A 230686-nucleotide genomic window follows, 5' to 3' on the forward strand; every position below is an offset into this window, starting at 1 on the left:
TCTTGTGACACGTCCGCAACTTCCCACAAGCCGTTTTTTTCGAAAGTGTGGTTTACAACCTCACCGGATCCACCGCCGGAAATTGCTATATATAGCGCTTTGTCGTAGGTTTTAAGCTCTTTCGCAATCGACTGGATTGCCTTATAGCTTAGAGCATTAACTCGGTCGTTTCCGTACCCTGCATAAACGTGCGCATTAGCCCCCGGCCCCTCGGCGTACAACGTGCCCGCACTACCTTTAACGATCTCGTTTTCCCGAATGAAATTATCCCCTCTTGATCGAACGCCCTTAAACGTAATAGCCAGCTTCAAGCCCCGATCATCGCAAAACTTAATAACCTTTTGCAATCCGTCAGTTCTATACTGCCCAGGTGTGGGCTCGTAGTGCGTCCATTCTACCCAAAGAGAAATACCAGTAATCCCGTAACCCCAGCTGTATTTAAACGCTTCAATGCGCTCTACCCAGTCGCGATCAATACCGGTCGGCTCGTCGGGCCGGAACCCTCCGCCGGTCGTGCCCAGGATGAGCTCGAACTTTGCTCCTTTATCGCTCGGAGGGCCGTTAGGCTGTCCAGGATTTCCGCCATTATCACTCGTCGGCTTTGGTACAGTGAATTTGATGCTCTTCGCCTCGCTTTTACAGGTATTTGCCTGCATAGTGAAGGTGTATTCGCCAGGAGAAAGACCTGCATAGGTTATTGGCTCCCGGTTGCTAACCGGCTTGACGGAATTGAATGCGACGCGGTCGGTGCCTTTGTAAATCGAATAATCCCAACCAAAAACATTTTCACCGTCCCATACCACAACTCCGCTAGTAGTCGTAACGTCGATAATACTGCTGGGCACGGGCCCGCGATCGCACGGTTTTAAGTCATTAGGCGGGTTCTGTGTACCGCCACCATCGGCTTTTGCTTTAAACAGGCTGTCAGAATAGGCTTTCTGCCGAGTCTCTGACGCCTTGATCTTGCCGTCGATGATCTGATCGATCGACTGCGCGGAGACCGCCTGGCAAAATGCCAAAAGCGCCGCAATGAGCAGGTTTTTCATGAATTGATTTTTAGTTGTTGATGAAGTGGTAATACGCTTTATGCAATCTTGATAAGCCCTGCCTTTATCAGGTTATGGAATGCGCTATACGGATTGATCGTATACTGCCTTTCCAGTACGCCAACCGTCACAGCATCACGCTTGAATTTCTCGGAGATAGCTTCCTCCACCTTGACCACCACTGGCTCGATATAAATTTCCTCGATCGGCTCGGACAATGCGCGGGCTTCGGCGCTGCGAAGCACGCCCAACTGCGCGGTAAGCTGCTGTTTGCTCTCATCGCCCTCATATATCAACCGAAATGACAATTCCTTTGCCTCGGCAGTGATCTCCCGAAGCTTCTTATTGCTTTTGATCGTCCCTTCAAAAAAGGATGACAGCTCTGACATTTTGCGATCGGCCGCCCAGCCCAAAGCATTTTCAGAGATGACAGCCTCAAATTGGGCCGCCCATAGAATCAGGTTGTTTAAGGTTATTTCCATATTTATTGTTTGTTGATTTTTGAATTACGCATCTGCTAAACTCCATGGAATATGTACCCAGGATCCTACCAGTCTGAGTTTTAAACCCCCGATAGACGCCCCAACGCCATTCGATTGAACGATTAACAGTCCATCCTTTGGGCTAACAATAGCATCCCTTTGCGCCTTAGTCATGTATGGCAACCCAAGGCCCCTTGTCGTGCTTTGAATATCTATTGCACAAGAAGGATCGGCAGTAGCAGAAGGGGCGCTATGCACAACGATAGCTCCGTGTTGTCCGGACTTGCCAACTGCGAGGTAATCGTGAACGTGCAGGTAGCTACGCATTGCCGCGCCGCCTTCTACCCCAAAAGCGCGGGAACTGGCAACATTGATTTCCGATCCTGAATCAAAGATCACGCTGTTTCCAATCGTGTCGCTATCGGTAAATTTGGCGATGTACCCAGCCGTCCCGCCACCGTCGATATACCCCGCCGAAGCGATCAAATTGTTCACCTCAATTTTCGTGTAAACAGTTGTGTTGAGACCATAGCCCGCCAAGGTGTTGGGATTCGACCCAGAGATTACCCGGCCATAAATATCTACGTCTACCTGCCTGTAACCTCCTGCACCCACTCCCGAAGCTGCTAGGGCAAAAGTGATATCATTGGCTCCGATCAGCTTGTTCAGCAGAGAACCGCCAGTAATGGACATTCCAGCACCCTGGACGATATCGCTTTTAGAAAATGTGTTCTCCTTGCCGTCGAGCAGGTCGTTAACCTCCGTTTCCGAATAAACCCCGGTCAGAGCATGCGTATGCGAGTCCGCTGATACCGAGTTTATACTCGAAGGGCCAATACTGCTCGGCACGCCCATATTTATGGTACGGTTCTGATCGAGCAAACCACCATCGATTAACCCGCCACCGGCGATAATGGACTTGTAGTTTGTGAAGTTATTCCAGTCCAGATAATAAGGCCCTTCGTGACTATCCAGATACTGCACGTTTAGGTTGGCCACCATCGTCGTGCTGGCTACTACCAACGGAGCGGTACCAGTGGCGATCGAGGATTTCACCTGGCCAGTGGCCAGAATGTTTCCAGCAACGTGCAGCGCCTCAGTCGGATTGACACCAATGCCGATTTTGCCGGTCACCTCACGGATAATACTATCGACAATACCCTCACCTCCGAATTTTGGAATGTATCCAGCTGTCCCGTCGATCGCATCAGCGAGGATCTGCTGGATCAGCGAATAAAGCACCAGGTCGCCCGGATCCGCTGTATCCGGATCGCCAGAAACAGGGAGTGCCTGGGGCACCGCACTACCACCACTCAGGTTCCCGAGTACCGTCCTGTTTGGTATCTCCTGAATGTGGCCCAACGTCACGCCTTTAAGCTTTATCCGCGCATGGTTCGACGCTGGATTGCTCTGATCGTCGGGGGATTCCGGCTCGAATGTTTCAAGCGTTGCTCCGTCCGGCCGCCAGTTCAATATAGTTACGTTATTTTCCGTAATGGCGAACATGGCATAACCTGGCAAAATAGTTTGCGCACCAGGCTCCTCAATCGGAAGATCGTCCAGGTCCTCCAATGTTCCAAAGGAAAAATCAGCCTGGAATATTTGGGACACCACACCGGCAACCTCATCAGTAACAATCACCCGGAACGAAGTATTGTCCCCGTGTATCTTGTCAATGTTTATACTGCTGAAATCGTCGAATATCAGATATTTAGGAGCACTTTCGGCCTCAGCGTAATCACGGTACTGAGGCCTGCCGGCATAAAGCGACGTGTCTACATTAACCAGCCCTGCCGCCCTTTTCTGGAAAATCCGGTGAGAACGGCGCGTACCTTCTACCACCGGCGCATCGGCAAGCACATTCCAACCCGAAGCCGGAAGCGCAAACAAACCACCAGCCAGCGACAGCGTGCCCATTTCGTTGTAATTGGTCGTGCCGGGCACCATGGACACCAGCACCAGGCTGCCGCCCTGAGGTTGCTTAGTCTTCTCGTTTACCTTATACGCGATAAGCCGCTGGTAAACCAGGTCACCATCGAGTTCAAGCTCGACCATCAGCTCATAGTATCCCGGCTGCTGGTCCGGTTCGGGAGCGTTGTAAACGAAATATTCAGCATCAGTCACTGCCGGGTCCGGCTCTACCACCCTGCGCTTTACTTCCGTCCCGTCCAGGGACAGTGCCATGGTGATCTTATCGTGCTCTGTATCGACAATCTTAACCTTATTGTCAAAGCTATCGACCATCTTGAACTCGGAGGATCCATCCGGATTGATCGCGCCGACTAATGTGTTTGCCGCCGAATCCCAAAATTCAAACGTGGCCTTACCGAGGTACTCCTCATCATAAAGCGTGAACTTGATAATATTTCGCTTGATCTCAACCAGGTTATCAGGATCGCCATCGTTTCGGAAAAATGCGACTTCCAACGTGTACAAGCCGGCAGGATAATCAACCCCTCCGATCACATCGAAGACATTGTAGTACTGCAATTCATTCTCCTCGACCAACACATACAGCCCTACCGTATTCTGATAATTTACCGCATCGCCAGTGTCGCCGCCTCCGGTGATCTTGATGAATATACCGCTATGCAGCCCTTTTGCCCCTATCTGCACATTCCAATGATCGGGGAGTTCATAACCACCGGGCAACGATCCCAAATTGGCGAAGCTGGTCCCGTCCCGCAGGGTGTATGCCGACTTGAAAGCAGGCATTGCCCGAAGCGGTACAATCAAGATGTGCTTCTCTCCCTGGTTGCCGACAAACTCCACGAGTACCCTGTCCGTGCCCGGCGCTTTGGGCAAAGCAGTGATTTGCAGATCAAGCGCAGTGCCGTCATCGCCCCGATCTATCGTAACATACGACACCCAGTCGGTGTAGTGCAGCTCGCGATCGGTCAGCGAATACGCCGCATGCGAGGACATCAGGTATTGCGCAAGATCAACTACTTTGATTTCCTGCATGCCCACCGTGAAATATACCGGCGGGATATCGTCGAAAACAATGTCCTCGGCGTTTGATTGGCCGGGGCCTGATCCGCTGCCGGATCCAGTAGAATTACCGCGGTACATGCGGCCACCTTCATCGTCAGCAAGGAAAATATCCTCATTGGGAAGCGCTGCAAAATTCAGCTCACTTAGCTTCAATGAGTACTCCATTGAAACCGGGCTCCATTTCCATTGCGTAATGGTAAAAAACTTGGTCGGAGTGTCCGGCTCATCGTACCCACTATACATGCAATGTATCGGGAGCAAACTATGCCCCATGAATACGCCCTGATAAATTTGCCTGCGGCCACACAATAGCCGGACAGTCTCGCGCAGCGCCTTCTTTTGGATTGGCTCAACGATCGTATCCGTTGGATCAACATTGCCATTTAATATCCCGCGCCAGGCTTGCGTAAGCGCACCGCCAGGCAAGGTCATGTAGCCAGTCATTACCCGATTGGTTTCCCTGCTCTGCTCCGGCGTAACGATATCAATCTTATCAGCGATGATCATCGAGAAGTCCGCAGGGTTCGGGTTACGTATCTTCGATTTGGTATCAATGCGGTATTTGTGCTCGCCTTCATAAACCGAATCCTCAACCACATAGAGCATCAGGTCTTCAAGAGAAAGAAAGGAATGGCTGTTGTAGCCCGGCCCCTGAATACCCGGGAAAATGCGTAGACGAAGGACAGCTACCGCACCTTCCGGACGATTAAGAAGGTTCGTGATCTTCTTGCTCTCAATCTGGAATTCTTGCAGATCCTTGATATCGTGATAGGTCTTTACAGTAGGCTCGTAGACCGACTGTGCAGCACGGACATTATACGTCCGGTCCTCTTTTTTGGAGTAAAACCAGTCACCATTATCATCCAGGTAATCATTGAATTCCCGTTCCGTCTCGTTGATCGAGAGCATGAACGTGCAGGAAAGCGCGTTGTTCGATTTAAACGCGCCACGCAGCACTATCTTGGTTTCCTTTCGCCTGTCTGAGGGAATGTTGAAATCACCCAGGTTCAGCGTGATCGGCCCTGAATCGAGATAAGCGAATGGGTTAAATGCCCGTTTCTTCTTTTTGGGGTCAAACTCGATGTGCTCCAAAAATTCTATACGGTACGGATCGTCGGGCATGCCAACCCCGCCACGCTGCCAATCAATCGAGCCTATATGATTGTTCCAGCCAGACACCGTTCCGAGCACAGGGCCCGAAAAAGTGCCGTTTGCCAGCCTGTTCACCGGAATTCCCGGGCTAATGCTTGCCGTCACCACGCTATTGCGCATCGCAAGGCTCTGCTTTACCGTCTTCCGGATTGGCTTCACCCTGGGAACATTAGGCTCGTATTCCATGCGTCCGAAGGCCGCAGCTTGTGGCCGAAGCTCGGCACCGATCGGATCACCATCGGAAGTGAATTTCCAAACCATGGCCGAGTATGCTGCCTGCTCTTTAACACGGATGATATGCCACGCTCCCTTGCTCTGTACAATAAAGGCACGCAAGCTGCTCAAAATATCAAACAGCACATTGTATGCCTTTTTGCTCCGCAACCCGTCCGCATCGATAATTGCCTGGCCAAGCGGACTTGTAGCCAATGACATGCTTTGCTCGTACAGGTTGATTGTCGTATGGATCGGCAACTCATGCTCCGTTGCGGACAGGCAGTTGGCAATGATCTTTATCAGGGAATGTTTACCCTCAACAAATGCCCCAACAGAATCCAGGTAGTAGACATCTTTCAGCAGCGGCAAGCCACAGGATCCCGTAAAGGAAACGACGTAGCTTTTTGGCAAAAACGGCTGCTCTGCATTAATCGGAACAACAAAGCCATGAAATAAGACCTCGGCAACATTCGAAGCATTCAATTTCGATAGCCTGATCTTATATTTAAGGTCATCAGTGATATACAGGTCCTCGATATCGAACGGCGAATCCTCCCGCGATATCCAGTTGAATGAGAACTTGATCGAACGTATAGGGTAGAACGGATCAGAAATATCCTCAATCTCAACCGTACATGCATCGTCAGCCGATTTCACGCGCAGAGAAGCGCCCGGATAATCCCTTTCAAGAACCTCAACCAAATAGTTCCCCTCGCCCGCGTCACGCAGGTCAGAAAAGTAAGAATACCACTTTACGCCGTATGCCATTAGAAATAATAATTCGCCTCCATTGCTGCCCGTTTATTGGACAGGTGAATAGTTGATCCTAATAATTCCCCTTTAAAGGAGACTTCCATCTTTGATGAATTGTAAGCACCAACGCCCACAGCTGGTGAGTTTATTGAACCAGTATTTGTCTGCTTGATAAGGCCGTATAGCTGCGCCTGCTCTCGCTGTGGTAGGACAATTTCAGTCGGCGAAAGCAGGGTAGGAATGCGGTCAGTTCCTACCGAATCAGGAATACCTCCATCCCACATCCGGTTCATCGCCTGGTTCTGGCTTTTTGTAGCAGCAGCTTTAAGGGCGGCCCCAGCGGCGATCGCAGCAGCGCCAATTAAAATAGCGGCCACCCCGGCACCTGGTGTTCCGAAACTTGCAGCTAGCGCCTTTTCGAGGCCAGATTTGGTTACGCCATACGCAATCGTAGCCTCGCCTATCTGCTGAATCATTGTACCCATAGCACTAGCCACCTTTGCGCCCACCTCCTCGATGCTACCTGTGCCTGCCGCAATATCCCCAAGGCCCTCAGCGAGCGCGGCAAATGCATTTACCGTGCCTCCCTCTGAAATAGTTGAAATAGCCCCGCGATATTGATCATCCATTTTTTGCGTTGCAATGGCAAGATCATTTATCGCCTTGGTCGCATTATTGACCATTACAAAATTTCGACCCCATGCATCATTTATCAGATTGATGCTCGCGATGATGTGATCGAAATTTGGCGCTTTCCCCATCGATACGGGATTGCTAAACTCAGAATGTGACTTAGTTAAGCCACTATCGTTGAATTTCCGATCGTATCCGGTATTGGTCTTAAATTGACCGGAAATATTTGAGCTCGGGCGGTCAGCATAATGCTTTCGAACCCCTTCCTCCGCCGCACGCAACCCCTCCCGGATCCGATCATTCGAATCCTGGATTTCTTGCCGCGTAATTGCATCCAATTCACGCTTGCGCTCGGCGGCTGCCTTTTTTGCGGCATCAATAATTTTTTTATTGGCCTTTTCCTCTGCCTTAACCCGGTTTTCCGCAAGTCCAGCAGCGATATTAAATTCTTTTTGCGCAAACTGAGATGGCATTAGGCCATTTGGGTTGCCAGACTGAGACCAGCCAATTGGCATTCCGTTGCCATAGGACTTTGATTTCCCCAGCGCCTCTCGCTGCGCCCTTGTCGTTTGCTCTGCGCCATATCCGAACGGATCCAATTCCAACGGAAGTCCAGTTACCGCCCCTGCCAACCCCACGACACCCTTCGAAATCATAGCACCGCCTGCCGCCGCAACACCATGCTCCCGAACAATTTTATTCAAAACATCGAGGTACCCGCCAGCGTCCTCCGCAGCCTGGGCAATGGCACTTTTACCACCAGAAGTCTGAAATAGTCCGTCGAGCAAAAGGGTGAGCTTGCTTCTTGCGTATTCAAAAGAACCGCCTAAATCTTTGGCGTCCTGCTGCGGGATATCGCCCAACGCATTTTTCAGCTCCGCCGTAAGCTGCGGCAGCACAGTAGCAACAGCCTCGTCACTTTCTTTTAACAACTCATTGAGCTCGCCAGTTGTCGCGCCCATACCTTCCGCCACTTTCACAAATGCCTCGTAAAGGCGCTTGTCGAGCTCGTCGGCGAGGTTTGTCGAATCGACATTACCCTCCTTCATCTTGTCGATGAAGCCGCCGAACTTATCTGTGGTATCGTTGACCGTATAACCGATTTTGCCGGAAACAACGGTTAGATCATCGAACATCTGCTTTGTCCGCAAACCTTCATTGATCGTATCCCGGGTTTCGCGGGTCAACATGTTGAAACCCTCGGCTACCGTGAAAATGCTCTTATGATACTTGTCCGCAACCTCTTGCAAGGCGCGCTGATTCCGCTCGTAATTCTGCATCGAACCACTGGAAACCCGCAGGCTCTTGTCTAAGGCAACAACCTGCTCATTGGCGGCATACACAGCCGTACCCGCCGCGAGCGCAGCAGTAACGAAGGCGCCGCCGGCGAATGCAGAAACCTTGCCGAGAATGTCGCGGTACTTTTCAAAGGAGGATCCAGATTGCTTTACCTGGGCATCGACTCTCTTGGTACTGTCAATTACTTCGGCATTGGCCTTTTTAACATTCTCCTCGCCGGTAACACTATACTTAACCTGTAACTCTGGTCCGTTACTCGAATCCATAGGATTTAATTGTTCTTTCGGCCATCAGGCCTTGAAAAAATTCATCGAGTGCAATGCGGTCAGCATCTTCGGACAGTGGCATAAACTGGTAAACCTGTACCCTGTCCTCTTCTGCGACCGTCGGATTGTAAAGAAGGGTACCCAGAAGCCGGGTATGTCTCCATGTTTCTTCCCATCTTCCATTGTACCCTTCCAGCTCCATCGATAGCTCAAAAAGAGTCCTGTCGGCAAGCTCCATGTAGGAAATGTTCAGGTCACGGATCGCAATCCGGCCCAACTCATCCATGCTTAGCGGCTTCCTTGGCGGCTGTTCTTTTTTTTTGCCTGTTGCATTTCAACGGGCAGGGTAGATTCCTTTGGAGGTGATCCGCCATTCGAAATGGCCTTAAAGAATGCTGCGTAAACGGCTGGTAGCTGATCCGACGCAGGCCCCCCAATCTCATCGATCCAGTTGGTGGCATCGATGATCCTGTAACCATCGCCGCCTTCAAACCGGCTCACGTAATCAGCGCCACACCAGAGCACAGCAGGAAGAAACCTTTGGACATCATTGCAAACAGGGAACCGGTCTTTGATGATCTTCTTTCCGTCGGCGTCACTAACTTCGATATCGCGCTCGGCATACTCGAAAAAGGTGGTGTATATCTCCGAGGGTTTAATGCCGAAGTGCTTGCAAAACTCAGTCGTAGCGTCAAACCCGAATTTCATCGGGATCACCTGCCCATCATCGAGTTTAAGCTCACAGTAACCGACTAACTTATTGATTTGCTGTTTCATGGTTACGCGACTACTGCTTTGGTGATAGGTCCGTTTCCTTTCAGGTCAAGCGAATACGTCACCTCGCCTTCGTGAGCAGCAGAAAATGGCGTAAACTGCGTGAGCATAAATTGCGCCTCAAAACTGATATCACCCGTGAGAGCGGTCGTAAAGACTATCGTCAGAAAAGTGCGGTTCAGATAAGCGTCCGCCAGCTCCGTGATCCCGGTTTTGCCGGCAGCCGTGGCGTAGTTTGTCCGACCCGTCGCTTTGGCCGTGTAGGACCGCAAACCATGAATAATCTCTTCATAGCCGCCAGAGTCGCGGTCAGTCGCAGGAATATCGGCAGCATTGAAGGCCAACGAAATATCCATCGTGTGCTGAATCTCCTTGTTAGGAGTACCCTTCACGAATATTTTCTGAACGGTACCATTGAATTTACCTGCCATTTTAGCTTGTTGTTGAAGTGTTAAAGTTGTTCCGTCAAATGCTCTATGACGAGCACCTTCTCGTATATGCGCCTGTCTGGCAATTCACTTTTGTAATCCCTGTTGTCGTTGAGCTTTGCGCCCATGATATTGAAGCCCTCCGCCTGAATATTCGTTGTGCCAGGTGCTGGGATAACCCGTTGAAGGATTTCATTGCCTATCGCATCCGCGAGGTCTGCGCCGCCAAAATCGCCATCAAATGCCGTGAATACCGTCAAGTGAACTACCGCTGTTCCATCGAATGAATCCCGGGTATTCGTATTGTTGGTACCGATCGAGTTTAGCAGTATATAAGGCTCTAAACTGTCGTAGTCAGCAGACATATCATAGAAAGTAATCCGTTTGCCATCGACAACCATTCCGTCAAGCAAACTGCAATAACCCACCGTAAGCGGCTTGATAATGTCTTTCATTGCATTCTAGGGCGTAACTTCTTCATGTTCTCCACAAACCGGTTCCCCTCCTGGATGTAAGCGTCTGCCAAATACGGATGCGCCGGCATTGTACCCTTACCGTTCACGTAGAACTGAGAGGCGACCATTTCCCATTCGAAGGGCAATTCCTTCACTCGCTTTGCAGCATAGGGGCCGGTACCAAATTCAAGATAAGCGGCAAAGTGGTCTTTCTGCGTGTTGCCAGCAAAAACAACCGAGGAAATGCTATTGCGGTCATGCACATAGTTGATACTTGACCGGACCGCTGCAATATCTGCCGCTGTCTCCGCATCGTCGCTGGCCAGTGGTTGAAGCCGGACTTTCGCCAGGGCGACGGTGCGCATTGCGGCCTGCAAAACCTCCTGATTGGCTTTAAGGATCAAATCCTTTTCCCAATTTTTGATTTTGGCGACGAACGTTTCCAAACCTCCTACCTCGATTTTCATCCCTGCTTTACTTTGGTCATCATAAAAAGAACCACCCTATTCCGAGTATCCACCTGCTTGATGTTCTTGATCAGGTATTTCTCCCCTTCAAAAACCACCTGCATATCGGCCGCAGGCACCATTCCCTCTTCGTAGCGGATCTTCACATCATACAACTGAACAACTGTCAGCTTCTCATTCTCCACGCTGGTAATTGTCTTGCCTGGAACTACGCTGGCCATCAGCTCGAAAGCAAATTCGTAATTTCCATTACTGGATCCACGTCCGGTCCTGGTCCTGGTTAAGCCATAAAAAACAAGCAGATCGCGCAACTTTCCCGGATTCATGATGCCCAAGTGATTCGTCTGTAAGTCGCGCAGGTCTTCATCCAGTTGTTTGGCAAAAGCTGATAACCCGCAGCTCCCGAAACATCGACACCTGTACGCTGCTCGAAATTGTCCGTGGCCAGCTTGATAATCGCCAACTGGATATCCTCCGGCACCTGTTCGTAGCCAGCCTCGTAGACGATAACAGTCGGCGCGCTACGGTCGGCTTTGATATCGGGGAATCCAGGCACCAGCCCTTCGATCGTGTGCGAAGCATCTCCACCGTCTTTATCCTGGACACTGGTAACCGTTTTCACAGGACCATATGGAATTTCCACCGTTGTCAGCTCTTCCCAGCGCGCAGTAATGGTAGATGCCACCAGCGTAACGCTAAGGAACTTCTCGACCTGCTTACGGGCTGCGATTATCAGCGTCTGCAATAGGACATCATGACTGCCGGAACGGATCTCCAAGTGAGCCTTACACAAGTCAAGTGAAACCGGTTCATCGCCGGTCTCTACCCTGTTGTATGCGAAACCTCGTGTTACCATTGCAGATTAGGCGCTCTTTTCCTCTTTGGTGACAGTTGCGGCAGGCTTAGCCGCTTTGGCAGGCTTGTCATCGGTGGTTGCCGGAGCAACTGGCTCGGTGGATTCCTCAATGAGCTCAACAAACCCGCCTTCGGTCAACTCCTCACCACGAGCATTAGCCAATTTAAGCTCTTCGCCCACCTCACGGATCGTGAAGTTGTCCAAACGATCACTGAACCTATTGATTACCTTGTAAGTTTTCATTGTCAGTCTTATTGATGAAGTATAATATTTCCATTCAGAAGGGTTAAAAGGACGCCTCCCATGTGAAGGCATCCTTTCGGTTCAAAACTATTATTACGCTGCGGGAGCGACCTGAGTGAAGTCGATCTTACGGAACGCATTCGCCCGTTTCAACTGCAATGCCTCGCGAGCCTCCAAACGAATTGTCACAAGGTTTTCAGTGAAGTTGTCGGCATCCTCGTAAGCAAAAGCAATAGAAAGCGCTTCACGTACGCGGATTTGGATATTATTTGCCGACCAGTCGCCCACGAAACCTTCATTGATGCGCACCGCAGTGCTCATATTGATAGGCACACCAGCGATAGAAAGAGGCTGCTGCTGATCCGGGACAAACAACATCGGGAAGTTATACTCGCCCGTAGTTGTCTTGTATTTCAACAGCTGGCAATACGTCGAAGGGCGGATCAGAACCGAGTTCGGATCTTCATCCTGATCCAGAAGCTCAAAGATTGGATTCAGAATCGCCTCGTAGTAATTAGGCATATCGCCGGCAAATACCGCAGCGTACTCATTGATCCCTTTGATGTCATTGGATCCACCCACACCGTACAGGAATTTAGCATCCTCAACTTTTAAGAAACGCTCTGTTCCCTCAGAAAGGAGTGACTGCGTAAGGAAAGTAACATCGGCAATCTCCTGCTTTGACACGCGGTAGAAACCGGCAATGGTGCGAGGGATCAAGTCAACCATTTCGTAGTTTTCTTCGATCTGCTGCTTTTTGTCACCGTGGTTCACCTGAATGCCGATCTCACCCTCTCCGTGATCCTTGTGCTGTTGATAACGGATTGCATCGCCAGACATCGGCAGGATAGGAACAACCGAACGCATGTGCACCTTGCGGCGAGGGCTGGTTACCAATTGCTGATCGAAATCAGGGTTAAACGGAACGGCAAGCCCTGAAACAGAGTCAGTAAAATTAGCGTTGGTGATAGTGCCAACAGCTTTAATCAAACCGCGCTGCCCCATATCCCAAACAATCTTTTTGCTAGCATTGCGGTCATCGAAATCGACACCTTCCAAGCCCTTTTTAAGGGTTTTCTCCAAACCTCCCGCATAGCTTTCGGAAACCTCTTTGCCGAAATCAGGACGGTTCAGTTTTATGATTACCTCCTCGACCTTTTGGCCGAGCTCCTTGATCTTGTCCGGGTTGTCCTTAACCTGGTTCCAAAGGGTGTCAAGCTCTTTCACTTTTTCCAGAGCGGAAGCATTGGACGTGTGCTTGTCTTCCAAGGCTTTCATGCGAAGATTAATCGCATCACCGATCTCCTGGATCTTTTTTAATTCTTCGTTATCAGACATTGTGATGAAGTGATTTTTGGAAAATTTCAGAATAACTCAATTTCGGCTTATCCTCCACCACCGGCTTCTGAGTGGTACCAGCCGGCTCAGAAGTGGACTTGAAAAACTCACCAAGTTCTTTGTATAGCGGCTCTAACTCCATGAATTTCTCATCGGAGTACTTGCCGGTTTTAAATGCTTTCACAAGGATTTCAAAGGTTTCTTGCAGGTCAGACAGTGACTTTACACTTACCAATGGCGTCCATTGATTTGCGCCCCAGGCCTGCATGGAAGAGCCCTCCCACATGAACACCTCAGTAATGATATTGGAGTTGTCAGCCTTCGAAAATGACTGCTTCACCGCCTTTCCACGGAAGGAGTGCTCTTTGATTAGCTTATCCTCGCACATATAGAGGAAATCACGGCCATTGGTGTGGCGACCAGCCTTAGAGACATACCTCAACCCAAAATGGTCTTCTTCCAGGGATTGCGGCTCTGCCACCGATTTGGTTTTATCATGGTCCATCAAATGGCGGATGCGCTGCGTACCGGATGGGCCATTCTCGGCAATGGTTTTTTGCCACGCTCCTTTGCGGATGATATCACCGTCCGTATCCTTGAAATCAAAGGACGAAAAATAGCCGGTAACGATGCCTTTCGAAACATCGATATCAGTGATAGACTGGTCTATACTCTTAATCAAGTCCATTAAAAACAGTTGGATTTTCTTGCTGATCGCAAAGATTAGCAACCAAACATGTCAAACTTTAACCGCTTATCTATATACGTATTAAAAAATTGGTTCTTTTGGGAAAATATCTTCGTGATCATCAGCAGGTAGGTAGGCAACGCAGCACCGGCAGTTGCAGCACTCCTTTGCGCCGCCGGCCGGATCACCCGGGTGATCCATCAAAGCATCACCTACCTTGAATTTATCACTGAACCCGATCGGGTCGGGATTCTTCCAGTGGGTATCGCGAACGCGCGAATCCCTGGTATCGATCCATACCTTTACGAGTTTGAGACCAGTTTCGATAGCCTGCTGTTTGGCGGCCACATTGGCCACGTAGGTGGATTCAGTTCGGGCAATCAATCGAGCCCTGGCCTCGCTGAACTTGCCGCCCATTTCATTTTGGATCCTTCGGGCCATAGCGCTCGGCCTGACCTCTTCCTTTACTGCACGACCGAGGACAGCGCGGAGTTTCTTTTTAAGCGTATTGGCAATGCTGGTTACACGGCTTGCTACGTCCAATCCATACACCAGGTTCTTTAATCGTTGCAGCCAAGCCGGATTGAAGAAACCAGCACCAAAGCCAGCATCGGCAGAGGCCGCGGCGACTGGCTTCAAATCTATCGGAGGCAATCCCCGGTCTTTTTTCTTACGCTTATTGAATTGAGCCTGGCACCACGCCTTGTGCGCGGTACCGACATAATAGTAAAACTCGATAAAGGCCTGCTCAATAAACGGGCGACTAATCAGCACATCCACCGAGGCCAGAGCAGCCGCAGCGCCTTGCTGGGAAGCCAATTCGATAACCGGCTTTAACGTCTCAGCGATCGCACGACGAAAATGCACGACGCCATTGCGCTCGTACTTCGCATTCTCCCGGGCATACCTACGCCAATAATCCCTACGTTCGTCGTTTGTCATTACAACCACACTTGAAGCATTGAGGTAATCCTCAGCTCTTTATATTCTTCTCGCCATTCGCCCACAGTCCAGCGGTTATTGATCACGCCATTATGATAAATCCACACAAACCACATGTTCTTTTGATCGCTCGTAGTTCGTAAAAGGCACGGCTTATCTGTTTGGGAATCAAATTTTACCCAACCCTCGGAAGTGTTGAAACCCAGCTTTTTAAACGCCTGCACAAATTCAGGCCCTCGCCATAAATCCTTTTTGGGACAAGCAGCCAATAGTTCACTTGCAGGAAGCCCAGTCAGTACACCGATGTAATATCGGTTATCTCGCTCCGGACGATTCCAGTCGAGCTCATAAGTCCCCGATGAGAATTGATTATTATTCATCGCCCTGATCCAGGTTATCGTAATTATTGCCCGGATTACCATGGAAGCTTTCCAGACCCAGGTCATCCAATACCTTCTTACCGCTATTGACCAGTATCTTGTTATTATTCTCACCCTCCTGAGCACCCCAGCCCATCGCCTCACGGTTTTCATTTGCCGTAAGCGGAACAAGATCAAGCCATTTCGCCTTCTTCTCGCTGTCCTCCTGCAATTCTGCAAAATGGTCGTAGTTCACACCAATTACCAAACCACCAGTATCATCATGTGAGGGCAGGTACCAGGTATTCAATGAATCGCACATTCCTTCAAGCTCCGGCACTACCGCATCTGTAAAACTGGATTTCCTTGCCTCAGCGACGTTATTAAAAGTAGACTGCTCCGACCATCCGAATATTTCCGGCTTTACGTGCCAAGCTGCACAAAAATCTATTTTGGTCACACTTTGAGATTGAAGCAACCCCAGATCCTGAGGAGAAAAACCAAGGCGAAGAGAACCAAGTGGCACGTCATTGATCATGATACTACCCTGCTTCGACTCATTGATCTTTCTGTTCCATGCGTCGCGCGTCTTTTGGAACATCTCGTAATTGACAGCTGCATACTCAGGAAGCGCAGCAGGAAAAACAATATCTCGGATACCCTTTTGCGCATAAATCTCCGCCTCTGTCAATGTACCCTCGTTGTGCTTTTTAAGAATCGCGCGCAATGCATGCAAGCGGGACAATCCGTAAAGGAACTGCGTTTCGGTCGTGTAGATCGGTGAGAAATTGCGGAGACTGCACACGTTCGCCGCATCAATCTCTACTTCGGGATTTGTCCGGAGAAACCACTTACTGACAGGATTTGTCACACCGCCCGATTTAGCTACCATGTGATGCGCCGGCGGTAGATATATCTCGCGAATCTTTCCTGTCGTCGGGTCATCAACACTGCCAGCACGCACGCCCATCCAGTGGCCCGCACCAATAATATCCTTGTACATAATCGTACCGTAGGCGAATTCAGCCCAGGACATTATAGGATTTGGCCGATCAAATATTTTAGTGATCTCTGGCCGGTCTACCTCAACCATTGCCGACTTTTGAAGGATCCTTACAGCTGACATACTCTCAGGCGTAGCACCTTTCAAAAGGTTGCGCATTTGCTTGTACATCTTCTTATCGCGCACCTGGTACAAAACAAATGGGGCCATTGCGATCTTCTGGCACTTCCAGTCCTGTATCGTAAAAACGGCATGGTTCCCGAGGAATCCTTTGTTAAGAAACTCCTCGCCCTCTGCATTGTACATGACCACCTGCCCATTCGGCTGCCACTTTAATAGCATTTCCATTGGCCGGCTTGCCAACGGCGAAGCATTGACACGGATCGTGTCCTGCTTCGCCTTCCAAATATCGAATACTCCCATTTTGTTGATGATTTTAGTCTCCTCGACCACCGACTACTTTTATACTTAATGTGCTGAAAACCACGTAGCGGATCGCATCTATAAGGTGGTTCCACGCGTCAACCGGTGTTTTTGACTTCTTATCGTGCCACACATAATTGTTCAATTCCTTGATCAGGTTGAGGCTGGACGGATCAATCACAAGCTCATAATCCAACATCATTGCAATACCTGCCGTCAAGCTACCAGGCGGTTTCAATGCCTCCCGGATATTTACCCCGCCTTCCCTGACCTCGACGATCAACCGCGGTTCCGCGCTATCTGCATAGATCAGGCTACCATTGGTGAGCTGCTTATTCTTGTTGATGATCTGGCTGGTCCGCAGTCCAGGCTCATACAACAGCTCCTTGCAAAATATCTTCTTCCTTCCCCTGTCAATGCTTACCCTTACCAGTGTGGTAGGATCGGAGCTGAACCCGTAATCCTGACCAAAAATCGATGGCGCAATCTCCTGGAATGCTCCGATAGACCAGTTCTCAAAGACAACACCTTCCGCTTTCGCCAGCCAACCACCAAGGATCGTATACTTGAAGTAATTGGCCTTCTTCCTTATCAGAGGATCACAATCGATCTGCTCCCTTGGCGTCAGGCGGCTGTAATATTCATACGCCTTCCGCTTGTCTTCAAAGTCGATCCAGTTGGCGTCATCGATGTACTCCCGCTCGATATCCAGGTATGTCGAATGGATGTAGAGTACCTCGTCCTTGATTCCATTGAAGCCTTCCGGAACACCTCTACTTTCAAAGAACTCTTCGTAAATCCAGTGCTCCTTAGTAGTCGGGTTCAGGATCAGGATATTCAGGTTCCGGACATCCTTTGCCCTGATCGACTTTGTAATCTTGTCCCAACTCTTAAAATCCGGCATCTCCTCTGCCTCTTCCAGGATAAAAACCGAGAAGTTTTTCAAGGATTTCAGGTTCGCCGTCTGGTTCCCCGAGCTGGTTTTAATCCCCTTGAAAACGATCTTACTCTCATTTGAGGCGCCAGATATCCGGTCTTTCCTGACCACAAATGCCTGAGGGCAATTCAGTATCCCGATTTTCTCTTCGAATTCAGGAATGATAGAATCCTCAGCTGAGGAAAGCGTGTACCGTGTGTATAGTATCCTGTGGTTGTAATCCTTTGCCGCAACACATGACCACGTACCAACAGCAAAAGACTTTTGCGAGTAGCGCCCACCGGTAATAATAACCTTGTTTACCCGGGAAAGCGCGCTACCAGGCTTAGCGTCTAACCATCGAAAAAGTGGATCATACTTTTCACTCAGTACTACTTGCTTCGCCATGTGAACCCTTTCCGAAAACGATCTCGGTTTTCTCTATCGGCAGGCCGTTAGAAGTGTGATCGATCGTTTTCTTATCGATCAGCTTACCATGCATTTGAAGCAGCGTCTTGACCGCGTCCTTGGCGTCGTGGATTTCTATCTCGGTATGAACCTCCGTTATAGGCACATCCTCGCCATAGGTCTTTTTAGTCTGCTTCATTTTCTTAATCAGGTGCATGCTCCGCTGCGCCGGAAGGCTGGACAAATCGAGCGAGACATTTCCGAAATCATCCAATACCAAAAAAGGGGTGAAATTACCCCTAGCAAAGTCCGACATGCGGATTAGCGCCTCATTGGCAGACATTGAGAATTCCTTTACCCGGTCATCAATGGCCTTTTTTATATTAGGTTTTCTAATGTTCTCACTACCAATGACCGCCGCAGTTCGTTCTGAGTAACCAGCACGGATACACGCAGCTGTTGCATTGAAATCTATGGTGTACTCCTCGACAAAGCGCTGCTGCTTCAATGTCAGCTTTGTTCCTTCGGTCGCGGTTTTGCGCTCACGCTTTGCCTTTGTCCGGTTCTTCTTTTTTAGGGCCATCAGCAATCAACTTATAACACATAACCACTGCGAAAAACGCGGCAACCACGCAATTCACCACCGGAACAAACATCGTATACGTCAAAATCCTGACGAAAACATCTTTCATGTCTTCACTCAGGATCATCAAAAGGAGAGCTATAAAACCTGCTGATATCGTGTAGCAGATCGAAAAGGCAATAATCGTCGAGGCTTCCATTAGGCTATCTTGGTCATTTTGCGGACTGCGAAAAATTTATCGACCAGGATCACGCTGCCATCTTGCTTTGTGATAAACATTGTGGACTCACCCTCGGTCGTCTTTTCCTCAGCCACGCAGCGCACCTCAACCATAAAACGGTCACCATCGCAGGCCTCGTTTAAAATATCAATCTGGTCTTTCGTCATGTTGAAGAAGGAGGTAAAGCAATAAAGAGCGGATACAATCCGCCCCTATTGTCACAAAACCAAACACAAAAAAGAAAGCTTATCGGGCATTCACCGCCACCGAACTGAACTTCGTGGAAGCAGTTCCGGATCCCGTAATGCCTACCCTGTAATACAGGTAGCGCCCCGGCTTTTCGGTGAAAATTATTGTCTGCGGAGTAGATGCGTTCGCCAGGTTCAGCGAATCGACAGCAGCCAGTGCAGCACCCTCCTTTACACGTACCCATGCAACCTTGTCATTCGACCCAAATAACCGGACGACACCAGCAGTCGTCCCGGAAATTTTCGTAGCCGTCACTTGGACCGTTAGGATGTTCCCAGCATTGGCGCTTTGGAAGAGCTGATACTTGGTTGTCGCATTAACGACCGTATCAATCGTAGTAGAGTTCACCTCTGACTTGAACTTGGAGACTCCCTTCTGCTGGGCAAACGAAGACAGCGCAAGGAGCACCATGCACAGCGAGAGAAAAATGGACTTTTTCATCTGGTCGAAAATTTTTTAGCTTTGTTGATATTCGTGAAGTGAACACGAAGTACCCCAAGTCAAAAAAACTTTCAAATTTTTTGACAACAATTATTTACAATTTCCCCTCAGCAACCAAAAAGGCCCCGATACTGTCCACCGGATTTTTGACATGTTTCCTGACAGCTATAAATCAGCGTATTAGGGATATTTATTTGTTAAGTGTAGTTAAGAACAAAAAGCCGTCAGACAAGATCCGACGGCTTTTGTAATTTATAAGCACCCATTAATATTCTCTGTCGATATTCACTGTCAGGTAATGCGGCAAAGTTTTCATCACCACATTCAACGACACATTATTCCTGCCCTGCGCTGCTTTGTCGGACAGGTAATAGTTGTAGTTTTTGAAAAGATAATATGCGATGGCGCGGTTGAAGTCGTCCTATCTACAGCTTGGAGAGGTATACCTTAGGTCTCAGAGATTGAATTTCAGGTTCAGCGAATCCACACTGTCTTCTAGCCCGCCTACTGTGGTATGGAGTAGATAAGGTCACTGTCCAGAGCAATTTCAGATTCCGCATCATTTCCGTTACCGGCACATCGCCGGCCTCCGCCTCGATGAGGTCATGTATAACGATCACTTTCAACAATTTAGCCATATCCGTGGACTGTTCCAGATGAGGCAATACCGCTATGAGCGACATACGCCAGGTATGCTCGGCCTACTTCTCAAACGTCAGTGTACCACCATCCACCCCCATGATAACGCGCGTAGCAATATTGATAAATAACCCATGCTCTACGACGCCCACCACCCGGATCAGTTCGTCTGCCAACAAAACCGGATCCTGAATAAGCCCAAAATCACCGTCAATCAGCAAGTTTCCCTGTTCCGTAATCAATGGCTTGCCGTCTACCAGCCTGATTTTACCTGTGCCATTCAGCTTTTCCAGTTGTGCCAAAACATAGTTTTGCGCATAGGGAATCACTTCGATTGGCACCGTGAACTTTCCGAGAAACTCAACCTTTTTGGTAGAATCCGTAATGATAATCTCAGCTTTAGACAGCGAGGCCACTACTTTCTCTTTCAACAAAAAGCTCCCGCCACCCTTAATCAGCTGCAAATCTTCCGTAAACTCATCGGCTCCATCGATCGTCATGTCAATCGAATCGACTTCTTCAATTTTCAGCAAAGGGATGTTCAGGGACTCCGCCAGCTCCCGGGTTTTTTCAGAAGTCGGCACGCCTTTGATATCCAGGCCCTGCTTCACCAACTCTCCAATTTCCGCAATCGCGATATAAGCCGAGCTGCCAGAGCCGAGGCCGATGATCTGGCCGTTGGAAAGATATTTGACCGCTTCTTTCGCAGCTAGTGTTTTTTCGTTTTTCAGGTCTTTCATGCAATGCAAATTCTGATGTGTCTTTTTGCTCCGTCTCAATCCTTCATCTTACTTATATTATGAATCAAATAAAAGCAATTTTGCTAAAACAACGTTGCTAAACAGCAATCCGGCAAAATCGCCCGTATCCAGGTGTGGTAAGGAAGCTACTTTCAGGTCACAGGTTATCGATAAAGCAATAAAGCGACCATTCCTATCCGGAACGGCCGCCTCGAAGTTCATAACAGTTAAATTTTACAACTTAACAATCTTCCTGACTTTTCTTTGCGACGGTGTGCTTAAAACACAACTGTATGTTCCTGAGGTCAGGTGCTGTCCTTCCAGACTGACCTTATGAAGTCCTCGGGCCTGATAGCTATCTTGAAAAACCCTGGATATCAGAATACCACTGTCATCGTACACCAACAGGCTGACCTTGGAATCCTCTGGCAGCCAGTATTGAACCTCTGTGCTTTTGATAAACGGGTTGGGATAATTATTGATCGATAACTTGTTCTGATCAAACTCGACTTCCATTTTCACCGGGCCGGCTTCTTCGAGCACAATGTCCCGCTGGTCCGAATTTACTTCTTCGATCTTGCCATGAAACTGCGCACCGTTGGTAACGGAAAAACCCGGTTCCAGAATAATGGCCTGTCCAGCCACAGCGACCAGACTTCCCGATTGCATTTGTACGTTCACATTCATGATCTTGCGGGCCTTTACCAGCTGTGAACGGGACGACAATTTCGTGAGTACTACCTTGTCCGGTATATATTCAAATTCCGTAAGCTTACCCTGAGCATGGCACAAACAGCCTGCCAACAAAAAAAGTGATAAGAACGTCAGAGACTTTTTCATAGTGATGGTCATGTGGTCATTTACCTGAATTCTCCTGGCAACTAATTACTACGTCTCTTTAATTCTTCCATACGCACAGATATCTGGTCGATTTTCTTGTCCAGCTCCGTCAACAGGTCTTCGTTACTTTCAAGCTTTTTGTTTTGTTCAATCATGTAGAGTGTAAGTTCCTCTATTTTCTCCTGCTGTAAGCGGCTCATTTCGCCCACATTGATACCCCATTTTTCAACTTCTTTTGCCGCCGGGATGTTGGGTAAATGGCCATTGGTTTTGATAAATGCTTCTACTTCGTTGAGGCTTTTTAATTTGTAATCATTTGCGAAGACATAATCGGCCCAGGCACCGGCACCTGTAATGACCAGCTCTCTTGTTACCAAACCACCATCGACAAACATCTTATAAGCACTCACATCTGTGGACGTGGTACCAACCATCACGGAATTGGGTAAAGCCATTATTCCTACACCCACCCGGGTGTTGAACACCAGCTTGCCAACATAGCTTGGACTTGCAGTAGGGAATTCACCGTAGATCAACGGTGTGGCCGTGTTGCTGTTGGCAATATAGAGTTTGTTGCTTCCCGTTTCATTGTACCCCGCCTGATTTCCGAGAAACACGTTGTAGGAGCCGCTCGTTGTTGCTGGGCCAGGTCCTGAACCGGCGCCAAAGCCAATTGCCACGTTATAAGAGCCGCCTGCATTGTAATAACCGGCCGCGCGCCCCACGTAGGTATTGCCGTTCGCGTTAGTCAAAGCACCCGCCGAAATGCCGACGAAAACGTTGGACTGCCCCGTTACATTTCCCGCTCCCGCAGAGTTCCCTACAAACGTATTGAATTGCCCGGTGGTAGTCGCAGCTCCAGCGCTCTGGCCTAGCATGGTGTTTCCATAACCTGACGTATTCGCTGCCCCGGCAGAGCTTCCTGCGAAAAGATTGCTGTAACCGGACGTGTTAGCTTTACCGGAATTCTGACCAAAGAAAGTGTTCCACTTACCCGTCATTGTTACGTTGCCGGCATTAGGCCCTACAAAAGTATTCAAATCTCCGGCTGCGGTTTTTCTAATGCCCAGAAACTTGTAATTGGCGATAGACACATATCCGGAATCGCTCTCGATAGAAATTTTCTGCTTTACGATTACATTGTCTGAAGTAAGTTTCAGAGCCAGCCCCGTCGGGGTCGTTACCTCGTTTTGTGCATAAAGCTGTGACGAAAGCGCCACGAGAGAAAATATAGCCGAGAGTCTCAAGTCTTGTAAATTAATGTTTTTCATGCTAATCAGTATTTTTAAAACCGGTCCATTTCTTTCAATAGCTTTATTACCTGCGCTTTTTTGGCTTCTATTCTGCCTTTCTGCCCATCCATCCTCTTGTTCTGAGCAATGACGTAAAGCGTCAATTCTTCGATCTTCTCTTGTTGCAGACGCGTCATCTTACCAACATCGATCCCCCATGCATCCACTTGCCCTGCCGATGGCACCTTGGGCAGGTGCCCGTTTACTCTGATAAAAGCTTCGACCTCATTCAGGCTTTTCAGCGGGTATCCTTCCTCAAAAACATAATCCGCCCAAGCCCCGGCACCCGTCAGTATATGATTCCGTGCAACCATCCCACCGTTTACAAACATTTTAAAAGCCGAGACATTCGTGGATACAGTCCCGACCATTACCGTAGTTGGGAAAGTAGTAACCCCTACCCCGGCGCGTGTATTGAAAATCAGCTTACCGACATAGCTCGGCGATGCGGTGGGAAACTCGCCATAAATGATCGGTGTCGTCGTATTACTGTTGGCGATGTAAAGTTTGTTATCGCCGGTCTCGTAATAGCCCGCCCTGTTACCGATCAGGATATTGCCTGCGCCGTTGGTATTCGTTGCTCCTGTTCCCGATCCAGCACCAAAGCCGATCGATACGTTTTTGGAACCGCCTGCCGTGAAGTAATTGGCGGCCCGGCCTATGAATACATTCGCTGATGAGTTGTTTTCGTAACCGGTGCTCAGACCGAGAAAGACATTGGATTGGCCGCTGATCGTCGAATGGCCCGCACCCGACCCGACCACCGTGTTGAAGTATCCACCTGCAAGAAGTGCTCCCGCGTCCTCGCCCGCCAGCACATTTTGATATCCCGTAGTAATTAAGGCGCCTGCATTTCTTCCCATAGCCAGGTTTCCATAGCCGGAAGTAACCACCGCTCCGGAATTCTCTCCCATGAAAGCATTAGAGCGGCCCGTCATCGTGAAATTACCGCTTTTAGGCCCTGCAAATGTACTCAGCTCGCCCGTAGCTGCCTTTTTGATCCCTATCAAACGATACCCACCAATCGAGACGTAACCCGAATCGCTGTTAAGTGTGACCTTTTGCTTGATGCTCACATTGTCCGCGTCGAGGCGGAGCGCCTGGCCTGCTGGGGTAATCAGCTCGTTTTGGGCTTGGGCGGCTATTGCACAAACTGTAAAAAACACAAGAAAAGCCTGTCTCATTATTGTCATAAATTGCTCATGTCTATTTTGCAATACATTTTTACTAAGGGTTGAGAAAATACACAACCGCTTTACAAAGTTGCTTCTAGTTGGGGCATACCGCGGTCAGGTCCATGGTAATATTAAAATTATTAGTGTTTATAATCCCCCCTGTGAACCGGATATTCGAAACTGTTGTGTTCACATCCAGCGTCGGATACGGCTTTCCGGTTACTGTTGGTATCTGCACAGTGTGAGAGGGAAGGGGCACGACACCAAGCGACCAGTTGCCCGCGTTGTTCCAGCTCGCGCTCACATTGCCAGTCCAGATATTTAGGCAAGCCGAGCTAATTCCGCCAACTCTCTTGATCCGGTTCCCCGCACCATCATAAGTATACGTCACAGCGGAATCATTCACCTGGGCGGTTCTTGCTTTTGTATCTGTGCTTTGGTCGGCCTTTTCCTGCGCATGTAAATTTTGAGCTACAAAAAGCAGTATGAAGAATAAGAATTTTCTCATTGTAATGGTTACGAAATAAATTTCAAATTATCTTTCTAAGCGGCCTGCACTGGATAGTTTCCCTTCGATTTGCTTCAATTTCTCCTCCTGTAACCTGATCAGCTCTTCATTCTTGCGGATCAGTTTGTCATGTTGAATCGTATACAACGTGAGCTCTTCGATTTTCTCCTGTTGCCTGCGGGCCATGTCACCGAGGTCGAGGCCTTTGGTTTCCACTTCCCTGGCAGAGGGGATATTCGGCAAATGGCCGTTCGTTTTAATAAAATCTTCTACTTCTTCGAGGGGTTTCAGTTGATACGACTTCTCAAAAACATAGTCGGCCCAGGAGTTGCTCACGACAACCTGCTTCGCCAGCGCACCGCCATTCACAAACAATTGGTAACCCGAAACATTTATCGAACCCGCAGTGGTAGGGAATGTCGTAACACCTATTCCCACCTGGCCGTTGATAACTAATTTACCACCTGTCGTTGTAGACAATGGGAATTCCCCAGTCACAAGTGGCAAGTTCACATTGGAGTTGGCAATAATCAGCTTATCGTTCGCCGTGGTTTCATTCTGTCCCGCTCGGCTGCCAATAAATACGTTTCCGGATCCGGAGTTAGCATTTCCGGCAGACGTCCCTACCATTGTGTTATTACTGCCAGTTGAACTGGTATATCCCGCTCCACGACCAATATAGACATTGGAGCCTCCTGTGGTGTTGCTGTAACCTCCATCCAGGCCCACAATAACATTAGATGTTCCGCTCGTATTGCTCAGGCCCGCTGTGTTCCCGATCAGCACATTGTAGTTCCCACCCACATTGTTGAACCCACTTTTATAGCCAATGAACGTATTGGCTATCCCTGTTGTAGTAGCACTACCGCTGTATGTTCCAAGGAATGTATTGTTAGCACCCGTTGTAAGGGCGAGCCCGGCATTTTCCCCCAGAAGCGTGTTCCACCTTCCTGTCATGGTTAAATTACCTGCATTGGGCCCCACAACGGTATTCAAATCACCCGCAGCCGTCTTTTTTACATTAAGTAATCGATAGTTGGAAAAGAATACCTGATTACTGACCTTAAGATTCCCGCTTACGACCGTCGAATCGGCAACGACTTTCAGGCTCTGCCCTACCGGTGCCGATATCTGGTTCTGAGCTATTGCACCATGTACACATAACATCAGTGCCGCTGCACAATACGTTTTCATTTTTCCAATGGTAATTGGAAGAGTATCATTTTTTTTCATTGATCGAAGCGTTTTATTTTTCGTCCAGGACTGCATTTACCTTTTCGATTTGAGCCATTTGTTTCATTATCATTTCGTGTTGCGCCTGTATCTGCTTTTTCTGATTAATCAGATACAATGTCAACTCTTCAATTTTTTCCTGCTGGACTTTGGACAGTTCGCCCAGGTCAAGCCCTTTCGTTGCAATTTCTTTTGCGGAAGGGACGCCAGACAAATGGCCGTTCTTCTCGATAAAAGCTTCTACTTCGAGTAACGACTTTAAGCGGTAATTCTCTTCAAAAACAAAATCAGCCCACGTAGCATTGACCGTCAATGCTTTTGAAAGCATTCCCCCATTTACAAACAGTTGAAAAGATGATGTAGGGACCGAGGTGTTTGTACTGTCTATTGCCGATGTTGGAAATGTATTTACACTCATCCCAACTTTTCCATTAATGATAAACTTGCCTCCGGTTGTAGGAGAGGTTGGAAAATCACCTTGAACCAAGGGTAAGTTACTGCTATGGTTACCTATATAAAATTTGTTGCTGCCAGTTTCGTTAAACCCGGAAGATCTTCCAATAAAGACATTTCCCGACCCCAGGCTATTAAAGCCGGCGCCTGAGCCGATGAATGTATTGTTGCTTCCCGCAACATTGTAAGTGCCGGCCGCCCGGCCAATTGCCACATTAGAACCACCGGTTTGATTAGACCAGCCTGCATCCAGCCCCAAAAACACGTTCGATTCACCGCTTGTATTAAGAGCGCCGGCCGTATTGCCGACAATGACATTGTAGTTTCCGGTAGTAGATGCATTACCGCTTTTATACCCAACGAACGTGCCGCCCGTTGCAGTGCTATTCACACCCCCGCTGAACGTTCCTATGAAAGCATTATTCCTCCCAGTCGTATTGGCCAACCCGGAATTTTCACCCATAAATGTATTCCACCGTCCCGTTGTCGTCAAATTCCCACTATTGGGGCCAACAAATGTATTCAATTCACCGGCGGTGGTTTTTTGAATACCTATGAAGCGGTAAGTACCCAACGTTAGTGTTTTTGCTATTTTCAAAGGAGCCGTAATCACCATTGTATCTGTCGCAATCCTAATGGACTGTCCAGCGGGTGCAATTATCTGATTTTGCCCCCACGCGACGCCGGATATTCCGAAAAAAAGCATTAAGGGAAGGAAACTTTTCATCTGAAGGTATTTGATTTAACTTGTCAATCCGGCTATTTGGACATTACTATTAAGATTAGGGCACAAATCTCTCCGCGCATTCGGGCAATGGGGTCAATCAAGAAACTCACCATTAAGTATGCGTAATGAGGTCTCAAACGGACTCCCAATCATTGCTTAATTACTTTATGTGTCTTTTTTTCTGTTGAAGTGTTTACCGTACACAAGTATGTTCCGGATGGCAATCTACCCGATGCAAACGTCACTTTGTGCCCGCCTTTTGATTGCGATTCATTATCCAGAATTCTGGCAACCTCTACGCCTTTCTCATTGAAAACCGAAACACTCACGGCAGTCGCTTTGGGTAGCCAGTATTCGATTTGTGTATCTTCTGAATAAGGGTTCGGGTAAGCGCTCAAAAAAAGCTTTGTGTGATCGTGACCGCCATCTGTGCTAAGTGTTATATCAGAATTTACCGATGCGACATCGACCTGTTGTATTACGGAATCTATTCGAGCTACAAAAATTGCCCCTTCTGCCACGTGAAACCCTGACTCCAAGATGACACTTTTCCCTGCGATATACTCAACCGATCCGGAACGTATATTATTATACGCAGTTATTGATTGAACAGCTTTTTCAGTAATACGGGCGCCCGCCAGAGGTGTAGTTAATACAGATTTATCAGGAATTGATTGTTGCCCATAACCCAAATGGCAATAAAGTACCATACAGGCACCTGTCATGATGTGCTTGATGAAGCCGAAAGACATATAGTGAAAGTAAAAGATTTACAGATTGTTCACTGATTAGGTTGATAGTAACTTTTTGTAAACATATAACAGCAACGCCACACTAACAAGTTTTTTTCATATAAAAGTATTTTTAATTATATGTAGAAATACGTCACATGTAAATTAAAAAGGAATTTGATTTAGTTTTATTGTGTTTCACGCATTGGAGGGTGGTTTGCTTGTCAAAATTCCTGTTTCCTACTCCAAACTCAAACAATAAAATAGCCATTTGGTTAAAATACCTTTTTCAACCAAATGGCTATTTTATTTCGAAAACTGTCGGACAATTGTTTAACGAACTAATTCATTTCACCACTTCGCCCGCTCGTACTGCACCGGCCACGCAACCCCATCTTTCAAATCCCGCGCAGCTTCCAATGGAAAGTAGGGATTCCGCAAAATCTCCCGTGCCATGATGACCATATCCGCATCGCCGTTCACCAGAATGGTCTCAGCCTGGGTGGCGTTGGTGATCAAGCCGACGGTACCGGTCAGAATGCCGGTTTCGCGCTTGATGCGGGAGGCGAATGGCAGCTGATAAGCCGGGCCGACGGGAATCTGCTGGTTAATGGCGAGACCGCCCGACGATACGTCGATCAGGTCAACCCCTTTCTCTTTAAGAATATGCACGAGCTGAACGGACTCTTCGGGGTTCCAGCCACCTTCCACCCAGTCGGTAGCGGAGATGCGGGTAAAAACCGGGAGGTCTGCTGGCCAAACCGTGTGAATACCTTCGATAATGCGAAGTAATAAGCGGATGCGGTTTTCAAAACTGCCGCCATATTCATCGTTACGGTGGTTGCTCAGCGGCGAGAGGAACTGGTGCACCAGATAACCGTGCGCGGCGTGGATTTCGATCACTTTGAAGCCCGCTTGCAATGCGCGCTTTGCGGCGGCTGTAAAGTCGAAGATTATTTTTTCGATACCCGCTTCATCCAATGCTTCCGGCTTAGGATAAGTGTCTGAAAACGGGATCGCGGAGGGTGCAACGGTTTGCCAGCCGCCTTCGCTGGGAGGCACTTCGGCACGGCCTTTCCAGGGCACGGCGGTACTTGCTTTCCGTCCCGCGTGAGCGAGCTGCACACCTGGTACAGAGCCTTGCTCACTGATAAATGTCGTGATTTGCAAAAGTTTTTCGAGATGCTCGTCCTGCCATATTCCGAGGTCTTCGGGCGAAATACGGGCTTCGGGCGACACGGCGGTGGCTTCGGTGATGATCAGTCCCGCACCGCCAACAGCCCGGCTGCCGAGGTGGACCAGGTGCCAGTCGGTGGCAAAGCCATCGATGGATGAATACTGGCACATGGGAGAAACAACGATCCGATTTTTAAACTGGATGCTTTTTATAGTAACTGGCGAAAATAGCTTTGACATATCAATGGGGTTAGATTTGGCTAATATAGAAACTAATCAAAGCGCCTGTCCGTTCCGCAAAACATTACCTGCTAAAAAAAGAGGGGCTTCCTTTCGAAAGCCCCGTTATTGACATTAATAACCCGGATTCTGCCGCATATTGATGTTAGAAGTCATCTCGTTCACCGGTATCGGCTGTGCATAGTCAGTAGCGCTCCACTGGATCGGCCCACCACGTATTTTTTGGTAATAGGCTGCCTCTTTATCGCCAATTTTCCAGCGGCACACGTCGAACCACCAGTTAAACTCGCCGAAAAACTCGGCCCAGCGTTCATACTTCAACGGGTCGTTTTTCAGAACATCGTCGGAGGCCTTGGTTGCGCCGGTCAGGCTTTTATAGTCCACGGCCGAAGGTTTGTCGACCGGCAGGCTGTAAGCACGGCGCTTTACTTTATTAATGTATTCCAACGCACTTACATTGTCGCCTGTTCGGCTGAGCGTTTCGGCGTATAGGAGATAAATATCAGCCAGCCTCAGCCACAGGATATTGCTGCCATTCGCGCGGTTGATTTCCAGCTCTGTTCCATTCAGGTTGATGTATTTCCTGAAACTCCACGCTTCCATATCCAATTCATTAATATCCAGAAAATGCGAAATTGGCCTTTTCGCGCCACTCACGACCATGGAATCGACATAAGGTTGCAGGCATGCTACCCACAGCCGTGGATCGACCGTTTTGTTGGTGCGCGCGGTGATGGATTTGGTGATGTAGGCTTGATCGACATTCGAGCTATTGGGCGACGTCGTGCCGGGCTTGAAGTAATGTCCTTCGTTAAAACCAAAACGAGCAATATTTTTGGCATGCGGAAATACATTCGACCAGGCGGAAGCAATGGGCGTTCCATTCGCACCTACATAGGAAGGCGAGATCAGCGTGCCCATCATCGACCCCATCGACAGGTCGTTAGCACCCGCAAAGCTCATGTCCACATTCAAATTCAGCTCAAAAAGCGATTCGGAGTTGAACTCGTTTTGCCCGTTGAACATCGTCTTGTAGACATCGAACGACACCAGTGACTTGCCGCTTTCGCCGATCACCTTTCCCAGAATGGTTTTTGCATTCGCCCAATCCTGCGTAAACACATAAGCCTTACCCAAAAAACCCTTCACGCCCCATTCGTCAACCTTGTGCCGGTCAGTAGCAGCCGTCCATTTTTTCCCGGCAAGCAAGGTCTCCGCTTGTTTCAAATCGTTAACAATGAAATCCCAGCATTGCCGCACCGTCGACCGCGACACCTGTGTTTTGGACAGATCATCCGCTACCGTTTCCTGGATCGGCACACCCATTTTGTCGCCGCCCTGGCCGTCCACGATAAAGCTTTCTCCCCAGAAAGTGGTGAGGTAAAAGTAGTACCAGGCCCGCAGGAACAATGCCTGGCCTTTAATAAGACTAATGGCGGCTTTGTCGGCTTCATTTGCATTCTGGCCCACTTTCTCGATACCAGCCAGCAGCGTATTGCAGCGTTGAACGCCTCGCCAAAGGTCCGGCCAGATTTGGAGCAGGAAGTTGTCGCTGGGCAACGCATTGTTCTGCCCCATCTGTATCCAGTTGGGCGAGCCTTGCCAGCTCAGGTCGCAAGTGTGGTCCCACAAATGCGTGCTGTACGGCCCCATCGCACGACCGAAGGTGCCCGCCGCGTGCTGCGTAGCGTATGCGCCAGCGAGCAGCTGTTCGAGATCCGAAACCTTTTCGGGATAGGCCGATGTAGCAATCGCCGTGGGGTTTTCTACGTCTACAAAACTTTGTTTACATGCCGTCACTATCGCCAGAAAGGCCAAAAATGACAGCTTTATATAAATTTTCATCATCCTTCTGATTGAAAGTTAGAAACTGAGATTAAGGCCGAACGAAAGCAACATGGACCGCGGATAAGAGAAAATCGTGTCGATCCCGCGCGCGGTGGTGCCATTCCGCCCAAGCACTTCGGGATCGAGCCCAGAGTATTTCGTGATCGTGAACAGGTTCTGTCCCTGTGCATACACCCGTAGCCCCTGCATATGCAGTGCTGTCAGCAAATGGTTCGGAAATGTGTACCCAATTTGCAGGTTACGCAGTTTCAGGAATGAACCATCTTCCACAAAGTAGCTCGAAATTCGCCCGTAATTCGAATTCGGATCCCGGGCGAATGTGCCCGAAGCATTGGTAACGCCGATCCGCGGCTGGTCTGTCAGGCCGTTTCCGTCAAAAAATGACGAGTTGAAAATGTCGCGGGTCGAGGTATAATCGCCATAGAAATATTCGGTGTAATACTTGTTCCCATTGTAGACGTCCACGCCCTGAATGCCTTGTAGCAAGGCAGTCAGTTCAATGCCTTTCCAACCCAGGTTTAATGTCAGGCCATAGGTAAGTTTCGGCCAGGGGTTACCGATGAACGTCTTGTCGAGCGTGGTAATCCGGCCATCGCCATTGATGTCCCTGAACCGCAGGTCCCCTGCGGCGGTGCCCGCATTCTGGTAATAGATGGTGGTGGAACCGGCCGTCTGCTGCGCCGTTTCGTTCAGCGATTGCACTTCGGCATCGCTCTCGAAAATCCCGTCAACCTGATAACCGTAAAACTGGCTCATCGGATTGCCAACCTGCGTGCGTCCCGCATTCCCGTCGAGGTCGTTGCCGGCCGCGCCATCGCTGATAGGATTGTTATTGTTGCCATCGAGCTGTTTGACGAGGTTTTTATTGTAGGCAGCATTAATGGCCAGCGAATAGGTAAAGTCGCCTTTCTGGCCCCGGTAATCGGCAGCCAGCTCAATGCCCTTATTACTCATCTGGCCGATATTGGTGTAAACCGAAGTGTTGCCAAAACCCGCCGTCGGTGCCACCGGCACCTGGTAAATCATGCCTTGCGTCTGGCGGCTGTACCAGTCGAGGGTAATGTTCAATGCATTCCTGAAAAGTCCTACATCCATACCGACGTCGGTTTGCAAAACGGATTCCCATTTGATGTTCTCGTTCACCAGCTGGGCAGTCAAGGCATAACCCTTCGAACGGGAGCCGTCGAAAAGCCCCATTGCATTGGTACCGCCGTTGCCGCCGTACGACGATTGGTAGGTATACTGCGGAATGTTGCTCGTGCTGCCGAGCTTACCATAACTCGCCCGCAATTTCAGATTGGAAACCGCATGCAGGTTATCCTGCAAAAATGCTTCTTCACTCAATTTCCAGCCCACAGACGCCGAGGGAAACACACCCCATTTGTTAGCAGGCCCAAAGCGGTCGGAGCCGTCCCGGCGAACAGTGGCAGTCAGTAAATATTTGCCCGAATAAGTGTAATTCACCCGCCCAAATTGCGACAATAACCGCGTTTGCGGCAACTCCGCGCCATTGGTCACATAGCTGCCAGGGTTTGTAGTAAGCCCCAGGTTATAAGTCACATAAGGAAATCCCTGCGCTTCACCGTGCAATGTGCTCAGGTCGGATTTGTATGCTTCATAACCGGCCAGCGCTTTCAACTCATGTTTTCCGAATATTTTGTGGTAGGTCAAAACAAAGTTCGCGGTAAGGTTCCGCTGGTTGTTGATATCCCGGCCCAGAAAGGCTATGCGGTTGGCCACGATGCCATAGTCGAATGCTTCGGTGAATTTCAAATTCTTGGCATTATAAACCGAGGCCCCGAAAGTGGCACGAAAGCTGAGCGCGGGAATGATCTGCCAGTCGGCGTACACGTTGCCTTCCACGGCGTAGGTCTGGTTCGACATGTGGTTCTGGTACTCCTGCCCCAACAGGTTCGGCCCGCCAAAAAAGCTGCCCGTTTTAGCCCAGCCGCCATAGGTGTTGGTTGGGTCATAGATACCGACCACAGGTGCAGACCGAAAAGGAAATGTAGTGCTCACTGTCGGGTTCATCTCCGTCATCCAGGCGTACATCGTCTCTCCGACTTTCAGTTTCGAATTAAGTTTGTAATCCGAATTCGTCCGTAAACCATATCTTTTGAACCAGTTATCGATAATGGTGCCACCCTCTTTCTGGTAATTGGCCGAAATGTAGTAGTTGCTTTTGGCCGACGCTCCCGACAAATCCAGCGAGTAGCTTTGTTCCACACCGTTGGTAAAGATCGCGTCCGTCCAGTCGGTGTTGGGCAATGCCGCCGGATCGCCCCAACCACCCGTAGCCACGCCGAATGCAGTTTTGGCAGTATAGTAGTCGTTGGTATTCAACAATTTATACATATTCACCGGTTTACGAACGCCGTAATAGGCATTGAGGTTGATGCTCATCTTGTCCATGGAAGTACCGCGCTTGGTCGTTACCAGCACCACGCCGCCGGCAGCCTGGGCTCCGTAGATGGCCGCCGCGCTGGCGTCTTTCAAGATTTCGATGGATTCCACATCCTGCAAATTGAAGTTGTTCCCCGCCGACATCCGGATGCCGTCCACAATGTACAACGGTGCCATGCCGCCGATGGACCCCGCCCCACGGATGATAATGTCCGAACTAGCACCCGGCGACCCATCGTTACGCGTAACCTGCACGCCCGCGGCACGTCCCTGCAATGCTTCGTTCACGCTGCGCACGGGGAGGTTTTTAATGTCATTCGCTTTCACGGTCGACACGGAGCCGGTCAGATCGGAGCGCTTTTGGGTGCCATAACCTACCACTACCACTTCTTCCAATGCTTTGGTATCCACTTTCAAAGCCACATCGATCACCGTCCGGCCGCCGACCTCGATTTCCTGCGGGACGTAACCCACAAATGAAAAGATCAGGGATGCAGGACCTTCGCCGATATCGATTTTGAAAGTACCGTCGGCCTGGGTTGTGGTGCCTGTTTGCGTGCCTTTCACCAGGACGCTCACACCCGGCAATGCCGCGCCCGCCTCATCACCCACTTTTCCGGTCACCCACTTTTCGAATGCTTCTGCTTCCTCCATCCCCCCGGGCTTTCGCAGGCCCTGGCCGGTTTCTCGGGTGAGGATAATGTATCGTCCCGAAGAATTATAACTGATCCCAAGCGGTTTCAACAGCTTGTCCAGCACATTGGCCAGCGGCTCATGGTTCACCGTGAGGCTGACATTCCCGCTTTTTTGTATTAATGCAGGTTCATAGCTAAACTTTACTTTGGCCGATTTCTCGATCCTCGTCAGCGCCGTCCTTACGTCCTGGTTCACGAGCGTCACCGTCACCGGGCGCGTCAGCATTTCCTGCGCAAAACTATCCCCGGCCACGCTGACACCGAACGTCAGCATGACTAGAAAAAGATGAAAACAGGAGAATTTAACCATAGCAATTAGGATCTCGACAGGCAGTCGATGTTTTTTCATACCTTTGATCGTTTTGTGATTTTCCCGAAAAGATTTTTGCAAAACCGGTTCCCTTATCTTGCCACAGATGTCCGGGGAGCCAGTACCAGGCCGACAATGTTTCCGCATTGCCGGCTTTTTTTGTAGAGTTTCCTATGTCATATCGGTCAGGGGTTTAGGGTGATAAACTTTTGGGGCCATCCTGTTTCCCAATGAGAATACGCGCATCCACAATCTGATACGACATTCCCATGGTTTTACAGATCACGTCGAGCTTTTCATACAAGGATTCATCTTCCAGGCTCACTTGCAGCGAACGCCCATTTACCAGCTCCGGATCAAAGATAATCTCCACGCCGTAAGCGTCTTGCAGTATTTTAAAAACATCCTGCAAAGGCGTATTGTCGAAGTCAAACGAAGTCCGCGGTGCCGATTCGACGATCAGGGGCTTTTCCACCAAAGTCTTATTGAAATGCAGCTCCTGTCGCGAAAATTCCGCCTGTTGGTTAGCCGTTAGTATCAGGCCGGTAAGCCGCGCATTGTTTTGGTTCTCTTCATAATCCTGCTTCCCAAAAACCGAAACTTTGCCCGTCACCACCGAAACGATCACCTGCGGAGCACTAACGTATGCCTTTATACGAAAACTCGTGCCGAGCACTTTTGTGACGGTTTCGTTGGCGTAAATAAGGAACGGCCGCTCGGTGTCCCGCTTCACTTCGAAGAATGCCTCGCCGCTTAGTTGAACCACCCTTTCACGGCCTTCGAACCGGGCCGGGTACACCAGCTTACTGTCCGGGTCCAGGCTCACCACACTCCCGTCGGGCAACGTAATTTGCCTGACGCTCCCAGTCGCGTTCAATTCTTCGCGCATCCTACCTACCAGCGGAACACCCATTGGCACCGCAGCCACTTCCCGCGCCTTTTCCGATTTCCAAAGCCATACCCCTAGCCCTACCGCCAGCATCAGAAACGACGCGGCCACATGCCAGGCCTTCATGCGCCGCCATATCACAAAGCCCGTCGGACGCGTCCGATGGTCAACCTGTTCCCAGATCTCCTGCGCAAGCAGGTCGTCCTGTGTATTGCGGTCGTCGGTATGCAAATCCAGCACGAGTACCCTGGCTGCCAGGATTTTGTCAGTCTGTTCCGGATGTTCCGCCAGATATTGGCCCCAGAATTCCTCGTGCTCCGGGTTGGTTTTCAAAACCCAGTGCTGGAAGCTTTCTTCGAATGCAAAATCTTCAATATCAAAGTCGGCAAAATCTCCTGCCATGGCATATCGGTTTCGGTTGATATACCCTAGTGTCAAACGCGGTGCGTTTTAATCCATTTTTTTGGAAAAAATTTCAGGATTTTAGGAAAAAAGAAAACAAAACCGGGATTACAGACGACAATTGCATGATTTCCCGCAGGGTTTTCAGACCTGTATAGATGAACTTACAAGCCGACTGATAGTTGACCCCCATAATGCGCGCCACCTCCTCGTTGGTCAACTCGTGAAAAAACCGCAGGTGAATGGCTTCCTGCTGCCGCTTGGGCAACTGCGCCATGGCGGTTTCAAGCTGACGCGATTGCCGGGTCAATGTCTCCTGCCGCACGGTCTGGCTTTCGAAATGGTCGTCGTGCGTCTCCATGCGCTCTTCGTCGAGGTTGTCCGGTTGTTCGAACCGCAAGTGCCGTACGAGCTTATAGCGAAGCGATTTGAGCAGGTAGTACCGGAGAGAGCGGATATCGGTCAGGTTCTCGCGGTTTTCCCAAAGTTCTACAAAAAGGTCCTGTGTACAATCCTGGATCAGGCTGCGGTTGCTTGTCACTTTGTAGCCGTAACGGATCAGATGGTGCACATGCAACTGGTACAGGCGCGCGAATGCCAGCCGGTCGCCCTTTTTGAAAGCGTCCCAGAGCGAAGCGTCGTCAGCTCCGGCGAACCCGTCGGCGGATGTGCCCGGCATGGATGTGCCCGGCATGGATATACCCGGCATGGATATGCGCCCCATTTGGAAGTGTTATTGAAATGTGAACCGGGCAAAAGTACGACTATTTGAATATTATAACGAAATTTTATCAACTAAATAAGACCTACAATTCCTGTAAGCGCCGGATATTCCTGAAAAGGATTGCCCTGTCCGCTTGCGAATGTGCAAGCTGGATCGCGCTTTCGTAATTCAAAATGGCCTGCGCCCGGTCTACGCCCGTGTAAAGGTTACCCAGCAGTGAATAATAAAAATGGTTGTTTGTAAGGTTTAAATGCAGTGCCTGCTGAATAGCAGCTTCCTTGCCGTTCACTTTCGCCAGCGCATAAACGCGGTTCAAAGCCGCGATCGGGGAATATTCGATCGCCAGCAAATGATCGTAAAGGTCCAGGATATGCAACCATTTTTCAGGCGAATCTTCCTTATGCGTATGCCAGTAAGCGATGGCCGCTTCGAGGTGATAACGGCTGAGTTTTTCACCCGCGGATGCCCGGCCGAGGTAATAAGCGCCCCGGTCTATCAGCTCCTGGTTCCAGAGCGATTCGTCCTGGTCTTCATACAACACTATTTCACCATTCGCATTGGTACGCGCCTCGAAGCGTGACGAATGGAAGCACATCAGCGCAAGCAATGCGCTCGCTTCGGGCCGGTCGGTCAGCTCGTTTTCAACTAACAAAAAGTTGAGCCGCATGGCCTCTGCGCAGAGCTCCTTGCGTAAGATGGTATTTTGCGAAATAGAATAATAACCTTCCGAAAAAAGCAGGTACAATGTGGTGAGAACAGTTTCCAACCGCCCGCTGATCTCGGTCACCGATGGCTGCTCAATCCTGATGTTGCCCTCTTTCAGCTTTTCCTTCGCGCGCTGGATGCGCTTGTACACGACCTCCTTATGGACCAGAAATGCATCGGCAATTTCCTGCACGCCAAAACCGCACAGCAGGTTCAGCGCCAATGCCACCTGGGAATCAGCGGGGATCAGTGGGTCGCACACAGCGAATATCATCGCCAATTGGCTGTCCGTAATGTTTCTGGCCGACATGTCGATATCGATTTCCTCTTCCATGTCCGACGAATAGCGGATTTCCGAAGCGACCTTCTGCTCGAAAATTGAATTTCGTTTCAAATGGTTCTTCGTACGGTTCTTGGCAACGGTGTACAGCCAGGCTACCGGGTTTTCGGGCACGCCCTTGATGGCCCAGGTTTCGGCCGCGGCCAGGAATGTGTCGCTGGCAATGTCTTCGGCGATTTCTACGTGTTCGATCCCGAAAAGGTAGCAGAGCACCGCCACGAGCTTGCGGTATTCGGTCCTGAAAAGATGGGGCAACAGTTCTTTTTCCTCCATGATAACACGTGCCCGAGCGTCGGGGCCCGGCTGATGTAGCCGGACCCCGACGCTCGGACACGTAAAATTATCAAAAAAGCATCAGCAAACTGCAATCAGAGTGCTTTCCGGATTTCCACAGTTCCGCCGAATTCCAGTATAGGAACCTCCTTGGCAATTTCGGCAGCTTCGAGGTAATCGGCCGCCTTAATGATCACCATTCCGCCGATCGACTCTTTTATTTCGGCATAAGGGCCATTGAGGACGGTTTTCTGCCGGTCGACCACGAGGCCTTCACCGTCCCATTTTCTGCGGAGCACAATCCGGTCTTCGCCGGCCATCTTTTCGTACCAGGCATACCATTTCTGAAAATGCTCCTGCAACTGCTCGGGCGAAGGCTGATTTTCCCTGCTCTGGAAATCTCGCCGGAATACCAATAAGAATTCGTCCATATCGTGGCTATCGTTTAAAATAATGTGCTTTTCTGTTAAAATACGAAAGCTAGTCAGAAATCCTCAATCCGCGGCTCAACCGAACTGGCCTACCTGATAAGTACCGATCCCGCCCGGGAATGCGATATTGATGCGGTTCCAGGTATTGATCGCCGTTACGACCATGGTCAGGTCGACCAATTCTTCATTGGAGAACTGAGCTGCTACCTCCCGGTACACCTCGTCGGTAATGTGCGTGGCGGTCACCGCTTCGGCCCATGCAAATGCGGCGCGTTCCCGGTCGGTATAATAAGGAGCTTCACGCCATGCGCTCACACCGTACAAACGTTGCTCGGTTTCGCCCATCGCACGCAGCTCTTTCGAATGCATATCAAGGCAGTAAGCGCATTGGTTGATCTGCGACACACGGAAGTCCACCAGTTCTACCAGTTGACGGTCGATAGTCGATTTCTTAATGTAGCCTGCCATATTGAAAAGCGGCTTTAATGCATTTTGTCCTTTTTCAAAGAAATTAAGTCTGGTTTCCATTTTTAAGCAATTTTGAATTTAAAAACCTAATGACAATCAGGTTTTCGGATCTGGACAGAAGTTGGAAAAAATTTCTAAAGTTTTTTTCATCGGCATTCTAAGAAGACTGGTCTTAGAAATCTCCCCAGACTGCCGGTATCCATTTTCCAACTCTTTATCGACTCAAATTAATAAAAGATAAAAAACTCTTTTATTTTAAAATTGCCTCCTATCTTTGCATTCAGGTAAGCGGTCGTGGGCCGGACAGACAAATGGGAATATTTTCAAAAACATGTGAATATGCGATGCGGGCGGTGTTTTACATCGCGCAACGCTCGGAAGAAGGCGAAAAGGCCGGCATCCGGGAAATTGCGGAGCATATCAATTCCCCGGAGCCGTTCCTGGCCAAGATCCTTCAAAAGCTGAGCAAGGAAGGGCTCATCCTCTCTTCCAAAGGCCCGAATGGAGGTTTTTACCTCGATTCCGGCGGGTTGAAACGCCCACTGGCCGACATTGTACAGGCCATCGAAGGCGACAGCATTTTCATCGGTTGCGGAATGGGACTGAGCTATTGTTCCGAAACCAATCCGTGTCCGTTGCACGACGATTTCAAGAAGATCCGGACACAGATCGTCATCATGTTGCGTGGTACTTCCATTGGCCAGTTTAATGAAGAGCTCATTCAAGGACAGCTTACCCTGAATAAATAATATTTTTTTACCCAAATAAAGGATAAAAATGTCTTTTATTTTAATTTTTCAACATCATGTCCCCACAACAAAAAGACCTCGTAAAGGCCACTGTACCAGTACTGAAAGAACACGGTGTGCTGCTGACAACCCACTTTTACAACCGGATGTTCACGCATAACCCCGAATTGAAACACCTTTTCAATATGGGTAACCAACAAAACAAACGCCAGCAAACCGCCCTCGCAATGGCCGTGCTCGCTTATGCGGAAAATATTGAAGACCCCTCAGTGTTGTTTCCGGTAGTGGATACCATTGGCCACAAGCACGCAAGCTTACACATTCGTCCGGAGCATTACGCGATCGTGGGCAGGCACCTCATCGCCTCCATTGCCGAAGTGCTCGGCGAAGCGGCCACGCCCGAACTTCTCGAAGCATGGACGATCGCTTATACCCAGCTCGCGGGATTGATGAGCGGTCACGAGCAAAAGATTTATGACGAAAAAGTAAGCCTTCCGGGCGGCTGGTCGGGCTGGCGGCCATTCGTGGTGCGTAAAAAGGTGAGGGAATCCGAAGAGATCACTTCCTTCTACCTCTACCCTGTCGACGGCGGCGCTGTGGCCGATTTCAAACCGGGTCAATACATCAGCATCCGTCTCTTTTTGCCCGAATATAACCTCCAACAGCCGCGGCAATACAGCCTGTCGAGCGCGCCGAACGGTGAATACTACCGCATTTCGGTGAAGCGGGAGGCAGGCAGCCAGCACCCCGACGGGATGATCAGTAACCGCCTCCACGACTTCGTCGAGCCCGGCGAAATTGTGGACCTTTCGGCCCCATCCGGAAATTTCACCTTGAAAGCCGACGACGGTAAACCACAGGTATTCATCAGCGGAGGCGTCGGACAAACGCCATTGATCGCCATGCTCGAAAGCCTTGTACGCGCGGAAGCCAATGCGCCCATTACCTGGGTACACGGTTGCAAAAACGAGCAGGTGCACGCATTCAAAGCCGATTTGCATGCCATCGCCGAGCAGGTAGCGCATGTGGAGAAGCACTTTTTTTACGACTCGGCCGAAAGCCTTTCCGCCAATGAATACCTCGGTTGGGTGTCTCTCGACCAGCTTCCGACCGAAGCATTGCACCCCGAAGCGGTGTATTACATCTGCGGACCGGGGCCGTTTATCCGTCAGCATTACCGCTACCTGGTCGATCGTGGTATTGAGAAGTCGAACATACACTTTGAAGAGTTCGGGCCGCTGTCGTTGTCGGTCAACTAGGCTTAGCAGGGGGAGGCAGCACGCTCCTGCCTCCCCCACGCGACGAATGCCGCCAGGAGACCAAAAAACAGATTGAACACAGGCGATTCACCCCTTGAAAGGTGAAAAAGCATTGCGCAGAGCATGAGCAGCACCACACACGCCGCCGTTACGAACGTCAAAGCCGGACGGATACGCAACCATGCAGGCAATATCAATCCAATACCCGCCAGCAAATCGATTATTCCCGTCAGCTTGACAAACATCGGTGATACCTGGCCGGTCCATTGCCACATGGCCGCCAGCGCCTCCGGCGATTCGAACAGTTTCATATAAGCTGCCCAGACGAGCGTTACCGACAGCAGCGATTGCACGATCCATAGCGTGATGTGCATTGTTTTGGAGTTTTTTTTGATTGCCATAATCCGTTGTTTTGTGATAGGGCAAAAGTATCTACCTTCGCTTTCCGTTCGATAGTACTTTCCGCGTTGGATAGTACTATCCAATCGGGTAGTAATGGAGATTTAGAATTAGCCCAAAACAACATGCTCACAGGAAACGGCTGCCCCAAAACCGCATTATCCATTCGTGACGCGCTCGAAGCACTCGAAGGACGGTGGAAACTGCTCATACTTTTTGCCCTTTCGTCCGGACCGAAACGTTTCAAGCAACTTTCGACGGAGGTTACGGGCATTACCGACAAAACGTTATCCAAGGAATTAAAAACCCTCGAAATGAACCAGCTGATCAACCGAAAGGTGTTCGACACATTCCCACCGACAGTCGAATATTCGATCACCGAACACGGGGCATCGCTCGAAAAAGTACTCGAAGAACTGCATTACTGGGGCCTGGCGCACCGGGCGAAGATTATCGGTTAGCAATCCATTTCTCTACCATTTTTCCTCATCGATTTCCTTCGCCAGCCTGTCTCTGATGTCGACGCGGGCATCCCGAAAAACAAATACCGTCGTCCCCCATTCCCTGGCATAATGGTTCGTTACCGAATCTGCGGCGTAACCGGTTGCGAAAAGCGGACCGGTTTCTTTCATTTCGTCCCCTTCATCTCCCCAGGTTTTGACCCGAATGAGGTGTTTGTATTTCCTGGTGAGGTCGAACCAATTGATATAATCCGCATTGAATGTGACTGCGCGAACGCCCGTTTTGGTATAATAATTAATGGCCCCGGCCTGTCCATAGTTGTCGCAAAGGACCAAGGTCGCTTCGCGGTCGGGTGTGGAGGTGTAGGCGGCATCGACTTTGGCCGCCAGTTCGCGCCAGCCAAGCATATCGGCAAAATCCTGTGGCAACTGGTGGTCCTTACCGTCTTCCCACCGCAGCAGTCCGAATTTCCGATATGGCTCCGGGTTGGCAGTGATCTGTTCGGGTGTTTTGTTTGGAAAAGCTACGTTGAACAGGGGAACAAAAAGTATCACCGGAATGGCCGCAAACAATGCCCTAAACCACGCAGCTTTCACTTTTTCGCCAATATACAAGGCCCCGAACGCAATGTAAATCGGATAGATACCGATCGCATAGTAGCCCTTCGCACGCAGGTAAACAAAGACAGCCAGCGTAATGATGATCGAGAAAAAGAAGAGCCGGTATTCCGAAAGCGGTTTATAAGTCAACAAGGCATATAGCCCTGCGACGATCACAAACAGTGCGCCTACAAAATATAGTAACTGTTCTTTCAAAAAATCAGCCCGGTTTACATTCACCAGCTGCGTTTTGGCCAGCTCATTCATATGGTGGATCACCGGAAAACCATGCTGATATTGCCAGATCAGATTAGGCGAAATCAGGGCGAACGCCAGCAGCAATGCCAGATATACATGCCGGGTCAGCAACAGCGTGCGCTGGTTTGTCAGTAGAATGGCCGGCAGCAGGCCGACAACGGCAAATGCGATGTTGTATTTATTCAAAAATCCGATCGCGAAAACCGCTGCGAAGCCGTAAAGCCATTTTGGGTTTCGCGATTGGATGAAACTGATCAGAAAAAAATAGAGTGTGGTCCAGCAAAGAACATCCAGCGAGTTGGGCTGGAAAAGTTGGTTTAACCTTAATAACACTGAAAAAACAGTACACAAAGCTGCCAGCACGCAAGCATATAAATTGCCGCCGAGCCTATCCACAGTTTTCCAGACAACCAGGACCGTCAACGTCCCGAACAGCGCCGGGAAAAACCGCACTACCCCTTCACCATTACCCAACGCCTTGATGATCCAGGCGATCCATGACGTAACTGGCGGTACCGACAAAAAACCCCAGGCGAGGTGGTTGGCCTGGTCGAGATGCAGGTACTCATCGCGGTGCAAGTCATATTCAGGGATAATCAGAAAGTAATGTAAAATGAATTTCAGGGCGATGAACGCGAGCAGCAGGACGGTTTTCTGGTTCATTTCAGTGCTATTTTAAAGCAATTAAAGCGCTGGCAGACAAAAAGCATACTGTTGACATAAAAAAACATCCCTCTGAAGCCAAAGGGATGCTTTAAAATTTGCGTAGGCCAAATTATTGCGCCGCTGACGCCATTATTGCCTGCGCACTCATGACGACCATCAGACTGCCGGATGATTTGGAAGGGTTTACAAAAATCATATACACATCGTGCGGTTTGCCATCTGTTGCGGGCAACTTCACCGGAATATCCAGGCTAGACGGTTTGAAATCCATCTTATCGGTCGGTTCCAGGAAAGCCGACTCACCGATCAGCTTGCCGGTCGGGCTATCGAGCCGCAGCTCAATTTTACCTCCGGTGGCGTTCAGTTGCGGCTTCGGGGCCGTCGCCATCAGCCGGAATGCCGATACGCCGTTGAGGTCTACCTGCTTCAAGCCCATAAAAGCACCTGATTTCGCCGGAATAGCCAGGTTATTCCCGCCATAGGACATTTTATTTACATTATCATACACATCAAAACCATGCACGTCCAGGATGGCATTTCGCAAGACGAACGTCTGCTCGGAGCGCAACGCGGGCAGGCCTTTGGCACCTTTGTCCTCGTACGCTGCACGGACCACGAACACTCCTTTCCCTTTGTCGCCATTCGGAAGCGCGGCCGTGTAGTTTCCTTTTGTAGGGAGCGATGCCTGGGCAGTTCCCGACGACAAACTCAGAATGTATTTAACCATTTCGGAGGCATCGCCTGCCGAAAGCTGCGGGTGCGCGGCCATTGGCGTTTCGCCCCATACACCGCTTCCGCCGTTGATCACCTTTTTCGTCAGCGTCTCCACCGCTGTGCCATTGCCTTTGTATTTGCGCGCCACATCCGCATAAGCCGGACCGATCGATTTCTTGTTCACGCTATGGCAGGCCTTGCAATCACTCGCTTCGATCAGCTTTTTGCCGGCGGCGGATGCCCCGGTTGCAGACTGCGCCGCCGCATCCGCCGAGCGGTGACCCTGCGCTATGGCGACTTTATCAAAGCCTTCGGGCAAGTAATCGATATTAACTGCCACACGGTCTTCGTCGATGCCGTTTCCGAGCGCACCATCCTCTTTGTCCTTCACTTTCACATCATAAGGGAATGGTTTCCCAGGCACAAAAAACGACTTGTTGGCTCCCGGCATTTCCAGGCTGAGCACAGGCGCCTCATTGCCGACGGTAACGTCCAGCGACTGGGTCGAAATGCCTCCTTTACCATCACTTACTGTTAATACCGCTTTGTAGACGCCTGTTTTGGCGAGTGTTAATGCCGCATCCTGTGTATTAACTGTTTTGGTAAAACCATTTTTAGAAGTGATTTTCCAGGAATAGCTCAATGCATCGCCATCCGCGTCGTCGGTCCCTGCTGCAGTGAGCTTCAGGGCCAGCGGTGCGGAACCGCCTTGCTTATTGGCGACCATCTCGATCTTCGGTTTGCGGTTTCCGCCATTGTATTCGATGCGGATCAGGCGGGCATCGTCGTTGGCGCTAAACCAGCCGGAGCCGTATTCGAGCATATAGAGGTCGCCATTTTGCGCAAATTCCATATCCATCGGGTTCGAGAATTTGTAACTCGGCATAAAGCGCTCCATGGATGCATAATTGCCATCCTTATCCATCGTCACAGCCATGATCCAGCCGCGCATCCATTCGTAGGCGAGCAGTTTGCCATTATAATAAGCGGGAAATGCATTGGGTACGCCTTTGAAATCGTCCGAATAAAATACGGGTCCGGCCATGGCGTTACGGCCTCCGGCACCAACGAGCGGGAACTCAGGCGAGGCGTCGTAGGGATACCAAATGAATGCTTTCTGCGCTGCTGGCAGCACTTTAAGGCCTGTATTGCTGGGCGAATTGTTCGTCGGCGCAGCCACGTCCCATTTCTCTCCCGACTGGCTGGCTGTGAAATCATATTTGTTGTAGGCCTTGTTGTCGCCTACGAAATGCGGCCAGCCGAAATTCCCTGCTTTGCGCGCCTGCCCTACCTCGTCGTGACCAGCCGGGCCACGGTTCACATCCGGCTTGGCGGCATCAGGCCCCACCTCGCCCCAATACACGTAACCCGTGTGCTGATCGACCGAAATACGGAATGGGTTCCGATGGCCCATCGTGTAAATCTCAGGGCGTGTTTGCGGTGTGCCTTTCGGGAAAAGGTTGCCTTCCGGAATCGTAAACGAGCCGTCGGCCTGCGGTTTGATGCGGATGATCTTACCACGCAAATCATTGGTGTTCGCCGATGATTTCTGGGCGTCCCATGCCTCGCGTCCGGCGCGCTCATCGCTTGGGCTGTATCCGTTGGAACCGTGCGGATTGGTGTTATCACCAGTCGAAAGATAAAGATTGCCCGCCTTGTCCCACGCAATGGAGCCCGCGGTATGGCAGCATTCCTCCCGTTGCGTCGGTACATCGAGCAGGACTTTGCGGGATGCTAGGTCGAGCTCGTCACCTTTCAATTCAAACCTCGCCAATACATTTTTCGATTCTTTCGGATCCGAATAGTAGAGGTATATCCAGTGGTTTTGTGCAAAGTTGGGATCTTTATTAAGCCCCAGCAGGCCGTCTTCCCCCATCGATTCCTTGCCTTCCTTGCTGACATATTTTGTGCTGACAGGTAGTTTGGCGATCGTTTTCAGTTCCTTAGTTTTGAGATTATAGAGACGCACTTCCCCTTTCCGCTGTATAAACAAAATGCGCCCGTCGCCCAGCACGCTCAGTTCCATAGGCTCGTCGAGCTTTTCGGCCAGCACTGCTTTTGAAAAGCGGTTCTCTTCCGGACGCGCTTTGGCAAAATCCACGGGTTTCGGCGCGTCACCACCGGCAGCATAGCGAATGCCCGCCCAGAGGTGGTTCAGGAAGAGCGGCTCTTCGAATGTCTCGTCGGTATGCCCCATGGCCGTGTAAAACGACCGCCCGCCGTCGAATTCCTGGTACCAGCTCATCGGGTGGAAATCGGGATTCTTGCCGCCTTTGTAGCTGGTTTCGTCGATTTTCAGAACTACGTTGATTTTCGGGGAAATGTTTTTAAAACTGTAAAATTCATCGCTCCGCTCAAATTCGTCGGGCATACCCTGGGTAGCCCAATGGTTTTTCTGCGTGACAATAAATTTACCTTTCTGCACATTGTCCGGCATGGGGTGGTCGAGGAACCAGGCACCGGCGAGGGCACCGTACCATGGCCATTCATATTCGGTATCGCTGGCCGCGTGGATACCCACATAGCCGCCGCCTGCCTGAATGTAACGTTCAAATGCACTTTGTTGCTCCGCATTGAGGATATCGCCGGTGGTGTTCAGGAATATCACCGTACTGTATTTTTTCAGATTGCTTTCCTTAAACTGGTTGGCATCTTCGGTAAAACTGACGCTGAAACCTTTCTCCGCACCCATCTTGCCCAACGCCTTTTTCCCGGCCTCGATAGACTGGTGCCGAAACGCGGCCGTTTTGCTGAATACCAGCACCTGCATTTTGGCCGTCTGTGCCCATGCGTCGCCCAGCAAGAGCCATACACAGCAAATCATCAGACCGGCACGCTGTAAATTCTTCTTCATCTGGTCAGGTTGTTTGAATTAGTGACCAGCAAATGTAAATGAAAAAGTTTTATTGTCTACATTTGAGACAATAAAATATGTACTACTTTATATTCCACCAATACCATAATTCGGCAACATCTTCAATCCTGGCTTTAAAACCACCGCTATAAAAGCGATATTGCCGATTATACCACCTGCAACCCTACGACAGACATGCATTCACCGAGTGAACAGGACTATATTGAGCAACTTTCCATCGACTGCGTCATCTTTGGATACCAGGATAGCCAGCTCAATGTTTTGGTCCCGAAGCTCAATTTTAAGGGAGATTTCTGTGCGTTGCCAAGCGGGTTTATTTACCAGAGTGAGGGGATAGACCAGGCTGCCCGTCGCATTCTGGAAGAGCGTACGGGAATTAAGGACATTTACCTGGAGCAATTCAGGGTGTTTGGCGATTCACCACGTACCAATAAAAGTTTCCTCGAACGCCTGATCCAGTTGAATGAAGACGAACTGGGCGACCAGCATTTCAACAGGAAGGAGTTCGATTGGATTACGCGCCGCTTTGTTTCAATCGGGTATTATGCATTGGTGGATGTCAATAAAGTAGTGCCAAAAAAAACGGGCATCGACGAATCCATCAACTGGTACCCGGTGCGGGCGTTGCCGGAGATGATCATGGACCATGCTGAAATGGTACAAAGCGCATTGCACACCTTGCAGCTTAACCTGGACGAGAAGCTGATCGCATTCAACCTATTGCCCGAAACCTTCACGATGCGCGACCTGCAAGAGCTCTACGAATCGATCTTCGACCGCGCATTTCCCCGCAACAATTTCCAGAAAAAGATCCTCGACCTGGATGTGCTCGAACGGCTGGAGAAGAAGTTTACCGGCGCGGCCAACAAGGCACCATTTCTTTATCGTTTCCGGAAAGAAAACGCTTGAACTGCCTATTTGACGATCAGGAGGATAGCGCATAAGCCAGCCAGCTACTGCGATCAAACACTTTTTCCCGGCGTGGTGTCGATTCCAAATTAATTTGATGGATGATCCGCAAAAATAGGTGTGTGGCTCCAAAGCCACAACCGGTTAATACGAGAGCTACTTCTGATTTGGTTCGCAAGAGGAATCTTTGCACCGTATTAAATATTGTACGTCATAATGAATCTTGAAGATACCCTCAAAATACTGGTTTTCGATATGCACCCCATTACGCGCAAGGGGATCCGGATGATGCTCAACAATATTACAATGGGCGAAAATGTCACGGAAGCAATCAGCCTGAATCAATTCTACAAGCATTTATCCGATTCAGAGTTCGACCTCATCGTTGTGAGCGTAAATGAGCCCGACAGCTTCGATAGCCGCAAACTTTCAGGCAAACTCCCCAGAACTGCGCTGCTTTATACCGAAGAAGGTGCGGAAGAGGCCATCGACATTATGGCCATGGGCGCGGGGGCATGTATGTCCAAAAAATGCGTCGACATCGAACTCAGGGAAGGTATTTCAGCAGTGCTCACCAGGCGCCGCCATGCCTGTGCCTACACCCGGGCACTCGCCGATACGATGGTACCGCAGGGAATGCATTTTTGATTTCATTTCGGAATGCATTAATTTCAGTTATCACGACCAATTCGTGATGGAAATGCCCTTGCTAGCTTATGCCGCTCTCCATACTTATCGCCGACGATCACCAATTGGTTCGAAAGGGGCTTCAGATGGTCGTGAAGGACGTTCTCGGATACAATGTCGGTGTCGAATTCGCAGAAAACGGGCGGCAGGTCATCGAGAAGGTCACCGAAAAGGATTTCGATTTGCTGATCACCGACCTCAATATGCCGGAAACGAACGATCTGGCGCTCATTCCCGACATTTTAAGCATTCGCCCCAAACTCAGGATACTCGTCGTGACGATGAAGCCCGACAAGGTCTTTGCAACCCGTTTCTTCCAGGCCGGCGCACTCGGTTATGTCAACAAAAATGAACCGGATGCCGTGTTAGCGGAGGCGATCCAGGTCGTAAGTCAGGGCCGCCGATATATCTCGCGCTCACAAGGCGATATTTTTTCCAATGCATTGATGGGCAATGTGGCCAACACGCCTTTCGACAAACTTTCGAAACGGGAGTTCGAGGTGACATTGCTGCTGCTCAAAGGCTATGGCGCACTGGAAGTCTCTAATGCATTGTCTATAAGCGCCTCAACCGCAAGCAGTTATCGTTGTCGCGTTTTCGACAAGCTTGAAATCAAGAACCTGCTGGAACTGAACCATCTTGCCCAGGTATATCAGATCGATCCGGATTTGGAAGAGTAATGGTGAATGTACTCCCCCGCCCCGGCTCGGTGGTGACTGAAATCGCCCCTCCTATGTAGTCGAGCATCGCATGGATCAGCAAGCTGCCCGTACCGCGGTTTCCGGCCTGTCTGTCGCGGCTCATGAACAGCCCGATCTGCTCGTCGGTCAGGCCCTGACCAGTGTCTGAGATCGAAATCCGCAAGCGGCTTCCATCTTCCCTGCAAGACAAGCTAATATCCCCCTCGTACGTGTTTTTATTAGCATTGTCGATCAGGTTCCGAATCACCACGGAAAGTATCCGGTAATCCGAAAAGCATTGCTGGTCGGCACAAATAATGCTGAGTGTATTCCTGTTCACTTTGAAAAGCTCCTGGTACAATGAAGCGATCTCTTCAAACAGCTCTTTCATTGAAAACACGGTTTTACTCACTCTGAACCCCTCTCGCTGCGCGCTGATCCACATGAAGAACTGTTCCGTAAAGCCCAGCAGGTTTTGTGTCCCCAAGTGAAGATCGGAAAGGTAGGTATCGAGGTCGGCGGGTGGCAAGTGGGTGTGATTTTTCAAAAGTTTGCCGCTGATGAGGGAAATAAACCGGAGCGGCGAACGCATATCGTGCAGCACCATTGTGATAACGTGATCCTTGAACCGGTTACTTTCCAGCAGCGCCATTTCCGACTTCGCCAGGTCATCGACCGCGTTTTTCAGTTCGAAGGTTCGGTTAGAAATGGTGTTTTCCAATGCCAATGCTTCCCGTTCCAGCTTCGTAAGTCTCCTTTGGAATAGCAAATACCCGATCAACATCGAACAGCAAATGCAAAACAGGTAAAACCACCAGGTATTATAAAACCAGGGGGTCACCAGGATGGGTAATACCAGCTTGTTCGGACTTTTTGGACCCGCTTCGCCGCTCCGGCGGACGATCAGCTTGTAATCCCCGGCGGGAAGGCTGTTAATGGCCAGTTGACCCGTTTTATCGACGGCATGCCAGTACGGATCCAGGCCGGATACCTGGTATTCCAGGCCCAGATTTTCAGAATTTCCGAAATAAGGAGATGTTAATTGCACGGAAAGCCGCTTGAAATCGGGCGGCAGGCTGATCAACGTGTGATTGAACGCCACGAGCTGGTTATTGATCGTCAGGCTGTCGGTAAAAATGCTTTTTTCAGGCAGGTAAGGTTTGAGCCGGTTGGGATAAAACCATACCAGCCCTTTCATGGACGGAAGCGACAACAGGCTGTCTTTCAACCATAGATACGAAGGATCACATCCACCATTGAACTCATTCGTGGGAAGACCGTCGGACCGGTCGAAGCGAAAAAAGTAAGGTTCTTCCAACTGTCCTTCGGCATAAGCCATTAAATCTGCTTTCCGTACTTTGAACAGGCCATTGTTACTGGGCAGCCAAAAAAAGCCTTGGCCGTCTTCGATAAAGGAATGCACCGTTTTCAAAGCCTGTCGCATTCCCAGGGGCATCCGGTAAAGCTTGTTGTTTTGAAACAGGTAAAATCCTTTTCCATAAGTAGCTATCCACAATTTGCCGTCATCCTCTGCATAAACCGTGCGTATCAGCATCGAATCCAACACCGATTTGTCAATGCGGTTGCGCTCATAATCGTACCATTTCAAGCCGTTTTCAGTACAAACCAGGAAATAGGAAGGTCTTATTTGCCTGGCGAACAGTATCCTTGTTTTCTGTGGAAACTGCTTAAAATCCAAAACCTTGTCGTTTACAAGCCTGGCGAACCCGCTGCTCTGCGCAAACAGATAACTTCCTTTACCAGCCGGGCTCATATGCACGAACCCGTATTCCAGCTGCGCCACATCCAGCACATTTCCGCTACGGATATCAAGCTTCCGGAGCATGTAATCCTGCGCAAAGTAGAGTTGGCGATCGGCAGTAGTAAAAAGCAGCGCGGAAATGTCGTTTTTAATGGGCAACTGACGCGGCGGTGCATCCCGTGAAAACAGAAAATTCTTTACTACGAATCTCCCTTCACCAACATCGGCCTGCGCGTAGGTACTCTGGCCCAGAATCGGAGACGAAAACGGCGGCGACACAAATGGCGACCGTCGTACTTTGAACAGCCCGTCTGTTGACGAACCGAGATAGTAGACGCCCTGCGCAGGCACAAAACGAATGCTGCGCAGTCCGGGTATACGGATATGATGCAACTCAATAGCCGACTGAAAGCGGCCGTTGTGAAGCGACACCTTGTGCAGGTTCTCTCCTACATATACGTAAAAGCCATCGGGTGCAGGGAAACTCAGAAAATCCCCCGCCAGAAACCGTGCGTCGGACGCCAGCGTGCCACCGATCGATCCATACGCCGACAAATGACGACCGTTTTTCCAGACCTCGATATGGTTACCAGGCAAAATGCAAACGAGCAATTGGCCGGCTAAAATCGTATACCGGGGATTCCGGCCCGTATAAGTCCTGATTTTTAACGGCTTCGCACGCCTGGGCGACACGTAAAGCAGGCTATCCTGGTTCCGAAGGTAAACCTCTTTATCTGAAATACTGGATGAATATAGGAATGGGCTCGCTCCCAGGCGATTGTAAAAAAAGATAAGCTTTTTCAGCATCTCCTTTTCCCCAACTACCACACCATGCTGCCCCACGTGGGCCGACCATTTGGGCATCAGCACCGGCCGTGGTGCGACATGTTTTCCGGTAGCGGCTATCCTCAGTATCTGCCCTCCGTAAGCCTTGGCGTAAAGCGTGCCGCGAGCATCAGCCGTAAGCCCTTCCATCCGCTCCGATATCAGTCCTTTGATCTCGGAAGTTCCATAAATATCAAAACGCTGACCATCGTAACGTACCAGCCCCATTTCAGTGGCCATCCAGCAGAAGCCCCATTCGTCGAATGCGATGTCCTTTACGCTGTTTTGCGGCAAGCCGTTATCGGTATTGTATTGCGCAATGATGAGGTGCTGCGCGACAGCCGGATAGCCGCACAGGGCGAGCACTAGCAACAGGGGCAGCAGGATTCTCATGCTCGGGATGTATGGTAGATCAGGCGCATTCTCTAAATGAAGTTAATAAAAGATGGTATTTAAACGAAATACCTATCCGGCGCATATTAGTACTACGAGCGTCCTCAAATGATCCCCGGTCATGCCGTTAAAGTACTGCTTGACAAGCGGACTCACCGGGGATAATTTATAAAAAAATTTCTACAAATACCTCCCTTCCGAAATAGAACGCAAATACCTGGTGGGCTAAAAAGAAAAAGGTCTGCAAACTGTTTTACAGACCTTTTTAACTACCCATTGAACCGATTTCAGTTTTTATTAAATCGCGTGTTCTGCACCACGCCATCCGCCGATTCCACTTCGACAATGTAATTTCCAGCCCTCAACGGCCGGATACCCGGTACTGAAATAACTTCCGAGGGATTGGTATAACTTCTCGAAAGCATGCATTTACCACTCATGTCCACCAGCCGCACCAGCACCTTGCCTTCCAGCGACTGACTGAGCCGGATGTTCAGTTCGTCCGCGCCGGGATTGGGGTAAATATTGATCCGGGATTTCGAATCGTCGGCGTCGCGGTAGTTCACCGCCCTGATCACCGAATTTTCCGAATGGCCATCCAGATCCACCTGCTTCAAGCGGTAATAATTAATCGATCCGGTAACCGGCGCGAGGTCATGATAGCTATACGCTTTTTCCCTGGATGAATCACCGGCACCAGCCACTTTGCCAATTGCTTTGAAAGTCTTCCCGTCGGTGCTGCGCTCGATGACGAATTCCTTGTTGTTGGTTTCATCGGCTGTTTTCCATTGCAACAACGTGCCCGTGTTCGATTTTTCAGCCGTAAAACTGATGAGTGTCACCGGCAAGGTGGTGTCGTTGAGCTCCACGATGATCGCGTCGGCAGCAGGGATGGTCACCGTAAGTGTACCCTGCGCATTGGTCACCGCCTGACGGAGGTTTTGGGCCCCGCTGAACAATTCGCGGGTGGTGTAATTGGTGCTACCGCTCAGGCCGGCTCGCTGTAAATTGACATTGAAGGTTTTAGCTGTTCCGCCGTAGTTGAAAATAGCGAGGTACGATTTGTTGCCAATGGTTTTAACAAATACTTCATTGGCCTGATTGCCGGTATTGCCTTCCACCGGCGTGAAAACGGTACCGCTATGTGCCAGGTTCAGCAGATCGTCATTTTGCAGGAGCGTCTGCGCTTTGGTGGTCCAGGTACCGGTGGTCGAAAAATCGTCGCCGGTCACAAGCGTACCCGTTACGATACCGGATGCAAGCCGGGCGCGGTTTTCACCATCGCTTTGGGTGCCGAATACGAGGTGGTCTGCATCGAGGTAATTATAAATGTGCTTCTGCCACCAGCCGTAGCTTGTGCTGTTGAGCGTGTAATCGGTTTCGTTGATATCCTTGTACGCATCGCACGCGATCCGGCGCATATGTGCGTAGCGACCAGTGGCGAGGCTGGGCGAAATGGCGGCGTACACAAGCATCTTACCGTCGAGCTGGTCGGTCAGGTATTCCATTCCCTTTCGGTAGGCTTCCATTCCGGTGTGGATGGTGTTGTCGTAATAGCTGTCGGCTTCCAGCGCGGCGTGGCCGAGAAAATCGATTTTAATCATTTCAAAACCGCAGGCAATAAACTTGCCGATCACCATTTGCAGCCTTGCTTTGGTGCCTGGGTGTGTCGGGTCCAGGGCATAAGCGCCATCGAGCTCCACAGGATTGCCATTGGCTTTCGTCCAGGCGTCCTGGTAATTGTAGGAGCTCCCTTCCATTTGTCTTGAGAATTTACCCCAATCGACAAACGGTGCCCAGTAAATACCCGGCTTGAAGCCTTTGCTTTTGCAGTAATTGGCGAATTCAGTGAGTTCGCTAAAATTCCCATTCAGCCCGCCGCCCGACATATTGTCCCAATACGAATCAAGGTCAATGTAAAGCGTGTTGTCGCTGTTCCGGAAATCAGGCACACCGGTAGCGAAGAAATCCACCACCGATTTGGCCTTTGGCAGGTCAATCGACGACTGGACCGCCCCCCAGCTGTTCCATCCGAAAGGCGTACCGGCCGTCCAGTTGAAAATGTAGCGGGGCTCGGCCAGCGCATTCGCCTGTCCGAATACTTCGAAACCATTCCGCCAATCGGCCCCGTAGCTTACCAGGATCCGCGGCGAACGGCAGGCGGTTTGCCCTACCGACACCCAGCCATGGCCGCGTTTGTCGCGGGTAATGCTCTCCTGCGTCCACCCAGCCACCACCGCCACGTAGTTGGTAGCCCCTCTGCCCTCGCCTACCAGGTTCACGCCCGTTTTCCATACCGAATGTTCCACCGAACCGATCACCAGGCCTGTGCGGCTGGCATTGTCGTAAATCGCACCAGCTTCGGAACTAAAAAAATTGGCATACCGCACTTCCTTCGCGTCGTAGCGCACCCAGGCATCATTGTCGAATGGCACAAACAAGGCCCGACGGTCGGTATTGGAATGAATATCGACATAATTAGAAACCAGCGGGACCATTTTGTAGGAATTGGAGCCGTTGCCGGTAAGTATCAGTTCGGTAAAGAAATGCTCCTTGCCCGGATAGGTGTAAAACACCTGCTGCATGCCTATTGCCCCGCTTTTGGTCATCGTGATCACGTGCTTCGTCCCGCTGCCAAACGCATCGGTCACCGGCGACGAGGAATAAGTGCGATTGGTAAAACCGGCGCTGCTGTGCACCTGGTCGGAATGGGCTGTTGCCGTAGCCTCGCCAATCACTTTATTGTTATTGAAATACACCGTGTAATGGCCATTCGCCAGATCATAATCGACCCGGTTATTAGTTCCAAATGCAATGCTTTGGATATTGGGTGTATTAATCGGGGCAAAAGCGATCTTATCGATATTCGGGCCGTAGCTATTGGGATTATCGAGGCGGATGCTGTTGCTGCCCGCATTCAAAACAATGCTCACGGTAATCGCCGCCGGGGCCGACCAGCCGCCGGATGCCGGGCAAGAAATGGCAATAGGCATGCCGCCGTTGGGCGTCGCGTTGATCGTCCGCGGGTCGCCGGTGCTGTAAGTCAGGGTCAGGTGATAGGTCCCGGCCGTGGCCACATTCACGGGGATCACCACGGCCCCATTGCCCAGGTTACCCACCTGGCTGCCGCCGGAACAGCTTCCACAGCTCTGAATGTCGGCCCCATTGGAAATGACACCACTCTCAGCTTCAAAGCTTTGCGCCAGCGCATTCGCGCCGACGAGCGTCAGCATTCCCAAGCAAAGCGTTGCGCGGCAAATCGTTGCGCGGCAAATCGTTGCCCGGCAAATCGTTGCCCGGCAAAGCGTTGCCCATCCGCGGCACATGGCGCGCCGCCTTTTTGATAATTTTTCCATACCTAATTGAATTTCAGGTTAATGTTTTTAAAAAATGGAGATCAGTAGCCCTTGTTCTGCTGCAACGCCCCACCCGATGCCTGGATTTCGCTCTGCGGGATCGGCTGCCAGTAGTTTTTCTCCTGGAATTTGCGTCCTTCCAATACGATAATCTTCACGTATTCGATGGAACCGTCCGTCTTCTTTTCCGGCCTTACGCCGTAAGCAGGCACATTTTCGGTGGCATTGGCGATTTTCCAGCGGCGCACATCAAAAAACCGGTGCTCCTCGAATGCGAGCTCCACGCGCCGCTCGTTGCGGATGCGCTCGCGCATGGCTGCCTGTGTGAGGCCTGCCGGGAGGTCGGGCATTCCGGCACGTTTGCGGATTTGGTTGATCGCGCTATAAACTGTGGCATCCGGGCCGGTCGATTCATTGCGCGCTTCGGCATAGTTCAGCAGGATTTCACCGTAACGGATGTATTTCCAGGGTTGTGTGGCCGTCTGGTTCGCGTTACGGATCGGGTTTTGGTCGTTGATGAATTTGTAAACATAATAACCTGTCTTGGTCGTATTCCAGTTTTCATTACCATCCTTGCTATCCTGGCCGCCCGGCACGAATGTCTCCACTTTACGCTCGCGGTAAGGCGCGCCGTTGTACAAAACGCTCATCGTGAGGCGCGGGTCTCGGTTTTTGTAAGGATCTTTCGGATTGTAGCCCGATTTCGGATCGGTGATTTTGGTGCCGTCCATCATCTCATAATCGTCCACCAGGTTTTGCAGCGGCGTGTTGCCAGCCCAGCCGCCATAGCCATTCGGGCCATTTACGAGTTCGAGGTTGGTGTGCTCGTTGGTGGGTGAATAAAGGCGGATGAAAATGTCTTCGGAAGTATTATTGGTGAGAAAAAGCTTGCGGTAATCATTGTACAGTGAAAACGCATTCTTGTCCATGACCGCTTTGGCCGCTTCGGCAGCCTTCTGCCATTTGGCCACGTCATGCTGATCATTATTATACAAAGGACTGGCGGCATAAAGCAGCAATCTTGCCTTCAACGCCAATGCAGCATACTCGGAGCCACGGCCCGGCACAACATTCGACCCAGCCAGGCCGGCAGCGGCGGCATCGAGCTCGGTAATGGCGTAGGTAAGGCTTTCCTCAATGCTTTTCCGCTGGTAGAGTTCGGTATAATCGCGGTCTTCCAACGTATAAACCTTGTCGCCGATCACGGGAATGCCTCCAAAGTTACGGATCAGGTCATGGTAACGGTAAGCACGGATGAAGCGCAATTCCGCTTTCAAACGCTTTTTCCCCGATTCGCTCATCGGAACCTTATCGAGATTCGCCAGGCCATAGTTGCATTCCCGGATGCTGCGGTAACTGCGGGTCCAGGTGTTGGAAATCCAGCCGGTACGGTCCGGCGCGGCATTACCTTGTTGCACGAAATAGGTATCGTTGTCAAAGTTACAGATCGACTCGTCGGTCACCGAGCTCATCCAGGCATCCTCAAATCCACGACCAAAGCCCGGCTTGTCGCTCTCGGTAGACAGCTGCACGCCCACGTAACGGCCTACTACATACGCATCAGCAAGCGCAGAATCAGCCCAAATGGCCTGGTCGGAAATGATGTCGGTTGGTTTGGTATCCAGGAACGCGTCATCGCAGGCGGTAAACAGCCCTGTCAGCGCTACACCGGTCAACAGGTTTGATATCAGTTTATTCAATCTCATGTCTTTTCAGTTTTAAAATGTCACGTTCACACCCACGTTGTAAATCTTCTGCTGCGGATAGAAGAATGCATTCCCATTATCCCCCTCCGGATCGAAATCCTTCACTTTGGTGAATGTGAGCAGGTTAAACCCATTGGTATAAATCCGCAAGCCGCCCAGGCCAATTCTCGAAATGATTTTCGCAGGCACATTGTAAGCCAGCTCCACATTTTTCAGGCGCAGGAACGCCGTGTTCTGGAACCAGAACGTGTTTTTATAACTCCCATTCACACCCGTCCCCGTGCGCGAATCGATGCGTGGTGAATTCCCGTTCTGATTGGTAGGGCTCCAAGCGTCCTCGGCCCTCGACTGCATCACACTGCTGAATTCCCCCGCTTCCACCACCACATATTGCGCCACGCGTGCCTGGCCTTGCAGGAGGATATTCAGACTGAGATTTTTCCAACCGCCACCCAAATTCACGCCATAAGTGATCTGAGGTACATTGCTGAACTCCGAGCGGATGCGGTCGGCGGCGTCGATCTTGCCATCGCCATTGTAATCCTCGTACTTAAGGTCGCCCATTTGCGCACCCGACACGTGCGGGTAGGCATCGAGCTCCTGCTGGGTTTTGAAAACACCGTTCGCACGGTACATGAGGTCGGCATTCGGGTTACCAAGGTCGGAACCGAGCGGCATGCCGGTAGCCCGCTGGTAATCGAGGGTGTTGGGCGCTTCGTCGATGAATATCACTTCGCTTTTGGCCAACGCAAAGTTGCCGCCGAGGGTGTAGCTGAAATTGTTGTGACTGCCAGCATACTGGATCTGCGTTTCCAAACCGCGGTTATGTACTTCTGCGATGTTTTCTTTCGGGATCTGTGAGCTACTGATACCTGTCAATGCAGGAATACTTACATTCCGGCTGGCAAGGATATTGGTGCGGTTCTCGAAAAACAAATCGAGGTCAAAGGTGAGTTTTTTAAAGAAAGTAGAGTTGATGCCGACATTGTATTTCTTGGCCACTTCCCAGGTAATGTTCGGGTTGGCGAGCAATGAATACTGGATGAGTGGCACGTTGGTTGCATTGTTGCCCGTCGAAAAGGCGCCGTTACGCACCTGGAAATTGTCGCGGAACTGGTTGGCATTCACACGGTCGTTCCCAAGTTCACCATAGGAAGCCCTTATTTTCAGGTCATTAATGGCATTGCCGGTCTGGAACCAGGGCTCCTGCGACACCCGCCAGCCCAGGGAAATACCGGGAAAGAAACCGTAACGCTTGCCCGGAGGGAACACCGACGAACCGTCGTAACGCAACTGGATTTCAGCCAGATACCTGCCCAGATAATTGTAGTTCAACCGTCCGAACACATTACGCCGCGAAGTCCGGTAACTGCTGCCGCTGTTACCATAATCCACCGGTTGCGCACCCCCCTGGCTCAGGTCGGGTAATTGGGTGGTGATAAAATTGTTTCTTGAAGCGCTGAAAAACTCCTGCGTCTCCCGACTCTGCTCATAGGCGATGAACGATGACAATGCGTGATCGCCGAAGTTTTTGACATAATTCAGCTTGATATTGCCCGTCAGCAAAGCACGGTTGGTCTGGCTCTCGTACATCTGCGCCTGGGCAGGCCCGCCGAGCACGGTGCTGTATTGCTGGGTGGTTTTATTGTATTGATAAACGATCCAGTTGGTCTTCATCTCCTTCGTGAATGCAAAGCTTTGATCGGCTGAGAAGAAGCCATCCACCGACAACCCGTTGACCGGCAACTGGTAACTGGCCCGCAAAATGCCATTGGAAACCGTGGTAGGGCTGTTGTTGGTACCGGCCAGCGTTGCCATCGCAATGGGGTTTTTGCCTTGCTCTACACCCGCGGCCAGTTTTCCCTCCGGATAATAGGCAGGCAGTGTGGGATAAGTTCTGTACAAAAATTCAAACACATTGCTAGCCCCGAAACCGGCAATGTAGCTGCGGTTTTCGCGGCGCGTTGCCAGTTGTATGCCAAAGCTGAATTTGTCGTTGACATTCACATTAATGTTCGAACGGACGCTGTACTGGCGGTATTTGTTCACGCCGTTGCGATACAAACCATCCTGATACAAAGTCCCAGCCGACACGAAGTAGTTGATCTTCTCTGTGCCGCCCGAAACCGACAGGTTATGCTGGTTTTGCAATGCGACAGGCTTCATCAACTCCTTAACCCAATTGGTATTGGGATAATTGATGGGGTCGGAACCATTGCGGAATTTCTCGATTTCCTCATCGCTGTACCGCTGGTTCATGCCGCCCGACGGGTTACGGTAATAATCGATGGTGTTGAGAATGCCCGCGTAAGTAGGTGCGTCGACGAACTTGGGCAGGCGTGTCGGCTGCACGAATCCCTGGTTAAAGGAATAGTCAAAGCGCGGCTTACCGGCAAGACCTTTTTTAGTAGTAATCAAAATAACCCCATTCGCCGCCTGCGCGCCGTAAATGGCCGCCGAAGCATCTTTCAGCACCGAAATGCTTTCAATATCATTGGGATTGAGCCGGTCGAGCCCTCCTATTGCATTGGCAATGCCATCTATCACAATGAGCGGGTTACTGTTGCCCGTTGTTGCACGGCCACGGATCAATATGCTCGACCCATCGGAACCCGGCTCGCCCGAACGGTTATTGGCGATCAGGCCTGGCAAACGGCCGGCAAACGAGTTCGAAACGTTCGCCTGCGGACTGCGGGTGATCTCCGAACCCTGCACGGTCGCCACCGAACCGGTAATATTCTTTTTTGATTGCGTACCATAACCTACCACCACCACCTCTTCCAGCGATTTCGAATCCACTTTCAAAGTCACATCCACGTTCGTCTGGCTGCCCACAGCCACTTCCTGCGACAAATAGCCTACGAAAGAGAATATCAGCACAGGCGCGCCGCCCGCTGCGTTTTCATTAGGAATATCGAGCGCATAAGCGCCTTCTTCGTCGGTAACAGTACCCCGCTGGGTTCCTTTCAAAACCACACTTACCCCCGGAAGCTTGTCGCCCTTGTCGTCTATGACAGTGCCGGTGAGCCGGCTGTCGGCCACTTCGGCATTGCCTATGGTTGTAGCGGCACCGGGCGTGAGGGGGTCTTCCGAAAATGACACTTTGCGGGTGCGTTTGAGGATGATCTGGCCGTCGCCTGGCTGGTATTCGATCTGCAAGGGTACAAGAAGCCGGTCGAGCACGGTCGAGAGCTTCTCGTTGCTCGCATTGAGGCTCACTTTGGCATGCACCGGAATGATGCTGCGGCTGTACGCAAAACGCACGCCGGCCAGGTTTTCCAACCGGTCGAGCGCACGCCCCAGCGAAATATTTTCGATCTGGATGCTCACGTTTTTGGCCAGCAGGTCCTGCGCGCTGATGTCCCGCGCATACCCGCCCGCCGCGATCATCCCGATCAGGAAAAGCTGTAAAATCGATAACCGCATAATAAGGTATGCCGTCTTGCTTTTTAGAAAAAAGTACATAAGTTTGAATTGGTTAATATGAACACTAGGAAGCCTTGCATCACCTGCCAGTGATGTTCCATCAAGGTCTTCGTTCAGGATCAGGGGTGCTTCCATCACTCCTGATTTTTTTTGAAGCGGGTATTATTTAAGCTGTCCGGATTTTTTCATAAAGGCGTAGATTGGTGTTAGGTATGGTTGGGTCCTGAATACTATTTTCTATTCCGAAGCGGCACATCCTTCGCCTCGGATCACGATCTCATCATTTTGCATCTGGTAGTTCGCCTCCACGATCTGCATTGTCATTTCGAGTATTTCGGATAGCCGGTTCTGGTCGAAAGTCGCTTTCACACGGCAGTTTTCGAGGTTAGGGTTTTCCAAACGGATCTTCACGTCGAACTTTTCTTCCAGCCGCTTCACCACCTCGCCCAGTTTCGCATCGCGGAATGCGAGCGACACGGGTTGCCACACCGGTGCCTTTTCGGCCGCAACGGGCACTTCTTCGCTGGTGAGCTCACCCGAGGCTACTTTGAAAACGGCCTGCTGATGCGGGAGCAGCATTACTTCCCTCCCTTTGTCGGCCGTGACCGATACTTTCCCGGTGACCACAGAAACCTCATATTCTGCCTCGCCTTTGTTGGCCCGCACATTGAAGCTCGTGCCCAAAACCTTCACCTGCACCGACTCGCCGTGCACGAAGAATGGCCTCGTCGCATCGTGGGTGACTTCAAAAAATGCCTCGCCTTCGAGGGAAACTTCGCGGGAATCGGCCTTGAAATCAGCTTTGGCATAAGTAATGCGGGTGCCGGGGTTCAGCCACGCCTCGGAGCCGTCGGGGAAAACGTGCTTGCGGACCTGCCGCGTTTTGTTCACGATCGCGATCGTGTCGGAACCGGGCTTGAAAATGGATTTGTTTTGGGATAACAAATACCAGGTGGCCATACACCCAAGCAACAACACGACCGCCGCCGCATAACGGATGAACGTGCTGAGCCGCAACGGCCGCACTGGCGCGTCACCTGACGACTGCCTCTTTATTTCCTCCTGCACCTTGCCCAGATGCCGCGGCTGATCGAACGCTGCTTCGCTACCGGCTTCCTCCGATAACGACGCATACCATTCGTCGACCTGAAACGCTTCCTCCGGCGTGCATTGCCCCTCGACATAGCGCTTCAAGAGCTCGGGCGAAACATCGCGCTGCGAGATATTCTTTTTCTTCATGGAATATTTGTAATAACCTTTTCTTTCAGTTCCCTATAGACAGGACGCATGGCAAGTGCACATCCCTAGTGACTTTTGAAGATATTTTATAACAAATACTATTTGAATCCTTATTACTTTTGAACGAAGTAGATGAATGCACCGAAATGAGTAAGGTTTATCGGGATAGGGACGACCTGGAATTATGGCAGCTCACAAAGGCTTCGGACGATTCGCTGGCGTTCGCGGAACTTCACCGGAGGTATTCGGCCCGGCTTTATGCGCTTGCATTTCGAAAAACCGGGGATAGCGAAGTTTCCGAAGACCTTGTGCAGGATTTGTTCGTGCATTTATGGCTGCAAAAGGCAGGTATTACCATTGAAAAGGCACTCAACCTCTACCTCTTCTCCGCCCTCAAAAACCGCATCATCTCTCATTTGCGCAAACAGATCGTGCAGCACACCGTTTCGCTGAACGACATCGATCTTGAAACGCTTTCTTCCCAATCCGCGAACCTGGTGCAGGAATGGCTTTCACTGAAAGAAGTGCAGGAAATTTACTCCCGAGAGCTTGCCAACCTACCCGAAAAAAGCAAACACGTATTCGAACTGAGCCGCAGCGGCGTCCCAAACCGCGAAATCGCTCAAATGCTCGAACTCTCCGAAAAGACCGTCGAATTCCACATCAGCAAATGCCTCCGGATCCTGCGGACTAAGTTTGGATATGTGGTGAATGTGCTGGTGTGGGTGCTAATGTCAGCCTGATAATTCGGCAGGCGAAAGCAATCCGTACTGTGACATCCCGCATGCCCTTCGACTCCGCTCAGGGTGACAGTACCGTGATGTCAGCCAGCAAGTCCAAGGGCAGCAATTCAATCGGTACGTTAAAAGGCGCAATACTGGGATGTCAGCCTGATAATTCGGCAGGCGAAAGCAATCCGTACTGTGACATCCCGCATGCCCTTCGACTCCGCTCAGGGTGACAGTACCGTGATGTCAGCCAGCAGGTCCAAGGTCAGCAATTCAATCGGTACGCTAAAGGTGCAATACCGTAATGTCAGCCTGAGCGCAGTCGAAGGGCAGCAATTCAATCGGTACGTTAAAAGGCGCAATACCGTGATGTCAGCCTGAGCGCAGTCGAAGGGCAGCAATTCAATCGGTACGTTAAAAGGTGCAATACCGTGATGTCAGCCTGAGCGCAGTCCAAGGCAGTCATACGGCAAGATTCCGCATAGCCCGGCACGCATTTTGTACGTATATTGGTAAAATATCACCACCCTATGCCTGAATTCGCAGATTGGAGAAAAATCCTCATGCACGACCACCCCTTCACTTTCCTGTTGGAGGTGGTGATCCGTACGGTTATTATGTTTATGATCATTCTCATTGCCCTGAGGGCGTCGGGGAAACGAGGGATCAAGCAATTATCCGTTTTTGAATTGGTACTAATCATCGGGTTAGGTTCCGCGGCGGGCGATCCGATGTTTTATGAAGACGTAGGTATTCTGCCGGCATTCGTGGTTTTCCTGGTGGTGATTTCGCTTTATATAACGGTTACACGGCTATCCGACCGTTTTGTAAAACTTGAAAAACTGCTGGAAGGCGAATCGTTGTGTGTGATCCGCGATGGAAAACTGCTGCAAGATGCCTTCAAAGATTCGGGACTTTCGCAGGATGAGTTTTTTGCAGCGCTACGGATGCGCAATGTCGAACATCTGGGCCAGGTGCGAACGGTGCTCATAGAAACCTCGGGCGAGTTCAGTGTTTTGTATTATCCCGACGAGGAGGTGCGGTATGGGCTGCCCATTTTCCCCGACAAACTGAAAAACAAGCTCCATAGTCATGCTTCTTTCGAGCATATCGCCTGCGCGAAATGCGGGAACACAAAATATGGAGCGAATTCCACTACACTTCCCGAATGTCCCGAATGTGAGGTGTCCGAATGGGTGGAAGCAATAAATACAAAGCGGATCGCGTGAAACCGCACACTCTTAACATGACCTTAAATACTTGATAACATTTTTTTAACATTGAGACCCTAATTTTGCATTCCTTCCAAAGTCATACCTCCATCTAGTTCATGAACCGCTCCCAGGAAAGTGATGTAGCACTCGTAACCGCCATTGGCAAAGGCGACAGGCTGGCATTCAGGGTGCTTTATGAGCGTTATCAGGAAGAAATGTACCGGCTGGCACTTCGAAAGACTTACGAGAAGGAAGTAGCTGAAGAGATTGTACAGGACATTTTTGTGGATTTGTGGGAAAACAGGGAGCGTATGGCGATCGGTCAGGTACGCCACTATCTGCTGCGCTCGATCCGCAACCGGGTGCTCGACTACATCAGGGCTCAGATTGTCCGCCAGAATTATGCCAAACAATACGCCACGAATGGCGAAGAAGCTGCCCATCTCACCGATGACTGGATGGCGCTCTGCGACCTCAACGACGCAATTCAGACAGGCATTGCCGAAATGCCAGATAAAACGCGTGAGATCTTCAAACTCAACCGCCTCGATCAGCTTTCCGCGGACGAAATCGCAGGTACCTTGCGAATACCCAAACGCACGGTCGAGTACCACATCACCGTTGCGCTGCGGATTATGCGGAAATGCCTCAAAGATTTTCTTCCACTCTGGCTGGTCGCTTACTTTTTGTGAAAATTTTTAAAATCCTTTTGCGGTGATCCCGCGCTGAAACGTCCTGTCATTAAACGGCCCTATCAATATGGCACTCAACGCTACCGATGGTTTCCTGAAAATGCTGTCCCGCTTCCGGAAAGGACAGTCCGACGCCGCCGAACGGGAGGCTATGGAGGCCTGGTACGACGCTCTCGACAATCCAGACGTGGACTTTGCCCGGGAATCAGATGCCAGCAACAAGGTTTGGGCCCGAATCCATGAACGTACCGGTGGCAATCCCCTGCCCAAAGCCGGTAACAATTTTCGCTCTTTTTACCGCATTGCAGCAGCCATTTTACTCGTGTGCGGACTCGCCGGTTTCTATTTTATGATTTACAAAAAACCAGCGGAAACAGCAGCGGTGTCCGGGCAGGTCATGCATGAAAACAATACCGCTGCGGCCAGGGAAGTTCGGCTGCCCGACAGCAGCAGCGTCGTGCTCCAACCCGGTGCGAGACTTTCCTACGATGCCGGTTTCAACCGGGTAACCCGCACGGTTAATCTCAAAGGCAATGCATTTTTTGCGGTTACCAGAAACGAGGTCATCCCATTCATCGTCAATGCCAGCGGCATCCGCACCCGTGTTCTCGGCACCGAGTTCACGATCAGCGAACGGAACGGCTCCGCGCAGGTGGAAGTACTGTCGGGGAAAGTCCAGGTGCAGGTACTCGACCAAAATGGCAAGCCGAAAGCATCCGCGGAAAAAGTAGTGCTGACGGCCAATCTGAAAGCGACCTATCGGCCTGGTCGTGACGCGCTGGTGGTGGGGCTTGTCGACGAGCCTCAAAAAACAGCCCCGGAAAGCAAGTCGTTGCTGATATTCAACGACAAGCCACTGAAAGAGGTGGTTGCGCTGCTCGAACATGCATATGGCGTGGAAATCCGCACCGAAAATGCTGACATCATGGGCTGCCCCGTTACGGCCGACCTATCCGGCGAACCGTTGGCCAGTCAATTGGAGATCGTTACAAGTGCCTTAAATGCGCAATTTACAGTAGATCAACAGGGCGTGCTGATCCGTGGCGGGGGCTGCGGACCGTTGCCGGGTACGCCCCATCCCTGATTTCCGGAAACGTCCGGAATTTGACCCATTAACCTCAAACCTCTGAAGTGTATGAAAACAAAAAGACAGCTCTTGTCTTTCGGAAAGCTATTGCCCATTCTGATGCTTCTCCCGTTCCTTACCGGGGCTTCGCCACGGGATTCGGGCCAATCGCAGGATATGCTATATGCCAAAGTCAATATGCAAATGCGGCAGGCGCGTATCAAGGCTATTCTCGACCGGCTTGAAACGGAAGCAAAAGTAAGCTTCGTATATAGTTCCCGGTCAATTCCCGTTCATCGCAAAGCGTCGATCAATGCCGGCGAAAAGACGATTTCGCAGGTGCTGGATGAAGTTTTCTTTCCTGATCGCGTGAGCTATAAAAGTGTTGGCCGTCGCATTATCCTCAGCTTACCGGTGCAGGTAGATAGCGCACAGTCGTCGGTCCCGCCGGTAGATGTCGACCGGCGTTTGTCGGGAACCGTCACCGATGAAGCGAGGCAACCGCTTCCGGGCGTCAGCATTCTGATCAAAGGCCAGCAACGCGGCACAACCACCGACGAAAATGGAAAATTCAGTCTGGAAATCCCGGACGGCGGCTCCACATTGGTGTTCTCCTTTGTGGGCTATCTGTCGAAAGAGATGCCGGTAGCTAATCAAAGTGAACTGAATATCAGCCTGGCGCAGGATAACAAATCGCTGGACGAGGTGGTTGTGACCGCATTGGGTTTGCAAAGGAGCAAAAAGGCATTGGGTTATGCAGTAGGCGAGGTCAAAAGCGAAGAACTCACACGGGTGCCGCAAGACAATGTCGTGAATGGCCTTACCGGCAAGGTTTCCGGTGTGCGGGTCATCAACACCACGCCCGATCTCAACAGCGATCCGATTATCCTCATCCGCGGGTTTACATCGCTTTCGGGCAACAATTCCCCGCTGATCGTCGTAGACGGACTCCCTACCGGTACGGACGTGAGCGTACTTTCCGACCTCAGTGCCGACAATATCGAAAGTGTCAACATCCTGAAAGGCCCCAGCGCAGCGGCGCTTTATGGTTCACGGGCAGGTAGCGGCGTGTTGCTCATCACCACGAAAAGTGGCAATAAGGGTAAGAAAGGCCTGGGCGTGAGCGTCAACACGGCTTACACAGCGAGCATTCCTTACCAATACGTACCCATTCAGCAGCGCTTCGTAACGGGCTCCAATGGGGCGTTCAATCAGGCGAGCAACCTCTGGTGGGGGCCCGAAATGGGCACGTCGGTAGCGCGGTTTGGGACCAATGGCGTGGCCACGCCCCTTACCGCGCACCCCGATAATGTCAAAAATTTCGTCACGGTGGGCAACAGTTTCATCAATGACATTACCGTTTCCAATACCAATGAAAAACTGAGCTTTTCACTGTCGCTTTCGGACACCCGTGTAAAAGGCATTTATCCCGAAAGCAATCTGCGCAAGGATGCGATCGCACTTTCGGCCTCCTATAATTTCACCAACCGACTGAGCATCAGCGCCAGTTTCAATTACCTGAATTCAGGTTCGGATAATTTCCGCGGGCTTTCGTATGACAATTATCCTTACGAAGACCTCTATTTCACCCCCAACTGGCTCGATATCAGTGACCTGAAAGATTATTGGAAAGAAAAAGACGTGCAGCAGAATGTATGGGCCAACGGTTTCAACAATCCCTGGTTTACGGTCAATGAAAATGTCAATACGTTTCGGAAAGTAAGGCCTTATGGCAACGTCCGCCTGAACTACAACATCACCGACGAACTGAGCCTGATGGGCCGCATTGGTGGTTTCAACGAGTCGTACGTTACCGACAACCGCACCGCATTGTCAGAAAAAGCACTCCCCAAAGGCGGTTATTCCTACATTTCAAGGAATTTTCAAGAGATCAACACCGACTTTTTGTTGAATTACAAGAAAAGCATTCAGGCATTCTCTTTCGATGCTTCCGCAGGTGGTAACCTGTTTTTCCAGAACAATTCCTTTTCCACCATTACCGGACAAGCTTACGTGCTACCGGGGCTTTACACGGCCAGTAACATCGACCGAGCCTCCGTCAATTACACGGCTACACGGCTCAACAAGCGCATCAACAGCCTGTATGCCACGGCGTCGATCGGTTTCCGGGATGCGATTTTTCTGGAATTGACCGGCCGTAACGACTGGTCAAGCACGCTGCCCGTCAATAACCGCTCGTACTTCTACCCTTCGGCTTCGCTGAGTGTAATTATTTCGGATCTGGTCAAAATGCCGGAAGCTGTGTCGCTGGTGAAAGTGCGCGGCGGCTGGGCGAAAGTCGGCAAGGACACCGATCCTTACAAACTGTCGATGACATTAAACCGCTCGACCTGGGGCGATAATACGACGTATTCGCTCCCAGGCACCACGCCTACCAGCAACCTGTTGCCGCAAAGCATTATTTCCAGCGAAGTTGGGCTTGATGTGGCTTTTTTTAAGAAGCGCCTGGCACTCAATGCGACCTATTACAATGTCAGCAATGAAAAACAGATCACGGGAATTTCGGTTTCCGGTTCCACGGGTTTCACCGCGGCCAATGTCAATGCAGGCGTCGTGCGCAATCGCGGTATAGAACTTTCGCTGCAACTCACGCCCATTCACCAGAAAGACCTGGAATGGAATATGGGTTTCAATTTCAGCAAGGAACACAGCAAACTCATGGCGCTGCCCGAGGGGGTGAGCAATTTTCAGTTCTGGTCGCGTAACAACATTTACAGCCAGACCGCCCTCGGCGGTACCGTGGGCGACCTCTGGGGCCCCGACGTGGTGCGCGTGACCGAAGGCGCATATGCCGGCTGGCCATTGCTGAACAACAATGGTTACGTACAGCAAAGCCCGACCAACATCAAGCTGGGCAATGTCATGCCGGATTTCACCCTCGGCTTCCAAAGCACAGTTACCTACAAACGCTTCACCCTCTCGACGAGCATCGACTGGCGGCAGGGCGGCGAGTATTATTCCGAAAGTATGAAACGCCTCACCCGCGATGGCCGTACGGATAGCTGGTACAAAGGCGACGGTTCCAGCACCTTTACAGGCATTCTCAGCAACAATTCGTTTCATGGGGACAACCAGGCGCTGGCAGCCGAAATCAAATCTAACCCACAGAAATACAATGCAATGGACGGCATTACCTACGTGGGCGGACGCACGGCCGAGCTGGGCGGGTTCGACTACGGGGGTGCAGCGCAGAACGGCGCGTTCTTCCCGGGTGTAATTGCCGGTGCCAATGGGGAGTATACCGAAAACTTCGGAGCGCCGGGCACGAAATATTTTCGCAGCGACCTTATCGCCGATCCGGGATCGGGTTACTGGAGCAGGGGTGTGCAGAGCTGGATCTATGATGCGTCGTTCGTGAAACTGCGGGAGCTGGCGCTCGCTTACAAGCTTCCTGATGCCGTGGCCCGGCCACTTGCTTCCGGCGGCATTACCCTCTCGGTGTTTGCGAGGAATATCATGCTTTGGACCAAAGCAAAAAACCACCTCGATCCTGAATCGACGATGATGAACACCAACGACCAGTTCGCTACGACGTCCAATTACCTCCTTGGTTTCGACCGCGCATCGTTCTACCCGACGACCATGTCGATCGGTGCCAAATTAAATATTCAATTCTAATGCAGAAGACCATGACCCATCTATATCGACTTTCTGCTTCCGCCCTGGCCGGCCTGCTGCTGCTCGCCGGATGTCAGGACCTCACCGAAATTAACCAGAACCCCAACGAGCTGACGGACAATAAGGTCAACCCCGCCTATGTGCTCACCTCGGTACTCTCTGGCTCTGCGTCCGAACTGAGCGATGTCGCTTTTGCCGGCAATGTAACTCAGCGCGTGGTGCCCGAAGCGATGCAGTACACGCAACGCGACTTTCTGGAATATTCCATTACCAACCAGTTTGCCTGGACCCCGTTAACGTTTGACTACCGCAATCTTTACCAGCCGCTGGCCAACGCGAGCTACCTCGAAACCCGGGCCGCGGGCAATGTAGATTCCCTGTTTATCAAAGGCACGGCTAAGGTGATGCAGGCTTATTGGTTTGGTTTGCAAACATCCATGTGGGGCGATATCCCGTATAGTGAGGCATTTCAGGGCACCGCTAATCTTCAACCTGCATTCGACGAGCAAAAAAACATTTTCGCAGGCCTCCTGAAAGACCTCGACGAAGCGAATACAACCCTTGAACAAGCGAGAAGCGTGCAGTCGTCCGTCATGAAAAAAGCCGATATCCTCTACGCCGGCGACCTATTGAAATGGCGCAAATTTGCCAACTCCCTGCGCTTACGTTACCTGATGCGCGTTTCAGAAAAAGCGGCCGATATGAATGCACTGGGTGTCAATGTAGCCGCTGAATTTGCCAAAATCGTAGCCGACCCTGCCAAATACCCCATCATTACCGAAACCGCCGACAATGCCGCTGTGGGTTTCCCCGGTACCAACACGATCGACTCATGGACGCAAGGCCCGCTGGTCACCACCACCGAATCGGAGTTTTATCGTGTGAAAGCCGCTTCTACCATTGTGGAACACCTCAAAAGCAACCTCGATCCGCGGCTCACCGTCTGGTTCAGGCCAGTGGAAGTGCAAACCCTCGTACGCGACAAAGGTGCCGACGTGGTATTCGAAAAAGATGCTTCGGGCGCGGTGAAACGTTATGTAAAATCCTACCAGGCGGGCCTCGACACGTCGCTTTATGTAGGGTTAAAAATCGCACTGACCGACCCGGATAGCTATAATAACAATGCCGCAGCACACCGTACGCAAGCCATTGCATTGAATAGCGGCATTTACAACAGCGGTGCGGCCAACCCGTTCGTCTCCTACCTCGGCACAATGTACCGCACCAACACGCATCCGCTCGTGAAGGCCGTATTCATTCCGGCAGCCGAAGTGCATTTCCTGCTCGCGGAAGCGGTATTGAAAGGCTGGATCGCCGGCGACACCTGGGCGCACGCCTCCGCGGGGATCGCTGCATCGCTCTCCCAATATGGCATTACCAACGGCGATACGAAGGTGTATAACCCTGTAAGCCACACTGCTCAGGCATTCGATCAGACTGCGTTTCTGCAACGTTCGCAAACTGCCTACAAAGCTGCTGCCAACCCGCTCGAATGGCTCATGCAGCAAAAATGGCTATCGGCCTTCTCCACCATGGAAGGCTGGTTCGATTGGCGCCGCACCGGCTTTCCGGATCTTGGCAAAAACGTAACCAACGGCGCCCAGGGCAGCAAAATCCCCGTCCGCTACATTTACGGCGAAAGCGAGATCAACTACAATCCAGCCAATACCAACCAGGCGATTTCAAGGCTCAGCCCTGCTACCAACAACCAATGGTCAAAAATGTGGCTGATAGAGGGAACTTCGAAGCCATGGTGAGACAGGAGGGCTGACCGCCGATGGCGGTATGGTGACGGCGGATGTTGACGATAGACGATCGACCATGGACCGCAGACCATGGACCATAACCAGCCCTAGTTTACGCAATTCCAAAACCATGGTCCATCGTCCATCGTCTATCGTCTATGGTCCATCGTCAACTCCGTCGGCGGTCAGTGGTCGGCCGTCGGCGGTCAGTGGTCGGCCGTCGGCGGTCATTACTGCCGGTACCTCTTCAGCACCACCTCATTCAACTGATGTCCCAACCCCGGCGCATCCGACACGTGGATAAAACCATTCTCGAAACGCTCGATCGGCGACAGCAACTCGGCGCGCCAGGGGACTTCGCCGTAGGCATATTCGAGAATGGAAAAGTTGGGAATGGATGCGCATACCTGCACGCTGGCTGCCGTGGAGACGGGACCGCTCGGGTTATGGGGCGCAATGGCGATGTTGCCTGCGGTCTCTGCGAGTGCGGCAATGAAGCGCAGCTCCTGAATACCGCCACAATGCTTCACGTCGGGCATGATCACGTCGAGCGCGCGGGTGGCAATGAGTTCGGCGAAGCCTTGCCTGCCGAAAATCGATTCTCCTCCCGCAGAAGGCTGCCTGGTGGCATCGGTAATGGCGAGGGTTTCTGCGGGAAATTTTTGGGGATCGACGGGTTCTTCAAACCAATATAAGTTGGATTTTTCCAAACGTTTGGCCGTGGAGATGGCCAGTTCCTGGTTCAAATGGCTGTGCACGTCGATCAGCAGATCGGTGTCCGGTCCGATGGTCCGCCTGACAGCCTCGATGCAGGTTATGGCGTAGTCAATATCCGAAGCGACCTGCTTTTCGTCCGACGATTTCAAAGGTTTCATATCATCAAATGGCGCGAGCTTCACGGCTTTGAAGCCACTTTTCAATGCACTTTCCGCATTGGCCTGAAATGCGCTGATGAGCCGGCGGCCATTGGCGTCGCGTTCGTTGGTCGCGCGGTTGATATTGGCATACACCTTCAATTCATTGCGCAGCTTGCCGCCCAGCAGATCATACACCGGCACACCCAAAGCCTTTCCTTTCAAATCCCAAAGCGCATGTTCGATGGCGCTGAACGCCGTAATGGCGATCTTGCCCCTTTCAAAAGCCTTCTGAAAACTACGCTGCCGGTACTGTTCCACCGCAAAGGGCGACTCACCCTTCACGAACCGGAACAAACTGTTCAATTCGGTCCGCAGCTGGCTTCCACCATCCTTCACCGCCGCCGAAAACCCGTGCGATGCCTCCCCGAATCCTGTAAGTCCCTTATTGGTAACAAGTTCAACAAAGTGCCAGTTACCGCGCTGGTTAACCTTGACTTCATGAATACGGATGTCGGTAATGAGCAACTTGGTGTCGGCTTGCGGAATGTCGAGCGACAGCGCAGGAAGTAGGGCAGCGTTTTTTAGAAAGTGGCGACGGAACATGGGTGGCGTTGGGGCTTATGGTGGATGGTTGGAAGATTTTGACCATAGACGATAGACCATGGACCATGTTTCTATGCTTAGGACTCCGGTTTTCATCGCTCTAAGGCACTACGAACCCATGGTCCGTGGTAAACGGTCGGCACGCGCTCAGGGAATCACCTCCTTCACCGGCCGCTTATACTGCCCCTTCTCATCCACTGGCCTCGCGTCAGCGTAGTCGGGGTTTATGTAGCCGGTTGCTTTTTCCTGCTTGCTCAGTTCCCCGAGTAGTTGCTTTTTTAGCTTTTCACCGTTGGGTGACTGGTACAAGTTGGTCGTTTCGGCAGGATCTTTGGAAAGATCGTACAGTTCCGACCAGCCTTCCTCGCCGGGATACTGAATCAGCTTCCCGGTTTCGGTGCGGACTGCCTTGATCGTCGGGGTATTGTATGGCGTTTCATAGAAATACTCGTACAGGAAAGACGTCCGCCACCCTTTGGCTTTGTCTTCGATCAGCGGCACCCAGCTTTTGCCCTGGAACGAAGCGGGTGCGGGAACGCCTGCCAGGTCGAGCAACGTCGGTGCATTGTCCAGGTTCAGCACCATTTGGTCGATCTTTTTGCCTTTGGGAAAACGGGCGGGATAGCGCACCAGCAGCGGAATACGGATGGACTCCTCATAGGCTGCCCGCTTGTCACCCAAGCCGTGCTCGCCGAAGAAAAAGCCGTTGTCACTGGAAAAAATGACGACCGTATTCTGATCCAGTTTCAACGAATCGAGCACGCTCAAAATGCGGCCAACATTCTCATCGACGCCTTTAAGCGCACCGAAATAGTTACGGATTTTCTGATCATTGTTTTCCGTCCAGGAAGCGCTGGTGCTGCCATTCGGAGCTGCATTCGCATTCTGGGCGCCATTCGCATTCCCGGATGCGCCGCCATTCTGCCTGCGAGGGGTTTCGATCTGGTTTTTGTACGGCGAAGTGAGGCTTTCGGTTACTGGTTTAGTCAACTTCACTTGTGCAAATGTATCCTTATGCCGCACCGGTGGCTGGAACGGGCCATGTCCCGATTTAAATGCCAGCGTAACCAGCAATGTCTCGTTCTTGTGCTGCTTGATGTACTCGATCGCATTGGTCGTCGAAACGTCATCTACCCATCCATGGCTAGGCTCCGTTTTTCCATTCACCTCGATTGGGCAATCGAAATACTGGCCCTGGCCGACAAAACTGGCCGAATAATCGAAGCCGGGCCGCTTGCCGGTTTCCTTCCCCATATGCCATTTACCGAAGAATGCCGTGGTGTAGCCAGCCTTACGTAGCTCCGTGGCGTAGGTGACGGTGGTATCCGACAGCCCGGTATGGTTATTAGCAATGCCATTCAAATGATTGTAACGCCCATTCAGCATTGTCGACCGGCTGGGCGAGCATAGTGAATTGATCACAAACGCATTCCGGAAACGAACGCCCTCGTTGGCGAGGCGGTCGAGATTTGGTGTGGTGAACCACGGGAACCGCGCTTTGTCGCCCTGCTCCTGCTGCACAACACTCAAAGCATCGAAGCGCTGGTCGTCGGTATAAATGAGAATAATGTTTGGTCGGGCCGCGGTCGGTCGGGCCGCGATCGGTCGGGCCGCGATCGGTCGGGCCGCGGTCTGTTGGGTCGTCGGTTGGGGCTGCTGTGCAAACGCCGTGGCGGCGGTGAGAAGCAGCAGGTTTATTAGTAGGGATTTCATGGGGCGTTGGGTTGATTTTGGTGACGTTGGTGTGACCATGGACGATAGACCATGGACCATGTTGTGTCGGCTGACCATGGTCGGCGGTCTATCGTCCATGGTCAGCGGCCGCAGGCCGCTATTCCGGCGCTATCGGTAATGGCAAATAGTCACGGTTCAAAATCATCCATTCCTGCAAACGGGTTTTTAAATCGTGCTCAATGGTGGCGACTTCGGCTTTGCCGGATAGGTTGTTGGTTTCATCGGGGTCGGCTTCGAGGTCGTAGATTTCGAACATTTTGCGGCGATCGGCGAAGAGGAGTTTGTCGTACTTTTCTTCGAGTTTGCCTTCGGCGTGCTGCTGTTTCAATTCGAGCCAGAAGGGTTGACCGGCGAAGTCTACCGGGTGGTAGGGAATCTGCCAGATCGCATTGTAGATCAGCTTATATTTTTTATTAAAAATCGTCCTGCCAAGGTCAAAATTGGAAGAGTTCGTAGGTAACCCTTGCCCGTGCGCACCGCGGACAGCAAAAATGTAATCATGACCTCCCTGCTGCGGATCGGCGAATGCGGGCGTGAGGCTTTTGCCGGTAATATCCTTGGGAACCGGCAGCCCTGCCACAGTAAGGAACGTCGGAGCAATGTCGATACCGGACACGAGGGCATTACTGACCGCCCCGCCCTTGATCAAACCGGGATGACGGATAATGAGCGGCACGTGAATGCCCAGGTCGTACAATGTACCCTTGCCGCGCAGCAATGCACCTCCATTATCGCCAATGAACACGATGAGCGTGTTTTCTTCCAAGCCGCGCTTTTTCAAATCTTCCAAAACGCGGCCCACATCGCTGTCGAGCCGCTGGATTTCACCGAGATAGGCAGCAAAATCGGCGCGTACGCCCTTGGTGTCGGGCCAATGTGCCGGCAATGTGAGCGTTTGCGGGTCGGGTTCGAAGTTTTTGGCATTAAAAATCCTGTGCGGGTCGCTGTAACCGACCTGCACGAAGAATGGCTTGTTTTTGGGCGCTTTGTCGAGGAATTCGGCGTATTGCTGGAAAATACTATCGCGGTTACCGGTCGCATTCAGGTAATCGACGCGGTTTTTGAATGTTTCCAGACCATATTTTTCCAAAACGGTCACCGTTTCGGGCACCCGTCGGTTGCCGTCGAGGTGAAAATTGCGCCCGAGAATGCCGGTATAATAACCGCCTTTGCGCAAAAGTTCGGGATAGGAAGTTACCGAGGCATCGAGCGGGGCCGAGAACCGGGTCATCTGGATATCCAGCGTATTGCGCCCGGTCATAATGGCCGCGCGCGAGAGCACGCATTGCGGCGCGGTAGTGTACGCCCGCGTGAAGCGGATGCCCTCCTGCGCGAGCCGGTCTATATTCGGCGTTTTAATCTGCGGATAACCACAACTGCTCAAAAACGGGGCGCTATGATCGTCGGATACAATGAGGACAATGTTGGGTGGTTGGGGGGCTTTCTTCTTTTGAGCGTGGGCAGGCCACGTTGCGGCTTGCAAGAGCGCGGTGGCAAATAGAAGTTGTTTTAGCATGAAGTTGTTGGTTTGTTTTTTTGATCACCGACCGCTGACGACCGACCGCCGATCTCATGTTTGCGATCCATGTTTGCGATCTTTATTACTTAATTATTCTTTGTTTTTATTCTGACTTAAACCCCAAAACCGCAAGTCGGCGGTCAGCGGTCGGCCGTCGGCGGTCATCTTGCAATTTCCACATAAAACGGCCCCGTCACCCCTCCCTGCCCTTCAAACCACGATTCCACGAGGTAATCCCCTTTTTTTAGCCACACCTTATCGATCGGTACCGCATTGCTATCTCCCTTCGCCACCGCACTCCTTTGCACGTGGCCTACGCGCACGAGGCTTCTTGTGCCTTTGGCGATCGGGGACGTGTGGATGGAGCGGAGGTTGTAATAACCGTCCCGGGCGATGGTGATGTTCCAATAGCCGGTTGCTTTGTCGGAAAGCCACGCACCCATGCTCGTACCGTTTAGGTCCTGTCGGGTGAGGATGGACACCGGTTCATGTACCGAACCGACGATAATGCGCCTGGGCGTCAGGTTCGGGCTGTTTGAAATGTCGGTAAAGATGCTATCCAGCTCTTTTTTCAACTGCCTGGCCAAAGCGGGTTGCGATTGCACGAGGTTGTTTTGTTCAAAAGGATCTTTGTCCATATCGAACAACCCGAATGTATGCAGGTCATCTCCGTCGGCATTGAATGCTACCAGTTTGAAATTATTCCGGTAAAAGGCCGCATTGCGGTAAGGCTCGGGCCAGCCGCGGTTCCATGCGTTGTAAAAGGTGCGCGGGGAAGGTGCCAGCTTGCCCTGAATGGTCTTCAATACGGAACGTCCATCCGTTTTCAGATTAGCGGGCAAAGGGACCTTCACCGCTTCCAGTACAGTTGGAAGCACGTCGATATGCGCTGTCAATGCATTCACTTCCTTATCGGCTTCAAAAAGCCCCGCGCCGGAAATCAGGAACGGCACCCGCGTACCGCCCTCCCAGGCACTTCCTTTCAGTCCCCGGAAACCTGCATTGAAGCGCAATTGCTGATTACCATTATCGGTAACAAATATTACAATGGTGTTTTCTTCCAATCCCTGCTTTTTGAGCTCTGCGAGAATGCGGCCGACGTTGTCATCGATATTGGTCGCCATGCCGTACACTTTGCGAGCGTCGGCTTTGTCCTTGTCAGTCATTTTTGCCCAGGCTTTGTCTTGCTGCCGGTCGGTTTCGGTGTCAAATGCGAGGTCTTTGTACATATCCTCGTACTTTTTGGGCAGCTGCAACGGGGTGTGCGGCGCATTGTAGGATACATACAAAAAGAAGGGCGCAGAACGCTTTTCGCGCAGGAATTCGAGGGCCTGATCGGTGAAAATATCCGAGCAGTAGCCCTGTCGCTTTACTTTCCGGTCGTTTTCGGCCAGGGTCGTATTAAAATAGCTGCTGTCGGTGCGGACGAAATTTTCGTAAAAGTCCCCCGGCTGCCCTACCCCGCCACCGCCGTGGATCAGGCTGTACTGGAAACCCTGGTCAGAGGGCCTGAACGGATAGTTATCACCTAAATGCCATTTACCTACAATACCTGTCTTATAGCCATTTTTGGAAAGGATTTCGGCCAATGTTGTTTCCTCTGCGGCCATGATCGCGCCGCCGTTGTAAGTGTCGTGTACGCCCGTACGCTGGTGGTACCGGCCCGTGAGCAGACTGGCACGCGTGGGGGCACATACGGGAGAGTTATGGAAGTTGGTCAACCGCGTGGAGCGTGCCGCGAGCTGGTCGATATTCGGCGTTTTCACGTGCGGATTACCTGTAAAACCAAAATCACCATAACCCTGGTCGTCAGTCATGATGAGGAGGATGTTGGGGGGATGACCGCCGACGGCCGACCGCTGACGGCCGATGGTCTGTTGACTGTTGGCGCCTGGGCGTTGACCATGGACCATAGACGATGGGCCACAGATGGTTATCAGGGACAGGGCAAGGATTGTGATGAGCTGTTTGTTCATTTTGCTTCCTGTTTCCCGGGATACACCTTATCGATGGAAGCGCCTTCGTCGCCTTGCTGTTTCATCCAGGCTTCGAGTTCGGTTTTCAGGCCTGCAATGCGCTGGGCGTACTGCGGGTCTTTGGCGAGGTTTTTCAGCTCGAACGGATCTTTTTCTGTGTCATAAAATTCCACGGCTGGCCGGTTTTCGAAACGGTCGGTAATCTTTTTCGCCTTCGGATCTTTGGTGTCATCCACCCACGAGAACCACACCGCATTACGGCTCGTCGATTCGCGGTTCATCATGAAGCGGTTGTAATATTGTTTGTCGGGCGTGAGGTTCAGGATCAGCTTGTAACGATGGTCGCGGATACTGCGGATCGGGTAGGGATCGCCTTCGGGAATGTTGTTATGAATGCCGTAAGCGTAGTTGCGCGCCTCTTTGTTTTTACCCGCAATGACCGGCAAAAAGCTGCGCCCGTCGAGCCCGGTAACCGGTTTCCCGCCCGCAATGTCGATCAGCGTCGGGGTAATGTCTTCGTATTGTACTAATGCATTAGTTTCGGTGGACGGTTTCACTTTCCCCGGCCATTTAACGAGCATCGAGCTGCGCTGACCAGTATCGTACAGATTCCATTTAGCACCGGGAAATTGCGCGCCCTGCTCACCGAGGAAGATCAGGATCGTATTCTTGTCCTGACCGGTCTCTTTCAGCAACTTTTGAATATCACCCACCTGATTATCCAGTCGCCGTACTTCCGCCAGGTATTTTACAAACTGCCTGCGGGTTATCGGCGTGTCCACCCAGTTGGCCGGCAATTTCAGTTTCGCCGCGTCGAATTCAGTGGTGTCCCCTACCGTCCAGGGTGCGTGCGGGTTAATACTCATGACAAAAAGGCAATATGGCTTGTCGCTCGCCGTCATGTACTTTTTCACATCGTCCAGCCTGTAATCGTCCGTCGGTGCTACGCAGTTGGGTTCGAAACCATCGACAATGTCAAATGGAAAAACGCTTTTCGGCTTTGTCACATGGTCTTTGCCGGTTAGGCCCACGCGGTATCCGAGGTCGGCCAGGTAATGCCCTACGCTTTTCAGGTTATCGTAAACCGGCTTGTGGTTCTGAAACGAACCGTGGCGCACCGGGTACAAACCGGTAAAAAGCGACGCGCGTGTAGGCACGCACATCGCCTCCGAAGTAAAAAGGTTATGGAATTTCAACCCATCCTTCGCCAATGCATCGATATGCGTCGTTTTCAAGTTCTGGCCGCCATAGCAGCTCAGTTGCCGGCTGTCGAGGTCGTCGGCCATGATGATCACAATGTTCGGTTTGGCAGCCGTCGGCTTTTCACCGCCGACTGCCGACCGCTGACCGCCGATGGATGGTTGTCGGCCATGGACCGTGGACGATGTACCGCCGATCGCGTACAGCGGAATGCCGCTTAGCGACAGGATTACGTTGAGAATAATGCCAATTTTGATTGTTTTAAGCATATTTTGGTGGTTGTCGTTGTTACTATTTTCAAAAAAACAACGTCCGCGGTCAGCGGTCGGCCGTCAAAAACGTCGTCCATCGTCCCCCGGCCGTCAGCCGTCGTCGGCGTGTAAGGACTTAATAAGATAAGAATCAGGCTCTTCTAATAGCTTGTAGCGGACCAGATCGAACCAGCGGGAGTTTGTTGCGGCTTGTGCCGGCCAGTGGTGGTCGGGTTTTTCACGGCAAACTGGTAAGTTCGGCCGGTAGTTTCCCTGACGGCACCCTGTGCGTGCCGAAGCATTATAGCAGCAAAATCAACGTTGAAATGTTATGGAACGATGGACCCGGGAGGTCAAAGCGGCGCAATATCCGGCTCGTCCAGCAGTACTTCCTGCCGCGAACGAAGCCGCTCCACGAGTGAATCGTAATGAAGTAACCCGGCAGTTTCCACCACCAGCACGCCCACAAACTCACGCCCGCGACCGGTGATATTCAACTGCTGTATCCTAACGCCTTTATCCGATTCCACCAACGAAGTAAGATGATGCACACTGAGTGTTTCCGGATAGGTGAGTTTGAGCTGATAGGTCTTCATGCGCCTTGTGTTTAATCGTTTTCGATTTTATTAATCTAGTATTTTTATAGATTTTATATACAAATATAATAAAGTGAAAATCCTGGCGGACAAATTCCGGGAAAGATCCGAGAATATACCACTAGTAGAGCAACGCCCCACATGCGTTATGTTCGTCGTTTCGTAAGGCGTCCCACATTTCGAAGGATAGGATTTCCGGGAATACCTCTTGAAAATGGCCGATCAATGCGCTCCGTAACGCTTCTCACCCGCCAAAACGGCCAGCATCAGCTTGTTCTGCTTCGGTGGCAGCGGACAAGTCGCGTAAGGTGAGAATGCGCAAGGTGGATTAATGGCTTTGTTGAAATCCAGCCATGCTGTGCCATCGGGCTCGACAGTTGAGTAGAGGAAGCGGCCGGATCCATAAGTCTCTTGCTTGTTGGTCTGGTCGGCGAAGATGATGAACAGATTTTCAGGCTTGCCAACGGCGTCGAGGTTATATTCCTTGCCGTTGACAGTGAAAATGAGCTTGCCCGGCGAAACCTGTTCGTCGGTGCGGCCTGTAATGTCGGTAATGGACACCGTGCGTCCTTGGGTAGGAACAAATTGTGCCTTCACCCGCCATCTTTCCTGCACCGGATACCTTTCGATACCCGAGAACCCTTTCAGGTATTCGCTTTCCAGATCACGAAGGCGGATCGCATACTTTTCGCCGCGCTTGATCACAAACCAGCGCAGCGCGCCGTGTCTGAGCGTAACGGCCTTTCCGTCAGGGAAAATGTCCAGTTCGGACACCGGCTGATCGCCGTTGAAAATCTGTGTGTCGGGTTTGGCTTTGAGCGTGATCCTCCCTTTGTCGAGCGTAATCTCTCCCAGGAACGGCTGGCTTCTTTCGCGCGGAAAAAGAATGTCGTTCTCCTCCGCCCCACCGAAGGTATTTTTACCCTCATTCAACCAAAAAAGCCCGGCGAGGTTAAGCCAGCCCGTTTCCGCTTTCAGGCTTTCGACGCGTTTCAGATGCCAGTCGCGGATCTGTTCCTCATAAGTGTTGTCGACTACGGCAAATGCGCTCAGCAACCACGCCGCCGTCACCCCGAGTAGGTGATAAACGTACCCTTTCATGTTCAGGAGTTAGTTAAGTGATACATGCTGCTCCCGGCCCACAGTGGGTGTACAGAAGCATTAATGATGGTGGTGGCTGGTATGCAAATTTAGGTAAACTATTTAGTCTACCAATTTGATAGTTTATTATTCTAAAAAAATGATGTTTTGTCTTGAAAGAACACTGTTTTTCCTTTCATAAACCCGCGTTTTGCCTTACAATAAGAACAGGGAACGCGCTAGCGGCATTTTTTGTAATTTAAGATCATGAACACAAAAACGGCGTTTCCTATTTCTGGCATCGATGCTTTTGGCTCCTCTGCGGAGTCGGGTTACAAGTTATTGCGTCATGAGGTGGATGGTAAAAGCCGGATCGAGAAGCCGCACAAGCAGGATTTCTTTCTGCTTTTTGCGGTCAGAAAAGGGGGTGGTATGCATTCGATCGATTTTAAGGATTACCCTGTTGCCGATTATCAGGTACATTTACTGTTCCCCGGCCAGGTTCACCGTTGGGAGCTGGATGAAAATACAACCGGCTTTCAATTGATGGTAGGTCGGCGGGCTTTTGAAACTTCCCCGAACTTTTTGCGGCTGTCGTTTATCCTTTACCGGAACCATCAGGTGATCGACCTGCCACCAGCGATTTTTGACTTGCTTTCCTATGAGCTGGATTCGCTGGAAAAAGAACTCGCGCCCACACCGGTGGACTGGGATATGGTACAACTTCGCACCCGAGTCGCATTGCAGCTCATAAGCCGCGAAGCCGAACGGACTTACGAAGATATCAACGCCTACCGGGCCAATCCGATCCTTTTCAAATACCATGCACTGGTCGACGCACATTTCAGAACACATAAGAACGTTGCGTTCTACGCCGATCAGCTCAATATATCGCCTAACTACCTTAACATTCTGTGCAGAAGGCATTTACATGTCCCTGCCACCTTCCTGATCCATAACCGGGTGGGACTGGAAGCGAAGCGCGTGCTGCTGGTGTCGGGGCAGTCGGCGAAGGAGATCGCTTTTGAGCTTGGGTTTAGTGATCTTCCACATTTTTCTAACTTCTTCAAGGCCCAGACAGGTCTGTCGCCGCGCGCATTCCGTAATGCGTTATAAGATCCACAAGTAATACAGCTGCAAGGTGGTGGCTGGCGAATCGAGCACAAGCAAAGCACCGAATTACTTGGGTACCAAGGAATGGTTTTTTTACCTTACGGCGGTGAAATGATCCTGTGACTTCCCGGCGAGCAGATCGCCTAACCCGAAAAATTCAGCTACTATGCCCATTTATAAAACCACCTTCCTCCTCATTGTCAGCTGCTTGCTGATTTGGAGCTGCCGCGATAAAGAACGAGAACAGCAACTCGCCCAGCGCGAACAGACATTATTGCAAAAAGAGCAGGAATTTGCATTGAAAGAGGCTGACTATAATGCACTTGTGAGAATGCGTGATAGCCTTCTCACCCGAAAAAGCGACACTGTTGTGATACAGGCCTGGCCCGACGAGCTGGCCGGAATGTGGACGAGCAAGTCGGTGTGCCGGGAATCCAATTGCACAGAATACGTGATCGGCGACCAGCGTTCCAACGCCTGGGAATTCGTAAGCGACTCCACCGGTCTTTTTACGCGGGTTTTCAACAACAACAAGCTGATAAGGGTTTATGCCGCCAGTTTCGACAGCACGGGCATCAGGCTGCGTTACAAAAGCGATTCCTCATCGGCAAAAATGACCGACATGAGCGTCGAGCTGGGCCGTAGCGGCGGAAACTTGTTGAAGGGGATGCAGACGATCGGCATCGATAACACCTGTACCGCCAAATTTTCGGTAGAATTGACCCGCCTCACATCCCGATAGCCATGCATTTACTGAACATCCATATCAGTTCCCTGCCTATCGAAGACCCGGTACTGAAATTTCTCATCGAACTGATCATCATCCTGGGCGCCCCATTGCTGCTCAACAAGATCAAAGTGCCGCATCTGCTTGGCTTGCTCATCGCGGGCGCGCTCGTAGGGCCGAACGGCCTGAATTTGCTCGCCCGCGATAGCAGCGTGGTTGTCACCGGCACCACCGGTTTGCTCTATATCATGTTCCTGGCCGGTCTGGAAATCGATATGGGGGATTTCAAAAGGAACAAATGGAAAAGCATTGGTTTTACGGCTTACACCTTTGCCATTCCATTCATCCTCGGGCTAATCGGCGGCTATTATGTGCTGCATTTTTCGGTGCTCACGACCGTGCTGTTCGCCAGCCTGTTCTCCTCGCATACGCTTATCGCCTACCCGCTCGTGAGCAAGTTGGGTATCTCAAAAAACCTGTCCGTAAACATTACCGTCGGTGGCACAATGCTAACCGACGTGCTTTCCCTCCTCGTGCTGGCCGTGGTGGTGGGTATGACGCAGGGAGAAGTGGACAGTGCGTTCTGGATCAGGCTGATCGTTTCGGTACTGACATTCAGCCTGGTGGTGCTATTTGTTTTTCCAATCATCGGAAGATGGTTTTTCAAAAGGGTCGAGGATAAAATTTCCCAATACATTTTTGTGCTCGTGATGATCTACCTGGCGGCTGTGCTGGCAGAACTGGCGGGTATCGAGGCGATTATCGGCGCATTCTTTGCAGGGTTGGCGCTGAACAGGCTCATCCCCCATTCATCCTCACTCATGAACCGCGTCGAATTCGTGGGCAATGCGATCTTCATTCCTTTCTTCCTGATCAGCGTGGGAATGCTGATCGATTTCAAGGTCATTGTCAAGAGCTGGGAAACGGTAGGTGTGGCGGCGGTGATGCTGGTAGCGTCCATCGGCGGTAAATACCTGGCTGCATTGTTTACCCAAAAAACTTTTAAGCTGACCAATGACGAGGGAATGCTGATTTTCGGAATGAGCTCCGCTTCGGCGGCGGCCACGCTCGCGGCGGTGATGGTGGGCTATAATATCGTGATTTCGGAAACGGCATCGGGCGAGCCGATCCGTCTTTTGAGCGAACACGTGCTCAACGGCAGCATTTTGCTCATTCTCATTTCCTGTACCATTTCATCGTTCGTATCGATGGCGAGCGCTGAAAAGATCGCCGAAGCGGATAAGGAGGACACTGCTTCGGGTATTAACCGTGAAAATGAACGGATACTGATCGCGGTCAATTATGAAGAGACCGTCGAAAAATTGGTGAACCTGAGCTTGCTCATCAAGGCGGGACACAATGAAAACCGCTTGCTCGCATTGAATGTCGTGAATGACGACAAGAACGAATCATCGGTGAAGAATGCGGAAAAGACCTTGCGCATCGCCCTTGACACTGGCGCCTCCGCTGACGTGGCCATCCAGCAAGTCACACGTTATGACCAGGATGTCGCCAGCGGGATCAGCAATGTGATCAAGGAGCAGCGCATTACCGACCTGGTGATCGGGCTGCAACCCGATAAGGGTTTTACGCCGTCATTTGTATATAACCTTCACAATGGCTACCTGCAAAACGACAATGTAAACACGCTGATTTACCACGCGGCGCAGCCGATTTCCACAGTCAAGCGTTACGTGGTACTCATTCCGGCCCGGTCCGATCGCGAACCGGGGTTTTTCCACGCATTACTACGCATATGGAACATCGCTAAGAACTCCGGCGCCGAAATGAGTTTTTATGGCAATGAGCAGGTCGTCCGCATCCTGAAACGTGTACTCAGTAAATCGACGATCGAGGCCACGCTCCATCCGATCGGCAGCTGGCGCGAAGCCGAAGAAGCCGCTATGCAGCTCAGCGCCGACGAGGGGCTGATCATCTTCATGGCCAAGCGCGGAATGATCTCCTATTTCCCGCAAATGGGCGCGATACCCGACTTTTTGAACCAGCATTCACAGGAAAACAACTTCCTGCTGATGTACCCGTACTCGCAACAGGACGACGATCAGACCGAAAAGCGATCCGTAAGCAACCACGACGATTTCATCGAAATCGGGAAAATTATTGGAAGGATTTTCCCCGGTTAATACCTATTTCCAGGCTGATTTTGCCGTGAAAACTTCCAGATTTCTGACCTCGATGCGGTTACCCCAAAATACCAGGCCTTCTTTCGCATCGGCATTGGCCTTTCTTTGAAACGAGTAGGAATATGCTCCGTTATCGATAAAAATTTCGACTGAGGTGCGGTCGACATAAATATCGGCTGTCACTTCCATGCTCGTCATATCTTCGGGTGAATAGAACACACCGTTGACGAGGTTGGAATTCATGTCGTAATCCAGTATCCGTTGTCCCAAAAGCGAAATCCCGGCGCTGGTGGCATGCGAAAGCTTAATGGTCGTTTTGATCCTGAACTGGTCCAGCGATTGCATCGCTTTTAGTTTCGCATTGGCGTCGTCGGACGACAATGCCGTCCATTGTCCCTCTTTTTTGAATAACTGTTCCGTTTCCTTCACCGGCTGGCTGACCAGCCGCACTCCGTTTTTAGTCGTACGCAAACGCAGCTCGGTTGGCAGGAGCATCATGCCATTAAACGGCATTCCCGTGTGTGACACACGCCCCCAGCCGATTTGAATGCGCCGCGGATCGCTTTCGGGCATATTGGCGAAAGTCTGGGCGGCGTAAATGCTTCCCGTGGTATAGTAATGCTTGCCGGATTCCGGTTTGAATGCCTTTCCGTCAAACGAGCCGATCATGTAAGAAGCCGAAGCACCGTACATGACCCATTTCGTTTTGTTTTTGTCCCCATCAACAGGCAGTTCGAACAGATCGGGGCATTCCCAGAAGCCGGTCAAATGGCTTTGAAATTGCCATTCTTTCAGGTTTTTGGAAGTGTAGATCGAATGGCCGTCGCGCTCGTTGAGCGCCATCACCCAGTGCTTGCCTGGCTTGTACCAGAATACCCGCGGGTCGCGCGTGTCTTTGCTACTCCATTTCGCTTTCGAGTCGATGAGCGGATTCTTGTCGTATTTTGTCCAGGTGCGGCCTTTGTCGAGGCTATAAGCCATGCATTGCACCTGCTTTTCAGGGTTATCGACTGTAAAAAAGGCGACCATGGCTGGTGTATTGCCTTTATTGAATCCCGCGGTGTTTTCATAATCGATGATGGTCGAGCCGGAGAACATCGTGCCCATATTGTCGGGTGACAACGCGGTGGGCAACTCTTCCCAATGCATCATATCCTTGCTCACGGCATGGCCCCACGACATGTTCTCCCATTCGCGTTCGTAAGGGTTATGTTGGTAAAAAAGATGGTATTCCCCTTCGTAGAAGATCATCCCGTTCGGGTCGTTGATCCAGCCTCGCCGTGTTGTGAAATGGTATTGCGGACGGTTTTGCTCGCGGTACATGGAATCCTGCCCGGCAACTTGATCGTCCTGGTATATTTTACCCAAGCCATCCGCCTTGCCGTCGTAACCGATTTCGATCGTTTTACCCTGCAATGCAACCATATCACAAAACACCCAGTAGTCGGGTTTTTCCGACGCCAGTCGTATTTTGAACGATCGTTCCGGATTACCATTTACCTTGAATTGCATGGTACCCCGGCTGTCGTTCTGGGAAACAGGCAGGTTCAGGTATCGTTTTGTAATTTTAATGGGATGGGTTTGTGCCAAAAGCAAATGGCTACCCAGCAGCAGCATTGCCAGGGTCGGGGAAGTAAATTTTGATTTCATTGCTTCGGTAAGTAGTCTCCTGCCCGAAGCATTTCAACCTACAATTATACTTGATGCAAGCCTGAATTAAGCAATCAATCCTTTCACCACTTTTCCGTGAACATCGGTGAGCCGATAACGTCGGCCCTGATGCTTAAACACCAGCTTTTCGTGGTCGAGACCGAAAAGATGCAGTAGTGTCGCCTGAAAATCATGCACATGGACGCCGTCCCTGGCCACATTGTAGCTGAACTCGTCTGTTTCGCCGTAAACTTGTCCGGTTTTAATGCCTCCGCCTGTCATCCATATCGAGAAGCAGCCGGGATGATGATCGCGACCGTAATTGTCGGCCGTAAGCTTGCCCTGGGAAAAGCTCGTGCGCCCGAATTCCCCACCCCAAACCACGAGTGTATCTTCCAGCAACCCGCGCTGTTTGAGGTCTTTCACCAATGCAGCCGATGCCTGGTCCACGTCCCTGGCCTGCTTGGCGATATTGATGGGTAGATTTCCATGCTGGTCCCAGCCCATGTGATAAAGCTGGATAAATTTAACGTCCCGCTCCGCCATACGCCGCGCGAGCAGGCAGTTTGCCGCAAACGTGCCAGGTTTGCGGGCGTCTTCCCCGTACATCTTATAAATGTATTCAGGCTCATCGGACGTGTCTACCGCATCGGGCACGGAAGTCTGCATCCGGTACGCCATTTCGTACTGGCTTATTTTGGATTGAATTTCGGGATCGCCCCAAAGCGTAAACTGATGCTCGTTCAGTTCCTTAATGCGGTCGAGTGCGCGTCGCCTATCCTCCTTATGCACGCCGTAGGGGTTTTGAAGGTAAAGCACCGGATCTTTTCCCGCCCTGAGCTGCACACCCTGATGATGCGAGGCCAAAAAGCCATTTGCCCAGGCTGCGGTGCTCAACGGCTGGTCGCCGCTTACCCCTTTTGAAATCAAAACCATAAAATGCGGTAAATTCTGATTGTCAGAGCCCAGCCCGTAACTTAGCCAGGAGCCCATCGATGGCCTGCCGCTCTGCTGCGAACCAGTCTGCACGAACATCACCGCGGGTTCGTGGTTAATGGCTTCGGTGAATACCGACTTCACAATGCACAGGTCGTCCACGATCCCGGCCGTGTATGGAAGCAGCTCGCTCACCCAGGCGCCCGACTCTCCATATTGTTTAAAATCATAGATCGACTTCACCAGGGGAAATGTAGATTGCCCCGCCACCATACCCGAGTTCCGCTGGGTACCTTTGATCGAATCCGGGATTTCCTGTCCGTGCCATTTAGCCAATGCAGGCTTGTAATCAAAGGTTTCGAGTTGCGAAGGCCCGCCGCTTTGGAAGAGGTAAATGATGCGTTTGGCCCTGGGTGAAAAATGCGGCCCACGCACAAACGGCGCAATGGCCTCCCCGGCATTTTCGACGTCACGGCGGCCTGCACCAGGCGACGTCCCCGCTTGCAAAATGCTTGAAAGCGCAATGGAGCCGAAGCCGAGCCCGGCTTTGGTGAGAAAATCGCGCCGGTTGAGTTGTGTCAATACCTTTTTCAGATCTTCCATATCGGCATTCATTTACGGGTGTATCCCTCGTCCGTATTCATAATGGCATTTGAAACTGTGGCCAATGCGGCGATTTCCTCCGGTTTCAGCGTCGGGTCCCATTGGCGCTCGCCGGTACGCAGGTATTCTAGCGCTTTCGCGGGTCGGGAACGGAAGCGTTTCAGCTCGTCGGTGTAGAATTCGCTCAATATCTTTTTCTCGGTCTTATCCGGCGCACGGCCTGTGATCAACCTGAATGCCAAATCGGTATGACCAGCACGATTACCGTCACATTCATGCAAAACGCGTTCCGCCAATGCCCTTGCGGCTTCCACATATTGCGGGTCGTTGAGCATCACCAATGCCTGCAACGGCGTGCTGGTCGAGCGACGCCTGGCCACGCATTCACCGCGTTCGGGCGCGTCGAAGATCAGCATTGAAGGTGGCGGTGATGTTCGTTTCCAGATCGTATAGAGACTTCTGCGATACAACCCTTCGCCGGGTTCCTGCGCATATTTGTATCGCCATACCTTATCGCTGAGCTCATCCCAGAGACCGGCAGGCTGATAGGGATACACGCTCTTCCCTCCTATTTTATTAACCAACAACCCACTGATCGCAAGCGAATTGTCGCGGATCATTTCGGCGGTGAACCGGAACCGCGCGCCTCGTGCGAGCAGCATATTAGCCGGGTCTTTTTCGAGTAATTCCGGGGTTGCTTTGGAAGTTTGCCGGTAGGTGGCTGAAAGCATTATGAGCTTGTGCAGCCTCTTAATATCCCAGCCCGAATCCATAAAATCGACGGACAGCCAATCGAGTAATTGCGGGTGTGTGGGCAAATCTCCCTGGTTACCAAAGTCCGCCGAAGAGCGTACGATACCGTTCCCAAAATGCATTTGCCAGATGCGGTTTACGAATACCCGGGCAGTAAGCGGATTATTTTTGTTTGAAACCCAGCGCGCCAGGCCCAGTCTGTTGGGAGGATATTTTCCTTCAAAAGGCATTACTGCCTCGATTGCACCGGGCGTTACCTTTTTCCCGCGTGCATTATAGGCCCCGCGTGTGAGCAAATAAGTGGGCCGTGGCTGAGGCAAATCGCCCATCACCATCAGTTCGGGAATGCTGCTGATGAGCTGATTTTGCCCATCCATGCTGTATCTGAGGCTGTCTTTTAATGTCCGAATGAGGGTATTGTAATTTGCCAGATAAAAATCCCTGATCAACGACGTATTCGCCGGGCTTCGTGGTGTTCTCAGAACCTGGTTGGCCTTATCGACATGATAGTTGTACAATGCTTCGAGCGCAGTCAATTCCTTGTTATAGATTTTCAATTCATCGATCCCGCCATCTTTGAAAGGAATCAGCAAGTTGCGTTGCCCGAGCATAAAGCCCTGGAAACCATAGGTATGAATGTCATTTTCATACAAAATACTTTTATAAAGGTTATCGTAATCGACGGCCACCTTTGCCAGCTCCCCATTGACATAGATTTTCGCACCGGTCGCTTTGCTCGACCCATCGTAAGTGACCGTTACCTGCGTCCATTGCTGTTTCGGAACTGCGGCAACAGTGCTGACCTGAATCGAATTTTGAGGATAAGAATGCGCGATGATGAATTGTAACTTATTGTCCGCGAGCCTCAATGAATAGCCCTTATAGCCGACACGCAAATCCTCGCAATGGTAAAAAATGCCCGCATCGGGATAAATGGTATTGGGTTTAATCCAGAGCTCTACCGAAAACGGTTCTGTCCTTTCATGCCAGCCAATGTTATGACCAAGCTTGATCGAATTATAATCCGAGACAAAATAGGCATTGCCTTTTACACCAGGTTTGAGAATGAGTTCGTTGCATTGCGCGGGCTGGCTATGGTTCAATGCATTCGGTGTAGTGGTCTTCTTATCGGCGCCTGTGCTGGCTTTATCGAAAGGGTAATAGGCCACCATTCCTTTGCTGATTTGCTTTTCAACTAGCTTTTCGGTCAGTATTCCGGTATTCAGCCATTTTTTAAAATCGGTTTCTGACTCCGTTTTGGCGTTAGAAAGCTGGTTGTTCAAACCGGTAATTTTCCGGTCGAAAAATTTCAGGAGCGCTTCATTTTCGTTACTGGTGAGAAGCAATGCCGGGCCGGGCGTCTGGTCGGGGCCGTAAACCGGGCTTCCAGTTTCATTGGTACTGTTGAAAAGCCCGAACATTTTGTAATAAGCCTCCTGGCTGATCGGGTCATACTTATGGTCGTGGCAGCGTGCGCATTGTACCGAAAGGCCTAGTATTCCCTGCCCCACGGTCTGCACACGGTCGGCATTGTATTCAACCCGGTATTCTTCAAACACAATCCCGGCCTCGGAGCTCTTTTTGTGCAGTCTATTGTAGGCCGTTGCAAGGATGCTTTCCTTCGTTTTTTCCGGCAAAAGATCACCGGCCAGTTGCATGGTGATAAATCGGTCGTAGGGCATATTGCGGTTGAATGCACCGATCACCCAATCGCGCCAGGGCGAGAAGTCGCGGTGCTTATCGTCGAGGTAGCCGTCACTATCGGCATACCGCGAGATGTCCATCCATTCACTGGCCATTCGTTCGCCATAGGCCGGAGATTTCAGGAGGCGGTCTATCAGCTTTTCGTATGCATGGGTGGATTTGTCGGCTATAAAGGCATCGATCTCCGCCAGTGTCGGTGGCAGGCCCGTCAGGTCGAAGCTGGCCCGGCGGATCAGGTCTTCGCGGTTTGCCTCCCCCGACGGTTCCAGCTTTTCCTTATCAAACCTTTCCAAAACAAAATGGTCGATCGGATTTTTGACCCAGCCTGCGATTTTCGGCTCTGGCACTTCGGCTTTTTCAGGTTTGATAAACGACCAATGCGGCTTGTACTCTGCGCCTTGCTCGATCCATCGTGTGAGTACTGCTATTTCTTTTACTGTTAATGTGAGATTGGATGCCGGAGGCGGCATTTTCACTTCCGGATCCTGTGAAATAAGCCTCGCATAAACTTCGCTCGCCGCCAGGTCACCCGGTACTATCGCGTGCCGCCCCTTTGCTTTTTTCAGCGCGGCATATGCACCTTTTTCCGTGTCCAGCCGCAAGCCACCTTTTTGCTTTTTGGCATCAGGGCCATGGCAGGCAAAGCATTTGTCGGAAAGGATCGGTTTGACGTCATAATTGAAATCCAGCTCACCAGACAACTCTTTCATCGCAAGCTCCAACTCCGCAGGCTTTTCCACGCCGCACCCGACCAGCATCAGCAGGCACCCGCAAGCCACGATCACAAACTTCCGACACTCCAACAAAACAAGCTTCTTCACTCGAGACTTCATAAGTCCATCGTCTTAACGTATCAACCAAAAGCGCAACATGATGAGTAGTAGACCTCAGTGAAGTTAAAAGCTCAGATACCCTGATTCTTAGTCATAATGATAGAAAAAGTTTTAAATCATTGGCCCGGCGGCGATATCTGTGCATAATGACGGCCGACCGCCGACTGCTGACCGCCGAGTGCTGACCGCCGACCGCCGACCGCCGACCGCCGAGTGCTAGTCTCACTTCCGTACAATAGTTCAAAATGGTCCATTGTCGATGGTCTATGGTCGAGCACTCAAAAAAAAACGGCGGTCGGCGGTCAGCCGTCGGCCGTCAAAACTCACCGCCTCCCCAACACCCACACATCTCCCTTCCAAACCGGATTCGCGCCAGTGTGTTTGCCGCTGAAAAGCCAGATCTGATCCTTGAAAACTACACTATGGCCTCCGCTGCGTACGCTCCATGGTGCGTGCTCGGCGTGGCGGGTCCAGTTGGCGCCGTCGTTGGAAAACCAGACGTCGTTTTGGGCAGCCGCATGATGGTCGGGGTTCATATCGCGCCCACCGAAGACCCACAACTTGCCTTCGAATGCCTGCACGCCCGCATCGTAGCGTTTTTTCCAACCCGCTTCAGAGGTCTGCTTTGTCCAGTTTTTGCCATCGGCGGAGCGCCAGACATCGGCCAGGCCCTGCCCGCCTACCAGGTAAAGCGTGTCGCGCAGCACTACCACCTGCGGAGAATCCCTGGGCGACCAGGGTGCTTGGGCGGTTTCCCTTGTCCATTTCAAACCATCGGCAGACGACCAAACGTCGTTCTTCATCTCCAATGATTCAAAATCCTTTGAGACTTTGGTTGTACCTCCCAAAAGCCACAACCTGTTTTTGAAAATCACCAGCGCATGCCCTTTCCTTGGCTCCCATGTAACATTAGTAGTTTGCTTCCAGTCGGAACCGTCTTCGGAATACCAGATTTCGTTGATCAATTCCCGCTCCTGGTAGCGCATGCCGCCGTAGGCCCAGAGCTTGTTACCGAACCAAATGCCCGACAGGTTGATGCGCTCGCCCCAGTCGGTTTTCGGGTGCCGTGTCCAGGTAATGCCGTCCGCAGACGACCAGGAAGCTTTTTGTCCGGTCATCCAGAGCTTGCCACCGAAGCCCACCTGAGGTACAATACCCATCGGGAATGTGCCGGGCTTCCATTCGTATTGATGCGAGCCGCTGCCGGGAGCCAGTATTTGCTTCCATTGATACCCGCCGGAAAAAGCATTTTCCATGTTGGGAGCCATGCGGCCAAGGCAGGCCAGCAAGGGTATCAATGAAATAATTATGAGCCAATTCCTGTAAGTTTTCATAGCTGCGGGATGTGATTTTAATAACTATATAAAGGAAGGAAATTGCAGCCAGCCTGGAAAATAATGTAGACCAACCGCGAAAAACGTAGACCAATCCGAGTCGCTCCGATGCTTGCCTGTCCGATTAAGGCCGGTAACTGCGGGATTTTTGTAGCTTTAAGCATGCAAATCACGAATACCGACCAGCAAGTTCCTATTTATTCCCTCGAACATGACCCGGTGATGGGGGGCAAACTGTTCAGCATGGCGAAGTTCGAAGGGGCATTAACGCACCAGGGCGAGCTCCTGGTACCGCACCGGAAAGACTATTATCTGCTTGTTTTTGCCCGCCAGGGCAACAGCCGTCATTGGGTGGATATGACCCCTTACATGACCCGGGACAATACATTCTATATTTTTGGCCCCCATCAACTGACCGTTAAAGAAGAGCCTAAACCCATGTGGGGCACGGCCCTCGGCTTCACCCGCGAATTTCTTGCATTACAGGAAAATGCTTCCCTTGTAAAGCTCCCGCTGATCCGGAATCCGCATAATGCGCACGAGCTGCTTCTTTCGGATGCCGATGTGGCATTTACAGAAGAGATTTTACAAAAACTCCATTCGGAATACCTCCGTACGGGCGACTGGCAGCAACGCATGGTGGCTGCTTACCTGACGGTGCTGCTTACTTATCTGAGCCGTCTTTACACAGAGCAATTTGAAAATAACCCCGCCTCGACCGACAAGCTTCTGCTTAAGAAGTACCAGCAGACAATCGAAGAACATTTCCGCGAGCTGCATCAGGTGAGTGAATATGCCTCGCTGCTCCATGTGTCGGCCGGGCATTTGAGTGAGGTGGTGAAGGTGCAGAGTGGCAAACCAGCTATTGTGCACATCCACGAACGGCTCGTACTTGAAATCCGGCGGTTGCTTTTCCATACCCAATATTCGCTGAAAGAGATCGCCTTCGATCTCGGTTTTACCGATGCCTCGTATTTCAGCCGGTTCTTCAAACGCCAAACCGGTGTGACGCCTGCCGAGTACCGGGCCATCACCCGCGAAATGTACCAGTGATACCGAAGAATGTGTTTCATCTACGTCGGCGCGACAAAGTAGTTTTGTCCTGTCACAAACAGATGAAACATGAAAAAAGTATTGATCACCGGCGCCAACAAAAGCATTGGCTTTGAAACCGCCCGGCAAATGTTACAACAAGGCTATTACGTATACCTCGGCAGCCGCGACCAGCAAAAAGGCCAGCATGCGGTCGATCAGCTCCAATCGGAGGGGTTTGAACGCGTAGAGCAGGTCACTATCGATGTCGACGATCCCACATCTATCCAGGCGGCAAGTGATGCATTGAGTAAAAAAACCGATGTGCTGGATGTGCTGATCAATAATGCAGGCATCAGTGGCGGCTTCCCGCAAACTGCGCTTGGTACGGACATCAGCGTGTTCAGGCAGGTGTTTGAAACCAACCTCTTCGGGATCATAGAAACCACGCAGGCGTTTATCGGGCTGCTGAAAAAATCGCCCGAACCAAGGATCGTCAACGTAACGTCGGGCCTGGGCTCTCTGACGTTGCACAACGACCCGACCTGGCAATATTACAGTGTAAAAGGAGCTTGCTACACCGCATCAAAAGCCGCGTTGAATGCCTACACCATCGTGCTGGCTTACGAACTGCGCGATACGGCATTCAAGGTAAATGCCGTCGATCCAGGTTATACCGCTACGGACTTCAACCACCACAGCGGCCATGGATCAGTAGCCGATGCCGCCGCCCGCCTGGTGAAAGCGGCCACCCTGGCAACGGATGGCGCAACAGGCCAATTTTTCAGCGATGATAATGCACCCGATACCGGCATTAGTCCCTGGTAATAGCATGCAAAACCTTACTGGTGCCGTGCCGGGGTCACCTCACCCCGATACGGCACCAGTAAGGTTTTGTCTGGGTACCATCCGTGAAGATTCCAGTAACAGCATAAAGGCCTGGTGAAAGGTTATTGGGGACTTTGTATTTCCCAAGAGAGAATTTAGCCAACGCAACAGACCAGTTATAGACCACCAGCTGCGGCACCAGGTCAACCGTATTATCAGCAGACTGTAAACGCAGGCGGGCCAATTTGTTAACGTCGAAATTCGTTTGCGATGTTCCGTATTCCATCGGTAATACCTTGGCGTAAAATTCACTTCCCCTGGCGATCACAACCCGATTTGTATTTCGTTCTGTCGCCATGTTGATATCCCCCTGCCAAATGGTTTCAATCAATTTGCCTGCGTTCTCTGTAATATAGATGTGCGCATTTGAGATCAGCCTTTCACTTTCGTAGACCGACATTAGATAAGAGCCTTCCGATAATGTGGAAGGGATTTTATTGGAATAAATCCAATTCGAATCTACAAACTGCATTTGTACCGAAACCGGGTTGGTCATCAGATCGTTTGAGAATGTCATTTTGTATTTCTCTTGCGGCAGATAAAAGCCCCCGGCAATTTTTATCGTGTCATTGTGGGCAAACGTAAACTTATAGGTGGGAATAATGTTACCGATTGGCTTATCACGTGTAAATCTAATCCCCTGAAATACTACCGGGGTCTGGTTATATACGCGGATTTCAAGCGAGAAAGGATCATCCGTTATAAACAGATTTGAATTTTCAAACCCGATCAGGGTTTCAAAATCACCAATTTGCGCCTGGGTTGAAAATCCCGTTTTGGGATTGGTAAACTTCACCAGCACGCCTGCTTCTCCCGGTGCCTGAGGAATGCTGCCTACACGTGCATTAAATCGGATTGGTATTTTAATGGCCCTGGCATTCACAGGAATGACTTTTTCCAGAAGTTCGATGTCAGGAGTGCCCGTAAAATTGAAATAGACATTAAAGAAATGTTCGTATCTCTGTTTAGCACGCAACCCGAATGTCAACGGGGCTTTTCCGATATAAGAATAACGGATAAGAGTGTCGGCAGACAAGTTCCCAAGGCTATCAATCAGGAAAACATCAGGTTGTAATGCCAACTTTACGTCTGCCTCTTTTGCAGTAAAATTATCGGGAAAGCTCACCATATAGCTTCTGCTGACCGAGTCGTACACGATCCGCGTCGCTCCTGTTACCTCCAATCCTTTCAAGAACTCCTGCGATTTGGTCAATCCGGGCGGTTCAGGCTCGGGCTTGGGAGAAAATTCAATTAACTCCTCTTTCTTTTTGCATCCCAGTAGAAAACCGAGGAATAGCATGATGAAGTAAATTTTTATTTTCATGGCACAACTGAATGGGAAGGAATTTGAATAGTATATTAACCGATAGTAACTTAATCAAATATACTTTATTTATTACTATTTAATCAATAAAAAAAACCGGCAACTATACCGGTCTTGAAAGCTATTTGGCAGAAAAGGACACGCAAAGTGTTCGTCTTTTTATTTAATATGACTCATATTCAAAAGTGCTCGTAGCAAATCCCGCAGTCATGCGCTTGGTGACCCAGCCTTCGGCATTGTATTCATACTCATTCGAAACATCCGTAATTTCCGAAGTAATATGATTAGTTATCCGGTAACTAACGGTATTGTTGCTGCTGGTAGGACTGGTTAAAAAGCCTTCGGGGTAAAAACTGAATGTATTCTTTTTATCATCAAAAGTTAAATTGATGGTTGTGGTTATCAGCACGTCGGCACTATCGTAGTGTTTGATTTCAACGATTTGTCCTGCACTATTCAAAGTGTAGACGTCCGTGCCGCGGAACAGCGAACCATTGTCCCAGAATTCGACCTCCGTGACACCGTCGACTGGGTAGGAAAAATACCAGATCCCGGAAGTGCAGGTAGGTCCGCCCACACAGTACTTTCTGATCCTGCTAATCCGGCCGTCCGGCCCTCTCAGAACTTCATGTCCCAAGTCGTTAAATGGTGCCGGAAGGTCCTCAACAGCTTCCGCCAGACGGTTGTCGGGGGTGTAGTCAGTGAAGCTTATTTGGTAAGGTGTGATCATCAAAGCGGGCACGAATGTCTCTGTTGCCAGCCTGTTCATGGCATCATAGGTGTAACTGTATGTCCCGTACCCGGCCGTCTGCCGTTTCACGAGCCTGACCCTCCCTGAGGGGATTTCGTGGTCACTCAGGTTACAGCCCGACAGAACAATGAAGAAGGAACATATGATGAGTAAAATCTTCGTCTTCATAGCCATTATTCGCCTACGGTGGTGGTAATCCTGATGTAGGATTCAGCAACGTCCCCTATGAGACTTGGATGCTCGTCGAGTGCTGCGGAAGTAGCATCGTTGTAAATTAGAAAGGCGGTCAGGCCCAGAAAGGCCTTTGGCTTGACACCCGACATGGTGTTGTAGAGCTCGTACCTCGATGGAAGCTCAAAAGTGATTTCCGTGGTGGCGCCCACCGGTATCGATATTGCAACCGGACTTCCGGTAACGGCGCTTTCGCCAGGCGTCGTGAGTGCAAGGGGACCGGAAACGTGGCTGGAATAGACCAGCAAGTACCCCGCCGAAACCGGGAATGAAGGACTGGCCAGCCTCTTGACCGTAGCCTTCACATCGAAGATGAGTGACCCGATTTGCCCGGCCGTGCTGGCACCGGGATTGGAATCCATCTTCGCCTTCGACCGGCTCAGCGCTATGGCCGGGCTGCCGGGCGTAACCTCGCCCAAAACAGAGTTATCTTTTGCATAAAACGTCAGTTTCTCGATTTTGAACTCACAGGGATAAAGCCGTGGGCTGCCATTGATTTTCAGACAAGCCGATTCGGGATCGTTGGGGATTCCAGGTACTTCGTGATCGGTGCAGGAGAGCGCTACGGCCAGTAAACTGTAAATAAGCGCAAACAGGGTGCGGACATAAATAGTATTGCTTCTCATTTCCTTCTATTGTTAAGAGTACGACGATAGAACAATAACTTATTGATACTCAAACTAGAAAAAAGAAATGACAAGTCCACAGATTCCGCTGCGGACTTATTGTCCGGTAAAAGGATTGACTAAATCCCAGTTGGTAGACAATCTCATCTACCGATAACGATGTCGCGGCACTTCCGCCGATCTTCTGATATCTTTCATAAAAAAGTGGGCTGTCCCGGTAATTGGAACAGCCCACTTTTTCAATCCAAATAATTAATACCCCGGGTTTTGTTCGAGATTCGAGTTCACGGCAATCTGCGGACTTGGTATCGCATATACCAGCGTTTTAGGATCCGGATCGGCCGGTTTGATCTGTCCTGCTTGCAGGAATTTACCAAAACGGATCAGATCCTGTCTTCTCCAACCTTCCCAATACAATTCTCTCGCACGCTCGTCCAGGAGGCCGTCCAGGTTCAGGGTTGTCAGGTTTGCTGCGCTCCGGTTGGTACGGATGGAATTCACGATTGCGAGGGCGTCGGCTGCACTTCCAGGCGTTCCGCCACGTAAAATTGCTTCCGCTTTCATCAGGAGCACATCCGCATACCGGTACACTACCCAGTCATTGTTTCTCTGGCCTTTGGAAGCGTAATCAAAAGGATATTTGATCACCCGAATTCCGGCCGTTTCCAATGTGGCACCGCTGGTCCGGATGGTAATCTCTTTCGAGAAAACCAGAGGCTGGGTTGCAGGATTTCTGGCATTCAACGGTTTGTTGGTTACCCAGCTGTACTGCTGTCCTTCCAGAAAACCGGCGTTTTGGATCTTGTAACCCTTGCTGCGGTTGGAAGTCGTATCGGCCGGATAGTTGTAATAGATCCCTCTCCTTTCGTCCCCAGCCGCAAACTTATCATAGTAGTTGGAAAGCGTCGCCCAACCATTCCACCCGCCTGGGGTCATGTTATAGTGCGATACAGTCCAGTAGGCCCTGTCAACGCCTCCGCCTCTCACGCCTTCTTCATTATAAAGCGTAAAAATGTTTTCGGTGGATTTGACATTATTGTCCGGAGCGAAATTATCAAAATATTTGCCCGGAGCCGATATCGTATAGCCGGTGATCTCATTAGCGAGTGCAACAACTTTACTCATGTCAGCAGCGTCGAATGTCGGGCTTTGTCTGTTCAAAAATACTCCCTTGTTCAGATAGAGCTTCATCAACAGCGTTCTGGCTGCATTTTTATTTGCAACGTATGCAGGACCGGTGGCAGGCAGATCGTTCAGGATCGCATTCACTTCCGATATAATGAAATCTACGGCTTCCTGTCCTTTGAGTGTTTTAGGAAGCTCGCGGAAATCTTCCAGGCTCTCGCGGTAAGGCACCACACCCCACAAATCCAGTACATCAAACATAGCCAATGCGCGGATGAAACGGGCTTCGGCCGCCTGCTGGGCGGAAGGCGCATAGCGCAAGACATTCGATGCCTGGTAGATTGCGGTAAGCAACCCGCCAAACGTGTTGCTCATGTAAGAGTTATCGGCATTCCAGGTATGCAGGTGAATGGCCCTGTGGGTACCATTATCGTCCCAGTCGCCCCCACGTGTAGGCGCTACCGCCGCATCCGTAGAAAGCTCTTGCAAACACCACCGGTTGTCTTGCTGGTAAGGGCCATTCAGTGAAGAATAGGCGCTTATCAACAGCTCCGCCGGATTAATATTACCAGTTGTACCTTTTTCGAGCGCACTGCCGAGTTCTTCGTCCAGGTCGGTGCAGGAAAAAAGCAGTGCGCAACTCAGAACTGCCGCACAATATGATTTAAGTTTCATGAATTCTTTGTTTTAATTAATTACAACGAAAAGTTTACGCCCAAAAGGAATGTTCTTGCCGATGGGTACGGAATGTATTCGATTCCAAGGGAAGGAATTCCGCCGCTGGACCCATCGGTATTCACTTCGGGATCAAACCCTTTATAGCCTGTCAACACAAACAGGTTCTGTCCTGTAAGGGAAATGTTCAGATTTTTGAACGCCTTTCCGATGTTCCCTACCCGATAGCTCAGGGTGACGTTAGACATTTTCATGTAATCGCCCTTTTCCAGATAGCGCGTTGATGGGGCCGCGGAGTTGGATGTAGCTTCTTTGATATCCTTGTTGAAGAATTCTTTGGCGATATTTTTGGTAGACAAGTTATTAATACCCAAAACAGTCGCGAAAGTATTGTTGAACAGGTAATGTCCAAACGCGCCGTTCATGTTCACAATCGCGGAGAACTTCTTATACGTTACATCCGTAGACACACCCAAAAGGTATTTCGGGTTAGGACTGTTCACATAAAATTTGTTCTGAGCCGGGTCTACCGAAGTACTCGCCGTGCCGTCCGCTCCTTCGTACATGCTGGTTCCTGTTGCAGGGTCCAGACCCGCGTATTTAGCCAGATACCAAACGTTGAGCGGCTGACCGCTTACCATCCTTTGTCCCAAAACGCCCGAAAAACCTTGACCTCTCAATGCAGCGGTTTCGTAAAACCCTGGCAGACCGGATACACTGTTTTTCAAATACGTCGCATTGGCCGACAGGTTCCAGGTCCAGTCCTTTGTTTCCAGAATCGTTCCGGTCAACGCCAATTCCACCCCTTTGTTTACCACTTCTCCATCCAGGTTAACCCAGATTTTCCCACTTGGTGCAGGTTGGGCAAGTGTTCTCTCAAACAAACCATCGGTTGTTTTCTTGTGAAACACATCTAATGAACCGACGATTCTCGACTGGAACAAACCAAAGTCGATACCTCCGTTAAATGTTTCGGAGCTTTCCCATCTCAGATCCGGGTTTCCGAAGTTGGCCTGGCTAATGCTTTGAACGTCAAAAACATACCGGTCTCTCGAAGCGCCTGAATCAAACTCGCGGTTACCTGTTTTACCCCATCCCAAACGAAGTTTCAAATTGTTCAGGGTGCTGTTTCCTTTCAGGAAAGATTCATTGGAAACGTTCCAGGCGAATGCCAACGCAGGGAAATTTGCGTATTTGTTATTTTCCCCGAACTTGGTCGAACCATCTCTCCGGATAGTACCGGTAAACAGGTATTTATCCAGGTAATTCAATCCAACCCGTAAAAACAGGGATTGTAGCTGGTTAGTAGGTGATTTATAAGAGTTTACCCCGCGGTTACTGGCCACCGAATAGTTCAGGTAATCGTAGAAATCGAGGCCGACATCCGTAAAACCGCTACCGCTCAGAGAATTCCAGCTATTGGCATAATCCAGGTATTCATAACCTGCCACTGCATTGATATTCAAGGAAGTACTTATGTCCTTATTGTAGCTAAGGGTGTGGGTAAGTTGCTGGTTTGTCTCGGAATTATTTCCAATGAAAGCAAATCCATTCCTTATCTGCGCGGGATCGATCATGCCTCTTATGTACCTTCCTTTTCTCGTACCAGTCTGCCGGGTAATGCTGTAAACCATCTTGTATTCCAGATCGTTGGTGATCTTGTAGGATGGCGCGATGCTGGCCACTGTCGTATTAACCACGGCAATGTCCTTGTATGCCCGTAACGATGCCAACGGGTTAATAGTTGAAGGGCTTACGTAGGTTAATGAATCACCATTCACCTTCAATGGACGAGTTGGGTTCCAGGTTAAGGCCTGTGAAATAATGTTTCCTTCAAAACCAACGCCTACGTCGATGGGAGCAAGATTTTCGTTCGTTTGCGTAAACAATACATTAAAATCCAATCCCAGTTTTTTACTCTCGAGGAACCTGAAACTGGTGTTCAGGCTGGCGGTGTACTTTTTCAACCTTGATGTTTCAATGATCCCCTTCTGGTCCATATACCCTGCTGACACCCGGTATTTACCATTGTCGGTACCACCTGTGATCGCCATTGAATAGTTTTGAACCGGGGCCGCTCTTGTGATTTCATCGAAAGCATTGACATTTCCGCCGAAGTCAGCACCAGCCAGATCGTTCGGTGCGTAGAATTTCACAGCGTCCCTGAATTCATCGGCATTTAAAACTTCCGGTTTTCTTAGCAAGCTCGATACACCTGTCGAAGCGTTGAAACTGACCGTTGGTGCTCCCGACGAGCCCCTTTTTGTGGTGATGATCACAACACCATTGGCACCACGCGAGCCGTAAATAGCTGTTGCCGAGGCATCTTTAAGGATGTCCATGCTGGCGATGTCGTTCGGGTTCAGGTATGCCAGCGGGTTACCGCCATCCGAGCCGAAGCCGCCGCTTCCGCCCGGACGGGCCGAGCTGCCTGAAAGCGGGATTCCATCCAAAACAAACAAAGGGTTGTTACCAGCCCGGATCGAGGAATTACCCCGTATCCTTACCGTAGTTGCTCCGCCAGGCTGACCGGTGTTGTTAATAACCATGACGCCCGGCGTGCGGCCCTGGATCAACTGATCGGGCGCTGTAATGACACCCTTGTTGAAATCCTTTGGTTGCAGGGAGACGACGGAACCCGTTACATCCTTTTTCTTAACGGACCCATAGCCGATCACCACAATCTCTTCCAGCGCTTTCACGTCGTCGTTCAGCACAACATCGATGGTCGTTTCACTTCCTACAACAACTTCCTTGGATGAAAACCCGATAAAACTGAACGCCAGGGTGGATGCAGGCGGGGCAGAAATCACATAGCCCCCTTCCATGTCCGACGAGGTTCCTTTGGTAGTCCCTTTTATGGTAATGGCAACACCCGGCAAGGCATTCCCTTTTGAATCAGTCACTTTTCCCTTGATGGAAACATCCTGGGCATATACATTGCTATTTAGCAAAGCACACAACATTAATATTGCGCCCATCCATTTCATTCTGGAGTGCGCGGGGTTTTGCACGTACTTTTCGTCGGGACGATAAAGACGTAGAATTAAATTCATCATAAAAAAATTAGTTAGCGTTTGTTAAAAATGGTTAGAATTCAGGCCCTTGGCCGGTGGTTAGATCTGATCATGCATCGTTTAAGTTTTGGTTTTAGTTAGATATTAAAGGTCAAATTACCGGCTCTCGGGCGTGGGAGTATGCCGACCGTCCCGGCACGAAACTGGCTGATCATGCAAAGTGGAATTGTACAATTTATGCCACTATATCCCAGCTCCTTAAACCGATAAAAACAGCAAAAATTACGGTCAAATAAATTGCATTTTTTCGAGAGATAATAAAATTAATCGATTTAACCGCTGGTAAATTAATATAAATAGTTTTGATAATGCAATAAGAAAACTCCAAAAACAGACCTCTTTCGCAACTATTTCTTAATTGCTGGATTTTATCAAAATATTGTACAAAATTGACATTCGAGAAGTACAAATGCACTTGGTAAAAGCGCAAAAAAGCCTGTCCAATATATTGAACAGGCTTTCAAAGTATTTTGAATATTATTAATGAAGACAGGCCCAGCCTACCGGGCCCAGACCGCAAGTTCATTCTGGTCGGGATCGAGGAATTGAAAGCGTCTCCCACCAGGAAATTCGAAAATATCCTTCACAATGATGCCCCCTGCTGCCAGGACCTTTGCCCTTGTTGCTTCGAGATCTTCCGAATAAATAATGACCAGAATACTACCTCTGACCGGTACTCCGGAAGTGAAACCGCCGTCGACATAATCTCCTTCAAAGGCGCTGTAACCCGGACCGTAATCAGTAAAAACCCATCCAAAGCTTTCTGCGTAAAATTGTTTGATACGTGGAATGTCCCCGGAGAGGAATTCGATGTATTGTACCTGCTCGTGTTTTTCTCTTTGATCTGACCCCATTTCGCTAAATAAATTTTTAACAAACTACCGGTTACATTTGATTTTTTACTTTCTTGGCACTGCTTTAATTTAACCCATTCCACATAGCCATGCAAATATTTGGAAAATTTTTCAAAGCCTCAATCCTTACAATTGCGTGCTTTACAGCCCGTAATGAGGCTAATGCACAACTAAGCCTCGGATTAAAGGGCGGCATAAATTGGAGTAACCTGAACGTGAAAGAGGATGGCGGAACTTCATTTGATTCGCGTGTGGCTCCTAATTTTGCTGTACTTTTCAACTACCAACTGGGCCCGTCATTCAGCATTCAGGCAGAACCGGGATTTTCGGGTAGGGGCGCCAAAATGGAGGCGGAAATTAAGACGGACCTCATCCAGCAAATCCCCTATCGGATCGTTAGCCACGGTACTTTAAAATTAAGTTATTTCGAGTTGCCGCTGTTAGCCCAATACCGTCCGCACTTGTCTGAAAAACTGGAAGCTATCATCTCGGCAGGCCCTGAACTGCGCTTCCGTACTGCTCCGGTTAAAGTAAAATCCACCACCACAACCTACGTAAACGGTGTGGTTTCAGAGTCGGTAACGAACACAGAATCGAACGACGACGCAGTCGAGAAGTTAGATGTGGGGATGGCTTTTGGCGCGGGCGCAGCCTATTCGATCAGTAAATTCAAAGTATTCGCCGAAGCGCGCTATCATCTTGGGCTTCGCAATATAACCGCAAGCAATCCGGATGCGGTAACGAAAATTTATAACCGCGGCGCTTCTGTGGTGCTGGGCGTAACCGTGCCGCTGTTGAACAGATAAATAATCATTGTCAGGAGGCACCAGCAATGAAAAATCTTCCCCTTCATATCCCTGCGATTGCTCTTTTGATATCCTTCAAAGCAGCTAACGCCCAGGAACGGTTTGTCAACGTTGGAGGTCATCAGTTTCATGTTTACACCAAAGGTGACGAAATGCTGTATGAGCGGCTTTACAAGCCTGTAAGGATCGATTTCACTTCGTTTTTGCCCGTCGAGTGAGCAGCAGGTACTGACAGCTTTACGGAAAACCGACTTCTCTGAGGTTTCAAGCTTACCGCTGCCTAATGTTCCCATTTATTTTCTGATAGGGGGCAAATTTGAAGTACCGCCCGATCGCCGAAGCACGGAATATAACCACCTCCAATTTTTCGAAGTTCTTACCAACGTCAATATTGAACGCTGGAAAAAAGTTATCAATACTTCCTCCAAGGGCGGGATGTTGTGGTATCTCTCCAATAGCGGCCATTACCTGCATCGCGACGATCCCAAAGTGGTGATTGCTGCGGTAAGGATGATGATGGATAAAAGATAGTACTACTTTACTATTGCTTTTTTAAGGAATATCAGTTAGTATTACTATTACGTTGAACCTTCGAACAAGAATTACGCGATGCGCAGTATTTTATTAATCACCGACAATATTCGGGCAAAATCCGCCATGCTCATCCTGCTGAAAGACGGTTTTAACGCTGCTTTTGTGCAAGATATGGGCTTTAAAAAGGCTGCGTCATTTCTTGAAAGCAACCCCGAGCCAGACTTAATTATTTACACGTCGGACCTGAATTCGACCGAGACGTACAGCGACTTCCTGAACATAAAAGCATTGGCTCCCAAGGCCAAGATATTGCTTTATGCAGCCTTTATTACCACTGGCCCTCATTTGTTCGACTACCTGGCGGCTGGGGCCAACGGTCTACTTTCTCTCGAAAGCAGCACAGCCGAGCACCGAAGAGCCCTGGACACTGTCATGCGCGGAGATTCGTTCATCGATGATCGTTTGAGAAGTGAGATGCTTCTATTGAGCAAGCAGCGATACGTCGACGGAACTTATTGAAGTCAGGCAACTAAGATTTGCTTTGTATCAACCCGGATACGACATTGATGGTCAGTGCCACAAGAAGCGTATTAAAAGCAAAGGACAAAAGGCTGTGAACGAGCGTAAGCCGTCTGATATCTTTGGAAGATATCGTTACGTCTGAGACCTGGAATGTCATACCGATCACGAAAGAGAAATAGGTAAAGTCCAGATAATCAGGTTGCGGTTCATTTGGGAATTCCAGCCCCGAAGGTTGGTGATTCTTGCCATCACTTTTTAGGGTACGGTAGTAAAGATGGGCATACCGCAATGTGAACACGGTGTGGACCAAAATCCAGGAACAGATAACACATGAAAATGATACAATAACATGCAAGGTCAGATCTGACCACGGCGCTGTCCTTCTGGCATCTTGCAGCAAGAATAAAATTGCGAAAAGGCTCACAAAGGAGGCTACAACTACAAAAAGAAAAATCAGGATACGGCCCGAATCTTGCGCATGCACCTCACGCGGGACCTCCGCAGGGTGCGAGCTGAGGATTGTTACCCAGGCAAGCCCCACGTGTACGGTACTGTACACGAGCCAGCCAACCATCCAGTTCATGGGTTGTGCCACAAAAAAGGAAGTTGAGGAGATGGCTATTGACGCAAAAAGCAGGGATATCCAAAGCTTATGGCGGGCATTCAACCGGTTGATAAATTTGATAATTCGCATAGAGAGCGTCAAACATAATTTAGATCCGAAAAGATAAGTGGCTTGCTTGGTTTTCGAAAATTTACGTCAGCCTCTTCTTCAACTTTTCCACATTAATACTGCTGCGAAGGAGCACGGCCCCATGCGTGTTTTATTACATACGTGGGACCTTCACTTTGGCAGGTGGTCTTCTATTCTCAAGTCATTTCGCAGCTATGTAGAATCCAGGTTAATGCTACCGCAACAAGTTGACCCAGCCCTTGATACTTCGGTTTAACAACGTATTGTTTAAGTGATAATAATACTGGCCACTCGACAAGTTTTTGCCATTCCATGAATTATCATAGTTCGGGTTAGCATACACCCGCTTACCCCAGCGGTTGTAAATTTCCAGGCCCCAGGACGATAGCGAGACGTTGTCAATGACGAAAAAATCGTTCTTGCCATCATCATTGGGGGTAAAAACGTTGGGAATCTTGCCGGGGCAATCGTAGAAGTCAACTTTTATCGTGTCTTGCGATGGGCATTGTTGCGAAAGCGAAATGGCAACAAAAAACCCTGATTGTTTTACCGTGAACTGAGACGCCTCGGTCTGATCCTGCCAAAGCAATTTCTCCCGGGTACTGGTTTCCAAAGTCACCGTTTCAAGTTGACAAGCTTTCATGTCCGGCCCAAGGTTGACTTTGGGGATTACATCGATCTTAACAGTATCCCTAATACTGCAACCCTCGTAAGTCAAGGATGCATAATAAGTACCGGCACTTTCAATTTTATAAGGGGTTTGGGTCGATCCGTCCTGCCATTTCAGTGTAAACGGGCTGATACTGTCGAGCGCATAGGTTTGGTTTTGTCCTTCACAAATCGTTAGATCATCTCCGAGAAATCCGGCTTTCGGAATAGACGCAATATCCAGTTCTTTCAACGACACGTCGTCGATGAGGTAATAGGGCTCTGATGCCTTATAATAGGTCGTTGCAAAAGCTGTGTGCCGATCATCCAAAAAATTCCCTATCGTCAGGTATTCAAAATTATCGCCCGCTATAAAACAGCCCGATATCTTTGTCCATTTAGCGGTATCAGTAACGATTTCGGAAGAGATGATCTGAGGATCAAATCTTAAAACGGGGTATTTCCCTGCGGTAACCTTGCCAACTGATTGCGTACTTAGAAGTCCCCCAAATCCGCTGGTAGCCAACGAACTGCTGAATTGCCGCTGCACGTAATATTCCAGATAATATGCCTTTCCTTTGGTCAGGGGCCTGATCAGACGGGTTTGTAAATACTCACGGTACTCCTGCACTTTATCCAAATCCTGGTATGTGTTAAACATCGCCTGGGAGGTGTGTATACCAGCGCAAAATTTCCCGTTACGTGGAACCGCCTTGGTCCCTAAAAAAATATTCGAATAACAGGCGAGTGTTGTGTCCGCATACCACAGATCGCTACTGCCCGCAGTGGGTGAGCGCCAATGAACCAGATAGTCTTCGATACCGACTCCACTGTCTGTCGATATAATCCCGCAAGGCTTTGCTTTGTAGTTTTCAAAACCAGGGTCCGGCAACAGATTTTGCCCAAAAACTTGCCCCGGCTTCATCAACAGCACTAAGATCAGAAAGATCTGCCGATAGAGATAGCTGGCCATGGGAATAGAACGTTTCGTAGTTTATAGGACTTGCTCCAGTCGACATTCTCTGCATCGTATGCCACGGGAATGAGGCCACCAATTCTTACAATCCAACGGCTGTCCGCAGCCTGATACCGATAGCCTATTCTGACTGCCGAATACCAGGAAGTGGCTTTGCCGGAAAACGCTTCCCCTGGCATTGTGGATCGCTTCTTATCCTGTAACATGCCGGTCAGACCAACTTCCCAATGGTGTTTTTCTCCCTGACCCATGATACCGGATTCCAAAATGGCGGCCTTTTGAATTGAACTTCCTATGGGTTGGTAGGTGCCTCCTGCCTTAATAGTCCACGCGATGGCTGCATTTTGGGCAATGATACGTTCGTAATGAAGCGAAAAGGGAATTAAGAACTCTTCCCTGCCGCTCAATTCTAATTGGATTGAATTGAGCTTTTGGAACTTGCCGGTGTTTTCCTGGCCTTTTGTCAAATAGCTTAGAAAAACAAAAATCACAAGGCTGATCAAAGCTTTCATATCTTTTTTATATAAGATAGTACTTTTTGCTAGTTGCTGGCAAAAAGTACTATCGGAAGTGTTAAGACACCTAACCTATTCTAAAACGATTCTCGTTTTCTCAGTCTGAATCTTTGAATTTTCATCGGGAATGGCGTGCAGATAATAAACCCCGCGTGGCAAATCTTTCACATCGATATTTATCTTATTACCATCCACAAAAGATTTTTTACTAAAAACATCGGTAACTGAAATAGATTTGACGACACGTTGATGAGACTCTGATATAATATTTAGGGTCTTCGGCAAAAAGTCCGGCGATTCGGTATTCCTGAATTGTATGGAAAGGCTATTTTTCGCAGGATTTGGATACGCCATTAGCGAGCTACCTGCTGGCGGAATGTTAAAGTATTGCGTTGATGAAGACCCGCACGCATTCGTCAATACCACCTGAATCGTTCCGCCATTGACACTACTGATGTAATTTGCATATCCGGAAGTGCTAAACGAAGCGTCTCCGCTTACCAGGGACCAGGTTGCACTGGCCCCACCCATCGGATTATTGGTTATCGAACAATGCCAAACGTTTGAAGGCCCGTCAAAAAGTGTTTGGTTCGAAGAAGTAATAATTGGGGGACCGTACCATAACGTGGCTGTTGATGAAGTATTAGATACAAAAGGAGTGCATTCCGTGTATATCGCCGTCACCGTAATATTCCCAACATTTCCATTTGAAAGGCCTGAGGGAAATTTTACATGTGTTGCACCATTTGCAGGGTTCGAATATCCGGCCGAATTTTTTAAAGTCCAGCCAGATGGCGCCGACCACTCCATTCTGCAATGAAAAAAGCAATCTGTCGCATTGTTTTGCAATGACGGAGTCGAGGATATAGCAACCTCCTGATTTGCCGAACACCCGATAACCAAGCCGTTGTTGGGCGGTGGCGGGGTTACGCCGGCCCGGGCAACGTCCTTAATGTATACATAACTCGCACCAATGGACGTGGCAGTTGCTTTTAGAACCGATGCGCCGGTAGTATTTAAAAACGTTACAGAAATTGTTTTGCTGTCACTTGGGCTTCTATTCCACGTCTGCGCAGGAAATGCTGCTCCGTCGTTGAATAACTCTAATTTCCAGCTAACATAGATGGCTGGAAAAGATGTTACTGTAAAGCTGACAGTCTGCCCTGGGCAAACTCTCGATGGCCCCGTAATATCGAGCGCGAGAGCAGAATGCCCTTTTAGTGCGCCAAGAAGTACGAGCAAAAACAAATAAGCGGTTGGACGTAATGCTCTTTTCATCGTTGATTAAATTAAGTGAAACATTAAATAATTAATTACAGAGAAAGACTGGCAAATCACTGCCCCGGCGGTTAGCGAACAGCATTCACTTTCATCTTTGCAGTTTTAATTGCATGCAACTGAATGTAATTGGTTCTACCAAGGCAATAGGAAGTGTTTCAATCAGAATTACTGATTGAAAAAGATTGGCAAATCTTAATGGGTGGGTGCTGGTAAAAGAATAAGACTTGAAACTCTGTGGAACGTGCTTAACTAGAAAATAATCTCGTTTCCATGAACGAGCAAGCCATTACGTCACGAATATGATGATGGGGTGCCTATCGGTTACTCCAAATATAAACAATAGAACAATTACTACAAATTTTTGTACAATTATTTTTTTGAAAGTTTATATGGGGAGCTAATCTGCAAAGAAGATGGAATTCCCGGCGTTGCTAGTTTCGTTATTTTACTGCAAATGCGATTAACTGAAAAAAAATTACCCGGAGGCATTAAAGCTCCGGGCAATATAGATTACGGGTAACCCAAAAATCAGTCGCTATTGCACGATCGCAATTTTTACGGCTTTGGCTTTTCCTGACTTTTCCACGATTTCTACTACATAGGCACCGCTGCTGAGGCCTCTGACGTCAATGGTCCTGGAAATACCTTTTCCGCTGGCAGTATAGATTGCTTTGCCGCGCAGATCATAAATCCTGACGCTTTTCAGATTCCCGAGATCTTTGATGCCTAATTCGATCCGTCCGGAGGCCGGGTTTGGGAAGACAATGTTTTGATTGGGAATGCCTTCGAAAGTGAGACTTTGTATCCTGCTGTAAGCAAATGTCCTATCCTTGTCGACCATCTTTAAACGGTAAAGATTTTCGCCATTGGCTGGCTCTGGGTCGACAAAGGAATAATGCCGCAATGCAGTGCTTTCTCCGCCCGATTTCACACTACCGATCACATTCCAATTTACCCCGTTGAAGCTCTGCTCGATGTCGAACCGGTCACTGTTGGTTTCTTCTGTCGTCGTCCATTTGAGTAATGCAGATTTATCTTCCTTCGTAGCCGTGAAACTTGTGAGCGTCACGGGAAGTGCGACGTTGGCCACCGTGATGGAGATCCTGGTAAGCGGTGCAACGATCGTCCAATCGCCGTCGAGTTGCTGTATCTGGCTGGTAACGGCCAGGCTTTGGTCGCTGCGTGCAAGTTGTGAAGTAACAGGGACGATCCACACCGGATTCTGTTCGGATGCGTTCGTCCAATCCTCGGTCAGGATGAAACGGATGTTCGTCGGGGTAGAATTCGATGCCCGCGCCCAGCCTGCCGGGATGGTGATCTGATCTCCGTTCCAGGGAACTTCCGGTACCATGGTGAATATCACCTGCGCCGTTCCGGCAGGGATCGTTCCGCTCGTTTTTCCAAATGAGGCCAGAAATGTCCCTTTTCGCGGATAGCCATCGAATGCTTCGGGAGTAAATTCGGCCAGGCCGGCATTCACTTCCTGCGCGCTGACCGGGCTTTCGCAGATCGGGAGCAGGGCACAGAATACTAATGCGATTATATGTCTGATTTTCATGAGTATGAATGTTAATGCGGTGAACCTGTTATTGTTTCGAGACGCCGATAACTACATTGTTATTTGTGAAACTGGCGGGGTTTTCCCCTCCCGAATTGTCCTTAATGAACGCCCTGAAATTGTAGGCCCCTTTGCTCGGACTAGCCGGTATGGTGAGCGTCGCAGTTACAAGGTATCCTCCGGTCGGTGTGTACGGAATATCCACGTCCGTATAGAATTCGTAGAAGAGCGTACCCGAGCTAGCCAAAACCCAGTCGGTGGCCGCCTGTCCTGTCAATGTAATGACCGAAGCGCTGGTGGGCTTGAAAACCTGTAAGTAAATGCGGGCAGTCGCATTCGTGTTGACCCTGGTGTTCCTGATCCTGACAACCAGCGGATTTACCGTCACCATCGATGTAAATTCCACATTGTCCATCACCATATAAGGCCGCAGATCACTCGGGCCGGAACAGTCGATGGAACTGGTTGTAACTACCGCGGTCGAATTATCCGTGTTGAAGCAGGCATTGCTGTTGTCAAAATAGAACGCATAATAGGTGCCCGGAACCGACGCCACCGTTGGATCGGCAACCTGTGTGCCATCCTGGTGACTAGCCGTGGTGTAGAACACGACCGCCGTTCCCTCCGGCGCAGTGCTGGTGACCAAAGCGGCAAGATTGACCGTTGTGACCGGACATGCATTGCTGGCCGTAGCCGCAGACAGCACTACCTGCTCGGTCCCTGCATGGCAAACGACAATCGGATCGGCACAGCCGATGGACATAGCCGTTAATACGGGTGTCGTGACAGGATTCGACGTGGACAAGTCTGCGCGGTATTGGATGTAGCGCGAGATACCGCCTACATTGGAACCGCTGGCGGGGATGGGTGTGAAGGCTGTCCATGAACCGTCCGGCTCGGCCACATTCCCTTGCCGCTGGAAAATTTGCAGGCCTGTGCCTTCCGGTAAAGTAGCCGACCACGTCGCCGTTTCCCACATCTTGGAAACACCAGTATCATAAACACGGGATGTAAAGCTTCCGCTCGCAGCATAAGGGGTCGCGCGCAACCAGTCCAGGCTCACTCCCGGGGCACTATCGCTATAATCGCTGATACCCACGCGCATCGGGGTCGAAATCGCCGTATTGCTTGTATGTACGAGCGCTCCGTCGACGTAGAACAGGATATTCGCAGGGTTCCAGTCGATCCGGTAGCGATGTGGTGTTCCGATCAAGTTTTCGCTAAGATTGATGTTTTCAGCCTGCCCTCCATGAAGGATCACCCGGGCTTGTAGCACGCTGGTGCTTGTGCCGGTACTGAACATAATCCAGGTGGCGGTATTATTATACATATCCACGTTGTTACCAGCGCCTAGCCCGATATGTTGAAACGACGACGCGCCAAACGTGGCCACGAACTCGATCGAAGTACCTGGCGACAATGTATTTCCTTCCGGCTCGGTGTTGTAGCGGGCGCCATTTACAACGAGTTGGCCATCAGTGATAACAGACGAACCGCCTCCGCTCCAGGGAAAGCTTTGCCATTGGTCAGTAGAGGGCAAGGCCGTGAATTCTTCGGTTATGATCGGTTTCAAACTCACACCACCACCCGAAACATATGTGCCGCTTCCGGTATTGCCGGAATTGAAATGCGCGGAAGTCAGGTCTTCAAAACAAGCTGGTTCAACCTCAGGAGCAGTGGTAAAGCTCAATGGCGCATCCGGTGAGGCAGGCGAAGTACTGCTGGCCGACAATGCATCAGCCGAAGTGACCCTAAAATAATAGGTCATCCCCGGATCAAGACCTGTTAATGTAACTGAATGGCTCGTAACAGGATCTGTACCAGCAGAATTTTGGGTAAGCTGATCCGCCGTGGTTCCATAATCTACCCGGGAGCTGGCTGCTTCGTCGGTAGACCACGTAATGACCGCCGAGCCGGCAACCGGCTGCGTAACGGTCACGTTCGTGATCTGTGGTGGGTGGTTGGTTTCGATCTCGTAAGTCGCGACATAGCTTCCATTATTCGCTGGGAAAAAGGCGTAGGCAATCCCTTTGATCGTCTGGGTGGTGTAAGATACCGTGTTGCCATTAACGATAATACCGGTCAGATGGCCGCTCTGCGCCTCGGTGGGCACCATTGCCTGCATATTGTTGGAGCCGGCGGCGGTGGAGATATTGAAATTCAAAGCATTGCCTGCCCAGGTTACCGCACCGAAAGACGAGTTATTCCTTCCATCGAGCCAGGTGAGCATTTGGCGGGCAGCGATAACGGGAATTTGTCTGGCCTGCGCCGCTGCGATGATCGCGTCTGAGCCCTCTGAGCCACTTTCATCGGTATGCATATTGGCTGTAAATACCCCATAATAGCCCTTGCTGCCGGTCGCATTGTCGAGCAGGATGGCAATATGCGTGGCGTAGTTTATTTCCGATTCGTCGGTCAATTGGGTGGCAGCCTGGTAGACATCGATCAGGGAACCATCCATATCCGCAAACCGCATGGGCATACCCGAGCCGGTGAACATTCCGGGGCGGTCGTTGACCCATTCAGCAGGCCAGTAGTAGTAATTGGCATCCAGCCGTATCCCATTTTCCAGTTCCAGTTTGGGCATCGTGGCCCAGTCGCTCCATGCAATGCAATGCGTCCGGAGCGTGATGGTGGGCGACAAACCCGGGAAGTTCGTTGACAGATCGGCAAGTTGGTCGCTGAAAAAACCCCTCAGGGAGTTTTCGTCGAAGTTGTTACAGCCTGTCGACAAGTGAAGGCCTATTTCAAAACCCTGCGACTGAAAAGCAGTTGCCTGTGCGTTGGATATCGGTGTTTCAGGGTAAATGTAAGATGTGCCCCGCACGGCTGTCCAGTTGTCGACCGCCTGCTGATCATTGGCGGAGCTTTTGGTGACATAATCGTCGAATCTGCCTGTGGTGCCGCCACTACCGTGGTCGTCGCCTGTCATGATCACAGCTGCCTTCAGGCCACGTGGCAAATACCAGAACCGGGGCAGCGGCTTTTTATGCAGATTACCCTGCAAAATGATATTAGCCAGCAGGCGCTGCTGTTCATCGGCTTGCGGGATGCTTACTTTGTCCAAATCGATCCAATCCGGGTAAAACAAATCGTTGGAACGGATCGGGCCGCTCTGCGAATCGCGCTCCTGCCCTGCCCATGCGGGATTTCCTTGCCGGGTGTACACGACAGAGCGCGCCAGATCATAGGTAAATGCGATCGCCTTGCCGCTATTGGCACCCACATTATTCAGCGTCACCGCCGGATTGGATGTAGCCGTTCCCGCATCCGCGTAGAGCGTGGCAATGCTGGTCGCACCATTTAAAGTGTACAAATCGGCCGTTCCGTGAAATTGGATACTTTCGTCCACAATGCCTGCACCGGGTCCCGTTGCGGTATTAATTTTCACATATTTATCACTCAGCGTTCCTCCCGCCGACGTTATGCCGAACAGCGATGCAAGGCCTGCCGCAGGCCGGAAGCCGATAAGCGTTCCACCGGCGTTGACCCAGTTGGTAAGGGAAGTGATATTGTCACCCAATAATGCGATTTCACCCAAAACAACCACATCATAACTGTTTAGCAGGCCCGGATCAGCACTGATTTCCGAGATATCCTTTGCTGCAAATTCATTTAAGCCTTCCGCTCTCAGGATTTCGACAGGGTAACGGCTAAATGGGTTTGCACCTGAGCTGATAACAAGGATCGGCCCGCCAGGTCCGTCGTTTGGCGATGGGCCAGGCGCTGATTGTGTACTGAACGAGAAACTGAAATCAGCGGCCAGGGCGTTGCCGGCCACATCTTTAATGCGCGGGTCCGCGCCCCCGCCTTTCACCACAACACTGTAAGTTGTCGAGTAGCCTAATGACATAGCGGGATCGATCGTGACCAACAGGTTTCCGGCATCATAGGTGACGCTTGCTGCAACCTCCTGCCCTCCGTTGCTCAAAACAACGGTCGCATTGGAAACAGTGGCCGGGTCGATGGCCTCGCTGAATTTGACAGTCATGTTATTGTTGATGTTGATGCCTGCAGCATTGGCTCCCGGAACGGTGGCAGTAACAGTCGGTGGAGCTGTATCCGGGCCAGTTTCGGTTTCAAAAACAACATCGACAAAGTAGTTGCTCGATTGATAATTGTTGTTAGGAAATGCAGGAGTAGCCGAATACTTGTAAACGCCGTTTTTCCCGTCCTCGTCATTGGCCAGCGCTTTCAATGGCCCGTTGATTTTGGCTATATCAAAATAGGGGTTGGCTACTGAATAGTAGGCCGAACTGCTATGGTAGGAAATGACATAGGTGGTGTTCACCGAAATAGCCACTGGGGAGCTGAATGCCACCTGCTGCCATCCGGAAGCTGTTTCATTGATGAAAGTGGCCTGCGCGAGCAGCTCCCCACCGTTGCTATAAAGCTGGCCGATATGCGTGCCGATATTGCCGGGGTGTTTGTAAAACCGTGCACCGGTCACAAAACCCTCGACCGAAGAACGGAACTTCATACCCAGCTGGATCGCCTGCCCACCGTCTTGGTGCAGATTTTCGTCGGGCACATCGGTGGGTCTGAACACCGTACATGGGCAAGGCAGCACCTCAGGTTCGGTAACGGTCACGTTTGTGATTGAAACGGCGCTGATATTACCCGAATCGTCAAAGGAACGTGCCCGGATCGCCGCTGCACCCTGGTTGGCAGGCACCCAGGAGAATGTCCAATTGTTAGTAACGGTGACGCTGGCGCGTCGCCATACAGCTCCTCCATCGACAGATACCTCCACGCCTGCGATAGGATTCGTATCTGTCGCAATTCCTGTAATGATCACCTCGGAGCCTGCCGGAACATTATCGGCTTCGGCCGGGGCAGTTATTTGGACAGTCGGGGCCTCGGCGTCGGTTGACGCCGAAGCGATACTCAGGTTGTTCTGAATCGTCTCTGGCTGCACCCCCATATCGGCAAACAGGTTGATAGTGGCCTGTTGCATGGCCAGGTTTACCGGTTCGTTGCCGCGGTCGTGCTGGTCGTCGAGCCCCCAGGTCCATTGTACAGTCCCCGCACCAAACACCAACGCGCCGCTTGAATGCTTGTAGAGGCTCAGGTGGTGCACTTTCCCATTCACGACAGAACGCGAAAGGATGATCCGGCCGGCCGGATAAGACTTGCGGTAATTTTCCTGTTCGGGGTTCCATTCATAACCCAGCGTGTTCGCCGTCAATGTGGCGGAGCTCCCGTCGGCCAATGCCGCTACACTCGTATTCCGCCAGAAACGCAGGTTTTTGTAGTCGCTCGGGACCTCGATCGTGCCAGTAGTACCATCCCAGCTGATCTGCCCGCTCAATTCATTTTCGGGATTGCAGCCACCGGAATTCGGGAATTCGCATCCGCTCCTCCACAGGCCCGTCCATTCATCGGTGCTCGTATCGCATTTGCCATTACACTGGTTTTCCCCCTCGGCGCCTTCCTTGTAGCAAACCAGCGTCCGGTAAGGCGTTTGGTCGATACCCAGGCTGTTTTCCCAACGTGTTCTCCAATAAACCTCATTTCCGCTGAAAAATGCAAGATGCTTACCATTATTCCGGGCTGCTGTCACGTTCGCCCGCATGCCCGGGGACCAGTATTCATCGTGGCCCACAGACATAAAGACCTTGTGGTTGGTGATTAAATGGCCTCTTCTGTCGGTATCGATATTGGTCGTATAGGTAATATCGTAACCATTTTTTTCTAAAAACCGGATCATCGGGTACTCCGAATTGAACAGAAAATCCTCATACGCTCCCCCGCCTCCGCCGCCGGTCCGCGTCAGAAATGGCCGGTTGTAGCTTACCTTCGACGCCTTGCCTCCTACGCCGGTGTACAGGCTTCTGCCGTTGCTGGCATCGCCATATACATTGTATGCCTGCCAGGTTGCATCCGAGGTTTGAAACATCAATGCGGCCGTGCTGGCATCATCGCGCACCACGAAGGTGATATGGCTGGCGCCCTGATTATCCGCCCGGACCAGTTTGGCAATGTAAATGCCCGACACCGCCTCATCCGGAATAGCCCATGAGGCAGATACTTCCCAGTTGTCACAATCGATCAGACCGGTGGCAGGATCCGTCATACAGGGAGGCTGGTTTCGGGGCGTAATAGTCGAAACCGTGCCCTGTAATCGTGCTCCGTTCCCCTGATAGTAACCCAGGCGGTAGATCGTGATCGAGTAATCAGTTGCGTCCGTTTTAATTTTAAAAACCGCAGTTTCACCCTTGTTGTAGCTGATATCGGTGGCGAAACCCTGGATCGTCAGATCGCCGGAGCCGTCGACGTCCCATTCCGTGGCAGGATTGCCCTCTAGGACATTTTCGGCCACGATGGCGTTGACCTGCGCGGCGGCCGGTATACTGAGCATCCCTGTCAGGAAGGCACAGGCAATTAAAAGAAAAATTGAGTTATGTAGTTTTCGTAGCATGGGGTATTGATTTTAAAGGGAACAAAAAGGACATACTTCGCCCGCCCTCGCCATTTGGTGAAGTTTTTATTGGTCCTGCAACTGAATGATAATCAGTCCGGCTTAGCCAAATACAGAGGAATAGCGACCACGGAGGTTTTCTCTCATATAAGGGTTAAGTTTGGTTAGCAAAAATGAATGGGAGTGGTATGAACTACTTTCGAAAGTTCTTTGATAAAGTCTGCCCACAGATAGTGCCCTATCTTACAGTCAGACATCAAAAATTAGTGGGAGTTAACGCCTGTCAGTATTAATATTCACCTACATGAAATAACATTTGACAATGCGCAAAAATATTATAGGACAATATGTTTATAAATTATTTTAAAACATAGAATTTCCAAAGGTTTTTTTCTTGCAAATAGTTGATTATTAGCAACTTAGTAATATATGTACAATGTACAGCCCAGGGTTACAAACTATTTTATAAAAGCAGTCACAAAAACCAACAGCAACGTTGACTACGGAGGGAAGTATACGTACGTAGATTTTATTCGGAGGCCGGCATGATTTTAGATTTACTGAATGATATCAATCAGCAACAATAAACCCACAGACAACCAATATGCTTATCGGCAATAAAATCTCCGTCGGATACTTCGTGAACATGATCAAATGGGATGTGATTGCCATCCTTTGCTATGCCTGCATCTCGGGCGCGCTGGACCACTTTTCATTTTTAAAAAGTATCACAATTCCGCTTGCCGTTTCCGCATTGATCGGTACGCTTCTGTCTTTGCTGCTCGCGTTCCGTACAGCGCAATCTTACGAGCGGTGGTGGGAAGCGCGCATCGTATGGGGGGCGATCGTCAACGACAGCCGGACGCTGATAAGACAACTGATACACTTTCTGCCCAACGACGGGCAGAAACCGGGTTTGCTGGCCGAATTCGCGGTCAGGCAATCCGTTTGGTGCTTTGCCCTCGCCGACAGTTTACGCCGGTTGCCCTACTCGCCGCACGTGGCCGAATATGCCATCGCCCATCTGCTCACAGAGCAACATCTTCCCAACCAGCTTCTGACAACCCATGCCGAACGCCTGTCCGCGATCTCGGAGAGTCATGGTCTCGATCCGATCAAACAAACGCAGTTGGACAGCACACTCACCCGGCTGACGGAAGCAATGGGAAAATGTGAGCGCATTAAAAACACGGTTTTCCCCCGCTCATACAGCATCCTGCTGCATTTCCTGATCTACGTGCTGATGACCATTCTACCCTTCGGCCTGGACGATAAAAATGCGCTCATTGAGGTGTTTGTAGTAACCTTAATCCCGGTTTTGCTGATAGCGATTGAAAGAACGGCGATTGTTTTGCAGGATCCCTTTGAAAACCGGCCTACGGACACCCCAATGACCACCATTTCCATCAATATCGAGAAGAATTTAATGGAGATGGCCGGGGAACAGGTCCCTGAAAGATCCAGCGGATCCGGGGACTACTATTTGTTGTAACCCGACACGCTCCAATGCTGGTTTTATAGTTTTGAACGTGTAGTCGTTCGGTATGTTTCTAACTTAGTTTCCGAATCAGCGGGGATTATAGCCATGCGCCGGAGCCGTGATGCGACGGCCTGTCTGTTGTTCTGCTTTCAGCCGGGTCAATTCGCCCAGGAGCCTGGTTTCCCGCACCGAGTGGCTCAGTCCGAGCTTCGCAGCCATGGCCGCGATTTCAAAATTCAGGGTATCTATCTCGGTTTGTCTTCCGGCGCGGATATCCTGCAATGTCGATATCAGCTGACCATCGGATGCGCGGCTGATTTGCAATAAACTCTCTTCCAGCTCATTGCCCGTTAAAAATATACCGTTTTGGTGAGCGATCAGCAGGCATTCCCCGATCACCCGCCGGGCTATCTCCAACGCGGCATCGTTTCGGTAAAATATGCCATTGTCCGTGTCCAGCAGCGGGCATACCGAATTAAATACACAATTCACAATGGCTTTTTCCCAAACAATTTGCTGAATATTCGCTTTCGTGCGGAAGGAAAAATAAGGCGTATCGAGCTGCCGTACGATATCCTGCAGACGATCGCTATGACCCATCTCTATCCCGACCGGACAGCTTGCGACCGGCTTGAACCGGACCGTCGCGTCACCCGTCACCTGACTGGTCACAAACAGTACGCATCGATAAATTTCCTGGAATCCCAGTTCGAGAAACGGCTTTTCGATACCCAGGCCATTCTGCAACAGCACAATGGGCGAATGGCCGGCCTTGCTTTTCAATTCAATTGCCAGCTGGCCGTTACCAAAAGATTTGGTCGCCAGGACAATAATCCCGTTGATGGTTGGAAAAGAACTAAATGTCGTAACGGCCACCTCCGCTTCCAGCACTTGCCCGTCCGGCATTTCCACGCCAATGTTTTCCATCTTTCGGCTGCCGTCGTTCACGCTACCTCTGATAATGGTGGCCTTCCGTCCCGAGAGCCTCAGAAATACGGCCAGGGCCTTTCCTATGGCACCTGATCCGATGATGTAAATATGGTCGTCGCTGGAATACATACTAAGCTTACATTGATGTCGGGCAAAATTCATCAGAATTACGCTACGATAACAGATGCAGTTTTAGTATTTTAAACAAGAACAGTTAACCTACCAGTCCAGGAACACCATTCCGGCACCACAGATGGTGATCGTGAGCCCGCCAAGCGCGTGCATATACTTTTCCAGGGAGGATAAGCGGACTATTGAAATACCAAAGAAACCCAGCAGAACCATGAGCAGCATCATGGCCAGTGTGCAGACCGTGTAGACGGCGATCATCGTCACCATTGCCGCCCAGGAGTTTTTCGCAGCGGGGAAATAAAGCAGCGGGATCATCGGTTCGCATGGCCCTAGCAAGAATATGATGAACATCACCCATGGTGTGACCTTATGGCGGTCGCCGGGCGCCGTAGCTCCCGCCTGATTATGATTATGTTCAAATACATACAGTTCGCCATGATCACCGGCGTCGAAATGCTTGTGCGAATACCCGCGTCGCATTTTCCATAGCCCCCATATGCCATAAACAATCCCGAAACCGAGCAACATCCAGCCGGCAATGCCTCCCCTGACGCCTTCCAGCCATTCTATCCTGCTCAGCGACCAGCCCGCCGCCGCACCGCCCAGGCCCAATAATACCGAACTCCACACATGGGCGCAGCCGCACAGCACCGTCCAGCCGATGGTCCTGGAAAGCGACCAGTTCCTGCTTCTGGATAATGCAATGAATGGAACATAATGGTCGGGCCCGCTTAGCGTGTGCAGACAGGCGATGCTGATCGCCGCGGCCATCAATACCTGAAACTCGGTTTGCATAATATATCTTCGTTTGTAATCATCTCCGATGTGATTTTGAGCGCCTCCATCAGCCGTTCCGAATGGTTACCCAGCATTCTCAGCGCAAACCCGTTTACCGGCAACGCGGTAATACCGAAGGCAATATCGGGGATCGCGGCCAGCGCTTCCGACAGGAGCGGGATCACGCGTGCAATATCAATTTGCGCATCAATGCAGACCAGCCCGCCCTGATGTGTAAAACCTTCGAAGTGCCCTATTCCGCGGGGATCGGTGCGTTGTGGTAGCAGGCGCAGATTTTCCTTTAAAATGAGTTTACCCTCCAAGAACACTTCGGTTACCGAACGGTAATTGGAGAACTGGAACATCTCCCCATTCAATTTCCGTCCGCAGGTAATGATCTCGCCCCATATCAACCTGCTGTTCGCAGAGAGGGATATTCGGTTATCGGCCCGGAAGTCGGCCCCGGCCTGGGGTACGCAGGGATGCGGCAAATAGGTTAATGAGGCCCCAGGCGCCAGATCCACACGCACATGTTGCCGCGCCGGCGAGTCCATGCTGAACAAGCGCTGGTAGGATTGTGTGTGCCAATGCACCACCGCACCTTCTTCCAGCCGAATGCCGATCTGGTAATGGTCCCCGGCCAGCACGCCCGGCGATGCGCTCATTTGCATTAAATGCAAGGTGGGACGCCGCCTGTCTTCGGTAACGTCCGCGATTTTGAAGGGAGGTTGCCAAAAGCTCTTTTGCAGGTAGGTGCGTCCGTCACGTATGGCGGCCGTGATATCCAGGGAGGCGATCATCGGATCAGATCGGGCTCGGCGACCTCTTCCATCAATGCATACCGGCGTATCCATCCGATCACCTGGTCGAGGCCCTTGAGCGACATCAGGTTGGTGAAAACAAAAGGTGCGCCGTTCCGCATCTTCCTCGCGTCGCGCTCCATCACGCCCAGGTCTGCATGTACGTATGGCGCGAGATCTATCTTATTGATCACCAACAAATCGCTGCGGGTAATGCCCGGCCCGCCCTTTCTGGGTATCTTATCCCCTTCGGCCACGTCGATCACAAAAATGCTCAGGTCGGCGAGGTCGGGACTGAATGTGGCCGACAGGTTGTCGCCACCGCTTTCGATGAAAATAATTTCCAGATCGGGAAAGCGCTCCGCCATTTCTTCGACGGCTTCCAGGTTCATGCTCGCGTCCTCGCGGATGGCCGTGTGCGGGCAACCGCCGGTTTCCACGCCGATGATCCGCTCCGGTGGCAGCAAGCTGTTGACGGTGAGAAACAAGGCATCTTCACGGGTATAAATATCGTTGGTGATGACGCCCACACTGTAAACCGAAGCCATGTGTCTCGTCAACCGCTCGATGAGGGCTGTTTTACCGGAACCTACTGGCCCGGCCACGCCGATTTTAATGTAGTTGCGGGTCATATTTAGGACATATAAAGTCTTGAATACAAAGTTTCGTGCTGTATGCAGCGGATATCGAACCCTGTGCAGCAAAGTCCGAGCAGATCGCGGTCGGGGTCCATCGTATTTTCAACCAGCTCCGCAATCAGTGGTTGTAATGAAAATAGCAGTTCCTGCCCCTCCTGCTGACCTAGCGGGATCATTTTTACGCTATTGGTAACCATTCCCACGCTGGCATTGTAATAGAATCCCGCGAGCATATCTTTTTTAAGAATACCCATCGCGGCGGCACACATCCCGAAAGCCATGCAGTAATGCCCTGAGACGCTCTTTTCGCGAATGGCTTTGGCATACTCGTCCAATACAGGGTTTTGCAAAACAGGCTGGAAGACTTTCAGTAACCGGTTGCCCAGTTTTGCGCTCGCTTCGCGGATCTCCCTGGGTAGTTTGAGCGCCGTACATTCGCTATCCAAGCCGATGCATTCGCCGATGTCGTTACTACAAACCGCTTCATAAGCCAGGGAGGCAAATGCGGCATCGCCATAGCGGATATTTTCGGTGAGCATATGCCGGATATAATCGCGGGCACTGTCACGGCTGCGCACCATCCCCGACTGCACATAGGTTTCCAGCCCACCCGAATGCGCGTACCCGCCAATCGGCAGTGTCGGATCGCTTAGTTGCAGCAGGCTTAGCATATGCATTTCCATAGCTATTTCAGGAATTGGTTAACTGCATGATTTTTGAGAACAAACTACCACTATTGCCCGAAGGATGCGGCGAAACGGTCGTTTTGAGCGGTTGGAGCAATTTCCGCTCTTCCCGCAGCACAGCATAGCCCTGCGCTACCAGCAAGCGGTGAAGCGGTGCATCGAAAGGCACCAGCAATGCATCGTCTTCAAAAAAAAGCGGCAGGTGCTTGTTGCCAATTTCGTAGCAAAGTGAAGCGGTTTCAAACAGGCTACCCGGCCTTACCACAATGCAATCACAAGGGAGAATCCGGGCAACGACGAGCCGCTCCGCATCTGCAAACAACACATCGCCTTCCGTAATTTCCGGGGATTCGGCCAGGAATTTCATGGCTACGGCCACTCCCCCACTCGTTTTCTTGTGCATGATCCGCTTTCTGGTCTCAAACCATTCCAGGTCCAGCCAGTCCGTTCCTACCGGCAAGTCCCTGTAATCCTCGATACGCCCGGCTTTTTCCCTGATAATCATTTTGCAAATGCGTTGATATTCAATCGGATATTTTTATCAAAAAAGAAAATAGCGCTGGGCTAATGGCACTACTGAAACCGGCTCGCAGGTAATATGCACACCGTCCACCTTCACTTCATAGTTCTCCGGGTTCACGTCGATCTGCGGGGTCGCATCGTTATGGATCAGGTCTTTTTTGGAGATGCTGCGACAATTCCGGACAGGCCGAAGCAGTTTTTCGAGCCCATATTGCTGCACAATGCCTTCATCCAGCGAGCATTGGGAAACAAAACTGATACAAGTACCCGTCAGCGCTTTACCATAAGCCCCGAACATATGCCGGTATATGACAGGCTGCGGCGTGGGAATGGATGCATTTGGGTCGCCCATTCTGCTGCCGATGATCATACCGCCCTTGATGATCATTTCCGGTTTCGCTCCGAAAAGCGCAGGTTTCCATAACACCAGATCGGCCAGTTTGCCCGGCTCGATGGAACCTACATATTCGGATATGCCGTGGGTGATGGCCGGGTTGATCGTGTATTTGGCCACATAGCGTTTGGCCCGGAAGTTGTCGTTTCCAGCCTGGCTATCCTCGGGCAGAAAACCACGTTGCTTTTTCATCTTGTCGGCCGTCTGCCACGTCCGCGTGATCACCTCTGCTACCCGGCCCATTGCCTGCGAATCGGAGCTCATCATACTGAAAACGCCCATGTCGTGCAGGATATCCTCGGCAGCGATCGTCTCGGGACGGATGCGCGAGTCGGCGAATGCAACATCCTCGGGTACCGATTTGTCCAGATGGTGGCAAACCATCAGCATATCCAGGTGCTCGTCGATGGTGTTGACGGTAAAAGGCCGTGTCGGGTTGGTGGACGACGGAAGGATATTGGGATACATGGCCGCTTTGATAATATCGGGCGCATGCCCGCCCCCGGCCCCTTCTGTGTGATAGGTATGGATCACGCGCCCGCCAATAGCTTCCATGGTACTTTCCAGAAAACCGGCTTCGTTCAATGTATCGGTGTGTATGGCCACCTGAATATCCAGGCGATCGGCCACCCGGAGCGATGCGTGGATCACCGCCGGGGTAGCACCCCAGTCTTCATGGATCTTTAAACCAATCGCCCCTGCCCTTACCTGCTCTTCAAGCGGCGCTTCGGCGGTGCAATTTCCTTTGCCGGTAAATCCGAGGTTCATTGGGAAGGCTTCCGCAGCTTCCAGCATTTTACGGATATTCCATGCACCAGGCGTAACGGTAGTTGCATTGGTGCCGTCGGCCGGCCCGGTGCCACCCCCGATCATGGTGGTAATTCCGCTGAACAATGCGTGGTCTATCTGCTGGGGACAAATAAAGTGAATGTGCGTATCGATACCCCCCGCCGTGGCGATCAGCCCTGCGCCGCCGTGTACTTCGGTAGCCGCGCCGATGATCATGCCGGGCGTAATGCCATCGGTGGTGTCGGGATTGCCCGCCTTGCCGACGGCCACAATGTGCCCGTCGCGGATACCGATATCGGCCTTTACAATGCCCCAGTGGTCGATGATCATCACGCTGGTAATGACCATATCCAGCACGCCATCGTCGCGCACCGCCGTGCCCGACTGCGCCATACCGTCGCGGATCGTTTTGCCTCCGCCAAATTTCGATTCCTCCCCATAGCCTTCCGGCCCGCCCACAGAAAGGTCACGCTCGATCTCGATGATCAGGTCGGTATCGCCCAGGCGCACCCGGTCGCCCGTGGTAGGGCCGTACATATTGGCATATTTGATCCGGTTAATGACAAGGCTCATGGCAGTTCGTTTTTGAAATCCCTTTTTAATGCTTCGGTCAGCGCCGCATCCCTGCCCTCTTCCAGCGGGCCGTCGACCAGGTTATTAAACCCAAAAACACGGCCGCTCCCCGCTAACGCTACCAGCCATACGTCTTTCTCCTCCCCCGGCTCGAAACGGACTGCTGTGCCTGCTGGAATGTTCAGGCGCATTCCGTATGCCTTCACGCGCTCGAATGCCAGCTGTTTGTTGACCTCAAAAAAATGAAAGTGCGATCCTACCTGAACCGGCCTGTCTCCCGTATTGACGACTGTGAGCTGTTCGGTGCGGCGGCCGGTATTGGCTACAATGTCGCCTTCCGCCAGAAAGTATTCACCTGGTACCATGTTGTGGCTTTTTAACGTATCGGATTGTGGACTGTCACCAGCTTGGTGCCGTCCGGAAATGTGGCTTCGATCTGGATATCGTGGATCATTTCAGGAATGCCTTCCATAACATCCTCCCGGGCGAGAATTGTAGCGCCAAACTGCATCAGCTGCGCTACCGACTGTCCATCGCGTGCGGCTTCCTGCAACCGGCTGCTGATCAGCGCTATCGACTCGGGGTAGTTCAGTTTCAGCCCACGGGCTCTTCTCTTTTCAGCCAGCTCGCCGGCCAGAAACAGCATGAGTTTTTCCTGTTCTCTGGGAGATAAATGCATAGCGCTCAGAATTACCTAGGTAGTATTACGTACGTAAATATAAGTACCTATTCCAAGCGCTGCAAGTTTTTACCGTATTTTTTAAACCAATAATGAAGCCGCCCGTGCATTTTCCATCGCTTCCTCGATCGTGCTGACCTGGAACTTGCGAAGAATATTCAATCGGTGCGCTTCAATGGTGCGGATGCTGATACCGAGCGTTTCGGCGATATCCTTGTTGCTCACGCCTTGATGGATCATGCGGATAATCTGCTGCTCTCGTTTCGAGAGCGCGATTTCGGGTGCACCTGCAGCAGCCGGAGCCTCACCCGTAGCATTACGCCGCTCGTGGTATTTCCGAACCACCGTATCGGTCACGTCGCCTATAAAGTAGAAATGCCCGCCATGCACCGAGCGGATCGCGTGCAGAAAAATCTTATTGCTGGTATCTTTCAAAATGTAGCCGCTCGCGCCCATATCGAGCGCCGTGCTCACATAATCAGGATTATCGAAAAGACTAAAAAAGAGCAGTTTCGCATTGGAATTAGCCTTAATGACCGATTTACCGGTATCCAGCCCGCTGATACCCTGCATGCGGATGTCCATGATGATCACGTCCGCGGGAATGTGCGCAAGTGATGCGATCGCCTCTTCGCCCGAAGAAGCTTCGCCGGACACTTCCATATCCGGTTCGTTGTTAATGAGCTGTTTGAGACCGTGTCTGAATATTTCATGGTCGTCGACTAAAAAGACAGCAATTTTTTTCATGTGATCGGGTCGTTTGTCGGTTGTGACAGGTTGGTTTACGCGTGTTTCCGCAAAGGAAGTTCAAGCTGAACGGTAGTACCCTTTCCGGGTTCCGAGCTGATATTCAGGGTGCCTCTGAGCAGATCGGCACGTTCTTTCATCCCCCGCAAGCCGTGTGCCTTTGGAAACTTTTCCCGCGAATAAATATATTGGTTATCAAAATAAAATCCTTTTCCATTATCTTGAATGATCATATTCAGGAACTCGCTGTCGCTATCCACGTGGATTTCGACCATCGTGGCACCCGAATGCTTGATGACATTGTTCAGTGACTCCTGCAAGATCCTGAAAACCCCCACTTCCAGCTCGCGCGGCAATGCTTCGGCCTTCATATTCTCTTCTAAATGAAAAGTAACCTGGTCCGACGCTTCCCGGCACATTTTGACCAGTTCCCGGATCGCCGAACGCAGTCCAAAATCTTCGAGCACACTTGGTAACAAATCCGCACAAATGCGTTTGGTTTCAAATATAATCGCTGCCAGCAGCTCGTTGACGCGGTGGATTTCCGGGTCTTTGTGCTCCATCCGGTCATCCACCTGTTCGAGTTTCATACGCAGACTGGTCAGCATTTGCCCGATCCCGTCGTGGATTTCGGCCGCCACGCGCTCCCGTTCCTTTTCCTGCCCGGTGATGATCGACAGCGACCGGATGTGCTGCTCGGTTTCCTGCCGCCGCATTTTCTCGTCTGTCAGCAACCAGAGCTCCTTTTCGGTGTTTTTGCGTTTGGTAATATCATTACAAACGACCAGGTATTGATACAGCTCGCCCTGATTATTGATAATGGGCATCATTGTCACGTCCAGCCAGAAACCCGAACCGTCGGAAGCGGTGTCGTACACTTCCCCCTGCCATACTTCCGTTCTCCGCCGTGGGTCGCGGATGTGGTGGTAGATAATGCTCTCATTTCCGCCCTGGTTGTTATAAAAAAGCGGCCGGTCTCGCAGCTCGGAGCCGCTGTATTTGGTCACGTGGCAGTATTTGTCGTTGGCGTAAATGATCTTCCCATCCTCGTCTGTCTTGACCAGGTAAGTCGCTTTTTCCAATGCATAATTCGTCTCGCGGAGCTCCTTATGGGATTTTTCAATGGATATGCTGCTTTCCTGTAATTGCTTCGCGAGTTGCTTGGAACGGTTTTCGGAGTCGATGAGCCCGGTCATGGTCTGCCGGATGCGGATCGAAAGCGGGAAGAATATCAGCGCCGCTTCCAGGAGCAGGGTAAACAGCACTACGCCGAGCAGAATGTACTCAATCTCTTTCAACGTACGTACCTTCTGCCGCCAGAAACGGTCATAGTCAAACACGATCAGTTCCATGCCCAGCAGGTACGACTTCTCGTATTCGAGTATCTTTTTCACGTAAGGTTCGATATTGAGCGAATCCCCGGCGTTGTGCTTATCCATCGCATCCACCATCTTATTGGACGCGGCCAGTATTTCCTGGTAAGGATCTTTCACCATGTCGTACATCATGGCTATTTCCTTGCGGTTATTGGGGGGAAGATTTAAAAAGGAATTGCCGCTGATGAGTGACACGTGCGCCTTCTGCCATTGTTTCAGGGTGTTGACAAATTCCTTCCGATTGGATTCCACATCCCTCCCCGACTCGATGAGTAATGCGGTCTTGCTGAGCGTCTGGCTGTAAGTACGTAAGCGCCCGGCGTAGTTGATAATGTGGGAATCGTCGCGCTGGGCGGTAAGATAACGCTGGATCAGGATCTGGCTGAGGATCGAGATCACCGCCACAATGAGCAATGCCGACACATATAGCCAGGTGAAGTACAGAAATGTCTTCCGTTCCTGGGTTTCGTCCTCGACAACTTGTTTTTTTAGCATGGGCTGAAACTGGAAAAACTCATGTACCTACGCGTAAAGATACGTAGGTACATGAGCATATGCGTTATATGCACCTGTAAAACTTAAAGCGAAATATGGTTTTGCAGCTCTTCCATGCTCATTTCCTCCGCGCTACCCTCTGAAACCACCGCGCCCCGGCTCATGAAATAGTAATAATCTGTTACCGGGCTGGCAAAGTCGATCTTTTGTTCCACCAGCAATACCGAAATGCCCCTTTCCCGCGCCAACGTCTTCAAAATCTGCCCGATCTCCTGCGAAATGGACGGTTGAATGCCTTCGGTAGGTTCGTCGAGCAACAGTAGTGATGGCCTTCCCGTGAGTGCGCGTGCAATGGCGAGCTGCTGCTGCTGACCACCGCTGAGGTTGCCGCCCAAGCGGTTGCGGAAATCTTTCAGGATCGGGAACAAGGTATAAATCTCGTCTTCCGGAATCTTTGCTTTTCGGTCGGATACCGCTTCCAGGCCGAGTTTGAGGTTCTCATATACTGTCAGCTTTGGAATAATTTCCCTCCCCTGCGGCACGTAGGCAATGCCCATTCTCGATTTTTTGAATGCCGGCAGCTTCGTAACCGATTCTCCATTGTATTCGATGGTCCCGTCTTTCGGCGGTACAATGCCCATGATCGTTTTCAGCAAGGTGGTCTTGCCCACCCCGTTGCGGCCCATAACCGTAGTAACTGTCCCCTTTTTCACTTCCAGCGACGTGCCCCAGAGGATCGTGCTTTGTCCGTAGGCGGATGTCAGCGAACTGACTTTCAAGATCGGTGTTCCCATTTCTCAGAAATTTTCAAGTTGAACATTGGCCCGGCCCAGGTAGCTGTCTATCACCCGCTGGTCATTACGTACGTCTTCGAAAGTACCTTCCATGAGCAGCTTCCCGCGTACGAGCACCGTCACGAGGTCCTGCGCGATCTGCTCTACAAATTTCATGTCGTGCTCGATCACGATGATGGCGTGCTGCCGGGCAAGTTGCAGGAGCAACTCACCGGTTTTTTCCGTTTCTTCGTCCGACATTCCCGCCGCCGGCTCGTCGATCAGCATCAGTTTCGGATCCTGCAAAACCACAATGGCAATTTCCAGCCATTGTTTCTGACCATGCGAAAGCTCTCCCGCAATTTTTCCCAGACATTTTTGCAAACCTACTTTTAATGCCACCTCGTGAATGCGTCCGTCGATCTCTTCGCTGGGCTTGAAGAAAAGCGAAGCGAAAATCCCTTTATTCATCTTAAATGCAAGCAGCATATTATCGTAAACCGTGAGGCTGGGAAATACCGAAGGTTTCTGGAATTTGCGGCCAATGCCCATGTCGGCGATCCGCACTTCGCTTTTGCCCAATACCGAATGGCCGTCGAAATGCACTTCGCCCGCATCCGCTTTGGTTTTGCCGCACAGAATATCCAGGAACGTCGATTTACCTGCACCATTGGGACCGATAATGACCCTGAGTTCACGGTCGAGCAAATTGAAATGGCTCAAATTCAGCGCATGGACGCCCCCAAAAGAGACGGATAAGTTCTTCACTGTCAATAGCATGATCATGGCAGTTTTGTGATTTGAAATAACAGATAACCAGCAATGCAGGGTTACGACTGCACTACTTCCTGCCCGGCAGGCTGGGCTTTTGGCTTACGCTTTCCTCCGAGTTTGGCAATCACCGTTTCAAGCATTCCCAACAATCCCTTATCAAAATACAGTACTGTGGTTATGAACAGGAAACCCAGAATAAACAGCCAGGAGTCGGGAAAAAGGCTGGTGCAAATGCTGTACAGGAAATTGACGATCAGCGAACCTAAAATGGCCCCTTTTAATTTTCCCCTGCCGCCTATCGCCACCCACATCACCATTTCCACCGAAGCCCTTACATCCATTCTTCCGGGTGTGATAATGCCCGTCTGGGGCGCGTAGAGCATTCCGGCAATGGCGGCGAGCAATGCGGCTACGATGAATATGGCCAGTTTGTAATGCATGACGCGATAGGCCGTGTAACTTGTTCTCGATTCGCTGTCGCGGATGGCTTGCAGTACTTTGCCAAACTTGGAACCGACGAGTTTCGTGCTCAGCCAGAGCGCTACGCCCAGCGTCAGCAACGAAAGCAGGTAGAGGCCCAGTTTCACACCCGGCACGGAAAGGCTGAGCCCGAGCAGTGTTTTAAAATCAGTGAGGCCGTTGGTGCCTCCGAGCATGGTTTCGTTGCGGAGGAAAATGAGCCACATCGCCAATGCCAGCGCCTGGGTGATAATAGCCATATAGACGCCGCGGATACGACTTCGGAAAATAAAATAGCCGAAGACCAATGCGAATGCAGCCGGAATAAGCAGCCCCAGCACGACCGCGAGGCCGAAGGACTGGAATGGCACCCAGAAAAACGGCAGTGTTTCCACCTGGTTCCAGGCCATGAAATCGGGCATGGGGATGCCGTTGGCACCAGAAGCCGTTGCGCCTTTGAGCACAATATGCATGGCTACGCTGTATCCACCGAGACAGAAGAAAAAAGCCTGGCACATAGAGAGAATGCCCGTATAACCCCAGATGAGGTCAACGCCCAGCGCCACGATGGCAAAGCAGAAGTATCGGCCCCAGAGCGAGATGGTGTTGCCGGATACGAAACCCAGCACATTTCCCAGCGGCAAAATGATCAGGAACAATGCCATGCAGCATGCATACAACCCGAAATCCTTTTTATTTCCCATAATCGATGTGAGATAACATTGGTTTCCCTTCAAAAATTGACAATACCTGTCCGGTCAATCCTCGGCAACCCGCCCCTTGTCGGGAAAGAGCCCGCGGGGTTTGAATTGCAGGAAGATCACGATCAGCGCCAGAATAAGCACTTTTCCATAAACGGCTTCGTAGAACGATTCCAGGACTTTGGTCAAAAAGCCGATTCCCAGTCCGGAAACAATGGCCCCGGCGATCTTCCCGACGCCGCCCGTCACCACCACCAGGAACGAATCGACGATGTAGGTTTGGCCCATATCGGGCACCACATTACCGATCAGCGTCATCGCACAGCCGGCCAGGCCAGCCAGGCCCGACCCTAAAAAGAATGTGATGGCATCCACACGGCGCGTCTCAACACCCAGGCAGGCGCTCATGGTGCGGTTCTGGGTGACTGCGCGGATGCGGATACCCAGACGGCTCCGGTAGAGCATCAGGTAGGTGAGCGAGACGACCACTATCGTTAATCCAATGATAAACAACCGGTTAAATGGTAATACCAAATGCGGCATCAGCTGCCAGCCACCCGCCAGGAATGCGGGCGCTTTCACGGCGGTGAGGTCTCCGAAAATACTTCTGGCGGTTTGTACCATGATGAGGCTTACACCCCAGGTTGCAAGCAGACTTTCCAGCGGCCTGGCGTACAAATGCCTGATCACCAGCCTCTCCAACACCAACCCGAACACCCCCGCCACCACAAATGACGCTGGTAACGATACCCAAAAGTATAGGTCGGACTTCACCCCCAGCGTGTCGATGAAAAGCGATTGCATACAAAAGGTCGTATAAGCCCCGATCATCAGAAATTCGCCATGCGCCATATTAATGATCCCCGCCAGCCCGTACACAATCGCTAAGCCGAGTGCAATGAGGATCAGTATGCTTCCCAGGCTAATCCCGCTAAACAGGTTTTGCGCCTTCTCAATACGACTTTGCAGGCTTTCGAGGTCCTCCACTTTTTCGGCAGCATATGCCCTTGCGGATACCACATTGCCTTTTTCCTCATAATTTTTCAGGATCAACCCTACGTTTTCACCCCAGTTATCATCCAGGCTATCGATATAAGCCCTTGCCTCGGGTTCGGAAAGGGTTTCATCCAGTTTCATTTGAAAAAGCACCTCCCTCCCTGCCGTCTGCGCACCGGGGTCCGTTTCCTGCCGCAAGGCTTTTTCGAGCAATGCGATCCTATCCGGATCCGGCGCGTTTACGAGCTGGCCGTACGCCATGGTCCGTTTTTGGGGATCAGGGCTGGTCAGGTTCAGATACGGCAAAACAACGTTGAGTAAAAGTCTTTCGGATCGGCTGATCTCTACTTTTTGCAGTTGATCGGCCGACAGCTTCGTGGCTGCCTGCTGGTTCTGCGGATAGAGGTAAAAGACCGTAAAAACCTCTTTTTCGCCGGAGGTCTCCGCCTCACCCGTGGTTACGGGTTTGCCCCCCAGCATGTAAAGCTTCTTGTCATTGATCGCCGCGAGCAGCGGGAAGGTCGCAGGGTCCTTTTTCGCTGCCAGATACCGGAGCGCCTGACCCCGGGCTGAGTCGTTTGGCGGGTTCAGGACAGCCGCCATGTGAATGGAAATGCTGTCCGCCTGCTGTGCAATCGCCCCGCGGCTTATTCCTATGGCCAAAAGGATCACCAGCCACACCTTTTGAATGCAGTTCATAACCAGGGATGTTAAATGCGGCCGCAATGGCCGCGTTGAGACGGATGCCTATTTGCTTGCTACCGTGTACGTTCCTCCGTGCGCCACGTGATCGCAGTCTTTGTCGGGGGAAGTCAGTTTGGACCAGGGTTCAGGATTCACCAGGCCTGTTGATTGCCATATAATGTCGAATTGTCCGTCGGGCTTGATCTCGCCGATCATCACCGGCTTGGCCAGATGGTGGTTTTTGGTATCCATTTTCACCAACCCGTCCGGCGAATCGAATTCCAGGCCGTACAATGCTGGGCGCACTTTGGAAACTTCGAACGACCCTGCTTTTTCGGCTGCCTTCGCCCACAGGTACACGCCCGTGTAAGCCCAGCAGATCGGATCGTCGGTTACCCTTTTGTCGCCGCCCGGGAGGTTGTTTTTCTTGCAGAATGCACGGAAATCCTCGACAAACTTCTTGTTCTCAGCCGATTCTTTGGACTGGAAGTAATTCCACGCCGCAAGGTGGCCCACCAGAAACTCGGTGTCCGTGGCGCGCAGTTCGTCTTCCGCTACGGAGAATGCCATGATCGGGCAGGTAGCAGCGGAAAGTCCCTGATTGGCAAATTCTTTATAGAATGGTACGTTCGAATCGCCATTGATCGTCGACAGCACGCAAGCCTTGCCGCCCGCCGCGAATTGCTTCACTTTGGATACGATCGTCTGGTAATCCTGATGGTGAAACGGCGTGTACTCTTCCACGATATTCTCTTTGGGAACGCCTTTCGAAAGCAAAAACGCTTTCAGGATTTTGTTGGCTGTTCTTGGAAAAACGTAGTCGGTACCTAGCAGGTAAAACTTCTTATAACCGCCACCGTCTTCACTCATCATATATTCGGCGGCAGGGATCAGCTGCTGATTAGGCGTGGCACCCGTGTAGATCACGCTGGTGGAGCATTCTTCGCCTTCATACTGAACTGGATAGAAAAGTAAGCCATTGTTTTCCTCAAAAACAGGTAGTACCGACTTGCGGGAAACGGACGTCCAGCAACCGAAAACGGCGGCTACCTTTTTGTCCAACAATAATTCTTTCGATTTCTCAGCAAAAAGGTCCCAGTCGGATGCCGGGTCGACAATGACGGGCTCGATCTGCTTGCCCAGCACGCCACCTTTTGCATTGATTTCGTCGATCGCCATTTGTACGACATCTTTCAGCGAAACTTCTGAAATCGCCATTGTTCCGCTCAGCGAATGTAGGATGCCGACCTTCACGGTCTCCTTTTTGCCCCCTTCATTTCCCCCGGAACCAGAGCCGCCGCAAGCCGCCAGTGCAAGCACCAGCACAACCATCCATACTACCTGGTAAGACATTTTGAATGTTTTCATCGGTAAATTTTAATAGTGATATGAGTGAAAATTAAGATCAACAGAAACACTCCGGACCGCGCCGGAAGGGATCAAAATAGAAAGAACTGAACTTGTAACCAAACCTGGCCGTAGGTCTTCGAGCTGTATGCGCCACCTGCGTCGGCCACGTTGTGCTTGCGCGCCACGTACGAAAGACGAAGATTGGTGGCGCTTCCGTTAAAAAAGTAGTTTAACCCGCCGCCATAAACGCTGCTCGATTTAGCCCTGTCAAAATCATCGATCAGCTCCGAGCCCACCTGTTCTTTGCTGGCAGAGATATTCTGGTTTTCGTACCGCACCCACGGCTGGATGCGTGACTTTTTGAAATAGTAACCGAGTTCGAGGAATTGAACGGTTTGCTTCGGAATCTGGCGTGCAAAGGTGTATTTCGAATTGACATTGGTCCCACCTGTCATATATTGAAACGCGGCATTGAGGGTCACAGAGCCCGCTTCACCAGCCTTTTTATCAATGAAAAGGTCCGTACCGACATTGTAATAGGAACCCTGCGTGTCGAAACCCGCACCCCAGGCGATGGTATTGCCTGTTCCGAGCTTGGTACCGGCATAGTAATAATCTTTTTCGGGATCCAGGAAATTGTAAGCAACGCGGCTCACTATACGTAATGGCGCCTGGCCGTCCAGGTTTCTTCCGGTGAACACCCCAACCCGGTATTCCAGTTTATCTTTCAACAAAAACCCGCGTGCATTCACGCCCAGGTCACGACCGAAGTTACCTTGCAAAGGGCTGTTAGCGAAAAGATTGTAGGGATATTGAAAATACGTAAAATCGTTGGCCATCAACCCTGCCGCACCTTGCAGGCCGTTCCGGTTACCCGAAACGAGCTGCATACCCGCAATGAGCTGGAATGCATTTGAAAAGGCATATTCGTATTGGCAATCGAGCAGGATCGGTGCCACTTTGACATTTTTAGTGCTGTCTCCCAATTGGATGCCAATGGGCGACGGAAGATCTGTTTCCATAAAAAAGCTTCCCTTTTTGGAAAGCTGTCCGCCCACCAAAACCCTCGCCCTGTAAAGCGAAAACCCTTTGTTCCAATCATTCGCCTTGTCAGTCACATTCCCGCCAAAGCCCGATTGCTCCGCGGAAGCGAACATATGCACGATCGCACCTACATGGATGGACGGTTTGAAGTCGTCCTCCGCCGTCAGCACCGAATCCTTCGGCGCCAGGTAGCCGGGAAGCTCACGCAGCACACGCACTTTCCGGGCAGCCTTCCGATCTCTCGCATCCGGGCCGCCGTCGGCCAGCGCGATGCCCTGACAAAGCATCACCAGCAAACCTGCATTTAGGAAAAGTCTTTTCATGATGATCGTTGATTTGTTTACGTAAGTAATACAGTTCAAAAATAGCAACTAATTACGTACGTACAAATATTGAACCAACTTTCATGAAAAGTTTACAATTATCCTTCAAATAAAAATAAAATATTCTTATTTAGCACTTTACAGCGTGCATTATTCGTCATATGGCAGCATACCATGAGCATCTCAAACATACCTAAGTAAATTGACACTACTTACTATCGATCACCGGATAAGCCCAGCAGTTCGTCGACAGGCGCATATCCGGTTGGAAGCGAGATACCGTCCGCTTTCGCACCGGCTTTGAGCAGTATCTCCACCGATTTCGGGGTGCGTCTGTCCATCCAGTAGGAATCTATGCAGGCTCGCACGGCCAGGTCCATGGGCGTGCGGCCGTTTGCGTCGGGCGTATCGATAGGTGAGCCGCGCAGGATGAGCAACTGAATGACGTCAGGATACGCGAGCCATGCCGCTATATGGATCGCCAGGCTGCCTTTGGGGATATCCCAATAACCGTCGCCGGCCGCAAAAGGCTCGTCGACCTTCACGCCGAGATCGAGCAGCATGCGCACACCTTCCGCATTGCCGCAGGAAGCAAATCCAGCTAGTAGTTCACCACCCATCGCCAGCAGGTTTTTTAGCAGATAAGGTGCACCGTTCGCAATGGATTGTGCTTCCGGGGCGTCGCCAAAAGCACAGGCCTGGATGAGTTTGTCCAGCCCTTTTAATGTGTAGGGGATATTGCGTTTTTGCAACTCGCTGAGTACATCCGCCCGCCCCTGTCGGGCTGCTTTTGCGGCGGCCGTCAGCCCTTCGACCGATATTTCCGGGTTTGCACCGTGGTCGAGCAGCAGTTTGATAAACGCGATGTGGTTCACCCGCGCCAATGCGTGGTGAAATGGCGATGTATTGTGCCAGACCGCATTTGGGTCAGCGCCTTGTTCGAGCAGCCATTTAGCACCGTAATAATCATGGAAGTCATGCTTGCGGATCAGCATGAGCGCCAAGTTGATGGGTGTAACCCTCCCGGTTTCGACCAATGCTCTCATAGCACCATTTTCATCCGTTTCGGGCGAATGGTAAACGGCCTCTTCATCGTTGGGATCTGCGCCAAATGCCAGCAGCAGCCTGGTCATTGCCTCATGGTGCGCAATGCCCGCCGCTCCGTATAATGCTGTTTCAAATTCCGGAAAGTTACCTGTGGTCCAGAAGCCCGAGTTTGGGTCGACCCCTGCGTCCAGAAACAGCCGTGCAGCTTTCAGAAAGTCTTCACCCCGTTCCTTTTCCAGCCTGAGATACTTCGACATACACAAATAAACTAAAGCATTCCCGCCATAGGGTGCAGCCGTATTCGTGCCATTCGCGGGATCGGCGGCCAGAAAATGCTCCACTAACCCAACATTTCCCAATATCGCGGCTGTAAAAATGCTCATATCCGCCAATCCCGGATGCAGTTCCAGCATCGCATTGGCTTCATCCAGCGAACCATGCCAGATGGCAGCGCGGATAAAGGATGCTTGTAAATCTTCCGGTTGGGGCGTGTTTTCTGGCATAGTGGGGAGTGTTTATTAAAGGCCTAATATTTCCGAGAGCTTCCGATTGAGGTTTGCAATCACATCAGTGATTGTTTTCAATGCTACAAAGTCGGTATTCAGTTTTCCCGCATGCACTGTGGCGGTATGCAATGAATCTTTGATGGCCTTTAAGGCTGTTGGAGCATTGCCATTCAATGTAAAAATGCCTCCTTCTATTGCCGCCGAATCGACCCGGGTAGTTCCGGTGATGATATCGGCGATGTAAAGGAAGATTTTATTGGATTTCGCGTTTTCCAGCTTACGCTGGATGATAAATGTATCTTTTTGCGCATTCACGAGACGCGACAATAGCATGATAATCAGTAGAAATGTGCATCGCATGACCAAACTGATCTAAATGGGTACAAGTTGTCGATTTATAGTAATAAAAGGTGACATCCTGGCTCACTTACTGATCATCATGTACTTCTTTTGATTTGTCAGACCCAGACACGCTCGTGCTGTATGGACAGTGCTCCGGCGTCAGTACTTGAAGCTGATCTCCGAGTCGTTGCCAGCCTCCGGAAATTTGGGATAGCGCACGGCAATTTTCAGCTTTTGTATCTTTTTATCCTCCACCTGAAACTGCTGCGTCGTAATCCGCTCGGTTTTGAAACTGCCGTCTTTTTCGAGCACGTCGTAGGTAATTTGCAGCGGCAGGCGGCCCTTTAATGCGTGGAGTATTGGGAAATTATAAACAGCATAATCCGGGCTTCCGAAGTCTTCTACGAACAGCCAGGGATCATAGTCGAATCCCGCGGAATAGCCTTTGAGACTCGTTATGGTCTGGTAACCATCCGACTGCTCCGTACGGATGCGCGTGAGTTCGCCAGCTTGGTCATATTCGTAGTGATGCACGATGGTCATCCGCGTGCCAGCGGGTGTGATCTGATACCGTTCCAGCTTTTGGACGATCCCGTGGTCGTCGTACAGGAAAACCAACTCTTGCGCATTGTCGTACGGCCCTGGATTCTTCTTCACCTGCCGGACGGTTCTGAGCCGACCATTGTCGTCGTATTCATAGATCTTTTTCGAAAGGGAGCTTGCCAGATTGATCCCTGAAAGCATTTTACCTTCATATTCATGTGTTTTAAGTTCGGTTTGGCCGCTGGAACCCGAATAACGGATGTTATCGACGCTGCTGTCGGCGCGGTAGCTTACGGCGGCTTTGTAGTTGAAAGTCTCCCAATAGATTTCCCGGATCAGATGACCGGGTTTCGACACGGTTTCATCCGGCTCAGGCTGCGGGTCGGGAGCGGGTCGATCGTTTTTGGAACAAGCATTCAAAAAAAGAAGTACTACCCACAAAATAGCGGTGAGCGCGCGTTCGTGCACGGTTTTCATGGCTTATAAAATTGGATTGAAATACGAACGAACGGGATGCGCGGCGAATGCCTCTGAAAGCATCGGCAAGTTTATCATTTCGCCTCGAATGTGCCAATTTCCGACGACAGACAGCATATTTCCGCAGACCAACGACAGTGCTCCGCCAAGGCGCTAATCACTCCTCTGCCTCATCCAATTGAAACAAAACTTCGACGGTAGTATTAAAAACTTTGGCCATCCGTAAGGCAAGTACGGTGGACGGTATAAATTTTCCGGTTTCAATAGAATTTAAACCCTGTCGTGATATCCCGATGTGTTTTGCAAGGTCGGCTTGTGTCCAGTCTTTCTTAGCGCGTTCGACCTTAATAGTGTTTTTCATACCCCGTACTTTCTTTTCGAGACAAACCAACCAATAAAATAAAAGGCCCAGCAAAAGCCCACGATATTCCCATAACCAAAGAAGTCGAGGCTCCATACATCACACAGGCCGAGCAAAAACAAAAGCATCATCAGCATGACTGTCAATGAAAAACCGATAACAACAGCTTCCAGTTGCACCCGTTGTTTCACTTCGTCCATGACCGAAAAAGCCTTATACAAGTCATTCTGTTTAATTTTCAAAGCATGAGCAAATAAAACTTCGAATGTTGGGACACATCCACGCATCTTATTTATCTTTGTCGCTAAGATATTTATCTGTCAAGATATTTATCTGTCAAGATATTTATAAGCAATCAAGAAATCAGTAAGCCAGGCTTGGAAAGTTCCCAGTATGCCGCGTCTGGCGATCTGCGCTTTAACCAATAAACCTTAAAACAATCAAGCAATGGACACAATGAACGAAGCCAAATCGCCTATTCAGGATGCTTTTTCCCAGACCTACTTTCATGGAACGAAAGCGGATCTTAGAATTGGGGATTTCATAGAAACCGGCTTTAACTCAAATTTTATAGACAGGAAGTTAAAACACATTTATCTCTCCGCCACCCTGAATGCAGCTATCTGGGGCGCTGAGCTTGCTTTGGGTGAGGGACGCGAAAGAATATATCTCGTGGAAGCAACAGGCCCGCTTGAAGATGACCCTAACGTAACCGATAAAAAATTCCCGGGTAATCCTACAATGTCTTATCGTTCCGAGAACCCATTCAAGGTTATTGGTGAGGTTACTGTATGGCAAAGACATTCATCAGAGCAGGTCGAAGCAATGAAAGACGGGCTGAAAAAGTTGAAACAGCAGGGAATTTTGATAATTGAGGAGTAATTCAGGCAGGATCATTGAGATTGCAGGCGCGCCCGGCTTTTACCGGATACTAACATTCATTCGCTTCAAAGTTATATTATCCGCTCCCCGGCTTTTTTTGAACAAACTTTGATAGTACATTACCGAATTATTATCTGTACCCCTACCCAACGCCTTCATGCCCAAGACCTTTATTGAAATCTCCGACTGGATCGCCGTGAACATCTCGAAACACGCCGGAATAGATCCTTCCGAAGTGGCCCTCGATGCTGATATCGTCAATTTTCGACTAGACTCACTCATTCTTGTCAACATCACAACGGAATTGGAAGAATACATCGGAATGGAATTAAGTGCCTCGATTTTTTGGGAAATGCGTACCATCGCCGCTACCAGCCAGTGGATTGCTGAAAACCAGGAAGTATAACAAGGCCATTCCCGTCTCAATCATGCAAACTCCCCTCATGTCTGCAACGTCGATCTGGTCATCTAAAACCGACGTCAACCAAAATTACTCCGAGCTGATCGCGGACGTACGCAAGTCCGATCCCCTTCATTTCAATATGTTCGGCGATCTGGTGGCGATGGATTATTCAAACGTGAAAAAGATCTTGTCCGATTCGGAGAACTTTAAAAACTTTGATTTCACCGAAAGATTCAAAATCGTATCTGCCCTGTCGAATAATGACCCTGGTCTGCTGGAATTCGGCGAAAGTCTCAGGTACTGGCTGCTGTTTATGAATGGTGAAAGACACGCGGAACACCGCCGTTTTGTGAACCAGAAATTTTACCAGGCCGATTATGAGCAAATTACGCTCGATGCGATCCATGAGATCATCGCCGGATTGGACGGACAGGAGGAGACAGACCTGGTAGAAATGGCGCGGCAGTTTAGTTTCCTGATCATCAGCAAGATCATCAATCTGGAAAAATCAGATTATGATTTCATTCAGAAGTTTTCCTACGTTATTACATTTATTTTCGAAAAAACGTTGTCGGTCACAGAGTTACTGGAATGCGCTTCCATGTCGCGAAGTTTTCACAGCTACATTTCCGACACGTTTACCCGGCACGAAAACGAAGCTACCAACAGCCTTTTACTCGAAATGAGGGAGATCATGGGAAGCCCCAGAGCCCCGCAATTGATCGGCACCTGGGAATTTCTTGTCAATGCTGCGACGGAAACCACCACCCTGCTGCTTACCAAAAGCATTGCGGCGCTAATCGAAAACCGCGACAGGGTGATCAATTGGCATGCGCATAATGAATGTGCCATCGCCGTAGAAGAACTGATCCGTTACGTCAGCCCCGTGAACTGGATACCCCGGCAGGTCGCAAACCACATGGAATTTGAAGGCTTGAAACTCAGAAAGGGCCAAACGGCACTGCTGGGCCTGGCCTCCGCAAACAGGGACCCTGCTGTGTTTCAAAATCCGGATACTTTTATCCCAACCCGCAAGCCCAATCCTCATATCGGTTTCGGCTTTGGCATGCATCATTGCCTCGGCGCCCGGCTATCAAGGTTCGAATTACAAAAATTCCTTCCCCGTTTCATAACTGCCTTCCCCGATATCCGCTTGCATCCCACAAAAGCCCCTCAATGGGATTCCAAGATCTTTTTCCGAGGTTACAAGAGTTTACCTGTCCTTTTAAGATAAAGGTGCATGGTCAAATTCACGGATTTCACATATTTAGTTTTATTATCACTCACCGTTGCAGCTTATTACAAGGTCCCGGAAGCTAAAAAGTGGGTTTTCCTACTGGTCACCAGCATTTTGTTCAATCTCAGCTGGAGTGGAAAATATATGGTTGTTTGGGTGGTGCTTGTCCTCATCTGCTATGTATCCGGCAAAGCATTAAGCAATCAGGATTATCCCAAAAGGCATCGAAAAGCTTTATTATCGCTCTCGATCGTGCTTTGCCTGTTGCCGCTTTTGTTTTTCAAATACCTGGTCCCTATCCATAATTCTATGTCGCTGGTGGCGCTCAACTGGATCGCTCCTATCGGCATTTCCTACTACACATTTCTGATCATCGGATACCTTTACGACGTGTATCGCCGGTATATCAAACCCGAAAACCACCTGGGTTACCTGATGCTCTATCTGGGATTTTTTCCTACGCTGCTCGCAGGGCCATTGGAACGTACGCGCCAGCTTGTTCCCCAGCTCCGGGGCCCGAAACCCTATCACCAGGAAAACATCAAAGCAGGCATTTACTTCATTGTCTGGGGGTTATTTAAGAAAATCGTCCTGGCAGCCAGGCTTGCCGACATTACCGGCCCCGTTTTCGACAGCCCGGAATCGTACACGGGCGTTTCCGTTACGTTGGCCATTCTGCTGTTTTCGATCCAGCTTTATTGCGATTTTTCGGGCTACACCGACATTGCTACCGGCTCAGCGAGATTGTTTGGGATCAGGCTCAGCAAGAACTTTTCCAACCGGTACTATTTTAGCCCGTCGCGAACAGAATCATGGAGCACCTGGAACATCACGGTCACATCCTGGTTCCGCGACTACGTTTTTTTCAACATCAGCAAAGGCGTCACAAACCAAAAACGTCTCGAATTCAACCGGTTACTGACCTTCATCATTACCGGGCTCTGGCATGGGCCGAGCTGGTCGTTTGTGATCTGGGGTTCGCTGCAATGGGCCTACATCAATTTCGAAATGCGGACCAAAAATTTCTGGCAGCAATTTTACGCTGGCATCGGGCTTTCTACCGGCTCCCAAGTACATTATGTGTGGCGCGTGATAGTAAGGCTTCTCACCGGCACCCTGATCATGGGATGGTTTCGCGCCGCGGAATTGAGCAGCGGGATACGGTTATACAGCAGCATGTTCGGATTTACTTCCGGCATGGGATCTTTGCTGACATCCAGTTTTCTCCTGACGATCGCATTGTTCCTCGTCATGGATTTTTTCAACTATAAAATGGGTGAGAAAGAGGATATCGCTTCCTATATGTTAAAAAAGGGCGCGTGGCACCGGGCATTATCCATGCTGCTGCTTGTCCAGCTAGTTTTGATATTTGGAAGGCCCGCGGTAGCCAATTTTTACTACATCCAGTTCTGACCAATCGTTAGCTAATGCCAGCATCATGATCATTAAAATTACAAAGTGGCTGCTGCTGATCATTGCCTTCAAAATGACCACGGTGCTGATCGTCGCGCAATACTACACGGACCCACGCCGCGACACTGCTGCGCGGAAAAAACTTTGCAGCGCATTCAACCCGAATGTGGTTTTCATCGGCACCAGCCGTACCCTCTACGGGATCGACCCGGCAGTTTTTGATTCGGTGAACCAGCAAAAAACACGCAGTTACAATTTTGGAATATTTAGCCTTTCGCCTTACAGTTCCACTCAAATCGCGGATGATATATTATCCGGGAGCCCGGAGGTAAAAACCATTTACATGGAACTGAGCGCGCTGGATTACAGCACCGTGGCATTGCAGCCACGACAGGTTATTCAGGATGCCGTTTTTCGGGCAAATGTAATGGCCGATTGTCCAAATATCGACTTTCATACCAAAGCCGGCAGTTTCCTGGACGGCCTCAATACGACGCTGTTCCAAATGGTATCCATCGCTCCGCAGATTTTGTCGGCAAAAAAAGCACTTAACCCCAACATCGATCCTATTGAAGGCAACGCCACACTGCTGGATAACGGTCACCAATCCGTTACATCGGCCCTTTTAAAGACAAGCGACCGGATCATAGCGAACAAGAGCTCGACCGAGCAAATGCTGGCCACGCACCCGCCGGCAACGCGAAATACATTTTACGTTTCCCAACTCAACAAACTGATTGCGCGCGCCCGGAAGGTTGGCAGGAAAGTCATTTTCTACTGTCCTAATAACATTACCAGGGCGGAATATCAGATTCTGTCACAGGTCATACCTTTTCTGCCGGATGAAAACCTGATCCCTTTACCGGAGCATTCTTTGCTCGACGTGCTTTTCAAGTCCGAGAACCTGTTTGACGCACATCATTTGAACCGCAAAGGGGCAGCCATTTACACACGGTATTTGCAGGAAGAGGCTGGCAAGCGGATTGATCGTTTATGAAGCACAATCAAAATACTCGCTTTTCCCATTCTTGGGTAATTTGCCGGTTGCTAAGCACACGATCTGGCCTTCCCACCCAAGCAGGTTCCGGCAAGTCCTTCGAAATTATTGCCTCAGACTAATTAAAGCCGATCCGCCAGCAGGAAAGATGAACTTCACAAACTTGCCATCGTCACTGAGTTTCCTTGTCCCTTTTGACAATGCTATATCATAACTTTCCGAAGCCAGTTCCAGTGAAATTTGCCCGGCCTTCTCAGCATCCAGACTGATGGTAACGATTTTCCCTCCTTTCTTTTTTGCACTTACCAGTACCGCTCCCTCTGCCCGAAGGTTTTGGAATGCGGCATCCTGCCAGTCAGCGGGCAATGCCGGCATGATCTGGATAAACCCTGCATAACTCTGCAGCAGCATTTCCTGCAAACCGGACGCAAAGGCAAAGTTTCCTTCCAGAGTGAAAGGTCGGTACGTAAATTTTGAAAGCCCGGACTTGGTCTGATCGCCGTTCGCATGGAAACTATTTGGCAGACAAAATGCTTTGGCAAAAATGGAAAGTGCATCCCGGGCACCTGCACCGTCTTTGGCGCGTGCTTTCAGGTTGGCGAGCCAGGAATAGGAATAACCACACCAGTAATCGGGGCCGATTTTGTCCAGCATAGCCAAAGTATTCCTGATCGTTTGCTGCGCCTCATCGCCATCTTCCCATTTGATAAGCCCCAAAGGATGAATAGCCATAACATTCGAAAAATGCCTGTGCGATTCGTTGTAGGGATGCCCGGGTGCAAACATGAGCTCGTGTTCGGTTGTTTTCGCGTAGTCCGGAAATTCTTTGAGGATTGCCTGCCACTGATCCGCCTGTGCATGATCCCCCATCGCAATCGCCAGTTCCGCACCGGCTTTAAATGCGAATTTGATTAATGCCAGGTCGTAATTTGTCGTTTGGTGAAACCAGGCTTCCAGGCTGTTATTGTGGATTTCAGGGCTCGAACTGATCGGCAGTTGGCGCTGTCCATTTTCGTTTTTTATGGTGATGTTTTCAAAAAACGTACACACTTGTTTGAACCAGGGATACGCTCTGTCTTTCAAAAACTTCCTGTCCATGCCGTAGCGCCATTGCAGATAGTAATGCTGCGCCAGCCAGCCCGATACCGTGGGGGAAAGCGAATACTGGATCCACCCTCCCATTTCCGTTCCATCCAAAGTGGTCACACCCGGCACTGCCAGTCCGCCCACTCCGAAATAGTCTTGTGTATACCGCAGGTAATTGTTCTTATTTTCGTCAAGATGATCCAGATAACCCAGTGCCTCTTCCAGGTGGTTGCCACTGTAAGCAGGCCAATAGCTGAGCTGGGTGTTCAGGTCGTGGTGATAATCTCCCTTCCACGGTGGAATGCGCCCGTTATCCGCGGTCCATACCGCCTGCAAAGAGATCGGCGGAGCGCCACGACGGGCTGCTGACCCAAATTTATATTGTTCGAGGTACCATTGCTTCTCAATCAGCGGATCGGGAACCTGAATGGTCGACTGCGCCCAGAATTTGGTCCACCAGGCCGAATGACCGGCATGGGCCGCATCGTAACTTTCCTTCAATGCCACCTGCGTTACATTTGCAGCGGCTGGCTGCGCGGCCGCTTTGGGATAATGCGAAGACACACTCCACACGCCTTCTACGATACCTTTGCCCACCATTTTCCAGCGCACGGTGATTTCATACCTGAATCCTCCCCAACCCTGCTGGTTATACGTAATGCTATGAGCGGCCCTCCTGATTGTCCCTTGTTTGTACCCCAATCTTGCCAGGTCTTCCCCTCCTACCGGATTGGGCTTTGCACCCGGATCGACCTTCCCCTCGTATTGCGGCGCGATCAGGTCAGGCGCAAAATCACTTCCCACACCCTCAAACCGGAACCAGCCGACCGGTCTGGTAGCGTGGACGAAAGTTTTCAGGATCATTCCGTTCGACCACGCCACCACCGCAGTAGCGTCGGCAAGTTCCAAGTCGGCCTTTTTTACAGTTACGCCTTCCGGCATACGAAATTCCAATGCACCCGCAGGGATCTTTGAAGGGGCCGGCTCCCTATCGTAGGGGGCGTCCAGGTATTGCTGAACGGGTTTATAGTCCTTTTTTCGAACTTGCTCCTGCACCCATTTGAAGCTGAATTCCTCGCGATGAAGACCGGCCATCGGACGCATATCCCAAACATCGGCACGGTCAAGCGAAAGCCGAAGCTTCCCTTCCTTTTCCCAGACAAGCGCGCCGACTGTCCCATTGCCGAGTGGCAAACCTTCATCCCAGCTTTTTGCCAGTTTTTCAAAATGAAGATTATGCGTCGGTTTTGGCTGGGCGGTCAGCAGCACCGGAACGAGCAAAATGGCGTTTATCAGCCCAATCCGGCCAGAGAAAAAAGTGTTGAGAAATCGGCTGATCATATCAGGTTCAGGAAATTAATTTTAATAACAAATTGAAACCGAGAAAGCGGTAATGAATTTTCCCGGACCGCTGTGTTACCGGCCCGGGAAAATGTGTCTGATTCGTCTCTGTCAATAGCCTGTATTCTGCACCAGGTTTTTGTTCCGGTCGATCTCAGTCTGTGGGAACGGCAATACATTATTTTGTTCTCCAAAGGACAATGTTACACCGGCCGGGTTTTTAACAGCCGATAATTTTGCCGCCATGATCCCCCAACGTTTCAGATCAAAATAGCGATGTCCCTCCATGGCCAATTCAATGCGCCGCTCGTGCCGGATGAAGTCCCGCAATTTTTCTTTGGTATTGTATAACGTTTGGTCAACTGCCGGCAGGTTTACACCGGTTCTGGCCCGGATCTTGTTCAATGCGTCGTAAATGCTCGCGTCCGGCCCTGACACCTCATTTTTAGCCTCCGCATAAGCCAGCAAAACTTCCGCATAGCGCATATGTACCACATTCATGTCCGTAACAGTAATTTTCGACCGGTCCCAGGGGAGCTTGGAAGTGTCCATGTATTTCTTTTGTATAAAGCCCGTCAGAACCGGATCCGTGGTTACGAATGTAGATCCGTCCGGATTGATGTATGGATCTCCCGGCACAAGCACGGTCATTTTTAGTCTCGGATCTCTTTTTGCGTACGGATTGGCAGCGTCGTAGCCCGATGCCGGATCGGTGATCATTTTCCCGTTAGTCATTTCATATTCATCCACAAGACCTTTGTATGGCTGAATACCCCCATACCAGCCAATTTCGACGAGCATACCTTCGCCACCCTGCGGATTATTCGGCGCGAGGTATTTGGTTGAAAAAATGATCTCTGGATTCCCTTGCTGGGTCGGCTGGAGAAACAGATTGGAATAGCCACCCTGGAATATGGAGAAAGTATTAGTGCCTATAATATCACTCGTCAATGCAACGGCGTCGGCCCAGTTTTGCTGATAAAGCCTAACCCGGGCCTTCAACATTTGTGCACTTGCCTTCACTGCATGTCCCGCATACGCAGTGGCAGGTAATTTTGCTATGGCGTCGTCCAGATCCTCAATCACGAAAGCCAGAACATCGGCTTTGGGGCTTTTGGCAATTTTAGCATCCTCGGCAGTTTTGGGCGCGACCTTATAGAGGATCACATCCCCAAAGAACTGAACAAGCTCAAAATAGAACAAAGCCCGTAAAAAATGCACTTCCGCTATGTAAAGGTCTTTTGTGGCCTGAGGTACGGCGGCTACGGCCCCTACATTTTCTAAAAAATAATTACAGGCCGCAATCCCGGCATAAGGTTCGTTGTACAGCGATGTATTGATGTTGGATGGGTTGATGACACCGATGGTCGCGTTATTAAAATTGAAGTAACTATGCCTGTCCAGGGCATTGTCCGAGTACGTGTCCAGATACGGTTTTCGGAATCCGAAAATGGAACTTTGTAATCTGCGGTAAACACCCGCCAGCGCCATATCCACATCCGCCTGGGTTTCCCAGAAACTATCACCGGATATAGCATGCAGCGGTTCTTTGTCGAGAAAGCTGTCATCGCAGGAGCTGGTACTCCCGAGCACCAAAGCGGCCAGCATGGCGGAAAAAATATATTTATATCTGAAGTTCATTTTGTTAACAGTTTAAAATGGTGGTGAAGCGGGTTCACATGCTTAGAACTTGATGCTTAATCCGGCGGTGTAGATCCGCAACTGAGGAAATTGCGCAAACCTGCCGGAACCGGCACGTTCGGGATCATTCCCCTCGTATTTGGTCCAGGTAACCAGGTTATCTCCCGAAATGTAAACCGTCAACCCCTTCGACCTGATCTTGCTCAAAATTTTCTCGTTGAACGCGTAAGAGAGGTAGAGGTTCTTCAACCGCAGGTAAGACGCATCCTGAATAAAATAAGTAGACGAGTAACCCGCCACACCCGCATAGCCTGTCAGGTAAGTAGCCGGAATGGTGTTACTGGGGTTGGTTGGCGACCATGCGTCCAGGAATCGTTTGGGAGGCGCAGATCCTTGTTGAAAGGGCTCATATCCCCAACCGCTCACCTGCGTATTAATCCCCTGGACTCCCTGGAAGAAGGCGGTTAGATTAAAGCCCTTCCAGCCTGCATTCAAGCTAAACGAATAGTTGTATTTTGGAAATCTGCTGATCCGGATCCTGTCTTCCGGCCCCACAGTACCGTTACCGTCCACATCCCTGATTTTCAGGTCACCCGGTTTCAAAGTACCCGAAGAGGGCTGTTTGGGTGAGTTATCGATTTCTTCCTGGCTTTGGAACACCCCGATCCAGTCGTACACAAAAAAGTTGTTATAAGGCTGTCCCACTTCAATGGTACCCAATGTAGGCGCCAATAATTTGGTGACCTTATTATTGAATTTGTGGTAGAGCACACTTACGCCATAATTAAAATCTCCAAACCTCTTTCTGTGCCGCAGTTCCACTTCCAAACCGGTGTTTTGCATGCCCCCGGCATTCACTATGGGCGCAGTCAGTCCAACGCTGTTCGGCAAATCGGCACGTGTGGAAAGAATGTCGGAAGTTTTGCGTTTGTACCAGTCGATGGTCGCGCCGAAAAGTCCCTGGAAAATATCCACATCCAGGCCGAAATCCAGCATGGCCGTTTTCTCCCATTTCAAATCTTTGGTTACCAGGCGGGTCAGTTGCGCACCCGAGCTCAATGTGTTGGCAAACGGGTAAGACGTAAGGCTGAGAATATCCTGGTAAGGGTAGTTACCCAGCAGATTTAGCCTGTCCGCGACGCCAACATTGATTTCCTGATTCCCCAGCACACCATACGAAGCTCTGAGTTTCAGATTATCCATCCAGGATAGCGAGTTTTTAACAAAACCTTCTTCCGATATTCTCCAAGCCGCGGAACCTCCCCCAAACGTACCCCAACGCGAGCTGACGCGCGATGTACCGTCGCGGCGAATGTTGCCTTCGATGAAATACTTACCCTTGTAGTCGTAGTTGACACGACCAAAGTACGATCGTAACGCCCATTCCGACGCCGTGCCTCCCGTTGCCTGATTATTAGGTCCGCTGCCGTCGAGCACCATAATGGTCGTGTTCGGAAAATCGAACCTGCTACCCGACAACCGCTCGGTCAGATTATCCTGCTGTTCAAAACCGGCCAGCAAGCCCAGATTGTGATTGGTCCCGAATTGTTTGGTATAACTGAGGGTGCTGAAAAACGTTTTTGTAATGCTCCTGTCCTCCCGCTGCTGCAGTCCGAAGAATGTGGGGTTACCGTTTGCTACCTGTACATAATTTCCGGTAGCATCGGGCTGGTAGGCAAATGATGGAGACCCGTATTGCCTGTTTTTGAGCTGTTCATTAAAAAAGGTAATACCTGCTTTATTGAGCCATTTCAAGCCCTTTAGAATTTCAATTTCAACAAAGGCCTGCGCGTTGACATTATAGGTTTTGGTAAACTGGCCACCCGTTGCGTACACTTCTTCCACGCTCCTGTTGCCCGAGCCATTTGTTGCAAAATCCCTGTTGGTGACCCTCCCACTCCCATCGGGCAGGAAAGGCATAAATGTGGGTGCCGACGCATAAGCGAGCAATAGCAAATCGTCGTTGACCAGCCAGGGCGCTTTCGCATTCTGGTAAGAGAAGTTCAGATTAGTTCCTACCCGCACTCGCTTATGCACCTGGGTCGAAAAGTCGATAAGGCCGTTGTAACGTTTGTACAAATAGCCCTTTGTGATACTCTCCTGGTCCAGATAATTAAACGAGACATTATAAAGGGTTTTCTCATTCCCTCCGCTAAAACCAAGGTGGTGATTCTGGATCGGCCCCTTGTCCAGCACATAATCCAGCCAGTTGAAGTTGGGGTATTGATTGCTGTTCGGGTTGTTTCTGTACAGGTCGATTTGCTCCGGTGTATAGATCGCCGCCTGGCCGCTTCTGGCCCGGGCAGAATTGTACATTTCCATATACTGGACCGAGTTGGTAATCAGCTCCGGTGTTCTGGTGGCTTCGCTAAGGCCAAAGCTGCCTGTATATTCAATTTCCGACGAACCCGCTTTTCCCTTTTTGGTCGTGATCAGGATCACGCCATTGGCTGCACGCGCACCGTATATGGACGCAGATGCCGCATCTTTCAGTACGGTGACGCTCTCAATATCCTGGGGAGAAAGGTTTTTGATCGACGCGATGATTCCGTCTACAAGGATCAGGGGTGCGTTTGATGCACCAAATGAACCAAATCCCCGCAATTGGTAGGCAGCGTCATCACGCCCGGGTTCGCCCGTGGACTGGATCACGTCCAGACCTGAAACCCTGCCTTGCAGGAGATTTTGCACATTGGGTACCGGACGCTCTGTAAGCTCTTTTCCCGACACCGTTGTCACCGAACCCGACAAATTGGCTTTTGTCCTCGTTCCATATCCCACCACGACCACTTCGGAAAGTGACGATTCCTCAGACTTCAGATTGACGTCCAAAGTAGCCTGATTACCCGCCGCCAGCTCTTGTTTAATATAACCTATATAACTGAAAACCAGCACAGCATTGGCTTGTACCTCCAAACTGTACTTACCCTCACCATCCGTAATCGTTCCGATTGTTGTACCCTTTACCTGAACACTTGCCCCAGGCAGCGGCGCACGGTCATTATCAAAGACAGTTCCCGAGATCGGACGGCTTTGACCAAATGAAGCGTGGCAATAAATAAGTAAAATGGCGACCAGCACCTTGGAGAATCTGCCCGGAAGACCTTTCAAATCTGCGGCATCAGGCCATACTGAGCGCCAGCCTGATATCGTCCATGACTCAGGGTTGTAAAATTGATCCATAAATTTTCAGAGGTTTAATGAGGAATTGATCGGAATGTATCGCTATTCACGGGGCTTAGGGTTTATCATGCGGCTGCGGCAAGCATGATATCAAACGTGCGGGATGATCCGCCCGCTATCAGGAAATCATCTGCTGTCATAACTGTTGATAATTGATAGACAAATAGGCTCTTAATCACTTTTTCATGAATAGAGAGGGCTCTATGACCGAATCGGGCACTGCTTATTTCCAGACAAATAAATAGCGAATTAGTACAAAAAAGTGGTTTTGGGTTGATATTTTGTAGTACTATATTTGCAACACGCTCAACTTTCCCATGAAACCAAACTTTGCGATACTGTCTGACCTTGCCTATTCGCGGAAATCGTTTGTAGTCAAGAAGATCTCGCGCTCATCCTTTTCGACCGACTTCCACTTTCATAAAGAATGTCAGCTGGTTTATGTAGTTTCCGGCTCGGGAGTGCGCATTATCGGGCACTCTGTTGAAAAGTTTGAAAAAGGAGATCTGACATTTGTGGGCGCTAATGTCCCGCATGTTTGGTACAGCGAATCCGAGCCAGGGCATTCTGAGGCCCTTGAAGCAATTTCATTAGCACTCTATATCGATTCGGAATTATTCTGTGAACAAATGAGCGGGCTTGTGGACGTAAAAAAAGTCCAGAATTTTTTCAACGAATCGCAGCGCGGCCTGAAAATCCATGGCGAAAAGAAGGCGTTGGTAGTCGGCATTTTACAGGAAATGCTGGAACAAAAAGATATGCATTTACTCTCTTCCTTCCTGCGTATCCTGGTAAATCTGTGTGACCCTGCCGAGCTGACCTATCTCAATGCACCCGATCCTATTTCTACCTATTCGATACAACCTCATGGCAGGATTCCAAAGCTGATGTACTATATCCATCAAAATTTCAGGGACGATATCAGCCTGGAAAAGGCCGCCTCGGTAGCTGGTCTGCAGATTCACGCCTTTTGCCGTTATTTCAAATCCCTTACGAACCGCACTTTTTCTGAATTTTTAAATGATGTGCGGATTGGCTTCGCTTGTAAGCTGCTTCACCAGTCGGACTTATCGATCACCCAGGTAGCACTGGAATGCGGTTATAGCAACATATCGTATTTCAACCGCTGCTTCAAGAAAATAAACAAAATGTCCCCAAAGGAATTCCGCGATTCGCTGGAAACCCGTAACCGTCACAAAGGATAAGGTTGGGAACCTTTTTTGGCATAAAAAACCAGGTAGGCATAGCAGGCCACCGGCATTATGAAGGCAAGTTTGATCCCAAATGAATCGGAAAGAAGCCCCATCAGCGGCGGGATCACCGCGCCCCCCACAATGCTCATAATAATCAGCGACGATCCGGTCTTGGTATATACGCCAAGGTTTTTGATGCTTAGAGTAAACAGGATCGGATACATGACCGAAGTAAATAGCCCGACCAGGGATAAAGCATAGATTGAAACGTAGCCTGTACTGAGCATTGAAATACCGGTCAGCACAATGGCCGACACGGAGCAAAAGGCCAGGGTTTTAGCCGAATTGAGGTTTCGCAGCCAGTAAGCTCCGGCGAGCCTTCCTACCAAGACCAACAACATGTAAAAAGTGATAAAAAGCGCAGCACTTTGTTCGGTCAGGCCGGTAATTCCGGATGCTTTTGCATAACGGATCATGAAGCTGACGATCCCGACTTCCGCACCCAGATAGCAGAATACGCCCAAAGCGCCGAGCACGGTATGCCGAAATTTCCAAACAGACCGAAATGATCCCGCACGTTCACCATCGTCTTCAATCCTGGGAAGTTTGATAAAAAACAGCAACAACCCGATCGTCACGAAAAGCGCGCTCAGGCTCAGGTAAGGCACTTTTACCAACTGCGCCTCGGCGCTGAGATATTCATTCAACTGCATTGGATCAAATTGCGCGACAGTAGCTGGTGAAACTTCCGTCGCATGCAGCAAAAACCGGCTCCCGATATAAGGCCCGATGGTCGCCCCCAAAGAACCGACGGCAGACGCCAGACTCAATCGGCTGGAAGCCCGGTTCGGATCGCCGAGCACGGAAATGTAGGGAGTGGCGGTAACTTCGAGGAATGTAAATCCGGCAGCCATGATGAAAAGGGCGCCCAGAAAAAGTGGGTAATAACGCACGCTGGCCGCAGGAAAGAACATAAATGCCCCGATTGCCGCCATGAGGAGCCCGATTACCATGCCTGTTTTATAACCATATTTGTTGATAAACCTGCCAACCGGAAGTGCCAGCACAAAATAGGCCCCAAAAAATGCAGATTGTACCAGAGACGACTGGAAATCAGTTAACTGACAGGCCCTTTTGAGATGGGGGATCAGGATATCATTGATGTTGCGGCTAAGATTCCAGATAAACATCAGGCTCATCACAACCAGCAAAGGAACAACTACATTCTTTCCGTTTTTCATCTTTTATATCCCAGCTCCGCACCGCCGCTCACCGGCATCATGCACCCTGTCACAAACCTTGCCGCTTCCGAAACCAGGAATACGGCCACGTCGGCAATCACGTCTCCTTCCGGACAATAGCCCAGCGGATGTATGCCGTCGAGATACTGTGCAATGCTTGCTGGTTCCGGCTGTTCGCCCGACCACTTGCGCAACATGGGTGTCCAGACACCAGCTGGACAAACCGCATTGACCCTCACGCCGAAAGGCGCATAATCGAGCGCCATCGCTTTGGTGAGTGCGTTCATTCCTCCTTTTGTTCCCACGTAAGCCGCATGGTTTCCCTGCCCTATTTCCCCGACAAGGCTACTGGTATTCAAAATGCAGCCCCTGGTTTGTTTTAAAAATTCAATACCGTATTTCGTTGTCCAGAAAACACTTTTCAGGTTTACTGAAAACAGATTATCCCATTCTTCTTCCGATGTTTCATCCAGTGATTTCGACGGACTGGCGATTCCCGCATTGTTATGAATGACGTCTATCTTTCCAAGAGCCTCAACTGTATTTCCTATGGCCCTTTTCACGTCACTTCCCATGCGCACATTTCCCGCAAAGGTGACGAGGTGGGCAAATTCTTCTGCCAGACTATCAAGCCCAGTCCGATCGCAATCCATGACCGACACGCTGGCCCCGGCCGCCAGATACGCTTCTACACATTTCCTGCCGATACCCGCGGCACCTCCGGTTATAAAAATCACTTTCCCGTCTAATGCTCCCATTTTTTCTCTGACCTGTTCCTTGCTAAGCAGCAGCTTTTATTCCTTAAGATCGCTGCTGCTTCCGGCTACCTGCGGAACCTGGTAATATGCATCGACTATTTCGGCGGGGTTGACAAAATATTGTTTTAAATGGGGTATGTGTTCCAGGAATAAATGCTCGTGATCCATTCCGATGTGATTAAAAATCACCAGATGCTGATGGATCTGACCCATATCGCCTACATGCGGAACGACGGGAATGCCCATTCTTTTGGAAAGAAGACTAATCGTCAGAAATTCGGAGACCCCGCCAACCCTTACCGCATCCACCTGGCAAAAATCCATCGCCTTTGCCTGGAAAAAATTCTTGAAAATCACTTTGTTTGGAATGTGTTCGCCGGTTGCTACTTTGATAGGCGCAATTGTTCTGGCGATGGTCTGGTGGCCGATTATGTCGTCGGGATGTGTGGGTTCTTCAATCCAGAAAGGATTTATTTCGCTTAGTTTTCCGCAAATACCCAATGCCTGGGGCACGTTCCATTTCTGGTTGGCATCCACCATGAGTGTAGCCTTATCACCGGCCACCTTACGCACCAGCGCGGCCCGCCGGACATCACGAAACGGATCATCGGATCCGACTTTCAATTTGAGCGCAGTAAAACCCTGATCTATCGCATTTTTAGTGTTCCTGATCACTTTCTCATCCGAGAAATTGAACCAGCCGACCGAAGTATCGTAGCCTTTATAACCCGTTTCTAAAACAATCATACGCGCTTCCCGTGTCGCCCGATTCTCCGTGAGTATGGCCAGCGCCTGTTCCCTGCTGAGCACTTCTTCCAGATAACTCAGGTCGAGCGTATTCAGTAATTCTTCCGGTGTGAGGTCCAGTAGCAATTTCCAAAGCGGCACCCTGCGCGATTTGGCCCACAGATCATAACACGCATTCACCACCGCAGCCAGTGCAAGATGAATAACGCCTTTGTGCGGCCCCAGCCATCTTAAGGAAGGCGAGTCGACCATTTTGCGATAAACGGTGCCAAAGTCCGACATCAATTCTTCGATTTCGCGCCCTTTTAGCGGCTCGGAAAGATACTCGATGGCCTTACAGACCAGGTCGGTACCAACCCCCAATGTAAACGCCAGCCCGACTCCTTTGATGGACGCATCCGTTTTCAGGCAGCAAACCGCGTAGGCGTACTGCGGGTTTGTGTGTGTCGCATCCGAACCGACACCGTCCGCCAAATCAAACCGTTTGTCCTTTATTTCGATAGCTACAATGTACATTCAGCGCGGCGATGTCAAGTAAAAGATGATGTTGAAAAGATCAAGGGTCAGGAATAGTCAAACTTTCAATTAACAATTACTTCATCCACAAAAACCCAGCCCTTCGCACCTTTGCCGGGGTGCCACGCGGGTATTTTCGGGATTGGTTTGGCCACAATTTTCAGGCAGCTTAATGCCGGTGCCTCAAAGCTCGCATTGATCAATATATCGCTGGTACCGTCGATCATCCTGGCAGGCAAAGCCGGATGGATTACTTTCAGGAGTTTCAGGGCGTGTTCGTCGGCCCCACCCCATACTTCGATACGTGCAGGCGGGAAAATGAACCCGGCAATATTTTGCAACATACTGACTGTAACTCCCTTTGCCGCAACTGGTTTCGAAAAATAGAAATAGGATTCGAAGTCCGCATCACGATACCCCAGCCAATTGCCACTGCCTGTCTCGGCCGCACTCTTAATACCGTCGATCAGCGTAGTTCCGGCCTTGGCCTTGTATTTTGGATCCGGCAGCGAAACCAGGTTCACGCTGTCAATTTTATAGTTGGCTTTGATAAAATTCTTTTGTGTGGACGAGCTTCCATACCAACCGGATTTGAAAGCACGCGCAATTACCAGCGCATTATTGGTAAGCAATATCGGTTCATTGTAGATCGGGGACCGGGTGCTGTCCGGCACCGTGCCGTCGAGTGTATACCGGATCTGAGTGCCTGGTATCTGATGTTTCAGCCTCACACGGGTGTCGCCCATCACAATCTGTTGCTCGTTTTCGATCGTGGGCGGGTTGAGTGCTATCCTGACGGTATCACTCCGAAAGCCGGTCTCAAAGCGGATCTTTTTATCAGCCCTTAATGCGGTCTGCTCTTCTGTCGTTAAGCCAGTGCTCCACAGATAGACTTTTTCAAGCGACGCGATACTGTTCAGTGTTTTGATACTGGCATTGTTAATGCCCGTACCACTCAATGCCAGTACCCTGAGCTTTGACAAACTCCTCAACTCACCCAGGGTGCTACCCCGTAGCTCCGTAAAGTTTAATATCAGTTTCCGCAGTTCTGGAAACTTCGCGATAACTTTCAGGTCTTCATCTTTAACCGGCATTTTGCTGAAATCCATGGCGACGATCTGGTCCTTAATAGGCAACAAATCACTGATATCGCTGGACTTGAAAGCTGACCGGTTATAAAAATTAACAAACAGTGCCGGCGAGGCAGGAGCATATTGTCTGATCGTACGATAGTTGGTATTCAACGCTTTGACATTGGCAGGATCCGCCGCCGCGAAATCATATACTTCCCCCGTACGATTTCCGCCGAGGACATTTTCTGCGTAACGATACACCGGGTTTTGTGGCGGTAATGCGGTCACTTTTTCCTTAAAATCCGACCCTAGCCTGATCCATTCAGCAAGCAATACCACTTCTTCATCGGTCAACTGCACCTTTCCTTTGGGCGGCATGTGCTTTTTGTCTTCCAGCGGCAAATGCACCCGGTTGATCAGCAGCCCCAGGTCTGGTTTGGTGGTATCCCACAGCATTCCATTCTTGCCGCCTTTGGCCAGCAGCTCCTTTGTATGCATCTGTAACCCGCCTTTCGACTTGTCGGCATTGTGGCAGGCATAACACTTTTGCTGCAAAACCGGCTTTACCAGGTTTTCATAGATTTCGGCTTGTTCAATCGAAACCTGGTTGACCGCTTCCGTCGAATTGGGTGGTGATAATGCCAGGAAATCTTCACCGTGCGTCAGGTTCCCTCCCAAATGCCCTGTCACGAGCAGCAAGCCGAGAAATGCTCCTGCGAAAAGCTTTGCAGGCATTCGCCAAGGTAAAAGATATTTGGAAGCGCCATACCAGGCGATACTTCCGATGGAAATGGATACCCCCAGCCATTTGTGCCATTGTAAAGTTTGAGAAACATCGCTATCTTCTTTGGACAATAAAAATCCTGAAAATGCAGCAACAGAAGCCGTAAATGTACCCAGTAGCAGCAGCGTATCGGCCAGTTCCACATTCCAGCGCGCTGAACCTTCCTTTTCGACAATCATTGTCCAAAAAGCATAAAGCAACAATACGACAAGTGGGAAATGCAGTACCGCCGGATGCAGGCGTCCGATGGGAAACATCCAGGCGGGAATGGCAACGCTTTTTTCGAAAAACAGTAAAAAAATAAGTAAGCCATTCAAGAAGAAAGCCAGGTTGTAAATAACTCCCTTCCAGTTTTGCAGGTAGCGGCGCACGGTCATTATAATGTTAAGAGATAATGTCTTTCACAAGCTTACCTGCCACATCGGTCAACCGATAACGTCGCCCCTGATGCTTAAACACCAGTCGCTCGTGGTCCAGGCCGAGCTGATTGAGGATTGTCGCGTGCAGATCATGGACATGAACAGGGTCCTTGACTATATTGTATCCGAAATCGTCCGTCTCGCCATACACGAGCCCAGGCTTAATCCCTCCACCAGCCATCCAGATCGTGAATGCCCGCGGGTGGTGGTCCCTGCCGTAATTGTCTTTCGTAAATTTACCCTGGCAGAAATTCGTCCGGCCAAACTCCCCGCCCCAGATCACCAGCGTTTCATCCAGCAATCCCCGTTGCTTCAAGTCGGTAACCAATGCAGCCGATGCCTGATCTACATCCTTGCATTGCCCGCTTATTTCCTTGGGTAAACCGGCATGTCCATCCCACCCCTGGTGATAGAGCTGAATGAACCGGACACCCTGCTCGGACAGTTTCCTGGCCAGGAGGCAATTGGCCGCGTACGTACCGGGCACAAGGCATTCTGGGCCGTACATTTTCACGATCGACTCGGGCTCTTTGCTCATGTCGGTGATTTCCGGCACCGCCGTTTGCATGCGGTAAGCCATTTCGTATTGCTGGATCTTCGCTGTTACTTCCGGATCGCCAAATTCATCGAACGTACCCTGGTTCAATTTTGCAAGTTTGTCGAGCATGCGCCTCCGCTCCGACCTGTCCATTCCTTCCGGATCTCCGAGATACAGCACCGGATTTTCTCCGCTGCTGAACTGGACGCCCTGATGCACCGAATCGAGAAAACCGTTCGTCCACAATTTGGAATAAACCCCCTGGCCATTCCCTTTGCCTCGGGAAAGCAATACACAAAAGCTCGGCAAATTCTGATTTTCGCTCCCTAACCCATAACTCAGCCAGGAACCCATGCTGGGTCTGTTCCCCACCTGTGCACCCGTTTGGAAAAAGGTGAGCGCCGGATCGTGGTTGATGGCGTCGGTATTCATGGACTTGATAATGCAGATATCGTCCACAATGCGGGCGGTGTGCGGTAATAGCTCGCTCACCCAGGCACCCGAATTACCGTGCTGCTTGAAATCGAATATGGAGCCCGCCAGCGGGAAACTGGTTTGATTGGAGGTCATACCGGTGAGCCTTTGACCGCTCCGGATCGATTCCGGCAGGTCCTCACCAAACATTTTATTGAGTAATGGTTTATGGTCAAAAAGCTCAAACTGGGAAGGTGCACCATTCTGGAAAAGGTAGATCACCCGCTTTGCCTTCGGAGCGAAATGTGGTAAGCCGGATACAATATCGTTCACACTGTTTTCTGTGTCCGATTTGAAAAGATCGGGAACCAGCAAAGAACCTAATGCGGCACCTCCTATCCCAAGACTAAGCCTGGATAAAAAATGCCTTCGATTCGTATTCATTCCAAAATCAAAAATCGGCTTTTCCATGTTCCTTTATGCATTAATATTGGCTCCTTTTGGCAACCAGATTAGCTTTTTGTGATTGTTTCTTCCATGTTATAGATCGTGCTGATCACCCGCATCATAGCCGCCGCTTTGGCGACGTCTACTTTTTGCCCGTGTTTGCTATCGCCTATGTTTAGCGCAGCGCCCGCTTTACTTTTACTTTTTGAAAATGTGGAGAGTTCCTCTTTATAATAATCAACCAGCAATTGTGTTTCTCCCGCATTCGGCTTCCGGCAAACAATTCTTTGGAAAACCTCGCTGATCTTGGCGTCGACAGAAGCTGGTGACGCGCTAAGCTGCTCTGCCAGCACGCGGGAAGCTTCCAGGACCGTGGGATCGTTGAGCATCACAAGCGCCTGAAGCGGGGTATTCGTTTTCTGGCGTTTCACCTCGCAATGGTCGCGGTTGCTGGCGTCGAAAATGATCATTGCGGGCGGTGGTAATGTCAGTTTAATGAATGTGTAAAGCCCCCGCCGGTACAACGCACTGTCTGTGTCCTGGATATATTTCGCAAGGCTTCCCCTATTTGCCGTAGTTGCTTCCCAAATCCCTTTAGGCTGATAAGGTTTGACGCTCGGGCCACCGATTTCCGGATTGAGTAACCCACTGGTAGACAATATAATATCCCGTATAGACTCTGCCGGAACCCTGTAACGCGCACCTCTCGCTAAGTAGATATTTTCAGGATCTTTATTTTTCTTTTCCTCTGTCATCCCGGACGATTGTCTGTAAGTCGCCGAAGTAACTATTTGCCTGATAAGCCTTTTGATATTCCAACCGTGATTCATAAAATCCACTGCAAGCCAATCCAGAAGCTCCGGGTGACTAGGCAGCTCACCCTGCATGCCAAAATCCCCGGTACTCTTGACAAGCCCTCTTCCAAAGATCTCCTGCCAGATCTGGTTCACAAACACCCGGGCAGTGAGCGGGTTTTGTTTACTTGTTGTCCATTTCGCGAGTCCGAGGCGGTTACGGGGATACTTGGTTGTGTCGAATTTCATCACTGCAGGCAATGCGCTGGCAGTAACTACTTTTCCCGGTGCATCGTATACGCCACGGTTCAGCACGTGTGCAGGTCGCGGCTGATCGTCTTCGCCCATTACCGATACCACGATCCGGGCCGTGTCTTTACTATTAATAAAGTTAAGCAGGTTCTTCGTATCACTACTGGATATTGTTAAAACAGGCGTTTTGGCCGGGCCGCTGCCTGCACTGCCGTCAAAGCCCTTTTCCTTTGAGCTATTAAAAAATGCAAATAGCCTGTAATAGTCTTCCTGAGAAACCGGGTCATATTTATGGTCATGGCACTGGGCGCATTCGACCGTGAGCCCGAGCAACCCGGAACTGAATGTCTTCGTTTTGTCAAGATGGTATTCGACCCGGTATTCCTCAGGAATGACGCCGTCCTCTTCGGTGATTTTATGATTTCGTAAAAATGCGGTTGCCAGTATTTGCTCTTTATTTGGATTGGGAAGCAGGTCGCCGGCGAGCTGCCACACCAGGAACCGGTCATAAGGCATATTGCTATTAAAGGCGTGGATAACCCAGTCCCGCCACGCCCATTGTGTTCGCACGTCGTCATTCTGGTATCCGTAAGAATCGGCGAACCGGGCGATATCCAGCCAATGGATGGCCATTTTCTCTCCGTATGCCTTTTGCGACATTAAGTTGTCGACGATTTTTTCATAGGCATTGGCCGAGTTGTCTTCTGCAAACTTCCGCTGAATTTCCAGGGACGGGGCTAGGCCGGTCAGGTCGATTGCCAACCGTTTCAATAACTGCTCTCTTGTCGCTGGGTCGTTGGGTGCCAATCCTACCTCCTCCATTTTCGCAAGCGTGAAGCGGTCTATCTCATTTTCGCACCAGTCTTTGTCGCTTACTTCTGGCAATTTCGCCTGTTTCGGGGCTGCAAATGCCCAATGCTGCTCGTATCGGGCACCCTGCGCAATCCAGTTTTTGATCAGATCAATCTCCCCCTCATTCAGGAGGCCAAGGTGCGACTCTGGTGTCGGCATTTGATAGCCGGGATCTGTGGAAGTGATTCTCTTGTAAACCTCCGAGGCTGCGGGGTTACCAGGAACGATCGCAAACTTTTTTTTGTCTTCCAGCGGCGCGTATGCATTATCTGCCATGTCCAGCCGCAAACCCGCCTCCCTTTTATTAGCATCCGGACCGTGGCAGGCGAAGCATTTATCGGAAAGAATAGGCCGTATCTGGTAGTTGTAGGATATGTCTTTAGCAGACGTAACTTTCTTATTAACCAATCCTTTCCAGCCCAGACCCGCAACTAAAATACCGATTCCGGCTAGGAGGACATATTTGATAGGGAACGGAGCGTTCATTGCAGTCAATAGTAATTTCGAACATAAAATTGCATATACATCTTCGCTCGAAGATCGTATAGCTTGTAAGAACGATGCAAATCTATGACCACAAAATACAATGAAGTGATAACCGATTGCGCATTACTGATACTCCGTTTGCATAATTGCCCGCCACATTCATTCTTCCCCGGAATTCGCCTATGGGATTAAGATGGTGCATTGAGGCAAGGATCGACCCAAAGATAACCGATATTGCTTACCGGCCACGGGCAAGTCCTGTGAAGAAGATGGGGCTTTCCTAATCAAAGAAACGCGCTGGATATTTGCATATCTCTGAGGAAACCGATCACGCCAGGGAATTGCACGATCGTTTTCGAACAGCCGGGCAACACACCCGGCTGTTAACTGGAAAATCTTAGAAAGAAATGGTTAAATCTTTACGCTTTTACCCGAAGCAACCGACTTATAGATCGCTTCTACGACACGAATATCGCGCAGCCCCTCCTCGCCCGGGGCGATCAGATCGGTATTGTTCATGATCGCCAGGCAGTCCTCGTCCATTTGCTTCGCCTGCTGGCTTTTGATCGGGAAGTTGATGATCGTACCGTCCGACATGCTCCCCTTGTTGCCATTGTAACCCGACTGTGGCTCCAATTTCAGCCAGCCTTTTTCGTAGTTCACCTGCAAATAGTTCATGTTGATGCCAAAGCTCGTCTGGCAGGCTGCTCTTGCCCCGCTCGGGAAATCGAGCATAAACATCATCGTTTCTTCAACTTCCTTATAAATCTCCGGCCGGGTAGTCGATGCCTGGGCGATCACGCTGATGGGCTCTTCGCCTGTGGCCAGGCGCGCACCTTGCAATGCGTACACGCCCATGTCGCCCATTACGCCCCCGCCGAGCGCTTTTTTCTGCTTCCAGTGATCGGTCCGCGCGTCGAAATAGCCCGCGGCGCTGTTCACCATCTTCACTTTTCCAAACTTTTGCTCCTTGGCTACCTTCATGTAAGCCTGGATGTTCGGATCGTGCTGGCACCGGTACCCGATCGCCAGTTTCACCTTGTTACTTTTGCAGGCCGCGATCATCGCCTCGCAATCGGCTACCGAGGGCGCCATCGGCTTCTCGCAAAACACATGCTTGCCGGCTTTCGCCGCCTTTACCACATATTCGCGGTGCATCGAAGGTGGCAACACTACGTACACAATGTCGATATCGGGATTTTTGGCGATCTGATCGAAATTCTGGTAGTTGTAAATATTCTTGTCGGCAATATTGTATTTGGCTTTCCACGCCTCGGCTTTCGAAGGTGTACCTGTCACGATGCCCGCCAGATAGCACTTTTCGGTCAGTTGCAGCGCGGGTGCCAGCAGGTCGGTACTGTAATAGCCCAGACCCACAAGCGCAATACCAAGCTTGTCCTTCTTGGGTGCGGTTGCTGCAAGCAGCGGGTTACCCGAGAACAATGTGGCTGCTCCGGCCAGTGATAATGTCGATAAAAAATCGCGTCTTTCGATTTGCATAGCTTGTCTGATTGAATGTTCTGAATGAGGTCGCGGGCCAGAATGCACCGGTACAGCTTCTAAAAGCCCCTACCTGCACTCATTTTACCAAACTACCTGCATAATTTCTGTTTCAGGGTTCGATGGTCTGAATCTTTCCGTCCTTGTCCCTTACGAGCTCCCGAACCTTCACATTCCGTAAGTGGGTTTTTCCAGAAATTTCGGTGTCGTGATAAAAGATGTACCATTTCCCTTTGAACTCGACAATGGAATGGTGGGTCGTCCAGCCCTCAACCGGCTTCATGAGCACGCCTTTGTAAGTGAATGGCCCATACGGCGAGTCACTTTCTGCATAACACAGGAAATGGGTGTCGCCGGTAGAGTATGAGAAATAGTATTTGCCATTGTACTTGTGCATCCAGGCTCCCTCGAAAAACCGGCGGTCGTGGTCGCCACCCAGCAGGGGCTTGCCATGCTCGTCGAGTATCTGCACATCACGGGGCGATTCGGCGAACGTCAGCATATCACCACTCATTTTAGCCACCTTCGCATTCAATGCAGGCTCCTGGTCATGTCCTTTGCCCAGGTCGGTGGAGAGTGATTTATCATACTTACCCGAATGCCAGCGTTGCAGCTGCCCGCCCCAGATGCCTCCGAAGTACATGTACGTCTGACCGTCGGAATCTGAAAAAACCGCCGGATCGATGCTGTAACTGCCAGGAATCGGCTGGGGCTCCGCCTTGAACGGCCCCGCAGGCGACTTGGAACTGGCAACCCCGATCCGGAAAACGTCTTCCTTGTCTTTTACAGGAAAATACAGATAATAAGTACCATTCTTAAAAGCCGCATCCGGCGCCCATAGCTGCCTTCCCGCCCAGGGAATATCTTTCAAATCCAGCACCACCCCGTGATCGGTCACCTTTCCGCCAACGTTGTCCATCGAATACACATGATAGTCACGCATATTAAAATGGCCGCCTTCGTCATCCTGCGGCACATTGGCTTCGATGTCGTGGGAAGGATAAATGTAAATTTTGCCGTTGAAAACATGCGCGGAAGGATCGGCGGTGAACAGATCGCTGATCAACGGCTTCACCTTGGCTTGCTGACAATAACCGGTTTCGAGGCTGCCGAGCGCGAGAAGGGCCATCAATCCGGCGGGTAAATAGCTGCGGTTCATATATAATTGCTGATTAATACGGTTCAATATCCGGAATTTTGTGGAAAAGCAGGTCCATCCACAACTCTATCGATCTGCGTCTGCGGAATTGGGCGCAACATATTGAAATCTTTTACATAAGGCGCTGCTTCCTGGTTCCATTCCTGCACACGGCGTACGAGCGAGCGGGTACGCACGAGGTCGTGCCAGCGTTGCCATTCCCCGAAAAACTCCCGGCTGCGCTCGTCGAGGATGAAATCAAGAGTCACATCGGAGGCGGTGATGGTCATTGCTGCGGCTGCGGCTGCATTCTGGGCCGTCGTAGCGCTCTTGCGGAAAGCTGCGCGCTGGCGCACCACATTCAGTAGGCTGGCTGCTTTTGCGGCGTCGCCCGCTTTAAAATAAGCTTCCGCACCGGTCATGTACACGTCCGAAAAGCGGTACAACACGCAGGGCCGCGTCGATGGATCGTTGAAGTTCGCTCCGCGGCTCGGGTCCATGAATTTTTTCAATGCAGGAAAAATTCCGTTGTTCCAGAGGCTCGGCGGTACCACGATACCTTTGAATGGCCTGCTGCCTATAAACTGCGGTGCGCCAGGCACCTCGTAATCCGGCAGCCAGACGGCGGTATCCGAGCCCACGACGGTGGTGTAGCTAATCCCGCGACTGTTATTAGCCGTATTGGCCGCGTTGGTGACAGAAGTATTCGAAATATAAACGGTGTAAAAGGAATTGGCAAAACGCGAGTCTACATCCCGCTTCGTAAATGCCTGATCCAGGAAATAGTTCTTGCCTGCGCGCGGGCCGGTAGCCAGCTTATCGGAGTTCGGGCGCATACGGACGTAAGGGCGACCATAATACGAATCGCGGATCATACCCGAAGTACCGCTATTGACAAACGCTCCCGACGCATTTTTAAAGGAATTGATACCGCTGTTGTTCGGATAATTCCAGTTGGTAAACCAGGGCGACAGGTTTTGTGCCGCGCCGCCGCCCGCAGCCGCACCCACGCTGTAATAGCCGTATTTTGGGTCGAGGACGTGGTCGCTGACAAACATGGATTCCTTGCCATAATCATTAGCCGGCACGAACGCGTCGCCGTAATCCTGCCAGAGGTCCAGCCCATAGGCCGATTTATTGGCAATGATTTCATCAGTTAATGCAGCTGCTTTGGTAAAATCGGCTGCGGTGTTGTTAAGCCAGCCGCGGGTGAGGTAGGCTTTGGCCAACAGAAACTGCGCAACCGGCTTAGTAGCGGCCTTTCCCAGGAACGGGGCGGTAGGCTGGTTAGGCAGGTCGGCTGCCGCCTCGGTGAGATCTTTGATGATCAGTTCATAAACCTGCGCGGCAGGTTGGCGAGATGCCGCCTGAGACGGTACGGTGATGAACTCGGTATGCAAAGGCACGTCGCCCCAGGTTTGTACCAGGTAGAAATACCAGAACGCCCGGAGAAACTTCGCTTGCGCCAGGTATTGTTTCCGCGTCGCCTCGGGCAATTCAATGGTCTGGCCGTATTGCAACACACCGTTCAGCGTATTGATATCCTGAAACGCAATGCCCCAGGCTGAGCCAAAGTTGCTGCCGTTCAATCCATTATAAGTATAGGGAATAGGCGTACCGGCACTAAGCCCCTGGATAAACTCGTCGGTTCCCGCCTGCATTTCCACAGTAAAGCCTTCGGTGCCCCATTGGCTGCGGATATCATTATAAACGCCCGCAATGCCTCCGAGCACGCCCGATGGCGAATTGAAATAGGAAGGAACGATCTGGGATTGCGGATGCTCTTCGAGCACTTTTTCACAGCCCGAGCTCAGCAACGCAACCAGGCTGGCGGTGATCAGAACTTTTATGGATTTCATAGTCGGATTAAAATTTAAGGTTTACGCCCACAGTGAATTGTCTTACCGGCGGGTTATTGAGGTTTACCGAGATCTGCCGCTCCGGCGCACCGCGCTCGCTGGCACCCTGCGGATTAAGCGTGGACTGTCCGCTGGCATAGCTGTTTCCCTCCGGGTCGATCGCCAGATTGTCTCTTACCAATGGCGCGTAAATAATGAATGGGTTGGTCAGGTTGACGTAGATGCGGGCCGAAGTGGCACCGATTTTTTTGATCAAATCGCTCTCGAATGTGTAACCAAGGTTGATACTGCGGCATTTGATGAACGAGCCGTCGTAATAACCGAGTGTCGACCCGAAGTTGGCCACCGCGCTGCTCGCGTCGGGTGCCGGGAATGCATTGGTAGGGTTGGTGTCCGTCCAGTAATCCACCTTCACCTGATTAACACGGCTTTGGTTAAAGAATGCAAACCCACCCGAACCAGTGCTGTTGCCTGTAAGATATGGCACGAGCACCTTCATACCCATCCGTGCATAGGTCACGATGGATGCATCAAAATTCCTGAAACTGAAACGATTGGTAAGGCCTCCCTCCCATTTGGGCTGGAAATTACCCAGGATCTGCCGGTCGCTTGCGTCGATTTTACTGTCGCCATTCAGGTCTTCCACCCGGATCTGCCCAGCATATTGGACGGGCGAAGTCTGTTTAGCCAATGTGCCGTTCTCGGCATCGCTGAGCTGCCATATACCCAATTTCTTGTAATCATAAATCACAGAAAGCGGCTGCCCTACAAACCATCCCGCGCCCAGATTGGCTTTTTCCTGCGGTGTGGTCAGCTGCGTGATTTTCTCGCGGTTGAAGAAATAGGTCGCGTCCACGCTCCAGTTAAATCCTTTCGGTTTTCTCGCGATCTCGAATGTGACTGCCACTTCGAGGCCCTTACCTTCGGTTTTACCCAGGTTTTTCAGGGTAGAACCGGCTCCATTGCTTGGAGGCAGCGGGACCGACAGCAGGATGTCCTTTGTTTTCTGGTGGTACCAATCGACCGAACCGGTAATGCGGTTGCTCAGAAAGCCGAAGTCGATACCGATGTCCACCTGCGAGGTCGACTGCCAGCTCAGATCACCTGCGGGAAGGCTGGTAACCGTGTAAGCCAGTTGCTGCCCTGCGGTACCTGTCCCGAAATTGTAATATCCCGCCGACAATGCACCCAACGTCGAATACGCGCCTACATTGCGGTTACCGGACACGCCCCAGCCACCTCGGAGTTTAAGGTTCGAAACGAAGCCGATCGTTTTCATAAAACCTTCCTCAACCACATTCCAGCCAACACCGACGGCCGGATAGTTGAAATACTGGTTGCCCGGAGACAATGTGGAAGAGCCGTCCCGACGGAGGGTGAGCGTTAACAAATAGCGGTCGGCGTAGCTGTAATTGATCCTTCCCATGTAGGAAAGCAGGCCGGTTTCGGAAAACGAGTTACCAAAATCTGAGTTGGCGACCGGCTGGCCCGATGCCAGAGAAAAATTTGAAGTTTTGATGTAATCGGCAGGGACGCCCGTTACCGTGAACCGGCTGCCCAATGAGTGGTTTTTAGTGTATTCATAAAGTGCAGTAAATCCCAGTTTATGCTTGTCGGCAAATGTTTTGTCGTAGTACAGCAGATGTTGCAGGTTCACGTCCCAATATTCGGTGTTGCTGATCTCGGCGTTGGACGATGATTGCACCGTGGCGGAATTGAAATAAGTCAGCGGCCCATTGTAACCATTGTAATTCGACTGGCTGAAATTCAAGCCCGCATTGAACCGGTATTTCAGGCCCGGCAAAATGGTCACCTCCGCGTACAGGCTGTTAAATGTCCGCACCGAGCGCGTGCGTCCGAGATACGAATCCTTTTTGGTCAAAATCGTCAGCGGGCTTACACCTGCCGCATCGATGGAGCCTTCCGAAGGGAACGTATTTACGCTGCCATCCGCATTGTAGGGCGATGCGAGTGGCGTGAGACGTACCAATCCGCCCGGTACACCGCCACCTCCCGGCGTGTTCTGGTAGGTAAGGGTATTCAGCGTATTCAGCCCGAGTTTGATATTTTTCCCAATCCGCTGATCGATCGTCGCGCGGATATTGAACCGCTGGAAATTCTGGCTGGGGATGATGCCGGTTTCATTGAAATACCCTAACCCGAGCGAATATTGGGTGTTTTCGACGCCGCCCTGCATGCCCAACTGGTGATTGGACATGAAGCCGGGTTTGTAGATCAGATCCTGCCAGTCGGTGGATACGCCGTTGTCGAGTGCTTCCTGTTCCTTCGGCGTGAGCAAATAGCCCGACGTACCTGGACTGGTGCGGTTATATTTGGCCGCATCGGCCTTGAACTGGGCATATTCCGGTCCGTTCATGACATTGAATTTGTCCATGATGCGGGTTTGGCCGTGGTAGCCGTCGTAACTGAACACGGGCTTGCCTACCTTTCCTCTTTTAGTGGTAACCAGGATCACACCGCCCGCTCCCCGGGAACCGTAAATGGCCGTTGCAGAGGCGTCTTTCAATACTTCCAGGCTCACGACATCGTCGGGGTTAATGTCGTTGAGGCCGCCAAAGGGGATCCCGTCGACCACCACCAGTGGCCCGTCCAGCCCGTCGCTCGATCCGGAGCTTGTGGTAAGCGTGCGGTTACCCCTGATCCTGATCTGCCCCTGCGACCCGGGCGTGCTTCCGTTGCTGACAATGGACACCCCTGCCGCACGGCCTTTGAGCTGGTTGATCAGGTTCGGCGCGGGCACCTCTTTCAATGTCGCCTCGCTCACCGAAACCACCGACCCGGTTACATCACGCTTACGCTGCGTTCCGTAACCAACCACTACTACTTCTTCCAGGACCTTATGATCAGGTGCGAGAGACACGCTGATCATTTTCTCGTTTCCCACAACCACTTCTTTGGGAGTATAACCCACCAGCGAAAACACGAGCACCGTATTCTCGTTATCGGGAATTACAATCTTGAAATTACCGTTCGCGTCGGCACTCGTGCCACGCGCGGTGCCTTTGATGAGAACACTTGCACCAGGCAGCCCGTCGCCATTCTCGCCGGTGACCTTACCTGTTACCTCGGTGTCAGCGACGGCTTGTCCGGCATGGAGATGTCCGGCATGGAGATGTCCGGCACGGTACCTGTTCAAGGCGTTCTCAGATGCGTGGGCGACGCCGGCATTGCCCAGGGTAGCGGCTAGCATTAACGGCCATCCGATGGTCCGTAATGCGCCGAAACGGTTTTTCTTTTTGTGTAAAAAGCAGCGCATAGGCTCGCAGAGTTTTTGTTGAAAATTTTTATTTGTCATTTTGACAATATATTTTTAGAACATGATGATTCCAATAATTTATAGCAACCTGACGATGGGCAAAAGTAGCACTCCCAAGAGCCCGCCCGTGAGCACATTTGTTCAAATTATGGAGACAATTGTTCAAAATCAGCCAAAAAATGACAAATTCGGAGACAAAGTTGTACTAAATGCATTTCTTGCGTTGGATTAGCTCGTATCTCCTTCGTCTTTACACCAACCTAACTCACGGCTACAAGTGAAACAGCCCCGACCGCTTATCCTTTTACTGATCTGCCTGTTGGTAATGCGCTCAGGCGGGACGGTCGTGGCCCAAAGCGAATCGCCCCGGTTTACTGCCATTACGTCGATGGACGGGCTGTCGGCTAACACCGTCACTGCGATCCTGAAAGACCGCTACGGGTTGCTCTGGTTCGCCACTGAAGATGGTCTCAACAAATATGATGGAACCGGTTTCACTGTTTACCGACACAGTAAAAAGGACTCGACCTCCCTGAAATCGAACGATATCTCTGCTATCTATGAAGACCGCGCCGGACGGATTTGGGTCGGAACGATCATCGGCTCATTGCATCTGTATGACCGCAGGAAAGATTCATTTACCAGAATCAAAACCTATCAGAGTATCAATTCGATCTGCGAGGACGGACAGGGTAAGATATGGGCGGGAACCACACAGGGGCTTCTGACCATTGACCCCAACACATTAGCCATCCATACATTTGCTCCTGACAAAAAAACGCCCGCACAGGTGGCTACCAGGCATGTACACCGGATTTTCATCGACCACAGGCAGCAAATGTGGGTGGGCACAAGCGAGGGCCTTTTTAGATATTTAAATAAGGAAAACCGCTTTGTACCCGTTGATTATCATGCTCCGGAAATGGTGAAGGACGGTGTGAATTTTGTGACGGCCATCAGCGAAGACAGTTCGGGACAAATGTGGATCGGCACGCAGAACGGCCTGTTCACCATTTCACACGAGGGTAAGCGTATGCAAAGTTTCGCCTATCAACCCGGAAACGACCATTCGATCAGCAGCAATATGATCTTTGCCATCGGCGCACAAAGCCGGGACGAGCTGTGGATTTGTACCGATGGCGGGCTGAACATCATGGACAGGCGCACGGGCAACGTCATCCGCCACGCACCCGACCCGCGTACGACGTTCAGCATAACGAACAAGTCTATACGCAGCATCTTTATTGACCCGGCGGGCATAACCTGGCTGGGCACTTATAAAGGCGGCATCAACAAATACGACCGTAGTCTGACACTCTTCGGGCTGAAACGCTGCGACCCCTACGATCGCTACGGCCTAAGTGCGCCCTTTGTTACCTCTTTCGCCGAGCATTCCGACGGCCGCATTTTCGTCGGCACCGATGATGGAGGCGTGAACCTGTACGACCGCAAGACCAACCTGTTCCGCAGGTATGCCATTAATCCGAATAATAAGGCCGCCTCGTCCGGGCTCGCCGTACTGTCGCTGGCGCTCACCGCGCCGGACGAACTCTGGATCGGCACTTTTCAGGACGGACTTTTCCGCTTGAAGCCTTCCACAGGCAGCTATGAGCAATTTACACAAGGCCAGACAGCGACTTCGCTGGGCAATAACAATATTTTTTCCATCACCAAAGACAGGCAAGGAAAGCTATGGATCGGCACGAACGGCGGGGGTGTGAACGTCTTCGACCCTCGAACCCGGCAATTCGAGCGGCTTTTTGACCCGAATGTCGCCCTGCCGGACCGCGTCATCCCGCTGAATGCCTATATCCGGGACATACTGCAAGACCGGCACGGAAAAATGTGGATCGCTTCACACGGCACAGGTATTGCCGTTTTCGACCCGGAAACACGCAGTTCTACCCTCCTCGACCGCGAACTTGCCGGCCTGCCGAGCAACAACGTAATGACGCTTCTGGAAGACAGCCGGGGCAACATCTGGGCCGGGACCGGCGGGGAAGGCCTTGCATTATTTGATCCAAAAACACGCAAATTCATCCCGTACGGCATCAATGATGGACTTTCCAGCGGGATGATCAACAAAGTGCTGGAGGATGCGCAGGGGCGAATCTGGGTAAGCACCAATGAGGGAATCAGTTTTTTTGATGTACATAAAAAGAAATTCACAAACTACGCCTCCCATAATGGCCTGCAAAACAACACTTTCGCATTAGGATCAGGATTACGCACAACCGACAACGTGCTCTTCTTCGGTGGTATTGCAGGCTTTAATTACATTGATACCCACGGCCTGAAAAGGAGCCAAGGCCAGACGCCCGTGATCCTGAAAGACCTCAAAGTAGGGAACAGGACCATTACCTCGGCCGATTCGGGTATGATCGACGCCGACATTTCCGTGGCCCGGTCGATCCGGCTGGATTACAAGCAGAATTTTTCGATCGGCTACGCGGCGCTGAACTATACCAACCCCAAACAGACCGCCTACCGTTACCGGCTCGTGGGCCTGGAAAACGAATGGCAGCAGGCAGGGCAGGGCACGACGGCCAGTTATACCAACCTCAGCCCTGGCGATTACCGTTTCGAGGTACAGGCCAGCAGCGACAACAGTGATTGGAGCTCCGCACCGGCATCGATCGCCGTAGTTGTGAAACCGCCGTTTTATCTGACAGTTTATGCCTACATTTTCTATGTGCTGGCACCTATTGTGGCGGTGTTCCTGATGCGGAGGCGCGGCATCCGCAGGCTGCACCGGAAATTCCGGGAAGAAGAAGCACGCCGGGAAACCGAACGGGCGCAGGAGCTCGACAGGCTGAAAATCAAGTTCCTTACCAACCTCAGCCACGAATTCCGCACGCCCATCTCGCTGATCCTCGCGCCGGTAGAAAACCTGCTCGGGCAGGATCCACCGCACCAGCCACAGATCATGGCCATCCGGCGCAATGCGAAAAGGCTGCTTAATCTCGTGGACCAGTTGCTGGATTTCAAAAATTTGCAGGAACAGGAACTGAAAGCGGACTTGCGGAAAAACGACATCGTCCCTTTCATCCGCGAAGCCTGCGACTCTTTCAGCGACCTTTCACAGCGGAAACGCATTCGTTTCACATTCGACAGCGCGATCGAACATTTGTTGATCGACTTCGACGCCGATAAAATGGAGCGCATTCTCTTTAACTTGCTTTCCAACGCATTCAAATTTACCCCCGAAGGCGGCCAAGTGATGCTGCAAGTGAGCTGCGGAAGCGATGATTCGGGTCAAAACTGGCTCTTTATCAAAATATCCGACACGGGGATCGGGATTTCGCCTGAGCATTACGAGAAAATCTTCGGCCGGTTCTTCCAGGATGAGGCGAACAGAACTGTACTTAATCAGGGAAGCGGGATCGGCTTGTCGATTGTCAGGGAATTTGTGCAAATGCATGGCGGCTTCATCACCGTCGGCAGCAATGCAGGCAGGGGCAGCGTTTTTACCGTCGGCTTACCTTGTGAAACATTGATCTATAACCCTGTCGAGATAGCGTCACCGGTTCCGTTTGCGGATGCCATCCAGCCCGAAAACGGCGACGATGCGACAGGCAAAATATCACAGGCAGATTCCGACGAAATGCCTAAAGTGCTGATCGTCGAGGATAATGCGGAATTCAGGCATTATCTCAAAGAGAATCTGGAAACCAATTACCGCGTGCTGGAAGCTGGCAATGGCAGGGAAGGCTGGCAAAAAGCATTGAGCTGCCATCCCGAACTGATCGTGAGCGATATCGCGATGCCCGAAATGGACGGCCTTAGTCTGAGCGAGAAAATCAAATCGGATAAAAGGACCAGCCATATTCCGCTCATCCTGCTTACGGCGTCGAGTGGTGAAGAACAGCAGCTTAAAGGACTCAGCTCTGGCGCAAACGATTACCTGACCAAACCATTCAATTTCGAAATACTGAATGTCAAGATCAATAACCTCCTATTACTGAACCGGTTGCTGAAAGGTGTGTATTCAAGGCAAATCCAGATAGAGGGACGGGAAGCGGGCATTGAGTCGGGTGATGCGAAGCTGCTTAGGGATATTCTTTCCTACATCGACGACAACCTGAATTCGACTCAGCTCAGTGTCGAGAGCCTGGCAAGGCACGTCGGCATGAGCCGGGGCACACTCTACACCAGGGTACTGGAAATGAGCGGACAAACGCCCATCGAGTTCATCCGGTCGATCAAGCTGGAAAAAGCAGCCCTGTTGCTCGAAAAAAGTGACATGAATGTTTCGCAGATCTCGTATACGGCTGGTTTTGCGACGCCCAACTATTTCACTAAATCGTTCAAGGCCAAGTTCAACATGCTGCCGTCAGAATATAAAGCGATGAAACGAAAGCCATTTGGGGAAATGAAGCCGGAGCCAGCGGGCTAAGTCTCTAACCGCGCATCAAAAAACAGAATAATTTAATTTTTTGCCCGAAAGTTACATTTTATTTAAGTGTGGTATTGACATTTTATTTAAATTACTTGACCTTTGACCAGTACAATTTTTAATTATTAAAGTCCATCAATAGTTTTTCCGCATGAGTGCCCATTCGAATAATGCGGATTTCTCAGATGGAGATTGCCTTCGGTTCGGTGCAGTAAGCGTGCGCTGAGATTTTTTATCCTTTCCATGAAGTGTTTGTTTAACATTTATTCAACAACCTATGAAAAACCTTTTACAAGGGTATCTCTTAACGAAAGCCAGGTGGGGTCTGCTGCTGGTTCTGCTGACAATCGCATTGGCTGACCAGGCATTTGCCGCAGCGCACGCCGACAAGCAGGTGGCCGGCAGGGTGACGACCGAAGACGGTGAAGCATTGCCCGGGGTCAACGTCACGCTGAAGGGTTCAAGCGTCGGTACCAGTACCGATACCAAAGGCGACTTCTCCCTGAATGTGCCTTCCGAAAACAGTGTGCTTGTGTTCAGCTTTATCGGCTATGGAAAACAGGAGGTTACCGTCGGTTCGCAGACGCGCATTGAGGTGAAGCTCGTCGCCGAAAATCAGGTACTGGAAGAAATGGTCGTGATCGGATACGGCTCTCAAAAGAAATCTTCATTGACGGGCGCGGTTTCATCCGTTTCGCCCAAGGAACTGACCGCCCTTCCGGTAGTAAGCACCGAACAGGCGCTTCAAGGCCGGATCCCGGGTGTACGGGTTGTAAACAACGGTAGCCCGGGGCAAACGCCGATCGTACGTATACGGGGGATAGGTTCAATTAACTATGCTTCCGGCCCGCTGTACGTGATCGACGGCATCCCCTCCGGCGACCTCAACAACCTTGATCCGAAAGATATCGAATCGCTGGAAGTACTCAAAGATGCGAGCTCGGCTGCTATTTACGGGTCACGGGCATCGAATGGTGTGGTCATAATCAGTACCAAGAAAGGGTCGAAAGACGGCAAGCTCCATGTGAATGTGGATTCCTATTTCGGAACACAATCGGCCTGGAAAAAGCTGGACCTACTCAATACCGACCAATATGTTCAATATGCGACCGCTTTGCTGGGTAATGCAGGCATTGCCATGCCGGGAAGACTTTCCGACCTGAACAAACCAGTTTACGAGGGTGCTTCGCAGACCTTCGCGCAAACCCACACCGACTGGCAGGATGTGTTGTTCCGGAAGGCTCCGGTTCAGCAGCACCAGTTTTCGGTGAGCGGCGGAAATAATGTCTCGCGTTTCTTTACTTCTGTGGGTTATTTCGATCAGGAAGGGATTCTGGTGGGTACGAACTACAAACGCGCCAATTTCCGGATCAACTCCGATCATCAGGTAGCTAAATTCCTGAAGATCGGTCAAACACTGACTTTCTCCTACGACAAAACGCGTGGGGAACAAGGCTTCGGTGGCGGGCGTACGCTGGTCATGCAGGCGATCCGTAACCTGCCTTACTGGCCTGTTACCGACCCGACCAAGCTTGGCGGTTACAGCTCTCCAACGGCAGCCGACGGTAGCGATCCCGATAACCCGCTCCGCATAGCCACAATGGATGTAACAAGGAATCAGCGCATTAAAGTTTTGGCGTCGTTGTTCGCCGAAGTCAACCTGACGAGCTTTCTGAGATACCGGTTCAGCTTGGGTGCCGACATCGTTAGCGCATTGTCCAACGAACAGTTTCCGATCTACAATGACGGCTACAAGTCGCGGACGCAATTCGAGATACGAGACGGCCGCACAAACTATTACTCGCCGGTGGTTACCAATCAATTGACATTCGACAAAACCCTTGGAAAACACTTTCTGAATGTCACGGCGATCGTCGACAGGCAGACATTCCGTACCAACACGCTGAACGGCTCGGGCTACCGCCCCAACAACGACATCGACCAGATGCAAGGCGTTTCCAATCCCAACGCCACCAGCTCACTCGATGAAAGCGCGCTTATTTCTTACGTAGGCCGTTTGAACTATGAATATGGCGGAAAATACCTGCTCAGCGCCTCCGTGCGCCGCGACGGTTCGTCCCGTTTCGCGCCGGGCAACAAGTGGGGTACTTTCCCTTCGGCATCCTTGGGATGGCGCATCAGTGAAGAGGAATTTCTGAAAAGTGTCCCGGCGATTTCAGAGCTGAAAATCAGGGCCAGTTACGGACAGACCGGTTTTAACGGCATTGGAAGCTACGCATGGCAATCGCTGGTACAAGCAGATAACTCCAACTATGTTTTTGGCGGAAGCAAGTTGCTCGGCTCATACTTCAGCTCCCTGGGCAACACCCAACTGAAATGGGAAAGCACCGAAATGACCAACCTGGGTATCGATCTGGCATTGTTCAACAACAGCGTCACATTCACAGCCGAGCGTTACAACCGCAATACCGACGGCCTTTTGCTCGAAGTGCCGATCCCGAACTCGCTGGGTTATTCATCGTCGCCACTGTCTAACATCGGCAAGATGAAAAACTGGGGTTACGAATTTCAACTGGGCTACAACAAGTCCGACGGCGATTTCACCTGGAATGCTTCTGTGAATATGGACATTACCAGAAACAAGGTAGTGAGCCTGGCCACTGAAAGCGCGGCCCTTTTTAACGGCAAAAATGACGATTTCGGTGGTTTCGACCTCACCAAAACGGAAGCCGGACATCCCATTCAATCATTTTACGGGTGGAAAGTGGACGGTATTTTCCAAAGCGCTGCCGAGATTGCACAATACAATGGAATTGACGGCAACGACCAGACCAAATACCAGCCTGCGGCCGCTCCGGGCGATATCCGGTTCAAAGACTTGAACGGCGACGGCCTGATCGACGCCAACGACCGGCAGTACCTGGGCAGTTTCATTCCCAAGTTCAGCTACGGCGGCAATTTCAGTGCGAGTTACAAAGGATTAGATGCCTCGATCTATCTCCAGGGAGTGCAAGGCAACAAAATCTACAACGGCACCAAGGTGATTGAGCAGGGAATGCTGCGGTTGTTTAATGCGGGCACGGATGTACTGGATGCCTGGACACCCACCCATACCGACACGGATGTTCCGAGAGCGGTCAGCGGCGATCCCAACAACAACAGCCGGACCAGCGACCGCTTCATCGAAAACGGATCTTATATGCGTATCAAGAATTTCAGCGTCGGCTACACGATCCCTTCGAAGGGGCTTGCCGCGCTGACGCGTAACACGATCACCAAAGCGAGGGTGTATGTATCGGCTACGAACCTGCTGACGCTGACCAAATATTCGGGCCTTGACCCGGAAATCGGCGTGAACGGTTCCTCGACAGCAACAGGCACGCAGCTGATCAACGGTATCGATTACGGGATGTACCCTCAGCCGAGGACATTCCAGGTGGGATTAAGTTTTGGTTTCTAACCGGCATTTAACAGAATTAAAATGAAAAGAAATATCATCATTGCCGCCACGCTGTTTTTCGGACTGGTGCTTTCCTGCAACGACGATGTGCTGGAAAAAACGAACCCGAACGGCGTGACCGTGGACGGCTATTATAAAAATGGCGCAGAGCTTACCAGCGGCGTCACGAGTGTATATTCCATGCTGAAAGCCAACAACCTGGTAGCCCGCGAGTGGTTCTTTTTACATGACTTGCGGAGCGACGACGTGGCTGCCGGTGGGGGCCAGCTGGAAACGCCCCGCAACCAGCTGCTGCTGGGCACGCATGATACCGGTAACTCGGTAATGGGCACCGTATGGCTGGCTTACTACCGGCTCATTCACCGCGCAAACTCCCTGGTGGATAATTCGGAAAAGGTGACAGACCTTGCCGAAGGCGACAAGGCCCGTCTGCTTGCCGAAGCCCGTTTCCTGCGTGCTTATGCCTATTACGAGCTTGTGAGCATGTGGAGCGGTGTGCCGCTGTACAAAAATTACGTGAAGGACGTGGACGGTAGCCTTCCCCGGTCAACCGAAGCAGAAGTATACGCCTTCATTACCGGCGAATTGACGGAAATCCAGAATGCGTTACCGGCTACCTACAATGCCGCCAACCAGGGCAGAGCGACAAAAGGCGCCGCACAAATGCTGCTGGCGCGGGTTTATATGCAGCAAGGCAACTACCAGAGCGCTAAAACCGAGCTGATGAAGGTTTACGATTCCAATGTGTATGCACTGGTAGACAACTACAACGACAACTTCCTGGAAGAAACCGAGTTCAATAAGGAATCCATTTTCGAAGTCAATTTCTATCCTTCCGGTGGGGTTTACAACTGGGACGGCGACGGAAATGGTGCCACAGCGGGTACCGAGACCGTTCGGACGCAGGAATATTCGGCCATCGGCTGGCGCAACGTGATCCCTTCCAACGGGCTGCTCAGTGAGTTTGAAAAAACGAGCAAAGGCGACGCGAAGACCGATCCCCGCTACGAAGATTCATTTTATTTTACCGGGGAGAAGTATAACAACGGCGCTTCTACGCTTACGGACGGACAGCAGAACGGGAACGCCTCTGTGGTGGATGGCGTGACCAAAAAAGTGAGCTGGCAGAAATATTCCCTGATGTATAAAATGAACGAATCGTTCCTGACCGGCGGCATCAACCAGCGTATCATGCGTTTTGCGGAAACGATCCTTTCTCTGGCGGAAGTGGAAAACGAGCTGGGCAATATCGCGCAAGCGGTCAAATACCTGAACATGACCCGGGCGAGGAAGAGCGTTTCGATGCCAGCCTACCCTACCGCCAAATTCCCGGTATCGACCAAGGACCAGGTTTTTGCGGCGATCATGCACGAAAAACGCGTGGAGATGAGCGGCGAGCAGATCCGCAACCGGGATATTCTCAGATGGCGGAAACTCAACAAGCTAAAAACCGAGCCGATTGCTTATTTCCAGGCCAACAAACATGAGCTCCTGCCCATTCCTCAACAGGAAATAGATAACAATGCGAAAATTGAAGGCAAAGATCAAAACCCGGGATATTAATCCGGATCGTAATCATGACTGTAAAAAATGGCACCGGGTATTCTCCGGTGTCATTTTCTTCGTTGTAACCTTGCTTATCCCTGGCTTTCAGTCCTGTAAAAAAAGCAATGACACCTTGTTTGTCGCCCATAATGCCGGGGAAACCCGTGTTGACTTTGTCAACCGGCTCACACCCAACGATTCTATAAACCCATTTACTTTCACCAATTTCTACAACGGCGGCGGCGTAGGCATCGGGGATGTTAATGGCGACGGCAAACCGGACATTTTCTTCGGCGGAAACCAGGTAAGCAGCAAACTGTACCTCAGCAGGATCGATACGCTATCCCGGAAATGGGTATTCGAGGATATTACCGAAAAGGCGGGCGTGACCACCCGACGCTGGTGCACCGGCATTTCCATGGTAGATATCAACCAGGATGGTCTGCTCGATATCTACATCAGTGTAGCCAGACACGTTAAAATGCCCGATTCCGAAAACTTGCTTTTCATTAATCAGGGAAATGGAGCGGATGGCGTGCCGGTTTTCAAGGAACTTGCCAAAGATTACGGGCTCAACGACAACTCATTCACTACGCAAACCGCATTCTTCGACGCCGACCTGGACGGGGATCTGGACGCTTACCTGATGAACACCGCACCCGACCTGCAAAACCCGAACTTCATCCGCAAAACTTACGACGACGGTTCCTATCCGAGCACCGGGAGGTTATACGTCAATGAGGGTTTAGGTCAAAATGGTCTGCCTAAGTATACCAACATTTCAAAAGAGGCAGGCGTCAGGTTCGAAGGGCTGGGGCTGGGACTGGCTATCAGCGACCTGAACAAGGACGGCTACCCGGACATTTATTGCTCCAACGACTTCATCAGCAGCGATATGCTCTACCTGAATGCGGGCACGCGATCGAAGCCGTTTTTCAACAACGTGATCAAAGAAGCAACCGCTCACACAAGCCTTTTTGGAATGGGCGTGGACATTGCCGACATCAACAACGATACTTACCCGGACATTTTCCAGCTCGATATGCTGCCTGAAGACAATCTGCGCCAAAAGAAAATGTTGGCCGGGCAGGACTACGATCGCAAGGAAATGAGCATTTCGGCACAGTACGGCTATCAATTGCAGTACATGCGCAATATGCTGCAACTGAATTTAGGTACATTCGAAAACACAAACCGTGCTACACAGGGCTTACCGATGTTCTCCGAAATCGGACTGGTGGCGGGGATATCAAAAACGGATTGGAGCTGGGCGCCGCTTATCGCCGACTACGATAACGACGGCCTGAAAGACATTTTCATTACGAACGGCTACCGGCGCGACGTGACCGACCGCGATTTTATCCAGTTCAAGGAAGATTTCTCCAATTTTGGCACCAACAATTTCAAGCAGCAAAATGCATTGGAGCTGATCGCGAAGGTCCCCGAGGTCAAGATACCGAACTATGCTTACCGGAACGGGGGCAATCTTTCCTTTGAAAATACTTCGAAAGCCTGGGGCCTCGATGAACTGTCCTATTCGAATGGAGCGGCCTATGCCGACCTGGACGGTGACGGCGATCTGGACCTGGTAGTCAACAATATTGATGCTGAGCCATTTATTTACCAAAACCAGACCCGTGAAAAGAACGGGACCGGCTATCTCTCGGTGGCTTTAAAGGGCGATAAGGGAAATCTGGACGGCATTGGAAGCACGGTCACGATCTGGCAGGACACACAAACCCAGTTTGCCGAAATGTACCCGGCGCGCGGCTTTATTTCTTCGGTGGGCACGGGCCTGCATTTCGGGTTAGGAAAATCCGGAACCATCGATAGTCTGCAGGTAACTTGGCCCGGTGGCAGGTCACAGAAATTGTACAAGGTAGCCGCCAACCAACGATTAACGCTCCAACAAAAGGATGCCCGCGAGGTCCCTCAGCGGGAAAAAATACCGGCGGAACCCATCTTTACCGATGTTACCGGTGATTTGAAGATTGACTACACCCACGAGAAATCCGACTTCATTGATTTTAAGCAGACCGCTGCATTGCACAAAATGCTTTCTAAAAGCGGTTTTGCCATTGCGGTCGCCGATGCCAATCAGGACGGGCTGGATGATTTCTTTGCAGGCGCCGGCTACGGGAAAGGCAAGCCGTATGTTTATTTCCAGCAACCGTCGGGTGCATTTAAGAAAAAGGAGATTTCTCCTGATTCGCTTCATGAGAACATCTCGGCAAGTTTTTTCGATGCCGACGGCGATAGCGACCAGGATCTGATCGTGGTCAACGGCGGCAACGAAAAACCGGAAACCGACCGGGCATTCTACGAGGTCGAGTTGTTCGTGAACGATGGTCGCGGCAATTTCACAAAATCGGCCGCCGGTACATTGCCCGACATTTCGCTGAGCGGCTCCTGCGTTGTCGCCAATGATTTCGACAAGGACGGTGACACGGACCTTTTCATCGGCGGCCGCATGATCCCGGGCAAATACCCCCTTCCTGCCCGCAGCTACCTGCTCCGGAACGATACCCGTGAAGGAAAGATCGCTTTTTCCGACGTTACCAAAGCCCTTTGTCCCGAACTGCTGACAGCAGGTATGATTTGCGCCGCCACCTGGGCCGATACCGACCGGGACGGCCTGGACGACCTCGTCGTTGCAGGAGAATGGATGCCCATCCGCGTGTTCAGGAACCTTGGAAAGAAGTTTCAGGAAACCGAATCAGGTAAAACCTCGCTGAGCCCTTATTCCGGCTGGTGGAACAGCATAGCGGCAGCCGATTTCGACCGCGACGGCGATATCGACTTCATTGCGGGCAACGAAGGGACGAACACATTTTACCGCGCGTCGGCGCAGGAGCCGGTGACGATGTTTGCCAAAGATTTTAACAGCGATGGTACTTTTGATCCACTGATGGGCTACTTCATCAATGGCACGAGCTACCCGAGTGTCCCCCGGGATGCCCTCAACCAGCAGGTAATTCAGTTCCGCAGAAAATTCCCGCATTATATCGACTACGCCAAGGTTACATTCGATGAATTGTTGAGCCCGGAAGAGAAGAAAGATGCCTACAAGGCCAAGGCTACCTGGTTGCAAAGCGCATATATCGAGAATCTGGGAAATGGGCGGTTCAAAGTCTCGGCATTGCCGGTCGAGGCGCAGCTGGCGCCGGTTTTCGGGATCGTGGTTACCGATTTAAATGAAGATCAGAACCCGGATGTGGTCCTGACAGGCAACTTTTTCCCGAATGAAGTGAATATGGGAAGGCAGGACGCTTCTACCGGCCTGCTATTGCTCGGAAATGGCAGAGGCGGCTTTCTGCCCCAGCGCCCGAAGGAAAGCGGCTTGCTCCTGCGCGGAGATGCTCGTTCGAGTGCGGTGCTGCGAAATGCAAAAAAACAGCAACTTATGCTGACGGCCATCCATTCCAAGGGCATCAGCATTCACCGGATCACTCCCCGGCCTTCCAACCAGAACATTCAATGAAGATTTTCAAATTCGCCATTATTCTTGCATTGTGTGCCTCCGGGCTCCTGCGTGCGCAGGTCCGCCTACCGAAACTGATCTCTGATAATATGGTTTTGCAGCGTGACCAGCCTATCAAAGTCTGGGGCTGGGCGTCGCCAAAAGAGAAAATCACCCTTCATTTTGACCAAAAAACCTATCAAACCACGACCAATGCAGCCGGGAAGTGGGAAATCGGACTGCCTGCACATGCTGCGGGAACAGGTCACTCCATGGTTTTGAAAGGAAGGAACGAAATCCGTATCGCGAATATCGCCTTCGGGGACGTGTGGTTGTGTAGCGGACAGAGCAATATGGTCATTAATATGGAGCGTGTCAAGGAGCGGTTTCCGGACGATATCGCTTCGGCTCATTATCCCTCCATCCGCAATTTTTTTGTGCCAACCCTTACTAATTTGAATGGCCCCGCCGAAGATTTTCCAAAAGGCGAATGGAAAGTAGCGAACCCAAAAGACGTGCTGGGTTTTGGAGCGGTCGCCTACTTTTTTGCCCGTGAGATTTTTGAAAAACACAAAGTCCCGATCGGCATTATCAACAGTTCCGTGGGAGGCACGCCTATCGAGGCGTGGATTGGCGAGGAGGGTTTCAAGCCTTTTGAGGAAATTCAAAAAACCATCGCGCGAAATAAGGATACCAGCTATGTCAATGCATTCGCCGGACGACCGGACAACAGCGTGCCGGATCGCATGGCAGCGGCGGACGCAGGACGGGCCGGGCATTGGGAAAGCAATGATTACCAGCCAAAGGGATGGAGAAATTTCAATATCCCGGGCTACTGGGAAGATCAGGGCCTGAAAGCGCTGGACGGCGTGGTGTGGTTCAGGAAAACGATTGACGTGCCGCCCGGTTGGATTGGGAAGTCTGTCAGGCTGTATATGGGGCGCATTGTAGATGCAGATGAAATGTATCTCAATGGCCGGAAAATCGGAAATATTACTTACCAATACCCGCCACGCCGCTACGAAATTCCGGCTGATCTGCTTAAACCGGGACCGAACAAGTTCGTGATCAGGGTTACCAACTCCACAGGGAAGGGCGGTTTCGTTCCTGATAAGCCCTATTTCATGACCGTCGGCGGCGATACCATCGATTTGAAAGGCACGTGGCAGTACAAAGTGGGGGCGGTGTTCCCGCCGGAGGAAAAAAGGAATAATCCGGTACTTGTGCATCAGAACCAGCCTACGGCCTTGTACAATGCCATGATCGCCCCGGTTTTACCGCTCAAAGTCAAAGGATTTCTTTGGTATCAGGGCGAATCCAATACGGGTAACCCCAAACCCTACAATGCGTTGCTGCCAGCATTGATCGAAGACTGGCGGGCGCATTGGGGCGAACGTTTGCCGTTCCTGGTGGCGCAGCTCCCCAATTTTCAGGATATCGACTATACCCCGGCCGAAAGCAACATTGCACTGCTCCGGGAAGCGCAAAATAAGGCGCTCACATTGCCTAACACCGCCGTAGCCGTCACGATCGACCTGGGCGAGTGGAACGACATTCACCCGCTCAACAAAAAGGACATTGGCAAGCGGCTCGCGCTGGCGGCCCGAAACATGACTTATGGCGAGAAGGACATCATTCACTCCGGCCCGACGCTCCAATCGCGCAGCATCGAAGACGGCAAAATCATCCTCACCTTTGCCGACGTCGGCGAAGGGATTGTTTCATCTGACGGCGAGCCATTGCGCTGGTTTGCGCTCGCGGGCGATGATGGGAAGTTTTTCTGGGCCACCATCGAAGTGCTTGGAAAAAACCGCATCGCATTGCAGAGTGATCAGGTGAAATCGCCCAGGCATGTCCGCTATGCCTGGCAGGATAATCCCGCGGACGTCAATTTCTACAATTCAGCAGGACTTCCAGCCTCACCATTTCGCACCGACGGCCAGGACGGGCATATCCAACAAACCAAACAATCGGAATGATGAAATTTCTTACATGCCTGCTCATGACGGGCTGCGTTGCCTTTTCCGCTTCGGCGCAGTTCGGGCTTACACCGGCGCAGCGCGATAGCCTGAACAAACTCACGGCGGCCGATCATGCCGATATGTTGCAGCAACTTGGCATTACCGCCGGTCAGCTGCGGAAGGGGCCGTCGGGGAATCCGAAAGATCCCAATGCAGCCAACAGTTCCGAAGCGAAAGTCAACCAATACAACCTCCCCGACCCGCTCACATTTAAGAATGGTCAGAAAGTGAAGAACGCCCGCGAATGGACTGAAAAGCGCAGACCAGAGATCGCCGCGGATTTCGAAACTGAAATTTATGGCAAGCTGCCCGCGCAGATTCCGGCGGTGAACTGGCAAATCGTTTCCGACAAAGACACGCTTGTAGGCAACCAGGCCATCAGGCAAAAAATACTCAAAGGAATCGTCGACAATGCGGCTTTCCCCTCCATGAAAGTAGAAATCAGCCTGTTGCTGACAACCCCGGCCAGCGCACCAGCGGTACCCGTGGTGCTGGAATTCGGATTTATCCGCTCCCCATTCAATCCGGGGCCTATCAAACCCATCGGACTCGGCTCCGCTGCCGAACCGACCTGGCAGGAGCAGCTCATTTCACGCGGCTGGGGGTATGCGATCATCGAACCCGCCAGCATCCAGGCCGATAATGGCGCCGGATTAACGGCTGGGATTATCGGATTGGTCAATAAAGGCCGACGCCGTAAACCCACCGACTGGGGCGCATTACGTGCCTGGGCATGGGGAGCCAGCCGCGCCATCGACTATTTCGAAAAAGACAAAAATGTGGATGCCAAACGAATAGCCATCGAAGGACTTTCACGCTACGGGAAAGCCGCTATTGTAGCTATGGCTTTTGAACCGCGGATTTCATTGGGTTTCATCGGCTCATCGGGAGCAGGCGGGGCGAAAATCCTGAGAAGGATCTTCGGCGAACAGGTAGAAAACCTTGCTTCTTCCGGCGAATACCACTGGTTTTCGGGCAAGTTCATCCAATACGCCAGCAAGAATACGCCGGATGATCTTCCGGTGGACGCGCACGAACTCATCGCATTGTGCGCGCCAAGGCCGGTGTTTATCAGCGCAGGTTCGCCCCAGGTGGAGGGGCATTGGATCGACGCCCGGGGAATGTTCGAGGCTGCGGCGCATGCGGATGCTGTTTATAAATTGTTTGGAAAAAAAGACCTCGGTACCATGCAGTTTCCAAAGTTAGGAACCCCGCTTGTCGATGGTGAAATCGCATTCCGGCAGCACGCCGGGGGTCACAGCACCGGGCCCAATTGGAGCACCTGGATCGCCTGGGCATGCCGGTACTGGGGCGATTGCAAGTATGATTAGGCAGAAAGTATAAAGACAAGTTTCAAAAAATATGATTTCACCGAATATGCCTTCCCGCTACCCGCTCAAAGCTTTTTTTGCCATCATCTTCCTTTTGCTGACTGGCCATGATGCATGCGCCGACGACGGCTATCGGCTCTGGCTGAGATACGAACGGATCAGCGATCCGAAGATGCGCGAGGCGTATAGCAAATCTTTCACTTTCATTGCCACGACAGGTAGCAGTGATATACTCCACAATGCGGCAAAGGAACTTCAAAACGGCATTGCCGCGATGACCGGTACGCAGGTACCCATTGTAAACACACCTGCAAAAAACGCAAGAGGGATCATGCTGACCGTTTCACCTGCCCTCAATGCGGTGTCACGTACCACTGATGGCTATTCGATTGGCCTGGAGTCTGGAAATGTCACCATTAAAGCTTCCCAAGAAGCCGGCATTCTGTACGGCAGCTTTGCGCTATTGCGGCATTTACAGCAGCATTTGCCTTTGGAAAAAGCCGTTGGCGAAAGCAGTCCGAAAATCCAGTTGCGGATGCTCAACCATTGGGATAACCCCGAAGGAACGATCGAACGCGGTTATGCCGGATCTTCGCTATGGAAATGGTACGACCTGCCCGAAACCCTCGATCCCCGTTATGAGGACTACGCCCGGGCCAATGCGTCGGTCGGGATCAACGGAACGGTTGTTAACAATGTGAACGCCAGCGCCCGTTTTCTCACAATTGAATACCTGCCCAAAGTCGCGGCGCTTGCGGGTGTTTTCAGGAAGTATGGCATTAAAACTTATCTGTCTATTCATTTCGCCGCCCCTAAAACGCTCGGCGGCTTGAAAACCTCCGACCCGCTCGATCCGGAAGTCAGACAATGGTGGGCCGATAAAGTGAAGGAAATTTACCAGATCATTCCCGATTTCGGAGGATTTCTCGTGAAAGCCAATTCCGAAGGCGAACCCGGTCCCCAGGATTATGGCCGTACACATGCCGATGGTGCCAATATGCTGGCAGAGGCACTCGCGCCATTCAATGGTGTGGTGATCTGGCGGGCGTTTGTATACAAGGCCGACCCGACCGCAGACCGTTTCAAAGCAGCCCATGAAGAATTTGTTCCGCTGGATGGAAAATTTGCCAAAAATGTCATCGTCCAGGTGAAGAACGGCCCTATTGATTTTCAGCCTCGTGAACCGTTTTCGCCGTTATTCGGAAATATGCCCCGGACACCGCTTGGCATGGAATTCCAGCTCACACAGGAATACCTCGGTTTTGCGACGCATTGGGTATACGAAGCTCCTCTGTTCAAAGAATGCCTCGATTCAGACACTTATGTAAATGGCAAGGGCTCGACGGTCGCCCGTGTGATCGATGGTTCGCTTCACGGCTATCCATTGACCTGCATTGCCGGAGTAGCCAACACGGGCTCTGACCGCAACTGGACAGGGCATCCAATGGCGCAGGCCAACTGGTATGCCTTCGGCCGCCTCGCCTGGGACCACACACTTACCGCCGAGGCCATTGCACACGAGTGGGCGCAGCTCTCGCTGACCACCGAACCGAAGGCCGTCGCCACGATCTCCGATATTATGCTGCGTTCGCGCGCGATTTACGTCGATTATAACACCCCCCTTGGCTTGTCGCGCCCGTGGACTGGCAGCCACTACGCCCCTGAACCATGGCAAAACCGAAGCTCCCGTCCCGACTGGACGGCCATTTACTATCACCGGGCCGATACGGTCGGGCTGGGATTCGACCGGACCGCGAATGGCAGCAATGCATTACAGCAGTATCGACCGGAGGTGAGCCGGCTCTGGGCCAACCCCGAAACATGCCCGCTATCCTACCTTCTGTGGTTCCACCACATTCCCTGGTCCCAAAAGCTCAGCTCCGGCCGGAGCCTTTGGGATGAGCTTTGCCATAAGCTCTACTCAGGTGCAGACTCGGTTGTGTGGATGCAGCAGCAATGGAAACTCGTACAAACCTCCGTCGATCCGGTGATCCACGCCGATGTTAACGGTCGGCTCACTAAACAATTCGGCGAAGCATTATGGTGGCGCGATGCATGGGTATTGTATTTGCAAACCTTCTCGCAAAAACCGATTCCTGACAGTTATCCCAAACCGGGAAAGACGCTGGAAGAAATTAAGAGAAGTGTGAATAGTTACCTGATCCGATGAAAAATCCTTTCGGCACCATCGACATCATATTACCTTTTGGTTGAGTTTGAAATGGGCTTGATGATCGTGCAGCAAGCGAACTCGGCGATGAACTCCATCCGGAGCATGAAACATTTTCTAAAACCTTGAAACAAATTTGAAAACAAGCTCTTTAAAAAAATACATAATCTATTGATAAACAATTACTTAAAACTAAAACAACCCGATCTGAAATTTAAAAACATTTGGTACTAATTCAAAAATAGTTTGGATAGATGCCCGGTAGCTTCGTCAGAAATTAATTCCAAAATCATGACAAGCAAAAAGGTAGTCTTCTGGGCATTCACAGTCGCGCTGGGCGGTTTTTTATTCGGGTTTGACACGGCGGTCATATCGGGCGCCGAGAAGTCGATCCAGCAATTGTGGGGCCTTACCACGGTACAGCACGGTTTCACAGTTTCCATCGCATTGATAGGCACGGTCGTCGGGTCGCTCACGGGGGCTTTTCCCTCCGAGCGTTACGGACGGAAGTACACCCTCTTCGCCATCGCCGTCCTTTACCTGCTTTCGTCCATAGGCTCGGCCCTGGCCTCCGATTGGATTTCCTTTTTGATCTTCCGCTTCCTCGGGGGCATCGGCGTCGGCATTTCGTCGGTTACCGCTCCATTATATATATCCGAAATTTCTCCTGCCAACTCCCGCGGCCGGCTCGTGGCGATGTTCCAGTTCAACGTCGTGCTCGGTATCCTGATCGCCTACCTGTCCAACTACCTGCTCGTAGGCTTTGGCGATAACGATTGGCGGTGGATGCTGGGTATTCAGGCGGTTCCTTCGCTGGTTTTCCTGGTCGCCATCTTGTTTGTACCCGAAAGTCCGCGCTGGCTGATCGTCAAACGCGGCAAGGTCGAAGAAGCCCGCCGCATCCTCAGCATTGCCAATAGCGGCATGGATGTGAGCAGCATTGTTTCAGATATTCAGCATTCGGCGCAGCACGGTCGCGAATCGGGGGTCAGCGTTTCTATTTTTTCTTCCCAATACAAACTTCCTGTTTTGCTGGCGTTGCTGTTTGCCTTTTTCAACCAGGTTTCCGGCATCAATGCGATCATTTATTATGCGCCGCGCATTTTCGAAATGGCCGGTTTGGGAAAAAGTTCCGCGCTGCTTTCGTCGGCCGGTGTGGGATTAGTTAATTTCTGCTTCACTTTCATTGCGATTAACCTGATCGACCGATTCGGCCGGCGCACGTTGATGTTCATCGGCTCGTTCGGCCTCATTGCAACGCTCGGGCTCGTGGCGCAAGCATTCTACAGCGGCAACCTCGGCGGCTATGCTGTGCCGGTTTACCTGTTCATTTACATTGCCTTCTTCGCATTGTCGCAGGGTGCGGTGATCTGGGTTTTCATTTCAGAAATCTTCCCGAACCAGGTACGCGCGGCCGGGCAGTCTATAGGCAGCTTCATGCACTGGCTGCTGGCGGCCGTGATCGCGTTCACATTCCCTTACATCGCCGAGACGCTTGGCGGCGGTAACACTTTCATGATCTTCTGCGGGATGATGGTACTCCAACTGATCTTCGTATGGAAGCTCATGCCCGAAACCAAAGGCACTTCGCTCGAACAGATTGAAAAAACACTGATACTCCACTAAATCACCACTTTAACCAATTGAATATGACACCAAAACTGACTGTTTTTGGAGAAGTGCTTTGGGATGTATTGCCCGATGTCCGCCTCGCAGGCGGGGCTACGATGAACGTCGCGGCACATTTGCAACGCTACGGCATGGACGTTTCCTTTATCAGCCGCGTGGGACACGACGAGCTGGGGGCCGAACTGCTCGCCTTTATGGCGCAGCAGGGACTTTCGACCGAATGGGTGCAAACCGGAGAAACGCACCTTACCGGCATTGCCAAAGCCAATGTGTCGGACAGCAACGAGGTAACCTACAAAATCCTGCACCCGGTGGCCTGGGATTACATCCAGTTCGACCCCGCCGCCGCCGAAACAGTGGCCGCAAGCGATTTCTTCGTATACGGCACGCTCGCCGCCCGCGACCGCACCACGCGCGACACGCTTATGCGTTACCTAGCCCATCCCCGCGTGCCGGTATTTGATGTAAACCTGCGCCCGCCGCACTATACCCGTGAGCAGGTGTTGGAACTGCTCGGTTTCGCCCGTATTGTGAAAATGAATGAGCACGAGCTTCGGGAAGTGACCGGCTGGATTGCTGCATTTGAAAATGAAAAACAGGCGATGGCCCTGCTCCTCGACCAATTCCGGCTCGATATGATTATCCTAACGTGCGGTGCGGAAGGCGCTATGGTGCTCACCCGCAGCGGTGAATACGACCGCCACCCTGGATTTACCGTCAAAGTTGCCGATACGATCGGGAGCGGCGATGCATTTCTGGGGGCGTTCCTGTATCAATATGCTACCGCGCATTCAATTGCCGGGTCGCTGGAATTTGCGTGTGCCGCCGGGGCATTTGTGGCCAGTAAATCCGGTGCATTACCCGCGTTCGGCGAGGCAGATATTCAAAGCCTGATCCACAGCCAGCAACCTGCTGTCCACTGATTTTCCAATTCACCCTTTTTAATCTCAACCCATTTTAGGAATGCAAAAAATTCTACTGCTGGTGGCCTTCGCGGTCGCCTGTGTGGTGAACCTGCCCGCCCACGCGCAAAACAGGGCGCAGATCAAGGGCGTCGTCAAAAGTACCGACGGCGAGCCGCTTCCCGGTGTAAATGTCCTGGAAAAAGGGACTTCCAATGGTGCTGTTACCGACATTTCAGGAGCTTATAGCATCTCCCCTGCCGCAGGGGCGACGCTCGTTTTCTCCTACATTGGCATGCAAACAAAAGAAGTGGCAACCGGTAACCAGACGGTCATCAACGCGACACTCGATTACGACCAGAAAAGCCTCAACGAAGTGGTGGTGGTAGGCTACACTTCTTCCAAGAAGGAAGATCTGACCGGCGCTATCGCCGTGGTGGACATGGCGCCTTTGAAAAACATCAGCTCGGGTAACCCCATGCAGGCATTGCAGGGACGTGTGCCAGGTTTGTACATTGAAAAAACCGGCTCTCCGAATGGTACCAACTCCCGCATCCTGATCCGCGGGGCGAACACCCTGGGCAACACCGATCCGCTTTACATCATCGACGGCGTGCCGACCAAACGTCCGGAAGTCTTTCAGGGATTGAACCCCAATTCTATTGAGTCGATACAGGTTTTGAAAGACGCTTCGGCGTCATCCATTTACGGTTCGCGGGCTTCCAACGGGGTGATTATTATTACAACTAAAAATGGTTCCAATACGAACGGGAAGATCAATATCGACTTTAATACCAGTATTTCTGCGCAATCCGAAAAGTATGCGCGGTTTAATATGCTGAATGCGGTTGATCGGGGCCGCGCATTGTGGCAGGCTTCGGTGAACGACGGGGTAAATCCCGAGGATGGTTATGGTGCACTGTATCAGTTCGATTGGAATAAGGATTTTAGTAACCCGGTCCTGAACGGCGTGAAAGTCCAGCCGCTTGTGGGTGGCAATGCCAATATGCCCGCCGGGGACACCGATTGGCAGAAGGTGATGTACAAAACCGGCATCGTGACCAATAATGAACTGACGATTTCAGGCGGCAACGGCACTTCTTCGTTGCAAATCAATTTAGGTTATTATAAAAACACCGGAATGCTCCGCTACACCGATTATGACAAACTCAGCGGGCGCATTAACGGGCTGACCAGCGCATTCGACGGCAAACTGAAAATCGGGGCGAACATGCAGATCGCTTCCTCGAATGAAACCCTGGCTTCGACCGACATTGGCGGTGCCGCCACGCCCGGCCTGGCCGTGACGCTCGCGCCTACGATTCCGGTATATGCCAAAGACGGCTCCTGGGGCGGGGCGATCGGCTCGGGTTATTCCGACCGCAACAATCCGCTACACATGCAGGAGATCAATAAATGGGACAATGCGCATCGCCTGACGCTTTTTGGCAATGTGTTTGTGGAAATCCAGCCGTTTAAAAACTTCTTCCTCAAAACCAGTCTCGGCGCCGATAATGCCGCTTACCGCTTTAAAAACATCGAACAAGCCTTTGAAGAAGGCTCGTTCGGCCGCGCTAACAACAGCCTGACGATCGACCAGAACCGCTACCTGAGCATTACCTGGTCGAACACCGCCCGCTACAACCTCGACCTGGGCAACAACCACTTCAAGTTTTTGGTAGGTATGGAGGCGATTAAAAACGACTCGGATTTTGAAATAGCCCGAAAAGAAGGCTTCGCCGTGCAGACCAAGGATTACTTTGTGCTCAATGCGGGAACCGGCAATACTAACGTGACCGGCTCAGGCTCGGGCAGCAGGTTGCTGTCGCAGTTCGCCCGTATCGATTACGGCTTTTCTGACCGCTACCTGGCCGCCATTACCGTCCGCCGCGACGGTTCTTCCCGCTTCGGTTCCGAGAATGCTTACGGTATTTTCCCAGCAGCATCGGTGGGCTGGCGCATAGATAAGGAGGCTTTTTTTAAAGGTGTTACCAAGGTCAGCAATCTGAAATTGCGGGCCGGGGTCGGCAGGGTTGGAAACCAGGAGATCGGTGACCTGGCCCGCTTCGGATTGTACGACACGCGTTACGGCGCACGCCAATCCCAGTTCCCGAATGGCCACAACAGCTTTTTCGACCAGTTTTATAACATCGGCACCGCCTATGACCTGAATGGCGCAAACACCGGTAACCTGCCCTCCGGTTTTGTGTCGATCCAGGGCGCGAATCCTAACCTGAGATGGGAGACCACCGACGAAGCCAACTTCGGTCTGGATTTCGGCTTCTTCGACGGGCTTATCCAGGGTTCATTCGATTACTTTACCCGCAAAACCAGCGACATTCTCATCACGCCTCCGGTGGCTTCGGCGGTCGGCGAAGGACAGTTGCGGGTGCTGAATGGCGCGGCGAAGTCTAACAAAGGTTTTGAATTCTCGGCAGGTTACTATGCCCGGCCCAAGGGCGATTTTACCTACAATATCATGGCTGGCGTAAGCCGCTTCCGCGATAAGGTCACCGAATTGCCCGAAGAAGTACGAGCCGCCTATCCCGGCAATGCTATTCAGACTATTCTCGGCCATTCGCAATTCGACCTGTTTGGTTATAAAACCAACGGCCTGTTCCAGAACCAGGCCGAAGTGGATGCCGCTCCCGCGCAGGTGGGCGCTGGCCCGGGACGCATCCGCTATGTGGATACCAATGGAGATAACAGAATAGACGACCTCGACCGCGTGTTTTTCGGAACCACATTGCCCGCGTTCGAATACAATTTGAAAGTGGAAGCCTTTTACAAATCGTTCGATCTCGCGGTTTTCGGCTCGGGCATTGCGGGGCGCAAAGGCTTTGACACTTATACTTTCTATAACAATTTCATCCGCGGGCGTGAAAATGTGGGTCCGGGTGTATTCGACGCGTGGTCGGCGAATAACACCGGTTCCAAAATCCCGGCATTGTCGCTATCGGATGCCAATAACGAGACGCGCTCTTCGGATTATTTCAATGTCAATACTTCCTATTTCAAGCTGCGCAACATCCAGCTGGGGTATGCGCTGAATTCGGAGCTGATCCAGAAGATCAAACTACAACGCGTGCGGATGTACCTGATGGCCGAAAACCTTTTCCTGATCAAATCGAAACAGTTTACCGGCCCGGATCCCGAACGGACGGACATCAACGCGATCCCGATCCCAAGGACATTCACATTTGGTTTGAACATTTCTTTCTAACTCCTGAAAAGCATTCTTATGAAAAGCAAATACATATTTAGTCTGATCGCCGCCTGTGGGACGTTGCTGATCAACACTTCGTGTAACGACTTTCTCGACTACCAGCCGGAAGGGTTGCTCTCGTCGGAAAACGTTAAATCGGCCTCAGCGGCCGAATCACTGGTTACCGCGGCGTACGCGGGTATCGGCAACGACGACATGATCGGCCCGATGACCAGCATGTGGGTGTACGGCAGCGTGCGCTCCGATGACGCCTACAAGGGTGGCGGCGGCGTTTCCGACGTGGCGGAGGTTGATTTTTACGAGCATTACAACCTCACCCGCCCCGACCTCGGCCTGATGCATCCGTTCACTTGGGAGAATTTCTACAAAGCCATTTCCCGCGCCAATGCGGCACTAAACAGCCTCAACGCATTGACGGACGCTGAGTTCCCGCTCCGCACCACGCGGATCGCCGAAATACGTTTCCTGCGCGGGCATTCGCATTTTATGCTCAAAATGCTATTTAAGAATATCCCTTACGTCGATGAAAAACTATCGAGCGACGATATTCTGAAAGAGTCGAACGTTCGATATAACAATGACGAGCTTTGGAATAAAATCGGGGAAGATTTCCAGTTTGCGGTTGATAATTTACCCCAGAAACAAAGCCAGCTCGGCCGCGCCAACAAACTGTCGGCGGCGGCTTACCTTGCCAAACTTCGTCTTTTTCAGGCTTACGAGCAGGATGCCAACCATCAAGTGACGGGCATTAACAAAAACCGCTTGCAGGAAGTGGTGACGCTCACCCAGCAGGTGATCAGCTCGGGCCAGTACAGTCTGCAACCCGATTTTGCCGAAAACTTCATCGCCGAAACCGAGAACGGCCCCGAATCTGTTTTTGCGATCCAATATTCGATCAATGACGGTACCGCTGTGGGCCGCCTAAGCTACGTAACCGGGCTGAACTACCCGCACGGTGCGCCGCAATATGGCTGCTGTGGCTTCCACCAGCCCAGCCAGAACCTTGCCAATGCCTACCGGACGGACGCGAACGGACTGCCGCTGTTCGAAACGTTCAATGACAAAAATGTTGATTTTAATGCCGAAACCGTCGACCCACGCGTGGACCACACCATCGGCATCGACGGCCATCCCTACAAGTACGACGCGACCAAGCCGTTCAGCAACAGTTGGGTGCGCGATCCGGGTGTGTATGGATTTTTTCATACGATGAAAGATCAGCAACTTGCCACCAGCGCGTCCTATCACAAAGAAGGTCCGTTTATCGGCAGTTCCAAAAACATTGACATTATCCGCTATGATGACGTGCTGCTAATGCAAGCAGAAGCTTATATCGAACTCGGGCAGCATACATTGGCTTTGCCGCTGATCAACCAGATCCGCAAACGCGCCGCCGCAAGCACGGGCCGGCTTAAAAAGACCGACGGCACCTTGCCTTCGAAATACAGTATTAAAGAATACAGCGCCGCCGGCTGGACGCAGGATTATGCAAGAAAAGCATTACGCTGGGAAAGAAGGCTGGAATTCGCGACAGAAAGTCCGCGTTTCTTCGACCTCGTACGCTGGGGTATCGCTGAGCAGACTTTGAATGCTTACCTTGAAAAAGAAAAAGTCAGGCGGCCGTTTCTGGCGACAGCTAAGTTTACCGCAGGCCGGGATGAATATTTGCCGATCCCGCAACGGGAGATCAGCTTTACCAAAGGGCTTTATGTACAGAATCCGGGTTATTAATTTAGTAAGGGTTGTATAAACGAAAAATACCCCTGAATTGTCAGCCTGAGCGCAGTCGAAGGCCGTTGCAGTACCGGCCTTCGACTGCGCTCAGGCTGACATCTTAATAGTATTTGAAGCAGCCACATCAAAAAAACGTATGAAAAAAATCACCATCTCAATATTAGCAGCGCTGCTATTCGCGCAATTCGCGAGCGCTCAGGAAACCCCTGAAAAATACCGTCCCCAGTTCCACTTTACACCGAAGGCGCATTGGATGAACGATCCGAATGGCATGGTGTACTACAATGGCACTTACCATTTGTTTTATCAGTATTATCCGGAGGCGAAAATTTGGGGCCCGATGCATTGGGGCCACGCTACAAGTAAGGATATGCTGCATTGGAAAGAACAGCCCATTGCGCTCTATCCGGATAGCCTGGGTTACATTTTCTCCGGCAGCGCCGTAGTCGATGCGAACAACACTTCGGGTTTTGGCAAGGATGGAAAAGTACCGCTGGTAGCTATCTTCACACACCATAACCCTGTTCTGGAAAAACAAAAAACGGGCCGACATGAATACCAGAGCCTCGCATACAGCCTTGACGAGGGTAAAACCTGGACCAAATACAGCGGCAATCCCGTCCTGCCCAATCCCGGCATTACCGATTTCCGCGACCCGAAAGTGCGCTGGTACGAGCCGCAGAAAAAATGGGTGATGACGCTTGCAACGAAAGACCGCATTACCTTCTATTCTTCGCCGGACCTTAAAAAATGGTCGAAGGAAAGTGAATTCGGGGTGGACGCGGGCGCGCATGGGGGCGTGTGGGAATGCCCGGACCTGCTCCCCCTCACGCATGAGGGCAAGCAGGTGTGGGTACTGATCGTGAATATCAATCCCGGCGGGCCTAACAAGGGCTCCGCAGGACAGTATTTTCTTGGTGATTTTGACGGGAAGACATTCACGGCTTATTCCAAAGAAACAAAATGGCTCGATTGGGGTGCCGACAATTACGCCGCCGTCACTTTTTCGAACACGGGCGACCGTAGCCTGTTAATGGGATGGATGAGCAACTGGCAATATGCGAACCAGGTGCCGACAGATCCCTGGCGCAGCGCCAATACCATCTCGCGCGAACTGGGGTTGAAGGCCGTGGGCAAGGAATTGTATATGACATCGGTACCGGCAAAGGAATTGGACGGGATCAAAGCACAGGGTTATTCCAAAAAGAATATTTCGGTGAAAGCACCGGTCGACCTCGCGCCAAAAAACGGGAATGCATCCGGCCTGTTCCGCCTTGATTTTAACACGGCGACCGCCGACGATTTCGAACTTGTTTTGTCGAACAAAGCGGGCAATGAACTGCTGATCGGCTATGATAAGGCCAGCAACCAGTATTATATCGATCGCTCCAAATCGGGTAAAACGGATTTCGAAGCAGGTTTTGGACAAAAACATTTTGCGCCCAGATTGTCCAAAGACGGCAAGATTGCTTTCACACTCGTTGCCGACGTGGCTTCGGTCGAACTTTTTGCCGATGGCGGGCTTACCGTGATGACCGATATTTTCTTTCCCGACACGCCGTTGTCGGGGCTGACAATCAAATCGGCCAAAGGCATTCAGTTGGACGATGTGCAATACAGCGAGCTGAAACCGTCGATCGAGTAGCTGCCAAGCCTAAGGGGATACGCCCATATTTTGTGTTAAATTCGTGCTTATGAGATTCACGCTGATCGTTTTCCTGTTGCTAATGTTGTTTGGAGGCTGTGCCGAAAAGCAGGAACAGGATTATGTGATCGGCTTTTCGCAATGCACGGGCGACGATGAATGGCGGCGTGCGATGCTCGACGGCATGCAGCGGGAATTCGCCTTTCATAACAATACACGGCTGATTTTTAAGGACGCCCACGCCAACAGCCGGGTTCAGGTAAAACAGATAGAAGAACTGCTTCAAAGCGGTATTCAGCTGCTGATCGTTTCGCCGAACGAATCGGACCCGCTTACTCCGGTAATTGAAAAGGCTTTTAAACGGGGCATTCCGGTCGTGGTCGTCGACAGGCGTACTTCTTCCCCCTACTACACCGCTTACGTGGGCGGGGACAATTACCAGGTAGGGAAAACCGTGGGCGACTACACCGCAGCATTATTGAATGGCTACGGCAAGATCATCGAAATTACCGGCCTGCCCCGCTCCTCGCCTGCGTCCGACCGCCACCGCGGGCTCGCGGATGCACTCGCGACCCGCCCGGGCATTCGGCGCGTAGCGACTTTAAACGGCCAATGGGAAAAAGACATTGCCAAAAAAGAACTGCGCAAAGCATTGCCCCGCTTTCCCGATATCGACCTGATCTTTGCCCAGAACGAAGTCATGGCGATGGGCGCGCGCGAGGTTTGTAACGAGGTTTTTCCCGACCGCAAAATCCACGTTATCGGAGTCGACGGCCTACCGGGGCAGTTCGGGGATATTCAGATGGTGTTCGACGGCCACATCACAGCCACTGCGCTTTACCCGACCGGGGGCGAAGAAGCGGCGCGGGTAGCGATGAATATCCTTCAAAAGCAGCCCTATCAGAAAGAAAACCTGCTGCAAACCGCCATTATCGATTCATCGAATGTGAGGATGATCAAAATGCAAACCGACAAGGTGATATCGCAGCAAAATGACATAGAGCGGCAGCAGACGCGGATCGACGAACAGCTGGAAATTTACCAGACCCAGCGGGGGCTTTTATATGTCATGACAGGCCTTTTCATTGTCTCGATCATCCTCGGCTCGGTGGCGTTGTATTCGCTGATTGAAAACAAGAAGATCAACAGGGAACTGAATTCCAAGAACAAGGAAATTCTCGTTCAGCGTAACCGCATTCAGGACATTGCCGAGAAAGCACAGGAAGCGACCGAATCCAAATTCAGGTTTTTTACCAATATTTCCCACGAATTCAGGACACCGCTCACCCTGATCCTTGGGCCGGTGGAAGAACTTTTAAGACAAAAAAATGAAAATCCGGCTGTCAGAAAGAACCTTTCATTAGTCCAGAAAAATGCAGGCCGGTTACTATGGCTAGTCAATCAGCTGATGGATTTCCGAAAGATCGAAAGCGGCAAGATCCGCCTGAAGGTTTCGGGCAACGATATCGTCGCTTTCATTCGTGAGCTGATGCTGCCGTTCGACCCGGTAGCCCGGAAACGCCGGATTGATTTTCGTCTCATTACTACCCTGCCCGCCCTCGAAGTGTGGTTCGACCGCGATATGATGGACAAAGTGTTTTTCAACCTGCTTTCCAACGCATTCAAATTCACATCGGACTGGGGGCACATTTACATCCATGTTTCAAGTGCCGGCGACAGTGTGATTATCAAAGTGCAGGACAATGGTTCAGGACTGAGCGAAATGGATATTGCCGGGGCTTTCGAGATGTTTTACCAGGGCAAAAATTCAATCAAAGGAACTGGACTTGGCTTGCCGCTGTCGCGCGAGTTTGTTGAATTGCATCAGGGTACCATAACAGCCGATGGTAAAAAAGATGAAGGTGCGACGTTCACGGTGACGCTACCCCTGGGCGTGGCGCATTTCCAGCCCGAAGATATCGCAGATCCGGCCGTCGGCATCACCGAACGCGCCGTTAGCTGGACAACCGCAGAAGCTGAAACGGAAGAACAATCAGCCACAATGCCTCGCCACGATCTGCCAGCTGTTCTGTTGATCGAGGATAACGAGGATTTACTTGCGTTCGTGACTGGCTTGCTGCAAGGCCAGTACCAGGTGACTACGGCCACCAATGGTCGTGCGGGCCTCGATTTGTGCTTTGACATCGTGCCGGACCTGATCGTTTGTGACGTCATGCTGCCGGGGATGGACGGATTGCAGATAACCACTGCCTTGAAAGGCGACATGCGCACTTCGCATATCCCGGTGATCCTGTTGACTGCCAAAAATAACCCCGAGCAACTGGTGGAGGGCATGCAGGTCCGGGCCGACATGTACATTACCAAACCATTTAGCCCGCAATATTTGCAGGAAAGCCTCCGCAGTCTTCTGGCCAACCGTCTGTTGGTACGGAGTGCTCAGGTCGGTCAGGGCATAACCGACACCGATACGGGGCTTTCACGGCTCGATAAAAAATTCATAAACCAGCTCCGTACCCTTATTCTTTCACGGCTAGCCGATCCCGGGCTTACAGTAGAATCCCTCGGGAAAGAAATGGGCCTGTCGCGCGTACAACTTTTCCGGAAAACCAAAGCATTGCTGGGTGGTGGCACCAACGACCTCATTCTTAATCTGCGCCTGGAAAAAGCCTGCATATTGCTCCGTAATCCTGATCTGACAATAGCGGAAATTGCCGATCAGACCGGATTTACTTCGCAGAGTTACTTCTCGACGGTTTTCAAAAACCGCTTCGGAACATCTCCCAAAGACTGGCGGCTTGTCCAAAGCTGAATTCACCGCCGATTCCGAATTGTACAAGCTCAATTATAGCTCCCCGATCCGGATGAAAACGGCTAAGGAGTTTGCGGGCAGCCTTCAAATTCACCCGAACTATCTGAACCAATTGTTAAAGAAACACACTGGCCAGCATGCCAGTACACACATCCGTAACCGTATCCTGGATGAAGCCAAAGAGCATTGCTCGTCCAAACCGATTGGAGTTTACAGGACATCAGTCACAGCATTGGATTCGTTGAGCGGCCCAGTTTCAATTTGTTGGCGCAGTATATTTGTATAATGGAAGCGCCAATCAGCTCATCAGTACATTGAAGGGCAGCGCTGCCAACGACCAGATTGGCGATAGCGGAAGTGCAGTTGTAGGAACCAGCAACGTGGTTGTGATGAGCCGGAGTTGGAACGGTGGCGCCGGTGCAGTGACATGGTGCGACGGAAGCGTGCCGGTTACCGGTGAGCTTAGCAGTGCAAACTCACTGGTTGGGTCGGTCGCCAATTCATTCATCGGATCCGACATTCGGTACTTGCCCTCGGGTAACCAGCAGCCGGTCGACATTCGTAAACTGGAAAGCGGTATTTATTTTCTGGAAATTGAGCAAAACCGAAAAGTGGAAACCCGAACTTTTATAAAGGATTGAGGCAGCAAATGGCGATCAGGACTAAAATGGGCTCCACATGCCTTCGGTCGACTAGTGTTGCAAGACAAGGATTCTTTTAGCCATATACGAATTACCAGCTTGTTTGTGTCAGTCCCACTGTGTGATGGGTTCGTGGTATGGTTATTGTTACGCCTGACGAGGAACTTTTTACACCATACTATGCAAATTAAGACTGAGAAAATTGAAGAGAAGGCTCAACAGGTTTCGCAGGTTGTTGAAGACAACCAAAACGTGGGAACCACAGAGCGGATTATTTCCGGCGTAGCAGCATTACTGCTCACGATCTACGCACTAAAAAAGAAAAATACCCTGCTGGGGAAAGGGCTGACTGCCGTCAGCGGAATGCTGTTGACAAGGGCCACAACAGGCTTTTGCCCCGTCAATAAGGCGATAGGACGAAATAGTTTACTGGCGGGCAGATCATAGTGAACTTAGCATAAGTATTAACCTGATGACAGAAGCAGCTAAGCTCAAAAGAAATTACCAAAAACTTCTTGATTGGTATCAATACCGCGCCGAAGAAAATAAGGGATCGCAACAAAAGTTGCTGGACTTACTTGCGGCGCTGGACCGGGATGTACAAGCCGACAAGGCGTACGAAAAAGACGTTGACGATCTGGAATCCCTTAAAATCATATACGAAACCGGGATAAGAAGGTTTGAGAGCCAGGTGGACAGATACAAAAAGCTGATAGACGGTTTGTAGCAGGTCACCGCCATCCATTATCACCGTGCCGGGCAGCCAGAGAAGTGCTGGCACGTTTTTCGCTTAGACAGCAGCTCACTTTAACAACTATTAATATGAGCTCGAAATACAAGGACTACGAAGATGATGGATCTAATGGCGGCTTTTTTCTGGGTTTTCTGGTCGGGGCGGCCGTTGGTGCCGTCGCGGCTATTCTATATGCACCCAAGTCTGGCCTTGAAACCCGCAACCAGCTTAAAGACCTCGCAGACCAACAGAAAGAAAACCTTTCTAATCAATGGGAGCATACTAAGGAAAAGGCCGCAGACGCTGTAAACGCAGCCCGAGAAAAGTTCGATGCAGCAGCAGAACAGACCAAAAGCGCTGTAGATGGGCTGGCTAATAAAGCGAAAGGGACAGTTGATGATGTGAACGAGGAAGCAAACACATCAGTTGACAAATTCCAAAGAAGGATCTGATCCAATGGTAGCATCGGATCCGAGTTCCACTGAGAACAGTTTCCCGACTCAGGAGAAGCTGGTACTGCCTGTCATACATGAGAATTTGGTGGTCGAAAAAGTCAGTGTTGAAACAGGTAAGCTAATAGTTTCAAAGCAGGTTACAGAAGAAACGGTATCGGTGGATGCGGGCGTCACGTATGAGCAGGTGGTGGTAGAGCGGAAAGCGATTAACCAATATGTGGATTCGGCTCCCCCCGCTGTCAGGCATGAAGGTGAAGTTACCATCGTGTCGGTGATAAAAGAAGTGCTCGTTGTTGAAAAACGATTGATGTTGGTGGAGGAAGTGCATATCACAAAACGCCTGCATCATCATGAGAACATTGTTTCGCAAACGTTGCGCAAAGAAGAAGTGACGATTACAAAGGCAGCTTCCGGCACGGATATTTAAAGAGGTGGGGCCATACAACTAAAAACCAAATTTCGAGTAATCATGGCAAACACAGTCGTAGGAATATTTGAATATGAGGACGATGCGCAGCAGGCGCAGAACTACTTACTGGCAAACGGATATGCCGACGGGGACGTCGATATTAAGACCGCTTCCTATAAATCGGATACCGGTACCGGGGCAGCAGCGGAAGACCGCGATGTGTCAGACCGCATCGGCAATTTTTTCCGGGATCTTTTTGACGGCGACGAGCAGGAAACGCAGCGTTACACCGACGCGGGCAGAAAAGGTACGATCGTGACTGTTCATGCCCTGGATGCGACCGAAGCCGAAGCTGCCGCCGAAATCCTCGATCGGTTTGGCGCATTAGATGTCAACGACGAAAATTTCGCAGGGTTTTCAACGGCCGACCAAACATATAATACCCCTGACACAGGGTTTGTTCCTGTAACGGGTTCCACCTTGGTGACGGATCCTACCTTGGTAACGGACTCGACTATTTTACCTGATTCTGATTCGTTGGACGACGAAAGTTTCGTTTCCGGCAACGAAAGCGCTTCCTTACCCGTCATTGAAGAGGAGCTTCAAGTGAGCAAGCGTGAAATCGAAACCGGTGGCGTACGGCTACGGAGCAGGATCATCGAGCGCCCTGTCCAGGAAAGTGTCCGGCTTCGGCAGGAGCAGGTAACAGTTACCCGCACCCCCGTGGACCGCATCGCTTCCGTTTCCGAACTGGATACATTTGCAGAAGGAACAATCGAAATGACCGAACGTGCCGAAATTCCTGTGGTGACCAAGGAGGCTCGCGTAGTAGAAGAGGTCAGCCTGAACAAGACGGTCGAAGAACATGACGAGATCATCCATGACACTGTCCGCAACACCGAGATTGATGTAGAAGACCTTACAGATGAAGAAAATCTTCGCCGCTCAGGTCTCGATTTGTAATGATTGCAATGATACCCAAGGCCCTAGCGTTGCGGGGCCTTGGGTATAAATTCTTCAGCTAATAATGGAAAAGGCAATCAACCCAAAATTGTGCGACAGCCCGTTTGCACAATTTTGGGTTGGTTGCCTTTTTTCTGATCGTCCGCCGCGTCCCTTCTGCCAAATTCAATAATTCGGCCAGTTACAAGAAGGCGGATTCCTTTACGTTCGGTTATGACCTCGTGGCGAACTTCCTGTAAATGAACAGAAGAAGTACCGCACCGACAATCGCTACAAAAAGACTCCCAATATTGAAGCCATCCACGGTTCCGTAGCCGAGCATTGAGGAAATCCAGCCACCAACCACGGCCCCGACTATACCAATAATAATTGTTACTATAAAGCCTCCCGGATCCTTGCCCGGGTGAATTGCCTTCGCAATTGCACCAGCAATGAGCCCAATGATAATCCACGTGATAATTCCCATATGTAGAGTTTGATTGTTAGTCCTGTCGTCAATCAAAAACTATGCCTTTGCTACGCTTCGGCTGGACCGGCGGACATTAAATCATAACGCCGGTTGAGGATCGACTCATTCACACGCCGGGTCCTTGACGAGTAAGCTATTGATTGATCCTTTTCCGGATGCGGCTCAGCGACGGATTGGTAATGCCAAGATATGAGGAAATGTGGTAGGCAGGTATCCGGTCCACTATATTCGGATGCTCATTAAGCAGCCGGACGTACCGCTTTTCATGGCTCATAAATAACAGTTCCTCAGTTCGACTTTGTGAATAGGTGAAAAACAGCTCAGCTAATAAACGCCCGAATATTGCCCAATTCGGATGCGTCGTATAAAGGCCTTTCAGATCCCGGTGAGAAATGTACATGATCTCCGAATCTTCCAATGCCTGAATAAAGTAATGGCAGATTTCACGCGTGATGAAGCTGCGGAACGAAACAACAAATTGGTTTTCTGAAAAGAAGTAAAGGTTTTTCTCTTCAAATGTTTGCGGGTCGACATAATAGATTCTGAAAATACCCTTGACAACGAGTCCGAGATCATTGCAGACCACAAACTGCATATTGAAAAAGTCGCCCTTGTTTATTTTTCGCGACTTCCAGAAGCCGCCCGCATCAGCAATATCCTTGTCGGTTAATGCGGCGAAATTTCTAAGGTGAGTATTCAGGGTATCACGGTGTTCGGTCATTTTGATCGTTTTAAACGGCCCACTTATTTTGCATGCTTACCCGATAAGGAACTCGCAGCCCATAGCCCTGGTCAATTTTTCAAGTTTTTTCTCCCGGTTTTAACTTAGGTGAAAAACAGGGAAAAAATATCCATTGACCTTTGGTGTACAAAATAAACGATCATACATCATGAAATCAACAGATCAATCTCACAGCGGCATTTCAAGCGAAGCAATTGAAACCGCTAAATCGCTACGCAAGCTCTATTTCATGCGTGCAGCGTTTTCTATCGTTTGGGTGATCCTTGTAGCTGCCTTTGCCAAGACCAATGTGACCATTGCTACCGTCCTCTTCATCATTTATCCGGCATGGGATGCATTTGCAACCTTTTTCGATATGAAAGCCAATCCGCCTGCTTCCAATAAAGGCCCGCAGTTTCTGAACATCGCCATCAGCATTACCACCACAGTAGCAGTGATAGTTGCTCTGCAAAATGGCATTCCGCAGGCCCTGATCGTATTTGGCGTCTGGGCGATCCTGACAGGACTTATTCAACTGATACTTGGCCTGCGCCGCCGCAAGCAACTGGGCGGTCAATGGCCGATGATCATCAGCGGAGGGCAATCCATGCTGGCTGGTGGTTCATTTATAGCGATGGCAAATGCCCCCGATTCAGGTATTACCACACTCGCAGGCTACGCAGCATTCGGAGCGTTCTATTTTATCCTGGCCGCATTCCGACTATCTAAAACCATTAAAGCTGAAACAATTGTCTGATACGCCGGGCACGGGTCAATCAATACACCGCCTGCGATCCCGCATGCCTGCTCCCCCATTTGTACCGGTGCGTCCAGTAAGCCACTTTCATCGATAAATAGCCGATCCCTGCGCCTACCAGCACGTCGCTGATATAATGCCTGTTGTTGGCTACACGCAGTAGCCCAACCGACGAAGCAACCGTGTAGGACGCGTAAGGCATCCAGGGATACCGGCCTTTGTATTCCTCATTCAAAAATGTGGCAGCCGCAAATGCCTGGGTGGTATGCCCCGACGGAAAGGAATTATACGAGCTGCCATCAGGTCGAAGCGTATGCGTAGCCGATTTCAGGATCGTCGCGGTGGTCAGCGCCATCGCCTCACCTTTGACCAGGATCACCGTGCGGTTCAGGACGTCGGTTTTGGATCGAATGCCGAATGCATCCAGACCGTAGGCTATGGCAAGAGGTGAAAACTGCATGTAATCGTCGATATGCGTACGAAACCTCGGGATATGCCGATTCCGGCTTTCGGCGAGCTCGTTTTTAATAGACTCTTCCGAATGCCCATTGGCCAGAAGGCCACCGATGATGAGCGATGCAGGCGCGTAGAAATGCTGCAATGTCAACGGTTTACGTACGGGCAGGCTATCGGCAGACGTAAGCGGGTGTGCGAGGGAGCATGTGGAGGAAAGGAGGAAAATAATCAGCAGCCGCATGGGTAAATGGGTTAGAATTTAAAACTATATCCGGCCCGAACAAGCTGGGTCTCGTAGTAATCGCGGCTGCTATAATGGAAGCCGTCGCCGTACACCGTTTTGCGGACTACAAGCGTCCCAAAAAGGTCGGTGGCATTGATGAAAACTTCGCCCTTCGGCAATTGTCGCTTGGCACCCGCGTCTACGGAGAAGCGGTAGCCGGTCCGGCCCTGCGGAACAATGTCGGGTGCCTGATACGTGGTTACCACTTGCAGTTCTGCCTTTTTGCCTTTCAACACTGCGCTGGCCTTGGCACTTCCAGAGGTTAGCGACTGTTTCCCGGCACTGTAAATAGATCTTACCGGGTAGAGGTTTTCAATGGAGAATGCATTGACAGTAGTCTTATAGATATTCCCGTTTACATTCAGTGAAAACCAGTTGGTTAAATCCTGCTGCCATACCAGCTCACCACCGGTGTTATAGCTCTTACCTGCATTCTGGAACACATTATAGATCAAAGTACTGCCTGGCACGATGGTACCGATCCGCGTGATGGTGCCATTCGTTTGCTTGCCGTACAATGCGGCATAGAACGAGCCATTCTCCCCAGTGGTTTTATAACCCGCTTCCCAGGAGCTGGTAAATTGCGGTTTGAGGGCCGGATTGCCGATCTTGATGATTTCCGCGTCGTCGTACTTGGGGAAAATCCGGATATCGACCTCATTAGGCCGGTCTACGCGCCGGTTGTAAAAAAGCGAAACCTTGTTGCGATTGTCGAACTTGTAAGCAAGGCGCATATTCGGGAAAGGTTTGGCGTACGTATAACCATCGCTGTGGTATGTAGGGTGAGTGGGATTGACCTTGTACCGGAGATTGATATACTCAACCCGCAAGCCAGCTTCCAGCTCGAATTTTTTGTTTTCAAAAACATAATTCCCATACACGGCCGGAATGGTCTCCTTGTAGTCGGCTCGCCCACCCGCGAGGCTGTCAATAGGCGAATTCAGTCCTGGAAAGAACTGCATATGCGTAGGGATAAACCGCCGGCGCAATTTTATCCCGCCTTCCAGCCTTCCATAGCGCAGCGGGCGGATGTAGTCCGCGTTCAGGTCAAACACATTCTCGTCCGAAAGCAGCTTGAATGCGTCCCTACCCATGAAATCGGGCATGATGTTAGTGAAAAAATACTGCTCATTCTCGCGGTGGAAAGTGTAGTTCATCCCGACATTGAGCACGCGCCCGGGTTGCGCATATTTGTGCTGGTAGGAGACACTCGCCGTCGCGGTTGTTTTTAATTCGTCTTCCAGGAACTGCCACAGACGACTCCGCCGGGTCAGGTCCGCGTTGAAAAAAGGCTCGTCGCCGCGGTCGAGGATCTTCTCGCTGCTGAAAAGCGCCGATACCGACAATGCATTCCGGTCGTCGAAAGTCCAGTCGGCACCGGTTTTGGCGGTGATCACGTTGGTGCTCCGGTTGCGTTTGGTCTGCTGCCGCACGGTATCGCCCGTGTCGTAAAACCGGTTTACAAACTCATTCTTATTGAGTGTAGGCGTATGCAGATAATCCCCTTGAAAGAACGCATTGACCTTTTTCTTTTTGTAGTTCAGGGCAACCGAGGGGTTTAGTTTGAGGGTATTGCGGTATTGCGGTCGAATATCGGGCAGATTTTCTTTCCTTACCCACAATGCACCTACTCCGGCTGCCATTCCGATTTTCCCGTTGAACCCCTCCTGCTTTTCCTTTTTGTAAATGATGTTGATGATCCCCGCATTGCCGTTGGCATCATAGCGTGCCGAAGGATTATTGATGATCTCGATGCGTTCGATGGCCGATGCGGGAATGTTGTCGAGGCTCGTTTGGCTTCCGAAACCGGTCAGGGCGGTCTGCCGGCCGTCGACCAGAATTGCTACCTTATCACTTCCGCGCAACAGCACCTTTCCGTCTTCTCCGGCAGTGACGCCGGGCAGGTTTTTCAACGCCTGCAATACCGATCCGCCGCTTTGGCTCACATTACGGCCGATATTGAACGTTTTTCGGTCAAGCTTGTCGGCTACACCTTCGGTCTGCGGGCCGGTGATAGTAATTTCCTGCAAAGCCCGCGAGTCTTCGGGCATTCGAATTTCGCCCATGTCCAGGAAAGGACTCAATGCACCTGCAATCACCGGCTTTTGCACCAATTTGTAACCCAGCGAGCGGCATTCGAGCAGGTAGTTGCCGCTTGCGATATCCGGTAACACAAACCGACCCTGCTCGTTGCTGATCGTGCCGGTTACAAAAGCACTGTCCTGTTCCGAATTCAGTACAACGTTCACGAACGGGAGCATTTCCCCTTTTTCCGCCGACCTGACCCGCCCGGAAAGGGTCACTTTCTGCGCCTTAACATGCGTCATGACGAAAATGCAGCAGACTAATGCCAGGATGCTCTTTACAGCCATTCAGAATAAAGCTTTTGGTTATCTGATGGCAAATTTGGACACCGATTTAGAAGAATTTTTGAATTCAGAAACGGACAGAGAAATGATGTACACCGTCGGCGAACCGGTAGCCGATCTGCCAGCCATAGCGGTCGCAGATCTCGCGTGTGATCGCGAGGCCAAGCCCGCTACCGGCATGCTGGCCAGAAGCCTGGGCAAACCTTTTGAAGAGATTTTGTTCCTGTAAAGCTTCTGTTCCGGTATTGCTGACGGTTAGCGATCCCACATCCAACCGGACATCGATTTTACCGCCGGCTGGCGTGTAGCGCACCGCATTGACTAGCAGGTTAGTCAGCAAAATTTCCACCAGCATCGGGTTGGTTTGCACGTAAAGCGCTTCGATACTTTGGGAATAGTGAAGCGAATTGTTTTCAAAGCGGTCTTCGAACTGGGCTGCGAGGGCAACCAGCATGTCGCCCAGGGCCACCTGCTCCGTCCCTTCAAACTGCGCGTGCTCGATCCTGGCCAGCAGCAGCAGGTTTTTATTAATCCTCGATACGCGGTTAATAGCCTGATACACCTCCTCAACGGTCTGCAATTGCGCGGCGTCCAGCGACTGGCTCTGCAAGAGCATATCCAACTTCGATTTAACAATGGCGAGCGGCGTCTGCAACTCGTGGGAGGCATTTTCGGTAAATTCCCTTTGCTGACGGTATGACGCGAGGCTGCTATCCATCAGGCTTTCGAGGCTTGCATTCAAGTCGGCGAACTCGGTTACCTGCGATGGCGGCAGCGAAACTGTGCGGCCACTTTCAAGACGGAATGCCCGCAGGCTGGTAAGCGTGCCATAAAAGGGCTGCCAGATGCGCAGTGCGGTTTTACGGTTGAGATAAATAAACCCGGCCAGCAGCAGCATAATAAAAAACACCGTCACCGCGGCAATAGCCAGGATCGTCTCGTCGATTTCCTCCATATTCGTTTCAATCAAAACCCGGTAGAGCCTGCTGTTGACGCGGATATCGGTCACCAGGCAGCGAAACTGTTCCCGGTCGTTCATGAAAGTATCGAACCGGATAATGGTATAAAGGCTGTCGGGCCGTGGTGCAGCTGTTTCGCTGAAAGAAAAGCCGGGTTGCACCTTGTCGAGCACCGCGATCATATCACCGACCGCCGTGTCGGGCAGATTCAGTCGGGTAAGGCGTTTCTCCAACTTTTCACGAATCGCATAATGATGCTTGTCCAGTTCATTTTCCCAGATCCAGTCAATGATCAGGAAATAAACCGGAATGCTTATTAACAGCACTGCAAGCGCATATACGATCAGTGGTCGCAGACTTTGATCGAGCAGCTTCTTCATCCTTCCCATTTGTAGCCGGTTCCATAAACTGTTTTCAGGTAATTGCCATAACCCGCCTCTCCCAGCTTCTTTTTCAAATTTTTAACATGGGCGTACACGAAGTCGTGGTTATCGAACATATCCGCAATATCGCCCGACAAATGCTCAGCCAGGGCACTTTTGGCGATCACCCTGTTTTTGTTTCCTATAAAAAACAGCAATAGGTCCAGCTCTTTCTTCGTCAGCACGACGATGAGGCCGTTAACTGTAACGGTTTTACTGAGCAGATCAACTTTTAACTCATTCTGCGTAATGCTGTTATGATTACCAAAGCTCCGTCTCCGTATAACGGAGTAGATTCGCGCCGCAAGCTCGGGCAAATGGAAGGGTTTTGCCAGATAATCGTCAGCCCCTGCATGCAGACCTCTGATTTTATGTTCATAATCTCCTTTGGCCGAAATAATGATCACCCCATCTTGTTGGCCCTGCTTTTTGAGTGTTTCAAGAATATCCATCCCATCGCCGCCGGGCAGCATCAGATCGAGCAGGATGCAATCGTACCGGTACAGCTCCACTTTCTCCCGCGCCTGTGCCCAGTTGCCTGCATACTCGCACAGGTAGTCCTGGGCCGACAGGTACGTGCCGATGCTCTGGGCAAGTCCAGGCTCATCTTCAATGATCAGGATTTTCATGCAGGTAATTTACCGTAAGAATTCGATTTTCGACGGATCAAAGTTTCAGCAAGGATTCTTGTAACTTTTGCAGGTTCCTCCTTTTTTGGCGGGAAAGCTTCTGCTGGCAGTACAATGTATGGTATTCGTGAGAAAGCAGGAGTTTGGTCGTTGCCTCGATCCATTCACGGGCCGGTATTTGCTGCCCTAAGCGGTGTTGCACCTCCTGGCGCATAAGAGCATCGCAATTTAGGAAATCTGTGGTACCTAGATGATACAGATCTGCATCGCAAACGATAGATTCCAAAAGATTCGTGGGCTTCTGTGGCAAAATGGTAGCCAGGATACAGCTGCTGACTGCATCCAGAACGGTTTCGTCCAGCTGCCAGGCCTGGCCGAATTGATGGAGTAATTCCACCGCCCGCTTCTCATGTCCGGAAGGCTGTCCATACACATAACCTAAGTCGTGGAACCAGCCGGCAGCCGATACGATGAAAGAATCGCGGGTATCCAACTGGTAATAGTGTGCTATTTCAGCGCACCTATCGACAACATACCGTGTATGGGCTATGTTATGATAAGCCTGTTCATTTGCGTCCGTCACGAGTAGGTCAGAGGCATATCGCCCGATGCGACCTAATATTTCGAAGTAATTCATATTTTGCTTCAATGAGGTCTGTTCTGAGAGTTCGATTCCTGATACCGTCAGATTTAGAAGAAATACTGAACCCGATTGTGCACCTGCTATGGGTACATACCGGTTATTTTTTCATGAGCCCTTTCCTGAACTGCGAGCTGGCGCATTGATACCATGCGATGGCTTCTTCGACAAGGTGTTTGTTTATAGGACTTTCCTTAGCCGAGCCATCCCGGAAGTCGGGCATGAATGTGGCCGCTTGTTTCTGGGGTCTCAAGATCACCAGGGAGTCGTGTTTAATGTAGCCCAGGCTTTGATAGGTACTGATGAATGCGCGCTCCCGGCCCGCTTCTAGCTTAAAAATATCATAACCGAAAAATTTGCTGCGGTAAGAAAAATTGAGCAGGCCCAGAATGGTAGGACCAAGATCGATCTGACTCATGAGCCGTGGCATGGTGCCAGCCTTAACAAGCCCGGGGGCATAAATCATCAACGGAATTTTGTAGCGGTTAACGGGAAGATCGGTCTTTCCCGCACTGGACGCACAGTGGTCAGCCACAATGACGAATATCGAATTGCTGAACCAGGGCTTGCTTCTTGCATTGCGGATAAACTGACCAATGGCAAAATCGGTATACTTCACAGCCCCCTCGCGGCTGGTATGCGAAGGTATGTCAATCCTGCCCTCCGGATAGGTATATGGACGATGATTGGAAGTGGTCATAATATGGCTAAATACTGGTTTGCCTGCCTGGGTAGCAAGGCTGATCTGTCGGCTGGCCAGTTCGAAGAGGTTTTCGTCGGCTACACCCCAGATGTTTTCATAGTCAATCTCCTCTTTGGACAATGCGGCCCGGTCCACCACCTGGTAGCCATTATGTTCGAAGAAATACCCCATATTATCAAAATACCCGTAGCCACCGTAGACGAATTGGGTCTGGTAACCCTTGCTTTTCAACACGTTTCCCATTGAAAACAGCCCTTCATTGCGCGGCCGCCGGACGATTGACTGCCCCGGTGTTGGTGGCGCGCATATCGACAATGCTTCCAAACCCCGGACCGTGCGTGTACCGGTGGCATAAAGATTGGTAAATAAAAGGCTTTCGCGGGCAAGAGAATCCAGAAAAGGCGTGACCCCCAGTTTGTTTCCAAAACTTCCCAGAAAATCGGCACTGAGGCTTTCTACACTGATCAAAATAATATTTTTATGTAACTCGGGCCCGGAATTAACGATTTGTCGTTCGATACTGAATGGGTTGTTCCCTAAAAAATGGCTCTCCGGCGTTTTGACCAACGAACGAATATCGGAAGATGCACGCCGGTCGCTCAACCTTAAATAAAATTGATCATAATCCAGCTCATTGTTCCGGTAGGCGGCAAACAGCTCATACATTCCGTTGCCCGCCAGCTCATTGTTATAGGTGTTTTTGCTGAACTGTCTGGTACTGTTATCGACCAGCACAAACGCTGCAACTACCAAAATCAGATAGCCCGCCAATGCCAGCGACCGCATTCCAAATCGCATGGAGGAAAAAGCCAGTCGGTTGGCGACCCTCAACATCAGGAGTGTCAAAAACACCGAAAGAACGACCAGTAAGCCCAGGATGACTTCTATCGGATACGATTGACGGATGTTCCCAATTACTTCCTGCGTATACACGAGGTAATCCACTGCAATGAAATTGAAACGGGAGCCGAACTCGTCCCAAAAGACACATTCGGAAACCGCATTTAATAACAGGAGGAACATCATCACAAATACCAGCGAGTGCATTACCCATTGATAACCCTTCTTTTCTCCTAACCGACCGGGGGTCAGCCATCCGATAAGCATCAACGGAAGGATAAAGTACAAGGAGTTGATCAGATCGTAGAACAGGCCGATGCCGAATATGCTCAGCACGCTCACGGGACCATATTCGACGTTTTGCCCGGCCTTAAGCATCAGCGCCAGGCGGGTGATCGTGGAAAATATAATGAGCAGGGCGGCTAAACTAACAGGGATAGTCAAAAAACCGGATCGTCGGCCAGGTACATTACCCGTGCGCTCAGTGGCAGTAATCATTGAATCAGGAGGTGTCAGCAGGGCCATCGTTGGCCCGTTTTCGCGCTGAAACTACCAGTGAATTTTGAATTCTTTTTGAATTCAAAATTCGTACACTTCCTGGATCAACTGATGCCTTCCGCCTTCGGATCTATTAGCGATCGTGACTGATCGTGTGATGGGTGCGCCGACGTCAGCAACCCGGCCAGAACCTGGAAAAGTCCCATTAAAAGATGCGGCAGAAAAACGTCCTGCGCAAAACCAAAAAGCCAGGGCGATGATGCTAAAAACGCGCCAGCAAATATGTCTGTGGTTAAGTGGACCCGCATGGGAATGCTCCGTACAATCCCACCTTCATAGTCGGTAAACATCGAAAGCGCCACCGATAACAAACCAATTGCCATCAGTACCCAGGTTGCGGCATCAGATTCTCTAAAATCAAATATCCATGGGGAGGCTATGAATAGCAATCCTGCGACGTAATCTATTTTGCCGTGGAGCCGAGTGTTGATAATTTTCATTTTGATATTGTTTTAACTAATGATGAAGGTTGACTGCTCAAAGTAAGGAAAGCTCCCGCGACTCAAACCGCTCTACGAGCTCCTGAAGGAAAAGACCCGTAGCCGCTTCGTCTGAAATGGCAGCGCCCAATATACGCCTTGGATCATGGGCGTTGTGTTGATCACCAAGACCTACTAGGTTTTCATAGCAGTTTAATTTATGCTGAATGATTTCGGCGGTCAAATGCGTAAGTGAAAGGTCTCTGATAGTTCCTTTGTACCCACTGTCAAGAGCAAGCATAATCCTTTTTTCCAGGTTGGTAACCGCAACTGGCTGCGTGTCCGGCGGCACCGCCTGATAATGTTGGGCAAGTCCTAGCTGGTGGCTTTCAGAAATCGCCAGGGCCCGCCTGAGGGTGCGGGACAGCTCACTCGACCATACCGATCGCATGATCTGCGGCAGGATCCGGCTGACTTGTTGCTCGGCTTGTATTACCAGATCAATTTCAGTTTGGAAGGAAGAATTTACTGTTGGAAATGATGCAGCTTTCATTGTCGTAAATATTTGATTCAAAGCGCATTGATTAATAAAAACTATACCTCACCGATTACCGCTACTCCACTCGCGTTAAGAGGTGGTTGTTCTACATGGTGGGGAAACGTTTTTGGAACCGGACGCCATTTGAAAGCCGCCCGGCTTTTAAAACTGGCGGAGCTTTAAGAATTCACTTTTTGAAGCGGCCGATTAAAAAATATCGGCATCGGTAAGTAAGGCTATTTTTTGAAACCGGAATGGTTAAGCCGGTTTGGTATTGTTTTTGTACCTTTTCAGTAAAACGTGGCAGCTATGAATAAGGATGGTACTATTGTTATTATCGAAGACGACGAAGATGATCAGTTTGTATTAGAGGAAATTTTTAGCGAACTGGGGTACCCCAACAAGAGAATGTATTTCACGAGTGGACTATCCGCACTGAATTTCCTTTATTCGACCACTGAGCGGCCTTTTATCATTATCTCGGACATCAACCTACCAGAGCTGAATGGCCTGGAACTTAGAAGAAAAGTCCAGCTGGATTCCGAACTCAGCCTGAGGTGCATCCCCTACATTTACTTTACGACCGCCCTTAATCAGCAGGTGGTAGTAGATGCTTACAGCACTTCCGCGCAAGGTTTTTTTGTCAAACCTGGTGATTTCAACGAAATCAAGGAAACTATTGATGTGATGATGAAATACTGGAAAAGATGTGCGGCACCTAACAACTTTTGAATAGGGTGCCGCATAGAATCAGGCCGTTAACATAGGATCAGCGTTCTTTATATCGAAGCCGTAAGGATTTGTGTGTTGAATGAATTCGTCGAGTACCGTAAAAAGGGTGGTGACCCATGAGTGCGTCAGTGCTTGATATCCTGCCTGACGGATATCGTTTCATTGTTGATCAGCTGATCCTGAGTGGTAAGATTTGTATTTTCCACACCCAAAACACTGTTATCCAGTAGCGTAGTAAATGTGCGGCCTGTTCTCACCAGGAATGCACCAAGATATCTCTGCCTTGTCAGATCTTCAAATTTGAGTAACTCCTCTACCTTTTCGATATTCTGTTTAGCCCTATACATGACATAGGTTTTGATTTTCTTGTATTCGGAGGGATCACCCGGGAGCTGCACATATGATACGATCTTTTCGAAAAATACCGGTTGCCAATTGGCCACATAAGTATCTTCCGGCAAATGCTCAACGATCTCGACCTGGCCAAACGCCCGAATACCAAAAGACACGAGTACTCCCGCTGTCAGCCTAACAAACCTGCCTGTTTTCATGATACTTTTTTTAAAATCGCGGTCGGTGAATAAAAAGCTTGCCTGAAGCGCATCCCGGACCGGGTTAACATTGAATCAAAGCGATTCCCCAGTTTTGTGGACAGAAAGCAGCGGCTTGTTGCTAGTACATAGTGGCACAGGTTTTTATAAGGGCGGGAACTTTCATGTTCTTACAACTAAAAACGATTGCTATGTTTTACCACGTCAAAGAATTACAATTTAACGCCCGGGTCTCCAAGCCAGACCCCAAGTTCGCGCGGCTGTTGCTTGAACAGTTCGGTGGGAGCAATGGAGAGCTCAAAGCGGCCATGCAGTATTTTGTGCAGGCATTCAGCGCCAAAAACCCCTTTCCTGACAAGTATGACCTACTCATGGACATTGCAACCGAGGAATTCAGCCATCTCGAAATTGTCGGCGCGACGATCCAGATGCTGCTCGGCGGCGTGAATGGTGAATTAAAAAACGCCTCGGAAGAATCGGAGATTATGAAACTGCTGGACGGCACTTCTGCCAGGGAAGGTTTTATCCATGAAGCCATGGTCAATCCCCAGTTCCTGGTTCTCAGCGGCGGAAGCCCCACGCTGACAGACAGCAATGGCAATCCCTGGACGGCCGCTTATGTCACCGCAAACGGGGACCTGACGGTGGATCTACGCTCCAATATTGCCGCCGAATCCCGTGCGAAGATTGTTTATGAATATCTGATGAAGTTTACCGATGATGCCTATGTAAAGGAAACGCTCCGTTTCCTGATGACGCGCGAAATTGCCCATTATCAAATGTTTGAAGCGGCTTTGGCAACCATTCAGCCCAATTTCCCGCCTGGCATTTTGCAAGGTGATCCACGGTTCAGTAACCTTTACTACAATATGTCCAGCGGAATGGACGCGCAAGGACCATGGAACCAGGGTACCAGCACACAGCTCGGTGAAACCTGGCAGTATATCGAAGATCCTTTGCAGCAGGTATTGGAAACGGACGGACTTACCACGCTGGAACCCACGGGCACAGACCGCACTGAAAAGTCAGTCAAGACGCTCGACAAAGAGCTGAGCAAGCTGCGTAGCGAAGAAATCATGAGCGCGACTGCGGAGATCGATGCGCAATGGAGCACATATGACAAGTCGGGCGGTCTCCTCAATGAATTGTAACCAGAACTAAATTGGACGTATCAAAACACCAGGCGGATCGGGTAAAGATCATTCTTTATACTGATCCGCTCTGTTGCTGGAGCTGGGCGCTGCTGCCCCACTGGCAACGCTTCATCAGAGATTATAAAGACCACATTACCTACTCCTATTGTATGGCAGGTATGATTTCGAACTGGACGAAATACCACGATCCGTTCAATGATGTGAGCAGGCCTGCTCAGATGGGCCCGATCTGGATGGAAGCGCAGCACCGGACAGGCGCTGTTATCAATGACCTGATTTGGATCGAAAACCCACCCGCCTCCTCCTACCCGGCGTGCATAGCCGTCAAAACCGCGGCATTGCAAAGTTTTGAAGCATCAGAAATCTACTTGAACGCCGTTTGGAAAGCGGTCATGGTTGAATCTCTTGACATTTCCAAAAGGGACAATTTACTGGAAGTTGCCAAAAGCACAAGCATTCTTCACCCAGAAGCACTTGATTTTGAGCTATTTGCAGAGAACTACAACAATGATCCGAGTCGCGAGGCATTTCGTAGCGACCTGCGCCAGGTCGCTTACAACAAGATCGGCCGGTTTCCCACATTGACCTTTACAAAAGCAGGAAGAGGCTTGATCATGACCGGATACCGGCCCTACGAAGCATTGGTAGAGGCATTTGGGCAGCTGCATCCTATCACGGCACACAACGCCTCTTTCTGATAACGGGGAGACCTTGGCACAAAAATTATCAATGCTCCCTTCCGATTTAGCGAATCAACAAACGAAGGTTTAAATAACAAACACAATGGAAAGACGCATCGAGAACGAGGTGCTGGAATCGCCCAAAGGTCAGGAAATAAAGACGCTACCGGGCAAACCTTATCCTCTTGGGGCCACATGGGATGGAAAGGGAATAAACTTCGCGGTATTTTCCGAGAATGCCCATGGTATGGAGCTATGCCTTTTTAACCCGGAAAATGAGGCCGAGGAATACATCAAGATAAAAATTGAGGAAGTCACACACCATGTCTGGCACGTGTATGTTCCCGGTCTCAAGGCCGGGCAGTTGTACGGGTACCGGGTACATGGTCCATATGACCCTGAAAAAGGGCATCGGTTCAATCCAAACAAGTTATTGCTAGACCCCTACGCAAAAGCGATCAACGGTACCATTAGGTGGGATGATGCGGTTTTCGCCTATGAAATCGGAAACCCTGAACAAGACCTGAGTTTCAGTGAGTCGGACAGCGCAGGATTTATGCCCAAAGCTGTGGTCATCGATCACCATTTCGACTGGACCGGCGACACCCGTCTTGAGATTCCCTACCACGCTACGGTCATTTACGAAGTACATGTGAAAGGTTTTACCATACAGAACAAGGAACTTCCCGAAGAGATTCGCGGTACTTATGCTGCCATCGCGCATCCGGTTACCATTAAATACCTGAGAGAGCTGGGTGTGACCGCAGTTGAGCTGATGCCGGTGCACGATTTCGTGGCAGACCAACATTTGCTTGAAAACGGCCTGACCAATTATTGGGGTTACAACACATTAGGCTTTTTCGCACCGGATGCCCGGTACAGCGGCAACGGCGCAAGTGGCGGCCAGGTAACAGAGTTCAAAGAAATGGTACGGGAACTGCATAAAGCAGGCATTGAGGTCATTCTGGATGTGGTGTACAACCATACCGCCGAAGGAAACCATCTGGGACCGACGTTTTCGTTCAAAGGGCTGGACAACGCCTCTTATTACCGGCTGGTAAAGGACGATTCCCGACACTATATGGATTACACCGGGACAGGGAATACACTGAACGTCCGCCTGCCTAACGTGCTCGCGTTGATCATGGACAGCCTGCGTTACTGGGTGACTGAAATGCATGTAGACGGCTTCCGTTTCGACCTGGCAGCGGCGCTTGCCCGTACCTTGCACGAAACTGACTCCCTGAGCTCGTTTTTCAACATCATCCATCAGGATCCTGTCATTTCTCAAGTTAAGCTAATCGCCGAGCCATGGGATATTGGGGAAGAGGGTTACATGGTCGGGAAATTCCCGATCGGCTGGGCAGAATGGAACGGCATTTACCGCGACCAGATCCGCAACTTTTGGCGGGGCCATGAAATCGAGATGATCTCTTTTGCCAATCGCTTCACAGGCAGCCCCGACCTTTATCAAAGCGACTACCGCAGGCCAACGGCGAGTGTCAATTTTATTACCGCGCACGACGGGTTTACACTCAACGACCTTGTGAGCTATAACGAGAAACACAATGAAGCCAACGGCGAGGACAATAACGACGGCGACAATAGCAACCATTCGTGGAACTGCGGAACCGAAGGCCCAACAGAAGATCCGGAAATCAATGCCGTCAGGAACAGACAAAAAAGAAACTTGCTGACCACCATGTTCCTCTCGCAAGGCGTACCGATGCTGGTTGCCGGTGATGAATTTGGCAGGACGCAGAACGGAAACAACAACGCCTATTGCCATGATGACGAAATATCCTGGCTTAACTGGGAGAAGGCCGACAAACAGCTTTTAGAATTCACCAAGTCGCTCATCCGGTTTTGTGAAGAACACCCTACTTTTCGTCGCCGACGCTGGTTCCAGGACCTTCCCGTAATCGGTTCGGACGTTAAGGACATTATGTGGTTCAGGCCCGACGGAGTCCAGATTCCCGATGAGCAATGGGGACATCACAAAGCCCACTCCTTTGGGGTATTTCTAAATGGCCAGGGCATCCGGTGTGTCGCTCCAAATGGCGAAAAAGTCCGGGATGACCATTTCTACATCATTTTCCATACCGGGGATCAGGCACTCGATTTTGTGCTTCCAAACGAAGAATGCGGCAACCAGTGGCATATTGTGATCAATACGGCGGAAGATTTTATCGGTGAAAATGAATATACCGTCGCATCTGGTGACAAAATAAATGTCCTGGGAAGATGCGTGGTTGTACTCAGATGCCACGCCGACATGTGAAAAAGACGAAGTCAAACCTGGCCGACAGCGAAACACCGCTGCTTTGAGCCATTGCTCCGCGGTCGGCCAGAAGCGAGCGGTTTGTGTTGGATCAGAAAAACCTCATATTCCCCGGCAGCATTTTGTGGCTCCCGGGGATCGGTTTTTACAGACTTTTAAAAACAAATTTCTCTACGGTTGAAACATCTCCCCGCACACCTTTTGCAACAATGCCCGCGCGCACGGCCCTATCCCAGGGAGGAAGGTAAGTAACGTCCGGTGAAGTGATCTTGAAGGAAGTAAAATCAGCTCCGTTAAGGCTGTAATAGAAGCTGATATCCTTGTTATTTTTAACCTCCATTTTCAAAAATAAATGCTTGCCTTTCATCGGTACGGCAAATCTCCCGACGTTACTGCTCGCACCGTCCTTGACAAGGGTAACGCTGACACTATCCTGATTTGCAGCCGCATAGATCATATTCTTATCATCCCCGATCAATGCGACACCGGTCAAGGCGCTTTTTGATGGGATTGTTTCCACGGTTGCTTCATAGTTCTGGCTGTCGATCTTTTTGGCAACGAACAGTTCCCGCTCGTCTTTAATTTGCAGGTCCAACCTGCCGTTTTTCAGTTCGAATGAAGGCTTATTAAAAACAGACCAGCTCCATTGCAGATCGAGCTTTGCCTTGTCAAAATTGTCGGTGATGGTATAGGCTGTACGCGTATCAGCGGGCGTAATGTATTCGTCGGTGAAGCGGAGCCAGTCGTCTGCCGTAAATTCAAAACCGCGGATCAGCGCCTGCCGGCCGGTGTATTTGTTGGACGCCCTGTCGTAGGCATGATACATGAAGTAATTTTTACCATTATGTGTCACGGCCGTACCGTGGCCGGGGCACATCCAGTCACCTTGTGCGGTCAGGATTGGGTTCCCCGTGTATTTTTCCCAGGGGCCCATCAGGTTTTTGGTGCGTGCAATACCTGTTGCGTAAGTACAGCCGGGCCCGCAGCAGCCCGCCGCTGCGTAGATCGCATAGAAATACCCATTGTTTTTAATCACTGAGACGCCTTCCACCAAATTGGCCTCCCAGGGCGTATCGTTTCTGAACAGTTCCTTTTTCTCACCGGTCAACGCTGTTCTTTCCTCATTCATGGGCTGGATCCAGATCGGCGTCGGCCTGCCTACGCTGTTGCCATCCTCTTTCCAGATCAGATGCAACTTGTTATTTTCGTCGCGGATCGGAAAACCGTCGATGGAGCCAACTTCCTGACAAACCAACGGGCCATGGTCGTTAAACGGACCTTCGGGCGTATCGGCGCTCGCAACACCTACACACAGATTGCCGCCTTTTTTGTGTGCAGTGTAATACACATATACTTTGCCATTATCGTAATTCAACTCGGGGGCCCAGTAATAGAAATCGGCCCAGGAAGTAAGGTCGGGGAAAATGGATCCTGTTTGTTGCCAGGTTTTAAGATCTTTTGACTTCATCAAAGGAAATGCGGGTGCCCAATTGGAACTTGTTGCCGCGGCGTAGTAGGTCTCTCCTACCTTTATCACCGAAGGATCGGCAAAATCGCCGCGAACAACCGCCCGCTGGGCATTTGCAAATTGAACTAAGGTCAACAGTAACAGGGTAATGCTTAATTTCCTCATAAATAGTCTTGAAAGTAAATGCGCTTAAAGTGCCCAAATATAATGGAAACCGCTATTCGCCCGAAGGGATGGTAACCGCTTGCCCGGTTGGCACCGGCTCTCCAAAGCTTGGCAAACCATCGGCGGTCCAGGTGAATTTCTGCATTCTTACGTTCCTGGCGTCACCGCAACCCTGACCAGCGGCAGAGTTCGCATGATAAATGATCCAGTCTTCTTTTCCATCCCTTGATTTGAAAAAACCATTATGCCCTACCCCAAAAGCATTGGCCGACGCGAGTCCTGTAAAAACCGGCGCGGGCATTTTCGTCCAGTTCTCTGGATTCATGGGATCGCTTCCTTCTTTTAAGCTCATCAATCCGAGCGAATAGCGGTCGTCGCCGCAATAGCTTGCCGAATAGGTAAGAAATACTTTTCCAGCCGGATTTCGCAGCACTTCCGGCCCTTCGTTCACGGCAAACCCACGCCTTTCCCATTCAAATTCCGGGGAGGCGATCTGCATCGTTGGGCCGGTAAGCGTGGACGGGTCGCTCATTCGGGCGATATATAGGTTTTGGGTCAAATCGGCATTTCCGGACGCGAAAGGCCTGCCCGACCAGATGAGATACAGCTTGTTGTCGTGCTGCAAAACAGTAGCATCGATCGACCACAGATCCACTGGCTGGGTCGTGAGCCTGCCCCTGTCCGTCCAGTTCCCCTGCGTCGGATCCGGATTTGCGTTTTCCAGCACCCATAGCCTGTGCTCGCGATCGTTACCGTCGGAGCCGGTGTAATAGATGTACCATTTGCCATCCAGAAAAAACAGCTCCGGTGCCCAGATATCCCGGGAATTGCCGCCGGAAGTGGGTGCAGTAAAAACAGTAACCGCAGGTGCGGCATTCAACCGACTCATTTTACCCGTTTTCCAGATCTGTATCCGGTTCCCAAGCGTGTGCAGGTAATAGTAAGTGGTATCTTTCTGATAAACCCACGGATCGGGTGCAGAATTAAGCAGCGGGTTCGTAAAAGTGGTCGCCTGCTGCGGCCCGGGCGGCGGCGTGCCCGTCTCCTTTTTGCAGGAAGCATCGACGAACAGCAGCGGAATGCCCCAAACGAGGATAGCGCGGTAAAGCGAACGAAAAATCATATCAACGGGAGGCGCTTTGATTAGTTTTAATGGCTTGAACGGTGGCTATGCCCCGCCGCCAGGAGAAAAATTTTATCTGCGTCTTTCCCGAAGTGAGCACCAGGAGCGCATCCGCACCACATCGGCATGCAGCCGGCATTGCCCGCTCGATGGCCGCTTCGGCAGTCCGTTTGACAAATAATACCGACCCGGTAGTACTTTCCACTTCGCATACCACCGTATAACCCCCGTTTATTTCTTTGACATCATTGAAAACAGGAAGGCGGCAATCATCGGCCTTCGCCTCCACATGGCTCACCTCCTTCACTTTTACGGAGGCGCAGGAGGATAGAATGGTCACTGCGATCAGGCAGAGAACCTGTATTCGGTTGTTTTTGGTCAACATAAGAGTTGGAATGAATGTGAATGCTGTCGTTTTAAATCTGACTGTATCAATACCCGGGATTCTGCGTGAGGTTCGGGTTAAGGTCAATATCCGATTGCGGGATTGGGTACCATTCGTTTCTGCCTTTTACAAAATTGGTAAACTCCGGATCTCGCACAGCCAGTTCCGGCCCCAGGTCTCCCCAACGTTGCAGATCGGCAAAACGCCAGCCTTCACCTGTCAGTTCAGTTATGCGTTCGTGCTTGATCTGTGCCAGGAATTGCGCCTGGGTCATACCTGGCCTCACCTGTGTCAGCGGCCGCAATCCTGCCCGCGCGCGTACCATATCCACATAGGGGTAGGCCTGGGTAGTCTGCCCAATGCCATTGAGCGCCTCGGCATACATGAGCAAAATATCGGCATACCTCAACAGCCGGTGATTGTTGGGCGACCTGAAACCCTCTTCGGTCCTACCGGGTTCATTATCATTTAACTGCTTCCTAAACCATACCGAACTGCTTTCACCCCCGCTGGTGCCATAGCGGCTGGCGAACGTTTGCCCGTAAACCATCGTGAATTGCGGGCCGCGCGCATCGGTCGAATCGAAGAGCAACGTCACGCCAAGTCTTGGATCCCGGCTACCGGAGGCGGTATTTTCTTTTTCAAACTCTCCTACCAGCCAGCGACGGGCCCCACCGTCGGAAAAGCCCACGCCGCGCGGGGCGTAAAACTGTGCAATGGAAGTTCCTGTGTTATTGATGCGGGTTTCGTCCACATCGTCGTCGGTATTTTCATTGGGGTTGAACCGGAATTGGATTTCAAATACCGATTCACTGTTATTCTCGGTCGAAGCCTTGAAATTGTCCTGATAGTTGGTCGTCAGCGTATACAGCCCTTTGCCTTCGCCCGTGATGAACCAGGCCAATGTGGTGGCCGCTTCCTGATATTTATTTTGTTGTAAATACGCTTTTCCCAGCAGGCCCATGGCCGCCCCGCGCGTCGCCCGGCCGAGATCGTCGCCCGTATAGCTGAGTGGCAATGCAGGCGCGGCTTCGGACAAATCCCGCTCCACCTGCGCCCAGGCTTCTGCATTGGTCGCGTTGGGAGGGCGATCGGTTGGCTCAGAAGGTTCGAGGATAACTGGCGGACGACCATAATAGAGCGTCAGGTTAAAATAGAACAGCCCTCTCAGAAATTTCGCCTCTCCGATGATCCGGTTTTTTATGGCTTCATTCATTTCGATGCCGGGCACATAGGCCAGCACCTGATTGGCCCTGAATACACCAATGAACAGGTTTTGCCAGGTCCCGGCGGTCAGGCCCTCGTTGTAGTTGGTCTGGTTGAAGCTCATGATGTTGTTCAGCGTAATATCGCCGCCAGAGCCGTAGCCTTCGTCGGACCTTAGCATTCCGTGGTAGAACAGGAACCGGGAGTAGAGCGTGGCCGTCCGGTGAAAAGTACTGTACACAGCGTTAATGCCTTTAATCGCATCGGCTTCGCTCTTCCAGAACGATGCGATGGTGGGACTGTTTGGATTAGGCTCGTCGAAATCGCGGTTACAGGCGCTGGAAACAAGCAGAATGAATGAGGCGAGGACAAATATCTTTTTCATATCGATGTCTGTTGAATGAGCTTTTCAGAAACCCAGGTTGAGGCCGAAGGAAATAATGCGGGATGCTGGATAGCCACCCAGGTCCACGCCCGGTTCGAGGTTGAAGTTCGCCCCCACCACATCAGGATCAAGCCCGGTGTATTTAGTGAATGTCAGCAGGTTTTGAGCGCTTACATATACCCTCGCATTGCTCAGGGACAATCTACCAGTGACAGCCTCCGGGATCGAATAGGACAGCTCGACATTTCTCAACCTTAAATAAGACCCGTTTTCCAGCCAGCGATCGGTATTGGCCCGGACATTGGAAACGATCCCGCGGTCGGCACTGGCAGGGTCGCCGGCCACACCCGTGGAATAAGAAACGCCGAGGCGTGGAAAATCGGTGTCAGTGTTCTCCGGCGTCCATGGGTTGATACCTCTGCGGTAGTTGGAATAACCCATGCCATCAATGTCTCTGCGAACGTCGTTATATAACTTCTGGCCAAATGCCCCGTAAAACTGAATGTTTAACGACAAACCCGACCAGGTCCCGTTCAGGATCAAGCCCGAAGTCAGTTTCGGCCACGGACTGCCGGCAAATGTGCGGTCGCGGTCATTGATATCGTCGTTCGTACCCTGGTCGATGCGGTTGATGTAGCGGATATCGCCCGGTTTTGCATATGCCGCCTGTGCCTTGTGTGCCTGTATCTCTTCGTCGTTTTGAAAAAGGCCGTCCGTCTTGATCAGGTAGAACTCCCCTATCGAGCGTCCTACCTGCGAGCGGGTATTCCCCGACTGGATGTAGTTCCTTGGCTCGCCTGTTTCCTCGTCCACACCCAGGTTCCCTAGTTCGAGCACTTTGTTGCGGATCACGCTAAAATTGGGTGCAATGCTCCAGGTGAACGGACCGGAGGTTTGCCGGTAAGTGAAATCGAGCTCGATACCCTTGTTTTCAATAGAACCGATATTCACGAGGGGATCGCCTTGCAGGTTGCCGATGTAAAGCGGGAGCGGCAGCGATAGCAGCACGTCCTTGGCCACCGAGCGGAAGGCATCGACGGTAATCGCGAGTTTGTTGTTGAAAAGCACCAGATCGGCGCCGATATTGGTAGTGGCCTTTTGCTCCCATTTGATATCCTCATACACGAGCCTGGCCTGTGTAGCCCCTGGAAATTCCGTTTGCCCCGACCCGAAAACTGCTCTCGGTGCCTGGTTCAAAAAACCGGTGAATTGGTAATTGCTTAGATTGGCCGAGCCTAAAACTCCGTAAGATCCTCTCAGTTTGAGCTCGGTTATCACGTCCGATTTGAAGAACTCTTCGTTACTGATCTTCCACGAAGCAGCCGCGGACGGGAAATACCCGGTGCGGTGCGCGGGCGAAAAACGGGAATCCTTATCGGCACGGAATGTAAAGGTGAGGTAATATTTTTCGGCAAAATTATAGTTCAGCCTACCCAATGCAGAGTTAATCAGTGTTTGCGACCGTGTTCCGGTGGCGGTCATCCCACCACTGGCCGAATTGATGGTCGTGAAATACTCACCCCCATAAAACCCAAGCTGTAATCTGCGCCCGCCAACATCGTCATTGCGGATCGTTTGCTGGGTGTAACCGACGACGCCATTCAGGCTGTGTTTATTAAAAGTAAAATTAAAGTTCAGGGTATGCTCGAACAGATAGCTCAAAAACTGGGCCCGCATCTGCCCTACGCTGCTGAATTCGGGCGACTGGTTCCAGTACCAGAGGCCATCTCTTCTGATGTTGTTAGTTTTGTCAAAACTGGTTTCCAGACCTGCGTTGAAGCGATAACTGATGCCCTTGAATATCTTGTAGTCAATAAAAGCATTGCCCAACACCTTGAAAAAGTTGTAGGTAGTTTTGGTAATGTCATTGATCGCAGCCTGATTTCTGGAAAATGAGCGTGCATTGAAAGAACCATAACCCCAGCCACCCGGGTTGGAGGTGCTCACCAGATCGGCACTTTGGACGGGGATGATCGGCAGGCTGGTCCAGATGTCATACCAGGCATTTCCTTCCGCAAATCCTCCCTGAAACGGCGTGTTCCGTTCGGTGCTGGAAATCATCAGGTTTTCTCCGAAAGTGAATTTATCACGCGTCGCCTCCGTATTGATGCGGAACGAGCCCCGCTGAAAATCCCGGGCTTTGAGCACACCCTCATCCGCAAAATAGGAACCCGAAATCAGGTATTTACTGTCCTTCCCACCGCCCGACAAGCTGACGTTGTAATCCTGAATGCTGCCGGTTTGCAGCAGTTCGTCGGCCCAATTGGTATTCACAGCCCCATTGTAAGCCGCAACGGCCGGCTGCAATGCGTAACCTGCCGCCTGATAGGCGCGGGTGTTTGTAGCCACATATTCCTGCGCATTCATCATATCCCACCGTTTGGCAAGCGAAGAGATACCTGCCCGCACGGAGGCATCCACTTTGAGCGCGCCTTCTTTCCCTTTTTTTGTTGTGATAATGATTACGCCATTCGCCGCTCGCGAGCCGTAAATGGCCGCCGCCGACGCATCTTTTAATACCTGTATCGTCTCTACATCATTGGGGTTAACCGTGGTATTGGCGTCGGCAAGCATGCCGTCGATAACATATAATGGGCTTGCATTTCCAAACAGCGTACTAAGCCCGCGAATATTTACGACCGCCTCCTGCCCGGGCGCACCGCCATTGCGCACCGTTACGCCCGGCGTCATACCTTGCAATGCTTCCGGTAACGAACGCGCAATACGCTTGTTCGTATTTTGTGCATCAATAATCCCGGTGGCGCCGGTCAGGTCTGCACGTCTTACCGACTGATAGCCGATTACAACGAACTCTTCCAGATTCTGCGCGTCCTCGGCCATCTGGATGGTGTAAGTTGACTGGTCGGTTACCGGCACTTCCGAAGCCAGGTATCCGATGAAAGAAATACGCAAGGTTTGCCCGCTTTGCGCGGAGATCGAAAATTTCCCGTCGACGTCTGTAATGGTCGCAGTGTTGGTACCTGAAATAATGACGGTCGCACCAGGCAATACCTCGCCTGTGGAGCTCTGCACAATCCCGCTGATTTCCCTGGTTTGCGCCAATGCAACTTCCGCGCAAAGGAAGTAGAAGAGTATAAAATGAACAATTATATAACTGTTTCGCATAGCCAACGAGTTGATGATTGAAATGACTAAAATGTATCGATACCCTGGTATTGGAAGAAAAAAGTATGCGACAATAAAACGGTTAACAATATACGTCTGCGTGAGATTATTTACTGGCGGTCTTTCCGCTGGCTTTTTTCGGCTTTCATTCTTTCGCTCACACCATCGTCGACACCTTGTCCCGCAGGCATAGGCGCAAACACTGCTCCGGGTGTAGGCGGCGCAGGCGGTGCTGCCCGGATTTGGTAGCGATGTGCTGTAGACCGCGGGCCTACCAAAGCCATTCTTTCAGCTTGATGGCTTCTTCCAAATGGTGATGAAGTACCGGAAGCTTACCTTCCGCGAAGGATTTAACTTCCGGGTCCTGTCCCAGTGTTGTTTCAAGTTCGAACAGATCAATGGTTTCGACATGCGAGATCACCATCATAGCCATATAAACCGAGTCGAAAGTCATTCCGCTCAGCATGGCGAGGCTATCGAGCTTCATTTGTTTGGCGGGCGAGAGGTTCTCCGGGAGATCGACCATTTTCTTTTGGGCCAGGGCCTTCAACTCCATAGTAGCCATACTATGATCGGTGACCATGTGATGACCATAATGTTTGACAGAATCGACGACCGCCTTGTCGGAGGCCATCTCGCCGGCCTTAATCTCGAAAAGGTTACTGTCAGCCGCCTTGATCATAAAATCGCGGTCTACCTGCGCGAGCGTCCCGTCGTGATCGGTACAGGACGTGGCAATAAAAAAAAGACTTACAAAGCCTAAAGGGAGTAACAACTTTTTCATAAAGAATTGATTTGGTTTAAATGAACAATAGCCACAAACGCGCGACGACGTAGCAACATAGGATTGGAAATAAATTCGGGGTGTGCTTTATAAAAAGCGTGCCTGGGTGTTGTCGGTTACTTGGCAGCCGGAGCGGTTGAAAGGCCGAAACTTCGCCTCGGCAAACGCTGAAACCGCTTATGAAGAAATGCTGTGTATGGCAGGCTGTCAGAAGTGCCATTCTCGCCAAGGGGACGGGACCGGCATTGCAATCAGCGCTAATGGGCATGCATTGCGGAATCGGCCCGGTCGCTGATGACCAATTGCCTTACCTTGTTTTTTTGCCATGCGTCGGCAAGCGCGTCGGGCGTTGGTAGTGCGATATCGGCACGCCGCTCACGGATGTCCGGTGTTGACACCCCAAAACGTTTGTCGCGGTCCTGCAAAAGTGCCTTGTCGAGCTGGCCATCTTTGGTAAACGCCATCATGATCTGTGGCGCGCCCAGCGGTAACGTCCGTTGTTGATCGGTATGCCAGGTGTGGATGGTTTTGCCGTAGGTCGACACCAGCTTTTTCATCAATTCATGCTCAGCTACCTGGGGCACTCCCGGCGCAATGAGGGTACCCGATTTCACTTCGAAACGATGGCTATGCCAAAGTAGCTTTTCCTGCTCGTCAAGTTGTTTGAAAAGTTTATCCGTGATGATGTATTCTACGCCCATGAGTTTGGCGGCGGTTTTATTGCCATCGAAAATTACCGCCTGGTACATATCCTCATTTAGCTGACTGACATAATGATGTGCTTCCATTTGTGCCTTCATATTCCCATTGTAAAAATGAAAGCCGTTCAGATACATATTAAATGCATTCAGGGGCGTCTTGTCCTGCAATATATCTGCACTTTTTTCCAGAAACTTTTCCTTGGCAGGCTGCTGGCCGCCCGGCGCCTCCACATTGGACTCTGTGTTTTTTCCTCCGCACGCCAAAAGCGTACATGCCGTAAGCACGACGGGTACTATGTAGATGTGTAGTAGTGATTGTGGTTTCATCAGATTCGGATCAAGTGAATGGTTTGAGCTGCGTATATCACTACACGTCTCAAGAGGGTAACATAGGCTACAAATCGCTTACCAGCCGTGAATACTTCTGAGGCAGTCGGTTGATGGGTAATTAAGTCTACGTATCAGTTATCACCCGGTCGGAAGATCGATCAGATGAGGATCAGCGCTTCTGGAACAGCTTTTTAAGAGGCGGCCGAAATTTTCCAGTTCACTTCAAATATTTGTTTTATGGACATTACCAAAAATGACAGCCATCAGGAAGGTGGCATGGCGAAGGCCATCGAATCACAAACTGCCAAAATCCCTTCGGACGCATTTCTGTGGACTTCAATAGCGTCCATGGGTGTATCGCTCGCATTTAAACTGACGGGCCACAAACACACCGCGCTATTTATTGGTCAGTGGGCCGCGCCATTTTTGCTGCTGGGGATTTATAATAAGATCGTCAAGACACAGGGACACGATTAATCGATTTGCTTAAACAGGTAGTATTGCCGATGGGATGCAGACCAGAAACTGGTACGTTCGTCAACAAAACAGGCTTCGGGAGTGTCCCGAAGCCTGTTTGATTTCAAAAAAACCAATTCACCAACATTAAAACTATTTGCGAACGGAATCGGCCAGCATTTGCGCAGCTGCCAGGTGGTCCTGCAATGCCGGTACCTTGTCCGCGGCCCACGATTTCAGCTCGGTATCATTGCCTCCGGAAGCCTCTGACTGGAATAGCACTATCGTCTCCTGATGCGACGAAACCATCATCTTCGTATACATCCGGTTAAAAGCAGCACCGGTTACCCCGGATAAACTATCCAGTTTTTGTTGCTTGGCGGAACTTAGCGAAGCAGGAACCGAAGCACCCTTTCTTGTGGCCATGTTCTCCAGTTCTTCATTCACTTTTGTGTGGTCCGTAACCATCATCTGTCCAAACGACTTGACACTCAACGAGTCTCCATGCATAGAGCCCATTGAGGTCGAATCTCCCTTCGCCACGGCCATTTCCCCGGCTTCCACCTCAAACATCCCCCCATCGGCGGCGTTGGTCACAAACATTTTGTCGGCTTCCGACAGGTTGTTGCCGATATCATTCTGATCATCGTCATCGTCGCAGGCGACGGTTACTAACATGGCTGCGAAAAGCAGCAGGCGTATCTTCCTCATAATCGACAGGTTTAATAAAACAAATTTTAGTCGCGCGGCCCACTAAAGAATTGTACCAATCATCCCGGCCGGCCGTCAGTTGCTAACCGGAAGACCTGTCAGGGAATTTGCAGCAGCAACCCGGATTATAATTATTTTACCCCCTTGGCACAGTTCTTATTAAAGCGGGTATTTCTCGCAAACACCGCGGTATTCGGCTCGGTAATCCCATCGTCTGGGTCGCCATTACCGCTACCCTTTTTACTAATGGCTATATCAGGCCATAAGACCACATGTCCACGGGCGCGGGTGTTGAAATCGTGCATTCAAACAAATCACACATGCAAAAACACATTAATTACGGCTCTTCTAAGAGCAGAGAAGCATCCTTTGACACGGGAGTTTTCCGGGAAGATCTTCCCCGGTCCGTTCTCAGGCCCAACGAATACATTTTGTTGGATGGCGAATGGAAGTTTGCCGTTGATGCTTACGACCGGGGGATCAATGAAAACTGGTATGTCCGGCATGACTTTTCCTACACGGCAAACTGGCCGGGCAGTGTCGAGCAGCACCTGGCAGCAACGCAGCAAGAGGGTTCGTCATGGAAAGACAAGATCGTAGTATGGTATGAACGGACTTTTGAGCTGCCCTTAGATGCGTTGCCCCCCGGGCAGGAGAATACCATTCTGCAGCTCACCTTCGGAGCCTGTGGATATGAGACACAGGTTTGGCTCAACGGCCATTCGTTAACGACAATTGAAGGCGAGCTGAAACATATGGGAGAATATACTTCCTTCTCCTACGAACTGGAAGCACTCCGGCCGGTCAACCGGCTTACTGTCAGGATAGCCAGCAGTATGGACGCGGATATTCCGCGCGGGAAGCAGGAGTCTCACATCTACAAGCGGGGTGGGATCTGGTATCAAACATATACCGGTGCAGTCCGCAGCATATGGCTAGAAAGAGTCGAAAGGAACCGGTTGCGATCAAGGGTAGGTGTGGTCAGCATTATTGAGGATAACCTGGTGCGGTTTACGCTTACTACCCGTATCCACGACCCTGGCTCCTACAAAATAAAATTGACAGTATTCCAGGTCAGCGCCGACACCGATGGCAATCCAGTGGCGGAAGATGAATTTAAGCTGATGCTGGATGCTGGCCAGAAGTCCCAGCGGCTGGTAGTTGATCTCCCGAACGCCCTCCTTTGGTCGGCGAATGCCCCTAACCTCTACCGACTGGTTGCACAACTTATTGATGAGAACGGAACTGCATCTGAGATTGAGACAAAGTTCGGGCTCAGAAAATTTGAAG

Annotated in this window: 176 protein-coding genes and 3 pseudogenes (1 of these 179 cut by a window edge); 53 read left to right on the forward strand and 126 right to left on the reverse strand. The window is 50.8% G+C overall.

The genetic code is table 11. From position 1 onward, the window contains the following. The 40 genes and pseudogenes from LZD49_RS26320 to LZD49_RS26515 form a co-directional block, all read right to left on the reverse strand. Nucleotides 1-1046: pseudogene (locus LZD49_RS26320) on the reverse strand (hypothetical protein); the annotation flags it as partial. 38 nt (nucleotides 1047-1084) lie between these two features. Then, a complete protein-coding gene (locus LZD49_RS26325) occupies nucleotides 1085-1528 on the reverse strand; it encodes a hypothetical protein (protein WP_234670685.1) in 444 nt (147 codons plus the stop codon). A gap of 24 nt (nucleotides 1529-1552) precedes the next feature. Further along, nucleotides 1553-6658, reverse strand: coding sequence for a hypothetical protein (locus LZD49_RS26330; RefSeq protein ID WP_234670686.1), 5106 nt, complete (start codon nucleotides 6656-6658; stop codon nucleotides 1553-1555). Then, nucleotides 6658-8841: a hypothetical protein gene (locus LZD49_RS26335; protein ID WP_234670687.1), complete on the reverse strand. Its 2184-nt coding sequence runs from the start codon at nucleotides 8839-8841 to the stop codon at nucleotides 6658-6660. The genes LZD49_RS26330 and LZD49_RS26335 overlap by 1 nt, the downstream gene beginning before the upstream one ends. Next, nucleotides 8828-9127, reverse strand: a complete 300-nt coding sequence (locus tag LZD49_RS26340) for a hypothetical protein (protein WP_234670688.1) — start codon at nucleotides 9125-9127, stop codon at nucleotides 8828-8830. The genes LZD49_RS26335 and LZD49_RS26340 overlap by 14 nt, the downstream gene beginning before the upstream one ends. 2 nt (nucleotides 9128-9129) lie before the next feature. Further along, nucleotides 9130-9618, reverse strand: coding sequence for a hypothetical protein (locus LZD49_RS26345; RefSeq protein WP_234670689.1), 489 nt, complete (start codon nucleotides 9616-9618; stop codon nucleotides 9130-9132). A gap of 2 nt (nucleotides 9619-9620) precedes the next feature. Further along, nucleotides 9621-10046, reverse strand: a complete 426-nt coding sequence (locus LZD49_RS26350) for a phage tail tube protein (RefSeq protein ID WP_234670690.1) — start codon at nucleotides 10044-10046, stop codon at nucleotides 9621-9623. Nucleotides 10047-10066: 20 nt separating this feature from the next. Next, on the reverse strand, nucleotides 10067-10498 hold the full coding sequence (locus LZD49_RS26355; RefSeq protein WP_234670691.1) for a hypothetical protein: 432 nt from the start codon (nucleotides 10496-10498) through the stop codon (nucleotides 10067-10069). Next, nucleotides 10495-10965 (reverse strand): HK97-gp10 family putative phage morphogenesis protein, encoded by a 471-nt coding sequence (locus tag LZD49_RS26360; RefSeq protein ID WP_234670692.1) that lies wholly within the window; start codon nucleotides 10963-10965, stop codon nucleotides 10495-10497. The genes LZD49_RS26355 and LZD49_RS26360 overlap by 4 nt, the downstream gene beginning before the upstream one ends. Next, on the reverse strand, nucleotides 10962-11291 hold the full coding sequence (locus LZD49_RS26365) for a head-tail adaptor protein (RefSeq protein WP_234670694.1): 330 nt from the start codon (nucleotides 11289-11291) through the stop codon (nucleotides 10962-10964). The genes LZD49_RS26360 and LZD49_RS26365 overlap by 4 nt, the downstream gene beginning before the upstream one ends. After that, nucleotides 11288-11821 (reverse strand): phage head-tail connector protein, encoded by a 534-nt coding sequence (locus LZD49_RS26370; RefSeq protein WP_234670696.1) that lies wholly within the window; start codon nucleotides 11819-11821, stop codon nucleotides 11288-11290. Before LZD49_RS26370 ends, LZD49_RS26365 begins: the two co-directional genes overlap by 4 nt. 6 nt (nucleotides 11822-11827) lie before the next feature. Continuing rightward, nucleotides 11828-12064 carry a hypothetical protein gene (locus LZD49_RS26375; RefSeq protein WP_234670698.1) on the reverse strand — a complete coding sequence of 79 codons (237 nt, stop codon included), beginning with the start codon at nucleotides 12062-12064 and terminating at the stop codon, nucleotides 11828-11830. Between the two features lie 93 nt (nucleotides 12065-12157). Further along, nucleotides 12158-13402, reverse strand: a complete 1245-nt coding sequence (locus LZD49_RS26380; RefSeq protein ID WP_234670699.1) for a phage major capsid protein — start codon at nucleotides 13400-13402, stop codon at nucleotides 12158-12160. Continuing rightward, nucleotides 13395-14090 (reverse strand): HK97 family phage prohead protease, encoded by a 696-nt coding sequence (locus LZD49_RS26385; RefSeq protein WP_234670700.1) that lies wholly within the window; start codon nucleotides 14088-14090, stop codon nucleotides 13395-13397. Before LZD49_RS26385 ends, LZD49_RS26380 begins: the two co-directional genes overlap by 8 nt. Nucleotides 14091-14171: 81 nt before the next feature. Next, entirely contained in the window at nucleotides 14172-15032 is an 861-nt protein-coding gene (locus LZD49_RS26390) for a phage minor head protein (RefSeq protein ID WP_234670701.1), read from the reverse strand. Continuing rightward, the gene (locus LZD49_RS26395; RefSeq protein WP_234670702.1) at nucleotides 15032-15412 is read right to left on the reverse strand and encodes a hypothetical protein; all 381 of its coding nucleotides are present in this window, start codon (nucleotides 15410-15412) and stop codon (nucleotides 15032-15034) included. The genes LZD49_RS26390 and LZD49_RS26395 overlap by 1 nt, the downstream gene beginning before the upstream one ends. Further along, nucleotides 15405-16817 (reverse strand): phage portal protein, encoded by a 1413-nt coding sequence (locus LZD49_RS26400; RefSeq protein ID WP_234670703.1) that lies wholly within the window; start codon nucleotides 16815-16817, stop codon nucleotides 15405-15407. The genes LZD49_RS26395 and LZD49_RS26400 overlap by 8 nt, the downstream gene beginning before the upstream one ends. 13 nt (nucleotides 16818-16830) lie before the next feature. Further along, nucleotides 16831-18141: a PBSX family phage terminase large subunit gene (locus LZD49_RS26405; protein ID WP_234670704.1), complete on the reverse strand. Its 1311-nt coding sequence runs from the start codon at nucleotides 18139-18141 to the stop codon at nucleotides 16831-16833. Next, complete coding sequence (locus LZD49_RS26410; RefSeq protein WP_234670705.1) at nucleotides 18116-18724, reverse strand: terminase small subunit; 609 nt, start codon at nucleotides 18722-18724, stop codon at nucleotides 18116-18118. Before LZD49_RS26410 ends, LZD49_RS26405 begins: the two co-directional genes overlap by 26 nt. Beyond that, the gene (locus tag LZD49_RS26415; protein WP_234670706.1) at nucleotides 18684-18923 is read right to left on the reverse strand and encodes a hypothetical protein; all 240 of its coding nucleotides are present in this window, start codon (nucleotides 18921-18923) and stop codon (nucleotides 18684-18686) included. The genes LZD49_RS26410 and LZD49_RS26415 overlap by 41 nt, the downstream gene beginning before the upstream one ends. Beyond that, nucleotides 18923-19111, reverse strand: coding sequence for a hypothetical protein (locus LZD49_RS26420; RefSeq protein ID WP_234670707.1), 189 nt, complete (start codon nucleotides 19109-19111; stop codon nucleotides 18923-18925). Before LZD49_RS26420 ends, LZD49_RS26415 begins: the two co-directional genes overlap by 1 nt. A 79-nt stretch (nucleotides 19112-19190) precedes the next feature. Continuing rightward, a complete protein-coding gene (locus LZD49_RS26425; RefSeq protein WP_234670708.1) occupies nucleotides 19191-19634 on the reverse strand; it encodes a hypothetical protein in 444 nt (147 codons plus the stop codon). Nucleotides 19635-20059: 425 nt separating this feature from the next. After that, nucleotides 20060-20323: pseudogene (locus LZD49_RS26430) on the reverse strand (HD domain-containing protein); the annotation flags it as partial. A gap of 12 nt (nucleotides 20324-20335) precedes the next feature. Beyond that, entirely contained in the window at nucleotides 20336-21013 is a 678-nt protein-coding gene (gene rpiA / locus LZD49_RS26435) for a ribose-5-phosphate isomerase RpiA (protein ID WP_234670710.1), read from the reverse strand. Nucleotides 21014-21070: 57 nt separating this feature from the next. Then, on the reverse strand, nucleotides 21071-21235 hold the full coding sequence (locus LZD49_RS26440; RefSeq protein WP_234670712.1) for a hypothetical protein: 165 nt from the start codon (nucleotides 21233-21235) through the stop codon (nucleotides 21071-21073). A gap of 12 nt (nucleotides 21236-21247) precedes the next feature. Further along, nucleotides 21248-21853 carry a T9SS type A sorting domain-containing protein gene (locus LZD49_RS26445; protein ID WP_234670715.1) on the reverse strand — a complete coding sequence of 202 codons (606 nt, stop codon included), beginning with the start codon at nucleotides 21851-21853 and terminating at the stop codon, nucleotides 21248-21250. 41 nt (nucleotides 21854-21894) lie between these two features. Next, on the reverse strand, nucleotides 21895-23124 hold the full coding sequence (locus LZD49_RS26450; RefSeq protein WP_234670716.1) for a hypothetical protein: 1230 nt from the start codon (nucleotides 23122-23124) through the stop codon (nucleotides 21895-21897). A gap of 14 nt (nucleotides 23125-23138) precedes the next feature. Continuing rightward, complete coding sequence (locus LZD49_RS26455) at nucleotides 23139-24329, reverse strand: hypothetical protein (RefSeq protein WP_234670717.1); 1191 nt, start codon at nucleotides 24327-24329, stop codon at nucleotides 23139-23141. Between the two features lie 85 nt (nucleotides 24330-24414). After that, a complete protein-coding gene (locus LZD49_RS26460) occupies nucleotides 24415-24828 on the reverse strand; it encodes a hypothetical protein (protein ID WP_234670718.1) in 414 nt (137 codons plus the stop codon). A gap of 27 nt (nucleotides 24829-24855) precedes the next feature. Then, the gene (locus tag LZD49_RS26465) at nucleotides 24856-26022 is read right to left on the reverse strand and encodes a hypothetical protein (RefSeq protein WP_234670719.1); all 1167 of its coding nucleotides are present in this window, start codon (nucleotides 26020-26022) and stop codon (nucleotides 24856-24858) included. Nucleotides 26023-26074: 52 nt separating this feature from the next. After that, the gene (locus tag LZD49_RS26470; protein WP_234670720.1) at nucleotides 26075-27241 is read right to left on the reverse strand and encodes a hypothetical protein; all 1167 of its coding nucleotides are present in this window, start codon (nucleotides 27239-27241) and stop codon (nucleotides 26075-26077) included. 149 nt (nucleotides 27242-27390) lie between these two features. After that, nucleotides 27391-27993 carry a T9SS type A sorting domain-containing protein gene (locus tag LZD49_RS26475; RefSeq protein ID WP_234670721.1) on the reverse strand — a complete coding sequence of 201 codons (603 nt, stop codon included), beginning with the start codon at nucleotides 27991-27993 and terminating at the stop codon, nucleotides 27391-27393. Between the two features lie 330 nt (nucleotides 27994-28323). Next, nucleotides 28324-29388, reverse strand: a complete 1065-nt coding sequence (locus LZD49_RS26480) for an NADH:flavin oxidoreductase/NADH oxidase (RefSeq protein WP_234670722.1) — start codon at nucleotides 29386-29388, stop codon at nucleotides 28324-28326. A 114-nt stretch (nucleotides 29389-29502) separates the two neighbouring features. Then, on the reverse strand, nucleotides 29503-31236 hold the full coding sequence (locus LZD49_RS26485; RefSeq protein ID WP_234670723.1) for a RagB/SusD family nutrient uptake outer membrane protein: 1734 nt from the start codon (nucleotides 31234-31236) through the stop codon (nucleotides 29503-29505). Between the two features lie 15 nt (nucleotides 31237-31251). Next, nucleotides 31252-34683, reverse strand: a complete 3432-nt coding sequence (locus LZD49_RS26490) for a TonB-dependent receptor (protein WP_234670724.1) — start codon at nucleotides 34681-34683, stop codon at nucleotides 31252-31254. 154 nt (nucleotides 34684-34837) lie between these two features. Continuing rightward, on the reverse strand, nucleotides 34838-35935 hold the full coding sequence (locus tag LZD49_RS26495; RefSeq protein WP_234670726.1) for a FecR family protein: 1098 nt from the start codon (nucleotides 35933-35935) through the stop codon (nucleotides 34838-34840). Between the two features lie 73 nt (nucleotides 35936-36008). Continuing rightward, nucleotides 36009-36659, reverse strand: coding sequence for an RNA polymerase sigma factor (locus LZD49_RS26500; protein WP_234670728.1), 651 nt, complete (start codon nucleotides 36657-36659; stop codon nucleotides 36009-36011). A gap of 82 nt (nucleotides 36660-36741) precedes the next feature. Beyond that, nucleotides 36742-37977, reverse strand: a complete 1236-nt coding sequence (locus tag LZD49_RS26505) for an RNA polymerase sigma factor (protein WP_234670730.1) — start codon at nucleotides 37975-37977, stop codon at nucleotides 36742-36744. A 95-nt stretch (nucleotides 37978-38072) separates the two neighbouring features. Continuing rightward, nucleotides 38073-38408, reverse strand: coding sequence for a YciI family protein (locus LZD49_RS26510; RefSeq protein WP_234670731.1), 336 nt, complete (start codon nucleotides 38406-38408; stop codon nucleotides 38073-38075). Between the two features lie 75 nt (nucleotides 38409-38483). Further along, entirely contained in the window at nucleotides 38484-38936 is a 453-nt protein-coding gene (locus tag LZD49_RS26515) for a carboxymuconolactone decarboxylase family protein (protein ID WP_234670732.1), read from the reverse strand. 251 nt (nucleotides 38937-39187) lie between these two features. On the opposite strand from LZD49_RS26515, the gene LZD49_RS26520 reads away from it, so the two are divergent. Continuing rightward, the gene (locus LZD49_RS26520) at nucleotides 39188-39625 is read left to right on the forward strand and encodes an Rrf2 family transcriptional regulator (RefSeq protein WP_234670733.1); all 438 of its coding nucleotides are present in this window, start codon (nucleotides 39188-39190) and stop codon (nucleotides 39623-39625) included. Between the two features lie 56 nt (nucleotides 39626-39681). Beyond that, on the forward strand, nucleotides 39682-40884 hold the full coding sequence (gene hmpA / locus LZD49_RS26525) for an NO-inducible flavohemoprotein (protein ID WP_234670734.1): 1203 nt from the start codon (nucleotides 39682-39684) through the stop codon (nucleotides 40882-40884). 2 nt (nucleotides 40885-40886) lie between these two features. On the opposite strand, the gene LZD49_RS26530 is transcribed toward hmpA, so the two are convergent. Next, nucleotides 40887-41285, reverse strand: a complete 399-nt coding sequence (locus LZD49_RS26530; RefSeq protein WP_234670735.1) for a DoxX family protein — start codon at nucleotides 41283-41285, stop codon at nucleotides 40887-40889. A 123-nt stretch (nucleotides 41286-41408) separates the two neighbouring features. Between LZD49_RS26530 and LZD49_RS26535 the strand changes: the two genes are divergently transcribed. Further along, on the forward strand, nucleotides 41409-41744 hold the full coding sequence (locus tag LZD49_RS26535) for a helix-turn-helix domain-containing protein (RefSeq protein ID WP_234670736.1): 336 nt from the start codon (nucleotides 41409-41411) through the stop codon (nucleotides 41742-41744). A 12-nt stretch (nucleotides 41745-41756) separates the two neighbouring features. Here LZD49_RS26535 and LZD49_RS26540 read toward each other — a convergent pair whose 3' ends face one another. Both LZD49_RS26540 and LZD49_RS26545 read right to left on the reverse strand, forming a co-directional pair. Further along, nucleotides 41757-43265 carry a glycosyltransferase family 39 protein gene (locus LZD49_RS26540; RefSeq protein WP_234670737.1) on the reverse strand — a complete coding sequence of 503 codons (1509 nt, stop codon included), beginning with the start codon at nucleotides 43263-43265 and terminating at the stop codon, nucleotides 41757-41759. Between the two features lie 112 nt (nucleotides 43266-43377). Beyond that, nucleotides 43378-46836, reverse strand: a complete 3459-nt coding sequence (locus LZD49_RS26545) for a ThuA domain-containing protein (protein WP_234670738.1) — start codon at nucleotides 46834-46836, stop codon at nucleotides 43378-43380. A gap of 195 nt (nucleotides 46837-47031) precedes the next feature. Between LZD49_RS26545 and LZD49_RS26550 the strand changes: the two genes are divergently transcribed. From LZD49_RS26550 to LZD49_RS26560, 3 genes are all read left to right on the forward strand, one after another. Then, nucleotides 47032-47766 carry an NrtR DNA-binding winged helix domain-containing protein gene (locus tag LZD49_RS26550; protein WP_234670739.1) on the forward strand — a complete coding sequence of 245 codons (735 nt, stop codon included), beginning with the start codon at nucleotides 47032-47034 and terminating at the stop codon, nucleotides 47764-47766. Between the two features lie 216 nt (nucleotides 47767-47982). Then, entirely contained in the window at nucleotides 47983-48414 is a 432-nt protein-coding gene (locus tag LZD49_RS26555) for a hypothetical protein (RefSeq protein ID WP_234670741.1), read from the forward strand. A gap of 68 nt (nucleotides 48415-48482) precedes the next feature. Next, nucleotides 48483-49133, forward strand: a complete 651-nt coding sequence (locus LZD49_RS26560; protein WP_234670742.1) for a response regulator transcription factor — start codon at nucleotides 48483-48485, stop codon at nucleotides 49131-49133. On the opposite strand, the gene LZD49_RS26565 is transcribed toward LZD49_RS26560, so the two are convergent. The 5 genes from LZD49_RS26565 to LZD49_RS26585 all read right to left on the reverse strand — a co-directional run bounded on the left by LZD49_RS26565 (nucleotide 49066) and on the right by LZD49_RS26585 (nucleotide 61840). Beyond that, the gene (locus tag LZD49_RS26565; protein WP_234670744.1) at nucleotides 49066-52113 is read right to left on the reverse strand and encodes an ATP-binding protein; all 3048 of its coding nucleotides are present in this window, start codon (nucleotides 52111-52113) and stop codon (nucleotides 49066-49068) included. The two genes, LZD49_RS26560 and LZD49_RS26565, sit on opposite strands and share 68 nt — an antisense overlap. Nucleotides 52114-52400: 287 nt before the next feature. Further along, complete coding sequence (locus LZD49_RS26570; RefSeq protein WP_234670746.1) at nucleotides 52401-55469, reverse strand: T9SS type A sorting domain-containing protein; 3069 nt, start codon at nucleotides 55467-55469, stop codon at nucleotides 52401-52403. A gap of 41 nt (nucleotides 55470-55510) precedes the next feature. Beyond that, entirely contained in the window at nucleotides 55511-57175 is a 1665-nt protein-coding gene (locus LZD49_RS26575) for a RagB/SusD family nutrient uptake outer membrane protein (RefSeq protein WP_234670748.1), read from the reverse strand. A gap of 12 nt (nucleotides 57176-57187) precedes the next feature. After that, nucleotides 57188-60736: a TonB-dependent receptor gene (locus tag LZD49_RS26580; protein ID WP_234670749.1), complete on the reverse strand. Its 3549-nt coding sequence runs from the start codon at nucleotides 60734-60736 to the stop codon at nucleotides 57188-57190. A gap of 102 nt (nucleotides 60737-60838) precedes the next feature. Then, complete coding sequence (locus LZD49_RS26585; protein ID WP_234670751.1) at nucleotides 60839-61840, reverse strand: FecR family protein; 1002 nt, start codon at nucleotides 61838-61840, stop codon at nucleotides 60839-60841. A gap of 119 nt (nucleotides 61841-61959) precedes the next feature. Between LZD49_RS26585 and LZD49_RS26590 the strand changes: the two genes are divergently transcribed. The 6 genes from LZD49_RS26590 (at nucleotide 61960) to LZD49_RS26615 (ending at nucleotide 70936) form a co-directional block, all read left to right on the forward strand. Next, nucleotides 61960-62583 carry an RNA polymerase sigma-70 factor gene (locus tag LZD49_RS26590; protein ID WP_234670753.1) on the forward strand — a complete coding sequence of 208 codons (624 nt, stop codon included), beginning with the start codon at nucleotides 61960-61962 and terminating at the stop codon, nucleotides 62581-62583. A gap of 515 nt (nucleotides 62584-63098) precedes the next feature. Beyond that, the gene (locus LZD49_RS26595) at nucleotides 63099-63797 is read left to right on the forward strand and encodes a DUF421 domain-containing protein (protein ID WP_234670755.1); all 699 of its coding nucleotides are present in this window, start codon (nucleotides 63099-63101) and stop codon (nucleotides 63795-63797) included. A 101-nt stretch (nucleotides 63798-63898) separates the two neighbouring features. Beyond that, complete coding sequence (locus tag LZD49_RS26600) at nucleotides 63899-64474, forward strand: RNA polymerase sigma-70 factor (RefSeq protein WP_234670756.1); 576 nt, start codon at nucleotides 63899-63901, stop codon at nucleotides 64472-64474. 67 nt (nucleotides 64475-64541) lie between these two features. Then, nucleotides 64542-65558 (forward strand): FecR family protein, encoded by a 1017-nt coding sequence (locus LZD49_RS26605; protein ID WP_234670759.1) that lies wholly within the window; start codon nucleotides 64542-64544, stop codon nucleotides 65556-65558. Between the two features lie 51 nt (nucleotides 65559-65609). Continuing rightward, nucleotides 65610-69179, forward strand: coding sequence for a SusC/RagA family TonB-linked outer membrane protein (locus LZD49_RS26610; protein ID WP_234670760.1), 3570 nt, complete (start codon nucleotides 65610-65612; stop codon nucleotides 69177-69179). 11 nt (nucleotides 69180-69190) lie between these two features. After that, the gene (locus LZD49_RS26615) at nucleotides 69191-70936 is read left to right on the forward strand and encodes a SusD/RagB family nutrient-binding outer membrane lipoprotein (protein ID WP_234670762.1); all 1746 of its coding nucleotides are present in this window, start codon (nucleotides 69191-69193) and stop codon (nucleotides 70934-70936) included. A 218-nt stretch (nucleotides 70937-71154) separates the two neighbouring features. Here LZD49_RS26615 and LZD49_RS26620 read toward each other — a convergent pair whose 3' ends face one another. The 7 genes from LZD49_RS26620 to LZD49_RS26650 all read right to left on the reverse strand — a co-directional run bounded on the left by LZD49_RS26620 (nucleotide 71155) and on the right by LZD49_RS26650 (nucleotide 80761). Beyond that, complete coding sequence (locus tag LZD49_RS26620; RefSeq protein WP_234670764.1) at nucleotides 71155-72384, reverse strand: mandelate racemase/muconate lactonizing enzyme family protein; 1230 nt, start codon at nucleotides 72382-72384, stop codon at nucleotides 71155-71157. A gap of 147 nt (nucleotides 72385-72531) precedes the next feature. Next, nucleotides 72532-74097, reverse strand: coding sequence for a sulfatase (locus LZD49_RS26625; protein WP_234670765.1), 1566 nt, complete (start codon nucleotides 74095-74097; stop codon nucleotides 72532-72534). 118 nt (nucleotides 74098-74215) lie between these two features. Next, on the reverse strand, nucleotides 74216-75634 hold the full coding sequence (locus LZD49_RS26630) for a sulfatase (RefSeq protein ID WP_234670766.1): 1419 nt from the start codon (nucleotides 75632-75634) through the stop codon (nucleotides 74216-74218). A gap of 164 nt (nucleotides 75635-75798) precedes the next feature. Then, a complete protein-coding gene (locus LZD49_RS26635) occupies nucleotides 75799-77613 on the reverse strand; it encodes an arylsulfatase (RefSeq protein WP_234670767.1) in 1815 nt (604 codons plus the stop codon). Continuing rightward, nucleotides 77610-79082 (reverse strand): sulfatase, encoded by a 1473-nt coding sequence (locus LZD49_RS26640; RefSeq protein ID WP_234670768.1) that lies wholly within the window; start codon nucleotides 79080-79082, stop codon nucleotides 77610-77612. Before LZD49_RS26640 ends, LZD49_RS26635 begins: the two co-directional genes overlap by 4 nt. Nucleotides 79083-79417: 335 nt before the next feature. Further along, nucleotides 79418-79660: a hypothetical protein gene (locus LZD49_RS26645; protein WP_234670769.1), complete on the reverse strand. Its 243-nt coding sequence runs from the start codon at nucleotides 79658-79660 to the stop codon at nucleotides 79418-79420. A gap of 222 nt (nucleotides 79661-79882) precedes the next feature. Next, nucleotides 79883-80761, reverse strand: coding sequence for a DUF1684 domain-containing protein (locus LZD49_RS26650; protein ID WP_234670770.1), 879 nt, complete (start codon nucleotides 80759-80761; stop codon nucleotides 79883-79885). 246 nt (nucleotides 80762-81007) lie between these two features. Between LZD49_RS26650 and LZD49_RS26655 the strand changes: the two genes are divergently transcribed. From LZD49_RS26655 to LZD49_RS26665, 3 genes are all read left to right on the forward strand, one after another. After that, complete coding sequence (locus tag LZD49_RS26655) at nucleotides 81008-81856, forward strand: helix-turn-helix domain-containing protein (RefSeq protein ID WP_234670771.1); 849 nt, start codon at nucleotides 81008-81010, stop codon at nucleotides 81854-81856. Between the two features lie 163 nt (nucleotides 81857-82019). Further along, nucleotides 82020-82595: a hypothetical protein gene (locus tag LZD49_RS26660; RefSeq protein WP_234670772.1), complete on the forward strand. Its 576-nt coding sequence runs from the start codon at nucleotides 82020-82022 to the stop codon at nucleotides 82593-82595. A 2-nt stretch (nucleotides 82596-82597) separates the two neighbouring features. Then, nucleotides 82598-84724, forward strand: a complete 2127-nt coding sequence (locus tag LZD49_RS26665) for a cation:proton antiporter (RefSeq protein WP_234670774.1) — start codon at nucleotides 82598-82600, stop codon at nucleotides 84722-84724. Between the two features lie 3 nt (nucleotides 84725-84727). On the opposite strand, the gene LZD49_RS26670 is transcribed toward LZD49_RS26665, so the two are convergent. From LZD49_RS26670 to LZD49_RS26685, 4 genes are all read right to left on the reverse strand, one after another. Continuing rightward, nucleotides 84728-86374 (reverse strand): 2,6-beta-D-fructofuranosidase, encoded by a 1647-nt coding sequence (locus LZD49_RS26670; RefSeq protein ID WP_234670776.1) that lies wholly within the window; start codon nucleotides 86372-86374, stop codon nucleotides 84728-84730. A gap of 66 nt (nucleotides 86375-86440) precedes the next feature. Further along, nucleotides 86441-87913, reverse strand: coding sequence for a DUF1501 domain-containing protein (locus LZD49_RS26675; protein ID WP_234670779.1), 1473 nt, complete (start codon nucleotides 87911-87913; stop codon nucleotides 86441-86443). An 8-nt stretch (nucleotides 87914-87921) separates the two neighbouring features. Then, entirely contained in the window at nucleotides 87922-91203 is a 3282-nt protein-coding gene (locus LZD49_RS26680; protein WP_234670781.1) for a DUF1553 domain-containing protein, read from the reverse strand. A gap of 323 nt (nucleotides 91204-91526) precedes the next feature. Beyond that, a complete protein-coding gene (locus LZD49_RS26685; RefSeq protein ID WP_234670783.1) occupies nucleotides 91527-92537 on the reverse strand; it encodes a hypothetical protein in 1011 nt (336 codons plus the stop codon). A gap of 162 nt (nucleotides 92538-92699) precedes the next feature. Here LZD49_RS26685 and LZD49_RS26690 point away from each other — a divergent pair, with 162 nt between their 5' ends. Further along, the gene (locus tag LZD49_RS26690; protein ID WP_234670785.1) at nucleotides 92700-93590 is read left to right on the forward strand and encodes a helix-turn-helix domain-containing protein; all 891 of its coding nucleotides are present in this window, start codon (nucleotides 92700-92702) and stop codon (nucleotides 93588-93590) included. 69 nt (nucleotides 93591-93659) lie between these two features. Further along, complete coding sequence (locus LZD49_RS26695; RefSeq protein WP_234670787.1) at nucleotides 93660-94397, forward strand: SDR family NAD(P)-dependent oxidoreductase; 738 nt, start codon at nucleotides 93660-93662, stop codon at nucleotides 94395-94397. 34 nt (nucleotides 94398-94431) lie between these two features. On the opposite strand, the gene LZD49_RS26700 is transcribed toward LZD49_RS26695, so the two are convergent. The 6 genes from LZD49_RS26700 to LZD49_RS26725 form a co-directional block, all read right to left on the reverse strand. Further along, nucleotides 94432-95781: a hypothetical protein gene (locus LZD49_RS26700; protein WP_234670789.1), complete on the reverse strand. Its 1350-nt coding sequence runs from the start codon at nucleotides 95779-95781 to the stop codon at nucleotides 94432-94434. 163 nt (nucleotides 95782-95944) lie between these two features. Further along, complete coding sequence (locus LZD49_RS26705; protein WP_234670791.1) at nucleotides 95945-96700, reverse strand: hypothetical protein; 756 nt, start codon at nucleotides 96698-96700, stop codon at nucleotides 95945-95947. A gap of 5 nt (nucleotides 96701-96705) precedes the next feature. Beyond that, nucleotides 96706-97389, reverse strand: a complete 684-nt coding sequence (locus LZD49_RS26710; protein ID WP_234670793.1) for a hypothetical protein — start codon at nucleotides 97387-97389, stop codon at nucleotides 96706-96708. A gap of 252 nt (nucleotides 97390-97641) precedes the next feature. Then, nucleotides 97642-99189, reverse strand: a complete 1548-nt coding sequence (locus tag LZD49_RS26715; protein WP_234670795.1) for a RagB/SusD family nutrient uptake outer membrane protein — start codon at nucleotides 99187-99189, stop codon at nucleotides 97642-97644. 20 nt (nucleotides 99190-99209) lie between these two features. After that, nucleotides 99210-102248, reverse strand: coding sequence for a SusC/RagA family TonB-linked outer membrane protein (locus LZD49_RS26720; protein WP_234670797.1), 3039 nt, complete (start codon nucleotides 102246-102248; stop codon nucleotides 99210-99212). Between the two features lie 518 nt (nucleotides 102249-102766). After that, nucleotides 102767-103120, reverse strand: a complete 354-nt coding sequence (locus LZD49_RS26725; protein ID WP_234670799.1) for a VOC family protein — start codon at nucleotides 103118-103120, stop codon at nucleotides 102767-102769. Between the two features lie 89 nt (nucleotides 103121-103209). Here LZD49_RS26725 and LZD49_RS26730 point away from each other — a divergent pair, with 89 nt between their 5' ends. From LZD49_RS26730 to LZD49_RS26740, 3 genes are all read left to right on the forward strand, one after another. Continuing rightward, the gene (locus LZD49_RS26730) at nucleotides 103210-103926 is read left to right on the forward strand and encodes a porin family protein (RefSeq protein ID WP_234670800.1); all 717 of its coding nucleotides are present in this window, start codon (nucleotides 103210-103212) and stop codon (nucleotides 103924-103926) included. 26 nt (nucleotides 103927-103952) lie between these two features. Beyond that, complete coding sequence (locus LZD49_RS26735; protein ID WP_234670802.1) at nucleotides 103953-104144, forward strand: hypothetical protein; 192 nt, start codon at nucleotides 103953-103955, stop codon at nucleotides 104142-104144. A 391-nt stretch (nucleotides 104145-104535) separates the two neighbouring features. Further along, a complete protein-coding gene (locus tag LZD49_RS26740) occupies nucleotides 104536-104979 on the forward strand; it encodes a hypothetical protein (RefSeq protein WP_234670804.1) in 444 nt (147 codons plus the stop codon). A gap of 10 nt (nucleotides 104980-104989) precedes the next feature. Here LZD49_RS26740 and LZD49_RS26745 read toward each other — a convergent pair whose 3' ends face one another. The 6 genes from LZD49_RS26745 to LZD49_RS26770 all read right to left on the reverse strand — a co-directional run bounded on the left by LZD49_RS26745 (nucleotide 104990) and on the right by LZD49_RS26770 (nucleotide 117075). Continuing rightward, complete coding sequence (locus LZD49_RS26745) at nucleotides 104990-105676, reverse strand: DUF1345 domain-containing protein (RefSeq protein ID WP_234670806.1); 687 nt, start codon at nucleotides 105674-105676, stop codon at nucleotides 104990-104992. A 214-nt stretch (nucleotides 105677-105890) separates the two neighbouring features. Then, the gene (locus tag LZD49_RS26750) at nucleotides 105891-107297 is read right to left on the reverse strand and encodes a gliding motility-associated C-terminal domain-containing protein (protein ID WP_234670808.1); all 1407 of its coding nucleotides are present in this window, start codon (nucleotides 107295-107297) and stop codon (nucleotides 105891-105893) included. After that, complete coding sequence (locus LZD49_RS26755) at nucleotides 107264-107812, reverse strand: hypothetical protein (protein ID WP_234670810.1); 549 nt, start codon at nucleotides 107810-107812, stop codon at nucleotides 107264-107266. Before LZD49_RS26755 ends, LZD49_RS26750 begins: the two co-directional genes overlap by 34 nt. Nucleotides 107813-107887: 75 nt before the next feature. Next, nucleotides 107888-109093 carry a T9SS type A sorting domain-containing protein gene (locus tag LZD49_RS26760; RefSeq protein ID WP_234670812.1) on the reverse strand — a complete coding sequence of 402 codons (1206 nt, stop codon included), beginning with the start codon at nucleotides 109091-109093 and terminating at the stop codon, nucleotides 107888-107890. 538 nt (nucleotides 109094-109631) lie between these two features. Continuing rightward, nucleotides 109632-110654: a T9SS type A sorting domain-containing protein gene (locus tag LZD49_RS26765; RefSeq protein ID WP_234670814.1), complete on the reverse strand. Its 1023-nt coding sequence runs from the start codon at nucleotides 110652-110654 to the stop codon at nucleotides 109632-109634. A gap of 28 nt (nucleotides 110655-110682) precedes the next feature. Next, nucleotides 110683-117075, reverse strand: coding sequence for a N,N-dimethylformamidase beta subunit family domain-containing protein (locus tag LZD49_RS26770; RefSeq protein ID WP_234670816.1), 6393 nt, complete (start codon nucleotides 117073-117075; stop codon nucleotides 110683-110685). Between the two features lie 604 nt (nucleotides 117076-117679). Between LZD49_RS26770 and LZD49_RS26775 the strand changes: the two genes are divergently transcribed. Beyond that, nucleotides 117680-118567 carry a bestrophin family protein gene (locus tag LZD49_RS26775; RefSeq protein ID WP_234670818.1) on the forward strand — a complete coding sequence of 296 codons (888 nt, stop codon included), beginning with the start codon at nucleotides 117680-117682 and terminating at the stop codon, nucleotides 118565-118567. Nucleotides 118568-118642: 75 nt separating this feature from the next. Here LZD49_RS26775 and LZD49_RS26780 read toward each other — a convergent pair whose 3' ends face one another. From LZD49_RS26780 to LZD49_RS26885, 22 genes and pseudogenes are all read right to left on the reverse strand, one after another. Continuing rightward, a complete protein-coding gene (locus LZD49_RS26780) occupies nucleotides 118643-119614 on the reverse strand; it encodes a ketopantoate reductase family protein (RefSeq protein WP_234670820.1) in 972 nt (323 codons plus the stop codon). A gap of 90 nt (nucleotides 119615-119704) precedes the next feature. Next, nucleotides 119705-120412 (reverse strand): hypothetical protein, encoded by a 708-nt coding sequence (locus tag LZD49_RS26785; protein ID WP_234670822.1) that lies wholly within the window; start codon nucleotides 120410-120412, stop codon nucleotides 119705-119707. Then, nucleotides 120388-121194, reverse strand: coding sequence for an urease accessory protein UreD (locus LZD49_RS26790; RefSeq protein ID WP_234670825.1), 807 nt, complete (start codon nucleotides 121192-121194; stop codon nucleotides 120388-120390). Before LZD49_RS26790 ends, LZD49_RS26785 begins: the two co-directional genes overlap by 25 nt. Further along, a complete protein-coding gene (gene ureG, locus LZD49_RS26795) occupies nucleotides 121191-121826 on the reverse strand; it encodes an urease accessory protein UreG (protein ID WP_234670826.1) in 636 nt (211 codons plus the stop codon). Before ureG ends, LZD49_RS26790 begins: the two co-directional genes overlap by 4 nt. Before the next feature lie 2 nt (nucleotides 121827-121828). Beyond that, on the reverse strand, nucleotides 121829-122515 hold the full coding sequence (locus LZD49_RS26800; RefSeq protein WP_234670827.1) for an urease accessory protein UreF: 687 nt from the start codon (nucleotides 122513-122515) through the stop codon (nucleotides 121829-121831). Between the two features lie 7 nt (nucleotides 122516-122522). Further along, nucleotides 122523-123023 carry an urease accessory protein UreE gene (locus LZD49_RS26805; protein WP_234670828.1) on the reverse strand — a complete coding sequence of 167 codons (501 nt, stop codon included), beginning with the start codon at nucleotides 123021-123023 and terminating at the stop codon, nucleotides 122523-122525. A gap of 36 nt (nucleotides 123024-123059) precedes the next feature. Further along, nucleotides 123060-124796 (reverse strand): urease subunit alpha, encoded by a 1737-nt coding sequence (gene ureC / locus LZD49_RS26810; protein WP_234670829.1) that lies wholly within the window; start codon nucleotides 124794-124796, stop codon nucleotides 123060-123062. Between the two features lie 59 nt (nucleotides 124797-124855). After that, nucleotides 124856-125161: pseudogene (gene ureB / locus LZD49_RS26815) on the reverse strand (urease subunit beta); the annotation flags it as partial. A gap of 11 nt (nucleotides 125162-125172) precedes the next feature. Then, complete coding sequence (ureA, locus tag LZD49_RS26820) at nucleotides 125173-125475, reverse strand: urease subunit gamma (RefSeq protein ID WP_234670831.1); 303 nt, start codon at nucleotides 125473-125475, stop codon at nucleotides 125173-125175. A gap of 81 nt (nucleotides 125476-125556) precedes the next feature. Further along, nucleotides 125557-126222, reverse strand: coding sequence for a response regulator transcription factor (locus tag LZD49_RS26825; protein ID WP_234670832.1), 666 nt, complete (start codon nucleotides 126220-126222; stop codon nucleotides 125557-125559). A gap of 35 nt (nucleotides 126223-126257) precedes the next feature. Beyond that, complete coding sequence (locus LZD49_RS26830) at nucleotides 126258-128093, reverse strand: PAS domain-containing protein (protein WP_234670833.1); 1836 nt, start codon at nucleotides 128091-128093, stop codon at nucleotides 126258-126260. A gap of 83 nt (nucleotides 128094-128176) precedes the next feature. After that, nucleotides 128177-128887, reverse strand: coding sequence for an urea ABC transporter ATP-binding subunit UrtE (urtE, locus tag LZD49_RS26835; protein ID WP_234670834.1), 711 nt, complete (start codon nucleotides 128885-128887; stop codon nucleotides 128177-128179). 3 nt (nucleotides 128888-128890) lie between these two features. Beyond that, the gene (gene urtD, locus LZD49_RS26840; RefSeq protein WP_234670836.1) at nucleotides 128891-129646 is read right to left on the reverse strand and encodes an urea ABC transporter ATP-binding protein UrtD; all 756 of its coding nucleotides are present in this window, start codon (nucleotides 129644-129646) and stop codon (nucleotides 128891-128893) included. A 50-nt stretch (nucleotides 129647-129696) separates the two neighbouring features. Next, nucleotides 129697-130803 carry an urea ABC transporter permease subunit UrtC gene (gene urtC / locus LZD49_RS26845; protein WP_234670838.1) on the reverse strand — a complete coding sequence of 369 codons (1107 nt, stop codon included), beginning with the start codon at nucleotides 130801-130803 and terminating at the stop codon, nucleotides 129697-129699. Nucleotides 130804-130857: 54 nt separating this feature from the next. After that, entirely contained in the window at nucleotides 130858-132495 is a 1638-nt protein-coding gene (gene urtB, locus LZD49_RS26850) for an urea ABC transporter permease subunit UrtB (RefSeq protein ID WP_234670839.1), read from the reverse strand. Nucleotides 132496-132543: 48 nt separating this feature from the next. Next, entirely contained in the window at nucleotides 132544-133848 is a 1305-nt protein-coding gene (urtA, locus tag LZD49_RS26855) for an urea ABC transporter substrate-binding protein (protein ID WP_234670842.1), read from the reverse strand. 71 nt (nucleotides 133849-133919) lie between these two features. Next, nucleotides 133920-135197: a hypothetical protein gene (locus LZD49_RS26860; protein ID WP_234670844.1), complete on the reverse strand. Its 1278-nt coding sequence runs from the start codon at nucleotides 135195-135197 to the stop codon at nucleotides 133920-133922. A gap of 215 nt (nucleotides 135198-135412) precedes the next feature. Beyond that, on the reverse strand, nucleotides 135413-136747 hold the full coding sequence (locus tag LZD49_RS26865; RefSeq protein ID WP_234670845.1) for an ankyrin repeat domain-containing protein: 1335 nt from the start codon (nucleotides 136745-136747) through the stop codon (nucleotides 135413-135415). 15 nt (nucleotides 136748-136762) lie between these two features. Then, nucleotides 136763-137110, reverse strand: coding sequence for a DUF4369 domain-containing protein (locus tag LZD49_RS26870; RefSeq protein ID WP_234670846.1), 348 nt, complete (start codon nucleotides 137108-137110; stop codon nucleotides 136763-136765). Between the two features lie 141 nt (nucleotides 137111-137251). Beyond that, the gene (locus LZD49_RS26875; protein ID WP_234670847.1) at nucleotides 137252-138112 is read right to left on the reverse strand and encodes a hypothetical protein; all 861 of its coding nucleotides are present in this window, start codon (nucleotides 138110-138112) and stop codon (nucleotides 137252-137254) included. Between the two features lie 157 nt (nucleotides 138113-138269). Further along, nucleotides 138270-138473: a helix-turn-helix transcriptional regulator gene (locus LZD49_RS26880; RefSeq protein WP_234670848.1), complete on the reverse strand. Its 204-nt coding sequence runs from the start codon at nucleotides 138471-138473 to the stop codon at nucleotides 138270-138272. Further along, on the reverse strand, nucleotides 138470-138673 hold the full coding sequence (locus tag LZD49_RS26885) for a hypothetical protein (protein WP_234670849.1): 204 nt from the start codon (nucleotides 138671-138673) through the stop codon (nucleotides 138470-138472). Before LZD49_RS26885 ends, LZD49_RS26880 begins: the two co-directional genes overlap by 4 nt. Before the next feature lie 247 nt (nucleotides 138674-138920). Here LZD49_RS26885 and arr point away from each other — a divergent pair, with 247 nt between their 5' ends. From arr to LZD49_RS26910, 5 genes are all read left to right on the forward strand, one after another. Beyond that, on the forward strand, nucleotides 138921-139355 hold the full coding sequence (gene arr / locus LZD49_RS26890; protein WP_234670850.1) for an NAD(+)--rifampin ADP-ribosyltransferase: 435 nt from the start codon (nucleotides 138921-138923) through the stop codon (nucleotides 139353-139355). 157 nt (nucleotides 139356-139512) lie between these two features. Continuing rightward, nucleotides 139513-139761, forward strand: coding sequence for an acyl carrier protein (locus LZD49_RS26895; protein WP_234670851.1), 249 nt, complete (start codon nucleotides 139513-139515; stop codon nucleotides 139759-139761). Nucleotides 139762-139783: 22 nt separating this feature from the next. Beyond that, on the forward strand, nucleotides 139784-140992 hold the full coding sequence (locus LZD49_RS26900; RefSeq protein WP_234670852.1) for a cytochrome P450: 1209 nt from the start codon (nucleotides 139784-139786) through the stop codon (nucleotides 140990-140992). A gap of 6 nt (nucleotides 140993-140998) precedes the next feature. Further along, the gene (locus LZD49_RS26905; RefSeq protein ID WP_234670854.1) at nucleotides 140999-142408 is read left to right on the forward strand and encodes an MBOAT family protein; all 1410 of its coding nucleotides are present in this window, start codon (nucleotides 140999-141001) and stop codon (nucleotides 142406-142408) included. A gap of 25 nt (nucleotides 142409-142433) precedes the next feature. Further along, nucleotides 142434-143405: a hypothetical protein gene (locus LZD49_RS26910; protein ID WP_234670855.1), complete on the forward strand. Its 972-nt coding sequence runs from the start codon at nucleotides 142434-142436 to the stop codon at nucleotides 143403-143405. Nucleotides 143406-143510: 105 nt separating this feature from the next. Here the strand turns inward: LZD49_RS26910 and LZD49_RS26915 are convergent, their stop codons facing one another. The 3 genes from LZD49_RS26915 to LZD49_RS26925 all read right to left on the reverse strand — a co-directional run bounded on the left by LZD49_RS26915 (nucleotide 143511) and on the right by LZD49_RS26925 (nucleotide 150656). Next, a complete protein-coding gene (locus LZD49_RS26915) occupies nucleotides 143511-145832 on the reverse strand; it encodes a glycosyl hydrolase family 95 catalytic domain-containing protein (RefSeq protein WP_234670858.1) in 2322 nt (773 codons plus the stop codon). Nucleotides 145833-145943: 111 nt separating this feature from the next. Then, nucleotides 145944-147473, reverse strand: coding sequence for a RagB/SusD family nutrient uptake outer membrane protein (locus tag LZD49_RS26920; RefSeq protein ID WP_234670860.1), 1530 nt, complete (start codon nucleotides 147471-147473; stop codon nucleotides 145944-145946). A gap of 42 nt (nucleotides 147474-147515) precedes the next feature. Next, nucleotides 147516-150656 carry a TonB-dependent receptor gene (locus tag LZD49_RS26925; protein WP_234670861.1) on the reverse strand — a complete coding sequence of 1047 codons (3141 nt, stop codon included), beginning with the start codon at nucleotides 150654-150656 and terminating at the stop codon, nucleotides 147516-147518. A gap of 317 nt (nucleotides 150657-150973) precedes the next feature. On the opposite strand from LZD49_RS26925, the gene LZD49_RS26930 reads away from it, so the two are divergent. Beyond that, nucleotides 150974-151861 (forward strand): AraC family transcriptional regulator, encoded by an 888-nt coding sequence (locus tag LZD49_RS26930; RefSeq protein WP_234670863.1) that lies wholly within the window; start codon nucleotides 150974-150976, stop codon nucleotides 151859-151861. Here the strand turns inward: LZD49_RS26930 and fucP are convergent. The 10 genes from fucP to LZD49_RS26980 all read right to left on the reverse strand — a co-directional run bounded on the left by fucP (nucleotide 151849) and on the right by LZD49_RS26980 (nucleotide 168944). Further along, entirely contained in the window at nucleotides 151849-153090 is a 1242-nt protein-coding gene (gene fucP, locus LZD49_RS26935) for an L-fucose:H+ symporter permease (RefSeq protein ID WP_234670865.1), read from the reverse strand. The two genes, LZD49_RS26930 and fucP, sit on opposite strands and share 13 nt — an antisense overlap. Continuing rightward, complete coding sequence (locus LZD49_RS26940) at nucleotides 153087-153848, reverse strand: SDR family NAD(P)-dependent oxidoreductase (protein ID WP_234670867.1); 762 nt, start codon at nucleotides 153846-153848, stop codon at nucleotides 153087-153089. The genes fucP and LZD49_RS26940 overlap by 4 nt, the downstream gene beginning before the upstream one ends. A gap of 36 nt (nucleotides 153849-153884) precedes the next feature. After that, nucleotides 153885-155111, reverse strand: a complete 1227-nt coding sequence (locus LZD49_RS26945) for an enolase C-terminal domain-like protein (RefSeq protein ID WP_234670869.1) — start codon at nucleotides 155109-155111, stop codon at nucleotides 153885-153887. A 65-nt stretch (nucleotides 155112-155176) separates the two neighbouring features. Beyond that, on the reverse strand, nucleotides 155177-157339 hold the full coding sequence (locus tag LZD49_RS26950) for an FN3 associated domain-containing protein (RefSeq protein WP_234670871.1): 2163 nt from the start codon (nucleotides 157337-157339) through the stop codon (nucleotides 155177-155179). Nucleotides 157340-157352: 13 nt separating this feature from the next. Beyond that, the gene (locus LZD49_RS26955; RefSeq protein ID WP_234670873.1) at nucleotides 157353-158810 is read right to left on the reverse strand and encodes a DUF1501 domain-containing protein; all 1458 of its coding nucleotides are present in this window, start codon (nucleotides 158808-158810) and stop codon (nucleotides 157353-157355) included. A 41-nt stretch (nucleotides 158811-158851) separates the two neighbouring features. Beyond that, complete coding sequence (locus LZD49_RS26960) at nucleotides 158852-161170, reverse strand: PSD1 and planctomycete cytochrome C domain-containing protein (RefSeq protein ID WP_234670875.1); 2319 nt, start codon at nucleotides 161168-161170, stop codon at nucleotides 158852-158854. Nucleotides 161171-161581: 411 nt separating this feature from the next. Beyond that, nucleotides 161582-162670, reverse strand: a complete 1089-nt coding sequence (locus LZD49_RS26965; protein WP_234670876.1) for a Gfo/Idh/MocA family protein — start codon at nucleotides 162668-162670, stop codon at nucleotides 161582-161584. A 112-nt stretch (nucleotides 162671-162782) separates the two neighbouring features. Then, a complete protein-coding gene (locus tag LZD49_RS26970; protein ID WP_234671073.1) occupies nucleotides 162783-163799 on the reverse strand; it encodes a glycoside hydrolase family 43 protein in 1017 nt (338 codons plus the stop codon). Nucleotides 163800-163852: 53 nt separating this feature from the next. Beyond that, on the reverse strand, nucleotides 163853-165667 hold the full coding sequence (locus LZD49_RS26975) for a RagB/SusD family nutrient uptake outer membrane protein (RefSeq protein ID WP_234670878.1): 1815 nt from the start codon (nucleotides 165665-165667) through the stop codon (nucleotides 163853-163855). Between the two features lie 7 nt (nucleotides 165668-165674). Continuing rightward, a complete protein-coding gene (locus tag LZD49_RS26980; protein WP_234670880.1) occupies nucleotides 165675-168944 on the reverse strand; it encodes a TonB-dependent receptor in 3270 nt (1089 codons plus the stop codon). A gap of 277 nt (nucleotides 168945-169221) precedes the next feature. On the opposite strand from LZD49_RS26980, the gene LZD49_RS26985 reads away from it, so the two are divergent. The 19 genes from LZD49_RS26985 (at nucleotide 169222) to LZD49_RS27075 (ending at nucleotide 202395) form a co-directional block, all read left to right on the forward strand. Further along, on the forward strand, nucleotides 169222-173340 hold the full coding sequence (locus LZD49_RS26985) for a hybrid sensor histidine kinase/response regulator transcription factor (RefSeq protein ID WP_234670881.1): 4119 nt from the start codon (nucleotides 169222-169224) through the stop codon (nucleotides 173338-173340). Nucleotides 173341-173617: 277 nt separating this feature from the next. After that, entirely contained in the window at nucleotides 173618-176761 is a 3144-nt protein-coding gene (locus LZD49_RS26990; protein WP_234670882.1) for a TonB-dependent receptor, read from the forward strand. A 21-nt stretch (nucleotides 176762-176782) separates the two neighbouring features. Further along, nucleotides 176783-178324, forward strand: coding sequence for a RagB/SusD family nutrient uptake outer membrane protein (locus LZD49_RS26995; protein WP_234670883.1), 1542 nt, complete (start codon nucleotides 176783-176785; stop codon nucleotides 178322-178324). Beyond that, nucleotides 178284-181787, forward strand: coding sequence for a VCBS repeat-containing protein (locus tag LZD49_RS27000; RefSeq protein WP_234670884.1), 3504 nt, complete (start codon nucleotides 178284-178286; stop codon nucleotides 181785-181787). Before LZD49_RS26995 ends, LZD49_RS27000 begins: the two co-directional genes overlap by 41 nt. After that, on the forward strand, nucleotides 181784-183745 hold the full coding sequence (locus LZD49_RS27005; protein WP_234670885.1) for a sialate O-acetylesterase: 1962 nt from the start codon (nucleotides 181784-181786) through the stop codon (nucleotides 183743-183745). The genes LZD49_RS27000 and LZD49_RS27005 overlap by 4 nt, the downstream gene beginning before the upstream one ends. Continuing rightward, nucleotides 183742-185118, forward strand: a complete 1377-nt coding sequence (locus tag LZD49_RS27010; protein ID WP_234670886.1) for an acetylxylan esterase — start codon at nucleotides 183742-183744, stop codon at nucleotides 185116-185118. Before LZD49_RS27005 ends, LZD49_RS27010 begins: the two co-directional genes overlap by 4 nt. A 31-nt stretch (nucleotides 185119-185149) precedes the next feature. Further along, on the forward strand, nucleotides 185150-187288 hold the full coding sequence (locus tag LZD49_RS27015) for an alpha-glucuronidase family glycosyl hydrolase (RefSeq protein WP_234670887.1): 2139 nt from the start codon (nucleotides 185150-185152) through the stop codon (nucleotides 187286-187288). Nucleotides 187289-187579: 291 nt separating this feature from the next. Beyond that, nucleotides 187580-188914, forward strand: coding sequence for a sugar porter family MFS transporter (locus tag LZD49_RS27020; protein WP_234670888.1), 1335 nt, complete (start codon nucleotides 187580-187582; stop codon nucleotides 188912-188914). A gap of 23 nt (nucleotides 188915-188937) precedes the next feature. Then, complete coding sequence (locus LZD49_RS27025) at nucleotides 188938-189840, forward strand: carbohydrate kinase family protein (RefSeq protein ID WP_234670889.1); 903 nt, start codon at nucleotides 188938-188940, stop codon at nucleotides 189838-189840. A 40-nt stretch (nucleotides 189841-189880) separates the two neighbouring features. After that, on the forward strand, nucleotides 189881-193042 hold the full coding sequence (locus LZD49_RS27030) for a TonB-dependent receptor (protein ID WP_234670891.1): 3162 nt from the start codon (nucleotides 189881-189883) through the stop codon (nucleotides 193040-193042). Between the two features lie 18 nt (nucleotides 193043-193060). Beyond that, complete coding sequence (locus tag LZD49_RS27035; protein WP_234670893.1) at nucleotides 193061-194776, forward strand: RagB/SusD family nutrient uptake outer membrane protein; 1716 nt, start codon at nucleotides 193061-193063, stop codon at nucleotides 194774-194776. A 139-nt stretch (nucleotides 194777-194915) separates the two neighbouring features. Further along, nucleotides 194916-196424 carry a glycoside hydrolase family 32 protein gene (locus LZD49_RS27040; RefSeq protein ID WP_234670894.1) on the forward strand — a complete coding sequence of 503 codons (1509 nt, stop codon included), beginning with the start codon at nucleotides 194916-194918 and terminating at the stop codon, nucleotides 196422-196424. A 49-nt stretch (nucleotides 196425-196473) separates the two neighbouring features. Beyond that, a complete protein-coding gene (locus LZD49_RS27045; protein WP_234670895.1) occupies nucleotides 196474-199194 on the forward strand; it encodes a substrate-binding domain-containing protein in 2721 nt (906 codons plus the stop codon). 278 nt (nucleotides 199195-199472) lie between these two features. Continuing rightward, the gene (locus LZD49_RS27050) at nucleotides 199473-199835 is read left to right on the forward strand and encodes a hypothetical protein (RefSeq protein ID WP_234670896.1); all 363 of its coding nucleotides are present in this window, start codon (nucleotides 199473-199475) and stop codon (nucleotides 199833-199835) included. Nucleotides 199836-200015: 180 nt separating this feature from the next. Beyond that, nucleotides 200016-200282: a DUF2892 domain-containing protein gene (locus LZD49_RS27055; protein WP_234670897.1), complete on the forward strand. Its 267-nt coding sequence runs from the start codon at nucleotides 200016-200018 to the stop codon at nucleotides 200280-200282. Between the two features lie 25 nt (nucleotides 200283-200307). Beyond that, nucleotides 200308-200562 (forward strand): hypothetical protein, encoded by a 255-nt coding sequence (locus tag LZD49_RS27060; protein WP_234670898.1) that lies wholly within the window; start codon nucleotides 200308-200310, stop codon nucleotides 200560-200562. Nucleotides 200563-200657: 95 nt separating this feature from the next. Then, nucleotides 200658-201020, forward strand: a complete 363-nt coding sequence (locus LZD49_RS27065; RefSeq protein WP_234670899.1) for a YtxH domain-containing protein — start codon at nucleotides 200658-200660, stop codon at nucleotides 201018-201020. A 4-nt stretch (nucleotides 201021-201024) separates the two neighbouring features. After that, on the forward strand, nucleotides 201025-201450 hold the full coding sequence (locus LZD49_RS27070; RefSeq protein ID WP_234670900.1) for a YsnF/AvaK domain-containing protein: 426 nt from the start codon (nucleotides 201025-201027) through the stop codon (nucleotides 201448-201450). Between the two features lie 42 nt (nucleotides 201451-201492). Beyond that, complete coding sequence (locus tag LZD49_RS27075) at nucleotides 201493-202395, forward strand: YsnF/AvaK domain-containing protein (RefSeq protein ID WP_234670901.1); 903 nt, start codon at nucleotides 201493-201495, stop codon at nucleotides 202393-202395. A 211-nt stretch (nucleotides 202396-202606) separates the two neighbouring features. Here the strand turns inward: LZD49_RS27075 and LZD49_RS27080 are convergent, their stop codons facing one another. Further along, complete coding sequence (locus tag LZD49_RS27080) at nucleotides 202607-202861, reverse strand: GlsB/YeaQ/YmgE family stress response membrane protein (protein WP_234670904.1); 255 nt, start codon at nucleotides 202859-202861, stop codon at nucleotides 202607-202609. A gap of 136 nt (nucleotides 202862-202997) precedes the next feature. Beyond that, nucleotides 202998-203585, reverse strand: a complete 588-nt coding sequence (locus tag LZD49_RS27085) for a Crp/Fnr family transcriptional regulator (RefSeq protein ID WP_234670905.1) — start codon at nucleotides 203583-203585, stop codon at nucleotides 202998-203000. A gap of 169 nt (nucleotides 203586-203754) precedes the next feature. On the opposite strand from LZD49_RS27085, the gene LZD49_RS27090 reads away from it, so the two are divergent. Then, nucleotides 203755-204342, forward strand: a complete 588-nt coding sequence (locus LZD49_RS27090; protein ID WP_234670906.1) for a hypothetical protein — start codon at nucleotides 203755-203757, stop codon at nucleotides 204340-204342. Between the two features lie 19 nt (nucleotides 204343-204361). On the opposite strand, the gene LZD49_RS27095 is transcribed toward LZD49_RS27090, so the two are convergent. The 8 genes from LZD49_RS27095 to LZD49_RS27130 all read right to left on the reverse strand — a co-directional run bounded on the left by LZD49_RS27095 (nucleotide 204362) and on the right by LZD49_RS27130 (nucleotide 213173). Next, nucleotides 204362-205039: a phosphatase PAP2 family protein gene (locus LZD49_RS27095; RefSeq protein WP_234670907.1), complete on the reverse strand. Its 678-nt coding sequence runs from the start codon at nucleotides 205037-205039 to the stop codon at nucleotides 204362-204364. 11 nt (nucleotides 205040-205050) lie between these two features. Then, on the reverse strand, nucleotides 205051-207453 hold the full coding sequence (locus LZD49_RS27100) for a TonB-dependent receptor domain-containing protein (RefSeq protein ID WP_234670908.1): 2403 nt from the start codon (nucleotides 207451-207453) through the stop codon (nucleotides 205051-205053). A 64-nt stretch (nucleotides 207454-207517) separates the two neighbouring features. After that, nucleotides 207518-208789, reverse strand: coding sequence for a HAMP domain-containing sensor histidine kinase (locus LZD49_RS27105; RefSeq protein ID WP_234670909.1), 1272 nt, complete (start codon nucleotides 208787-208789; stop codon nucleotides 207518-207520). Next, nucleotides 208786-209460 carry a response regulator transcription factor gene (locus LZD49_RS27110; RefSeq protein ID WP_234670910.1) on the reverse strand — a complete coding sequence of 225 codons (675 nt, stop codon included), beginning with the start codon at nucleotides 209458-209460 and terminating at the stop codon, nucleotides 208786-208788. The genes LZD49_RS27105 and LZD49_RS27110 overlap by 4 nt, the downstream gene beginning before the upstream one ends. Before the next feature lie 37 nt (nucleotides 209461-209497). Next, the gene (locus LZD49_RS27115) at nucleotides 209498-210097 is read right to left on the reverse strand and encodes an HD domain-containing protein (RefSeq protein WP_234670911.1); all 600 of its coding nucleotides are present in this window, start codon (nucleotides 210095-210097) and stop codon (nucleotides 209498-209500) included. 103 nt (nucleotides 210098-210200) lie between these two features. Next, a complete protein-coding gene (locus LZD49_RS27120; RefSeq protein WP_234670912.1) occupies nucleotides 210201-212168 on the reverse strand; it encodes an LTA synthase family protein in 1968 nt (655 codons plus the stop codon). Between the two features lie 77 nt (nucleotides 212169-212245). After that, nucleotides 212246-212641, reverse strand: a complete 396-nt coding sequence (locus LZD49_RS27125; protein WP_234670914.1) for an SPW repeat protein — start codon at nucleotides 212639-212641, stop codon at nucleotides 212246-212248. Nucleotides 212642-212678: 37 nt separating this feature from the next. Further along, the gene (locus LZD49_RS27130) at nucleotides 212679-213173 is read right to left on the reverse strand and encodes a hypothetical protein (RefSeq protein WP_234670916.1); all 495 of its coding nucleotides are present in this window, start codon (nucleotides 213171-213173) and stop codon (nucleotides 212679-212681) included. Nucleotides 213174-213467: 294 nt separating this feature from the next. On the opposite strand from LZD49_RS27130, the gene LZD49_RS27135 reads away from it, so the two are divergent. After that, entirely contained in the window at nucleotides 213468-213890 is a 423-nt protein-coding gene (locus LZD49_RS27135; RefSeq protein ID WP_234670918.1) for a response regulator, read from the forward strand. Between the two features lie 125 nt (nucleotides 213891-214015). On the opposite strand, the gene LZD49_RS27140 is transcribed toward LZD49_RS27135, so the two are convergent. Further along, nucleotides 214016-214441: a hypothetical protein gene (locus LZD49_RS27140; protein WP_234670919.1), complete on the reverse strand. Its 426-nt coding sequence runs from the start codon at nucleotides 214439-214441 to the stop codon at nucleotides 214016-214018. Between the two features lie 191 nt (nucleotides 214442-214632). On the opposite strand from LZD49_RS27140, the gene LZD49_RS27145 reads away from it, so the two are divergent. The 3 genes from LZD49_RS27145 to glgX all read left to right on the forward strand — a co-directional run bounded on the left by LZD49_RS27145 (nucleotide 214633) and on the right by glgX (nucleotide 218556). Further along, nucleotides 214633-215592: a manganese catalase family protein gene (locus LZD49_RS27145; protein WP_234670921.1), complete on the forward strand. Its 960-nt coding sequence runs from the start codon at nucleotides 214633-214635 to the stop codon at nucleotides 215590-215592. Between the two features lie 11 nt (nucleotides 215593-215603). Continuing rightward, entirely contained in the window at nucleotides 215604-216293 is a 690-nt protein-coding gene (locus LZD49_RS27150) for a DsbA family protein (RefSeq protein WP_234670922.1), read from the forward strand. Between the two features lie 85 nt (nucleotides 216294-216378). Next, the gene (gene glgX / locus LZD49_RS27155; RefSeq protein WP_234670924.1) at nucleotides 216379-218556 is read left to right on the forward strand and encodes a glycogen debranching protein GlgX; all 2178 of its coding nucleotides are present in this window, start codon (nucleotides 216379-216381) and stop codon (nucleotides 218554-218556) included. 145 nt (nucleotides 218557-218701) lie between these two features. On the opposite strand, the gene LZD49_RS27160 is transcribed toward glgX, so the two are convergent. From LZD49_RS27160 to LZD49_RS27195, 8 genes are all read right to left on the reverse strand, one after another. Further along, complete coding sequence (locus LZD49_RS27160) at nucleotides 218702-220159, reverse strand: family 43 glycosylhydrolase (protein ID WP_234670926.1); 1458 nt, start codon at nucleotides 220157-220159, stop codon at nucleotides 218702-218704. Between the two features lie 82 nt (nucleotides 220160-220241). Beyond that, a complete protein-coding gene (locus LZD49_RS27165) occupies nucleotides 220242-221312 on the reverse strand; it encodes a family 43 glycosylhydrolase (protein ID WP_234670928.1) in 1071 nt (356 codons plus the stop codon). Between the two features lies 1 nt (nucleotide 221313). Continuing rightward, nucleotides 221314-221697, reverse strand: a complete 384-nt coding sequence (locus tag LZD49_RS27170) for a hypothetical protein (RefSeq protein ID WP_234670930.1) — start codon at nucleotides 221695-221697, stop codon at nucleotides 221314-221316. Nucleotides 221698-221743: 46 nt separating this feature from the next. Then, entirely contained in the window at nucleotides 221744-223288 is a 1545-nt protein-coding gene (locus tag LZD49_RS27175) for a RagB/SusD family nutrient uptake outer membrane protein (RefSeq protein WP_234670931.1), read from the reverse strand. A 24-nt stretch (nucleotides 223289-223312) separates the two neighbouring features. After that, nucleotides 223313-226414: a TonB-dependent receptor gene (locus LZD49_RS27180; RefSeq protein ID WP_234670932.1), complete on the reverse strand. Its 3102-nt coding sequence runs from the start codon at nucleotides 226412-226414 to the stop codon at nucleotides 223313-223315. Nucleotides 226415-226524: 110 nt separating this feature from the next. After that, nucleotides 226525-226698, reverse strand: a complete 174-nt coding sequence (locus LZD49_RS27185; RefSeq protein WP_234670933.1) for a hypothetical protein — start codon at nucleotides 226696-226698, stop codon at nucleotides 226525-226527. Further along, nucleotides 226686-227198: a DUF4142 domain-containing protein gene (locus LZD49_RS27190; protein WP_234670934.1), complete on the reverse strand. Its 513-nt coding sequence runs from the start codon at nucleotides 227196-227198 to the stop codon at nucleotides 226686-226688. Before LZD49_RS27190 ends, LZD49_RS27185 begins: the two co-directional genes overlap by 13 nt. Nucleotides 227199-227455: 257 nt before the next feature. Beyond that, nucleotides 227456-228226: an OBAP family protein gene (locus LZD49_RS27195; protein ID WP_234670935.1), complete on the reverse strand. Its 771-nt coding sequence runs from the start codon at nucleotides 228224-228226 to the stop codon at nucleotides 227456-227458. A gap of 240 nt (nucleotides 228227-228466) precedes the next feature. On the opposite strand from LZD49_RS27195, the gene LZD49_RS27200 reads away from it, so the two are divergent. Then, the gene (locus LZD49_RS27200) at nucleotides 228467-228706 is read left to right on the forward strand and encodes a hypothetical protein (RefSeq protein WP_234670936.1); all 240 of its coding nucleotides are present in this window, start codon (nucleotides 228467-228469) and stop codon (nucleotides 228704-228706) included. A 132-nt stretch (nucleotides 228707-228838) separates the two neighbouring features. On the opposite strand, the gene LZD49_RS27205 is transcribed toward LZD49_RS27200, so the two are convergent. Beyond that, nucleotides 228839-229396 carry a DUF4142 domain-containing protein gene (locus LZD49_RS27205; protein ID WP_234670937.1) on the reverse strand — a complete coding sequence of 186 codons (558 nt, stop codon included), beginning with the start codon at nucleotides 229394-229396 and terminating at the stop codon, nucleotides 228839-228841. A 320-nt stretch (nucleotides 229397-229716) separates the two neighbouring features. On the opposite strand from LZD49_RS27205, the gene LZD49_RS27210 reads away from it, so the two are divergent. Next, nucleotides 229717-230686: the 5' portion of a glycoside hydrolase family 2 protein gene (locus tag LZD49_RS27210; protein ID WP_234670938.1), read on the forward strand. The gene runs 884 nt beyond the window's last position; 970 of the gene's 1854 nt are visible here — the first part of the coding sequence; the start codon lies at nucleotides 229717-229719; the stop codon falls past the right edge of the window.

Origin of the sequence: Dyadobacter sp. CY261 (assembly GCF_021440085.1) — a bacterium.
Lineage (GTDB): Bacteria > Bacteroidota > Bacteroidia > Cytophagales > Spirosomataceae > Dyadobacter.

Bases quoted from the DNA above. Each gene is read 5' to 3' on its own strand.
- LZD49_RS26325 (WP_234670685.1), bottom strand. From the start codon at position 1,528: ATGGAAATAACCTTAAACAACCTGATTCTATGGGCGGCCCAATTTGAG.
- LZD49_RS26330 (WP_234670686.1), bottom strand. From the start codon at position 6,658: ATGGCATACGGCGTAAAGTGGTATTCTTACTTTTCTGACCTGCGTGAC.
- LZD49_RS26335 (WP_234670687.1), bottom strand. From the start codon at position 8,841: ATGGATTCGAGTAACGGACCAGAGTTACAGGTTAAGTATAGTGTTACC.
- LZD49_RS26340 (WP_234670688.1), bottom strand. From the start codon at position 9,127: ATGGATGAGTTGGGCCGGATTGCGATCCGTGACCTGAACATTTCCTAC.
- LZD49_RS26345 (WP_234670689.1), bottom strand. From the start codon at position 9,618: ATGAAACAGCAAATCAATAAGTTAGTCGGTTACTGTGAGCTTAAACTC.
- LZD49_RS26350 (WP_234670690.1), bottom strand. From the start codon at position 10,046: ATGGCAGGTAAATTCAATGGTACCGTTCAGAAAATATTCGTGAAGGGT.
- LZD49_RS26355 (WP_234670691.1), bottom strand. From the start codon at position 10,498: ATGAAAGACATTATCAAGCCGCTTACGGTGGGTTATTGCAGTTTGCTT.
- LZD49_RS26360 (WP_234670692.1), bottom strand. From the start codon at position 10,965: ATGAAAATCGAGGTAGGAGGTTTGGAAACGTTCGTCGCCAAAATCAAA.
- LZD49_RS26365 (WP_234670694.1), bottom strand. From the start codon at position 11,291: ATGAATCCGGGAAAGTTGCGCGATCTGCTTGTTTTTTATGGCTTAACC.
- LZD49_RS26370 (WP_234670696.1), bottom strand. From the start codon at position 11,821: ATGGTAACACGAGGTTTCGCATACAACAGGGTAGAGACCGGCGATGAA.
- LZD49_RS26375 (WP_234670698.1), bottom strand. From the start codon at position 12,064: ATGAAAACTTACAAGGTAATCAATAGGTTCAGTGATCGTTTGGACAAC.
- LZD49_RS26380 (WP_234670699.1), bottom strand. From the start codon at position 13,402: ATGTCTGATAACGAAGAATTAAAAAAGATCCAGGAGATCGGTGATGCG.
- LZD49_RS26385 (WP_234670700.1), bottom strand. From the start codon at position 14,090: ATGGACTTGATTAAGAGTATAGACCAGTCTATCACTGATATCGATGTT.
- LZD49_RS26390 (WP_234670701.1), bottom strand. From the start codon at position 15,032: ATGACAAACGACGAACGTAGGGATTATTGGCGTAGGTATGCCCGGGAG.
- LZD49_RS26395 (WP_234670702.1), bottom strand. From the start codon at position 15,412: ATGAATAATAATCAATTCTCATCGGGGACTTATGAGCTCGACTGGAAT.
- LZD49_RS26400 (WP_234670703.1), bottom strand. From the start codon at position 16,817: ATGGGAGTATTCGATATTTGGAAGGCGAAGCAGGACACGATCCGTGTC.
- LZD49_RS26405 (WP_234670704.1), bottom strand. From the start codon at position 18,141: ATGGCGAAGCAAGTAGTACTGAGTGAAAAGTATGATCCACTTTTTCGA.
- LZD49_RS26410 (WP_234670705.1), bottom strand. From the start codon at position 18,724: ATGGCCCTAAAAAAGAAGAACCGGACAAAGGCAAAGCGTGAGCGCAAA.
- LZD49_RS26415 (WP_234670706.1), bottom strand. From the start codon at position 18,923: ATGGAAGCCTCGACGATTATTGCCTTTTCGATCTGCTACACGATATCA.
- LZD49_RS26420 (WP_234670707.1), bottom strand. From the start codon at position 19,111: ATGACGAAAGACCAGATTGATATTTTAAACGAGGCCTGCGATGGTGAC.
- LZD49_RS26425 (WP_234670708.1), bottom strand. From the start codon at position 19,634: ATGAAAAAGTCCATTTTTCTCTCGCTGTGCATGGTGCTCCTTGCGCTG.
- rpiA (WP_234670710.1), bottom strand. From the start codon at position 21,013: ATGAAAGACCTGAAAAACGAAAAAACACTAGCTGCGAAAGAAGCGGTC.
- LZD49_RS26440 (WP_234670712.1), bottom strand. From the start codon at position 21,235: ATGAACTTCGAGGCGGCCGTTCCGGATAGGAATGGTCGCTTTATTGCT.
- LZD49_RS26445 (WP_234670715.1), bottom strand. From the start codon at position 21,853: ATGAAAAAGTCTCTGACGTTCTTATCACTTTTTTTGTTGGCAGGCTGT.
- LZD49_RS26450 (WP_234670716.1), bottom strand. From the start codon at position 23,124: ATGAAAAACATTAATTTACAAGACTTGAGACTCTCGGCTATATTTTCT.
- LZD49_RS26455 (WP_234670717.1), bottom strand. From the start codon at position 24,329: ATGAGACAGGCTTTTCTTGTGTTTTTTACAGTTTGTGCAATAGCCGCC.
- LZD49_RS26460 (WP_234670718.1), bottom strand. From the start codon at position 24,828: ATGAGAAAATTCTTATTCTTCATACTGCTTTTTGTAGCTCAAAATTTA.
- LZD49_RS26465 (WP_234670719.1), bottom strand. From the start codon at position 26,022: ATGAAAACGTATTGTGCAGCGGCACTGATGTTATGTGTACATGGTGCA.
- LZD49_RS26470 (WP_234670720.1), bottom strand. From the start codon at position 27,241: ATGAAAAGTTTCCTTCCCTTAATGCTTTTTTTCGGAATATCCGGCGTC.
- LZD49_RS26475 (WP_234670721.1), bottom strand. From the start codon at position 27,993: ATGTCTTTCGGCTTCATCAAGCACATCATGACAGGTGCCTGTATGGTA.
- LZD49_RS26480 (WP_234670722.1), bottom strand. From the start codon at position 29,388: ATGTCAAAGCTATTTTCGCCAGTTACTATAAAAAGCATCCAGTTTAAA.
- LZD49_RS26485 (WP_234670723.1), bottom strand. From the start codon at position 31,236: ATGATGAAAATTTATATAAAGCTGTCATTTTTGGCCTTTCTGGCGATA.
- LZD49_RS26490 (WP_234670724.1), bottom strand. From the start codon at position 34,683: ATGAAAAAACATCGACTGCCTGTCGAGATCCTAATTGCTATGGTTAAA.
- LZD49_RS26495 (WP_234670726.1), bottom strand. From the start codon at position 35,935: ATGGCAGGAGATTTTGCCGACTTTGATATTGAAGATTTTGCATTCGAA.
- LZD49_RS26500 (WP_234670728.1), bottom strand. From the start codon at position 36,659: ATGGGGCGCATATCCATGCCGGGTATATCCATGCCGGGCACATCCATG.
- LZD49_RS26505 (WP_234670730.1), bottom strand. From the start codon at position 37,977: ATGGAGGAAAAAGAACTGTTGCCCCATCTTTTCAGGACCGAATACCGC.
- LZD49_RS26510 (WP_234670731.1), bottom strand. From the start codon at position 38,408: ATGGACGAATTCTTATTGGTATTCCGGCGAGATTTCCAGAGCAGGGAA.
- LZD49_RS26515 (WP_234670732.1), bottom strand. From the start codon at position 38,936: ATGGAAACCAGACTTAATTTCTTTGAAAAAGGACAAAATGCATTAAAG.
- LZD49_RS26520 (WP_234670733.1), top strand. From the start codon at position 39,188: ATGGGAATATTTTCAAAAACATGTGAATATGCGATGCGGGCGGTGTTT.
- hmpA (WP_234670734.1), top strand. From the start codon at position 39,682: ATGTCCCCACAACAAAAAGACCTCGTAAAGGCCACTGTACCAGTACTG.
- LZD49_RS26530 (WP_234670735.1), bottom strand. From the start codon at position 41,285: ATGGCAATCAAAAAAAACTCCAAAACAATGCACATCACGCTATGGATC.
- LZD49_RS26535 (WP_234670736.1), top strand. From the start codon at position 41,409: ATGCTCACAGGAAACGGCTGCCCCAAAACCGCATTATCCATTCGTGAC.
- LZD49_RS26540 (WP_234670737.1), bottom strand. From the start codon at position 43,265: ATGAACCAGAAAACCGTCCTGCTGCTCGCGTTCATCGCCCTGAAATTC.
- LZD49_RS26545 (WP_234670738.1), bottom strand. From the start codon at position 46,836: ATGAAGAAGAATTTACAGCGTGCCGGTCTGATGATTTGCTGTGTATGG.
- LZD49_RS26550 (WP_234670739.1), top strand. From the start codon at position 47,032: ATGCATTCACCGAGTGAACAGGACTATATTGAGCAACTTTCCATCGAC.
- LZD49_RS26555 (WP_234670741.1), top strand. From the start codon at position 47,983: ATGAATCTTGAAGATACCCTCAAAATACTGGTTTTCGATATGCACCCC.
- LZD49_RS26560 (WP_234670742.1), top strand. From the start codon at position 48,483: ATGCCGCTCTCCATACTTATCGCCGACGATCACCAATTGGTTCGAAAG.
- LZD49_RS26565 (WP_234670744.1), bottom strand. From the start codon at position 52,113: ATGAGAATCCTGCTGCCCCTGTTGCTAGTGCTCGCCCTGTGCGGCTAT.
- LZD49_RS26570 (WP_234670746.1), bottom strand. From the start codon at position 55,469: ATGGAAAAATTATCAAAAAGGCGGCGCGCCATGTGCCGCGGATGGGCA.
- LZD49_RS26575 (WP_234670748.1), bottom strand. From the start codon at position 57,175: ATGAGATTGAATAAACTGATATCAAACCTGTTGACCGGTGTAGCGCTG.
- LZD49_RS26580 (WP_234670749.1), bottom strand. From the start codon at position 60,736: ATGGAAGCACCCCTGATCCTGAACGAAGACCTTGATGGAACATCACTG.
- LZD49_RS26585 (WP_234670751.1), bottom strand. From the start codon at position 61,840: ATGAAGAAAAAGAATATCTCGCAGCGCGATGTTTCGCCCGAGCTCTTG.
- LZD49_RS26595 (WP_234670755.1), top strand. From the start codon at position 63,099: ATGCCTGAATTCGCAGATTGGAGAAAAATCCTCATGCACGACCACCCC.
- LZD49_RS26600 (WP_234670756.1), top strand. From the start codon at position 63,899: ATGAACCGCTCCCAGGAAAGTGATGTAGCACTCGTAACCGCCATTGGC.
- LZD49_RS26605 (WP_234670759.1), top strand. From the start codon at position 64,542: ATGGCACTCAACGCTACCGATGGTTTCCTGAAAATGCTGTCCCGCTTC.
- LZD49_RS26610 (WP_234670760.1), top strand. From the start codon at position 65,610: ATGAAAACAAAAAGACAGCTCTTGTCTTTCGGAAAGCTATTGCCCATT.
- LZD49_RS26615 (WP_234670762.1), top strand. From the start codon at position 69,191: ATGACCCATCTATATCGACTTTCTGCTTCCGCCCTGGCCGGCCTGCTG.
- LZD49_RS26620 (WP_234670764.1), bottom strand. From the start codon at position 72,384: ATGTTCCGTCGCCACTTTCTAAAAAACGCTGCCCTACTTCCTGCGCTG.
- LZD49_RS26625 (WP_234670765.1), bottom strand. From the start codon at position 74,097: ATGAAATCCCTACTAATAAACCTGCTGCTTCTCACCGCCGCCACGGCG.
- LZD49_RS26630 (WP_234670766.1), bottom strand. From the start codon at position 75,634: ATGCTAAAACAACTTCTATTTGCCACCGCGCTCTTGCAAGCCGCAACG.
- LZD49_RS26635 (WP_234670767.1), bottom strand. From the start codon at position 77,613: ATGAACAAACAGCTCATCACAATCCTTGCCCTGTCCCTGATAACCATC.
- LZD49_RS26640 (WP_234670768.1), bottom strand. From the start codon at position 79,082: ATGCTTAAAACAATCAAAATTGGCATTATTCTCAACGTAATCCTGTCG.
- LZD49_RS26645 (WP_234670769.1), bottom strand. From the start codon at position 79,660: ATGAAGACCTATCAGCTCAAACTCACCTATCCGGAAACACTCAGTGTG.
- LZD49_RS26650 (WP_234670770.1), bottom strand. From the start codon at position 80,761: ATGAAAGGGTACGTTTATCACCTACTCGGGGTGACGGCGGCGTGGTTG.
- LZD49_RS26655 (WP_234670771.1), top strand. From the start codon at position 81,008: ATGAACACAAAAACGGCGTTTCCTATTTCTGGCATCGATGCTTTTGGC.
- LZD49_RS26660 (WP_234670772.1), top strand. From the start codon at position 82,020: ATGCCCATTTATAAAACCACCTTCCTCCTCATTGTCAGCTGCTTGCTG.
- LZD49_RS26665 (WP_234670774.1), top strand. From the start codon at position 82,598: ATGCATTTACTGAACATCCATATCAGTTCCCTGCCTATCGAAGACCCG.
- LZD49_RS26670 (WP_234670776.1), bottom strand. From the start codon at position 86,374: ATGAAATCAAAATTTACTTCCCCGACCCTGGCAATGCTGCTGCTGGGT.
- LZD49_RS26675 (WP_234670779.1), bottom strand. From the start codon at position 87,913: ATGGAAGATCTGAAAAAGGTATTGACACAACTCAACCGGCGCGATTTT.
- LZD49_RS26680 (WP_234670781.1), bottom strand. From the start codon at position 91,203: ATGAAGTCTCGAGTGAAGAAGCTTGTTTTGTTGGAGTGTCGGAAGTTT.
- LZD49_RS26685 (WP_234670783.1), bottom strand. From the start codon at position 92,537: ATGAAAACTTACAGGAATTGGCTCATAATTATTTCATTGATACCCTTG.
- LZD49_RS26690 (WP_234670785.1), top strand. From the start codon at position 92,700: ATGCAAATCACGAATACCGACCAGCAAGTTCCTATTTATTCCCTCGAA.
- LZD49_RS26695 (WP_234670787.1), top strand. From the start codon at position 93,660: ATGAAAAAAGTATTGATCACCGGCGCCAACAAAAGCATTGGCTTTGAA.
- LZD49_RS26700 (WP_234670789.1), bottom strand. From the start codon at position 95,781: ATGAAAATAAAAATTTACTTCATCATGCTATTCCTCGGTTTTCTACTG.
- LZD49_RS26705 (WP_234670791.1), bottom strand. From the start codon at position 96,700: ATGAAGACGAAGATTTTACTCATCATATGTTCCTTCTTCATTGTTCTG.
- LZD49_RS26710 (WP_234670793.1), bottom strand. From the start codon at position 97,389: ATGAGAAGCAATACTATTTATGTCCGCACCCTGTTTGCGCTTATTTAC.
- LZD49_RS26715 (WP_234670795.1), bottom strand. From the start codon at position 99,189: ATGAAACTTAAATCATATTGTGCGGCAGTTCTGAGTTGCGCACTGCTT.
- LZD49_RS26720 (WP_234670797.1), bottom strand. From the start codon at position 102,248: ATGATGAATTTAATTCTACGTCTTTATCGTCCCGACGAAAAGTACGTG.
- LZD49_RS26725 (WP_234670799.1), bottom strand. From the start codon at position 103,120: ATGGGGTCAGATCAAAGAGAAAAACACGAGCAGGTACAATACATCGAA.
- LZD49_RS26730 (WP_234670800.1), top strand. From the start codon at position 103,210: ATGCAAATATTTGGAAAATTTTTCAAAGCCTCAATCCTTACAATTGCG.
- LZD49_RS26735 (WP_234670802.1), top strand. From the start codon at position 103,953: ATGAAAAATCTTCCCCTTCATATCCCTGCGATTGCTCTTTTGATATCC.
- LZD49_RS26740 (WP_234670804.1), top strand. From the start codon at position 104,536: ATGCGCAGTATTTTATTAATCACCGACAATATTCGGGCAAAATCCGCC.
- LZD49_RS26745 (WP_234670806.1), bottom strand. From the start codon at position 105,676: ATGCGAATTATCAAATTTATCAACCGGTTGAATGCCCGCCATAAGCTT.
- LZD49_RS26750 (WP_234670808.1), bottom strand. From the start codon at position 107,297: ATGGCCAGCTATCTCTATCGGCAGATCTTTCTGATCTTAGTGCTGTTG.
- LZD49_RS26755 (WP_234670810.1), bottom strand. From the start codon at position 107,812: ATGAAAGCTTTGATCAGCCTTGTGATTTTTGTTTTTCTAAGCTATTTG.
- LZD49_RS26760 (WP_234670812.1), bottom strand. From the start codon at position 109,093: ATGAAAAGAGCATTACGTCCAACCGCTTATTTGTTTTTGCTCGTACTT.
- LZD49_RS26765 (WP_234670814.1), bottom strand. From the start codon at position 110,654: ATGAAAATCAGACATATAATCGCATTAGTATTCTGTGCCCTGCTCCCG.
- LZD49_RS26770 (WP_234670816.1), bottom strand. From the start codon at position 117,075: ATGCTACGAAAACTACATAACTCAATTTTTCTTTTAATTGCCTGTGCC.
- LZD49_RS26775 (WP_234670818.1), top strand. From the start codon at position 117,680: ATGCTTATCGGCAATAAAATCTCCGTCGGATACTTCGTGAACATGATC.
- LZD49_RS26780 (WP_234670820.1), bottom strand. From the start codon at position 119,614: ATGTATTCCAGCGACGACCATATTTACATCATCGGATCAGGTGCCATA.
- LZD49_RS26785 (WP_234670822.1), bottom strand. From the start codon at position 120,412: ATGCAAACCGAGTTTCAGGTATTGATGGCCGCGGCGATCAGCATCGCC.
- LZD49_RS26790 (WP_234670825.1), bottom strand. From the start codon at position 121,194: ATGATCGCCTCCCTGGATATCACGGCCGCCATACGTGACGGACGCACC.
- ureG (WP_234670826.1), bottom strand. From the start codon at position 121,826: ATGACCCGCAACTACATTAAAATCGGCGTGGCCGGGCCAGTAGGTTCC.
- LZD49_RS26800 (WP_234670827.1), bottom strand. From the start codon at position 122,515: ATGGAAATGCATATGCTAAGCCTGCTGCAACTAAGCGATCCGACACTG.
- LZD49_RS26805 (WP_234670828.1), bottom strand. From the start codon at position 123,023: ATGATTATCAGGGAAAAAGCCGGGCGTATCGAGGATTACAGGGACTTG.
- ureC (WP_234670829.1), bottom strand. From the start codon at position 124,796: ATGAGCCTTGTCATTAACCGGATCAAATATGCCAATATGTACGGCCCT.
- ureA (WP_234670831.1), bottom strand. From the start codon at position 125,475: ATGCATTTATCTCCCAGAGAACAGGAAAAACTCATGCTGTTTCTGGCC.
- LZD49_RS26825 (WP_234670832.1), bottom strand. From the start codon at position 126,222: ATGAAAAAAATTGCTGTCTTTTTAGTCGACGACCATGAAATATTCAGA.
- LZD49_RS26830 (WP_234670833.1), bottom strand. From the start codon at position 128,093: ATGCTAAAAAAACAAGTTGTCGAGGACGAAACCCAGGAACGGAAGACA.
- urtE (WP_234670834.1), bottom strand. From the start codon at position 128,887: ATGGGAACACCGATCTTGAAAGTCAGTTCGCTGACATCCGCCTACGGA.
- urtD (WP_234670836.1), bottom strand. From the start codon at position 129,646: ATGCTATTGACAGTGAAGAACTTATCCGTCTCTTTTGGGGGCGTCCAT.
- urtC (WP_234670838.1), bottom strand. From the start codon at position 130,803: ATGGGAAATAAAAAGGATTTCGGGTTGTATGCATGCTGCATGGCATTG.
- urtB (WP_234670839.1), bottom strand. From the start codon at position 132,495: ATGAACTGCATTCAAAAGGTGTGGCTGGTGATCCTTTTGGCCATAGGA.
- urtA (WP_234670842.1), bottom strand. From the start codon at position 133,848: ATGAAAACATTCAAAATGTCTTACCAGGTAGTATGGATGGTTGTGCTG.
- LZD49_RS26860 (WP_234670844.1), bottom strand. From the start codon at position 135,197: ATGAAAAGACTTTTCCTAAATGCAGGTTTGCTGGTGATGCTTTGTCAG.
- LZD49_RS26865 (WP_234670845.1), bottom strand. From the start codon at position 136,747: ATGCCAGAAAACACGCCCCAACCGGAAGATTTACAAGCATCCTTTATC.
- LZD49_RS26870 (WP_234670846.1), bottom strand. From the start codon at position 137,110: ATGCGATGCACATTTCTACTGATTATCATGCTATTGTCGCGTCTCGTG.
- LZD49_RS26875 (WP_234670847.1), bottom strand. From the start codon at position 138,112: ATGAAAACCGTGCACGAACGCGCGCTCACCGCTATTTTGTGGGTAGTA.
- LZD49_RS26880 (WP_234670848.1), bottom strand. From the start codon at position 138,473: ATGAAAAACACTATTAAGGTCGAACGCGCTAAGAAAGACTGGACACAA.
- LZD49_RS26885 (WP_234670849.1), bottom strand. From the start codon at position 138,673: ATGGACGAAGTGAAACAACGGGTGCAACTGGAAGCTGTTGTTATCGGT.
- arr (WP_234670850.1), top strand. From the start codon at position 138,921: ATGGACACAATGAACGAAGCCAAATCGCCTATTCAGGATGCTTTTTCC.
- LZD49_RS26895 (WP_234670851.1), top strand. From the start codon at position 139,513: ATGCCCAAGACCTTTATTGAAATCTCCGACTGGATCGCCGTGAACATC.
- LZD49_RS26900 (WP_234670852.1), top strand. From the start codon at position 139,784: ATGCAAACTCCCCTCATGTCTGCAACGTCGATCTGGTCATCTAAAACC.
- LZD49_RS26905 (WP_234670854.1), top strand. From the start codon at position 140,999: ATGGTCAAATTCACGGATTTCACATATTTAGTTTTATTATCACTCACC.
- LZD49_RS26910 (WP_234670855.1), top strand. From the start codon at position 142,434: ATGATCATTAAAATTACAAAGTGGCTGCTGCTGATCATTGCCTTCAAA.
- LZD49_RS26915 (WP_234670858.1), bottom strand. From the start codon at position 145,832: ATGATCAGCCGATTTCTCAACACTTTTTTCTCTGGCCGGATTGGGCTG.
- LZD49_RS26920 (WP_234670860.1), bottom strand. From the start codon at position 147,473: ATGAACTTCAGATATAAATATATTTTTTCCGCCATGCTGGCCGCTTTG.
- LZD49_RS26925 (WP_234670861.1), bottom strand. From the start codon at position 150,656: ATGGATCAATTTTACAACCCTGAGTCATGGACGATATCAGGCTGGCGC.
- LZD49_RS26930 (WP_234670863.1), top strand. From the start codon at position 150,974: ATGAAACCAAACTTTGCGATACTGTCTGACCTTGCCTATTCGCGGAAA.
- fucP (WP_234670865.1), bottom strand. From the start codon at position 153,090: ATGAAAAACGGAAAGAATGTAGTTGTTCCTTTGCTGGTTGTGATGAGC.
- LZD49_RS26940 (WP_234670867.1), bottom strand. From the start codon at position 153,848: ATGGGAGCATTAGACGGGAAAGTGATTTTTATAACCGGAGGTGCCGCG.
- LZD49_RS26945 (WP_234670869.1), bottom strand. From the start codon at position 155,111: ATGTACATTGTAGCTATCGAAATAAAGGACAAACGGTTTGATTTGGCG.
- LZD49_RS26955 (WP_234670873.1), bottom strand. From the start codon at position 158,810: ATGGAAAAGCCGATTTTTGATTTTGGAATGAATACGAATCGAAGGCAT.
- LZD49_RS26960 (WP_234670875.1), bottom strand. From the start codon at position 161,170: ATGAACGCTCCGTTCCCTATCAAATATGTCCTCCTAGCCGGAATCGGT.
- LZD49_RS26965 (WP_234670876.1), bottom strand. From the start codon at position 162,670: ATGCAAATCGAAAGACGCGATTTTTTATCGACATTATCACTGGCCGGA.
- LZD49_RS26970 (WP_234671073.1), bottom strand. From the start codon at position 163,799: ATGGCCCTTCTCGCGCTCGGCAGCCTCGAAACCGGTTATTGTCAGCAA.
- LZD49_RS26975 (WP_234670878.1), bottom strand. From the start codon at position 165,667: ATGAAATCCATAAAAGTTCTGATCACCGCCAGCCTGGTTGCGTTGCTG.
- LZD49_RS26980 (WP_234670880.1), bottom strand. From the start codon at position 168,944: ATGCGCTGCTTTTTACACAAAAAGAAAAACCGTTTCGGCGCATTACGG.
- LZD49_RS26990 (WP_234670882.1), top strand. From the start codon at position 173,618: ATGAAAAACCTTTTACAAGGGTATCTCTTAACGAAAGCCAGGTGGGGT.
- LZD49_RS26995 (WP_234670883.1), top strand. From the start codon at position 176,783: ATGAAAAGAAATATCATCATTGCCGCCACGCTGTTTTTCGGACTGGTG.
- LZD49_RS27000 (WP_234670884.1), top strand. From the start codon at position 178,284: ATGCGAAAATTGAAGGCAAAGATCAAAACCCGGGATATTAATCCGGAT.
- LZD49_RS27005 (WP_234670885.1), top strand. From the start codon at position 181,784: ATGAAGATTTTCAAATTCGCCATTATTCTTGCATTGTGTGCCTCCGGG.
- LZD49_RS27010 (WP_234670886.1), top strand. From the start codon at position 183,742: ATGATGAAATTTCTTACATGCCTGCTCATGACGGGCTGCGTTGCCTTT.
- LZD49_RS27015 (WP_234670887.1), top strand. From the start codon at position 185,150: ATGATTTCACCGAATATGCCTTCCCGCTACCCGCTCAAAGCTTTTTTT.
- LZD49_RS27020 (WP_234670888.1), top strand. From the start codon at position 187,580: ATGACAAGCAAAAAGGTAGTCTTCTGGGCATTCACAGTCGCGCTGGGC.
- LZD49_RS27025 (WP_234670889.1), top strand. From the start codon at position 188,938: ATGACACCAAAACTGACTGTTTTTGGAGAAGTGCTTTGGGATGTATTG.
- LZD49_RS27030 (WP_234670891.1), top strand. From the start codon at position 189,881: ATGCAAAAAATTCTACTGCTGGTGGCCTTCGCGGTCGCCTGTGTGGTG.
- LZD49_RS27035 (WP_234670893.1), top strand. From the start codon at position 193,061: ATGAAAAGCAAATACATATTTAGTCTGATCGCCGCCTGTGGGACGTTG.
- LZD49_RS27040 (WP_234670894.1), top strand. From the start codon at position 194,916: ATGAAAAAAATCACCATCTCAATATTAGCAGCGCTGCTATTCGCGCAA.
- LZD49_RS27045 (WP_234670895.1), top strand. From the start codon at position 196,474: ATGAGATTCACGCTGATCGTTTTCCTGTTGCTAATGTTGTTTGGAGGC.
- LZD49_RS27055 (WP_234670897.1), top strand. From the start codon at position 200,016: ATGCAAATTAAGACTGAGAAAATTGAAGAGAAGGCTCAACAGGTTTCG.
- LZD49_RS27060 (WP_234670898.1), top strand. From the start codon at position 200,308: ATGACAGAAGCAGCTAAGCTCAAAAGAAATTACCAAAAACTTCTTGAT.
- LZD49_RS27065 (WP_234670899.1), top strand. From the start codon at position 200,658: ATGAGCTCGAAATACAAGGACTACGAAGATGATGGATCTAATGGCGGC.
- LZD49_RS27070 (WP_234670900.1), top strand. From the start codon at position 201,025: ATGGTAGCATCGGATCCGAGTTCCACTGAGAACAGTTTCCCGACTCAG.
- LZD49_RS27075 (WP_234670901.1), top strand. From the start codon at position 201,493: ATGGCAAACACAGTCGTAGGAATATTTGAATATGAGGACGATGCGCAG.
- LZD49_RS27080 (WP_234670904.1), bottom strand. From the start codon at position 202,861: ATGGGAATTATCACGTGGATTATCATTGGGCTCATTGCTGGTGCAATT.
- LZD49_RS27085 (WP_234670905.1), bottom strand. From the start codon at position 203,585: ATGACCGAACACCGTGATACCCTGAATACTCACCTTAGAAATTTCGCC.
- LZD49_RS27090 (WP_234670906.1), top strand. From the start codon at position 203,755: ATGAAATCAACAGATCAATCTCACAGCGGCATTTCAAGCGAAGCAATT.
- LZD49_RS27095 (WP_234670907.1), bottom strand. From the start codon at position 205,039: ATGCGGCTGCTGATTATTTTCCTCCTTTCCTCCACATGCTCCCTCGCA.
- LZD49_RS27100 (WP_234670908.1), bottom strand. From the start codon at position 207,453: ATGGCTGTAAAGAGCATCCTGGCATTAGTCTGCTGCATTTTCGTCATG.
- LZD49_RS27105 (WP_234670909.1), bottom strand. From the start codon at position 208,789: ATGAAGAAGCTGCTCGATCAAAGTCTGCGACCACTGATCGTATATGCG.
- LZD49_RS27110 (WP_234670910.1), bottom strand. From the start codon at position 209,460: ATGAAAATCCTGATCATTGAAGATGAGCCTGGACTTGCCCAGAGCATC.
- LZD49_RS27115 (WP_234670911.1), bottom strand. From the start codon at position 210,097: ATGAATTACTTCGAAATATTAGGTCGCATCGGGCGATATGCCTCTGAC.
- LZD49_RS27120 (WP_234670912.1), bottom strand. From the start codon at position 212,168: ATGGCCCTGCTGACACCTCCTGATTCAATGATTACTGCCACTGAGCGC.
- LZD49_RS27125 (WP_234670914.1), bottom strand. From the start codon at position 212,641: ATGAAAATTATCAACACTCGGCTCCACGGCAAAATAGATTACGTCGCA.
- LZD49_RS27130 (WP_234670916.1), bottom strand. From the start codon at position 213,173: ATGAAAGCTGCATCATTTCCAACAGTAAATTCTTCCTTCCAAACTGAA.
- LZD49_RS27135 (WP_234670918.1), top strand. From the start codon at position 213,468: ATGAATAAGGATGGTACTATTGTTATTATCGAAGACGACGAAGATGAT.
- LZD49_RS27140 (WP_234670919.1), bottom strand. From the start codon at position 214,441: ATGAAAACAGGCAGGTTTGTTAGGCTGACAGCGGGAGTACTCGTGTCT.
- LZD49_RS27145 (WP_234670921.1), top strand. From the start codon at position 214,633: ATGTTTTACCACGTCAAAGAATTACAATTTAACGCCCGGGTCTCCAAG.
- glgX (WP_234670924.1), top strand. From the start codon at position 216,379: ATGGAAAGACGCATCGAGAACGAGGTGCTGGAATCGCCCAAAGGTCAG.
- LZD49_RS27165 (WP_234670928.1), bottom strand. From the start codon at position 221,312: ATGATTTTTCGTTCGCTTTACCGCGCTATCCTCGTTTGGGGCATTCCG.
- LZD49_RS27170 (WP_234670930.1), bottom strand. From the start codon at position 221,697: ATGTTGACCAAAAACAACCGAATACAGGTTCTCTGCCTGATCGCAGTG.
- LZD49_RS27175 (WP_234670931.1), bottom strand. From the start codon at position 223,288: ATGAAAAAGATATTTGTCCTCGCCTCATTCATTCTGCTTGTTTCCAGC.
- LZD49_RS27180 (WP_234670932.1), bottom strand. From the start codon at position 226,414: ATGCGAAACAGTTATATAATTGTTCATTTTATACTCTTCTACTTCCTT.
- LZD49_RS27185 (WP_234670933.1), bottom strand. From the start codon at position 226,698: ATGGCTTTGGTAGGCCCGCGGTCTACAGCACATCGCTACCAAATCCGG.
- LZD49_RS27190 (WP_234670934.1), bottom strand. From the start codon at position 227,198: ATGAAAAAGTTGTTACTCCCTTTAGGCTTTGTAAGTCTTTTTTTTATT.
- LZD49_RS27195 (WP_234670935.1), bottom strand. From the start codon at position 228,226: ATGAAACCACAATCACTACTACACATCTACATAGTACCCGTCGTGCTT.
- LZD49_RS27200 (WP_234670936.1), top strand. From the start codon at position 228,467: ATGGACATTACCAAAAATGACAGCCATCAGGAAGGTGGCATGGCGAAG.
- LZD49_RS27205 (WP_234670937.1), bottom strand. From the start codon at position 229,396: ATGAGGAAGATACGCCTGCTGCTTTTCGCAGCCATGTTAGTAACCGTC.